The following is a 226,514-nucleotide window of genomic DNA, read 5'->3' as shown; positions in this document are numbered from 1 at the left end:
GCAGACGTTGACCGGGATGTGGACCGGGACCTGAATGACATTGCCCGAGATGACACCGGGCGAGTTGGCGGCAACGCCGTCCGCGCCGGAGGAGGCGGCGGCGGCACCGGCGGCGCCGGCGACGGCCGCGACGGCGGCGGAGGTCAGGACCAGACCCTTCGCGATACGCGACATGGAGAGGTGCTCCTTGGAATAGACACAAACATCCGGGCGGATGCCCGGCGTTGTGTCAACGCGTCGCGCTCCCCCGGGTTGTGCCGCCAAAGGAGTGAAGTCCGACGGAGGCCGCTCGGAAGGGCCTTGGGCGCCCATGCCGAAAACCCCCGCACGGGCGTGCGCGGGGGTCCTGGGCGGCGGGTGCCGGACGCTCGGGGTCCGGCACCCGGCAGGTCACCGACGGGCGGCCGTCCGGCCGCGGCGGTAGAGCACCGCACCCGCCATGATCAGCGCGGCGCTCGCGGCCGAGGTCGCGATCATGGCCTTGGCGTTGCCACCGGTGTGCGGCAGGGTGGGCGGCTCGTCGTTGCCGTACGAACCGGGCGGGGTCGGCTCGTCACTGCCGTAGGAGGGCAGCGGGGTCGGCTCGTCGCTCCCGTACGACGTCGGCGTCGGCGTCGGCTCGTCGCTGCCGTACGACGTGGGGGTCGGCGTCGGCTCGTCGCTCCCGTAGGAGGTCGGTGTCGGCTCGTCGCTGCCGTACGACGTCGGGGTCGGCGTCGGATCCGGGCTGCCGTACGCCGGCGGTGTGGGGTCGTCGTGGCCGTACGACGTGGGCGTGGGAGTCGGGTCCGGCTTGCCGTAGGAGGCGGGGGTCGGCTCGTCGTCGCCGTACGAGTCGTTGCCGTAACCCGTGTGGTGGTGGGTGGCCGAATGGCCGCCATTGGCACAGGAGTTGCCGAACGCGGGGTTCAGCAGCGCGGCCACGTCCACGGAGTTGCCGCAGACATTGACCGGCACGTGCACCGGGACCTGGATGCTGTTGCCGGACAGCACGCCCGGTGAACCCTGGGCCAGTGACTGCGCGTTGGAGTCGGCGAGCGCGGCCGTGCCGTACAACGAAAGCACGCCGGTCGCGGCAGCTGCGGCCACGACCATGCCCTTGCTGAGGGTCTGTCGCAATCTCGTAGTCTTCCTACTCGAACTGCTCGAAGATGTGGGAAGGCCGGCCCCGGGCCAATGGATCTATGGATCGACGGTCCGAGGCCGGCCTGAACGCAGCCGGCCGGCTGGCGTGCGGTGGGTACCGAACGTCAGCCGTTGGCGCAGGTGTTGCCGAACGCGGGGTTCAGCAGACCGATGATGTCGACGGAGTCGCCGCACAGGTTGATCGGAACGTGCACAGGGATCTGGATCACGTTGCCGGACAGCACGCCAGGGGAGTTGGCGGCGACGGCCCCGGCACCGGCGTCGGCGAAGGCGGGGGCGGCCCCGCCCAGTGCCAGGAGGGCACCGGCGACGACTGCAGCGCTCTTCTTCATGGAATTTCCCTTCTCTGACGGTCATGCCCCTATGAGCGGTCGAAACCGAGCGAGCACAGCCTTGAACGGCTCGCACCATGACCGGCAGGTTGTAAAACGAGGCATAGACAGCCGGAGAAACCCTGGAACGTCCTGGGCCCCCTAATTCACTCGAACGCCCCCATAGAATTGACACCTTGGACGATTAACGGATAGGTGCTTCGTCGGGAAGAACGACAAAACCGCCCGGGCGCCGCACCGGAAAATCGGTGCGGCGCCCGGACGGCACTCGGGGTGGGACGTGTTCAGCTGCCGACGGCGCCGTTGCCCGCCAGGACGGAGATGTCGTCCGCGATGTGCGAGAGCGGCTCGTCGTCCTTCGCCTGCGTCGAGTTCTCGGCGCACTGCTGGATCTGCTGCGAGGACAGCACGGGGATGTCCTGGACACCGACGTTGACCAGGGCGAGCACCGACTGGACATCCGCCTTCACCGGCAGACCGACGCACAGGTCGTTGAGCGAGCCGCCCACCAGGGTGGCCTGCGGGCTCAGGTTGCCGCGGGTCGCGGCGTTCCCGAACGACTCATGGGCCCCGTTGCCACTGGCCGACGTCGTGCCGTGGTCGTTGCCGATGGCAAGCGCCTGGGGGGCCGCCGCCGCAGACACACCGATGAAAGACGCGGCGACCGCCGCCGCGGCCATTGCCTTCTTGAGCATTTCGCATTCCTTTCCTGGCTTTCGCCAAGACGCATGTTCCTGCCCTGGCTTCAACCGGGCCGCCGCCGTTTGGTTGCGGGGCGTCACCCGATCGGATCGTCCGGCGGTATTCAGGGCATTCACCGGCCGACCGCCGACTCCCGGCGGAATGTGGGCCATTGGAGTGAACGATGACAACCCGTGGGCGTACGGAACCGTTGAACCAGATCGCTCCGGTGGACGGGGTGTCTTCAGAAGGGAACAGCAAGTGATCAAGAAGGTTCTGGCCACCGCCGCGGTCGCCTCCGCCGTCGTCGGTGCCTCCGCCGCCGCCGCGGCGCCGGCCCTGGCCATCGGCAACGACACCGGTACGACGTCCTACAGCGGCAACGGCGCCGCGCAGACGTACGGCAACTCGGCCACCTACGGCAACATGAGCCCGCAGATGGCGCTCATCCAGGGCTCGTTCAACAAGCCCTGCATCGGTCTGCCGGCGAAGGCGGACCTCCAGTCGCTGGTCGGCCTGGTCAACGTCGGCGTGCAGGACATCCCGATCCTGTCCTCGCCGCAGACCCAGCAGTGCACGGAGAACTCCACGCAGGCGAAGGGCGACGAGGCCCTGTCGCACATCCTGGACGACATCTCCGCCCTGTCCGGCAACGGCGCCGCCGGCAGCTGAGCAGTCGAGCCCCGCGACGGCGGGTCACCGGTCTCCCCGGTGGCCCGCCGTTTCGCCGTCCCGGCACCGGTTCGACAGGGGACGTTCATCCATTCATCCGACCACACTGCTCCGAACGGGGCAAACGCCGCAACCACGCACCCGCCCGGGCAGTTGACGGTCACGCAGCTCCTCCCCGGAGTCCGCCTTTCGAAAGGGAACGAACATGAAGAAGCTGTGGGCAACCGCGGCCGTTGCCGCCTCCGTCGCCGGTCTGGCCGGTGCGGCGGCTCCCCAGGCCCTCGCCATCGGCAACGACCACGGCACCACGTCGCTCAGCGGCAACGGCGCCACGTCGTCCTTCGGCAACTCGGCCACCGCCGGCAACATGAGCCCGCAGCTCTCGCTGGTCGAAGGCTCGCTCAACAAGCCCTGCATCGGCCTGCCGGCGAAGATCGACGCCCAGTCGCTGGTCGCCCTGGTCAACGTCGGTGTCCAGGACATCCCGATCCTGTCCTCGCCGCAGACCCAGCAGTGCACGGAGAACTCCACGCAGGCGAAGGGCGACGAGCCGCTCTCGCACATCCTGGACGACATCTCCGCCCTGTCGGGCAACGGCGCCGTCGGCAGCTGACGGACGCACTCCCGCGACGGCGGGTCACCGGTTCCCCCCGGTGGCCCGCCGTTTCGCTGTGTGCGGCACCCGGGCGGGCGTGGGACCGGCCGGACGCGGGACCCGGCCGGGGCCTCAGGAGACGATGTCCTTGCGGGCGAAGCCCCGGAAGGCCAGCGCGAACAGCACCAGCGCGCAGGTCACCGAGAGCGCGGCGCCCTGGATCATCCCGGACCACTCGGCGTGCGGCTGGACGGCGTCGGCCCAGGCGAACTGCCAGTGCGCGGGCAGGAAGTCGCGCCAGTGGCCCAGCGCGGTGACGGCGTCCAGGACATTGCCGACGATGGTCAGCCCGACCGCGCCGCCGACCGCGCCGAGCGGGGCGTCCGTCCTGGTCGACAGCCAGAACGCGAGCCCCGCGGTGACCAGCTGGGACACGAAGATGTACGCCACCGCCACCGCGAGCCGCTGCACGGCGGTGCCGGGGTCCAGTGCGCCGCCGGTGGGTATCTGGAGCGGCCCCCAGCCGTAGGCGGCGGTGCCGACGGCGAGGGCGACGACCGGCAGCAGCACCATCGCGGCGAGGCTCAGCCCGAGCGCCACGACCAGCTTGGACCACAGCAGCCGGGCCCTGGGCACGGGCGCGGCCAGCAGATAGCGCAGCGAGGACCAGTTGGCCTCCGAGGCCACGGTGTCCCCGCAGAACAGGGCGACCGGCACGACCAGCAGGAAGCCGGCCGAGACGAACAGGTTCACCGCGGCGAAGTTGGCCCCGGACGCGGTGGCCGTGTCCATCAGGGTGACCTGGCCGTCGCGCCCCGAGGGGTGGCCGACGGCGAAGGCGATCACCAGCACGAACGGCAGTACGGCGAGGAGCGCGCCCATCACCAGGGTGCGGCGCCGCTTGAGCTGGCGGACCAGCTCCACGCGCAGGGGCAGGGTGCCCCGGGTGCGGTAACCGGAGGCCACCTCGGTGAGCGTGCTCATGCGGAACCTCCGATCAGGGTGAGGAACGCGTCCTCCAGGCGTCGGTGCGGGCCGACCGAGGCGATGGGCACCGACAGCTTCACCAGCTCCACGACCAGCCGCTCGGCGGTGCCGCCCGCCGCCAGGCGGATCAGCAGCCCGTCCCCGGTGCGCACGGCGGAGGCGACGCCGGGCAGGGCGGCCACCTTCTCCACCACCGGCTCCTCCACGGGACGCGCGGTGCCGACGAGCAGGGTGTCGCCGGAGCCGATGATGTCCCGCACGGGTCCGGCCTGCACGAGCCGGCCGCGGTCCATCACCACGAGGTGGGTGCAGGACTGCTCGACCTCGGAGAGGAGGTGGCTGGAGACGATCACGGTGCGCCCGGCGGCCGCGTAGCGGATCATCACCTCGCGCATCTCGCGTATCTGGGGCGGGTCGAGGCCGTTGGTGGGCTCGTCCAGGATGAGCAGATCGGGCAGGCCGAGCATGGCCTGGGCGATGGCCAGCCGCTGGCGCATGCCCTGGGAGTACGTGCGCACCGCGCGGGCCAGCGCGTCGCCGAGCCCGGCGATCTCCAGGGCCTCGTCCAGGTGGGCGTCCGCGGCGGGGCGGCCGGTGGCCCGCCAGTACAGCTCCAGGTTCTCCCGCCCGGACAGGTGCGGCAGGAAGCCCGCGCCCTCCACGAAGGCGCCGACCCGGGAGAGCACCGGGGCGCCGGGGCGGACGGCGTGCCCGAAGACGCGGATCTCGCCGTCGTCCGGGGTGATCAGGCCCATCAGCATGCGCAGGGTGGTGGTCTTGCCCGCGCCGTTGGGCCCGAGCAGCCCGAGCACCTGGCCCCGCTCGACGCGGAAGGACAGCTCGCGCACCGCGTACCGGTCGGCGGATCCGGCGTACCGCTTGCTCAGGTCCTCGATGACCAGCGGGACCCCGGCCAGTGCGGGGTCGGGCGCCGGGGCGGTCGTACGGCGGCGGGCGGTCAGCAGCAGGACGGCGGCGATGCCCGCGCCGGCGAGCGGCAGCCACCACACCCAGGAGGGCAGCGGGGCGGCGGCGGTGCGCACGGCGGGCGCGGTCGGGACGCTCAGCGCGCTCTTGAGGGTGACGGTGTACGTGGCCGGGGCGGCCGGTGAGGCGTAGCCCAGGTCGGTGGCGGCGAGGACGAGGCGGAGCCGGTGGCCCTTCTGCACCTCGTGGTCGATCGCCGGGAGGGTGACCGTGACGTCCTTGCCGCTCTTGGCGCCGGTCACCCGCAGGGGGGTGACGAGCTGGGAGGGCAGCACCTGCTGCTTGCCGCCGGGGCCGACGTCGTAGACCTTGCCGAACAGCACGGCGTCGCCGCCGGTGGAGGTCACGTGGACGCGGGCGGTCGGGGTGCCGGTGATCTGAAGGGTGCGGGTGAGCGGCGCGGAGTCGAAGCGGGCGTACTGGCCGGGGAAGTCGAGGGCGGTGCCGAGGCCGAGCGCGGACAGCTGGCCGAGGCCGCCGGAGCCGCCGAGACCGGGCAGCGCGGAGACGGCGGGCGGGCTCGCGCCGGCCGGGTTGGCGAGGTGCTGGGTGCGGCCGGACAGGGCGATGGCCCGCCGGTCGGCGCGCAGGCCCGGGTAGGTGTCGGCGCTCGCCCCGCGCAGCTGGGCGGTGCCGTCCGTGGAGTCGACGCCCCCGGTGCGGGTGACGCGGAAGGCGGGGCCGGTGCCGGTGCCCTTGTCGCCCTTCAGATACCGGTCGAACCAGGCGCGCACCCGGTTCTGGACGCGGCCGGTCTCCAGGTCGCCGCCGTCGTGGCCGCCCGCGACCCAGTCGACGTCGACGGGGGCGCCGTTGGCCTTGATGGCGTGCTCGGCGGCGTCGGCCTGGCCGAGCGGGAAGAGCGAGTCGGTCTGGCCCTGCACCAGCAGGGTGGGCACCTTGATGCGGGAGCCGACGGCGGACGGCGAGCGCTCCTGGAGCAGGGCGCGGGCGGCCGCGTCCGGGGTGCCGGAGGTGGCGACCCGTTCGTACATCCGGCACAGGGCGGGCTCGAAGCGGGCGCAGCCGCCGCCCTCACCGAAGAAGACCCCGGCCCACAGCTTCTTGTAGACGCCGTTCGGGAACAGGGCGTCGGCGAGGTTCCAGTAGGTCAGGGCCGGGGCGATGGCGTCCACCCGGTGGTCGTACCCCGCGGCGAGCAGGGAGATCGCGCCGCCGTAGGAGCCGCCGGCCACGCCCACGCGGGGGTCGCCGGGCCTGTCGAGCCGTACCTGGGGCTGCTTCGCGAGCCAGTCGATGAGCCGGGAGACGTCGGCGACCTCGGTCTTCGGGTCGTTCAGCCCGATCCTGCCGGTGGACCGGCCGAAGCCGCGCGCGGACCAGGTCAGGACCGCGTACCCGTCGCGGGCGAGGTCCTCGGCCTGCCGGCGCATGTCGTCCTTGCTGCCGCCGAAGCCGTGCGCGAGCAGGACGGCGGGCCGGCGGCCGGCGGGGCCCGCGGTGAAGTACGAGGTGTCCAGGCGGACGCCGCCCGGCATGGTCATGATCCGGTCGGCGCGGTGCACGGGCTCGGGTCCGCCGGAGGCGGCCGCCGTCCAGGTCCCGGCGCCCGCGAGCACCACGACGGCGGCCGCGGCGGCCACCAGCCGCCGCGGTCCCTTGAGCAGCCCTCGCAGCCGGGCCACACGAAGATCCATGCCTCAACGGTACGGGCCGCCACTGACATCCGCCGGACCCCCCAGGGCTGAACCGGGGCCCCTCCCGGGGGAGTAGTGGGGGTGGTCCCCTACTACATCCGTGGTAGCGCGGCCCGCGGCCCCCGGTACCGGAGGTGAGGGGGGTACCGGGGGCCGCGGGCCGGGGAGGGCTCAGGCCTCCTGGGCGTCCTCGGGGACGGACACCAGCCAGCGGGTCTGCTGCCGGGGGCGGAGGTAGAGCGCCCAGTAGAGGGTGGCGACGACGGTGATGCCGCCGGTCCAGAGCAGGTACGAGACCTCCTGCTCGACCAGGATGTAGGCCAGCACGGCGATCAGCAGGACCGGCATGGCGGGCCACAGCGGCATCCGCCAGGCCTTGCGGGTGCCGTGGTGGCCGCGGCGGGCGAGCAGGGAGGCGACGGCGACCAGCAGGTAGAGGGCGGTGACGGCGACGCCGGTCACGCCGTAGAGCGTGTCCAGGTTGACGAAGCAGAGGAGCGCGCCGGGGACGCCCACGACCAGGGTGGCGACCCAGGGGGAGCCGAAGCGGCCGAGCTTGGACAGGGCGTTGTTGACCGGCGAGGGCCAGGCCTTGTCGCGGGCGGAGGCGAACAGGACGCGGGAGTTCTGGATGACCATCACGATGCCCGCGTTGATGATCGCGAGGGCGACGCAGAGGCTGACGAAGGTGCCGACGGCCGAGTTGCTCCAGGCGATGACCATGCTGGAGATGTTGCCGCCGGTCAGGGAGGTCAGGTCACCGGCGCCCAGGGTGATCGCGGTGACCGGCACCAGGATGACCACGCTGGAGATGGCCAGCGTGGCGAGGACGGTGCGGGCGACGTTGCGGCGCGGGTTCTCCAGTTCCTCGGAGAGGTAGACGGCGGTGGAGAAGCCCTGGGTGGCGAAGAGCGCGATGGCGAGCCCCGAGAGGACCATCATGGCCGTCACCGGGTTGACGTGGGCGTGCTCGCCGGCGATCTGGAAGGAGGTGAGGGCGCCCAGGCCGCGGTGGGAGTGGGCGAAGCCGAGGACGGCGACGACGCCGGCCGCGATGACCTCAAGAACCAGGAAGATGCCGGTGATCCAGGCGTTGGCGCGCAGGTCGAGCAGGCCCGCGAGGGTGGCGGCGATCATCACGCCCGCGCCCGTCCAGGACGGGTCGAGGTGGACGATCGGGGCCAGGTAGTCGGCGGTGCCCATCGCGATGACCGGGGGGACGATCATCACGACGAGGAGCGACATCACGAACGCCAGCCAGCCGGACAGCCGGCCCGCCAGGGTGGAGACGATGGCGTACTCGCCGCCCGCGCTGGGGATCAGGGTGCCCAGCTCGGAGTAGCAGAAGGCGACCGGGATACAGAGCAGCGCGCCGATGGCGAGGCAGAGCGCGGTCGCGGTGCCCAGGCTGGAGAACAGGTCCGGCACGATCACGAAGAGCGTGGAGGCCGGTGTGACGCACGACAGAGTGAGCAGGGTGCCGCCGACCACGCCGATGGAGCGCTTGAGCTTCTGAGGACTGTCCGTGGCCTCCGGGAGGCTCGTCTCGACAGGGCGGAGCGTGTCGGTCATGCGGCGGAATCCGATCGACTCGTGTCGTGCGTGAGGGTGAGGGGTCGGGAGCGCTATCGCCTCCGGCGGATCGTCGTCGTACGGTCGTCTTCGTCCGCTCCCGGCGCCCATAGGGAACCCCGACGAAAACCGCCACGTCAATGGGTGTTTACCTTCGGAATCCGCACCATGGACACGCGTCGCCGTGGATCAGATTCGCAGGCAACAAGGCCCCATAGGTGCATCCATCAAGCCTGTATGTGATCTGACCTTGCTTTCGAAGGTCATCTCCCGGCAACCCCTTCGTCACCCGTTTCATCCACATGAACGGGAACCGCAGCCGACGTTTCAAAAAAATGTCAGGCCGTCCGGTATCCGGACGGCCTGACGGGGGGAGAGCGGGGGTTATGTCTCGCGCTCAGTGGTTGCGCGGGAACCCGAGGTCGACGCCGGCGGGGGCGTCGGCCGGGTCGGGCCAGCGGGTGGTGACGACCTTGCCGCGGGTGTAGAAGTGCGTGCCGTCGTTGCCGTAGATGTGGTGGTCGCCGAAGAGCGAGTCCTTCCAGCCACCGAAGGAGTGGTAGCCCACCGGCACCGGGATCGGCACGTTGACTCCGACCATGCCGGCCTCGATCTCCAGCTGGAAGCGGCGGGCGGCGCCGCCGTCCCGGGTGAAGATCGCGGTGCCGTTGCCGAACGGCGAGGCGTTCATGAGGGCCACGCCCTCCTCGTAGGTGTCCACGCGCAGCACGCACAGCACCGGGCCGAAGATCTCGTCCTGGTACGCCTTGGCGGTCGTCGGCACCTTGTCCAGCAGCGAGATGCCGATCCAGTGGCCGTCCTCGTACCCCTCGACCGTGTGGCCGGTGCCGTCCAGGACGACCTCGGCGCCCTCGGCGGCGGCGCCGGTGACGTAGGAGGCGACCTTGTCGCGGTGGGCGGCGGTGATCAGCGGGCCCATCTCGGAGGCGGGGTCGTCGCCCGGACCGATCTTGATCTTCTCGGCGCGCTCGCGGATCTTCGCCACCAGCTCGTCGCCGATGGCGCCGACCGCGACGACCGCCGAGATCGCCATGCAGCGCTCGCCGGCCGAACCGTAGGCCGCGGAGACGGCCGCGTCGGCCGCCGCGTCCAGATCGGCGTCCGGCAGCACCAGCATGTGGTTCTTGGCGCCGCCCAGGGCCTGCACGCGCTTGCCGTTGGCGGAGGCGGTGGCATGGATGTAGCGGGCGATCGGGGTGGAGCCGACGAAGGAGACGGCCTTCACGTCCGGGTGCTCCAGGAGCCGGTCCACGGCCACCTTGTCGCCGTGCACCACGTTGAACACGCCGTCCGGGAGCCCGGCCTCGGCCAGCAGCTCCGCGATGCGCAGGGAGGCGGAGGGGTCCTTCTCGCTCGGCTTGAGCACGAAGGTGTTGCCGGTCGCGACGGCGATCGGGAACATCCACATCGGGACCATCGCCGGGAAGTTGAACGGCGTGATGCCCGCGACCACGCCGAGGGGCTGGCGGATCGAGGCCACGTCCACGCCGCTCGCGACCTGCGTGGACAGCTCGCCCTTGAGCTGCACGTTGATGCCGCAGGCCAGGTCCACGATCTCCAGGCCGCGGGCGACCTCGCCGAGCGCGTCGGAGTGCACCTTGCCGTGCTCGGCGGTGATCAGCTCCGCGATCTCGTCGCGGTGCGCGTCCAGCAGCGCCCGGAACCTGAAGAGGATCGTGGTGCGCTGGGCCAGCGAGGACCGGCCCCAGGTCGCGAAGGCGTCCTTGGCGGCGGCGACCGCCGCGTCCACCTCCTCGACGGAGGCGAAGGCGACCTTGGTGGTGACCGCGCCGGTCGCGGGGTCGGTGACCGGCCCGTACGTGCCCGACGCGCCGTCGACGGTCTTCCCGCCGATCCAGTGGTTGACGATCTTCGTCATGCCCAGAGACTCCTTACTCACAGATGGCGGCGTCGGGTCGAGACGTGCCGTTCGTACTGCTCACGTGCCGTGACCGCGGGGGTTCGGGTCGCGCTCGCGGCCACAGGAACATCCCACCAGGCCTGCGCCCCGGGCGCGCCCGACACAGTGTCGGACGTTTCGGTCTCGACGTAGACACATGTGGGAGTGTCGGCGGCCCGCGCCTCGGCGAGCGCCGCGCGCAGTTCCCGGACGTTCCCCGCCCGCAGCACCCGCATCCCCAGGCTGGCCGCGTTGGCCGCGAGATCGACGGGCAGCGGGGCGCCCGTGTAGGTGCCCTCCTGCGTCCGAAACCGGTACGCGGTGCCGAACCGCTCGCCGCCCACCGCCTCCGAGAGCCCGCCGATGGACGCGTACCCGTGGTTCTGCACCAGCAGCACCTTGATCGCGATGCCCTCCTGGACGGCGGTCACGATCTCGGTCGGCATCATCAGATACGTGCCGTCCCCGACCAGCGCCCAGACGGGGCGCCCCGGCGCCGCCAGCTTCACGCCGAGCGCGGCCGGGATCTCGTAGCCCATGCAGGAGTAGCCGTACTCCAGGTGGTACTGGTCGCGGGAGCGCGCCCGCCACAGCCTGTGCAGATCGCCGGGGAGCGAACCGGCCGCGTTGATCACGATGTCCGACTCGTCCACCAGGGCGTCCAGCGCGCCGATGACCTGCGCTTGGGTCGGCCGGGCGGCGGGGTCGGGGCTCGCGAAGCAGGCGTCGACGCGCCGCTCCCAGCGCGCCTTGCCCGCCGTGTACTCGTCCACGTACGCGCCGTCCGCCGTGTGGGACGCCAGCGCCTCGCTCAGCTCCTCCAGGCCGGTGCGGGCGTCCGCGACCAGGGGCAGCGCGGCCAGTTTGTGGGCGTCGTGGGGCGCGATGTTCAGGTGCAGGAAGCGGACGTCCGGGTGCTGGAAGAGGGTGCCGGAGGCGGTGGTGAAGTCGGTGAAGCGGGTGCCGACGCCGATCACCAGGTCGGCGGTGCGCGCCAGTTCGTCGGCGGTCGCGGTGCCGGTGTGGCCGATCCCGCCGACGTCCTGCGGATGGTCGTACCGCAGCGCGCCCTTGCCGGCCTGGGTGGACGCGACGGGGATGCCCCTCGCTCCGGCGAACGTGGCGAGGGCCGCCTCGGCGCGGCTGTGGCGGACGCCGCCGCCCGCGACGATCAGGGGGCGGCGGGCGGCCCGGACGGCCGCCGCCGCGCGGGCCAGTTCGGCGGGGTCCGGGCCCGGGCGCCGTACGGTCCACACCCGCTCGGCGAAGAACTCCTCGGGCCAGTCGTACGCCTCCGCCTGCACGTCCTGCGGCAGGGCGAGGGTGACCGCACCGGTCTCCACCGGGTCGGTGAGCACCCGCACGGCCGCGAGCGCGCTCGGGATCAGCTGCTCGGGGCGGGTGATCCGGTCGAAGTAGCGGGAGACCGGGCGCAGCGTGTCGTTGACCGAGACATCGCCCGCGTGCGGCACCTCCAGCTGCTGGAGGACCGGGTCGGCGGGGCGGGTGGCGAAGACGTCGCCGGGGAGCAGCAAGACGGGGAGGTGGTTGACGGTGGCGAGGGCGGCGCCGGTGACGAGGTTGGTGGCGCCGGGGCCGATGGAGGTCGTCACCGCGTGGGCGGCCAGGCGTCCGCACTGGCGGGCGTAGCCGACGGCCGCGTGCACCATGGACTGCTCGTTGCGGCCCTGGTGGTACGGCATCACGCCCGCGTACTCGACCAGTGCCTGCCCGATGCCCGCGACGTTCCCGTGGCCGAAGATGCCCCAGGTGGCGCCGATCAGCCGGTGCCGCTCGCCGTCGCGTTCGGTGTGCTGGGCGGTGAGGAAGCGGACGAGCGCCTGGGCGACGGTGAGCCGGGTCGTCATCGGTAGCCCCCGGTGGTCTCGGTGTGGTCGGGGTGGAAGCGGATCCGCCACTCCCTGTTCTCGCCGGGCCCGGCCATGACGTTCAGGTAGTACATGGCGTGTCCGGGCTGGGCGATGGAGGGACCGTGCCAGCCGTCGGGGACGAGGACGGCGTCGCCGGAGCGGACCTCGGCGAGGACGTCGGCGCCGCCGGGGCGCGAGGGGAACACCCGCTGGTAGCCGAAGCCGTCCGGCCCCTCGATCTCGAAGTAGTAGATCTCCTCCAGCGCGCATTCCTCCCCCGGCCGGTGCTCGTCGTGCTTGTGCGGCGGGTACGAGGACCAGTTGCCGCCGGGGGTGAGGACCTCGACGGCGATCAGCCGGTCGCAGTCGAAGGCGTCGGCGGCGGCGAAGTTGCGCACCTGGCGGGCACAGGTGCCGCTGCCGCGCCGCTCGACGGGGACCTCCGGCGCGGGGCCGTAGCGGGCGGGGAGTCGTCGCTCGCACTTCGCTCCTGCCAGGGCGAAGCGGCCTCCCGCGCCGGAGGCGATCTGGACCCGGGCGTCACGGGGCGCGTACGCGAAGTCCGAGGCCCCCGCGAACACGCTGTCCCGACCCAGGAGTTGGAACTCGCTTTCCTCGATTCGAACGGTACATCCGCCTTCCAGCGGAAGCACGATCCACTCACTGTTCCCGGTGATGAACGTATGGCTACCCCCCGGGGACAACTCGGCGATCCGCAGGGCGCTGTAGGTCCATCCGGCGCGCTCGGGCCCGATGTCGAGGGCGTACTCGGCGCTCGCCGCGGTACCCCGGGGAAGATACAGATCGTCGCTGGTCATGCGGCCTCTCGCAGCAGTGCGGTGGCGGTGTCCACGGCGGCGGCCACATCACCGTCCGCCGGGTACAGCAGCGCGCGGCCGGCCACCAGGCCGCGCACGGTGGGCAGGTGGAGCGCGCCGCGCCACTTCTCGTGCGCGGTGTTCCGGTCGGCGGACGGGTCGGCTGTGTCACCGCCGAGCAGTACGGCGGGGAGGGTCGAGGCGGCCATCACCCGGGCCATGTCCCGCGGGTCCTCGGTCACCGGCACCTTCAGCCAGGTGTAGGCCGAACTGCCGCCGAGGCCCGAGGCGATGGCGATGGAGCGGGTGACGGCCTCGGCGGAGAGGTCGTTGACCAGGACGCCCCCGGGGGTGCGGCGGCTGATGAAGGGCTCCACGAAGACCGGGAGCCGGCGGGCGGCCATCGCGTCGACGGCGCGGGCGGCGGACTCCAGGGTGGTCAGGGAGCCGGGGTCGGTGTAGTCGAGGCGCAGCAGCAGCTTGCCCGCGTCGAAGCCGAGGCGGGCGATGTCCTCGGGGCGGTACCCGGTGAACCGGTCGTCGAGTTCGAAGCGCGCGCCCCGCAGCCCGCCGCGGTTCATCGAGCCCATGACCACCTTGTCCTCCAGGGCGCCGAGCAGCAGCAGGTCGTCCAGGACGTCGGCGGTGGCGAGGACGCCGTCGACACCGGGCCGCGACAGCGCGAGGCAGAGACGGCCGAGCAGGTCGGCGCGGTCGGCCATGGCGAGTTCGCGGTCGCCGACGGCGAGGGCGCCGCGTGCGGGGTGGTCGGCGGCGACGATCAGCAGCCGGCCGGTGTCGTTCAGCAGGGGACGGCGCCGGCGGCGGGCGGCGGCCTCGGCGATCGCCTCGGGGTTCCGGGCACGGACGCGCGCCAGTGCGGCGATGTCGACGGGGGGCCGGGGAGCGGCCGGACCCGGGCCTCCGGCCGGGCGCGCCCGAGCGGCACGGGCCTCGGCCCGGCGCGCGCCCTCCGAACGGCCCTCGCCCCCGGTCCCGGCCGCGCCCCCGCCATGGCCCGCGCCCCCGGGGCCGCCCTCGCCACGACCCACGCGGCCGGCGCGGCCCTCGGCCCGGGCCGCGCCCTCGATACAGCCCGCGCCCTCCGAACGGCCCGCGCCATCAGTCCCGTTCGCGCCCCCGCTCCCGTTCGCACCTCCGCTCCCGGCCGGGGGGCCGCTTTGATCCCGGGCGCCGCCCCCGCTCACCGCACGGCTCCGGCGGTGAGTGCGGCGGACACCTCGTCGGGGGTGGGCATCGCGGAGGAGCACTCCAGGCGGGAGGCGACGATGGCGCCGGCCGCGTTGGCGCCCCGCAGGGTGGTCTCCAGGTCCCAGCCGGCCAGCAGCCCGTGGCACAGGGAGCCGCCGAACGCGTCCCCGGCGCCGAGGCCGTTGAGGACGGTGACGGGGAGCGGGGACACCTCCACCACCGCCCCGTCCGCGTCGGCGGCGAGGACGCCCTCGGGCCCCTGTTTCACCACCGCGAGCCGGACCCCCGCGTCCAGCAACGCCCGTGCGGCGGCGTGCGGTTCGCGTGTGCCGGTGGCGATCTCCACCTCGTCCAGATTGCCGACGGCGACGGTGGCGTGGCGCAGGGCCTCGGCGTAGTGGGGGCGGGCCGCCTCGGGGTCGCGCCAGAACATCGGCCGCCAGTCGAGGTCGAAGACGGTGACGCCGGACGGGTCCCGGTGGGCGACGGCGGCGAGGGTGGCCGTGCGGCTGGGCTCCTCGCTGAGTCCGGTGCCGGTCACCCAGAAGACGCGGGCGGCGGCGATGGCGTCGAGGTTCAGCTCGCCCTCCTCGATCTCCAGGTCGGGGGCCTTGGGCTGCCGGTAGAAGTACAGCGGGAAGTCGTCCGGCGGGAAGATCTCGCAGAAGGTGACCGGCGTGGGCAGTCCGGGCACGGAGGTGACCCAGCGGTCGTCGACGCCGAGGGCGCGCAGCGCGTCGTGCAGATAGGTGCCGAAGGGGTCGTCGCCGGTACGGGTGATCACGGCGGTGGTCCGCCCCATCCGCGCCGCCGCCACCGCGACGTTGGCCGCCGAGCCGCCGAGGAACTTGCCGAAGGACGTCACCTGCGCGAGCGGGACCCCGGCCTGGAGCGGATACAGGTCCACCCCGATCCGGCCCATGGTGATCAGGTCGTACGCCATCGACTCCCCTTCGTCCCGGCTCTCCCGGCTTTCTAGTCCTGCCCACGGAACACTGTCAATGCTTTGTCCGGACATACGGACGATGAAGGCCCCGTGCTCGTTCCCGGGCCCGGGGCCGGCCATGCGCGCGCCCGCGCCCCACTTTGCGTCAGCTGTGTCACAAATACCCCTCTTCTGTCACACATGTTGCGCATACGCGGGCGCTGCGTCACACCCGGTCGACAGGGGCTGACCGTTGGTGACGGTGCGTCGTTGTCCGGGCGCAGGCTTGATGATCGCCAGCGCAGCGCCCGGTTCCCCCGACGGCCGTCCCCGGCCGTCGCCGCGGTGCGCGCGGGGAGGTGCAGCTCATGACCGACCGCCGGCTCTGGTCCTACAAGGAGATCGCGGCGCACATCAAGGTGCAGCCGGACACCGTGCGGTCGTACCGCAAGCACGGGCTGCTGCCCCCGCCGGACCATGTGGAGGGCGGCAAGCCCTACTGGTACGCCGACACCGTCCGCGCCTGGGTCGCCTCCCGGCCGAGCAGCCGCGGCCGTCGCCCCGACTGAGGGCGCCGCGGCAAGTCCCCCCGCCTACGACGGAGTTACGACCACGGCTCGATGACCGTCACCCCGGCCCCCGGCGCCCGGCCCATCCGGGCGAGGGCCGCCGGGGCCGCGTCGAGCGGGATCGAGGAGGTCACCAGGAGGTCCGGGCGCAGCACGCCGGAGCGGACCAGTTCCAGCATGCCGGGGTAGGCGTGGGCGGCCATGCCATGGCTGCCCAGGAGTTCCAGTTCCCGCGCGATGACGCGGGCCATCGGTACCGGGGTGGTGCCGTCGGCCGAGGGCAGCAGTCCGACCTGGACATGCCGGCCGCGGCGGCGCAGGGAGCCGACGGAGGCGGCGCAGGTGGCGGGCGAGCCGAGGGCGTCCAGGGAGAGGTGGGCGCCGCCGCCGGTCAACTCCCGTACCGCGGCGGCCGTGTCGGGCACCGTGCCGGCGTCCAGGCAGTGCGCCGCGCCGAACCTCCGCGCCAGCTCCAGCGCCCCGGGCGCGATGTCGACGGCGACCACCCGCGCCCCGGCCGCCGCCGCGATCATCACCGCGGACAGGCCGACCCCGCCGCAGCCGTGCACCGCGACCCACTGGCCGGCCGCGGCCCGCCCCTGCTCCACCACGGCGCGGAAGGCGGTGGCGAAGCGGCAGCCGAGGCCCGCGGCGGTGCCGGGCGCCATGCCGTCCGGGATCGCCACCAGGTTGACGTCGGCGTGGTCGAGGGCGACGTACTCGGCGAAGGAGCCCCAGTGGCTGAAGCCGGGCTGGGTCTGCCGCTCGCACACCTGCTGATCGCCCGCCGCGCAGGCCGGACAGGTGCCGCAGGCGCAGACGAACGGCACGGTGACCCGGTCGCCGGGCCGCCATCCGGTCACCCGGGCGCCCACCGCCTCGAGAACACCGGCCAGTTCGTGCCCCGGCACATGCGGCAGCACGATGTCCGTGTCGTGGCCCATCCAGCCGTGCCAGTCGCTGCGGCACAGCCCGGTCGCCTCGACCCGCACCACGACCCCGTGCTCCGCGGGCGCCGGGTCGGGCACCTCCCGCACCTCGGCGGGCCTCCCGAACTCCTCGAACACCACCGCTCTCATGCGGCTCACCCTGTCACGCCACCGCGCGCCGCCGCCCTCCGGCCATCACGCGTACGGCGCAGGTGAACGGCGACGGACCGGCACATCTGCCTAAGGTGCGGAGGAATCACCCACGACCCCTCACGCCTCCTGCGCGCACCACCCGTTGACCCGCCCTTGCCCCCGCCCGACGGGACGACCCACGTGAGCCACCCCCCGCCGCCCGGCACACCCAAGGCCCGCATCCCCCATCCGCAGCAGCCCCCGCCCCCGTACCCCCGTATCGGCGCGGGCCTGTGGCGGCGCTGCCTGACCGGCGGGCTCGCGGTGTGGGTGCCGGCCGCGGGACTCGCGCTCGCGCTGCGGAGCACGGCGGCGCTCGTGGTGCCGGTCCTGCTGGGCGCGTTCCTGGCGCCGGTGGCCCTCGTGCTGTGGGCGTACGAACGACACGGCCGCGACCTCGGCGTCAGCGCGGTGCTCGGCTGCTTCCTGGCGGGCGGCGCGCTCGGGGTGCTCGGCGCCTCCCTCGCGGTCTCGTCCGTGCCGCACCCCTCCCTGGGCGGGTATCTGTCCGTCGCGCTGGCCGAGGAGGCGGCCAAGCTGGCGGCGCTGGTGTTCGCGCTGCGCCGGCTGCCCGCCGTCCACGGCATGCGGGCCGGGCTGGTGCTGGGCGCTGCCGTGGGCGCCGGCTTCGCGGCCCTGGAGAGCACCGGGCACGCCCTCGACGCGGCCCTGTGGGCCCCGGACCCCTGGGGGCAGCTGGAGACGGAGCTGGTGCGCGGGCTGCTCGCGCCCCTCGGACAGGGCGTCTGGACCGCGGTCGCGGGCGGGGTGCTGCTGGCGCTGCGCCGCCCCGACGGCCGCTTCCGGTACGCCCCGCCGGTGGTCGCCGCCTGGATGGGCGCCGCCCTGCTGCACACGCTGGCGGACACGGCGCGCGGCCTCGCGCCCTGGCTGGTCGTACGGCTCACCGGACGGGGCGTGGAGAGCGGGCTGTTCGCGCCGGGGTACCCGCCGCAGCCGAGCGCCGCCCAGCAGCATCTGCTGACCCTCGTCTCCGCCCTCGGCCCGGCCCTCGTCGCACTGGCCGGACTCTCCTGGGCGCTGTCACTCGCCCGACGCAATCCTCCGTATCCTCCTTGGAAAAATACCCCCTAGGGGTATACTCTGGCGAGGGTGGGGAAACCATCGGGAACAGCACCGGTGAACACCACCGGCCCCACGTGCCACGACGAGGAGAACGACATGAGCGCCCAGACCGACACCCCGGCCTCCGTCACCACCGTCTACCGGGTGACCGGCATGAGCTGCGGGCACTGCGAGGGATCCGTCTCCGGCGAGATCTCCCAGCTCCCCGGCGTGACCTCGGTGAAGGCCGTCGCGTCGAGCGGCGAGGTGACCGTCGTCTCCGCGGCCCCGCTGGACGACGAGGCCGTCCGCGCCGCCGTGGACGAGGCCGGCTTCGAGCTGGCCGGCAAGGCCTGAGCACCGCCCTTCCACAGCCCCGACCGGCCGTGCCGACCAGCTGATACTGGCTCCGCGCGGTCCGGTCCGATGTCTGGAGTCCGGACATGACCAGCACCATCGCAGAGCAAGCGGACACCGCCATAACCCCCGGCGCGGCATCCCCCGGCACGGCACCCTCGGGTGCGGCGTCCGAGGTCGAACTGCTCATCGGCGGGATGACCTGCGCCTCCTGCGCGGCGCGCGTGGAGAAGAAGCTCAACCGGATGGACGGCGTCAGCGCCACCGTCAACTTCGCCACCGAGAAGGCGAAGGTCAGCTACGGCGCGGGCGTCGAGGTCGCCGACCTGATCGCCACCGTCGTCAAGACCGGGTACACCGCCGAGGAACCCGCCCCGCCGCGGCCCGAACCCGAGGCCGCGGCCCCGGATTCCGCCGGGCAGGACCCCGAACTCGGCGCGCTGCGCCACCGGCTGCTCGTCTCCGCGCTGCTCGCGCTGCCCGTCGTACTGCTCGCGATGGTCCCGGCCCTCCAGTTCGACAACTGGCAGTGGCTCTCGCTCACCCTCGCCGCGCCCGTCGTCGTCTGGGGCGGCGCGCCCTTCCACCGCGCCGCCTGGACCAACGCCCGGCACGGCGCGGCCACCATGGACACCCTGGTCTCGGTCGGCACGCTGGCCGCGTTCGGCTGGTCGCTGTGGGCCCTGTTCCTCGGCCGCGCCGGGATGACCGGCATGCACGACGAGTTCCGCCTCACCGTCTCCCGCACGGACGGCGCCGCCACCATCTACCTGGAGGTCGCCTCCGGCGTCATCGCCCTGATCCTGCTCGGCCGCTATCTGGAGGCCCGCTCCAAGCGGCGCGCCGGTGCGGCCCTGAAGGCGCTGCTGGAGCTGGGCGCGAAGGACGTGGCGGTGTTGCGGGACGGCCGTGAAGTGCGGGTGCCGGTCTCCGCGCTGGCGGTCGGCGACCGGTTCGTCGTACGGCCCGGCGAGAAGGTCGCCACCGACGGCACCGTGGTCGAGGGCCTCTCCGCGGTCGACGCGTCCATGCTGACCGGCGAGTCGGTGCCGGTGGACGTCGGCCCCGGCGACCGGGTCACCGGCGCCACGGTCAACGCGGGCGGCCGGCTCGTCGTCGAGGCCACCCGGGTCGGCGCCGACACCCAGCTGGCGCGGATGGCCCGGCTGGTGGAGGACGCGCAGAACGGCAAGGCCGAGGTGCAGCGGCTCGCCGACCGGGTCTCCGCGGTGTTCGTGCCCGTGGTCATCCTGATCGCGCTCGCCACCTTCGGCACCTGGCTCGGCGTCACCGGGGACGCGGTCGCCGCGTTCACCGCCGCCGTCGCCGTGCTGATCATCGCCTGCCCCTGCGCGCTGGGCCTCGCCACGCCGACCGCGCTGATGGTCGGCACCGGGCGCGGCGCCCAGCTCGGCATCCTGATCAAGGGCCCCGAGGTCCTGGAGTCCACCCGGCGCGTCGACACCGTCGTCCTGGACAAGACCGGCACCGTCACCACCGGCCGGATGACCCTCCAGACGGTGTACGCCGCCGAGGGCGAGGACGAGAAGGAGCTGCTGCGCCTCGCGGGCGCCCTGGAGCACGCCTCCGAGCACCCGGTCGCCCGCGCCATCGCGGCCGGCGCCGAGGAACGCGCCGGGGCGCTCCCGTCCGTCGAGCACTTCGAGAACGTCCCCGGGCGGGGCGTGCGCGGGCGCGTGGACGGCCGCGAGGTGGCCGTGGGGCGCCTGTACGACGACGTTCCCGGGGACGTGGCCCGGGCGGCCGCCGAGGCGGAGCGGGAGGGCCGTACGGCCGTCCTGGCGGGCTGGGACGGCCGGGCCCGCGGGGTCCTCGCGGTGGCCGACGCGATCAAGGACACCAGCGCCGAGGCGATCCGCGGGCTGCGCGCCCTCGGGCTGACGCCGGTGCTGCTCACCGGGGACAACCGGACGGTCGCCGAGTCGGTCGCCAGGGCCGTCGGCATCGACGCGGCCCATGTGCACGCCGAGGTGCTGCCCGAGGACAAGGTGGACGTCGTACGGCGCCTCCAGGCCGAGGGCCGGGCGGTGGCCATGGTCGGCGACGGGGTCAACGACGCGGCGGCCCTCGCCACCGCCGATCTGGGCCTCGCGATGGGCACCGGCACGGACGCGGCGATCGAGGCGGGCGATCTGACGCTGGTCCGCGGTGATCTGCGGACGGCCGCCGACGCGATCCGGCTGTCCCGGCGGACGCTGGCCACGATCAAGGGCAACCTCGTCTGGGCGTTCGGCTACAACGTGGCGGCGCTGCCGCTGGCCGCCGCCGGGCTGCTGAACCCCATGATCGCGGGCGCCGCGATGGCCTTCTCCTCGGTCTTCGTGGTGACCAACAGCCTGCGGCTGCGCCGGTTCCGGTGAGATTCCACTCCAAGTCGAAACCGGAATCCCCCTAGAGACGGGCGCGAGCCTCACATAAGCTCTTCACAAGGCTCGCGCATCTTCCTTACGCGCAGGCCCCGATCGACAGATCGGGGCTCTTGCGCAGCAAAGGGACATATGCAAGAGACGCAGATCACAGTGATGTGAACGTAACCATCGAAGGGGTTCGAAGGTCTAAGTTGGCGATGTCGGATCGGCGTCTTGGGGGGCGCTGTTCCGACGTCTGGGGATGTCTTGGGGGACGTCCCCGGAGATGCGTTGCCGGGGCACGTACACCGGGAAGCTTTGAGCGGCCCTCCCGGCGTGCTTGTCCCGGCAGACCGCAATCAGACAGCGATTCAGGCGCTGTCCTCTCCGAGCGCCCGGCCCGGATCCCGTGGGGGGAATCCGCACCGGGACATGGGAAGGCGCCCTGGTCGTCGGCCCGTGGGGGGACCGGCGACTCAGGGCGCCTTCTTCTTTGCCTGTCTCCCAGGCGGTGCCGTCAGGCTCAGCGGGCCTCGACCGGCACGAAGTCGCGCTCGACGACGCCCGTGTAGATCTGGCGCGGGCGGCCGATGCGGGAGCCGGGCTCCTTGATCATCTCGGTCCACTGGGCGATCCAGCCCGGGAGGCGGCCGAGGGAGAACAGCACGGTGAACATCTCGGCCGGGAAGCCCATGGCCCGGTAGATCAGGCCGGTGTAGAAGTCCACGTTCGGGTAGAGGCTGCGCGAGACGAAGTAGTCGTCGGAGAGCGCGTGCTCCTCCAGCTTGAGCGCGATGTCCAGCAGCTCGTCGGACTTGCCGAGGGCCGAGAGGACGTCGTGCGCGGCGGCCTTGATGATCTTGGCGCGCGGGTCGAAGTTCTTGTAGACCCGGTGGCCGAAGCCCATCAGGCGGACGCCGTCCTCCTTGTTCTTCACCTTGCGGATGAAGGTGTCGACGTCGGAGCCCGAGTCGCGGATGCCTTCCAGCATCTCCAGGACGGACTGGTTGGCGCCGCCGTGCAGCGGGCCCCAGAGCGCGTTGATGCCGGCCGAGATCGACGCGAACATGTTGGCCTGCGAGGAGCCGACGAGGCGGACCGTGGAGGTCGAACAGTTCTGCTCGTGGTCGGCGTGCAGGATCAGCAGCTTGTCCAGCGCGGAGACGACGACCGGGTCCAGCTCGTACTCGTCGGCGGGGACCGAGAAGGTCATGCGCAGGAAGTTCTCGACGTAGCCGAGGTCGTTGCGCGGGTAGACGAACGGGTGGCCGATCGACTTCTTGTACGCGTACGCCGCGATCGTCGGAAGCTTGGCGAGCAGCCGGATCGTGGAGAGGTTGCGCTGCTTCTCGTCGAACGGGTTGTGGCTGTCCTGGTAGAAGGTGGACAGCGCCGAGACGACCGAGGACAGCATGGCCATCGGGTGGGCGTCGCGCGGGAAGCCCTTGTAGAAGTTCTTGACGTCCTCGTGCAGCAGCGTGTGCCGCGTGATCTCGCCCTTGAACGTCGTCAGCTCGTCGACGGTGGGCAGCTCACCGTTGATCAGCAGGTAGGCCACCTCCAGGAAGGTGGAGCGCTCGGCCAGCTGCTCGATGGGGTAGCCGCGGTAGCGGAGGATGCCCGCCTCGCCGTCGAGGTAGGTGACCGCGGATTTATAGGCGGCGGTGTTGCCGTACCCGCTGTCGAGGGTCACCAGCCCGGTCTGGGCGCGCAGCTTCCCGATGTCGAAGCCCTTGTCGCCGACGGTGCTGTCGACCACCGGGTAGGTGTACTCGCCGTCGCCGTACCGCAGTACTACAGAGTTGTCGCTCACGTCTTCCCTCACCGACGTAGTGCCTCATCTTCGAGGTGCCCTGACTGTCTCTACCATCCCCCATTTGGCTCAGGAGAGTGCACTCGGGGTCGACCATTGGGCCTATTGACGGCACTCAGTGCCGCCAACCTGCTCATCCTGCCCCCTCGGCGGGGCATCTGGAAGTGCTCTGTGACCTTCACGACTCATTTGATCGATCATTTTTCCCGGCGAGCCTGAAGTCGAGGGCCGTACACCGCCGTCCGGCGGACACCGTGCGCACGGCCTGGCCGATCGCCCGGCGCGAACCGACCAGGACGACCAGCTTCTTGGCCCGCGTCACGGCCGTGTAGAGCAGGTTCCGCTGCAGCATCATCCATGCTCCCGTGGTGACGGGAATCACCACGGCGGGATATTCACTTCCCTGTGAACGGTGGATGGTCACCGCGTACGCGTGTGCGAGTTCGTCCAGTTCGTCGTATTCATACGGAACCTCCTCGTCCTCGTCCGTCAGCACCGTGAGTCGCTGGTCGACGGGATCGAGGGCGGTGACGACGCCCACGGTGCCGTTGAAGACCCCGTTCTTCCCCTTCTCGTAATTGTTGCGAATCTGGGTCACCTTGTCGCCGACCCGGAAGACCCGGCCGCCGAACCGCTTCTCCGGCACGTCGGGGCGGGCGGGGGTGATGGCCTGCTGGAGCAGTCCGTTGAGCACCCCGGCGCCGGCCGGGCCCCGGTGCATGGGCGCGAGCACCTGGACGTCGCGCCGCGGGTCGAGCCCGAACCGGGCGGGGACGCGCCGCGCCGCGACGTCCACGGTGAGCCGGCCGGTCTCCTCCGTGTCGTCCTCCACGAAGAGGAAGAAGTCCTTGAGGCCGTCGGTGAGGGGGTGCTGACCGGCGTTGATCCGGTGCGCGTTGGTGACGACGCCGGACTGCTGGGCCTGCCGGAAGACGCGGGTGAGGCGGACGGCGGGGACGGGGCTGCCGGGCGCGAGGAGGTCGCGCAGGACCTCGCCGGCGCCGACGCTGGGCAGCTGGTCGACGTCCCCGACGAAGAGCAGATGCGCTCCGGGCGGTACGGCCTTCACCAGCTTGTTGGCGAGGAGGAGGTCCAGCATGGACGCCTCGTCCACGACGACCAGGTCGGCGTCGAGGGGCCGTTCCCGGTCGTACGCCGCGTCTCCCCCGGGCTTCAGCTCCAGCAGCCGGTGCACGGTGGAGGCGTCGGCCCCGGTCAGCTCGGCCAGCCGTTTGGCGGCGCGGCCGGTCGGGGCGGCGAGCACCACCTTGGCGCGGCGGGCGCGGGCCAGCTCCACGACGGAGCGGACGGTGAAGGACTTGCCGCAGCCGGGGCCGCCGGTGAGCACGGCGACCTTCCGTGTGAGCGCGAGCCGGACGGCGGCCTCCTGCTCGGGGGCGAGGTCGGTGCCGGTGCGCCGGTGGAGCCAGCCGAGGGCCTTGGCCCAGTCGACGTCCTGGAAGCCGGGCATCCGGTCCTCGTCGGTGCGCAGCAGGCGCAGGAGCTGGGCGGAGAGGGAGATCTCGGCGCGGTGGAAGGGGACGAGGTAGACGGCGGTGACGGGCTCGCCTCCGTCGGGCCCGGGCACCTTCTCCCGTACGACGCCCGGCTCTTCGCCCTCCTCGCCCTCCTGGGACAGTTCCCCGAGGCACTCGATGACGAGGCCGGTGTCGACCTGGAGGAGTTTGACGGCGTCGGCGATGAGGCGTTCCTCGGGCAGATAGCAGTTGCCCTGGTCGGCGGACTGGGAGAGGGCGTACTGGAGGCCGGCCTTGACGCGTTCGGGGCTGTCGTGGGGGATGCCGACGGACCGGGCGATCTTGTCGGCGGTGAGAAACCCGATGCCCCAGACGTCGGCGGCGAGCCGGTACGGGTTCTTCCTGACGACCTCGATCGACTGGTCCCCGTACTTCTTGTAGATCCGCACGGCGATGGAGGTGGACACCTCGACGGTCTGGAGGAAGAGCATGACCTCCTTGATCGCCTTCTGCTCCTCCCAGGCCGCGGCGATCTTCTTGGTCCGCTTGGGCCCGAGCCCCGGCACCTCGATCAGCCGCTCGGGCTCCTCCTCGATGACGCGGAGGGTGTCGACGCCGAAGTGCCGGGTGATCCGGTCGGCGAAGACCGGCCCGATCCCTTTGACGAGCCCGGAACCGAGGTAGCGCCGCATGCCCTGGACGGTCGCCGGGAGCACGGTGCTGTAGTTCTCGACCTGGAACTGCCGCCCGTGCTGGGGATGACTTCCCCACCGCCCCTCCATCCGCAGGGACTCCCCGACCTGCGCCCCGAGCAGCGCCCCGACGACGGTGAGCAGTTCCCCGCCGCCCCTCCCGGTGTCCACCCGGGCAACGGTGTACCCGTTCTCCTCATTGGCGTACGTGATCCTCTCCAGCACCCCTTCGAGCACAGCCGTCCGCCGCTCACCGGTGTGCGTCCCCGCGTCTTGCGCCATGGGACGACGGTAGCGGCGGGGTGTGACAGGGGTGGCGGGGGCGGTCGGGAGTCATATTCCTCAGGCATATGCAACCTCTTGCGGTCCGGCTCGTTGGTCACGTCGTACGACAGGAGGGAGTGTCGATGGTCGGCTCGTCGCACGAGGCGCTGCACCGGATCTTTCAGAAGGATCCCGCGGTGTTGACGAAGGCGTTGCAGCGGGTGCTGCACGTGCCGTTTCCCGAGCCGCGGGAGATCGTGGCCATGAACGTGGACCTCACCGAGATCGAACCGGTCGAGCGGCGAGTGGACACGCTGATGCGGGCGGAGACGGACGAGGGCACGTATCTGCTGGTGGTGGAGTCGCAGGGGAAAGTGGACGACCGGAAACGGGGCAGTTGGCCCTACTACCTCGCCTACCTGTACGAGAAATACCGCTGCGAACCGGTGCTGATCGTGGTCACGCAGAGCAGTACGACCGCCAAGTGGGCCTCGCGGCCGATCCGGTTCGGCTTCCGGGGCTGGCACTCGATGACGGTGCGTCCGCTGGTGCTGGGGCCGGACAACGTGCCGGTGATCACCGACGAGCACTGGGGCGAGCAGGACCCGTCCCTCTCGGTGTTCTCGGCGATGACACACGGACGCGGACCCCAGGCTCCGGCCATACTGGAATCCCTGGCAGCCATTCTGAAGACCGTCGATCCGGATACCGCGTCGGTCTACGCGCAGTTTGTCGACTCCTGCTTGACCGACTCCCAAGCGAAGCAGATTTGGAGGGACTTGATGAAGACCGTCCAGTACTTCTGGCGTCATCCGCTGGCTGAACAGGTGCGTGAGGAGGGGCGCGAGGAGGGACGCGAGGAGGGGCGCGAGGAGGGGCGCATCGAAACCAGCCGGGCGATGCTTCTTCGCCTCCTCGAATGGCGCCACGTACCCGTCTCCACCACCGTCCGCGCACGCATCGAAAACTGCACCGACCTCGGCCAGCTGGAGGCATGGGCCGAGCGGGCCGTACGCGCGGCGGACGCCGACGAGTTGTTCACCGACGAGTGAAGCGGCGCCCGAGGATGAGGTCCTCGGGCTCAGGCTCCCCGTCGCGCGGCGGCCCGGGTGAGGCGGGATTCCAGGGCCTCCAGGACGTGGAGGACGTCGGCCTGTTCGGCTGGGGAGAGGTTGCCCGAAGTGGCGTCCTCCAGTTGGTGCCAGAGGGATTCGACCTGCTCGCGCAGCGCATGGCTCGCCGTGGTGGCCTCGATCAGGTAGGCGCGTTTGTCGTCGGCGCAGGGGTAGCGCCGTAACAAGCCGGTCTGTTCCAGGCGGCGGACCGTGCGAGCCGTCGTCGCCGCGTCCGGGTCGAGCAGGCGGACGAGGTCGGCCTGCCGCTGCGGCCCGTCCCCGAGTCGGCGGAGATCTCCTTCGAGACCGCCGCCGCGCTGGTGACCCTGGGCGAGACCGCCTACCGCACGCTGCACCGGCTGGACCCCCGGGCGGGCGAGACCCTGCTGATCCAGGGCGCGGGCGGCAGCGTCGGCATCCTCGCCGTCCAGCTCGCGACTGCCCGGGGCATCACCGTGGTCGCCACCGCCGGGGAGCACGACATCGAAGGCCTCACCGGACTCGGCGCCACCGCCGTGCCGTACGGGGAGGACCGGGCGGAGCCGGTGTGGGCCGGGTCCTCGACCGCTCCGGCGCGGGCGTCCTGGCCGACTCGGTCGCGCTCACCGGGGACGCCGCGCGGGTGCTCACCATCGCCGACATGTCCGCCGCGCGGCGTGCGCTTCAGCACCGGCGGCCCGGCCGAACGGGCTCCTGGAGTCCCTGCCCGACCTGGTCGCGCCGGCCGCCGCGGGCGGCCTCGTCCTCCCGCTCGGCGGCACCTACCCGCCGGCGGAAGCCGCCCGCGCCCACGCCGGCATCGAGGCCCGCCGCGCCCGGGGCAAGGTCCTCCTCCTGCCCTGACCCGAAGGCCGATGGCCGCACTTTCCCGCCAGGTCACGATTCCGTTTCGGCCACCCTCCACCCCCTTGCCACCCCTCATGTAATCGATTCCAATCGTTTCTCGTCTCGATGTAATCGATTCCAAGCGTCACGAGTTCACAAGGAGGTGGGCCGGAGGTGGCGAGCATCAAGGACGTCGCCGCCGCGGCGGGCGTGTCCGTCGCGACGGTTTCGCGGGTGCTGAACGCGCATCCGTCCGTCAGCGCGGATGCCCGGGCCCGGGTGCTGGCCGCCGTCGAGTCGCTCGGGTACCGCCCGAACGCCGTGGCGCGTTCGCTGCGCACCGATCAGACCCACACCCTCGGCCTCGTCATCAGCGACGTGCTGAACCCCTACTTCACCGAGCTGGCCCGCTCCGTGGAGGAGGAGGCCCGGTCGCTCGGGTACAGCGTCATCATCGGGAACGCCGACGAGCGGCCCGACCTCCAGGACCACCACGTACGGAACCTGCTGGACCGGCGGATCGACGGGCTCCTCGTCTCCCCCACCGACGGCGGCTCCCCGCTGATGCTGGACGCCGTCCGCACCGGTACCCCCATGGTGTTCGTGGACCGCTGGATCCCCGGCGTCGACGTCCCCGTCGTACGCGCCGACGGACGGGCCGCCGTACAGGACCTCGTCGCGCACCTGTACGCCCTCGGGCACCGGCGGGTCGCGATCATCGCGGGGCCCGCGGCGACCACCACCGGCAGCGAGCGCGTCGAGGCGTTCCGCGCCGCGCTGGCCGCCTACGGGCTCCCCCTGCCCGACGTCCACATCGGCCAGGGCGACTTCCAGGCCGCCAGCGGGCGCCGGGTCACCGAGGGGTTCCTCGATCTCCCCGAGCCGCCGGACGCCGTCTTCGCGGCGGACAACCTGATGGCGCTCGGCGCCCTGGACGCCGTCCGGGCGCGCGGGCTGCGGGTGCCGGACGACATCGCGCTCGCCGCGTTCGACGACATCCCGTGGTTCGTGCACACCGATCCCCCGGTCACCGCGATCGCCCAGCCCACCGGCGAGCTGGGCCGGGCCGCCGTACGCGCCCTGGTCGACCGGATCGAGGGGCGGCCCGCCGCGTCCGTCACCCTCGCCGCCCGGCTGGTCGTGCGCCGCTCCTGCGGTGAGACACCGGACAAGGCCCGCATCATCCCCACCCCGCCCCTCCCCCCAGTGCAAAGGAGCACGACGTGAGCGACCCGGACGAGTTGCTGCGCATCGAGGGCATACGCAAGACCTTTCCCGGCGTGGTCGCGCTCGACGGTGTCGACTTCGACCTGCGCCGGGGCGAGGTGCATGTGCTGCTCGGTGAGAACGGCGCCGGCAAGAGCACGCTCATCAAGATGCTCTCCGGTGCCTATACGCCCGACGCCGGGCGGATCCTCGTCGGCGGTCAGGAGACCCGCATCCATGGTGCGCAGGACTCCGAGCGGCTCGGGATCGCCACCATCTACCAGGAGTTCAACCTCGTTCCGGACCTGACCGTCGCCGAGAACATCTTCCTCGGCCGGCAGCCGCGCCGCCTCGGGATGATCGACCGCAAGCGGATGGAGGCCGAGGCCGCGAAGCTGCTGGAGCGGGTCGGCGTACGGGTCTCGCCCCGGGCCCGGGTGCGTGAACTGGGCATCGCCCGGCTCCAGATGGTGGAGATCGCCAAGGCGCTGAGCCTGGACGCGCGCGTGCTCATCATGGACGAGCCGACCGCCGTGCTGACCTCGGAGGAGGTCGACAAGCTCTTCGCCATCGTGCGGCAGCTGCGGGCGGACGGCGTGGGGATCGTGTTCATCACGCACCACCTCGACGAGATCGCCGCCCTGGGCGACCGCGTCACCGTCATCCGGGACGGCAGGAGCGTGGGCCAGGTGCCCGCCGCCACCCCCGAGGACGAGCTGGTACGGCTCATGGTCGGGCGCTCGATCGAGCAGCAGTACCCGCGCCAACGCCCCGACAGGGGCGCCGCGTTGCTCAGTGTCGAGGGGCTGACCCGCGACGGCGTCTTCCACGATGTGAGCTTCGAGGTGCACGCCGGTGAGGTCGTCGGCATCGCCGGGCTGGTGGGCGCCGGGCGGACCGAGGTCGTCCGGGCCGTGTTCGGCGCGGACCCGTACGACGACGGGGCCGTGAAGGTCGGCGGCACCGCGCTGCGGCGCTTTGACGTGAACGCCGCGATGGCGGCCGGGATCGGGCTCGTGCCCGAGGACCGCAAGGGGCAGGGCCTGGTGCTGGACGCCTCGGTCGAGGAGAACCTGGGCCTGGTGACCATGCGGGCCGCGACCCGCGCCGGGCTGGTCGACCGCAAGGCGCAGCACGTGGCGGCCGAGCGGATCGCCGGTCAGCTGGGCGTGCGGATGGCCGGGCTCGGCCAGCATGTGCGCACGCTGTCCGGCGGCAACCAGCAGAAGGTCGTCATCGGCAAGTGGCTGCTGGCCGACACCAAGGTGCTGATCCTCGACGAGCCGACGCGCGGCATCGACGTCGGCGCCAAGGTCGAGATCTACCAGCTGATCAACGAGCTGACGGCCGCCGGTGCCGCCGTACTGATGATCTCCAGCGATCTGCCCGAGGTGCTCGGCATGAGCGACCGGGTGCTGGTGATGGCCCAGGGCCGCATCGCCGGTGAACTCTCGGCCGACGAGGCCACCCAGGACGCCGTGATGGCGCTCGCCGTATCCACCCCCACGCACCAGAACACCGATTCCGCGAAGGAGGCCACCCGTGGCCACTGACACGCTCAAGAGCACGACGGGAGCGAGTGGCGCCCCGGGCGGCCTGCGCCGGCTGCTGCTCGACAACGGCGCGCTGACCGCGCTGATCGTCCTGGTCATCGCCCTGTCGGCGCTGTCCGGTGACTTCCTGACGACGGACAACCTGCTCAACATCGGTGTCCAGGCGGCCGTCACGGCGATCCTGGCCTTCGGTGTCACCTTCGTGATCGTGGCGGCGGGCATCGACCTGTCGGTCGGCTCGGTGGCCGCGCTGTCGGCGACGGTGCTGGCGTGGAGCGCCACCCAGCACGGGGTGCCGGTCGCGCTGGCCGTCGTGCTCGCGGTCGCCACGGGTGTCGCGGCCGGTCTGGTGAACGGTTTCCTCATCGCCTACGGCAAGCTGCCGCCGTTCATCGCGACGCTCGCGATGCTGTCGGTGGGGCGCGGTCTGTCGCTGGTGATCTCCGGTGGTGTGCCGATCCCGTTCCCGGACTCGGTCTCGCACCTCGGTGACACGCTCGGCGACTGGCTGCCGGTGCCGGTCCTGGTCATGATCGTGATGGGGCTGCTCGCCGCGTTCGTGCTCGGCCGCACCTACATCGGCCGTTCCATGTACGCGATCGGCGGCAACGAGGAGGCCGCGCGCCTGTCGGGCCTGCGGGTCAAGAAGCAGAAGCTGGCGATCTACGCCCTGTCCGGTGTGTTCGCGGCGGTGGCGGGCATCGTGCTGGCCTCCCGGCTGTCCTCCGCGCAGCCGCAGGCCGCCGACGGCTACGAGCTGGACGCGATCGCGGCGGTCGTCATCGGCGGTGCCTCGCTCGCGGGCGGCACCGGCAAGGCGTCCGGCACCCTGGTCGGCGCGCTGATCCTCGCGGTGCTGCGCAACGGCCTGAACCTGCTGAACGTCTCCGCGTTCTGGCAGCAGGTCGTGATCGGTGTCGTCATCGCGCTGGCGGTGCTGCTCGACACGGTGCGCCGCAAGGCGGGCGCCACCCCGGTGACCAGCGGTGGCGGCGGCAACAAGGGCAAGCAGGCGGCGACGTACGGGCTCGCGGCCGTGGTGACGGTGGCGGTGGTCGGCGCGACCTCCTTCCTGCACAACGGCTCCTCGGCCTCGGCGAACCCGAAGGTGGGGCTGTCGCTGTCGACCCTCAACAACCCGTTCTTCGTGGGCGTCCGCTCCGGCGCGCAGGCCGAGGCGAAGAAGCTGGGCGTGGACCTGACGGTCACCGACGCGCAGAACGACGCCTCCCAGCAGGCCAACCAGCTCCAGAACTTCACCAGTTCGAGCCTTGACGCGATCATCGTCAACCCCGTGGACTCGGACGCGGCGAGCAACTCGGTCAAGGCCGCCGACAAGGCGAAGATCCCGGTGATCGCGGTCGACCGCGGGGTCAACAAGGCCACTGTGGACGCCCTGGTGGCCTCGGACAACATCGCCGGCGGCGAGCAGGCGGCCAAGACGATCGCCGAGAAGCTGGGCGGCAAGGGCAGGATCGTGATCCTCCAGGGTCAGGCGGGCACCTCGGCGGCGCGTGAGCGTGCGCAGGGCTTCGCCGACGGACTGAAGGCGTACCCGGGCATCAAGGTGGTCGCCCAGCAGCCCGCCGACTTCGACCGCACCAAGGGCCTCGACGTGATGTCGAACCTGCTCCAGGCCCACCCGGACGTGCAGGGCGTCATCGCCGCCAACGACGAGATGGCCCTCGGCGCGATCAAGGCGCTGGGTTCCAAGGCCGGTACGTCGGTACCGGTGGTCGGCTTCGACGGCACCCCGGACGGCCTGAACGCGGTCAAGGCGGGCACGCTGTACGCCTCCGTCGCGCAGCAGCCGACCCAGCTCGGCCGGATCGCCGTGGACAACGCGCTCAAGGCGTCCCGGGGCAAGAAGGTGGAGCAGACGGTGAAGGTGCCGGTGAAGGTGGTCACGAAGGACAACGTGGCCGGTTTCAGCGGCTGACGAAGCGGCCGGGGAAGACTCGGGCGGGCGGGCGTGCACCATGGGTCACCATGGGGGCGGCCGTCCGCCCCGGCTCGTTCCCCGGGTTCTCGGACGCATCGGATTCAAAGGGTTCATGGGAGTCAACTGATGTACGACTACGACCTGTTGGTCGTGGGTTCGGCCAACGCCGACCTGGTGATCGGGGTCGAGCGGCGGCCGGCCGCCGGTGAGACGGTGCTCGGCGGGGATCTGTCCACGCATCCGGGCGGCAAGGGCGCCAACCAGGCGGTCGCCGCGGCCCGGCTGGGCGCCCGTACGGCCCTGCTGGCGCGGGTCGGCGAGGACGGCCACGGCCGGCTGCTGCTCGACTCCCTGCGCTCGGCCGGGGTCGACCCGTCGGGCGTGCTCGAAGGCGGGGCGCCGACCGGGGTCGCGCTGATCACCGTCGACCCGTCCGGGGACAACAGCATCGTGGTGTCGCCCGGCGCCAACGCCCGTCTCACCCCGGCGGACGTTCGGGAGTCCGCCGCGCTGCTCGGGGCGGCGCGCGTGGTCTCGGCCCAGCTGGAGATCCCGCTGGAGACGGTGGCGGAGGTCGTACGGAACCTGCCGTCCGGCACCCGTTTCGTGCTCAACCCCTCCCCGCCGCGCCCGCTGCCCGCCGAGGTGCTGGCGGCCTGTGACCCGCTGATCGTCAACGAGCACGAGGCGCGGGTGATCCTGGGCGAGGACGCCGGGGCGGACCCGGAGGACTGGGCGCGCGGGCTGCTGGCGCTGGGCCCGCGCTCGGTCGTGGTCACGCTCGGCGCCGAGGGCGCGCTGGTGTACGACGGCTCGGGCGCGGCCCGGGTGGCGTCGGTGAAGGTCGACGCGGTGGACACCACGGGCGCGGGCGACGCCTTCACGGCCGCCCTCGCCTGGAGGCTGGGCGCGGGCGCGAGCCTGGCGGAGGCGGCGGGCTACGCGGCCCGGGTCGGCGCGGCGGCCGTGACGAAGGCGGGGGCGCAGGAGTCGTACCCGACGGCCGGGGAGGTCGAGCAGCTGTGAAGAAGTCGGGCATCCTGAACCGCCATCTGGCGGGCGCACTGGCCGAGTTGGGGCACGGGGACGAGGTGCTGGTCTGCGACGCGGGTATGCCGATCCCCAGTGGCCCGCGCGTGGTGGACCTGGCCTTCCGGGCCGGGGTGCCGTCCTTCGCGGAGGTCTTCGCCGGTCTGGTGGACGAACTGGTGCTGGAGGGGGCCACGGTGGCGGAGGAGCTGCGCGGCGACCATCTCGACCTGGTGGAGCGGCAGTTCGCCAATCTGGCCTTCGTCCCGCACGAGCGGCTCAAGAGGCTCTCGGCTTCGGCGCGGCTGATCGTGCGCACCGGTGAGGCGAGCCCGTACGCCAACGTGCTGCTGCGGTGCGGGGTGTTCTTCTAGGGCACGGGTCCGGGCCGAGCCCGCCGGGGGCCTGCGGCGGGCCCCCGGGTCACGGTGGCGACGGCGGGCCACGGCGGCTCGACCGCGGTCGTTCGGCGGCGGGGCGACCCCGTGATCATCCGCTCAAGTCTCCACGATCGGCCGCTCGGCCGTCGCCCCGGCCAGCCGCGCGCCCCTGCTCTCCGCGATGCGCTTGATCTCCCGCAGGGACTCGATCAGGCGCCGGACCAGGTAGTGCAGTTCCTCCTTGGTCAGCCCCTCGCCCGAGAGGAGTTCGGCGGTGTGGTCCAGCAGGCTGCCCGCCATGCCGAGCTGTACGCCCTCGACCTGGTCGGCGACCCGGGAGACATACCCGTCGCCGTCCCCGATGAGGTAGCAGGGCTTGTCCTCGGAGCCGGTCCAGGGAAGCAGGCGTTCGTTCATACCTAGATCTCCATTCGTGTGCGGTGACTGCGGTGTGTGGCGAACCGGTCACAGCGTGGCGCGGCGATGGCTAGGCTTTCTAGAGGTGGGGGGTTGACACAGCCCACGTCAGCAGAGGAGTTGGCCGGATGGACGTTGCCCGCAGGCCAAGGACACCACGCGAGAAATACGGGGAGGAGCTGAGGCTGCGGCGAATCGCGGCCGGACGCACCCAGGATCAGCTGAGCGAACTCATCGTGTGCTCGCCCACATTGATCAGTCACTACGAGTCGGGCAGGCGGCTGCCCAAGCCGGACGACGCACGGCGGATCGACCAGGCGCTCGGGACGGACGGGTTCTTCGAGCGGTGGCTGGAGGACCTGGAGTCGAAATACAACGACTACTTCGCGGTCGCGGCCGAGCTTGAGCAAGAGGCGACGCTGATCCAGCAGTTCGGGCTCACTCTGATTCCCGGTGTTCTCCAGACCGAGGAATACGCAAGCGCGCTGTACCGAGCCTATTGGGCCAACTACAGGACCGAGGATCTAGAAGACTTCCTCGTCAACCGAACAAAGCGCCGCCGCATGTTCGAGGGCCCTCGCCAGCCGGTGGTCTGGACACTGCTCGACGAGTCGGCTCTGCGGCACCGCATCGGCGGCCCCGAGGCCATGGCCGGACAGCTGCACAAGATCGCCGGCATGGCCGAGGCGGGACGGTTACGGCTCCATGTACTTCCGCACCGGGGCGGAGCCCACGCCCTCTTGCAAGGCGACCTCACGCTCATGAGCTTCGAGGACTCCGCCCCGGTGGCCTATGTCGAAGGCTTCAGCACCGGCAACTTGATGGATGATCCATCGCTAGTGAAGGCATGTCAGACCGCCTACGCTCTGGCTCTGAGCGACGCGTTGTCGCAACAGGAATCACTTGCCCTCGTCAGAGCGGCAGCGGAGGAACACGCACATGCTGAGCAATGAACACACCGTCTCCGACGCCTCCACCCTCACCGGGTGGTTCAAGTCCAGCTACAGCGGCGGTACCAACGACAACTGTGTGGAGATCGCCTCCGGCCACCCCACCGTCCCCGTCCGCGACAGCAAGGACCGCTCCGGCCCGGCCGTGCTCTTCTCCGTGAACGGCTGGACATCCTTCGTCGGCGCGCTCAAGAACGGAAACCTCGATGGCTGACATCTCCGACGCGTCCACCCTCACCGGGTGGTTCAAGTCCAGCTACAGCAGCGGCAACCAGGACGAGTGCGTGGAGATCGCCTCCGGTCACCTCACCGTCCCCGTCCGCGACAGCAAGAACAGCAGTGGCCCGGCGCTGGTCTTCTCCGTGGGCAGCTGGGCGGCGTTCGTCGGGGCCGTCAAGGGCTGAGCGCACGTGCCGGGCGGATCGGGTGGTCCGCCCGGCACGGTGGGGCTACCAGGACAAAGGACCCGACGCGTCGAAGTAGCCGCCGGTCGGGCCGTCCGGGCCCACCTGGGCCATCCGGACGATGATCTCGGCGCCCTGCTCGACGGTCTGCATGCCCGCGTGCTGGTTCAGGTCCGTCGCGGTGTAGCCGGGCTCCACGGAGTTGATCCGCATCCGCGGGAACGCCTTGGCGAACTGCACGGTGAGCATGTTGACCGTGGTCTTGGAGGCCGGGTAGGCGGCCCCCGGGTAGCCCTTTCCGGCCTGGGCCAGCGAGGCCAGGCTGCTGCTGACGTTGACCACGACCGGGGCGGCGGAGCGCTCCAGCAGCGGCAGGAACGCGTGGGTCACCCGGACCACGCCGAAGACGTTGGTCTCGAACACCTCCCGCATCACGTCGGCGGTCAGGTCCGCCGCGCCGATGATCTCGCCCTCCGGTGACCGCACCTCGATCCCGGCGTTGTTGACCAGGACGTCCAGGCCGCCCTCGGCCTCGATGGTGGCCGCCGCCGCGGCGACCGACGCGTCGTCGGTGACATCGAGCTGCACGAACCGGGCGCCGAGCCCGGCCGCGGCCGCCCTGCCCCGCTCGATGTCACGCGCGCCCACGTAGACGGTGTGACCCGCGGCGATCAGCCGGCGGGCGGTCTCATGACCGAGGCCCTTGTTGGCCCCGGTGATCAAAGTTGTCGTCATGAGGGACAGCCTCTCTCCGGGACGGCACGATCGACCAATGGTTTACGGCGTGTCCGAGCCACGTCCCCTCAGACGGCGTGTTCCAGGAAGCGCGCCACTGTCTCCCGCAGCACCTCCCGGCCGTCCCGCGCCCACAACTCCTCGTTGAACAGCTCGACTTCGATCGGACCGGTGTAGCCCGCCGCCTCCACACGGCCCCGCCACTCCCGCATGTCGATCGCGCCGTCCCCGATCTGACCCCGGCCGTCGAGGACGCCCGCGGGCAACGGTGTCGTCCAGTCGGCGAGCTGGAAGATGTGGATACGATCCCCCGCGCCCGCGCGAGCGATCTGCGCCGGAGCCTGGTCGTCCCACCAGACGTGGTACGTGTCCACGGCCACCCCGACCTGGTGCGCGGGGAAGCGTTCGGCGAGGTCCAGGGCCTGGGTCAGGGTCGACACTACGCAGCGGTCGGCGGCGAACATCGGGTGCAGGGGCTCGATGGCGAGGCGCACGCCCCGGGATCCTGCGTAGGGGGCCAGTTCGGTGAGGGCGTCGGCGACGCGTTCGCGGGCCGCGCCCAGGTCCTTGCCGCCCGCCGGGAGGCCGCCGGAGACCAGGACCAGCGTGTCGGTGCCGAGCGCCGCCGCCTCGTCCACGGCGCGCCGGTTGTCGGCCAGGGCGGCGGCCCGCTCCCCGGGGTCGGCGGCGGTGAGGAACCCGCCCCGGCACAGCGTGGTCACCTCCAGCCCCGCCGACCGGACCAGCGCGGCCGCCTCCGGGACGCCGTACGCCTGGACCGGCTCGCGCCACAGGCCCACCTTGCCGATGCCGAACTCCGCGCAGGCGGCGACCAGTTCGGGCAGAGACAGCTGTTTCACCGTCATCTGGTTGACGGAGAAGCGGTCGAGAACGCCACCGGTCACTGCTGGACTCCGTACAGGGAGAGGAGGGTCTTCATGCGGTCCTCGGCGAGGCCGGGATCCGGGAACAGGCCGAGTCCGTCGGCGAGTTCGTAGGCGCGGGCCAGGTGCGGGAGCGAGCGGGCCGACTGGAGGCCGCCCACCATCGTGAAGTGCGTCTGGTGGCCGGCCAGCCAGGCGAGGAGGACGACACCGGTCTTGTAGAAGCGGGTGGGGGGCTGGAACAGGTGGCGGGCCAACTCCACTGTGGGGGCGAGGAGTTCGCGGAAGCCGGACACGTCCCCGGTGTCGAGGTGCCGTACCGCCTGGGCCGCCGGCGCTGCGAGCGGGTCGAAGACGCCGAGCAGGGCATGGCTGAAGCCCCGCTCGTCGCCCGCGATCAGCTCGGGGTAGTGGAAGTCGTCGCCGGTGTAGCAGCGCACCCCGCGCGGCAGCCGGCGGCGCAGCTCGACCTCCCGGCGCGCGTCCAGGAGGGAGACCTTGATGCCGTCGACCTTGTCCGGGTGGGCGGCGATCACGTCGAGGAACACCTCGGTGGCGGCGTCCAGGTCGGCCGAACCCCAGTAGCCGTCGAGCGCCGGGTCGAACATCGGGCCGAGCCAGTGCAGGACGACCGGTCCGGCGGACTGGCGGAGCAGGTGGCCGTAGATCTCCTGGTAGTCCTCGGGCCCGGTGGCCGTCGCGGCCAGGGCGCGCGAGGCCATCAGGATCGGCTGGGCGCCCGACCCCTCGACCACGGCGAGCTGTTCCTCGTACGCGGCGCGGATGTCGCCGAGGGTGCCGCCGGTGATCTGGTCGGTGCCGACCCCGCAGGCGATGCGCCCGCCGACCGCGCGCGCCTCGGCCGCGCTGCGCCGGATCAGCTCGGCGGCCCCCGCCCAGTCCAGGCCCATCCCGCGCTGCGCGGTGTCCATCGCCTCGGCGACCCCGAGGCCGTGCGCCCACAGATGGCGGCGGAAGGCGAGGGTCGCGTCCCAGTCGACGGCGGCGGGCGAGTCGGGCGAGACGTCCGCGTACGGGTCGGCGACGACATGGGCCGCGGAGAAGACCGTACGGGAGGTGAAGGCCGTACCGGAGGTGGGCCGGAAGGGCTCGGGGCGCGGCTCGTACGTCCGCGAGGCGCCGTCAGGAGAGGGGAGCCGGATGGTCACAGCGTGATCTCCGGTACCGCGACGCGGCGGCCCTCCGCCGCCGACCTCAGCCCCAGCTCGGCGAGCTGGACGCCCCGGGCCCCGGCCAGCAGGTCCCAGCGGTACGGCGCGTCGGCGTACACATGCCGCAGGAACAGCTCCCACTGCGCCTTGAAGCCGTTGTCGAACTCCCCGTTGTCCGGGACCTCCTGCCACTGCTCGCGGAACTTCTCGGTGGCGGGGAGGTCCGGGTTCCAGACCGGCTTGGGGGTCGTAGCGCGGTGCTGGACCCGGCAGTCGCGCAGGCCCGCCACCGCCGAGCCCTCGGTGCCGTCGACCTGGAACTCGACCAGTTCGTCGCGGTTGACGCGCACCGCCCAGGAGGAGTTGATCTGCGCGATCGCGCCGCCGGCCAGCTCGAAGAGGCCGTACGCGGCGTCGTCGGCCGTCGCGTCGTACGGCTCGCCGCGCTCGTCCCAGCGCCTCGGGATGTGGGTGGCGGTCAGGGCCTGGACGGAGGTGACGCGGCCGAACAGTTCGTGCAGCACGTACTCCCAGTGCGGGAACATGTCGACGACGATGCCGCCGCCGTCCTCGGCGCGGTAGTTCCAGGAGGGGCGCTGGGCGTCCTGCCGGTCGCCCTCGAAGACCCAGTAGCCGAACTCGCCGCGCACGGACAGGATCCGGCCGAAGAAGCCGCCGTCGACGAGCCGCTTCAGCTTCAGCAGGCCCGGCAGGAACAGCTTGTCCTGGACGACGCCGTGCCGGACGCCCTTCTCCCGTGCCAGGCGGGCGAGTTCGAGGGCGCCGTCGAGGCCGGTGGCGGTGGGCTTCTCGGTGTAGATGTGCTTGCCCGCGGCGATCGCCCTCCTGATCGCCCCCTCACGGGCGGCGGTGACCTGCGCGTCGAAGTAGATGTCGACGGACGGGTCGGCGAGCACGGCGTCGAGATCGGTGGAGACGTGCTCCAGGCCGTGCCGTTCGGCGATCTCCCTGAGCGCGTGCTCGCGGCGGCCGAGCAGGATCGGCTCCGGCCACAGCACGGTGCCGTCGCCGAGGCCGAGGCCGCCCTGCTCGCGCAGGGCGAGGATCGAGCGCAGCAGGTGCTGGCGGTGGCCCATGCGCCCGGTCACGCCGTTCATGGCGATGCGCGCCGTCCTCTTCCGTGTCACGTCGGTCCCCTCCGCGGGCCCTCTGCGGGTCCTCTTCCGTGGCGCCGCGCGCCGTGTGGGCACTGCGACAATCGTCATAGCAAGCGCTTTCTACAGGGGAGGAAGCTAGCCTCAGGACGGCGGTCGGCACAAGACCTGTCCGGGTCCCGGGCCCCGTCCGACCGGGAGGCGGCCCGGCGGGACGCGGGAACCGAAGCGCTGTTCAGGCCGTCTACCTGCCCTGACGAGACGACCAGCCGCGCGACCGGAGGACGACGAGATGACCGTGACCCTGGCGGACGTGGCCGCGCGCGCCCAGGTCTCCCCCGCGACGGTGTCGCGGGTGCTGAACGGCAACTACCCGGTGGCGGCGCCGACCCGTGAGCGGGTGCTGCGGGCGGTGGACGAGCTGGACTACGTCCTCAACGGGCCCGCGAGCGCGCTGGCCGCCGCCACGTCCGACCTGGTCGGCATCCTCGTCAACGACATCGCCGACCCCTTCTTCGGGATCATGGCGAGCGCGATCCAGGCGGAGATCGGGGGCACCGGGGGGCGGGCGGGCGGTGAGCGGCTCGCGGTGGTCTGCAACACGGGCGGCTCGCCGGAGCAGGAGCTGAAGTACCTGACGCTGCTGCAACGGCAGCGGGCGGCGGCGGTCGTGCTCACCGGCGGCGCGGTGGTGGACGCGCCGCACGCGGCGGCGGTCGCGGCGAAGCTGCGCAAGCTCGGGGAGGGCGGCACGCGGGTGGTGCTGTGCGGCCGGCCTCCGGTGCCGGACGCCCGGTCGGTCGCGCTCACCTTCGACAACCTCGGCGGGGCGCGGGCGCTGACGGAGCATCTGGTGGGGCTCGGGCATCGGCGGCTCGGGTGCATCGCCGGGCCCGAGGAGCGGTCGACGACCCGGCACCGCCTGGAGGGGCATCGCGCCGCGCTGGCCTCGGCGGGCATCGAGGAGGACCCTCGGTGGACCGTCCACGGCCGGTTCGACCGGCGCTCCGGGTACGAAGGCGCACGTGAACTCCTGCACCGGGACGCGTCGTTGACGGCCCTGGTCACCGCGAACGACTCCGTCGCGGCCGGGGCGTGCGCCGCCCTTCGGGACGCCGGCCTGCGCGTTCCCGAGGACGTGTCCGTCACCGGCTTCGACGACCTCCCGGTGGCCGTGGACATCGTCCCCGGCCTGACGACGGTCCGCCTCCCCCTGACCGAGGCCGGCGCCCGGGCCGGACGCATCGCCATGGGCCGCGAGGAGACACCGGCCGGGGGAATCGGCGAGGTACGGGGGGAACTGGTGGTCAGGGGGTCGACGGGGGTGGCGCGGGGCTGAGGGGGGCGGGGCCGAGGGGGCGGGGGCCGAGGGGCGCGCAGGGCCGAGGGGCGCGGGACTGGGAGGCGCGCGGGACCAGGGGGCGCGGGGAACTGAGGGGGCGGGGGCCGAGAGGCACGCGGAGCCGAGGAACGCGGGACTAGGGGGCACGGAGCCGAGGGGCGCGCGGGACTGGGGGGCGTAAAGACAAGAAGCACGCGCGGAACTGAGGGGGCCGAGAGACGCGCGGGGCCGAGAGACGCGGAGCTGAGAGGCACGGGACTAGGGGGGCGCTGCGCGTCCGAGGAGGGCCGCCGACGGGGCGGAACGGCGGCCCGGGCGCCGGAGGCGCGTGGCGGTGCCGGGTGTTCCGGGACGCCCCGCGGGCCGCACCCCCTCGCCGACCGCGGGAGGCGGAACGGGACGGGCCGGGGCGGTGACGAGCCACGGCTCCTCACCGACCGCAAGAAGCGAGACGGGACGGGCCGGGGCGGTGGAACGAGTGCCGCCGCCCCGGGCCGTCCCCGCTCTCACACCTGCGGCCGGTGTCCTCGCTCCTGGTGCGGGAACGTCTGGTCACCGGCGGGCAGTCGCGGCGCGGGCAGCGTCGCCACCTCCTCCTTCGCCTTCTCCAGCTGCTCCGCCGTGTCGTCGGGCAGCCGGGGCGCGCGCGTGGCGCTCCGGGAGAAGCGGAAGGCGCTGGTGAGGTCGCCGAAGGTGGCGCGCCGCCAGTCGCTCACGTTCGGCTCCTCGACCCCGGTGAAGCTCTCCAGGAACTGGAGGGCCGAGGTGTGGTCGAACGCCTCGGTGGCGACCCAGCCGCCCACGGTCCAGGGGGAGATGATGATGGCGGGGACCCGGAAGCCGCCGCCGATCGGGAGGCCGCCGATGAACTCGTCCTCGGTCCCGGCGGGCGGGGTGGGCGGGACGACGTGGTCGAACAGGCCGTCGTTCTCGTCGTAGTTGAGGATGAAGGCCGTCTTGCGCCACACCTTCGGGTTGGCGGCGATGGCCTCGATCTTCGACGCCACGAAGTCCGCGCCGGCGGCGGGCAGATAGTCCGGGTGCTCCGACTGGTAGCTGGTCGGCATGATCCAGCTCACTGCCGGCAGCCGGTCGTTGCGGGCGTCGTCCTCGAAGGTGCCCTCGGGCTGCGGCCGTACCCCGCGCTCATAGAGGTCGGAGCCGGGCTGGGCGTTCTTGAACGTGGCGAACTGCTCCAGCAGGTTGCAGCCGTAGTCGTCGTCCTGCTGGTAGACCTTCCAGCTGACCCCGGCCGCCTGGAGCCGCTCGGCGTACGTCGTCCAGCGGTACGGCGTCGGGGCCGTGTTGCTGATGATCGGGCCGCCCTGGGTGCCGCCCGGGTCGATCGAACCCGTCATCCACATCAGGCGGTTGGGCCAGGTGGGGCCGAGGACCGAGCAGAAGTAGTTGTCGCAGACGGTGAAGGTCTCCGCGAGCGCGAACTGGAACGGGATGTCCTCGCGCGTGTAGTACCCCATGACATAGGGGCCGTTGACACCGTCGGCCTTGCGGTGGGCGGGCAGCCACTGGTCCATCTTGCCGCCGTTCCACGCCTGGTGCTGCACGGACCAGGCATGGCTGGTGGACGGGATGGCCTGGGCGCTGGACTTGTGGGTGTCGAGGTGGAAGGGCAGCAGGTAGCCCTTCGGGTTCTCGGCGTCCGGCTGGTAGAAGACGCTGCGCCCGGTGTCGAGCCGCCGCGCGCGCGGGTCGGCGAAGCCGCGTACACCGGAGAGCGTGCCGAAGTAGTGGTCGAAGGACCGGTTCTCCTGCATCAGCAGGACGACGTGCTCGATGTCGCGCAGGGAGCCGTGCCGGGGCGGTTCGGCGGCCACCGCCTTCTGTACGCTCGGCGGGAGGAGGGAGAGGGCGGCCGCGCCGCCCACCGCGCCGGCAGCCGAACCCAGGAGTCTGCGTCGCGTCAACTCTGCCATGAATTGCCCTTCTTGAGGGTTCTCGTGGACCAGACCAGCAGACACTCTCTACCCATGCCGATCGGCGCGGCAGAGCTCGGTGGTGAAAACGCGGCCAACACCTGGGGTCCCTTTAAGGAAGTCATGACATTGCGGCCTATGCCGAGACGAGGCGGTACCTGCCGTATCGAGTAAGGTCCCGGGCCATGAAGCTGGCGTTCTCCACTCTCGGTGTCCCCGGCCTGCCCGTCCCGGACGTCCTGGCGCTCGCGGCCGAGCACGGCTACCACGGAGTCGAACTGCGCGCCCACCCCGAGGAACCGGTCCGCCCCGGCCTCTCCCCCGCCGAACGCGCGGATACCGCCGCCCAGTTCAGGAGTGCGGGCATCGAACCGCTGTGCGTAGCCGGGTACGCGCGGATCGCCGCGCCCGGTGACGACGCGGCCGTGCTCGGCGAGCTGCGGGAGCTGCTCCGGCTCGCCCATGATCTCGGCGCGCCCTTCGTCCGCGTCTTCCCCGGCGGGGAGGGGGGCGGTGAGGAGGCCGACGCGATCGCCGCCCGGCGGCTCGGGACCGCCGCCGAGGACGCGTCCGCGCTCGGGGTGCGGATCCTGCTGGAGACCCATGACTCGCACCGCACCGGCGCCGACGCCATCCGGGTGCTGGGCCCGGTGGGGCATCGGCAGGTGGGCGCGCTGTGGGATGTGATGCACACCTGGCTGGGCGGCGAGCAGCCCGCGCAGACGTATGCGGCGCTCGCCCCGCAGCTGGGATATGTGCAGGTCAAGGACATCGCCTCGGCCGAGGACACCACCCCGCTGCCGCTCGGCGCGGGCGTGCTGCCGCTCACCGAGTGCGTGGAGGTGCTCAGCCGGGGCGGCTGGGACGGCTGGCTGTGCTGGGAGTACGAGAAGCGGTGGTACGAGCAGGCCGCCCCGCTGCCCGGCCTGCTCGCCGCGGGCCGCGATCACCTCGTACGCCTGCTCGGCGAGGCGGCGTGACCCGGCGGCCCTCTGCCCGCCCTCATGCGTCAGGCCGCCCTCATGCGTCAGGCCGCCCTCATGCGTCAGACCGCGCTCATACGTCAGACCGCGCTAGTACGTCAGACCGTGGCCGATCGGGTACAGGATCTTCGTCGGGTCGTCGGCCCGCTGCACCGGCACCGGGAGCTTGCCGCGCGGCTTGACGTGGCCCGCGATCACCCGTGCGGCGGCCCGGAGTTCGACGTCGGTCCAGCAGTACGACGCCAGGAAGGCCCGCACCGACGGGAGTTGGGCGACGTCGTACGGATTGCGCACGGCGAGCGCCACCACCGGCTTGCCGGTCGCCGACAGGCGTTCCACGAGGGTGCGTTGGGAGCTGTCCGCGCTCACGTTGTAGGTGGCGACCACCACCGCGTCCGCGTCCCGGGCGGCGGCCACCGCCTTGTCGATGGCCGCCGCGGAGGGGTCCGTACCGGTCGGCAGCGCGGTGGCGGTGAAGCCCGCCTCCGTGAGGGCGGCGGCCAGGACGCCCGTCGGCGGGCCCGTCGTACCGGACGGGGAGTCCGGGTCGGCGCCGACCACCAGGAGGCGGGGCTGCCGGTGCCGGTCGAGGGGCAGGATCGCGCCCTCGTTGACCAGCAGCGTCGTCGTGCGCTCGGCGATCCGGTCGGCCGCGGCCAGATGGGACTTGGCGCCGACCAGGCGGTCCACGCCCCTGCGGTCCACGAAGGCCCTGCCGAACAGGCCCAGCCGGGACTTCATCCGCATGATGCGCAGGATCGATTCGTCGAGGCGGGCCTCGGTCAGCTCGCCGTCCTGGACGGCCTTCAGGACCGCGTTCCAGGCCGTGTCGATGGACGGCGGGTTGAGCAGCTGGTCCACGCCGGCCTTCAGCGCGAGCACCGGCACCCGGTCGTCGCCGTACTTGGTGCGCACGCCCTCCATGCCGAGGGAGTCGGTGATCACCACGCCGTCGTAGCCGAGTTCACCGCGCAGGATGCCGGTGAGGATGGGCTCGGAGAGGGTGGCCGGGTCGCCGGACTCGTCCAGGGCCGGGAACTGGATGTGCGCGGTCATGATCGAGTCGATGCCCGCCGCGATCGCCGACCGGAACGGCACCGCGTCCAGCTTCTCCCACAGCTCCCGGCTGTGCGTGATCACCGGGAAGCCGTAGTGGCTGTCGACGGCGGTGTCCCCGTGCCCCGGGAAGTGCTTGGCGGTGGCGGCGACCCGGGCGGACCGGTAGCCCTCCGCCTCGGCCGCGACCAGCTCCGCGACCGCCGCCGGGTCGGCGCCGAAGGAGCGCACCCCGATCACCGGGTTGGCCGGGTTGACGTTCACATCGGCGTCGGGCGAGTAGTCCTGGTTGATGCCGAGGGCGCGCAGTTCGGTGCCGGAGATCCGGCCGAGGGTGCGCGCGTCGGCCACGGACCCGCCCGCCCCGACAGCCATGGCGCCGGGAAGGAGCGCGGCGGGCTCGCCCACCCGGCACACCGCGCCGTGCTCCTGGTCGGTGGCGATCAGCATCGGCAGGCCGCGCGGCTGGTCCAGGGAGGCCTTCTGGATGCCGTTGGACAGGTCCGCGATCTGGTGCGGGTCCTGGGTGTTGTGGGCCCAGGTGAAGTAGATGATCCCGCCGACCCGGTACTTCTGGATCAGCTCGGCCGCGGTGCGCACGCCCAGCTCATCGAGGTTGGCGTCGATGTCGGCCTGGTCGGGGGAGGTGGCGGAGGCGCCGTAGACCCGCATCACGAAGAGCTGGCCGACCTTCTCCTGAAGCGACATCCTGGAGATCAGGGCCTTGAGGCGGCGCTCGTCGGGGGTGGCGGCGCGGGCGGTGGCGGGCACGGTCAGCGCGGCGGTGATCCCGGCCCCCGCGGCGAGGACGGTACGCCGGGACAGCCGGGCCCGGCCGCCCCCGCCCCCGGTGTTTCCTGTGCCTCTCTTGCTGGTGTCGCTTCCCGTGCTGGTGTCGGGCACGTGCGCTCCTTCCCAGAGGAGAACTGCTGAAGGAAACTTCCAAGGAGTCACCAATATCCGGGAAGTTTCTTTCCGTCAAGGGAACGCACAGCGGCCAGCGTGTCGGCGCGGGCGGCGGTTCAGCAGAGGATCCAGCCCGAGCTGATGCCGTTCTGGCCGACCGTGCCGCGGATCCAGACGCAGCGGTGCCCGGCGTGCACGGTCACCGGCCCGGCGTGGTGCAGAAAGCGGCCGGTGTCCTTGGCCGGGCGGCTGCCGCGGGCCTGGACGCTGACCGACATCGCGCGGACGACGCCGGGGCTGCGGGCGAGGGTCATGGCGCAGACGTAGTCGCCCTGCCGGTAGACGCGGGTGACGCCGGAGGCGAAGGAGAGGGTTCTGACCTGCTCCCCCGCGCAGCCGCCGGGCGCGGCCTGCGCGGTGCCCGAGGCCGCGAAGGCCAGCAGTCCGGCCGCGGCCAGCAGGGCCGGGCCGAGCGTGAGACGCCGGCGTATCGCACCCTTTTCCACGTGTTCGTCCTCCCCGAAGCGCGTCCAGGCCGTCCCCCGGCGGCCGTACGCATGTACGACGCAGGGGGTATGCCGGATGGTTGCACGATCGTCATCCGCGCGGATCAGCGGACCGCGCCCACCGGCTCCTCCGGCTCGGAGCGCCCGGCGAAGGTCCGCCACAGCTCGGCGTACCGGCCGCCGAGGGCGAGCAGTTCCTCGTGGGTGCCGTCCTCGGCGACCCGGCCGTGGTCCATGACCACCACCCGGTCGGCGCGGGCGGCGGTGGTCAGCCGGTGGGCGACCACCAGCGTGGTACGACGGCCCGCCAGCCGGTCGGTCGCCAGGTTGACCTGGGCCTCCGTGGCCAGGTCGAGGGCGGCCGTGGCCTCGTCCAGGAGCAGGATGTCCGGGTCGACCAGTTCGGCGCGGGCGAGGGCGATCAGCTGGCGCTGGCCGGCCGAGAGGTTGCGGCCGCGCTCGGCGACCTCGTGCAGATAGCCGCCGTCGAGAGTGGCGATCATCTCGTGCGCGCCGACCGCCCGCGCGGCCGCCTCCACCTCGGCGTCGGTGGCGTCGGGGCGGCCGTAGGCGATGGCGTCCCGGACGGTGCCCGGGAACAGGTACGCCTCCTGCGGCACGACGCCGAGCCGGTGCCGGTAGGCGGTCAGGTCCAGGTCGCGCAGATCGGTGCCGTCGACGGTGACCCGCCCGGCCGTCGGGTCGTAGAACCGGGCCACCAGCTTGACCAGCGTGGACTTTCCGGCGCCGGTCTCGCCGACGAAGGCGACCGTCTGGCCGGCGGGGATCGTCAGCTCGACGTCGGCGAGGGCGGCCTCGTCGTCGCCGTACGCGAAGCGCACGCCCTCGAAGGCGATGTCGCCGCGCAGCGCGGTGACGCCGAGCGGCTGCTCCGCCTCCTTCGTGGACGTGGGCTCGCGCAGCAGTTCCTGGATGCGGCCGAGGGAGACGGTGGCCTGCTGGTAGCCGTCGAAGACCTGGGACAGCTGCTGCACGGGGGCGAAGAAGAGATCGATGTAGAGGAGGTAGGCGACCAGGGCGCCGGTGGTGAGGGTGGCGGCCTCTACCCGGCCCGCGCCCGCGATCAGCACGGCGGCCGCGGCGAGGGAGGACAGCAGCTGTACGAACGGGAAGTAGATCGATATCAGCCACTGGCCGCGCAGCCGGGCGGCGCGGTAGCCGTCGCTGCGCCCGGCGAACCGCCGCCCGCCGTCCTGCTCGCGGCGAAACGCCTGCACGATCCGCAGCCCGGACACCGACTCCTGGAGGTCGGCGTTGACCGACGAGACGCGCTCACGGGCCAGTTCGTACGCCTTCACGCTGGCCCGGCGGAAGAAGAAGGTGGCGATGATCAGCGGGGGCAGCGTGGTGAAGACGACCAGGGCGAGCTGTACGTCGATCACCAGCAGGACGCCCATGATGCCGAAGAAGGTGACGACCGAGACGAACGCGGTGACCAGGCCGGTCTGCAGAAACGTGCTCAGCGCGTCGACGTCGGTGGTCATGCGGGTCATCACCCGGCCGGTCAGCTCGCGCTCGTAGTAGTCGAGGCCGAGCCGCTGGAGGTGCGCGAAGATCTTGAGCCGGAGCGTGTAGAGGACGCGTTCGCCGGTACGGCCGGTCATCCGGGTCTCGCCGATCTGCGCGGCCCACTGCACCGCCACCACCAGCAGGGCGAGCAGCGAGGCCGACCAGACGGCGCCGATGGCCAGCTTGCTGACGCCCGCGTCGATGCCGTGCCGGATCAGCACCGGCAGCACCAGGCTCGCGCCCGCGTCGACGGCGACCAGCGCCAGGCTGATCAGCAGGGGCAGCCCGAAGCCGTGCAGCAGGCGGCGCAGGCCGTAGGAGTCCTCGGGCCGCACCGCCTTGTCCTCGTCGACGCCGGGGGTGTCGGTGGCCGGGGGCAGGGCGTCCACCTGGGCGAGGAGCGCGGGGGTGGCGGGGGTGCCGGCCAGCGCCATGTCCTTCGGCGCGCGGTCGCCGCTCCACAGGCGGGGGGTGACGCCGCGCTCGGCGTCGTACTCGGCGTCCAGTTCGGCGCGCAGGGTGTCGTCCTCGGCCGGCTCGCCGTTCGGCGGTGTGTGGCCGGGCGAGACGCCGCCCAGCTCGTCCGGGTCGGTCAGCAGCCTGCGGTAGAGGGCGGAGCGCCGCTGGAGCTCCTCGTGGGTGCCGAGGTCGGCGAGCCGGCCGCGGTCGAGGACGGCGATGCGGTCGGCGAGGTTCAGGGTGGAGCGGCGGTGGGCGATCAACAAGGTGGTGCGCGCGCCGGCGCTCGTCGAGGGGTGGTGGTCGGGCGAGGGGCTGGCCGTACGGCCCCGCGTGACTTCCCTCAGCGCCTCGTGGATCTCGTGTTCGACGCGGGCGTCCACGGCGGAGGTGGCGTCGTCCAGGACCAGCAGGCGGGGGTCGGTGAGCAGGGCGCGGGCGAGGGCGACGCGCTGGCGCTGGCCGCCGGAGAGGGTGAGGCCGTGCTCGCCGACCTTGGTGTCGTAGCCCTCGGGCAGCTCCCGGATGAAGCGGTCGGCCTGGGCGGCGCGGGCGGCGGCCTCGATCTCGTCCTGGGTGGCGTCGGGACGGCCGTACGCGATGTTGGAACGGACCGTGTCGGAGAAGAGGAACGAGTCCTCCGGGACCAGTCCGATCGCGGCGCGCAGCGAGGAGAGGGTCAGCTCGCGGACGTCGTGGCCGCCGATCAGGACGGCGCCGTGGGTGACGTCGTAGAAGCGCGGCAGGAGCAGGGAGAGGGTGGACTTGCCGGAGCCGGAGGAGCCGACCACGGCCAGCGTCTCACCCTGGCGTATCTCGAAGCTGAGCCCGTCCAGGACCTTGGTGTCGTCGGCGTACCCGAACGACACGTCGTCGAACTCGACGGTCGCGGGCGCGTCGGCGGGCAGCTCCCGGGTGCCGTCCTTCATGGTCGGCTCGGTGTCGATCAGCTCCAGGACGCGCTCGGTGCCGGCGCGGGCCTGCTGGCCGACGGTGAGGACCATCGCGAGCATGCGGACCGGGCCGACCAGCTGGGCGAGGTAGGTGGAGAACGCGACGAAGGTGCCCAGCGTGATGTGCCCGCGCACCGCGAGCCAGCCGCCGAGGGCGAGCATGGCGACCTGGCCGAGCGCCGGTACGGCCTGGAGGGCGGGGGTGTACCTGCTGTTCAGGCGGATGGTGCGCAGCCGGCCCGCGAACAGCTTGCGGCCGACCTCGCGCAGCTTGCCGGTCTCCTGCGCCTCCTGCCCGAAGCCCTTGACCACGCGTACGCCGCTCACCGCGCCGTCGACCACACCGGCGACGGCGGCGGCCTGGGCCTGGGCGTACCAGGTGGCGGGGTGCAGCTTGCTGCGGCTGCGCCGGGCGATCCAGCCGAGGGCGGGGGCGACGGCGAGGGCGACGAGGGTCAGCGGCAGCGACAGCCACGCCATGATCACCAGGGAGACCAGGAAGAGCAGCACGTTCCCGATGGTCATCGGGAGCATGAAGAGCAGGCCCTGGATCAGCTGGAGGTCGCTGGTGGCGCGGCCCACGACCTGCCCGGTCGACAGCTCGTCCTGGCGGCGGCCGTCGAGGCGGGTGATCGTGTCGTACATCTCCGTCCGCAGGTCGTGCTGGACGTCGAGGGCGAGCCGGCCGCCGTAGAAGCGGCGGACGTAGGTGGCGGCGTAGACCAGCACCGCGGCGACGGCGAGGGCGCCGGCCCAGGGGGCCATGGAGCGGGTGTGGGCGCCGATCACATCGTCGATGATCACCTTGGTGATCAGGGGGACGACGGCGGTGACGGCCATACCGGCGAGCGAGGAGCCGAGGGCGAGGAGGACGTCCTTGGGGTAGCGCCAGGCGTAGCCCGCGAGTCGCCGTGCCCATGCCCGATGTGGTTCCACGCGGTGCCTCCCGATCGTCGTACTTTTCCGGAAGGCACCAACGCGGGAGCGGGGTGATTTCATCCCGCTGCAACAATCGGCCGTCAGGCGCGTACCCGCAGGTAGTAGAAGCGGGTGACCTGGGCCGGGTTCTGGTTGTCGTCGCTGACCAGGAGGACCTTCAGGCGGCCGGTGTGGTCGCGGCCCGTGATCACCATGCCCTCGATGTTGTCGAGGAGGGGGTTGGGCTGCGGCTGCCTGGCGGTGGCGCCGAGGGAGGGGCAGGCGGCGATGTCGGCGAGCAGCGTCTTCTTGATCAGCCGGACGCCGCTGTGGCCGGTGAGGTTCTCGATGCCGCTGGTGTCCGTGGCGTGGCGCGGGTCGGCCAGGTAGAGGCGGACGGTGTTGCCGACACCGGCGGTGAAGCCGCGCTCCAGGACGAGGAGCCGGCCGTCGGGCGTGGCCTGCACCTCGGGGACGCCGAGCCCGGCGTCGATGCGGTACCCGTACTGCGCGGCCGGCCGGAAGTGGTCGCCCCTGGTCCGGGTCCAGGTCTGGAAGCGGACGAGGTCGGCGCTGTCGCCCGCGATCGGGTCCTCCATGGACGCGAGGAGGGTGTGGCCGCCGGGCAGCAGGGTCAGACCCTCGAAGGTCTGGTTGAAGGTGGCGCGGCCCGCGGGGGCGACGAGGAGGGAGGGCGGTACGGGGAGCCGGTCGAGGATCCTGCCGTCCGGGGAGTAGCGCCGGATGGAGGGCTCGACCTCGGAGGTGACGAGGCGGGTGCCGTCGCGGTCGATGGCGAGGCCCTCGGAGTCGAGGTCGGCGCCGTTCTCGTCCGCGAGGTGGACGGCGGACGTCGGCTGGAGCGTCCGGGCGTCCAGGTCGAACAGCTGGGAGCGGTCCTCCAGGGCGGCGAGCGAGCCGTCGCGGTCCACGGCGAGGGCGGAGAAGTTGCCGACGAAGGTGCCGTTGTACGTCGTCTTGTCGAGCGCGTCGGAGAAGCGGTCGATCGAGACGGTGGACGAACAGGCTTGACCCGCCCGCGAGTTGGAGCCGAGGGTGGCGGGCTGGGCCACGGCGGGCCCGGCGGCGGTCAGCGTGGTGGCGGCCGCCAGGCCGGCGGTGACGGTGGCTATGACATGTCTCAGGCGCATGGTCGATCACCGTAGCGGCGACTCAACTACGCGCGGGAGACTTTGTGTTGACTTCGTGCTGAAAGGTTGTGGCTACGGTGTGGGCGTGGCGACGAACGCCTCGTTCGGCCTGCCGGTGGGGACGTAGCGCGCCGTCCTGGCGGTGGCCGGCACGAGGTCCTTGTGGATGGCCTCGGCGACGTTCTGGATGGTGGTGACGCCGTAGTCCATGGTGCTGTCGTCCTGGGTCAGCACGGACATCATGTAGTCGTGGCCGGCGCCGTCGAAGGTGCCGAGGCTGTGTACGCGCCAGCCGTGCGTGGAGCGCTGGAGCCAGCCGTTCTTGACGTGCACGGAGACGGTGGACGGGGCGCCAGCGGGCGTTCCCCACCGCTGGTCGTCCTCGACGCTTCCCATCAACTGCTGGATGTAGGCGCGTGAGTTGTCGCTGAGCACGCTGTTCTTGGCGGTGATCAGCTGGAGCAGCTTCTGCTCGTCGGCGACGTTCTCCTGGGTCAGGCCCCAGTAACCGCCCGAGCCCGGCACGGTCCTGGTCATCTTGGCGGCGGCCAGGAAGCCCTTGATCTTCGTCAGGCCCAGCTGCTTCCACAGCGTGCTGGTGGCGTCGTTGTCCGACTCGGTGATCATCGCGGTGGCGAGCGCGTCCTCGGTGCTCGTCAGGTACCGGTTGTGCTTCTTGGCGTCCCACAGCAGGGTGGCGAGCACGGTGACCTTGACGGTGCTGGCCGAGTCGTACGCGGTGGTGCCGCGCAGGGTGCAGGTGGTCTTGGTGCTGCGGTCGTACAGGCCGATGGCGACGGTGCTCTTGCGGTTGGCGAGCGCCGCGGTGATGTCCTTGGTCAGCTCGGCGGCGAGACCGGCCTTGCCCGACGTGCAGCTCACGGCGGGCGTCGTCGCGGCGGCCGGGGTGGCGGCCGCGAGGGTGGGTATGAGCAGCGCGGCACCGAGCACCGCGGCCGACGCCTGGGCGCGCCGGCTGAGGCGATGGATCATCGAGGGTCCCCCTGGGAACGACGTGTGGACGCACCCCTGCTGGGCGCGTACGACCCTTTGACTCGCAGGGGTGGTCGGAAGTTGTACACATGTTCCCAGGGCGGGTGTCCGGAGCGGGCCGGGGCCCCCGGTGCTACCGGCTCGGCGGCTCACGCCTCGAAGTCGTACTCCAGGACGTACGCGGCGGAGTCGAGGACCATCTCGTTCACCTCGACCACCCGGCCCTCCGCGTCGAAGGCCGTGCGGGCGAGCTGGATCACGGGGACGCCGGGCGGCAGGGAGAGCCTGTCGCTCTCGCCCTGGCTCGGCATCCGGGAACGGAGTTCCTCGCGGAAGCGGGCGGGGGCGTGGCCGAGGTCGGCGAGGCGGGCGTAGACGCCGCCGGGGCCCGTGTCCGGCTGGGTGATCGGGGAGTTCGCGACGAGGTCGGCCGGCAGGTAGGACGTGGACAGCAGGACCGGTTTGCCGTCGAGCACGAAGCGACGGCGGCGGACGCAGAGGTCCGTGGCCTCGTCCAGGCCCATGACCCCGGCGACGGCATCCGGCGCGGGCTCGTGCGTCACCTCGACGGAGTCGACGGTGAGTTCCCGCCCCTCCGCATCCGCCGCCCAGACGGACCGACCCTCACCCCACCCCGCCCGCGCGAGCCGCTCGATACCGCGTCGCCGGATCGGCCGGAAGTCACTGGTCGGCGAGGTCCGTTGCCCGCCCTGACCGTTCACACGACTCACCCCGCATGTGCCCATGACCGGTGCTGACCACACGACGATACGGCGCGGGCCGTGGACAAGGCCCAAGCTGTAGACAATGTTGTGTGACCGTTTTCTACCGCTCCAAGTGCGGGGCCGAGCTCACCGGGGATCTGGTGGCTCTGCCCGCCGTCCCGGATGTCGGGGACCCGGACGCCGGGCGGGACAAGGAGAGCGGACGGGCTCGGTCCACGGTTCCTCGTGGGTGCCATGCCATCGACCCGGATCCGTGGGGCGCGCCCTTCGTTCCCGTCGAGGAGCCCCGGCCGGAAGCCCACAGCTCAGGGCGGGAGTTGATACGGCCCCACGACTGGCAGACCGTCTCCGCCGGGCGGCGGGACAGTGTCGTCGTGCACCCGGAGGACGCGCTGCCCCGGCTCACCCCCTTCACGTGCGGGGACAACTGGGCGGGGTGTTGCGGACCCTCGGGTGCGAACGGCCCCAATCTGGCCTGTGCCTGTGGCTCGCGGCTCGCCACCTGGGCCGCCGATTGCATGGGGCCCAATGAACTCCTCCTCGACCCCGCCCGCGTCTACGCCGGGTGACCGGGGCTCGCTACGCGCCCTGTCCCAGGTGCGTCGGCGCGAACATCCGCAGCATCGCGGGCAGTACGACCACCGAAGGGCCCGGAGTCGACAGGGCCCGGGTCAGGTCGGATTCCAGGGATTCCGGGGTCGTCCGTACCGCCGGGACGCCGAAGGATTCCGACAGGGCCACGTAGTCCGGGCGGGTCAGTTCCGTCGCCGTCGGCGCCGGCTCGCCGAAGGCGTCCGTCATGTATGCGCGCAGGATGCCGTAGCCGCCGTCGTCGACGATCAGCCAGGTGACGGGGAGGTCGTGCTGGCGGGCCGTGGCCAGTTCGGCGATGGAGTAGAGGGCGCCGCCGTCGCCGGAGACCGCGAGGACCGGGTGGGCCGGGTCGGCGACCGCCGCGCCCAGGGCCGCCGGGAAGGCGTAGCCGAGGCCGCCCGAGCCCTGGGAGGAGTGCATCAGGTTCGTGCCCCGGGGGTCGAAGCCGCACCAGGCCCAGTAGGACAGGATCGTCATGTCCCAGAAGGACGGGGAGCGCGCGGGCAGCGCGCGGCGGACGGCGGTCAACAGCGACTGTTCCAGGGTGAGTTCCTGGGAGGCGATGCGGTCCGAGACGCGCGAGAGGAGGGCGCGGACGCGCTCCGGGGCCTGCGGGTCATGGCGTTCCGTCGCCGTTTCCAGCAGCGCCTGGAGCGCCAGGCGGGCGTCCGCGTGGATGCCCAGCGCGGGATGGTTCGACTCCAGCTTCCCGAGGTCCGCCTCGATCTGGACGACCCGGCCGCGCGGCCTGAACGTGTGGTAGTTCGAGGAGAGTTCGCCGAGGCCCGAGCCCACCACCAGCAGGACGTCGGCGTCCTCCAGGAAGTCCGTGGTGTGCCGGTCCTCCAGCCAGGACTGGAGGGACAGCGGGTGCTCCCAGGGGAACGCGCCCTTGCCGCCGTACGTCGTCACCACCGGGGCGTCCAGGAGTTCCGCCAGCCGGCGCAGCTTGCCCGAGGCGTCCGAGCGTACGACGCCGCCGCCCGCGATGATCGCCGGGCGGGCGGCATGGGACAACAACTCCGCCGCGAGCGCGGTCAGTTCGGGGCGGGGCACCAGGTCGTCCGGGGTCGCGTCCATCGCCGTCACCACCGGCAGCGACGCCGGGGCCAGCAGCACGTCCTGCGGGATCTCCACCCACACCGGCCCGTGCGGGGCCGTCAGCGCCGACTTCCACGCCTGAGCGATCGCCGAGGGGATCTGGGACTGGGTGCGGGCCGTGTGCACCGACTTCACCACGCCCCTGAACGACGCGGCCTGGTCGGGGAGTTCATGCAGATACCCGTGGCGCCCGCCGCCCAGACCCGCCGTCGGGACCTGGCTGCTGATCGCGAGGACGGGGGCGCTGGCGGAGGCCGCCTCCTGGAGCGCGGCCAGGGAGGTCAGCGCGCCGGGACCGGTCGACAGCAGCAGCGGGGCGGCCTCGCCGGTGATCCGGCCGTAGGCGTCCGCCGCGAAGCCCGCGTTGTTCTCCACCCGCAGGCCCACATAGCGCAGGGAGGACCTGCGCAGGGCGTCGAACACGCCGAGCGCGTGCTGCCCGGGCAGGCCGAAGACGGTCGTCGCGCCCAGCCCGGCCAGGGTCTCCACGACCAGGTCTCCGCCGTTGCGGCCGGGGGGAGGGTTCAGCGCGGCCTCCCGCTGGGCGGCGGTCGGGCGGAGTACCAGGTCGTGGTCGTGCGTCACGTCGGTTACGCGTCCTTCCGGGCCGCCGCGATCTGGCGGGACATGATGGTGGTCAGCTCGTACGCCGTGTGGGAGGCGGCCACGGACGTGATCTCGGCGTGGTCGTAGGCCGGGGCGACCTCGACCACGTCCGCCGAGACCAGGTTGCAGGACGCCAGTCCGCGCAGGATCTCCAGCAGCTCGCGCGAGGTCATGCCGCCCGCCTCCGGCGTGCCCGTGCCGGGGGCGTGCGCCGGGTCGAGGCAGTCGATGTCGATGGAGATGTACAGCGGGCGGTCGCCGATGCGCTGGCGGAGCTGGTCGGCCACCTCGTCGGCGCCCCGGCGGTAGACGTCCGCCGAGGTGACGATGCCGAAGCCCATCTTCTCGTCGTCGGTGAGGTCCTGCTTGCCGTACAGCGGGCCGCGCGTGCCCACGTGCGAGAGGGCGGAGGTGTCGAGGATGCCCTCCTCCACCGCGCGGCGGAACGGCGTGCCGTGCGTGTACTCGGCGCCGAAGTAGGTGTCCCAGGTGTCCAGGTGGGCGTCGAAGTGCAGCAGCGCGACCGGGCCGTGCTTCTTCGCCACCGAGCGCAGCAGCGGCAGCGCGATGGTGTGGTCACCGCCCAGGGTCATCAGGCGGGCGCCGGTGCCCAGCAGGTCGTCCGCCGCGGCCTCGATCGTGTCGACGGCCTCGTTGATGTTGAACGGGTTCACCGCGATGTCGCCGCCGTCCGCGACCTGCGCGAGCGCGAAGGGGGACGCGTCCTGCGCGGGGTTGTAGGGGCGCAGCAGCCGGGACGCCTCGCGGATCGCGTTGCCGCCGAAGCGGGCGCCGGGCCGGTAGGAGACGCCGGAGTCGAAGGGCACGCCCACCACGGCGACGTCGGCGGTGCCGACCTCGTCCAGGCGGGGCAGCCGGGCGAAGGTCGCGGGGCCGGCGTACCGGGGGACGCGGGAGGAGTCGACGGGGCCGCGGGGCGTCTCGTTGCTGCTCATGGCGTGTTCCTTCTTTCCTGCTTCCTGACTGCCTGGGATCGACACTAGGTGGCCGGGCAGCCACGACGAAGTGTACGTTTTATCCACACAGGGGACCTGGAGTGGAAGAAGTGCACACCATGGCCGACAGCAGGGCCGACACCAGGGCCGATACGAGTCCCACGGCCCCGGCCGTCCCGGCCGCCGCCGTCCCGCCGACCCCGCCGGTCCCCCTCTCCGCCCTTCTCGCCCGCGAGGATCTCGGCCTGCGCCGGCTCGCCGGTCCGACCGGCCCGGACGTCGTCGTCCACTGGGCGCACACCTCCGAGATGGCCGACCCCTTCCCCTACCTCCTCGGCGGCGAGCTGCTCCTCACGGCCGGGGTGCAGTTCCCCGGCGCGCCGTCGCCGGACAGCTTCTTCGACTCCTATGTGGCCCGGGTCGTCGCGGCGGGCGGTGCCGCCCTCGGGTTCGGGCTCGCCCCGGTGCACGACACGGTGCCGGACGCCCTGGTCACCGCCTGCGAGAGCCATGGGCTGCCGCTGCTGGAGGTCCCGCCGGGGACCACCTTCTCGGGCGTGGCCCGCGCGGTGTGGCAGCTGATGGCGCAGGCCCGCCTCGCCGAGCTGCGCCGGGTCACCGAGGCCCAGCAGAGCCTCGCCGCCGCGGCGGCCCGCCCCGACCCGGTGCCGTCCGTGCTGCGCCGGCTCGCCCAGCGGCTCGGCGGGCACGCGGTGCTCTACGGCCCCGACGGCACCGGGATCGCGACGGCCGGCCGGGATCCCGCGCCCGCCGTCACCGAGGCCCTGCGGAACCTGGCCGCGGTGGTCCGCCCGGCCGCCCCGACGAGACCCGCGCCCGCCGCGCCGACCGGGCTCGCGCCCACCGGCCCGACCGGCCCCACGCCCACCGCTCCGACCGGGCCCGCGCCCACCGGCCCGACCGGACAAGCACCCACCGCCCCCGCCCGACCCGCCTCCGCCACCGACACCGCCGACGGCGTCCAGCTGTCCGCCTACGCCCTCGGCTCCGGCGAGGGCTTCGTGCTCGGGGTCGCCGCCGGGCGGCGCGAGGGCGGGGACCACACCATCGCCTCCGTGGGCGCGGTGCTGCTGTCGCTGCTGACCGGGGAGCACCACAGCGGGGCCGGTGCCGCCCGCTCCTCCGCGCTGGTACGGCTGCTGCTCGGGGCCGCGCCGCAGGAGGTCGCGCCACTGCTCGACACGGGCGACGGCACAAGCGGCGGCGAGCGGATCGTCGTCCACGCACGTCCCGAGCGGCAGGCGCCGGACGCCGTGGCCGCCGCCGCCCTCGGCACCGCCCTGGGCTCCCCCCTGGTCGACCTCGACGGGGAGGTCGTACGGGTGCTGGTGCCCGCCGGCCCGGAGCCCGCCCCGGTGCCCGGCTGGACCCTCGGGGTCAGCGCGCCCGCGGGACCCGGCGGGTGGCCGGCCGCCGACGCCCAGGCGGCCCGCGCCCTGGCCCGCGCCCGCGCCACCCGCGTCCCGCTGGTCCGGCACGGCGCCCGCCCCGGCCTGTCCGAACTGGTGCCCGAGGCGGAGGCGGGGGCCAGGGCCCGGGCCCTGCTCGCGCCGCTCGCCGCGCGGCCCGCGCTCGTGGACACCCTGCGCACCTGGCTCTCCCTGCACGGCAGTTGGGACCGCACGGCGGTCGCCCTGGGGGTGCACCGCAACACCGTGCGCCAGCGGATCGCCCGCGGCGCCCTGCTGCTCGGCGCCGACCTGGACGACCCGGACGTACGCATGGAGTTGTGGTTCGCGCTGCGCCACCTGTGAGGCCGCCCGGCCACGGGATCCGGCGTGACGCCCGTCCCAGCGGGCGGAACCCCTGGGACGCCCGCGCCGGGCTGCCCCACAATGGATCCCATGCCGATATCCGGGACACCCAGCCGCGCCCAACTCGTCGACCACCTGGTGAGGACCCGTATCGCGGGGGACGTCGCCACACCCCGCGAGAACAACCTCTCCCACTACCGGCTGCTGGCCAACGGCGACCGCAACTTCTGGCTCGGTCTGGAGCTGGGCGACCGCTGGGCGGACGAGCAGGACGTGCTCGCGGTGATGGCCGAGCGGGTGGGGGTCAACGACGACCCGGAGTACCGGTTCGGCCAGGACACCATCGACCCGGAGCTGACCGTGGACGGCCTGGACCGGCTCGCGGCACGGCTGCGCAAGGCGGCCGAGGGGCGCCAGCGGGTGCTGTTCGCGACCGGTCACCCGGGCGGACTGCTGGATGTGCACCGGGCCACGGCCGCCGCGCTGCGCACCGCCGGCTGCGAGATCGTCGTCATCCCGGACGGGCTCCAGACGGACGAGGGGTACGTCGTGCAGTTCGCGGACGTGGCCGTCCTGGAGCACGGGGCGACGCTGTGGCACACGCACTCCGGCGCGCCGATGCGGGCCATTCTCACCGGACTTGAGCGGGCCGGACGGCCGCTGCCCGACCTGGTGGTCGCCGACCACGGCTGGGCGGGGTACGCCGCGCAGCACGGCCTGGACTCGGTGGGGTACGCGGACTGCAACGACCCCGCGCTGTTCCTCGCGGAGGCGGAGGGCACCCTCCAGGTCGCCGTGCCGCTGGACGACCATGTGGTCAGCCCGCGCCACTACGACCCGATGACCGCGTATCTGCTGGCCGCGGCGGGTCTGACCGGCCTGGAGGGATAGGGCCGGGCGACCCGGTCGACCGGGAACGCCGACCGGCGTGGGAACAAAGGATGTGCGGCCCCGCGCGCGGGGCCGCACATCGTGTCACATCGGGTCGGGACCCGGCTCAGCGACCGTGACCTCCGCCGCCGTGGCCGCCACCACCGTGGCCTCCGCCACCATGGCCGCCACCGTGGCCGCCGCCATGACCGCCGTAGCCGCCATGGCCACCGTAGCCACCGTGGCCGCCATAGCCACCGTGGTCTCCGTGGCCGTAGCCGCCGTAGCCGCCGTAGCCCCAGTCGTCATCGTCGTCGCCCCACCAGCCGCCGTGTCCTCCTCGACCGTGGTCTCCGTGGCCGCCGTGGCCGCCGCCCCAGTCACTGCTGTAGGAGCTGTGAACGTGGGACGGGGTGGCCGAGGCAGTGCCCGCCGCGCCGATCGCGGCTCCGCCTGCCAGCAGCAGACCGGTGGCGGACATCGCGACGAGACGCCGCGTGCGTGTTGCTCGCATGGGAATAACCTTCCATCGTCTCTCGCGGCCCCCGAGCGGGGACCAGGCGAGGTGGATGGCCGCCGCCGCACGGGATGTGACGCGCGGCGCGGTCTTCGGATGTCACCGCGAGATCATGTACGGGCACGGCAGGTCTTTACGGTCGACACCTGCGGCCCACCCGGACGCTGGCGCGCCGTCAGGTGCCGCGGCTGAGGTCAGAGGTGTCCCGCAACCTCGCCGGCCGCTCATACCGTGCATTCGCGGCTTTCACTCATTGAGCCTAGTACCCCACCCGTCACTTGGCACCTCAGGAAACCAGTTCGTCGTCCGGCTGGCGCGGCACCCGGACGACGCCCTCCTGGATGACGGTGACGGCCAGCCGTCCGTCCTGGGTGTATATGCGGGCCTGGCCGAGGCCGCGACCGCCGTGCGCGGACGGCGACTCCTGGTCGTACAGCAGCCATTCGTCGGCGCGGAAGGGGCGGTGGAACCACATCGCGTGGTCCAGGGACGCGCCCACCACGTCGCCGACCGCCCAGCCGCCGCGGCCGTGCGCGAGCAGCACGGAGTCGAGCAGGGTCATGTCGGAGACGTAGGTGGCAAGGACGACGTGCAGCTGGGGGTCACCCCAGACGGAGTCCGGGGCAGGGTTGTCGTCCAGCTTGCCGTTGGTGCGGAACCACACCCGGCTGTGCGGCTCGCGCGGCTCGCCGTAGCGGCCGTACGGCGGCTCGTCCACGTATCTGAGGTCGACCGCCTCGCGCGCCTCCAGGAAGCGTTGCACCACGTCGGGCGCGAGATGGCCGTAGCCGCGCAGCCGCTCGTGGGAGGTCGGCAGGGTCGCCGGGTCGGGCGCCGCCGGCATCGGCACCTGGTGTTCGAGACCCTCCTCGTACGTCTGGAAGGACGCCGAGAGATGGAAGATCGGCTTGCCGTGCTGGACGGCGACCACGCGGCGGGTGGTGAAGGACCGGCCGTCGCGGATGCGGTCGACGGTGTAGACGATGGGCGCGCCGGGGTCGCCGGGGCGCAGGAAGTACGCGTGCAGGGAGTGGGCGGGACGGTCCGCGGGGACCGTGCGCCCGGCGGCGACCAGTGCCTGCGCCGCGACCTGCCCGCCGAAGACGCGGGGGACGACGGCGGAGCGGGACCGGCCGCGGAAGATGTCCTCCTCGATCTGTTCGAGGTCGAGCAGATCGAGGAGGTCCTGGAGTGCCTGGCTCATGACGAGTAGGTGTACCGGCCAGTGATGGCGGAGGCCTTACAGGCCCATGTCCTTGGCGATGATCGTCTTCATGATCTCGCTGGTGCCGCCGTAGATGCGGTTGACCCGGTTGTCCGCGTACAGGCGGGCGATCGGGTACTCGTTCATGTACCCGTAGCCGCCGTGCAGCTGGAGGCAGCGGTCGATGACGCGGTGCGCGACCTCGGTGCAGAACAGCTTGGCGGAGGCGGCCTCGGCGGGGGTCAGCTCGCCGGCGTCCAGGGCCTCGGTCGCGCGGTCGGCGACGGCCTCGGCGGCGTCCACCTCGGCCTGGCAGGCGGCCAGCTCGAACTTGGTGTTCTGGAAGTGGGCGACCGGCTTGCCGAAGACGGTGCGCTCCTGCACGTACTGCTTGGCGAACCGGACGGCAGCCTTGGCCTGCGCGTAGGCGCCGAAGGCGATGCCCCAGCGCTCGGAGGCCAGGTTGTGGCCGAGGTAGGAGAAGCCCTTGTTCTCCTCGCCCAGCAGGTCCTCGACGGGGACCTTGACGTCCACGAAGGCCAGCTCGGCGGTGTCGGAGGTCTTCAGGCCGAGCTTGTCCAGCTTGCGGCCGACGGAGTAGCCCTCGGACCTGGTGTCCACCGCGAACAGGGAGATGCCGTGGCGGCGGTCCTCGGCGGTGGGCGCGGCGGTGCGGGCGCACACGATCACGCGGTCGGCGTGCACACCGCCGGTGATGAAGGTCTTGGCGCCGTTGAGGACGTAGTGGGTGCCGTCCTCGCTGAGCTTGGCGGTGGACTTCATGCCCGCGAGGTCGGAACCGGTGCCCGGCTCCGTCATCGCGATGGCCCACATCTCCTCGCCGGAGACGAACTTCGGCAGGTAGCGCTTCTTCTGCTCGTCCGTGGCCAGCATCTTGATGTACGGCAGGGCGAGCAGCACGTGCACGCCGGAGCCGCCGAACTGGACGCCCGCGCGGGCGGTCTCCTCGTAGAGGACGGCCTCGAACTTGTGGCTGTCCAGGCCCGCGCCGCCGAACTCCTCGGGGACGTTGATGCCGAAGATGCCCAGCTCACCGAGCTTGTAGTAGAAGTCGCGGGGCGCCTGGCCCGCCGCGAACCACTCGTCGTACACCGGTACGACCTCGGCCTCGATGAAGGCGCGCAGGGTCTCCCGGAACGCCTCGTGATCCTCGTTGAACACCGTACGGCGCACGCCGTCCACCTCCACGTACCTCGGGCATGCCGGAAAGGGGGCATGTCTAAGCGCTTGCTCAGATTCGAAGATACCGGCGGGTACGGGGGGCGTCCAGGGTGAGTTGCGCCACGAGGCAGGCGACGCTCGGTCAGTTGCCCGCTTTGCCGTAGCGCCGGAAGGCGGACGTCTCGACCGTCCAGGACCCGAAGGGCACGGAGTCGCCGTAGATGTACGAGTCCTTGCGCATGTAGCGGCCCTTGCACGGGTCGGAGTGGACCTCGATGGTGCCGGTGCGGGGGTCCACGATCAGGTAGTGCGCGATACCCATGGCGGGGTAGTCGGCCAGCTTCTCGATGTAGTCGTTGGTGGGCTCGATGTAGTCGTCGGTGGGGTTGGAGGGGGAGACGATCTCCACCACGGCGAGGACCTGGGTCGCGTCGACGGCCACCCCCTCCTCGTCGAGGAGGCCAAAGGGCATGACCACTGCGTCAGGAAAGCGCATACGGCCGAGCGCCGGGTGTTCGATCTCAGGGCCCGTTGCGCAGACGCAACCCGGATGAGTGACGGGAACTTGCTGGTTGAGCTGTTCGCGGATGCGGTGGACCGTGCCCTCGTGCCGCTTCGACGGGCACATCATGGCCAGTATCGGGCCCGACGGTCCGATCTCGACGCTCCAGGCCCCTTCGAGCTGCTCCGCGTAGGCACCCAGCTCCTCGGCGATCGCGCGCATCTTCGCGTACTCCATGACCCGATCCTAGTGGCCCACGTCACTCCCCCGCCGCCGCGAACGCCCCCCTCGCCATCCGGTGCAGCAGCTCCGATGTCGCGCCCCGGCCGGGGAGGGTGCCCGCGCGGCCCAGGTGGGGGGTGGAGTTGAGGAGGCCGAAGACGGAGTGGACGGCGGAGCGGGCGGTGGGTTCGGTCAGTGCCGGGTAGACCTCGCGGACCACGCCCACCCAGAGCTCGACGTACTGCCGCTGGAGCTGGCGCACCAGCTTGCGGTCGCTGTCGCGCAGCCGGTCCAGCTCGCGGTCGTGCAGGGTGATCAGCGGCCGGTCGTCCAGGGCGAAGTCGATGTGGCCCTCGATCAGGGAGTCCAGGACCGCGGTGGCGCGGGCGTCCCCGTCGGCCTCCGCGAGCCGCCGCCTGGCGCCGGTGAGCAGCTGGCCGCTGATGCCCACCAGCAGCTCGGCGAGCATCGCGTCCTTGCCCGGGAAGTGCCGGTAGAGGCCGGGGCCGCTGATGCCGACGGCCGCCCCTATCTCGTCCACGCCGACGCCATGGAAGCCGCGCTCGGCGAAGAGGCGGGCGGCCTCCTTGAGGATCTGCTCGCGGCGGGTGGGGGCGTCGGTTCTGGCCATGAGGACAATTCTAGACAGCGAGGTTAGCGGTCGTTAACCTGAAGGAAATGGTTAACGCTCATTAACCGGTTCGAGCGCCGGGTGAGGGGACCGCAGGATGCAGGAGGCACCGGAGCTCCGGAGCGCGGCAGAGCCCGCGTCGGAGGCCTGGCGGGCCAATGAACAGGCCCATCTCGCGCTCGTCGAGGAGCTGCGCGGCAAGCTCGCCGCGGCGGCGCTCGGCGGCGGGGAGCGGGCGCGGGCCCGGCACACCGCGCGCGGCAAGCTGCTGCCGAGGGACAGGGTCGACACACTCCTCGATCCGGGCTCACCGTTCCTGGAGCTGGCCCCGCTCGCGGCCGACGGGCTGTACGACGGGCAGGCGCCGGCCGCCGGCGTGATCGCCGGGATCGGCCGGGTCAGCGGGCGCGAGTGCGTGATCGTCGCCAACGACGCGACCGTCAAGGGCGGCACCTACTACCCGATGACGGTGAAGAAGCACCTGCGCGCCCAGGAGGTGGCCCTCGACAACCGGCTGCCCTGCGTCTACCTGGTCGACTCCGGGGGCGCCTTCCTGCCGATGCAGGACGAGGTCTTCCCGGACCGCGAGCACTTCGGCCGGATCTTCTACAACCAGGCCCGGATGTCCGGCGCGGGCATCCCGCAGATCGCGGCCGTCCTCGGCTCCTGCACGGCGGGCGGCGCGTACGTCCCGGCGATGAGCGACGAGGCGGTCATCGTCCGCAACCAGGGCACCATCTTCCTGGGCGGCCCCCCGCTGGTGAAGGCGGCCACCGGCGAGGTGGTCACGGCGGAGGAGCTGGGCGGCGGCGAGGTCCACTCCCGGATCTCCGGCGTCACCGACCACCTCGCGGAGGACGACGCGCACGCCCTGCGCATCGTGCGGAACATCGTCGCCACCCTCCCGGCCCGGCAGCCGCTGCCCTGGGAGGTCACCGCGGCCGTCGAGCCGAAGATCGACCCGGCCGGGCTGTACGGCGCGGTGCCGGTGGACTCCCGCACGCCGTACGACGTGCGCGAGGTCATCGCCCGCGTGGTCGACGGCTCCCGGTTCGCCGAGTTCAAGAGCGAGTACGGCCAGACGCTGATCACCGGTTTCGCGCGCGTCCACGGCCACCCGGTCGGGATCGTCGCCAACAACGGCATCCTGTTCGCCGAGTCCGCGCAGAAGGGCGCGCACTTCATCGAGCTGTGCGACCAGCGCGGCATCCCGCTGGTGTTCCTCCAGAACATCTCCGGCTTCATGGTCGGCAAGGACTACGAGGCGGGCGGCATCGCCAAGCACGGCGCCAAGATGGTGACCGCGGTGGCCTGCACCCGGGTGCCCAAGCTGACGGTCGTGGTCGGCGGTTCGTACGGCGCGGGCAACTACTCGATGTGCGGCCGGGCCTACTCCCCCCGCTTCCTGTGGATGTGGCCCAACGCCAAGATCTCCGTCATGGGCGGCGAGCAGGCCGCCAGCGTCCTCGCCACGGTCAAGCGCGACCAGCTGGAGGGCCGCGGCGAGACCTGGTCCGCCGAGGACGAGGAGACGTTCAAGGCGCCGATCCGCGCGCAGTACGAGACCCAGGGCAACGCCTACTACGCGACGGCCCGGCTGTGGGACGACGGCGTGATCGACCCGATGGACACCCGTCAGGTGCTCGGACTCGCCCTGACGGCCTGCGCCAACGCGCCACTGGGAGAGCCCCAGTTCGGCGTCTTCCGGATGTGAGGAGGGGAATCGTGTTCGACACAGTGCTGGTCGCCAACCGGGGCGAGATCGCGGTACGGGTCATCCGTACGCTCCGCGAGCTGGGCGTGCGCTCGGTGGCGGTCTTCTCCGACGCCGACGCGGGAGCGCGGCACGTCCGGGAGGCCGACACGGCGGTACGGATCGGCCCGGCGCCCGCGGCCGAGAGCTATCTGTCGGCGGAGCGGCTGCTGGCGGCCGCGGCCCGCACCGGCGCGCAGGCCGTCCACCCGGGCTACGGCTTCCTCGCCGAGAACGCCGCCTTCGCGCGCGCCTGCGAGGAGGCGGGCCTGGTCTTCATCGGCCCCTCGGCCGACGCCATCGCGCTGATGGGCGACAAGATCCGCGCCAAGGAGACCGTGGCGGCCGCCGGCGTGCCGGTGGTCCCCGGCGGCCGCGACCCCGAACTCGCCGACGCCGCCCGCACATTGGGCCCGCCGGTGCTGCTGAAGCCGTCGGCCGGCGGTGGCGGCAAGGGCATGCGCCTGGTGCGGGACCTCGCCGTCCTGGACGAGGAGATCGCCGCCGCCCGCCGCGAGGCCCGCGCCTCCTTCGGCGACGACACCCTGCTGGTGGAGCGGTGGATCGACCGCCCCCGGCACATCGAGATCCAGGTGCTGGCCGACGGCCACGGCCATGTGGTGCACCTCGGCGAGCGCGAGTGCTCGCTCCAGCGCCGCCACCAGAAGATCATCGAGGAGGCGCCGAGCGTCCTGCTGGACGAGGCCACGCGCGCGGCGATGGGCGAGGCGGCCGTGCAGGCGGCCCGCTCCTGCGGCTACCGGGGCGCGGGCACAGTGGAGTTCATCGTGCCGGGCAGCGACCCCTCCCAGTACTACTTCATGGAGATGAACACCCGGCTCCAGGTCGAACACCCCGTCACGGAGCTGGTGACCGGCCTGGACCTGGTGGAGTGGCAGCTGCGGGTGGCCGCCGGCGAGCCGCTGGGCTTCACCCAGGACGACGTGACGCTGACCGGGCACGCCGTCGAGGCCCGCGTCTGCGCCGAGGACCCCGCGCGCGGCTTCCTCCCCTCCGGCGGCACGGTCCTGCTGCTGGACGAGCCCGGGGGCGACGGCGTGCGCACCGACTCCGGGCTCAGCGAGGGCACCGAGGTCGGCAGCCTGTACGACCCGATGCTCTCCAAGGTGATCGCGTACGGCCCCGACCGCGCGACCGCGCTGCGCAAGCTCCGGGCGGCGCTCGCCGGGACGGTCACGCTGGGCGTGCAGACGAACGCGGGCTTCCTGCGCCGGCTCCTCGGCCACCCGGACGTGGTGGCGGGCGAGCTGGACACCGGCCTGGTGGAGCGGGTCGTGGACGACCTGGTCGGCACGGACGTACCGGAGGAGGTGTACGAGGCGGCGGCGGCCGTACGGCTGGAGGCGCTGAAGCCCGCCGGCGAGGGCTGGACCGACCCGTTCTCGGTGCCGAACGGCTGGCGGCTCGGCGGCACCCCGAAGCCGCCCGCCTTCCACCTGCGGGCCCCGGACCCGGTGACGTACACCCCGCGCGGCACCGCCACCGTCTCCGGCACCACGGTCGCCGTCACCCTCGACGGGCTGCGGCACACCTTCCGGCGCGCCGGTGACTGGATCGGCCGGGACGGCGACGCCTGGCAGGTGCGCGACCACGACCCGGTGGCCGACTCGCTGAACCGGGCGGCGCACGCGGGCGCCGACTCGCTGACCGCGCCGATGCCCGGCACGGTGACCGTCGTCAAGGTCGCCGTCGGGGACGAGGTGACGGCCGGGCAGAGCCTGCTGGTGGTGGAGGCGATGAAGATGGAGCACGTCGTCTCCGCCCCGCACGCGGGCACGGTCGCCGAGCTGGACGTCACGCCGGGCAGCACGGTCGCCATGGACCAGGTGCTGGCCGTCATCGCGCCGAAGGAGGAGACGGAGTGAACGCCGGGCCCCTGCCCATGGTCGTACCGGCCTCGGGCCTGCCCGCCCGGGTGCGGATCCACGAGGTCGGCGCGCGCGACGGGCTGCAGAACGAGAAGGGTGCCGTACCGACCGAGGTGAAGGCGGACTTCATCCGCCGCCTGGCCGAGGCGGGCCTGACGACGATCGAGGCGACGAGCTTCGTGCACCCCAAGTGGGTGCCCCAACTCGCCGACGCGGAGGAGCTGTTCCCGCGGGTGCGCGACCTGCCCGGCATCGAGCTGCCCGTCCTGGTGCCCAACCGGCGCGGCCTGGACCGGGCGCTGGCCCTCGGCGCGGACCGGATCGCGGTGTTCGCCAGCGCCACCGAGTCCTTCGCCGAGGCCAACCTCAACCGCACGGTGGACGAGTCCCTCGCGGTGTTCGAGCCGGTGGTGCGCCAGGCCAAGGACGCGGGCGCCCGGGTGCGCGGCTATGTCTCCATGTGCTTCGGCGACCCGTGGGAGGGCGCCGTCCCGCTGCACCAGGTGGCCCGCGTCTGCACCGCCCTGCGGAACATGGGCTGCGACGAGCTGAGCCTCGGCGACACCATCGGCGTGGCCACCCCCGGACATGTCCAGGAACTCCTGAACCTGCTCAACGAGGAGGGCGTGCCGACCGACGAGATCGGCGTGCACTTCCACGACACCTACGGCCAGGCGCTCGCGAACACCTACGCGGCCCTGGAGCACGGTGTGACGACGGTCGACGCCTCCGCCGGCGGGCTCGGCGGCTGCCCGTACGCCAAGTCCGCCACCGGCAACCTCGCCACCGAGGACCTGGTCTGGATGCTGCACGGACTCGGCATCGAGACCGGCGTCGACCTCGGCCGCCTCACCGCCACGAGCGTGTGGATGGCCGCCCATCTGGACCGGCCGAGCCCCTCCCGTACCGTCCGCGCCCTCTCCCACAAGGACCAGTGATCAGCATGGACCACCGCCTCAGCCCCGAGCTGGAGGAACTCCGCCGTACGGTGGAGGAGTTCGCGCACGATGTCGTGGCGCCGAAGATCGGCGACTTCTACGAGCGGCACGAGTTCCCCTACGAGATCGTCCGCGAGATGGGCCGGATGGGTCTGTTCGGGCTGCCGTTCCCGGAGGAGTACGGCGGCATGGGCGGCGACTACCTGGCGCTCGGCATCGCCCTGGAGGAGCTGGCCCGGGTGGACTCCTCGGTGGCGATCACCCTGGAGGCCGGTGTCTCGCTGGGCGCGATGCCCATCCATCTCTTCGGCACCGAGGAGCAGAAGCGCGAGTGGCTGCCCCGCCTCTGCGCGGGCGAGATCCTCGGCGCCTTCGGCCTGACCGAGCCGGACTGCGGCTCGGACGCGGGCGGCACGCGGACGACGGCCCGTCTCGACCCCGACACCGACGAATGGGTGATCAACGGCACCAAGTGCTTCATCACCAACTCGGGCACGGACATCACCGGGCTGGTCACGGTCACCGCGGTCACCGGCCGCAAGCCCGACGGCAAACCGCTGATCTCCTCGATCATCGTGCCGTCCGGCACCCCGGGCTTCACGGTCGCGGCGCCGTACTCCAAGGTCGGCTGGAACGCCTCGGACACCCGTGAACTCTCCTTCGTGGACGTGCGGGTGCCCGCCGCCAACCTGGTCGGCCAAGAGGGCCGCGGGTACGCCCAGTTCCTGCGCATCCTGGACGAGGGCCGCATCGCCATCGCCGCCCTCGCGACGGGCCTGGCGCAGGGCTGTGTGGACGAGTCGGTGAGGTACGCCAAGGAGCGGCACGCCTTCGGCCGCCCGATCGGCGCCAACCAGGCGATCCAGTTCAAGATCGCCGACATGGAGATGAAGGCGTACACCGCCCGCCTCGCCTGGCGCGACGCCGCCTACCGGCTGGTCGCCGGCGAACCCTTCAAGAAGGAGGCGGCGATGGCCAAGCTGTACTCCTCCACGATCGCGGTCGACAACGCCCGCGAGGCCACCCAGGTCCACGGCGGCTACGGCTTCATGAACGAGTACCCGGTGGCCCGCATGTGGCGCGACTCCAAGATCCTGGAGATCGGCGAGGGCACGAGCGAGGTCCAGCGGATGCTGATCGCACGGGAGTTGGGGCTGGCGGGCTGAGCCTGCCGGGACACCGGCCGAGGGGGCGCGTCCGCCGGGGCGCGTCCCCTGCCGGGAGCCCCGGCCGCCGGGGACCCGCACCACCCCTGGACAGACAAGAAGGTTAGGCTAACCTAAGCCTCGCACTTGTCCGGCGGGCGCTGCGCCCCGTTCGAAAGCGGTCCTCCCCATGTCCCATGCCCGTGCCATCCACCTCTCTCGCCGCGGCCTGCTCGCCGCGGGCGGCGCCGTAGGGCTCGGCGTCGCGCTCGCGGCCTGTGGGGACGACAAGGGCAAAGCGAAGGACTCCGGCAGCGGGTCGACCGCGGCGAAGTCGGGTCCCTGGACGTTCAAGGACGACCGCGGCAAGACCGTGAAGCTCGACAAGGTCCCCGCGAACATCGTCGCCTTCACCGGCGTCGGCGCCGCGCTCTACGACTACGGCGTCCAGGTCAAGGGCGTCTTCGGCCCCACCACGACCACGGGCGGCAAGCCCGACGTCCAGGCCGGCGACATGGACGTCAGCAAGCTGACCGTCCTCGGCAACGCCTGGGGCCAGTTCAACGTCGAGAAGTACGCCGCCCTCTCCCCCGACGTGCTGATCACCACGATGTTCGACGACGCCGGCACCCTCTGGTACGTCCCCGAGCAGTCCGTCAAGCAGATAGCCGAACTCGCCCCCAGCGTCGGCATCTCCGTGTACGACCGCCAGATCACCCAGCCGCTGCAGCGGATGTGGGACCTCGCCGAGTCGCTCGGCGCCGACATGAAGGCCGCCAAGGTCACCGACGCGAAGAAGCGGTTCGAGGCGGCCGCCGCCCGGCTGCGGGCCGCCGCCAAGGCCAAGCCGCACATCAAGGTGATGGCCGGCAGCGCGAGCGACCAGCTCTTCTACGTCTCGGGGACGCATCTGTCCATCGACCTGGAGTACTTCAAGGCCCTCGGCGTGAACTTCGTGGAGCCGCCGGAGAGCGCCAAGAAGCAGGGCGGCGGCTGGTACGAGTCGCTGAGCTGGGAGAACGTCGACAAGTACCAGGCCGACGTCATCATGATGGACGACCGCTCGTCGGCGATCCAGCCCGCGGACATCACCAAGCCGACCTGGAAGAAGCTGCCGGCCGTCAAGGCGGGACAGGTCATCGCCCGCTCCCCCGAGCCGATCCTGTCCTACGACAAGTGCGTACCGCTGCTGACGAGCCTCGCCGAGGCCCTGGAGAAGGCGAAGAAGGTCAGCTAGCAGCAGCCCCCGCCCCCATTCCGACAGGAGCCCCCATGACCACGGCCGCCGTCGAACCCTTCACCCTGTTCTCCCTCCGGGTCGCACGCACCAGAAGGCTCGGGCCCTCCCTGGTGCGGGTCACCTTCGACGGAGCCGATCTGAAGGGCTTCCACTCCGACGGACGCGATCAGTCCCTCTCCCTGTTCCTGCCGCACCCCGGGCAGAAGGAGCCCGTCGTGCCGCGCGACCTGGGAGAGGCGTGGTGGCAGGAGTACCGCGAACTGCCGGAGGACGTACGGGCCGTGATGCGCTCGTACACCCTGCGGGAGCTGCGGCGCGAGCCGGACGAGATCGACATCGACTTCGCCCTGCACGGGGTCGACCCCGGCGCCGCCGCCCCCGCGGGGCCCGCCGCCCAGTGGGCCGCGCGGGCCGTCCCCGGCGACCGGGTGCTGGTCCTCGGGCCCGTGCTCGCCGACAACCGGGCCATCCGGTTCCGGCCGCCCGAGGACACCGACCTCGTGGTGATGTGGGGCGACGAGACCGCCGTACCCGCCGCGACCGCGATCCTCGAATCCCTCCCGGCGGGCACCCGCGTGCGCGCCTGGCTCCAGGTGCCGCACGCCGGTGACATCCAGGACGTGCGCACGGACGCCGACGCGGAGATCACCTGGCTGGTGCGCGGCGAGGGCGCCCCCGAGCCGCTCGCCGCCGTCCAGAGTGCCCGACTCCCCGACACGGCGCACCCGTACGTCTGGATCGCCGGCGAGTCCGGCCAGGTGAAGGCGTTGCGGCGGCACTTCGTCGGGGACCGCGGGGTCGACCGGCGCCGGGTGACCTTCGTCGGGTACTGGCGGCGCGGTCTGACCGAGGAACAGCTCCGGGCGACCGGCGAGTAGTCACCCTCCCCCGTCGCCGCTTCCCCCTCTTCGCCCTTCCCCCCAGCCCTTCGGCACACGTGTGCCTCGACCCAAAGAACTTAGGTTAGGCTAACCTAAGTTCCATCCCCACGGACTTCCCCCCGGAGGACCCCCCATGCGCTCCCACCTGCTCAATGGCCTCACCGCGGAGCACTACCGCCGTTCCGTGACCGAAGGAGTCGAGCGGGTGGCGGCGAAACTCGCCGCCACCGAGCGCCCGTTCACCGGCGTCGCCGTGGACGAACTGTCCCCCCGCGTCGACGCCATCGACCTCGACCGCCCGCTCGGCGACACCGCCGCCGTCCTCGACGAGCTGGAGGACGTGTACCTGAAGGACGCGGTCTACTTCCACCACCCGCGCTACCTCGCCCACCTCAACTGCCCGGTCGTCATCCCGGCCCTGCTCGGCGAGGCCGTGCTCACCGCGGTCAACTCCTCCCTGGACACCTGGGACCAGTCGGCCGGCGGCACGCTCATCGAGCGCAAGCTGATCGACTGGACGACCGCGCGGATCGGCCTCGGCCCCGCCGCCGACGGCGTGTTCACCTCCGGCGGCAGCCAGTCCAACCTCCAGGCGCTGCTGCTGGCCCGCGAGGAGGCCAAGAGCGACGACCTCGCGAAACTGCGGATCTTCGCCTCCGCGGCCGGCCACTTCAGCGTGCAGAAGTCGGCGAAACTGCTCGGGCTCGGCCCCGACGCGGTCGTCACCGTCCCCGTCGACCGCGACAAGCGCATGCAGACCGTCGCGCTCGCCCGTGAGCTGGAGCGCTGCCGCGCCGAGGGCCTGGTGCCCATGGCCGTCGTCGCCACCGCCGGCACCACCGACTTCGGCTCCATCGACCCGCTGCCCGAGATCGCCGAACTCTGCGACCGCCACGGCGCCTGGATGCACGTGGACGCGGCCTACGGCTGCGGACTGCTCACTTCGCGCAAGTACCGGCACCGCATCGACGGCATCGAGCGCGCCGACTCGGTCACCGTCGACTACCACAAGTCCTTCTTCCAGCCGGTGAGTTCGTCCGCCCTGCTGGTGCGCGACACGGCAACGCTGCGGCACGCCACCTACCACGCGGAGTACCTCAACCCGCGCCGGGCGGTGCGCGAGCGCATCCCCAACCAGGTCGACAAGTCCCTCCAGACCACCCGCCGCTTCGACGCCCTCAAGCTGTGGCTGACGCTGCGCGTCATGGGCGCCGACGGCATCGGCGAACTCTTCGACGAGGTCTGCGACCTGGCCGTCCAGGGCTGGCACCTGCTCGCCGCCGACCCGCGCTACGACGTCGTGGTCGAGCCGTCCCTGTCCACCCTGGTCTTCCGCTACATACCGGCCGCCGTCACCGACCCGGCCGAGATCGACCGCGCCAATCTGCACGCCCGCAAGGCCCTGTTCGCCTCCGGCGACGCCGTGGTCGCGGGCACCAAGGTGGACGGCCGCCACTACCTGAAGTTCACCCTGCTCAACCCCGAGACGACGCCGTCCGACATCGCCGCCGTCCTCGATCTCATCGCCGGCCACGCCGAGCAGTACCTGGGAGAGTCCCTTGACCGCGCTTCCTGAATCCAGCCGCATCCACGACCTCGTGGGGATCGGGCTCGGCCCCTTCAACCTCGGCCTCGCCTGCCTGACCGAGCCGATCGCCGAACTGGACGCCGTCTTCCTGGAGTCGAAGCCCGACTTCGAGTGGCACGCCGGGATGTTCCTGGACGGCGCCCACCTCCAGACCCCGTTCATGTCGGACCTGGTCACCCTCGCCGACCCGACCTCGCCGTACTCCTTCCTCAACTACCTGAAGGAGAAGGGCCGGCTGTACTCCTTCTACATCCGCGAGAACTTCTATCCGCTGCGGGTGGAGTACGACGACTACTGCCGCTGGGCCGCCGGCAAGCTGAGCTGCGTCCGCTTCGGCACGACGGTCACCGAGGTGTCGTACGAGGACGACCTCTACGTCGTGCGGACCGCCGCCGGTGACACCCTGCGCGCCCGGCACCTCGTGCTCGGCACGGGCACGGTGCCCTACCTCCCCGAGTCCTGCCGGGACCTGGGCGGTGACCTCCTGCACACCTCCGAGTACATGCACCGCAAGGCGGAGCTGCAGCAGAAGAAGTCCATCACGGTCGTCGGCAGCGGGCAGAGCGCGGCCGAGATCTACTACGAGCTGCTGTCCGAGATCGACGTCCACGGCTACCAGCTCAACTGGGTCACCCGCTCCCCGAGGTTCTTCCCGCTGGAGTACACCAAGCTGACCCTGGAGATGACCTCCCCGGACTACATCGACTACTTCCGCGCGCTGCCCGAGGAGACCCGCTACCGGCTGGAGAAGCAGCAGAAGGGGCTGTTCAAGGGCATCAACTCGGAGCTCATCGACGCGATCTTCGACCTGCTGTACCAGAAGAACGTGACCAGCGCGGGCCGGCCGGTGCCCACCCGGCTGCTCACCAACTCCTCGCTGAACAGCGCCCGTCACGAGGACGGGGCGTACACGCTCGGCTTCCGCCAGGACGAGCAGGGCAAGGACTACGAGATCCGCACCGAGGGCCTGGTGCTGGCCACCGGCTACCACTACGCGCCCCCGGCCTTCCTCGCCCCGCTGCGCGAGCGGCTGCGCTTCGACGGCCAGGGCCGCTTCGACGTCGCCCGCAACTACGCCATCGACGTCACCGGGCGCGGTGTCTTCCTCCAGAACGCCGGCGTCCACACGCACAGCATCACCAGCCCCGACCTGGGCATGGGCCCCTACCGCAACGCGAGCATCATCCGCGAGGTGCTCGGCAGCGAGTACTACCCGGTCGAGAAGTCCATCGCCTTCCAGGAGTTCGCCGTATGACCGACCTGACCTTCACCTTCCGGCCCGTCGACCCGCTCAAGGACGCCGAGCTGCTGCACTCCTGGATCACCCACCCGAAGGCCGCCTTCTGGATGATGCAGGACGCCAGACTGGAGGACATCGAGCGGGCGTACATGGAGATAGCCGCCGACGAGCACCAGCACGCGCTGCTCGGGCTCCGGGACGGCGTCCCCGCCTTCCTCCTGGAGAGGTACGACCCCGCCCACCGGGAACTGGTCGGCCTCTACGAGCCGCGGCCGGGCGATGTCGGGATGCACTTCCTGACCCCCGCGACCGACACCCCCGAGCACGGGTTCACCAAAGCCGTCATCACCGCCGTCATGGCCCACCTCTTCGAGGACCCGGCCGTGGAGCGCGTCGTCGTGGAACCGGACGTGCGCAACAAGGCGGTGCACGCGCTGAACGCGGCCGTCGGGTTCGTGGCCGAGCGCGAGATACAGAAGCCGGAGAAAGAGGCCCTGCTGAGCTTCTGCACCCGCGAGCAGTTCACGAAGGCGGTGTCCGCATGACCCCCGCCGAGTCCGTGGCCCACCTCTCCCCCGAGCGCTGGGCGCAGGCCAACCGGCTGCTGATCCGCAAGGCGCTCGCCGAGTTCGCGCACGAGCGCCTGATCACCCCCGAGGAGGACGGCGAGGGCTACGTCGTCCGCAGCGACGACAAGCTCACCGCCTACCGGTTCACCGCCGTGCGCCGGGCCCTGGACCACTGGGAGGTCGACGCCGGCTCGATCACCCGGCACCGGGACGGCGCCGAACTCCCGCTCGCCGCACTGGATTTCTTCATCGAGCTGAAGGACTCCCTGGGCCTGAGCGACGCCATCCTGCCCGTGTACCTGGAGGAGATCTCCTCCACCCTCTCCGGCACCTGCTACAAGCTCGCCAAGCACCAGGTCACCTCGGCCGAGCTGGTGACGAGCGGCTTCCAGGCGATCGAGACCGGGATGACCGAGGGCCACCCCTGCTTCGTCGCGAACAACGGGCGGCTCGGCTTCGGGGTCCACGAGTACCTGTCGTACGCCCCGGAGACCGCCCACCCCGTCCGGCTGGTGTGGCTGGCCGCGCACCGCTCCCGCGCCGCGTTCACCGCGGGTACCGGCATCGAGTACGAGGGCTTCATCCGGGCCGAGCTGGGCGAGGAGACCGTCGAGCGGTTCGGGCGGACGCTCGCCGCGCAGGGCCTCGACCCGGCCGACTACCTCCTCATCCCCGTCCACCCCTGGCAGTGGTGGAACAAGCTGTCCGTCACCTTCGCGGCGGAGGTGGCCCGCCGGCACCTCGTGCCGCTCGGCGAGGGCGACGACGAGTACCTCGCCCAGCAGTCCATCCGGACCTTCTTCAACACCAGCGCCCCGCACAAGCACTATGTGAAGACGGCCCTGTCCGTGCTCAACATGGGCTTCATGCGCGGCCTCTCGGCCGCCTACATGGAGGCCACCCCCGCCATCAACGACTGGCTCGCCCAGCTGATCGAGAGCGACCCGGTGCTCAAGGGCAGCGGTCTGACGATCATCCGCGAGCGGGCCGCCGTCGGCTACCGGCACCTGGAGTACGAGCAGGCCACCGACCGCTACTCCCCCTACCGCAAGATGCTGGCCGCGCTGTGGCGGGAGAGCCCGGTGCCCTCGCTGGAGGACGGCGAGACGCTCGCCACCATGGCCTCCCTGCTGCACGTCGACCACGAGGGCGCGTCCTTCGCGGGCGCCCTCGTCGAGCGGTCGGGGCTCGCCCCCGCCGAGTGGCTGCGCCGGTACCTGCGGGCGTACTACACCCCGCTGCTGCACAGCCTCTACGCCTACGACCTGGCGTTCATGCCGCACGGCGAGAACACCATCCTGGTGCTGCGGGACGGGGTCGTGCGACGGGCCGTCTACAAGGACATCGCCGAGGAGATCGTGGTGATGGACCCGGACGCCGTGCTGCCGCCGGAGGTCGCCCGGATCCGGGCCGACATCCCGGAGGACCAGAAGCTGCTGTCGATCTTCACCGATGTCTTCGACTGCTTCTTCCGCTTCCTCGCCGCGAACCTCGCCGCCGACGGCGTCCTCACCGAGGACGAGTTCTGGCGGACGGTCGCGGAGGTCTCCCGCGAGTACCAGGAGGCGAACCCGCAACTCGCCGACCGGTTCCGGCAGTACGACCTCTTCGCACCCGAGTTCGCGCTGTCCTGCCTCAACCGGCTCCAGCTGCGCGACAACCGGCAGATGGTGGACCTCGCGGATCCCTCCGCGGCGCTCCAGCTGGTGGGCACGCTGCGCAACCCGCTGGCCGGCCGCTGACGCCGGACACCGACGGACGGGCGCCCCGGAGTACGGTCCTCCGGGGCGCCCGTTCACCTCGTGCTCAGCCGCTCGGCCAGGGCACCTGCGGCGACCGGTAGTACCCGATGCCGAGGGCGTCCCAGCGCGGGCCCTGGGCGGCCAGCCGTACCTTGTAGGTGTCCCAGTCGTGGGTGGCGGCGGGCGACCAGCCCAGTTCGGCCGCGCCCGGCAGCCTCGGGAACGCCATGTAGTCGATGTCGGCCGACGTCGTCAGCGTCTCCGACCACAAGGGCGCCTCCACCCCCTTCACCGCGGCGGCGGGCACGCCCGCGAGATAGGCGCCCGGGTCCCAGTCGTACGACCGCTGGACCTCGACCAGCCCGGCCCAGCTGAGCCCGAGCTTGGTGTCCTTCGTGTACTTCATGTCGAGGTAGACCCGGTCGGCCGGGGACAGGATCAGCCCCGTGCCGTTGCGGGCGGCCTGGGCGACCTGCTCCTTCTCGGCCGCGCTGGTGCTGTCCAGCCCCCAGTACTGGGCGAGCGCGCCCTGCGCGGGGTGGGCGCCGGTCAGCTGGTGCCAGCCGATGATCTTCTTGCCGTACTTGGCGACGATCGGCTGGACGCGGTCCATGAAGGTCACATAGTCGGCGTGGCTGGTGGAGTGCGCCTCGTCGCCGCCGATGTGCAGATAGCGGCCCGGGGTGAGCGCGGCCAGCTCCTTGATGACGTCGTTCACGAAGGTGTACGTGACGTCCTTGGACACGCACAGCGAGCTGAAGCCGACCTCCGTGCCGGTGTAGCGCGGGGGTGCCACGCCGTCGCAGTTGAGCTTCGCGTAGGAGGCGAGGGCCGCGTTGGTGTGGCCGGGCAGGTCGATCTCGGGCACGACCTCCACATAGCGGGAGGCCGCGTAGGAGACGAGGTGTCGGTACTCGGCCCGGGTGTAGAAGCCGCCCTTGCCGCCGCCGACCTCGCTCGCGCCGCCGTATCGCGCGAGCCGGGGCCAGGAGTTGACGGCGATGCGCCAGCCCTGGTCGTCGCTGAGGTGCAGATGCAGCTCATTGACCTTGTACAGCGCGAGTTCGTCGATGTACCGCTCCACCTGGGCGACGGTGAAGAAGTGCCGGGCGACGTCCAGCATGGCGCCCCGGTAGGCGTAGCGCGGGCGGTCCTCGACGGTGCCGCCGGCGATCCGCCAGTCCTGGCGCTGGACCGTCCTCTTCTCGACGGCGGCGGGGAGCAGTTGGCGCAGCGTCTGCACGCCGTGGAAGAGGCCGGCCGGGGCGCTCGCGGTGAGCGTGACACCAAAGGGGCCGCTGCGCAGCCGGTAGCCCTCGGCGCCGTAGCCGCCCTTCTCCAGGTGCAGCCGGATGCCCCCGCCGCCGTGCTCGGTGAGCGGCAGCGGATAGCCGGTGGAGGGCCGCAGGACGCCGGCGAGATAGGCGCCGACGCGGCGGACCCCGGCCGAGCCGTCCACGCGGACGGCGGTGGCACGGGTGATGCGGTACGGCGCTCCGCCGGGGGTGACGGAGGCGGGGGCGGGGACCACCTGGTCCAGGGGGGTGACCGGGGCCTCGGGCGGGGCGGGCGCGGCGCCGAGGGTGAAGACGCCGGCCGCCAGGACGAGCAGCAGCGAACCGAGGACGCGGGCGGTTCGGGGAGTCGTACGGTCGTTCCGTGTCACATGCGCTCCCTTCGAATCTGGTCGGGACCACTCTCCCACCGGGGGCGCCAAGGGGACCGGAGTGACGTAGAGCACAGGGGGCGCACAGGAGTTCAGCCCCTCGCCCGCCACCCCGGTGCCCGATATCGGGCAGGATTCTTGCGTAACCCGCGCCGGTACCCGAGGATCTACGGGTGCACGACGAACTCGTAGATCATCTGACGCGGTCCACGCCCCTCGGCAGGGGCGAGGCGCTGCGGGTGATCCAGGACGTGCTCGCCTATTTCGACGAGTCGACGGAGGACTTCGTCCGTCGCCGCCACCGCGAGCTCCAGACCCGGGGTCTGGTGAACGCGGAGATCTTCGAACGGATCGGGGCGGATCTCAGATATCGAGCGGTGGCACCGCCCGAGCTGACGCTCAGGCAGCTGCGCCGCATGGTCTACGGCTAGGAATACCTGCATATGTGCGGAATTGTCGGTTACATCGGGAAGCGTGACGTCGCCCCCCTCCTCCTGGAGGGCCTCCAGCGGCTGGAGTACCGCGGGTACGACTCCGCGGGCATCGTGGTCACCTCCCCGAAGGCGCCCGGCCTGAAGATGGTCAAGGCCAAGGGCCGGGTGCGCGACCTGGAGGCCAAGGTCCCGGCGCGCTTCAAGGGCACCACCGGCATCGCCCACACCCGCTGGGCCACCCATGGCGCCCCCTCCGACGTGAACGCCCACCCGCACATGTCGGCCGACAACAAGGTCGCGGTCGTCCACAACGGCATCATCGACAACGCCGCCGACCTGCGCCGCAAGCTGGAGGCGGACGGCGTCGAGTTCCTCTCGGAGACCGACACCGAGGTCCTCACCCACCTCATCGCCCGCGCCACCGCCGACAAGCTGGAGGACAAGGTCCGCCAGGCCGTCCGGCTGATCGAGGGCACGTACGGCATCGCCGTGCTGCACGCCGACTTCCCGGACCGGATCGTGGTGGCCCGCAACGGCTCCCCGGTCGTGCTCGGCATCGGCGAGAAGGAGATGTTCGTCGCCTCGGACATCGCCGCGCTGGTCATGCACACCCGTCAGATAGTGACGCTGGACGACGGCGAGATGGCCACCCTCAAGGCCGACGACTTCCGCACCTACACCACCGAGGGCACGCGCACCACCGCCGAGCCCACCACGGTGGAGTGGGAGGCCGAGTCGTACGACATGGGCGGCCACGACACCTACATGCACAAGGAGATCTTCGAGCAGGCCGACGCGGTCGACCGCGTGCTGCGCGGCCGGATCGACGACCGCTTCTCCACCGTGCACCTCGGCGGCCTCAACCTGGACGCCCGCGAGGCCCGGCAGATCCGCCGGGTGAAGATCCTCGGCTGCGGCACCTCGTACCACGCGGGCATGATCGGCGCCCAGATGATCGAGGAGCTGGCCCGCATCCCCGCGGACGCCGAGCCGGCCTCCGAGTTCCGCTACCGCAACGCGGTCGTGGACCCCGACACGCTGTACGTCGCGGTCTCCCAGTCCGGTGAGACGTACGACGTGCTCGCCGCCGTGCAGGAGCTCAAGCGCAAGGGCGCGCGGGTCTTCGGTGTCGTCAACGTGGTGGGTTCCGCGATCGCCCGGGAGGCGGACGCCGGGATCTACGTCCACGCGGGTCCCGAGGTCTGCGTCGTCTCCACCAAGTGCTTCACCAACACCACGGTCGCCTTCGCGCTGCTCGCGCTGCACCTGGGCCGCACCCGCGACCTCTCGGTGCGCGACGGCAAGCGGATCATCGAGGGCCTGCGCAAGCTGCCCGACCAGATCACCGAGATCCTCAAGCAGGAGGAGCAGATCAAGGAGCTGGCCGAGCTGTACGCCGACGCCCGCTCGATGCTCTTCGTCGGCCGGGTCCGCGGCTACCCGGTCGCCCGCGAGGCCTCCCTCAAGCTCAAGGAGGTCTCGTACATCCACGCCGAGGCCTACCCCGCCTCCGAGCTGAAGCACGGCCCGCTGGCCCTGATCGAGCCCGCGCTGCCGACGGTCGCGATCGTCCCGGACGACGACCTGCTGGAGAAGAACCGCGCCGCGCTGGAGGAGATCAAGGCGCGCGAGGGCAAGATCCTCGCCGTGGCCCACCAGCACCAGGAGAAGGCCGACCAGACGATCGTCGTCCCGAAGAACGAGGACGAGCTGGACCCGATCCTGATGGGCATCCCCCTGCAGCTCCTCGCGTACCACACGGCGAAGGCCCTGGGCCGCGACATCGACAAGCCGAGGAACCTGGCGAAGTCGGTGACGGTCGAGTAGTCGAGCGGGAGTCGTGGTGAAGGCGCCCCTGTCCCCCGGTGATCCCCGGGGGACAGGGGCGCCGTTCGTCGGTCGACCCGCTCGCGCATACGCGAAGAGGCGGTCGCGCATACGCGAAGAGGCCGGTGACCGCATTTCTGCGGTCACCGGCCTCTTCCGATGAGGGTGAGTGACGGGACTCGAACCCGCGGCATCCTGGACCACAACCAGGTGCTCTACCAGCTGAGCTACACCCACCATGACCGGCGCTTGGAAACTTGTCGTTTCCCCGACCGGCCGAGAAGAAGTCTACAGGGTCCGAGGGGGTGCTCGCGCACACGTTTTCGCGCGGACCCCCAGCGGACCCCGAACGGCCCCGGGCGGGCCCCCGGTCGGACCCGGGACGGCCCCGCCCCGCCGGCTACTTCGCCGCCGGCAGCACGTGCTTCGCCGCGATGGTCCGCGCCGTCTCCGAGTCCGGTCCCGGCTGCGGGACGAAAACGGCCTCGCGGTAGTAGCGCAGCTCGGCGATGGACTCGCGGATGTCGGCGAGCGCCCGGTGGTTGCCGTTCTTCTCCGGGCTGTTGAAGTACGCCCTCGGGTACCAGCGGCGGGCCAGCTCCTTGACCGAGGAGACGTCCACGATCCGGTAGTGCAGCCAGCTCTCCAGCGTCGGCATGTCCCGCAGCAGGAAGCCGCGGTCGGTGCCGACCGAGTTGCCGCACAGCGGGGCCTTGCCGGGCTCCTTCACATGCTCCTTGATGTACGCCAGGACCTGCTCCTCGGCGTCCTCGAGGGTCGTGCCGTTCGGGAGCTCGGCGAGCAGCCCGGACGCGGTGTGCATCTGACGCACCACCTCCGGCATCGTCTCCAGCGCCCGCTCCGGCGGGCGGATGACGATGTCCACCCCCTCGCCGAGTACGTTCAGCTCGGAGTCGGTGACGAGGGCGGCCACCTCGATGAGAGCGTCGTCGGACAGCGAGAGGCCGGTCATCTCGCAGTCGATCCACACCATGCGATCGTTCATGCGACCACCCTAAGGCGGACCTCGCCCTTTGGATGCCCCGCGGACGAAGAGAGGGGGTGCGGAGCCTGGACTCCGCACCCCCTCCCCGGCCTTTTGCCGGACTTCCTCAGCTACCGGAGCGCGGCCCCGGCAGCAGTGTCATGGCCCCGGCGGCAGCCGTGCGCCTGCTCTGCATCGGCACCCCGTTGTCCCGCTCGGCGTGCAGCAGCGAGGGCATGGCGCCCAGCGGCCCCGGACCCGGCAGCCCCGCGGGCGGCAACGGCTGCCCGGCCGACGCCTGCAGCGCGGCCTCCGCCTCACCCGGCCTGTCGGTGCCGGGCCGGCGGGCCCGGTACGCGGCCCGGTACGCGGCGGGCGAGGAGCCAAGCTGGCGGCGGAAGTGCCCGCGCAGCGCGACCGGCGAGCGGAACCCGCACCGGCCGGCCACCTCGTCCACCGAGTAGTCCGACGTCTCCAGCAGCCGCTGCGCCTGGAGCACCCGCTGGGTGATCAGCCACTGCAGCGGCGCGCTCCCGGTGAGCGAACGGAACCTGCGGTCGAACGTACGACGGCTCATGTACGCGCGTGCCGCCAGCGTCTCCACGTCGAACTGCTCGTGGAGGTGCTCCAGCGCCCAGGCGACGACCTCGGCGAGCGGGTCGGCACCGATCTCCTCGGGTAAAGACCTGTCGAGGTAGCGCTCCTGACCGCCCGAGCGGCGCGGCGGGACCACCAGCCGGCGGGCCAGCGCGCCGGCCGCCTCGTTGCCGTGGTCCGTCCGCACGATGTGCAGACAGAGATCGATTCCGGCCGCCGTACCCGCGGAGGTGAGCACGTCGCCGTCGTCGACGAACAGCTCCCGCGGATCGACGTGCACCGACGGATAGCGCTTGGCCAGCGTCGGCGCGTACATCCAGTGGGTGGTCGCCGGGCGGCCGTCGAGCAGTCCGGCGGCCGCGAGCACGAACGCGCCGGTGCACAGTCCTACGATGCGGGCGCCCTCTTCGTGCGCTCGGCGCAGTGCGTCGAGCGCCTCCTCCGGCGGTGGCGCGGTGATCGAGCGCCAGGCCGGTACGACGACCGTTCCGGCGCGGGCGATCGCCTCCAGCCCATGCGGTGCGGTGAGTTCGAGTCCGCCGGTGGTCCGCAGCGGGCCTTCCTCGCCGCCGCACACCAGCAGTCGGTAGCGTGGCACCCCGGCGTCCTGGCGGTCGATGCCGAACACCGACAGCGGTATGGAACTCTCGAAGATGGGGCCGCCGCTGAACAGCAGCACCGCGACGATCTCCTTGCGGCGACGCCCGGACAGTTTCCGGACAGCGGCTTCCGGCGCGGCAGTGGAGTCGTGGCTCATACTGCTAAGCCCCCCTCGGTGGTCGCGGCTCCTCGGTTGTGTCGCTCCTGCACGTTTCCCCTTGGTCCTGCACGAGTCCCCCGCCGTAAAGACAGTCAAGATCGAAATCTACTGGCTCCCGCGGACGCACGGTGACCAGTTCCAAATGCGGCACATTGTCGACATGACAACTTGGCGTGAAGCATTCGATCACGAAGCGTTGCACTCGTGGGCCGTGCAGGGAAGTGCGCCTCCGGGCAGTGGCCAAACCGCGTAGGGTGCGCAGCGCCCCGTAGACCCTTTCCGTGCAGGTGGAACGGGGGTTGGGGGGTGGTGGGGACCCCCCTTGGGCGATATCAAGAAGTTGGCTGAAAAGAAGCGCTTGGAAGCACGGAAACCGGTCAGTCGACCGGTGTCCGCTCCCGGGTGTGACGTCCACCTCTTTGCACGCCGCAACGCCCGCCGCCCCGGGCGCCGTTGCGGCCCTCGCCCCGGCCGCCGTCCCGCCCGGTCCCCCGCGACCCCGCGCGCCGTGATCCGCGCCCCCGGCGCCCGCCCGCACCCCGGCGTGCGCCGCGCCGTGCCGTGCGCTCCGAACGCCGCAGCAGGAGCCGGCACGCGCTCGTGACGGCGGCCAGGCCCAGCGCGGTGCCCGTGGCGCCGGCGAGCGAGGTGCCGTACCAGAGCAGGACCACCGGGACGAGGACGCAGGTGAAGGCGGCCCAGCGGATCAGCTCGCCCGTGCTGTCCTGCGCGCCGGGCTCCTCGTGGCGGGACCGGGGTCCGGACATCTCGTACTCCCTGTGGCGGGCCGGGGCGGCCGGGCGGCGTCCGGTGGCGCCTGGTGGCTCCCCGTGGCGGTGGCTCACCCCCTTCAACGCCCGGCCGAGCGGTCGGTCACCGGGCGTGCGTCCGCGAATGCCGTGCAAAGCGCCTGTACGGGGCATTGAGCATTGCGTAACGGGCGCGGCTCGTGCATGCTCCGGTGAACCCCTACGGATGTCGGGGTGCCGCTTACGGAGCGTGCAAGGGATCTGGGCTCGGGAGGCGTGCCGCCGTACCCTTGGGGGTATGGGGTGGGGAAGATGTTTCCCGGACACAGCTCCGTCGCACACTGTCATCTCATCCCATAAAGGATCACAACGCCGAGACAGCCATGGCCGGTCACGAATTCTTCGAACCCGCGGACCGCAAGCGACCGGTCGCCGATCCTACGGCGGCCGATCCCCAGGCGGCCGAAGAGTCACGTCATTCCTGCGACCCCGCCTTCCGGCACGGAGTCGTCGTCGGCTTCGACGGCTCCACCTCCAGTGAGCGCGCCCTCGCGTACGCGATCGGCATGGCGCACCGCTCCCACTCCGGGCTGATCATCGTGCATGTGGCCAACCGGTTGCCCACCACGGTGTGGGCGGGCTGCGAGCCACCGGTCTTCGTGGACGTGCCGGATCACCGTACGGAGGTGCTCGGCCTCGAACTCGCCTGTGCGGACTACCTGTCCGAGGTGCCCTGGATCCTCGTCGAGCGTGGCGGCGACATCTGCCACGAACTGGAGGAGGTGGGGCGGGAGTACGAGGCGGACGCGATCGTCGTCGGCTCCACGCACGGCATCGTGGGCCGCATCTTCGGCTCCGTCGCGGGCCGCCTCGCCCGCCGGGCACGGCGGCCGGTGATCGTCATCCCCTGAACGGCCCCACCGCTCCAGACCGACCGGACTGCGCCCGCAGGACCGCCATGAGCATGTCGCCCGGTCGCGGCGAAGGGGTCCCGCCCGAGCCGTTTTCCTACGGTGTCTATGAGGACGCCCGTATCACCAGCTCCGTCGGCAGCACCGCATGCCGCCGTTCCCCACGGCGTAGACCCGGGGGGCGTTTGTCGGATATCTCGGTCAGCAGGAGGTCGATCATGGCGCGGCCCATGTTGTCGATGGGCTGGCGGACGCTGGTCAGGGGCGGGTCCATGTGGCGGGCGATGGCGGAGTCGTCGTAGCCGACGAGGGCGACGTCGTCGGGTATGCGCAGCCCGGACTCGCGCAGGACCTGGCGGGCGCCGGCGGCCGTGACGTCGGAGCCGGCGAAGACGGCGTCCAGGCCGGGGCGGCGGGACAGCAGGGCGGACATCGCCTTGCGGCCGCCCTCCTCGGTGAAGTCGCCGGATTCGATGAGGAGTTCGTCCACCTCGTGGCCCGCGGCGCGCAGCGCGTCGCGGTAGCCGTCGACGCGGCGGCGGGCGCCGTAGACGTCCAGGCGGCCGGTGATGTGGGCGACGCGGGTGCGGCCGCGGGCCAGGAGGTGCTCCACGGCCGCGCGGGCGCCGCCGTAGTTGTCCGAGTCGACCGAGGTGAGCGTCTCCGCGGCCGAGCGCGGGCCGCTGACCACGGCCGGGATCTGGAGCTGGGACAGCAGTTCGGGCAGCGGGTCGTCGGCGTGGACCGAGACCAGGAGGACGCCGTCGACGCGGTGGGCGGCCAGGTACTCGGCGAGGCGCCGCCGCTCCCGGTCGTTGCCCGCGAAGATCAGCAGCAACTGCCACTCGGTGTCGGCGAGTTCGGCGCCGACCCCGCGCAGCATGTCGGAGAAGTACGGCTCCGCGAAGAACCGGGTCTCCGGCTCGGGGACGACCAGCGCGATGGCGTCGGTGCGGTTGGCGGCCAGTGCGCGGGCCGCCGTATTGGGGACGTAGCCCAGCTCGGCGACGGCCGCCTCCACCGCGGCGCGGGTCGCGTCGCTGACCCGGGGCGAGCCGTTGATCACGCGCGAGACCGTGCCCCGGCCGACCCCCGCGCGCGCGGCGACCTCCTCCAGCGTGGGCCGGCCCCCGCTCCGGCCCCGCACTCCATGGCTCGCCATGCGCTCCGCCTCCCTCGCTCCTCCGGTTGGCTGGAATCTAACAGTCCCGGCCGGGACCATCCCGGCCCCGTATGCCCCCGGCGTCCCGAACGCCCCACCCGTCCGGGCCGGTTAACGCTCCGATAACTGAACTCGACCCCCGTGTCAGCTCCCTTGACACCCTGCTCCGAACCGACGACCCTTCAAGCCATCACTTGTGGGAGCGCTCCCACAGTACCTGACACCTACACAACCCGCACGTTCCCCGCCCGAGCCGCAGCGCGTGACGAACGGGCCCGATTCCATGCAGTCGGCCGGGGGGTCGGCACGTCAGGCAACAGGAGGACGCAATGCGCACGAACTTCCGCCGGTCCAGGCGGATGATGGCCCTGGCGGCCGTCGCCGCGCTGACCACGAGTTTGCTGGCCGGCTGCGCCAAGGACGCCAAGGACGGCTCCTCGGACGACGCGGGCGGCGGCAACGGCAACGGCAAGATCACGCTGACCGTCGGGACCTACGGCGTCTTCGGCTACAAGCAGGCCGGCCTCTACGACGAGTACATGAAGCTGCACCCGGACATCAACATCAAGGAGAACGTCACCACCCGCACCGACGTCTACTGGCCGAAGGTGCTCACCCGCCTCCAGGCCGGCTCCGGCACCGATGACATTCAGGCCATCGAGATCGGCAACATCACCGAGGCCGTGCAGACCCAGGCCGACAAGTTCGTCGACATGAGCAAGTACGTCGACAAGTCCCAGTGGCTGGACTGGAAGAACGCCCAGGCCACGACCAAGGACGGCAAGCTGATCGGGCTCGGCACCGACATCGGCCCGATGGCGATCTGCTACCGCAAGGACCTGTTCCAGAAGGCGGGCCTGCCCACCGACCGGGACAAGCTCGCCCAGATGTGGAAGGGCGACTGGGCCAAGTACGTCGACGTCGGCAAGCAGTACATGAAGAAGGCGCCCGAGGGCACCAAGTTCGTGGACTCGGCGGCCTCCGTGTACAACGCGGCCCTCGGTGGCGGCACGGACCGCTACTACGACAAGGACGGCAACGTCATCTGGGACAGGTCGGAGGGCGTGAAGAAGTCCTGGGACGTGGCGATGACCGTCGCCACCAGCAACATGTCGGCGAAGCTCAAGCAGTTCGACCCGACCTGGGACCAGGGCTACGCCAACGCCTCCTTCGCCACCGTCGCCTGCCCGGCCTGGATGATCGGCTACATCGAGCAGAAGTCCGGTGACTCCGGCAAGGGCAACTGGGACGTGGCGGCGGCGCCCACCGCGTCCAACTGGGGCGGCTCCTGGATCGGTGTGCCGAACGCGGGCAAGCACCAGAAGGAGGCCATCGCGCTGGCCAAGTGGCTGACCGAGCCCGCCCAGCAGGAGAAGGTGTTCTCCAAGCAGGCGAGCTTCCCGTCGACGCCGTCGGCCTACCCGAACCTGAAGCCGGCCGCGGACACCACCGCCTACTTCTCCAACGCGCCGCTCACCCAGATCTTCTCCGACTCGGCGAAGACGATCCCGACGCAGGTCTTCGGCATCAAGGACCAGCCGATGACCACCGCCATCACGGACGTCGGCATCCTCCAGGTCGAGCAGAAGGGCAAGACGCCGGCTCAGGGCTGGGACGCCGCGTCCAAGGAGATCAAGGACGTGCTCGGCCAGTGACCAGCTCCCACGAGGCTCTCGCGCACTCCGCGTCGAGCGCCGAGGCCGCGCCCGGCACCCCGCCGGGCGCGGCCCGGGGCGCTCACGGCCCGGGCGGGCCGGCGGCCGACTCCTGGCGCAGCCGGCTCTACCGCTGGGACATGAAGGGGTCGCCATACGCGTTCGTCGCCCCCTTCTTCATCCTGTTCGGGGCCTTCACCCTGGTCCCGCTGCTCTACACGGTCTGGTACTCACTGCACAATGTGCAGCTTTCCTCGCTGGACCACCAGACCTGGACCGGCCTCGACAACTACCGGAACCTGTTGTCCTCGGACTTCTTCTGGAACGCCCTGAAGAACACCTTCACCATCGGGGTGATCTCCACGGTGCCGCAGCTGCTGGCCGCGCTCGGGCTCGCCCATCTGCTGAACTACCGGCTGCGCGGCTCGACCGTGTGGCGCGTGGTGATGCTGACCCCGTACGCCACCTCGGTGGCCGCGGCGACCCTGGTGTTCACGCTGCTGTACTCGTGGGACGGCGGCATGGTCAACTGGCTGCTGCACTTCGCCGGGGCGGGGCCGGTCAACTGGCGTGAGTCCGACTGGGGTTCGCAGTTCGCGGTGTCGTCCATCGTCATCTGGCGGTGGACCGGTTACAACGCGCTGATCTATCTCGCCGCCATGCAGGCCATACCCGCCGACCTGTACGAGTCGGCGGCCATCGACGGCGCCAACCGCTGGCAGCAGTTCCGCCATGTCACCGTCCCGCAGCTGCGCCCGACGATCCTGTTCACGGTCGTGGTCTCCACCATCGGCGCCACCCAGCTCTTCGGTGAGCCGCTGCTGTTCGGCGGGGTCAGCGGGTCCAAGGGCGGCTCCGAGCACCAGTACCAGACGCTCGGTCTGTACATGTACGACCAGGGCTGGATCGTCGGCAACCTCGGCAAGGCGTCCACGATCGCCTGGTCGATGTTCCTGATCCTGCTGATCATCGCCGCGGTCAATCTGCTGCTCACCCGACGGCTGAGGAAATCCCAATGACCACCAGTGAACTGACGCTGCCGCCGAAGGCGCGGACCACGCGCGCCCGGCGCCGGGTGATGGGCGCGGGCAAGCAGTCGCACGCGGGCCCGGTGACGTACGTCGTGCTGACCGTGTTCGCGCTCGTCTCGCTCGCCCCGCTGGTGTGGACGGCGGTCGCGGCCTCCCGCACCGACCGGCGGCTCGCGCAGACCCCGCCGCCGCTGTGGTTCGGCGGCAATCTGTTCAGCAACCTCCAGGCGGCCTGGGACCAGGCCGGGCTCGGCACCGCGATGCTCAACTCGGTGCTGGTGGCGGGCACCATCACGGTCAGCACCGTGCTGTTCGCGACGCTCGCGGGCTTCGCCTTCGCCAAGCTCCGGTTCCGCTTCTCCGGGCTGCTGTTGCTGCTGACCGTCGGCACCATGATGATCCCGCCGCAGCTGGCCGTCGTACCGCTGTATCTGTGGATGGCGGACCTCGGCTGGTCGAACCAGCTCCAGACGGTGATCCTGCCGAGCCTGGTGACCGCCTTCGGCACCTTCTTCATGCGGCAGTACCTGGTGCAGGCGCTGCCCTCGGAGCTGGTGGAGGCGGCCCGGGTGGACGGGGCGAGCAGTCTGCGCGTCGTCTGGCACGTGGTCTTCCCGGCCGCGCGGCCCGCGATGGCGGTGCTCGGCCTGCTGACCTTCGTGTTCGCCTGGAACGACTTCCTGTGGCCGATCATCGCCCTGAACCAGCAGAACCCGACCGTGCAGGTGGCCCTGAACTCGCTGGGCACCGGCTATGTCCCGGACCAGTCGGTGATCATGGCGGGCGCGCTGCTGGGCACCCTGCCGCTGCTGATCGCCTTCCTGCTGTTCGGCAAGCAGATCGTGGGCGGCATCATGCAGGGCGCGATCAAGGGTTGACCCCGGCAGGCCGCTCACCCCGCACGGGGCCGGGCCGTCGCCGCCCGGCCCCCTCGTCCGCCCGCGCCGCCGGGCCGCGCCGGGCCCCGCCCCGCCGGCCCCGGGGCCCGCCCCGCACGGCCCGCACCCCGTCTCCGGTCCCTCCAACTCATCTGGGAGCGCTTCCATGCCTGAACCCCTCACCCCCGTCACCTTCCCGACCGACTTCCTCTGGGGCTGTGCGACCTCGGCGTACCAGATCGAGGGCGCGGTGCGGGAGGGCGGCCGCACCCCCTCGATCTGGGACACGTTCAGCCATACCCCGGGCAGGACGGCGGGCGGCGACCACGGTGACATCGCCGTCGACCACTACCACCGCTACCGCGAGGACGTCGCGCTCATGGCCGACCTCGGCCTGAACGCCTACCGGTTCTCCGTCTCCTGGTCCCGGGTGCAGCCGACCGGCCGGGGCCCCGCGGTCCAGGTGGGCCTGGACTTCTACCGCCGGCTCGTGGACGACCTGCTGGAACACGGCATCCAGCCCGCCGTCACCCTCTACCACTGGGACCTGCCGCAGGAGCTGGAGGACGCGGGCGGCTGGCCGGAGCGGGAGACCGCGCTGCGGTTCGCGGAGTACGCCCAGCTCGTCGGGGACGCCCTGGGCGACCGGGTGGAGCACTGGATCACCCTCAACGAGCCCTGGTGCAGCGCCTTCCTGGGCTACGGCTCCGGGGTGCACGCCCCCGGCCGCACCGACCCGGCGGCCTCGCTGCGCGCCGCGCACCACCTCAACCTCGGCCACGGCCTCGCCGTCTCGGCGCTGCGCTCGGTGATGCCGGCCCGCAACCAGATCGCGGTCAGCCTCAACTCCTCGGTGGTACGGCCGCTCTCGCAGGACCCCGCCGACCTCGCGGCGGTGCGGCGCATCGACGACCTGGCCAACGGCGTCTTCCACGGTCCGATGCTGCACGGGGCGTACCCCGCCACCCTGCCGGCGGACACCGCCTCGGTCACCGACTGGTCCTTCGTGCGGGACGGCGACCTGGCCACGGCCAAGGCCCCGCTGGACGCGCTGGGCCTGAACTACTACACCCCGGCGCTGGTCTCGGCCGCCCCCGGCTCGGTCGCGGGCCCGCGCGCGGACGGCCACGGCGCCAGCGAGCACTCCCCCTGGCCGGGCGCCGACGACGTGCTGTTCCACCAGACGCCGGGCGAGCGCACCGAGATGGGCTGGACCATCGACCCGAGCGGCCTGCACGAGCTGATCATGCGCTACTCCCGCGAGGCCCCGGGGCTGCGTCTGTACATCACGGAGAACGGCGCGGCCTACGACGACAAGCCGGACGCCGACGGCCGGGTGCACGACCCCGAGCGCATCGCCTATCTGCGCGCCCACCTCGCCGAGGTCGAGCGCGCCATCGCGGACGGGGCCGATGTGCGCGGCTACTACCTGTGGTCCCTGATGGACAACTTCGAGTGGGCGTACGGCTACAGCAAGCGGTTCGGCGCGGTGTACGTCGACTACACGACCCTGGAGCGCATCCCGAAGTCGAGCGCCCACTGGTACGGCAAGGCGGCGCGGACGGGTGAGCTGCCGCCGGTCGACGCGGCGTGAGCTGAGCGCGTGCGCGAGGGGCGCGGCATCCTGCCGCCGCGCCCCTCACCCGTGTCCGCGCCTCACTTGAAGGCGGCGAACGCCTTCGAGAACGCCCACTTGTCCTGGGCGACGGAGCTGCACGTCGGGTCGGCGGAGGGCTTGGGGCCGCCGGGGCACTGCTGGTCGCGGGCGGCGGACCACATGGACAGGCCGCCCAGGCCCTTGGCCGCGGCGAAGCCCGCCAGCTGGGTGGCGTCGGAGACCGTGAAGGTCTCGGCGGAGACGTCGTTGACCCCGATCATCGGGGTGACGGCGACGGTCTTCCAGGCGGCCGCGTCGGAGAGCCCGAGCACGCTCTTGACCTGGGCCTGGGTGGCGGTCGCTGCCTGCTCGGCGTAGCCGCCCATGTCGCCGTTGTACGAGGAGCCGTAGTCCATCGCCATGATGTTGACCATGCCGGTCCTCACGCCGTTGGCCTTGGCGTTGGACAGCAGGTCGACGCCGTCCTGGGTGAGGCCCTCGGGCATCACCGGGAGGGTGAAGGAGACGTCCAGGCCGGGGTGCTGGGCCTGGAGCTTGGCGATGGCCTGGGCGCGGCGGGTGTTGGCGGCCGTGTTCGGCAGCGCGCCGCCCTCCACGTCGAAGTCGACCTTGGTCAGCTTGAACGCGTCGATCGCCTTGCCGTACGCCGCCGCGAGCGCGTCGGCGGAGGAGCAGGTGGTGGCCAGCTCGGAGCCGGAGGCGCCGCCGAAGGAGACCCGGACGTCCCCGCCCTTGGCGCGCAGGGCGCCGATCTGCGCGGCCACGGCGTCGCTGGTCACATCGGTGACACCGCCCCACTTGGGGGTGCAGCCGCCGCCGTCGGTGATGAAGGCCAGGTTGTAGTTCTTCACCCCGGTGGCGTCGGCGGCGCCGAGCAGGTCGAAGGCCGGGTAGAGGGAGGTGTCCACGTAGGGCGCGAACCCGGCGGACGCGGCGGTGCCGGAGCCGGTGCTCGTGGTCGGCGTGGGGGGCGGGGTGGCCGTCCTGGTGGGCGTGGGGGTCGGGGTGGGGGTCCCGGTCCCGGTGGGGCGTCCGCTCGGCTCGGGCGCCGGTCCGTCGTCGGTGGAGCAGGAGCTGTTGTCGATACGACAGCCCGTCGGGGCGCCGCCGCCCTCGACCACGAAACCGACGGTCACCGACTTGCCGGGGGCGAGCCCCGCGGTGTCCCAGCTCGCGGGGCGGACCGTGACATGGCTGCCGCTGACGCTCGACTCGCCGTTCCACAGCGAGGACAGCTTCGCCCCGGCCGGCAGGTCGAACTCCAGGGTCCAGGTCCTCTCCTGCTGGGTGCTGTTGTTGGTGACGACGTACTGGCCGGTGTAGCCGGTGGACCAGTCGCTGGTCCTGGTGTACGCGGCGTTCACCCCCGCCGCGTTCGCCGTGCCCGTGAACAGGAGCGCGCCGCCGCCGACCACGGCCGCGGCGACGATGCCGCCTATCGCCTTGTTCCTGCCACTGATCCTGCGCCGGTGGGTGCTCATGGGCATGCCTGCCTTCGTTCGTCACGGGGGGTGTGGTGCGGCAGCACGCTAGCGAGCCGGAACCGGGCAAACCGCTTGATGCGGACGGCCGTCGCGGTCCTTAGGGTTCGCTTAAGGAAGGGATCGGGGCCGGTTAAAGATCGGGACCAGCCGCCGCGCCCCGCGCCGACGCACGGCACCCCGGTGTCCCCGCCGCCGCGGCCCGCGCGCGTCCCGCTGGAAGCGGATGCGTATCTCGCTGCCGCCCAGCACCGAGGCGCCGATCCGGACGTCGCCGCCGGTGGACTCGGCGAGCCGGCGCACGATGTCGAGGCCGAGCCCGGTCGAGCCCGCGGCCCCCGAGCCCCGGCCCCGGGCCAGTGCCGCCTCGGGATCGGGTATGCCGGGGCCCGCGTCGGAGACCAGCACGATCACCGCGTCGTCGCCCTGGTGCACGTCCACCGCGAAGGCGGTGCCCTCCGGGGTGTGCCGGAAGACATTGCCGAGCAGGGCGTCGAGGGCGGCGGCCAGGTCGGCGCGGGCCACGGGTATCCACGCCGGGCGGTCCAGCCCGGCCACCCGCCAGGTGCGGCCCTCGTCCTCGGCGAGCGCGGACCAGAACTCCATGCGCTCGCACACCACTTCGGCCGCGTCGCACCCGGCGCCGACGCCGGGCGCGGCCGTCTGCGGCTTGGCCTCCCGGGCGGTGCGGATGATGGTGTCCACCTCGCGCTCCAGCTGGGCGACGGCCGCGCGGGTCTGCTCGGCGGCCGGTCCGGCGCCCAGCGAGGCCGCGTTCAGCCGCAGGACGGTGAGCGGGGTGCGCAGCCGGTGGGAGAGGTCGGCGGCCAGCTCACGCTCGCCCGCGAGGAGCCGGACCACCTGGTCGGCCATGGAGTTGAACGCGACCGCCGCGAGCCGCAGTTCGGTCGGGCCCTCCTCCGGCACCCGGGCGCCCAGCTCTCCCTCGCCCAACTCCCGCGCGCCCTCGACCAGCCGGCGCGCGGGCCGCACCATGCGCACCCCGAGCCGGTCGGCGACGGCGACCGAGCCGACGATCAGCGCGAGGCCGACACCGGCCAGCACCGCCCACGCCGTGCCGACGCCGTTGGTCACATCGGCCTCCGGGACGTACACCTCGACCACCGCGATCGCCCCGGAGCCGAGCGCCACCGGTTGCAGCAGGGCGAAGCCGCCGGTGACGGTGGCGGTGGAGGCCCGGCCGAGCCGTCGTACCGCCTGGATGTCGTGGCCGGTGGCGCGGGAGGCGCCGATGTCGAGTGCGCCGCGGGCGCCCTCGGCGGGCAGGTGGACGGCCATCCCGGAGTCGGCGCCGGCGGCGGCCACCACCCGCTCCAGTTCGTCCCGGTCGGTGGTGATGGACAGCGCGGGCGCCACGGCGGCGGCCTCCCGCTCGGCGCCCGCGAAGGCGCGGTCGCGGGCCATCTCCCGGACCACCAGCCCGAGCGGCACCGCGAAGGCGACGACGACCATGGTGGTGACCGCGAGGCAGACCTTGACCAGGGCCCACCTCATCGCGCCGGCTCCGGGTCCGCCGGGGGTTCCAGCTTCACGCCGACGCCCCGCAGCGTGTGCAGATAGCGCGGCCGGGCCGCCGTCTCCCCCAGTTTCCGGCGCAGCCAGGACAGATGGACGTCGATGGTCTGGTCGTCGCCGTACGACTGCTGCCAGACCTCGGCGAGGAGTTCTCTGCGGGGGACGACGACGCCGGGGCGGGCGGCGAGGAAGGCGAGCAGGTCGAACTCGCGGCGGGTGAGGTCGAGCCGGGCGCCGTCCAGCGCGGCCTGGCGGCGCAGCGGGTCCACGGTCAGGCCGCCGACGCGCAGCACGGTGGAGGGCGGGACCTCGCCGCCGGTGGCGCGGGCCCGGCGCAGCACCGCCGAGATCCGGGCGCAGAGGTGGCCGACGGAGAACGGCTTGGTCAGGTAGTCGTCCGCCCCCGCGTTCAACAGCCGTACTATCTCCGCCTCGTCGTCCCGGGCGGTGGCGATGATGACCGGCACGTCGGTGATGCCGCGCAGCATCTTCAGGGCCTCGGAGCCGTCCAGGTCCGGCAGTCCGAGGTCCAGGACGACCACGTCGAAACGGTGGTGGGCGACCTCGCGCAGCGCCTCCAGTGCCGTACCGACGGAGCGCACGGTGTGCGAGGCGTCGGTCAACTGCCGGATGAGCGCGGAGCGTACGAACTGGTCGTCCTCGACCACGAGCAGACTTGCCATGCGCCGCACCGTACGCCATGCGCGGGAGCCCGGTGCGGGCCTGTGGACAACTCCCCGGCTGTGGACAACTCCCCTGCTCGGACAACCGGTGGCGGCCGGGTGGGACCGGTGGGGCAGGATGGACGCGATGCGCAGAGGACTCGTACACGTGCTGGCCTGGCTGCTCGCGACGGGCGCGGCGGTCACGCTGTCGTGGTGGGGCGTGCACACGGTGATGGCGGGGACGGCGTACGACCCGCCGCGCGCGCTGCCGGTCGTGGGAGCGGGCGCCCCGACGGCGAGGGCGACTGCGGCCACGGCCCCGGACGCGCCGGCCTCCCGCCGGCCGTCCCGCTCACCCTCCGCGTCCCCGTCGCCGTCCCCCTCCCCCACGGCGACCGCCCGCCGCTCCACCGCTCCCGCGCCCACCCCGTCCGCCACCGCCTCCGGCACGGTCAAGGCCTACGACACCGACGGCGGCCGCGCGGTGTTCGAGCTGGGCGCGGCCGATGCCACGCTCGTCTCGGCGACGCCGGGGGCCGGCTGGTCGATGCAGGTGTGGAGGACGGGGACGTGGATCCGGGTGGAGTTCAGCCGGGGCACGGACCGGGTGTCGGTGTTCTGCGCCTGGCACGACGGGCCGCCGCACGTGGAGATCGGCACCTACTGAGGCGGACGGCCGCAGGGCGGCGGACCTTGAGTCCAGGGGCCCCCGCGTTCAGCGGAACACCGAGGGCGGCGGCGCCGGGGAGTCCACGGCCGCCGCGTCCGTGACCGGGAGCGCGCCGCCGGTGAAGTCGGTGAGCTGACGCCCGTGTTCGACGCGGGCGGTGTGCGGGTCGGAGGCGGCGCGCCGGGTGAGTTCGGGCAGCGGCAGCGGCAGGTCGGAGGCGACGAGGATCGCGTTGCCGAAGCGTTTGCCGCGCAGTACGGCCGCGTCGGCGATCAGCGCGAGTTCGGCGAACCGGGCGGCCGCGGTGGCGATCTGGCCGCGCAGATGGGCGAGCGGCGGGCCGTCGGCGAGGTTGGCGGCATAGATCCCGGACGGTTTCAGGGCGCGGCGCACCTCGTCCAGGAACTCGGTGGAGGTGAGGTGGGCGGGGGTGCGGGCGCCGCTGAAGACATCGGCGACGATCAGATCGGCCCAGCCGTCGGGCACCTTGCCGAGTCCCGCACGGGCGTCCGTCGACCGCACCCGGATCCGGGCGTTCGGGTCCAGCGGCAGCTCCCGCCGCACCAGTTGCACGAGGCGCGCGTCCCGCTCCACGACCTGCTGGGTGGACCGGGGCCGGGTGGCGGCGAGATAGCGGGCGAGGGTGAGGGCGCCGCCGCCCAGGTGCACGGCGTGCACGGGCTTGCCGGGCGGGGCGGCGAGGTCGATGACATGGCCGATGCGGCGCTGGTACTCGAAGGAGAGGTACCCGGGGTCGTCCAGGTCGACGTGCGACTGGGGCGCCCCGTCGATCAGCAGCGTCCAGGCCCGGCCGCGGTCCGGGTCGGGGACGAGCCGTGCGAGACCGCCGTCGACGGCTTCCTCCACGGCGGCGGTGGCGGCCGCTGCGCGCCGCGGGTTCCTGGACCTGCCCATCCGCCCATTTTCTCAGGCCCCCGCGGTGAACGTGTCCCAGGTCCCCGCGGTAAACGTTTCAGCAGCACTTGTCGGCGGCCTCGATCAGGCGCGCCGCCTCACCGAGGGCCTCCCGCAGGACGGCCGGGTCGGTGGCGAGGTCGGCGTCGTCGCCGGGGGGCAGGAGCCAGTCGGCACCCGCGACCGGCGGCTCCGGGGCGAGGCGCAGTCCGCGCCCGTCGGTCTCCGTGCAGGTGCTGCCCGGCACGTCCCAGCCGGCCGCGGTGCCGGCGGGCACCAGGAAGCCGAGGGTGTCGCGGTCGTCGTCGTGCAGCACCGGTCCGACCGCGTCGGCGGCGGCGCGCCGCAGGATGTCGACCGCTTCCAGGCCCTGCCGGGCCGGTACGGTCACCAGGTCGCACGCCGTGTCGCCCGAGGCGGGCGGCAGCGGCGCGGTACACGGTTCATTGCTCTGGCTGGTCTGCATGCCCGCCTCCACCACACAGCACTGTCGCGGTCAACATGTTCAACGCGTCACCGTGTCAACGGCTACGGCACAAGTGCGCCGCAAAGGATGGCACTTCATGGCAGATCGCGGATGAGATATCCGCTTTTGTGGCCAAACTCAGCGTGGCGGGACCCTCACAGCCGGTACGTTCTTGCTCGCCGGAACCAGGGCACCATTCGGGCGCCATGTCCCGAACCCGCCCCGGCACCGGCATGGTTCGACGGTTCGCACGAGAGGACCCGGCCATGGCGTCGTCTACCGTGACCTCGTCACAGCCCGAACGGCCACCCCGGCCGAACCTCGCCTTCCGGCGGCTGCGCGGCCGGCGTTCACCGGCCGAGTTCGCGGCGCTGGTGCGGCGGGCCGCGCGGGAGATCGGTGAGCGGGTGAGCTGTGACGCGCGCTACGTCGGGCGGGTCGAGGCGGGTGAGATCCGCTGCCCGAACTACGCCTACGAGCGGGTGTTCCTGCACATGTTCCCCGGTCGTACGCTCGCCGACCTCGGCTTCGCGCCCCGCTCGTCCGTCCGCGGCCGCGCGGCGCGCACCGCCCCCCGGGCACTCGCCGCGGGCGGGGCGCGGGAGGCCGTCGCCGGGCATCCGGGCGAGCCGTCCGAGCCGCAGGACCAGCTGAACTCGCACGACCCGTATGACCCGCACGAGGTGTGCGACCCCCAGGGGCCGTACCCGTACGACCATCCGAACCACGAGGAGAGCGACGTGCTGCGTCGCGCATTCATGACCGGCGGGGCCACCGTGGCCGCCGCCGCGCTGGGCCCGCTGGGGCTCACCCCGGACGCCGTACCCGCGCCCCGCCGCTCGCGCCGGCCCGGGAGCACCGAGGCGACGGCCCTGGAGGACGCGGTCCGCCGGATCCGGCTGCTGGACGACCGGCACGGCGCGGACGGCCTCTACCGGCGCGCGGCGGCTCCCCTGCGCGCGGCGTACGCGCTGCTGGACGCCGGCGCGATGCGGCAGACCACCGTCGAGCGGCTGCACACGGGCGCGGGTGAACTCGCCATCTCCGTGGGCTGGCTGGCGCACGACTCCGGCCGCTTCGACGACGCCCGCTCGCACTACGCGGAGGCGCTGGCCACGGCCCGGATGACCGGGGACGAGGGGCTGGAGGCGCACGCCTTCTGCAACACCGCGTTCCTGGCACGGGACGCGGGGCGGCCCCGGGAGGCGGTGCGCGCCGCCCAGGCCGCGCAGCGGGCGGCCCGGCCGCTCGGTTCCGACCGGCTGAACTCCCTGCTCGCACTGCGCGAGGCGGGGGGCTGGGCGGGGCTGGCCGACCGCACCGGCTGCGCGCGGGCGCTCGCCCGGGCGCAGGCCCTGTTCGCCCGGGGGCGCTCCTCGGCCGACCCCGAGTGGATGAGCTTCTACGGCGAGGCCGAGCTGGAGGGGCTGGAGGCGCAGTGCTGGTCCATGCTGGGCGACTGGCCGCGGGCGTCCCGGCACGCCCGGCGGGCGGCGGACCTCCAGGACCCCCACTTCACGCGGAACATCGCCCTCTATACGGCGGAACTCGCGGACGACCTGGCGCGTGAGGGCCGTCCGGACGAGGCGGCGGAGGCGGGGGTGCGGGTGCTGTCCCTGCTGGACCAGGTGCAGTCGTCCCGGATCCAGACGATGCTGGCGGGGACGGCGCGGGTGCTGTTGCCGCACCGGCGGGCGGCGGGGGTCTCGGATTTCCTCGACCGGCACAAGGCGTATCCGAGGATCGCGGGGGCGTAGCGCGTGCGCGGCGCCGCCTGACGGCAGGGGCGGGGCATGTCCGCCGTCGCCGGGCCGCGGGCCGTCGTGGCTGATCGCGCCCACGCGGCGGAGCCGCAGATCGAACACAGCCCCGCGCCCCTTCGGAGCGCTTCCAGCTCAGCCCGCCAGGTGGCCCACGTCGTTCCAGTTCTCCAGTGCCGGTTCGCCGTATGCCCAGCCCAGGACCGACAGGGACGTCGGGTTCAGGCGGATGCGGGCCCCGAAGTCGAGAGGGAAGCCCAGCCAGCGTGCGGCCAGGGAGCGCAGGATGTGGCCGTGGGCGAAGAGGAGGACATCGCGGTCGGCGGAGCGGGCCCAGGTGACGACCTCGTCCGCGCGGGCGGTGACCTCGGCGACGCTCTCCCCCTCCGGGACGCCGTCGCGCCAGATCAGCCAGCCGGGGCGGATCGCCTGGATCTCGGCCGGGGTCAGGCCCTCGTACGCGCCGTAGTCCCACTCCAGCAGCGCGTCCCAGGGCTCGGCCCGCTCCCCGAACCCGGCCAGCGCGCAGGTCTCCGCGGCGCGCACGAGCGGGCTGGTGCGGACCGCCACGCCGGGCAGCCCGTCCAGCGGCGCCCGGTGCAGGCGTTCGCCGAGCAGCTTCGCGCCGTGCCGGCCCTCCTCAAGGAGCGGCACATCGGTCCTGCCGGTGTGCTTGCCGGACAGCGACCAGGCCGTCTGTCCGTGCCGGGCCAGCAGGATGCGCGGTGCCATGGGGGACCTTTCCGGGAGAGGGACGCCCGAAGGACGTCACAGGAACAACAGGAGTCGGCCCCTCCATCATCGCTCACCCCCTCAGGGGCAACCCCGCGCCCGGTCCCGGCGTCTTTGTGGGCCGGGGCCGTCCGCACCGGAGGACTCCGGAGCACCTGCGTGGGCACGAGAAGGACACCGTAAAGTGGCACGGTCGCCCGCCGGGGCGGCCGTACCGCAGAAGGGGGAGGGCGATCGGATGGCGCAGACCGAGACACCGGGCACCGAGGTGGCGCCCCGCACCCGGTTGCGCTGGTGGACCGAGCTGCCGCTGCTCCTGCTGGTCTACGGCTGCTACTCGGCCGGCCGCCTCCTGGTACGCGGCGACGTCGACGACGCCGTGGACCACGGCCTGGCGCTGCTGCGCGCCGAGAAGCTGCTCCACCTGAACGCCGAGCACCCTCTCAACCGCCTGTTCACCCGCGAGCCCTGGCTCGGGATACCCGCGGACTTCTGGTACGCCTCGCTGCACTACCTGGTCACGCCCGCGATCCTGATCTGGCTGTTCCGCAACCGCGCGGAGTACTACCGGCGGGCCCGCGCCTGGCTGATGACGTCCACGTTCATCGGACTGATCGGCTTCACCCTGGTGCCGACCTGCCCGCCCCGGCTGCTCGCCGCGGACGAGGGCTTCGTGGACACCATGGCCCACTACAGCTCGTACGGCTGGTGGGGCGGCGATGCCAGCGCCCCGCGCGGCCTGGGCGGCATGACCAACCAGTACGCGGCGATGCCGAGCCTGCACGTCGGCTGGGCGCTGTGGTGCGGGGTGATGCTGTGGCGGCACGGCGGCACCCGGCTCACCAAGGTGCTGGCCGTGCTCTACCCGCTGGGCACCGCGCTGGTCGTCATGGGCACCGCCAACCACTACCTCCTGGACGCGCTCGCCGGCATCGCCGTGATGGGCGTCGGCCACCTGCTCGCGCCGCGTGTGCTGCGGGCCGTCGACCTGGTCCGGGCCCGGCTGTTCAAGGGCTTCGGAGCCGTCGCGGAGGCCGGGGGTTCCGCGATTGTCAGTGGCGGATGCCAGACTTCCGCGGGTGAGCGAATTCCACGGCAGCGCGAGTCGCGGCCCGGCGCCGCAGCCGAGCCCGATCCCTCCCCCACGGACGCGGGCGACGGGGCTCCGGCAGCGGCTCGCTGAGCTGCGCGGCGCCGACGTACCGGCGAAGGCCCTGGACGCGCGCGCCCTCGCGGCGCTGGCCGCGAACCCCGGGTGCCGCAGACGGGCGATCCTGGACGGCGCCGGGGTGGACAAGGCCAAGCTGGCGAGCGCGCTCGGGGCGCCCTCCGGTTTCGGCCAGTCGCAGTTCGCGCTGACCCGGGGCAACGCGTTCGAGGCGAAGGTGAAGGCCGACGGCGGCGCCGAGCTGCTGCGCCTCGCGCACACCCGGCTCGACCCGGGCGCCGAGGCCCCGGAATCCGCCGCGGTGCCCGACCTGACCGCCCAGGGCCCCGAGGGCCGTACGGCGCGCACGGCGCTCGCGCTGCGCGAGGCCGCCCGCGCGGGCGGCTGGACGCTGCTGGACCACCCGATGCTCGCCCTGGACGTGGCGGGCTCGCTCGCGTTCCTGGAGCCGGACGCGGTGGTGGTGCACCCGGACGGCAGCTGGTCCGTGGTGGAGATCAAGTCCTTCCCGATGCTGGACGGTTCGGCGGACCCGGCGAAGGTGGGCGCCGCCGCCCGGCAGGCCGCGGTGTACGTGCTCGCCCTGGAGGACGTCGCCGCCCGCCTCGACCCCGCCCCGAGGGTGCGCCACCGGGTGCTGCTGGTGTGCCCCGAGGACTTCTCGAACCTGCCGGCCGGCTCTGCCGTGGACGTGCGCAAGCAGCGCGCGGTCACCGCGCGGCAGCTCGCCCGGCTCACCCGGATCGAGGAGATCGCCGACGCGCTGCCCGAGGGCACCTGCTTCGCACCCGACCGGGACGCCGAGGAGCTGACGGCGGCGGTGGCGGCGGTCCCGGCGACGTACGCGCCCGAGTGCCTGTCCGCCTGTGAGCTGGCCTTCCACTGCCGCGAGCGGGCCCGCGCGGCCGGTGCGGTCACCCGTCTCGGCCGCCCGCTGCGCGCCGAACTGGGCGGTCTGACCACGGTCGAGGACGTCCTCGCGGCGGCCCGCGGCGAGCTGGGCGACCCGGACGATCCGGCGGTCGCGGCCCTGCGCCGGGCGGCGGCCCTGCGCGCGGAGGCGCTCCAGGAGGCCCGGGGGCGGGAGGTGGCGGCCGTATGTCGCTGATCGACACCCTCGCCCGCCTGGAGGCCGTCGGCAGCGGCCGGGCGCAGCCCGTCGCGACCGTGCGGCACCGGCACCTCTCCGCCCACCCGCTGGTGTTCGTGCCGCTGACCACCGCGGGCGAGGCCGGTGCCCCGCTCGGCGCGCTGGTCGGCACCGACCGGGACGCGCCCCGGCTGCTGGTCGTACCGCAGCCCCGGGACCGCGATCTGCGCTTCACGTTCCTCGCCGAGCTGGCCGACGTGATCTTGCCGTACATCGACTCCTACGCCACCGAGGTGGAGGCCGCCGAGCGCACCGAGACCGACCCGGAGACCGGCAAGCGGGTCAAGGTCGAGACGGAGCTGTGCGCAAACGCGCCCCAGCTGATCGTGCCGAGCCGCGCGGGCCTGGCGTTCGTCCGGCTGCTGGGCCGCTCCATGCGGTTCCGCCGCACCGCCGAGCAGGACCCCGAGGCGCCCTATCCGGCGCCGCCCCGGGTGCCGCTGCTCGGGCGCTGGCTCACCCACTACGGGGAGCGGTCCCGGGTCCCCGGCTCGGCGCTGCTGCTCGCCCTCACCGATGTGCTCTCCCGGCACTGGGCGAGTGGCCAGTCGAGTCTTGAGGACCAGCATCTGGGCGCGCTGCTGGCCTGGCTCGACCCCCCGGCGGGCACCAGTGGCGCCGAGGCCGCGCGGGCGGCCGAGCTGGCCCGGGACCCGGCCGGGCAGCTGCGGTGCCCGCCGGCCGGTCCGGCCACCGACCCGGCGTTCGACAACAAGCTGCTGGCCCCGGCGATCGAGCGGTACGACCGGGCGCGCACCGCCCTCGCCGCCGCCGAGGACCCGCTGGAGGCCGACGACCGGCTGGGGGCGCTCACCCGGGCCGAGCGGGAGATCCGCGAGCTGATCGAGAGCCAGACGAAGCCCACCTGGGACGCGGTGTGGCGGGGCCTCGACCTGCTGCGGGCGCTGCCGGAGGGCGGGCATGCCGAGGAGCGCTGGATCCGGGACCGCTGGTCCTTCACCGGGCACCGGGACCGGGTGCTGGCCGGGGAGCCGCCGCAGCCGCGCCGGGACGACGCGGTGACGGCGGCGAACAAACTGGCCACCAGGGAGCGGGAACAGGCCCGCCTGGAGGCGCAGGAGGCGCTGGACGATCCGCTGGTGATGGCCGGGCGGCGGCTGGCCGGGGAGGCGTTCGCGGGCGAGGTGACCGAGGTCGTCATGGCCTACAGCGAGGGCAGGCGGCCGAGCCCGCGCCCGCTGGTGACGGTCCGCACCGACGACCGGCCGCAGTTGGCGGAGCGCGCGAAGGTGTACCGCTCGCTGGCCGGTCGTCCGCAGTCGGCGGAGTTCGTGGAGCAGCCGGCCGAGGACGTGTTCGTGCTGCGGATCCTGGACAAGATGGGCCGCGGCAAGGAGCCGGAGCCGGGTTCGGTGCCGGCGAAGGGCGACCGGGTCTGCTTCACCCTTTTCGAGCACGAGCAGCGCGGCGGGGCGAAGCTGCCCGACCCGGAGGAGACCCCGTGGACGCACGGCGGGCCGCCCGGTGAGGCCGTGGCGGAGGCCGCCGACCCGATCACCGAGGAGGATGTGCTGTGACGACCGTCGACGTCGACCCCGGGGCCGCCGCCGCCCGTGCCACGGACGCGATCCTCCGCGACACGCTGGACGTCACCGAGCGGGGCGTGGTGGTCGACTCGCCGCCCGGCGCGGGCAAGTCGACCCTGGTGGTGCGGGCGGCGCTCGAACTCGCGGACGCGGGGCGCCCGTTGATGGTGGTGGCACAGACCAACGCCCAGGTGGACGACCTGGTGCTGCGCCTCGCCGAGAAGAACCCCGGGCTGCCGGTGGGCCGGCTGCACAGCAGCGACGCCGAGGCGTACGACAGGGCGCTGGACGAGCTGCCCCAGGTGCGTACGTCGGCGAAGGCGGCCGACCTCGCCGGGCTGCCGGTGGTGCTGTCCACGGCCGCGAAGTGGGCGCATGTGAAGGTGGACGAGCCCTGGCGGCACGCGATCGTGGACGAGGCGTACCAGATGCGCTCCGACTCGCTGCTCGCGGTGGCGGGCCTGTTCGAGCGGGCGCTGTTCGTGGGCGACCCCGGCCAGCTGGACCCGTTCGCGATCGTCGGCAGCGAGCAGTGGGCGGGGCTGTCGTACGACCCCTCGGCCTCCGCCGTCACCACGCTGCTCGCCCACAACCCCGGGCTGCCGCAGCACCGGCTGCCGGTCTCCTGGCGGCTGCCCGCGTCGGCGGCGCCCCTGGTCTCGGACGCGTTCTACCCGTACACGCCGTTCCGCAGCGGTACCGGGCCCGGTGACCGGCGGCTCACCTTCGCGGTGCCCTCCGACGGCTCGGGCCCCGACCGGGTGATCGACGAGGCCGCCGCCACCGGCTGGGGCCTGCTGGAACTGCCCGCCCGGCACACCCCGCGCACGGACCCGGAAGCGGTGCGCGCGGTGGCCGCGGTCGTCCGCCGCCTGCTGGACCGGGGCGGCGCGGCTCTCTCCGAGCGCTCACCCGACCCGGCCCCCCTGACCGCCGCCCGGATCGCCGTCGGCACCGCCCATCGCGACCAGGCCGCCGCGGTCCGCTCCGCGCTGGCCGACCTGGGCGTCTTCGAGGTGACGGTCGACACGGCGAACCGGCTCCAGGGCCGGGAGTACGACATCACGGTCGTCCTGCACCCGCTCTCCGGCCGCCCCGACGCCACCGCCTTCCACCTGGAGACCGGCCGCCTGTGCGTCCTCGCCTCCCGGCACCGGCACGCCTGCGTCGTGGTCTGCCGCGAGGGCGTGAGCGACCTCCTGGACGACTACCCCTCCACCGAACCGGTCCAACTGGGCACGCTGGTCAAGTTTCCCGACGGGTGGGAGGCGAACCACGCGGTGCTGGCGCACCTGGCGGAGCACAGGACGCGCTGGCGGCCATGAGCGACGCGGCGACACCTGTCCACCGAGCACCGAGCCCCGCGCCGCCCCCGCGCCGGACGGAGTCCGGCACGCCCCCGCAGGCGGCCGATGAAAACAGCCCCGACGGCTGGGAGGCGAACCACGCGGTGCTGGCGCACCTGGCGGAGCACAGGACGCGCCGGCGGGCGGGAGCGGGGTCCGGGGCCGTGGCAGCCGGGGGGGCACCGCGGTTCCCAGGGGCGCGGGGAACTGCGCGGCCCGCCACAGCGGACCGGACCCGCAGGACGCCACGGCGGGACGCCACGGCGGGACGCCACGGCGGCGGACGGCGACGGCGGCCCCCACACGCGGCAGCGCCCTTGCGCACACGCGAGACAATGGACGATGGCCCGGCAGACCCGCGGGGCCCGGTCGTCAGAGCCGTACGAGGAGGAGATGAAGACATGGCGGAGCCCACGCCGCGTCGGAACGAACCGCGGCTACGCCCCGCGCCCCTGATCTTCGAGCCCGCGGAAGCGGCCGCCGATCCCGAGCACTTCTTCCAGCTGGAGTCCATCGAGGATCCCCGGGCGCTGTTGTCCCGGGCGACGGAGCTGACCCAGGCGTTCCGCGCGGCCGCCGACCGTGCCGTGGAGTTCCAGGCCATCGCCGCCGCCCAGCTCGCCGACCCGCGCCGGTTCGACCGGCTGACCGCCGCCGACATCGCCGAGCGCGCGGAGTGGACCGAGGACTATGCCAAGAAGATGGTCGAGTTCGGCCGGGATCTGATGCGCGGGAACAGCGAGGGCCGTACCAGCGCCGACCCCGTGTGATCCCGGTGCGATAAACCGACGTGATCGTCATCTGGCATATGCCAGGCGGGCAAGATACCTCCTCCCCCCTCCTCCTGTCCCGGTTTTCCGCAACTCAGCAGAACCGGTTGCTCACTGCCGGTAGATCTGGTCGGCATGAGCGGTACTCCGAACGTCACCCGCGTCACCTCCGACGGCGCCGCCTGGCTCGCCTCGGCCGGGCCGTACCCCCGGCGCGCGCCCGCCCCGGCCGTCCTGCCCTGCGGCACCGTCTTCGACGTGGTGAGCGCCCCGGTCGTCTTCGGGCGCCGGATGCTGGACCGGCTCTGGGACAACGGCCCCGGCTCCGGCCCGGTCGCGATGTCCCGTGGCCGGATGCTGCTGTTCTGCGCCCCCGGCACCGCGCACCGGCTGCCCTCGCTGCTGGCCTGGGAGGAGTGGGGCTCGCACCGGGCGGCGGCCGTACCGCCCCTGCTCTGCCACGGCACGGGCGACGCGGTGACCGTCCCCGCACCGGACGGCGGCCCCTCGGCCGACCCCCGCTGGCTGGTCGCCCCGGACGCGCGTCACCCCTGGTTACCGGGCCCGGAGGTGCTGCTGTGGGCGGCGGTGCGGGCGGCCAGGGCGGCGGTGCGGATATCGATTTTTCCTCCCCCCGGCCAGGATGCTAAGGTCTACGACGTCAGCAGGCGCCGCTAGCTCAGTTGGTTAGAGCAGCTGACTCTTAATCAGCGGGTCCGGGGTTCGAGTCCCTGGCGGCGCACGCGAGAGCGATGGCGAGTTCGGACCGCAAAAAACGCGGTCCGAACTCGCCATCGCTGTTTTTGCGCGGCTTCGCCGCGCGGTGTGGGGGCTTCGCCGCCCACGCCCGTCATCAGGTCGGCCCGGTGGACGTCGGCCGAGAGGTCAGCCCCTGATCCGCTGCGTGATCCTCACCGTCCACGCCCCCGAAGCCGTCCGGTCCTCCGCCTCGACCTTCACGCCCGCTCCCGGGACGGTGAAGCTCTCCCCCAGGGCGACCGGGGCGTCGGCCAGGGGCGGGTAGACGGAGTCGTCGGGGCAGGCCGAGGTGTGCGGGTGGGCGTCGACGACCTCGATGGGGCCGCCGCCGGACTCCGCGCCGCTGCGCACCCGGTAGACGAGGATGCCCTCGCGGCAGGTGGCGCGGTCGTTGCCGGCGGCCGTACGGGCCTCGAAGGCGAGGGCGCTGTCGGGGCCGGTGCGCACCACCGCCAGTTTCACCCCGTCGCCGAGCCCGAAGGCGGGCGCCCCGCCGGCGCCCCGCACGGGGACGCCGGGCCCCGCGGCGAGGGGCTCCAGGGTGATCCGGGTCGGGCCCGCGCCGCGCACGCACACCACCTGGCGCGGGTCCAGCCACCCCAGCCGCCACTTGTGCCAGGCGAACAGGTCCGGGGAGAGCCCGAACTGGCTGCCCATCAGGTCCCAGTCGCCGACGTACGTGTCCCAGTCGCCCTTGCCGTCGGCCGGGCGGTGGTAGAGGTCGGGCAGATCGAAGACATGGCCGCTCTCATGGGCGAGGACCAGCCGGTCCGGCGGATGCTTCTCGAACACCGTGACGACCCGCCGTACATCCGTGCCGTCCACATGGAAGGGCGTATCGAGGTTGACGACTTTGGTGGCGTCGGAGTCCACGCCGGGCGCGTCCGGGTCGGCGACGAGGTACACCACCTGGTAGCGCGAGAAGTCCACCGCTTTGTCGGCCACTTTGAACGCGTCGTTCAGATAGGCGGCCCGGTCCTCGGCGGCCCAGTCCCGCCGTACGGCGTACGCCGTCGAGGGACGGGGCATACGCAGCCAGTGCGACAGCGGGTGCGGGCGCAGGGTGAATCTGCCGTAGGAGGCCTGCTCGAAGTAGCGGCTGGTTCCCGGGAAGTGGTCGGCGGTCAGTTCGGCCGGGGTGGTGCGCGGGGTGCCGTCCGGGAAGGACAGGAAGATCATCACCGCGTCCAGTGCCCGGGTGGGGCGCGCGTAGCCGGAATCCCAGGAGTCGACGCCCTCGGAGTGGTGGGCCTCGGTGCGGTGCAGGGCGCACGGGGCGGTGGAGAAGGGCTCGGCGACCGACGGGCCGGTGAAGATCGAGGTCGCGGCCAGCGCCGACAGCGTGGTGCACACGGCGGCGGTGCTGCGCAGCAGGGGCACGGACATGACCTCCGGACGCGGTTGGACAGACCCGCACCCAGGTTGCTGCGTTTCGCCACTCGATGCCCTGTTTGTCTGCACCAGAAGGGTGAGCGCTCCCCATTTGGGCGCCGGCGCACTACGGCGCTCGACACCCCCGATTCACTCACGGAACGTCACAACTGGTCGATGGCCTCAATAACCCGTCCAGGTGCGGGCAGAAACGATCTGTCAGAAAGTCTGTCCGGTCCGGGACACTGGATGATGGCTGGAAGGGCCCGGGGCCAGCCTCTATGATCGGCACACTTTCCGGCACGGACAGAGATCGAGTGCACTGCGGGAGCGAGCGGTGAGCGGAACGTCCGAAGGGCCGACGCCCGCGGCAGACCTCGACCGGTCAGCCGTCACAGACAGTGATCACATCACCTACGACCGTGTCTTCGGAGCGGCGCCGCTCGCCATGGCCGTCGTGGATCGCGAGGGATTCGTCCTGCGCGCGAACCCGGCCTTCGGCGAGCTGCTCGGCACCGACTGCGACACACTCTCCGGCCGGTCCGCCGCGGATCTGGTGGACCTGACCGCCGACGCCCGTTCCTGGCACGCCTATCGGGAGGTGCTGTGCGGGCGGCAGGCCAGACTGCGCTGCACCCGCAGGCTGAAACTTCCCGGGGGAGGCTCGGTGTGGGTGCAGCTCACCGTGGTCCCCCTGACCGACGGCGGGGCGGGCGTGCTGCTGTCCGTCGCCGACATCAGCGCCCGCCGTGAACTCCAGGCGCGGCTGCGGCACTTGCAGATGCACGACCCGGTGACCCGGCTGCCCAACCGCACCCTGTTCTTCGAGCGCCTCTCGGCCGCGCTGGAGGCGGAGTCGTACGAGCAGAGCGGCACCGGGCGGATCGGCCTGTGCTACCTGGACCTCGACGGGTTCAAGGCGGTCAACGACACGCTCGGCCATCGCGTCGGTGACCGGCTGCTCGCGGCCGTGGCCGAGCGGCTGAACAGGGTCGCCGACGACGCCGGGTACGCGCGCACCGCGACTCCCCTGGTGGCCCGGCTCGGTGGGGACGAGTTCGCGCTGCTGGTGGAGGACTCCACCGGCACCGAACAGCTCGCGGACCTCGCCGAGTCGGCGCTGGAGGCCCTCCAGGAGCCCTTCGACCTGGCCGGGCAGCGGCTGTCGCTGACGGCGTCCATCGGGGTCGTGGAGCGGCACGCGGCGGGCACCACGGCGACCGGTCTGATGCAGGCGGCGGACACGACGCTCTACTGGGCGAAGGCCGACGGCAAGGGCCGCTGGACGCTGTTCGACCCCGAGCGCAACGCGCACCGGATGACCCGGCAGGCGCTGTCCTCCACGCTGCGGCCCGCCATCGAGCGGGGTGAATTCGCCCTGGAGTACCAGCCGTTGGTCGGCATGGAGGACGGCCGGCTGTCCGGGGTGGAAGCCCTGGTGCGCTGGCACCACCCGCAGTTCGGCACGCTGACGCCGAATCGGTTCATCGGGCTGGCCGAGGAGGACGGCTCGATCGTGCAGCTCGGCCGCTGGGCGCTGGTCACCGCGTGCCGGCAGGCCCGCCGCTGGCAGTTGGCCCATCCCGAGGAGCCGCCGATCTTCGTCAGCGTGAACGTGGCGGTGCGCCAGGTGTGGGACTCCGACCTGGTGGCCGATGTGGCCCAGACCCTGGCGGACACCGGACTGGCCCCGCATCTGCTCCAGCTGGAGCTGACCGAGTCCGCGGTGATGGGCTCGGCGGGCCGCCCGCTCCAGGCGTTGCAGGCCCTCAGCGACATGGGGGTGCGGATCGCCATCGACGACTTCGGCACCGGCTACTCCAACCTCGCCTACCTCAGCCGGCTCCCGGTCTCGGCGCTGAAGCTGGACGGCTCCTTCGTCCGCGGCTTCCAGTACGAGGAGGCGTCCAAGGGGGCCGCGCCCAACCCCGCCGACGAGGTGATCGTGGAGGCGATGATCCAGCTGGCCCACCGGCTGGGCCTCACGGTCACCGCCGAGTGCGTGGAGACCTCCGCCCAGGCCACCCGCCTGCGCCGCATCGGCTGCGACACCGGCCAGGGCTGGCTGTACTCCCGCCCGGTGCCGCCGGATCGTATCTCCGAGCTGCTGGGGGCGCGGGCGTACACCGCCACCACCTGAGGGCGGCGTGCTCGGTGCCGTAGGGACTACTGCCCGGCCCTCGGCAACGCGTACGCGTCCGCGATGAGTTCGTACGAGCGCACGCGCACCTCGCCCCGGTGCGCGTGCGTGGTGATCATCAACTCGTCGGCGCCGGTGCGCTTCTGGAGGTCGTCGAGGCCGGAGCGGACCTCGTCGGCGGTGCCGTGGACCACGTTGGCGGACCAGGAGGCGATGAACTCCTCCTCCATGGCGCCGAGTTCGGTCCGTTCGGCCTCCGCGGGGTCGGGGAAGAGGCCGGGGCGGCCCATCCGCAGGCGGAGCATGTTGAGGGCCATGGCGCGGGTCTGGCGGCGGGCCTCGCGCTCCTCGTCGGTGGCGAGGGCGGAGACGCCGATGAGCGCGTACGGCTCGGCGAGCACCGGGGAGGGGCGGAAGGTCTGGCGGTACAGGTCCAGCGCGGGGACGGTGTTCTGCGCCGAGAAGTGGTGCGCGAAGGCGAACGGCAGGCCGAGCATCCCGGCCAGCTGGGCGCTGAAGCCGGAGGAGCCGAGCAGCCACACCGGCGGGCGGTGCGCGGACTGGACGCCGCCCGGGGCGCTGCCCTGCACCGGGCCGGGGATCGCGTGGATGCGCCGGTAGGGGTGGCCGTCGGGGAAGTCGTCGTCCAGGAAGCGGATCAGCTCGGCGAGCTGCTCGGGGAAGTCGTCGGCGCCCTCGTTCAGGGTGTCGCTGCGGCGCAGGGCGGCGGCGGTGGCCCCGTCGGTGCCGGGGGCGCGGCCGAGGCCGAGGTCGATCCGGTGCGGTGCCAGCGCCTCCAGCGTGCCGAACTGCTCGGCGATCACCAGCGGGGCGTGGTTGGGCAGCATGACGCCACCGGAGCCGAGCCGGATGCGCTCGGTGTGGGCGGCGAGGTGCGCGAGGATCACGGCCGGTGAGGAGGAGGCGACGCCCGGCATGGAGTGGTGTTCGGCCACCCAGTACCGGTGGAAGCCCCGGGCCTCGGTGCGGCGGGACAGCTCGGCGCTGGTGCGCAGCGCGTCGGTGGCGGTGCTGCCCGCGCCGACGGTCACCAGGTCCAGGGCGGAGAGCGGGACGGGCGCGGTGCCGTGCGCCGTACCCCGGATGCCGTCCGCGGTCTCGCGGTTCTCGGGTGCCTGAGCTGCCTCGTCTGCCGCCACGGTGGGGGCCTCCTGTTTCCGGCGTGTGCTGTGCCGGTGTGTCGTAACAGGTGGCTCTCCCCGGATATTCCGTCGCGCTCCCCGGCCCGCCGCTCCCGCCTCGCCCCGGCCGCCCCGTGCGCCGGGTCCGCCCCGGCCGCCGGGGCCGCCTCTCATACCTGGACGAGCCGCTCCCTGGTGAACAGCGCCCCGAGTTCCGGCGCGTTCACCCGGCGGTCGGCGAGCCGCAGCCCCTCCCACACGGTGACCTGGTTCGCGGTGAGCACCGGCTTGGACAGGGACTTCTCCAGCAGGCCGAGGTGGGCGGCGGTGTGCAGGGCGGTGTCCGGCAGCAGCACCGCCTCCGCGTGCGGGTCGTCCGCGTCCCGGGCCAGCGTCAGCACCTCCTCCTCGCCCCAGCCGGCGACCTCGGCGGCCGTGCCGATCCCCGAGGAGCGCGTCCCGGTCACCTCCAGGCCCCCGGCCCGCAGGAACTCCGCGAACAGCGCGGTGATCTCCTCGGGGTAGGTGGCGCCGACGGCGACCCGTCGTACCCCCAGCTCACGGGCCGCGTGCACAAAGCCGAAGGACGTCGAGGAGGCCGGCATCCCGGCCAGCCGGGCCAGGGTGCGCACCTGGTCGTGGGCGCCCTGCCAGCCGTGCACGAAGCCGCCCCCGGCGCCCGCCCACACCACGGTCTCGGCGCCGGCGAGCCGCAGCCGCTCCATGCCCGCGCCGAGCCGCTCGGCGGAACCCGCCCCGCGCAGCGTCTCGACCCGGAGGGCGTCCTCGCCGAGCTCGGTGTGCACCAGGTCCACCCGGATGTCGCTGCCCAGGAGCTGCTCGATGCGCGGATAGTCGTCCTCGGCGAAGTGGCCCGGGTAGAGGAATCCGAGTGCGGTCATGTCCAGCCTTCCTGCGTGCGGTCGGGCGTACGGGACGCTCCGCGCGCCCCCTCTCGGGAAAGGCGCCCGGGAGCGGCCCCGCGGCCCGGGTACCCAGCCTCCGCGCGGCAGCCCACCTCATGACCTGATCGGCCGACAGCGGCGGGGCCGGGCGCGCCTCCTCCGGCCGGGCACCCGGCGCCACGGCCCGCGGTCGAACGGGAACCGGCCACCGGCTCGCGGGCGGGGCAACCGATACCGGCGTCCCCCTGTTGACGCCGGGGGTGCCGGGTGCGAGCGTGGGCGATCCGTGCGTCCCGGACGGCCGGAGGGCACCTCCACGGCGCCTCGGACGCACCCGCCACGGACCGCCGGGGAGCCGCGTATGCCGGACGTCGGAAGCCGTCCCGACGGACACCGGGAACCGTCCCGGACGGGGAGCGTGCCCACCCTGCTCGTGCTGGACGCCGGGCCGCCGCCCCGGCTCGGCCGGCTGACCGGGCGGGCCCGGATCGTGCGCACCGACGCGGCGCACCTGGCCGAGCGGCTGCCGGGCGCGGACGCGCTGCTGGTGTGGGACCTCACCTCGACCGCGGTGCGCGAGGCATGGCCGGGCCCGGGGCCCCGGCCGCGCTGGGTGCACACGGCGAGCGCGGGCGTGGACCATCTGCTCTGCCCGGAGCTGGCCGCGTCCGGCACGGTGGTCACCAACGCGCGCGGGATCTTCGACCAGCCGGTCGCCGAGTACGTGGCGGCGCTGGTGCTGGCCGTGGCCAAGGATCTGCCGCGCACCCTGGAGCAGCAGCGGGAGCGGGTGTGGCGGCCCCGGGAGAGCCGGCGGGTGGCGGGCACGCGTGCCTGCGTGGTCGGTTCGGGGCCCATCGGGCGGGCGATCGTACGGCTGCTGAAGGCGCTCGGTGTGACGACGGCGCTGGTCGGACGGGTGCCGCGGACCGGGGTGTACGGCCCGGCCGACCTGGACCGGCTGGTCTCCCGCGCGGACTGGGTGATCGCGGCGGCGCCGCTGACGGAAGCGACGTACCGCATGTTCGGCGCCCATGTCTTCGGGGTGATGCAGCCCTCGGCGTTCTTCGTCAACGTGGGGCGCGGCGATCTCGTGGACGAGGACGCGCTCGCCCGCGCCCTGACCCGGCGCTGGATCGCGGGCGCCGCCCTGGACGTGTTCGCCGCCGAACCGCTGCCGCCCGGCAGCCCGCTGTGGGACCTGCCCGGTCTGATCGTCTCCCCGCACATGAGCGGGGAGACGGTGGGCCGGCGGGATGAACTCGGGCGGCAGTTCGTGGAGTTGTACGAGCGCTGGGCGGCGGGCAGACCCCTGGTGAACGTGGTCGACAAGAGCCGCGGGTACGTGCCCGGCCACTGACCCGGCGGGCAGCGGCAGCGGAGCAGGAGCGGACCCGGGAATTCCTCGGCGCGGTTCTGTGAGGTCGGTGCCGTGAGAGCGCTGCCGTGAAAGCGCTGCCGTGAGGGGCCCGGACAACGGGCGAGGTCCGGCCGCCGGGGAATGACTTCGGCATATGCCACTGGATCTGCGCCGCAGTTGAGACGGCCGCCGGGGTGAGGGGGACGAGCCGGAAACTTGTCAACGCCCCCTCCCCGGCGGCCGTTCGCCCGTTATCGTGGTAGCGCCGCACCGTCCGGAATCCACGGCCCAGCAAGCGAGCGCAGAGGGGACCCACCGTGGCGCTGATGCACGAGCCGACCGCCCCGTACCACTCCGCCCAGGACGCGCTGCGCGTGCTGGAGACCGTGGCGCGCACCGCCGCCGGGGTCACCGAGACCGAGCTGGCCCGGCACACCGGACTCGGCCCCGAGCGGCTCACCGTGCTGCTGCGGATGCTGCGCCGCGAGGGGTACGTGGAGCAGATCGGCGGCGGCGCGTACGTCACCGGTGACACGCTGCGCCGGCTGACCTCGGCCCAGGACCGCGAGCGTGCCCTCTTTGACAAGCTCCAGCTCATGCTGGACCGGCTGCGCGACTCGGTCGGCGCGGCGGTCTACATCAGCCGGTACGTGGACGGCGAGGTCAAGGTCACCCAGTACGCGGCCGGACCCGCCGCCCCCGCGGTCAACGAGTGGGTGGACTTCCGCTACTCGGCCCACGCCACGGCGGTCGGCAAGAGCCTGCTGACCCAGCTGGACCACAACGGGCGCCGCGACCATCTCGCCCGGCACAAGATGGCCCGCCTCACCTCGCGCACCATCACCAGCGACAAGCTGCTGCTGTCCCGCCTGGAGTCCCAGCCGCCGACGGTTCCGGTGCTCGACCTCCAGGAGTACGCGGTGGGCACGGTCTGCGCGGCCGTCCCGATCACCGCGGGCGCCTCGGTGGGCTGCCTCGCCGTGTCCCTGCCGGTGGAGCACGCGCACCGCCTGAAACACGCCGCGGACACTCTGAACCGGAACGCGGCGCCGGTGCTGCTGTCGCTGGCCCTCTGAGCGGTTCCCGGCCGGCCCCCGGGTGGTCACCAGCACCCCCGAAGACCAGGTAGTATTTTCTTCGTCGCCGGCCGCGAAGAGCGGAAGGCGAGAGTCACGCGCCGCTAGCTCAGTTGGTTAGAGCAGCTGACTCTTAATCAGCGGGTCCGGGGTTCGAGTCCCTGGCGGCGCACCCGAAGAAAAGCCCCTCACCTCGGTGAGGGGCTTTTCGCATGCCTCAGAAGTTGACGTCCGAGCAGGCGTAGAACGCGTTGCCCGTGTCGGCGATCGTCCACACCGCGAGGATCACGTGGTGTCCGGACAGGCCCGTCGGCAGGGTGCCGCTGTGGCTGAGCGTGGCCGGCGGCTGCTGGCCGTTGTAGGGCACCGTCAGGAACGGCGTGAGGTTGAGGTCGGAGCGGGACAGCGGGTGGTTCTGGTTCCAGCCCTGCTTGGTGACGTAGTACTTGAAGTCCGTCGTGGCGTGCCGGGCCGCGAACTGCCAGCGGAAGGTGTACGACTGCCCGCCGGTCACCTGGGTGGTGGGCCAGGCGGCACCGGACGGCGTGGTCGGCGAGCTGAGCTGGGTGAAACGGTCCACGCCGCCGTTGCAGAGCTGACCGTCGGCGGGCCCACCGGCCGGGAAGCCCTTCGGCCCCTCGACGCTCTGCGGCTCGTACTGGATGTCGCCGCAGCCCTTGACCGTGCCGTTGGCGCAGAGCTTCTGCCTGCTGATGGGGAGGTCGGTGTAGCCGTGCCCGCTGGCGCCGCCGGTGGAGAGCGCGAACGCTCCGACGGTCACCGCGCCGAGCACGACTGCGGACATTCTGGTCTTGATGCGCATACTGCTGCTCCTGGAGAACGTGGGGAGTTCACTGAGCCGTGCAGGGGAAGGTCTAGACCAAGTCACAGATTATGGGCGGCACTTGAGCATGTCCATACCGGTGGCGGAGACCGATGGCTCCCCGTGCCCGGCGCAGAACGCCACCGTGAGATCCCGCACCAGCACCTTGCGCTCCGACTCGTCCAGCTCGACCAGCCCGCGCGTGGTCAGCCGGGTCACCGTGTCCTCCACGGAGTCCACCACCGAGCTGAGCATGCTGGCCCGCTGCCGGGCGTCCAGCGCGGCGATCCGGCGGCGCTCCATCGCGGCCGCGACCTCCGGGGCGTACTCCACCCGCAGCGGCCGCACGGAGTAGACCTCCAGACCGGCGGGCGCGGTCTCCGCCGTCACCAGCCGGGTCAGCGTCGCCCCCGCCGCCGCGGGCCCGCCCCGCCCGCCGCCCGCGGGCTCCACCGGTACCCGGGCCAGCGCCGCCTCCACGCACTCGCGCAGATACCGCTCATGGTCCTCCAGGCCGAGCACCGCCCGCGCGGTGTCCCGTACCCGCCACACCACGAGCACCACCACCCGCAGCGGGGTGCCGCCCGGATCGGTCGCGGGGATCGCCTCGCTGCGCCAGTGCCGCAGCCGTACGTCGACCCGGCGGCGCCGCAGCAGCGGGTTGACCCAGAGCAGCCCGGTGCGCCGAACCGTCCCCCGGTAGCGGCCGAACAGGCCCACCACCCAGGCCCGTCCGGTGCGCCCCCGGGCCAGCCCGCCGAACCCGGCCGCGCCGAGCAGCCCGGCCCCGGCGTACGCCGCCCACTGGGCCGGGCCGAGCCCCGTGCCCGCGGGCTCCGGCAGGCGCAGCGCCTGGGCGGCGAGCGGCGGCAGCACCCCCGCCCACCAGGAGGCGGCCAGGCAGCCGGTGACCCCGCAGGCCCCGGCGAGCACCCCGGCCGCCCCGGGCAGCACCCGCGCCTCCCGTTCCGCCAGCTCCGGGTCGATCCGGGGCAGCGGGCGCCGCGCCGGTGCCGGGCGGCTCGCGCGCGGCAGTTCGCCGGTGCCCTGGCGGCGCCCCACCACGGCCGGCCTGGGCGGCACCCGTACGGGATCGTCCGCCCCGGGCCGGTCGTGGCCCTCGGGGTCGTCGCGGAAGAGCAGATGGACCGGGATCTCGGTGGTGGACTCGTTGCGGATCAGCCGGGCCGGGCGGGTGCCGGCGGCCGTGGCCGGATGGGGTGGCCCCTCGGGTTCGGACGGGGTGTGGGTGGTCGTACTCATGCGTGCCTCCAGCCTCCGCGCCAGATGCGTCATGAACGTGAACTGATGGGTGGGGTAGGGCGGTTGAGGGTGATGTACGGCGGTCGGGGCCGGTCAGGAGAACAGCCGGCGCCAGGTCTCCGGGCCGACCGAGCCGTCGGCGGCGCCGCCCCGCCAGCCCTGGCCGCGCTGGAAGGCCGCCACCGCCTGCCGGTCCGCCTCGCCCCACCGCGGACCCGGGCCGTCGCCGTAGAACCGGCCGAACCCCTTACGGGTCAGCTGGACCCCCAGCCGGGTGACGTAGCCGTTGCTCTGCCCCGGACGGAAGTAGCCCTTGCCGGGATAGCCGGGCACGCCGTGCGAGGCGGGCTCCGCCGTGTCCGGGGTGATGTCGCGGCCCCGGCCGGAGGTGAGCAGTTCCCAGGTGCGCGGTCCGGGCAGCCCGTCGGCCTCCTCGCCGTCCCAGCCCTGGGCCCGCTGGAACGCCTCGGTGGCCCGCCGGTCCGCCTCGCTCCAGGCCGGGCCCGGACCGTTCGGGTAGTACGGTCCCGCGCCCCGGGCGATCAGCATCCGGCCCAGCTCGGTGACGTACTCGTTGACCGCGCCGAGCCCGAAGGAGTCCGCGCCGGGATAGTCCGGGGAGGTCCTGCCGTCCGTCGCCTCGGCGCCCGCGCTGCCGGTGGCCAGGCCCTTGTAGCGGTAGGGGACGTACTTGCCGGCGTGACTCCAGTAGGGGTAGGGCGTGGTCTGGCTGCGGGTGTGCGGGGGTGTCTGCTCGTAGACCTTGTAGTGGGTGTGCGCGGAGTCCGTCCAGCCGCCGAAGATCACCACGTGCGAGCCGTTCTGGGGGTTGGCGGTGTTGTGGAAGAGCAGCATGTCGCCGGGCTGGAGCTGGGACTTCTTGATCTTCACGCCGTACTTGGCGAGGCTGCCCGTCCACTGGTTGCTGTTCAGCCCCCAGGCCATGGAGACATAGCCCGAGCAGTCCTGCCGGTAGCCGTCGGTCCAGTAGCGGCCCATGCTGTACGGCACCTGCGCGGTCACCCAGGACTTGGCCCGCTTGATGATGGCGTCGCGGGTGGTGCGCGGGGTGAGGACGCCCCCGGGCCGGGCGGCGCCGCTGTCGGGGCCGTGCAGGGGGGCCTCGGTGCCCTGGGGGGTGTCGGGGCCGTCGCCGGGCACGGCCTGGCGGTGCGAGGGGTGGCCGGCGGGGAGGGCGGCCACCGGGGTCACCACGCCGAGGGCGGCGGACACCGCGGCCACGACGACCATCCCGCGCCTCGCGGGGAGCTGGGCGAGGCGGCTGGGCGGCTGGCGGGGACGGGAGCGCCGCCGGTGGACACAGCCGGGACAGCCACAGTCGCGCGCGGGTTCGAACTCCTCGAACGCCGGAGCGGTCATGCGATCTGCCTCACATTCATGGTGTTTTTGTCCGCTTGTGTGCACGTTGATCAGTTTCCCAACTGTCCGCACGGCGCGCACTTTGACGGTCCGAATGATGTACGGGCCCCTCCGAAGCCCCCTGTCAGTGGTCCGGAGCACCCTCACAGGTCAGGTAGAGTTCTCTCTGTCAGCAGGCGCCGCTAGCTCAGTTGGTTAGAGCAGCTGACTCTTAATCAGCGGGTCCGGGGTTCGAGTCCCTGGCGGCGCACCGACGGAGAAGGTCCCTCGCAGCAGCGGGGGACCTTTTCGTATGCCCCTCTTCACCGGGCCGCTACTCTCTGGCCATGGCAGCGCGGGACCTTCAGGAGCGGATCAAGAAGCTGATCGTGGACCGGCGGCTGCCTCCCGGGGCCCCGCTGCCGACCGAGCCGGAGCTGATGGAGTTCCTCGGGGCGAGCCGGAACTCGGTGCGCGAGGCGCTCAAGGCGCTCCAGGCGATGGGCATCGTGGAGATCCGGCACGGCTTCGGGACGTACGTCGGCCCGATGTCGTTCGCGCCGATGATCGAGGGCCTCGCCTTCCGCACGGTCGTCGGCCACTACCGGGGCGAGGACTCGCTGCTCCAGCTCCTCGAACTGCGCGAGGCCGTGGAGACCGGCCTCGTCTCCCGGCTCGCCGGGCGGCTGCCGCAGGCGGACCTGGCCGAGCTGGACGCGCTGGTCGACCGCATGGAACAGCAGGCGGCCGAGGGCGCCGGCCTCGCCGACACCGACCGCGCCTTCCACGCCACGCTCTACCGGGGCCTGGACAACGCCCTGCTCAGCGAGGTCCTGGAGGCGTTCTGGGACGCCTTCCACCGGGTGCGCCGGGACCTGGTGGACGTGCCGCAGGACCCCCGGGTGACCTGCCGCCAGCACCGGGAGATCCTGGACGCGGTGCGCTCCGGGGACTCCCCCCGGGCGGAGCGCGCCATAAGGGACCACTTCGGGAACGTGCGGACCCGCCTGTCGGGGTGAGCCCGGCCCTGCCGGGGGTTCAGCGGGTACGGCGGCCCCGGCGGGCGCGCAGGCCCACGGCGACGGCGGCGGCCGAGGCCAGCGCGAGCCCGGTCAGGGCCTGCGCGGTGTCGGGTCCGGAGCCGCCGGTGGCCACGGTGGCGAAGTGCGCGGTGGCGTCGACCGGGGCGGCAAAGGCTCCTTCGTCCATGGCCACGACCGTGATCCTGCCGCCCACCACCCGGTCGGCGCAGGTCACCTTGACGTCGTAGCCGCCCGGCCCGACCGCGGAGCCGACGCGGGCGCTGCCCGAGAGGGTGCCCCGGGCCCCGGTGAGGCGGGCGTCGGCGGTGAAGGCGCGGGAGGCGGCGACGGCCTGCTCCCCGGTGCAGCCGCTGACCTTCAGGGTCACCTCGGCCCCCGGCGCGGGGGCGGCTGGGGCGGCGGCGAGGATGCCGCCGTCCGCCGCGTGGGCGGCCTGGGCCGCGGGGCCGAGCGCGGCTACGACCAGCAGACCGCTGCACACAGTGAGGGGGAGTGAGCCCATCGTGAACCTCCAGACACGTAAGGAGGTTCTCCCGGCGGGGGCGCCCCCGCATCCCGGAAGGCGCCCCGCTGCTCCATCCGGGTGAGACCGGGTTTGAGCCGCCGGTGAGTGGAGCGCCGATGTCAGATGAGGTCGACCAGGTCGGCGATGGAGTCCACGGCCTGGGAGGGCCGGAACGGGTAGCCGTCCACGTCCTGCGGCCGGGTCACCCCGCTGAGCACCAGGAAGGTGCGCATCCCGGCCTCCAGGCCCGCCAGCACATCGGTGTCCATCCGGTCCCCGATCATCGCGGAGGTCTCGGAGTGGGCGCCGATCGCGTTCAGGCCCGCGCGCATCATCAGCGGGTTGGGCTTGCCGACGAAGTAGGGCTTGCGGCCGGTCGCGGCGGTGATCAGGGCGGCGACGGAACCGGTGGCGGGCAGCGCGCCCTCGGTGGAGGGGCCGACGTTGTCGGGGTTGGTGGCGATGAACCGGGCACCGTCGTTGATCAGCCGCACGGCCTTGGTCATGGCCTCGAAGGAGTAGGTGCGGGTCTCGCCGAGGATCACGAAATCGGGCTCGTGGTCGGTGAGGACGTAGCCGACGTCGTGCAGCGCGGTGGTCAGACCGGCCTCGCCGATGACGTAGGCGCTGCCGCCGGGCCGCTGGTCGTTCAGGAACTGGGCGGTGGCCAGCGCCGAGGTCCAGATGTTCTCGGCCGGCACGTCCAGGCCCATCCGGCGCAGCCGGGCGTGCAGGTCCCGGGCGGTGTAGATGGAGTTGTTGGTGAGGACCAGGAAGGGGCGGCCCGAGTCGCGCAGCTTCTTCAGGAAGTCCTCGGCACCGGGGATCGGCACGCCCTCGTGGATCAGGACGCCGTCCATGTCGGTGAGCCACGATTCGATCGGCTTGCGGTCTGCCATGTTGTGCGTCTCCTGGCATGCGTGAGATCTACGAGCGGGGGCCGGAACCACGGCGTACCGACGCCCCCAGCCTAATCAGCCCCGGCTGATCCGTACCCCGTCGATCAGCGGGTAGCCGCCCCGCGCGCAGGGGGCGCCCGTCCAGGTCCCGGGCCGGGTCGAGGGCGAGGCCGAGGTGGGTGAGGGCGGTGGCGGCCGCGGCCGGCACGCGTACGTCCGTGCGGACCGAGCCGGGTGCGAGTCCGGTGCCGACGGCGATCAGGAAGGTCCGGCGTTCCGGGAGGCTTTGGCCGCCGTGGCCGCCGGCGTCGGTGTGGCCGTGGTCGGTGGTGACCATGACCAGCCAGTCCTCGTCGGCGGGCCGCGCCCCGGCGGCGGCCGGCATCCGGCCGGCCTGGGCGTCGGCGGCGTGGATGGCCTCCAGGCAGCGCGGCGAGGCGGCGCCGCGCCGGTGGCCCGCGTCGTCGATGCCGTCCAGCTGGACGAACAGGGCGTCCGGGTCCCCGTCCCGCAGCTCGGCGACCGCCCGGTCCGTCGTACCGGCGTCGTACTCCGCGTCCGGTGTGGCCACCCGGGCGGCGACCCGCGCGGAGAAGACCTTCTCCGCGAGCGGCGCCCAGGAGGTGATCGCGCAGGTGCGCGGGCCGGGCCCGGCGGACGCGAGGCGGGTGAGGAAGTCCGGGTGGCGCGCGCACGCGTTGCCGGTGAAGGAGTTGTCCCGCACCCGGTGCCTGGCGGGCCAGGTCTGGGTGAGGATCGTGGCCCACCCGGGCCCGGACAGGGTGGGCGCGCCCGGCTCGATGAGGCCCGGCGCGGTGAGCCCGGCGGCCGTCAGCGCGGCCAGGTGGGGCGCGTCGGCGTCCTCGATCCGGGCGAGGCGGGCGCCGTCCAGGCCGATGAGGAGCACTTTGGGCGTACGGGGCACGGAAACCTCCGGAAGCGAGTGCGGCGGGGCGGCGCCCCCGGCGCGGGACCGGGGGCGCCGCCCCGCCGGTCGGTCAGCTGCCGGTCGCCGACTTCCAGTCCTCGACGTACGACGTCAGGTTCTTGTCGATGTCGTTCCAGTCCGGCTGGAAGAAGCCGACGCCGTCCATCAGCTTGGTGAGGGCGATGGCGTCGGCGTCCGTGGCCTTGACGTCCTCGCGGGCCGAGAAGCCGCCCCCGATGGAGCTGACCTCGGTCTGCGCCCGCTGGGAGAGCATGAAGTCGAGCAGCTTCTTGCCGTTGGCGCTGTGCGGGGCCCTGGTGACCAGGCCCGCGGCGTACGGCAGCGCGAAGGTGGAGGGCTTGCCGTCCTTGCCCGCCGGGAACCAGATGCCGAGATCGGGCATGGTCTTGGACTGGGCGTAGTTCATCTGCACATCGCCGTTGGCGACGAGCAGTTCACCCTTGTCCACCTTGGGCGCGAGTTTGCCGGTGGAGGCGGACGGGCCGACGTTGTTGGCCTGGAGCTTCTTCAGGTAGGCGAGGGCCTGTTCCTTGCCGCCGAGGTCGTGCATGGCCTGGATCAGCACGGCCGTGCCGTCGCCCGCGACGCCCGGGGTGGAGTACTGGAGCTTGTTCCTGTACGACGCGTCGAGCAGGTCGTCCCAGGTCTTCGGCGCCGTCTTCAGCTCCTTCTTGTTGTAGACGAGGCCGAAGTAGTTGTTCACGACGGACGTCCAGGTGCCGTCGGGCGCCTTGTCGGCCCCGCTGACCGCGGTGGAGCCCGCGGGCTCGTACGTCTGGAGCAGGCTCTTGGCGTCGGCCTCCTGGATGAACGGCGGCAGTGTGACCAGCACATCGGCCTGCGGGTTGCTCTTCTCTCGGACGGCGCGCTGCACCACCTCGCCCGAGCCGCCCTCGACGTACTTGACCTTGATGCCGGTCTTCTCGGTGAAGTCCGCGAAGACCTTGTCGTACCAGCCGTCCCCGTTCTCGCCCTTGAGGCCGTCCGCGCTGTAGACGGTGACCTCCTTGGCCTCGGCGGCGGAGGAACCGCAGGCGGACAGCGCGGGGGCGGCGAGCAGGGCGACGGCTACGGCTGCGGCGAGCGGGAGTCGGGTTCTGGGCATGGCGGGATGAACTCCTGGCGTTCGTAGGGCGATACGGCGATACGGGGAGAGCTGCGGAAGGGGTCAGCGGTACGACGCCCGGGTGCGGACCCGGGAGACGGCGAACAGGACGAGCAGGGTCGCGGCCATCAGCACCACGGCGACGGCGGAGCCGGTGAACAGCGCGCCCCGGTCGGTGGCCGCGTAGATCAGGACGGGCAACGGGGTCCAGTCCGGCGGATAGAGCATCATCGTGGCGCTCAACTCGCCCATGGACAGGGCGAAGCAGAGGCCGGCGGCCGCGGTCAGGGAGGGCAGCAGCAGGGGCAGCCGGATCCGCCACAGCACACGGGAGGGCCGGGCGCCGAGGGCGGCGGCGGCCTGTTCGTAGGCCGGGTCGAGGCGGGTGATCGCCGCCGACACGGACTGGTGGGCGAAGGCGGTGACCAGCACGGTGTGCGCGAGGATCACGATCCACCGGGTGCCGTTGAGCAGCAGCGGCGGCTGGGAGAAGGCCACCAGGACCGACAGGCCCACCACCACGGAGGGCACGGCGACCGGCAGCACGAACAGGGCGTCCAGCACTCGCTTGGCGCGCTTGCCCAGGGCCGCCCCGGCGAGCGCGGCCCAGGTGCCGACGGCCAGCGCGAGCAGGCTGGCGCCGGCGGCCGTGAGCAGGCTGGTGGTGAGGGCCTGGAGTGCCTCGCCCCGGGTCGCGGAGCGGTAGTTGGCGAGCGTCGGGCCCGAGGGCAGGACGCTGGACCAGTGGGTGGCGAAGGAGGCGCCGAGCACCACGAGCAGCGGCAGCGCGAACAGCGGCAGGAAGAGGACGAGGAACACCGCCCACAGGGCCCGCCTGGCCCCTCGGCTATGCACCAGCACGACGGCTCACCACCCGGTAGAGGCCGTAGAGACCCACGGAGATCAGGACGTTGACGACGGCGGTCACGCAGGCGCCCGGGTAGTCGGACTCCAGGATCGCCTTGCTGTAGACGAGCATCGGCAGGGTGGTGACGCCCTTCGCGCCGGTGAAGAGCACGATGCCGAACTCGTTGAGGCAGAGCACCAGGACGAGGCTGCCGCCGGCCGCGAGCGCGGGCAGCGCCTCCGGCAGGATCACCTGGCGTACGATCCGCGGCGCCCGCGCCCCCAGCGAACCGGCCGCCTCCAGCTGGGCGGTGTCCAGCTGCGAGAACGCGGCGAGCAGCGGGCGCATCACGAACGGCGTGAAGTAGGTGATCTCCGCGAGCAGCACGCCCCAGGGCGTGTTCAGGAACTGGAACGGCCCCTGCGCGGCGCCCGTGAGCCCGGTCCAGGCCCCGTTGGCCATGCCGGTGCCGCCGTAGACGAACAGCAGGGCCAGCGTGATCAGGAAGGACGGGAAGGACAGGAACACATCCACGAACCGCGCCACCGCCCGCGCCCCGGGGAACGGTACGAAGGCGATCACCAGCGCCAGCAGGAATCCCAGCGCCAGGCACCCGGCGGTCGACGCGAGCGCCAGCCACACGGTGGTCCACAGCGCCTGCCGGAACGCCTGCGAGGCGAACACCTCGGCGTACGGCTGGACGGAGGTCCCCCCGCTGTCCGGCCGGAACGACTGCCGGACGACGAGGGCGAGGGGGTAGAGGAAGAAGAGGGCGAGGCCCGCGAGGGGAGGCAGGGTCCAGACGAGCGCCCTGAAGGGGCGCGGGGAACTGCGCGACCGGCCACGGACGAGCCGCACTCTCTGTACGGCATCAGCCATGACCGACCCCCGCGGGCAGCAGCACCGCGTCATCGGGCGCGAAGTGCAGTATGACCTCGTCACCCCGCCACGGCGCGTCCCTCAACTCCCGTACGTCCGCCGTGACATCGTGCTCGCCGATCCTGACGTAGAGCCGGTGCGTGGCCCCTCGCCACTGGATCTCCTGGACGATGCCGGTGAGTTGATTGGGGCCCGCACCGATCCCCACGAGATGCGGCCGGACGCACAGCGTGGCCCGCGCCCCCGCGGCCACGCCCGCCGTGTCGACCTTCACCTCCCGGCCCGCGAAGTCGACGCCTCCCGAACCCACCGTCACCGGCAGCAGGTTCGCACCGCCCACGAAGGACGCCGTGAACGCGTCGGCGGGCGCCCGGTACAGCTCCTGCGGCGTCCCGCACGCGCGCAGCCTCGCCTTGTCCATCACCGCGATCCGGTCCGCCAGTGTCAGCGCCTCGACCTGGTCGTGGGTGACGTACAGCATCGAGACCTCGGGCAACTCGCGGTGCAGCCGGGCGAGTTCCGTGAGCATCCCGGACCGCAGCCGTGCGTCGAGCGCGGACAGCGGCTCGTCCAGGAGGAGCACGCCGGGCCGGATGGCGAGCGCGCGGGCGATCGCGACGCGCTGCTGCTGGCCGCCGGACAGCTCGCGCGGATGGCGGCGGGCGTAGGCGGCCATGCCGGTCATCTCCAGTGCCTCGCCGACCCGTTGCCGTATCTCGCCCCGGGCCGTGCCGCGCGCCTTCAGTCCGAAGGCCACGTTCTCGTCGACCCGCAGATGCGGGAAGAGCGCGTACTGCTGGACGACCATCCCGATGCCCCGCCGGTACGGCGGCAGGTCCGTCACGTCCCGGCCGCCGAGGAACACCCGCCCGGACGCGGGCCGGACGAACCCGGCGACCGCCCGCAGCGCGGTGGTCTTGCCGGAGCCGGACGGCCCGAGGAGCGCCATGACCTCGCCGGGCCCGACGGTCAGGTCGAGGGCGTCGAGGACGACATCGCCGTCGTAGGCGACCGTGACGGAATCGAAGCGGATGCTCATCTCAGCGGGCTCCCGTGAGCAGCGCGGGCAACTCGGCCACGGAGTCCAGGACATGGGTGGCGCCCGCCGCGTGGAACTCCTTGTCGCCGTGGGCGCCGGTGCGCACCCCGGCGACCAGTCCGGCCCCGGCGCGCAGGCCGCTGAGCACGTCGTACGAGGTGTCCCCGGCCACGGCGACCTGCCGTACGTCCTCGGCGGCCCTGGTGCGCAGGAACGCCGCCAGGACCATGTCCGGGAAGGGCCGCCCGCGTCCGCCGGCGTCGGCCGGGCACAGGGTGAGCGGCACCAGGTCCTGCCAGCCGAGGGCGGCGAGGACGGCGTCCTGGGTGACCCGGGAGAAGCCGGTGGTCAGGACGACGCCGCGGCCGCTCGCGAGCAGTTCCTCGATGGTCTCGCGGGCGCCGGGGACGGGGGCGACCAGGCCGCCGTCGACCAGTTCGCCGTACGCCTTCTCGAAGGCGGCGTTGGCGCGCCGGGCCCGCTCCTCGTCCCCGAACAGGTGCCGGAAGACGGAGATCTTGGACTCGCCCATGGTGGCGCGGACATGGGCGAGGTGCCCGGCGTGCTCGGCGGTGCCCTCCTCGACGCCGAGTTCGGCGGCGGCCACGGCGAAGGCGCGCTCCACGAGCCCGCCGTCGGCGACGGTCGTACCGGCCATGTCGAGGACGAGGAGCCGGATGTCGGTGGAAGTGTCGGTCATGGGGTTGCTCACCAGCCCAGTTCGTTCGCGGTGGTCTCGGCTATCGCGGGGGAGCAGGTCATGCCGCGCCCGCCGGGCCCGGTGACCAGCCACACCCCGTCGGCGACCTGCTGGCGGTGCACGACGCGGGTCCGGTCGGCGCACTGCGCGTACACGCCCGCCCAGCGGTGCCGGATCCGCGGCAGTGGCCGGCCCAGCAGGTTCTCCACGACGCCGGTCAGGTGCTCGTACGGCTCCTCGACGGTGTCGAAGGCGAAGGGGTGTTCGTACTCGTGGGTGTCGCCGATGGTCAGGCCGCCGTCGGCGCGCTGCACCATGAGCAGCTGCATCTTGTGCGCGGCCGCCGTCTCGGGCTGCGGCTGGCCGGAGTTGAGCGCGTCGAGCGCCTCGGAGGCGTAGGCCGGGTAGTAGCGGAAGCTGTCGCCGTCCGCGACCGAGGTCGGCAGCGGCTCGCCCAGCGGGTCGGTCTGCATCATCTGGAGCCGGACCCGGCGCACCGGCAGACCGGGGCCGGCCAGCTCGCGGACCAGGCCGCCGAGCCAGGCGCCGGTGGCCAGCACGACCGCGTCGGCGTGGTGCACGTCCCCGTGGTCGTCGCGGACGGCCGCGGTGCCGGTCACCTCGCGGACCTCGCGGCCCGGCAGGAAGGTGTAGTTCGGAGACCTGCGCAGCTCCTCGCGCAGGGCGAGCTGCGCGGTGCGCGGCTCGACGGCGGCGTCCCGCTCGCAGAAGAGGGCGGCGCGGAACTCGCCGCGCAGGGCGGGGTTGAGGGCGCGGGCCTCGCCCGGGGTCAGCAGCTTGTAGCCGCGGGCGGCGGCGTCCGCGCGGGCCACGGCGGCCTCGGCGACGGCCAGTTCCAGCTCCGTGCGCACCGGGGTCAGGGAGCCGGTGGCGCGGAACCCGAGCTTCGCCACCCGTGCGCCGATGCCCTCCCACAGCTCCCGCGCCCGCAGCGCGGTCTCCAGTTCCTCTCCCCCGGCCCGGCCACTGACCCAGATCTGCCCGAAGTTGCGCAGCGAGGCGCCGCGCGCCTCGGTCTCCCGCTCGATCTGGACGACCTCGTGGCCACGTTCGATTGCTTGCCAGGCGTGCATGGTGCCGACCACGCCGCCTCCGACGACTGTCACTCTCACGCCGCCCACGGTCCTCGGGGACGGGGAACCGGAGACGTCCGCCGGTCGACGGGGGCGTGAACCACCCATCACGTTTGGGCTAGACCCGTTATCCGTTCGTGACTATCAAGGAGGTGGGTATGTCCGGATCTTCATCCAGAAAAGGGATCTTCCGTCAGCCCTGGAGGTGCGCGGTGAAGGAGAACCGGTCCCCCCGGTACAGCGACCGCACCCGCTCCAGCGGCCGGCCGTCGGTGTCCCGGGACACCCGGTGGATCAGCAGCATCGGCAGCCCGGGCGGGGTGCCGACGAGCAGCGCCTCGCGGGGCGTGGCGAGCACGGTCTCCAGGCGTTCGTCGGCGTCGCCGAAGCCGATGCCCTGGGCGGCGAGATAGCCGTAGAAGGAGGAGTCGGCGTCGAACTCGGAGTCCAGCCGGGGCACCCGCGCCACGGCGACGTAGGTGCTCTCCAGGCCGACCCGCTCCTCGTCCGCGAGCAGCACCCGCTCCAGGTGCCAGACCGGCTCGCCCCGCGTCAGCCCGGTCTCGGCGGCGAGCGGCGCCGGGCACGGGAAGCGGTCGAGGGTGACGAGGGTACGGCCCGGGGTACGGCCCTGGCGGCGCACGCCCTCGGTGTAGCTCGCCAGCGACAGCGGCTGGGCCAGCTTCGGCCCGGCCACCACGGTGCCGCGCCCGCGCCTGCGCAGCCGCCCCTCCAGCACCAGCTCCCGCACCGCCTGGCGCACGGTCTCGCGGGCGACGTCGTACCGCTCGGCGAGATCGCGCTCGGTCGGGATGACGCTGTCCTCCCCCAGTTCCTCCAGCAGTCCGGCGATCCTCGCCTTCACCGCGTAGTACTTCGGGATCCGGCCGTGCTCGGGGATGCCGGACCGCACGGGGGCGCCCGGGGCCTGCTCATAGGGGTAGTCCACGCGGGGATCGTCGCAGACGGGGGTGGGGGCCCCTCAACTCAGCGGCGCCTGCGGGCCAGCAGGAACGCGGCACCGGTCACACAGAGCAGGGCACCGGCGGCGGCGAGGAGGCCGTGGGTGAGGGCGGGGCCGGTCCGGGCGAGTTCGCGGGCGCGCCGCCCGGCCTCCTGGGCGTCCCGGGCGAAGGGGAGGGAGGGGTCGGCGGCGCTGGAGGCGGGGCGGGGGGTGCCGGGTTCGGCGGGCCCGGTGCCGGAAGCCGAGGTGCCGGAACCCGTGCTCCCGGCGTCCTGGCTCTGCTCCGTACCCGTACCGGCGCCCGCGCCTGTCCCCGTCCCCGTCCCCGAGAGGTCCTGTGCCACCGGGGTGCCGTCCTGGTCCCCGGGCGGCTCGGGGGCCGGGGACATCGGGGTGCCGACCCCGAACCGGTAGGCGTTGGACTCGCCGACCCAGTCCCCGTCCTGGCCGCGCCGCTGTACGGCGGCCGCGTCGGCGGTGACCTGGTCGGGCACGGGAGCCTCATGGGTGAGCGCGAGGCGGACCCGCACGCTGACGGTCTTGCCGGGCGGCACGGTGAAGCCGCCGAATCCGGGTGCGTCCAGCACGCCGACCAACTCCTTCTCGTCGGTGCTCTCGAACGTCACCGGGCGGACGCGGGAGCCGTCGTGGAAGTCCAGCCGGGCCTGCCCGGCGTTCAGTTCGTGCCGGTCGTCGACGAGGACGACGACCGGGTGGATGCCCGCGCAGGAGCGGCGGGTGGTGTTGGTGAGGTCGATGTACCAGGTGCCGGCGGCGCCGCCCGGCTGGTACTCGGTGGGGCCGCCGCGGATCCGGGTGGCCAGGGGAAAGGCGTGTTCACCGGGCGCGGCGCAGGAGGGCGCGGGGGTGGCGGCGGCCGGGAGGGGGCCGCCGAGGGCCGACGCCGGGAGGGCGGCGAGCACGGCGGCCGGGAGGGGGACGAGGGCGGCGGCCGCGGCGAGGCCGAGGGGGCGGAGGGAGATGCGGCCGGGGGACGGGGACGTGCGCAGTCGCATGAACACATGACCATGCCGGGTCCCGGGCGTGCATCCGGGCCGCCACTCCGGGGCGGCCCGGACTGCCGCTCGATCGGCCGAGGCCCGCCGGGCGGCAGGCGGCCGGTCAGGCGAGCGGCCGGTCGGCCGGGCAGGCGGTCGGTCGGCCGGGCAGGCGGTCGGTCGGCCGGGCAGGCGGTCGGTCAGGACGCTCCGGCGCAGACGCGCTCGGCCTCGGCGGACGTCGAGTTCCGCAGGCTCTCGGCCTGTTGCAGCGCCCGCCGCTGGGAGGCGTCGGGATGGCCGCCGCCGGCGATGCTGCGCAGCAGGTCCGACTTCAGGCCGTCGTAGTTCCGTTCCGCCTTCTGCGCGGCGGCCAGGGCCTTGTCGCAGCTGGTCCGGGGAGCGGGAGCGGCGTGGGCCGCGGGCACGGCGGCGGAGAACGCGAGAAGCGCTACGGCACCGGTGGCGAACGTTCGCATGGACCTCATGGGAACCTCCGTTGTGACGGGTCGTACGTACGGCTACGGCTGAGGCAGCGGCTGCCGATACGGCTACGGCTACGGCTACGGCTACAACTGTGGCTGCGGCTCAGGAGAACAGCGTGACCACTCGTCCGCCGCCCTTCGCCTCCACACACGCCTGGTACGGATCGGGGTCCCCCCGGCGCTCCCCGCACTTCCACACGACCCCCGCCGCGCGCACCCGGGCCCCCGTCGGCGCTCCGTGCCAGACCTTCGTACAGGCGGCCGCGACCCGCATGGCCACGCCGCAGGTCGCCCCCTTGCCCGCGAACACGGCGAGCCCGGAGGCGGGGTCGGCTCCGCAGTACCGGACGCTCGCGCCCTGTGCCGCGACGGCCGTGCCGCCACCCGAGACACCGAGCAGACCGATCCCGATCGCCCCGACCACCACTCTGGCCTTCATCGACCTCACCGGGCACCTCCGTCCCACGAGCAACCCCCTCAGCATGAGTACCCACATACGGGCCCGGCGCTCGCGAGCCGCGCTCAAGAAGCGCGCCCGGCATGATCCTCGTCAGCCCCTCACCCCTCCCCCCTCCCGAACACCCCAGCCCCCAGCACCATCTCCGCCGCCCCCTGGGCCACGACCCGCTCCCCCTGCCGCACCACGTCCACCGCGACCCCCTCCCGCAGGCCCTCCCGCCGCGCCCGCGCGTCCAGCTCGGCCGCCACCCCGCGCACGAACGGCTCCGGATCCGCGAGCACCGTCCGGCCGCCGAGCAGCACCCGGTCGATGTCCAGCAGCCCCACCAGGTTCCCGGCCCCCACCCCGAGGACCCGCGCCGCCGTCGCCGTCTGCCCGCGCGCCACCGCGGCCAGGCACAGCGCCTCCAGGCACCCCCGGTCCCCGCACGCGCAGCGCGGCCCGTCCAGCTGGACGACCTGGTGCCCGAACTCCCCCGCCCCGGTCCGCGCCCCCCGGTGCACCCGCCCGCCGATCACGAGCCCGGCCCCGAGACCCGTACCGAGGTGCAGATAGGCGAACGATCCGCCCACACCCCCGACCGCCAGCCCCACCGCCGCCGCGTTCGTGTCCTTGTCCACGACCACCGGCACCCCCAGCCGCCCGCGCAGCGCGTCCCGCAGCGGGAAGCCGTCCCACCCCGGGAAGCCGGTCACCCGGTGCAGCACGCCCCCCACATGGTCGAGCGGCCCCGGCAGGGCCACCCCCACCCCGAGCAGGGACCCGACCTCGGGCAGCTCCCCGAAGGACCCCGGGCAGGAGCGGACCAGCTCCGTCACGGCCGCCACCACCACCCCGAGGACGGCCTCCGCGCCCGCCCCGAGGTCCAGCTCACCGCGCCGCTCCCCCACCACGGTCCCGTCCAGTCGTACGAGCACCACCCGCAGCGCGTCCCGGTCCAGCTGCATCCCCACCGCGTGCCCCGCCTCCGGCACCAGCCGCAGCACCGTGCGCGGCTTGCCGCCCGTGGACGCCCGCCGGCCCGCCTCCGCCGCGAGGCCCGCCTCCCGCAGCCGTCCGGTGATCTTGCTGACGGCCTGCGGGGTCAGCCCGGTCCGCTCGGCCAGTTCCAGCCGGCTGATGCCCTCCGTCCCGGCCCCGCGCAGCAGACCGAGCACCAGGGCGCTGTTGTGCGACCGCACCGCCCCCAGGTTCGCTCCGGCCCGCCCGCTGTCCACCCTGTCCTCGCTCACACGCCCATTCTCCCCGTCGCTTGCACTTTGGCAACAGCGTTGCGAAAGTGGGGTCCATGAGCACTCCCCTCCGCGTCGGCCTGATCGGCTACGGCCTCGCCGGCTCCGTCTTCCACGCCCCCCTGATCGCCGCCACCGAGGGCCTCGCCCTCGACACGGTCGTCACCTCCGACCCGGAGCGGCAGCGGCAGGCCCGCGACGCGTTCCCGGACGTGACGCTCGCCGCGACCCCCGAGGAACTCCTCGCCCGCGCGGGCGAGCTGGACCTGCTCGTCATCGCCTCCCCGAACAAGACGCACGTCCCGCTCGCCACCGCGGCCCTGGAGGCGGGCCTGCCCGTGGTCGTGGACAAGCCGGTCGCCGGCACCGCCGCCGAGGCCCGGGCGCTCGCCGCCCTCGCCGAGGACCGCGGTCTGCTGCTGTCCGTCTTCCAGAACCGCCGCTGGGACAACGACTTCCTCACCCTGCGCGCCCTCCTCGACGACGGCGCGCTCGGCGAGGTGCGCCGCTTCGAGTCCCGCTTCGAGCGCTGGCGCCCGCGCCCCAAGGGCGGCTGGCGCGAGTCCGGCGACCCGGCGGAGATCGGCGGTCTGCTCTACGACCTCGGCAGCCATGTCGTCGACCAGGCCCTGGTGCTGTTCGGCCCGGCCGCCGAGGTGTACGCGGAGGCGGACGTCCGCCGTCCGGGTGCCGAGGCCGACGACGACACCTTCATCGCGCTCACCCACGCGAGCGGCGTCCGCTCCCACCTCCACGTCTCCGCGACCACCCCCCAGCTCGGCCCGCGCTTCCGGGTCCTGGGCTCCGAGGCGGGCTATGTGAAGTACGGCCTCGACCCCCAGGAGGCCGCCCTGCGCGAGGGCCTGCGTCCCAGCCCCCGCTGGGGCACGGAGCCCGAGGCCCTGTACGGCCGGATCGGCGCCGGTGAATCCCCGCTGACCGGCGGGGGCACCCCCGTGAAGACCCTGCCCGGCGACTACCCCGCCTACTACGCGGCCGTCGCCACCGCCCTCGCGGGCGCGGGCCCCAACCCGGTGACCGCCCTGGAGGCGGCCGCCGCTCTCGATGTACTGGAGGCGGCCCGCCGGTCCGCCCAGGAGAAGGTGACGGTGACCCTGTGACCACGCAGCAACAGCAACTCGCGCCCTCCATCGAGGAGTTGGAGGAACAGGAACAGCGCCTGGTGTTCGACCGGTTCACGTACGAGGACGCCTGGGCGCTCGGCTCCCTGATGGTCGAGCTGGCCCGCGAGCGCCGGCTGCCGGTGGCGATCGACATCCACCGCGGCGGGCAGCAGCTCTTCCACGCGGCGCTGCCCGGCTCCGCCCCGGACAACGACGCCTGGATCGTCCGCAAGCGCCGGGTGGTCGAGCGCTTCGGCGCCGCCTCCTATCTGGTCGGCTCCCGCTTCCGCGCCAAGGGCACCACCTTCGAGAACTCCTCCCGCCTCGATGTGGACACCTACGCGGCGCACGGCGGCTCCTTCCCGATCCGTCTGGAGCAGGCGGGCATCATCGGCGCCGTGACCGTCTCCGGCCTGCCCCAGGTCGAGGACCACCGGCTGGTGGTGGCGGCGCTGGAGAAGTTCCTCGGCCGCCCGGCGGACTCCCCCGGCCGTTCGACCGACTGAGGGAACCCGGCAGCCAGACCGAGGGAACCCGGGAATCAGCCAGAACGCCCTCCGGTTGGCAGTGGGCACAGACGTGATGATCACGACAGCACCGCCCCACCCTCCGGAGGGATCGCCCGCATGAGTCAGAGCACCGGCACGCTGAAGGAACGCCTCGGCCGGCACGGCGTCTGGGACGTCGCGCTGCGCGCGGAGGACCCCGCGCGCCGCGGCGAGCAGGAGGACGCCGCCGCCGAGCTGGAGGAGCTCGACTTCGGCGCGATCTGGCTCGGCGGCAACAGCACCGCCGCGAACGCGACCCCGCTCATCGAGGCCACCCACCACATCACGGTCGGCACCAGCATCCAGAGCGTCTGGCAGCGGGACGCCGCCACGACCGCGGCCGACTTCGCCCGGCTGGAGTCCTCCCACCCCGGCCGCTTCCTGCTGGGCCTCGGCGTGAGCCACGGGCCCCGGGTGGAGGGCTACCACCGCCCCTACTCCGCGATGGTCGACTACCTGGACGAGCTGGACAAGGCCGGTGTCCCGGTCGGCCGCCGCGTCCTGGCCGCCCTCGGCCCCAGGATGCTGAACCTGTCCGGGGACCGCGCGGCCGGCGCCATCCCCTACCTCGTCACCCCGGAGCACACCGCGAAGGCCCGCGAGATCCTCGGCCGGGGCCCGCTGCTCGCCCCGGAGTTCAAGGTCGTCCTGGAGCAGAACCCGAGCCGCGCCCGCGAGATCGCCCGCGCCTATCTGGCCCGCTACCTCGAACTCCCCAACTACACCAACAATTTCCTGCGCCTCGGCTTCGAGGAGTCCGATGTCGCGGGCGGCGGCAGCGACCGGCTCATCGACGCGGTCTTCGCCTGGGGCGACGACGACCGGATCCGCCGCCGCGTCCACGCCTTCCACGAGGCGGGCGCCGACCACGTGGCCCTCCAGGTCGTCACTAAGGACACGGGCCACACCATCCCGAGGGAGCAATGGCGCCGCCTGGCCCTGCTGCTGAGGTGACCGGGTCACACCCTCGCCCCCGCCCATCACCCTTTTGAGGCGTTTACCCAGGCAGAGACCGTTTTCACCGTTTTCCGTCTGTAGCGTGGGGACGACATCGACCGAGCCGTTCCCCGGGGGAATCCGTGAACTCGAAGTACAAGAGGGCCGCGCGTTCGGCGGCCATGGCACTCGCCGCGGCCGCCGCGCTCGTCGTCAGCGGGCCGAGCGGCAGCGCCTTCGCCATCGACCACGTCGAGTGCCGGGGCGGCGAGAACTTCCTGAAGATCTGGTCGCACAGCGGCGGCAGCCAGAGCGTCGACTGCTACGCCAACCGTGGCCGGACCAACTTCGGCGGCTGGTGGGTCGACAGGATCTCCACCGGCAACAACGACCTGATCTACTACGACGCCAACGGCGACTCGGTGCGGATCGGGCGCTGGCACGATATCTCCTTCCCGAACCGCCCGCCGAAGGTCAACTCCATCGAGATCCTGTGACGAGCTGACGCCGGCGCCACGGGACAGGACGGCCGAGCCGGGTGGGGCCGGTCACGCGTGACGCGACCCCACCCGTCTCAGGGGCGCGGGCCGGATCGGCGTGCGACTCCGCCGTGGGAGGCGCGGCCGGCCGCGGAGCCCGCCCCGCGGCCGGCGGCGAAGCCGCGTCCCCCCGGCCACCCCGGCGGAGCCGCTACGCGTCCTTGAACTCCTGCCGCTGCCGCCCGAGGCCCTCGACCTCCAGTTCCACCACGTCTCCGGCGCGCAGATACGGCTTCGGCTCGGGATGCCCCATCGCCACTCCGGCCGGCGTCCCCGTGTTGATCACATCGCCGGGGTACAGCGTCATGAACCGGCTGACGTAGCGCACCACTTCGCCGACCGGGAAGATCTGCTCGGCCGTCGTGCCGTCCTGTTTCAGCTCCCCGTTGACCCACAGCCTCAGCGACAGCCGCTGCGGGTCCGGGACCTCGTCCGCCGTCACCAGCCAGGGGCCGAGCGGGTTGAACGTCTCGCAGTTCTTGCCCTTGTCCCAGGTGCCGCCCCGCTCGATCTGGAACTCGCGCTCGGAGACGTCGTGCGCGACCGCGTACCCGGCGACATGCGCGAGCCCCTCCTCGGCCGACGCCAGGTAGCGCGCCGGGCGCCCGATGACGACGGCCAGCTCCACCTCCCAGTCGGTCTTGGCGGAGCCGCGCGGCACGAGCACGGTGTCGTGCGGCCCGACCACCGTGTCCGGCGCCTTGAAGAAGACGACCGGCTCGGCGGGCGGCTCGGCGCCGGTCTCGCGCGCGTGGTCGTGGTAGTTCAGCCCGATGCACACGATCTTGCCGATCCGCCCGAGCGGCGGCCCGACCCGCAGCCCCGCCGCGTCCAGTACGGGCAGTCCACCGGCGTCGGCCGCCTCCCGCACCCGTCCGAGCGCGGCGGCGTCGGCGAGCAGCGCCCCGTCGATGTCGTCCACGAGTGCGGACAGGTCGCGCAGGGTTCCGTCGGCGCCGAGCAGCGCGGGCCGCTCGGCCCCCGCCGTACCGACTCGCAGCAACTTCATGGTCACCCTCTCCCTCGATCGCGAGCGCCCGGCCGACGGGTGCGGCCATCGGAGGGCTGGACGATCCTCCGATCACGCTGTCCAACCGGCAAGACCCTGTTCACGTACTGGACCGTAACCCCGGGCGTTCCGGCCGCTACGGCTGCCGGTACAGCGCCGCCCGCTCCACCGCGCTCCACGTCGTACTGGTGACGACGTACAACGCGGCGGCCAGCGGTACGACGGCCACGCTGACCAGGGTGAGGAAGGACAGGAACGGCATCACCTTGCCGACCGCCCCGAGCCCCGGCACCCGCTCCTCGCCACCGGCGGCGGCCATGACCGGGTTCTGCGCCATCTGCTTCCGCGTGCGCAGGTAGTTGAAGGTGGCGACGCCCGCGACCAGGGCGAAGAGCGCCAGGTAGACCACCCCGGCGCCGCCGAACAGGCCGTCCCCGGCGAGCGTGTCGGCCCAGCGTCCGCCGAGCGGCGCGGCGAACAGCCGGTGGCCGAGCAGCGCGTTGCCCGAGGCGCTGGAGAAGAGGTGGTACAGGAGGAAGAACGCGGGGAGCTGGAGCAGGCTCGGCAGGATGCCGGACAGGGGCGAGACCTTTTCCTCGGTGTGCAGTTCCAGCAGCGCCTTGCGGAACCGCTCCTGGTCCTTGCCGTGCCGCTCGCGCAGTTCGGCGATTCTCGGCTGGAGCGCGGCGCGGGCCCGCTGTCCCCGGGCGGCGGCACGGGAGAGGGGGTGGACGAGGAGTCGTACGAGCGCGGTGAACAGGACGATCGCGGCGGCGGTCGCGGAGCCGTGGCAGAGCGGTGCGAGCAGGTCGGCGAGCCGCTCGACCAGGTGTGCGAACACGGGGAAGACGGACATGGGTGAGCCCTCCGGGGGTCTCGTCGTGCCGGGAGAAGTGAGATCGGCAGGACGACCCGCGCGGGGTCACGGCATACGGGGTGTGTGCCCTACGCGGCGGTCGCCGGAAGGGTCCGTCCGGGCGCCCGGGGCCTGCGGCGGCCGCGCGCGTCGGGATCACGCTGGGGCAGGAAGACCGTGCGCCGGGCCCGGTCGCGTATCGCCGTCCGGATGCGGGTCGGCGGTACGGCGGGTGCGCAGCCGGCGGCGATCAGCGTGCACAGGGCGAGCGCGGAACCGGCGGCGGCGGTCGCGGCGAGGGCAACGGCGGTGGTGAGGCCGCCGGTGTCGAGGAGGGCGAGGGGGAGCAGGAGGAGCAGGGGGGCCAGCAGGAACGCAAGGGCGCGGCCGGGCCCGCGGCTCATGGTCCGGCTCATCGTCGTCCCCCTCCCCTGACTCCACCGATGGGTGCTTCCCGCACCGGATTATGCCTGGTCGGTCTCCATGGGCTCCAGCAGCCGCCGCGGCTTGAGCAGTGCGCGGCTGACCGGATCCGCCGGGTCCGGATCGAGTCCGGGGCCCGGCTCCATGACAACGTCGGCGACCGGCACGATGGTTCCGCACCGGGCGCATTCGCCGTACGGGCCGAGTTCGGTGCCGCAGGCGGCGTGCCGGAAGTAGCGCAGCCGGGTGTCGGTGAAGTGGTCGCGGCCCCAGACCCCGAGGGCGCGCAGGGTGGGCCACAGGGCGATGCCGCGCTCGGTGAGCACGTACTCGTCGCGGGGCGGCGACTCCTGGTACCGGCGCTTGTCCAGGATCCCCTCCGCGGTCAGCGTCTGGAGCCGGGCGGCGAGGACGGCGCGCGGGATGCCGAGGTGGACGAGGAAGTCGTTGTAGCGCCGTACACCGTAGAGCGCGTCGCGTACGACGAGCAGCGTCCAGCGCTCGCCGACGATCTCGAGCGCGCGGGCGATCGAGCACTCCTGTGTCGCGTAGTCCTTGCCCAGTGCCATGCCCCCACTGTAGCCACTTCCCGACCTTAGGTTCATTCATCGAACCGACCATGTTACGGTGGCCGGGACAGCTAGGTTCAATGACCGAACTGAGGACGTGCGATGACCGGGCTCGATTCCGCCGCAGTGGGCGAGGCGCGCGAGGCGCATGGAGTGCGAGAGGCGGCACGCGGGGCGCGCGAGGCACCGGGGGCGCGCGGCACCCACGGATCCCACCCAAGCCCACGCTCGGGCCCGCACCCGGGATCGGACCATGGATCTGACCCTGTACCGGACTCCGCCGCGCTCTTCCCCGTCCGCCCCCGCGCCACCCTCGCCCTCGTCAGCGCGGCGACCGCCGTGGCCCTGATGAACTACACGGCCCCGATGGTCACGCTCCCGGGGACCGCGGCCGCCCTGCACACCCCGCTCTCCGGCCAGGCATGGCTCCTGAACGGCACCCCGCTCGGCCTCGCCGCCCTGCTCCTGGTGGCCGGCAGCCTCGCCGACGACCACGGCCGCCGCCGGATCTTCCTCGCCGGCACCCTGGCCCTCGGCCTGACCACCGCGCTCGGCGCGCTGACCACCTCGACCTGGCAGTTCACCCTGGCCCGCATCGCCCAGGGCGCGGCGAGCGCGGCCCTGCTGGCCAGCGCCCTCGGCCTGATCGTGCACGCCTTCCCCAGCCCGCGCGGGCGGCTGCACGCGACCGGTGTGTGGGGCGCGTTCGTCAGCGGCGGCATCGCGGCGGGCCCGCTGGTCGCGGCGGCGCTGCCGAACTGGCGCGCCGGCTACGGCGTCCTCGGCGTCCTCGCCCTGCTCCTGGCCGCGCTCGGCACCCGCACCCTCACCGAATCCCGCGCGCCCCGCGGCGGCCGCCCCGACATACCCGGCGCGCTGACCTTCGGACTCGCCCTGGTCGCCCTGGTCGCGGCCCTCACGCTCGGCCGGGACGGCTGGCTGCGGGCGCCGGTGGGCCTGCTCCTGGCGGCGGCCGTGGCGCTGATCGCCGTCTTCGTCGCCGTCGAACGGCGCTCCGGTACCCCGATGATCGATCTGGGCCTGCTGCGCCACCGCCGCTTCCTGGCCTCCTCGGCGGGCGGCCTGTTCACGGGTCTCGCGGTGATCGGCGTCTTCAGCTACCTGCCCTCGGTCGTCCAGCGGACCCTGCACCTGTCCCCGCTGGCCACCGCCGGTCTGCTGCTGCTCTGGTCCGGGCTCAGCTTCGGCGTCGCCCTCCAGGTCAAGCGCCTGACCCTCCCCCCGCGCTTCCAGCTCGCCCTGGGCTTCGCCCTGCACGCCGCCGGCGCCCTGACCATGCTCGGCGCCATCGGCTCCGGCTCCTGGACCCGGCTGCTGCCCGGTCTGATCGTCGGTGGCGTGGGCAGCGGCCTGCTCAACGGCGCCCTTCCGCTCCTCGCCGTCGACTCGGTCCCCCGCGAACGCGCCGCCATGGGCTCCGGCGCCCAGCAGACCCTGCGCTACATCGGCTCCAGCGTCGGCGTCGCCCTGACCATCGCCCTCGCCACCTCCGGCGGCCACCTCGCCCACGGCACGGACCTCGCCCTGCTGGTCTCGGCGGGCCTGGCGGTGACGGGCGCGGCCGGCGTGCTGGTACTGCGGGAGCGGGAACAGGGCGCTACCGGGGCGGACCGGCACGCTACCGGGGGCGGACCGACACCAGCTTCCCCCACACCGCCATCCGGTACCGGGAGGTGAACTCGGGTGTGCAGGTGGTGAGCGTGATGTAGTGCCCCGGCTCGCGGTACCCGTACCCGGGCCGGACGAGGGAGCGCGGAACGGCCCGTACGACCCCCGAGTCCATCGCCGAGGTCCGCGGCAGCACGCTGTCCACGTCGTACGTGTACGTCGCCGTCCGCGTCTCCACCTCGACGGCGTCCCCGCGCCGCAGCCGGGGCAGGTACCGGAAGGGCTCCCCGTGGGTGTTCCGGTGCCCGGCGAGCGCGAAGTTGCCTTCCTGGCCCGGCTGCTGGGTGCCCGGGTAGTGGCCGACGTACCCCTTGTCCAGGACGGCCGCCTTGCCGACGCCCTCCGCGACGGGGACGCGCAGCCCGAGCCGGGGGACGACGAGAACGGCGTACGCCTGGGAGGGGCGGGGGCGGACGGTGGTGGCGTACGACGGCTGCCGTGACGGATTCGGCGTGCGGGGCCCGGGTGTCGTGGGCGCGCGGGTCGTGGGCGCGGGCGGACCCGCCCCCGGCACAGGGCCGTCGGCGCGCGGCCCCCACTCCCGCTCCAGCGCCGCGACCTTCCGCTCGGCTCCCTGCCGCGCCTCCCGGTCGGTCCACCACAGCTGGTGCACCACCAGCAGCAGGAGCAACGCCCCGGCGGTGACGAGCAGTTCGCCGCCGCTCCACAGGAGTCGCCGGCACCGGGCACGCCGGCGCCGGTCCCCGTGCCCGACGACCCGGACACCCGCCGCGGTCCGCATCCGTCCACCACCTCCACCGGGAGCCGCCCGCACGATAGGCGCGCGTCCCTCAACTGGCCAGGGGCACGGCCGATTTCAGGGAGTGCGCGTGGTGGGCAGCGGGAGGGCGTCCTGGTAGCCGTTGAGGGGCCGGGGCACCTTCTCGACGGTACGGGCGTCCAGCGCGACCGCCGCGGAAGCGGTACCCAGCGTGCCGCCGCGGTGCCAGGTCCCGGTGACGGTGACCCACGTATCGGCAGGCAGCACGGGACCGCCGTACACCCGCACCTTCACCGACTGGGCGTCCGCCGCACAGCAGTTGATGATGATCCGGGTGAGATCCCAGCTGCCCTTCCCGTGCGGGGTGACGATGCCGGTCATCAGGACGGTGCGCCCCTTGATGGCCCGCGCGCGGTCCTGCTGCACCCGGCTGGTGAAGTTGGACAGGGTCATGGGCAGCGGCGAGACGGCGGCCAGCGGCGCGAACTCGCCCTGCCGGGCGATGGGTTCGGGCGGCTGCCGGGAGGCGGTGTAGGCACCGAGGGCGGGCGGGGCGTAGCAGAGGAGGCTGAGCGCGGGCAGCAGCAACAGCCAGGCGACGCGGGGCACCTGGGAGTGGTCGTGCCCGTGGGTCGCAGGGGAGTGATCGGGCCCGTGGGTGTCGTACTCCCGCCGCTGCCGCTTCCGGTCGAGGACCGCGCCGACGACCCCCAGCAGCACCAGCACGCACCCGGAGGCGATGAGCAGGGGCCGCATGCTCTCCTTGACGTACCGCAGGCACAGATCGGTGACGAGGGAGACGCGCAGCAGCCCGAGCCCGCACAGCACCAGCAGTCCCGATTGCAGGGTCCGCTTCACAGGAGGGCACCTCCGATCAGCGCGCTGCACACGACGGCGACGACGAGGGTGGCGGCGGAGAACCGTACGGCGAAGGCCCGCCCGAAGGTGCCCGCCTGGAGGGCGATCAGCTTCAGGTCGACCATGGGGCCCACCACCATGAACGCCAGCCGTGCCACCGGCGGGAACCCGGTGAGCGAGGCGGCGAGGAAGGCGTCCGCCTCGGAGCAGACGGCGAGCAGCACGGCGAGGGCGGCCAGGAAGAGCACGGACAGCCAGGGCGTGCCGGTGAAGGCGGCGAGCACCGAGCGCGGGACGCCGACGTTGAAGGTGGCGGCCGCCATCGCGCCGAGCACGAGGAACCCGCCGGCGTGCAGGAAGTCGTGCTGGAACCCGGCCCGGAACTCGTCCCACCGGCTGCGCCCGGCCCGGTGCCCGGAGTGCCGTACGGCGGGCCGCAGCCACTCGCTGCGCCCGAACCGCAGCCACAGCCAGCCCATGGCGACGGCCGTCGCGAGGGAGGCGAGCAGCCGGGCCAGCACCATGGCCGGGTTGCCGGGGAAGGCGATCGCGGTGGCGGTGAGCACGACGGGGTTGATGGCCGGCGCGGACAGCAGGAAGGCGAACGCGGCGGCCGGGGGGACCCCCCGCCCGATGAGGCTGCCGGCCACCGGCACGGACGCGCACTCGCACCCCGGCAGCACCACCCCCGCCACCCCCGCCACCGGTACGGCGAGCAGAGGCCGCCGGGGCAGCATGCGCCGGAACACCCGCTCGGGCACGAAGGCGTTGATCGCCCCGGACAGGGCCGTACCGAGCAGCAGGAACGGCAGCGCCTGCACGGTCACCGCCAGGCACACGGTCCGCCACGCCTGCACGGCCGGGGCGTCGCCCCACCGCCCGACGAGGAAGAGCAGGGTGCCGGGCACGACGGCGGCCCCGACGAGCAGCAGCGGCCAGTACCGGGGCAGCGCCCCGGTGCCCTCGTCCTCCGCCCGGGACGCTCCTCGCCCCTCCCGCTCGGCGTGGACCGACTCCCCCGTCACGCGCATCCCGATCCCATGTCCAGGTGTCCGCGCGGACCGGATGTCCGCGTGGATGCCGATGTACGCAGAGAAGATAGCGAGTGGTCCTGTGCGCGGCGGGGCGGGGCGGCCCCGGCACCCCCCGGTCCTCCGGGTCCCGGAGGACCGGTATATCCCGACAGGGGCCGGTATATGCGAGGTGTCCCCCTCAGGGATCACCCCCACCGGACCGCCCTCACGTTTGTCGGCGCCCGGCAGTACGGTGTCCCCCATGCGCCCCGACACGCCTGCCGAGAACGTCGACCACACCGCCGAAGCGGCACGCCTGGAGCGGACCGCCGGCCTGTACCCGGAGGACGCCGAGGCCCTGCTCCTGCGGGCTGCCGCCCACCTGGAGCTGTCCGGCGACCGCCCCGCGGCCACCACCCTCTACGACCGCCTGCTGTCCAACCCGGCCGCCCTGGACGACCCGTCGCTGGTACGGGCCCTGAAGGCGTCCAACCTCTGGGAGTACGGCCATGAGGCCGAGGCCCGCGCGATCATCGAGGGCATCCGCACGACGGCCCCGCACGAGCCGGGCCCCTGGGTGATCATCGCGGAATCCCTAGAGGCCCACGACGAGCTGGAGCCTGCGGAGGAGACGTTCACGGAGGCGGCGCGGCTGCTGCTCCCCGACGCCGCGGAGCCCCCGCAGGCCCTCCACCCCCTCCTCTACGGCCGCCACCGCGTCCGCCGGATGCGGGGCCTGCCGCACGACGACTGGGACACCCTGGCCGACACCCTGCACACCGCGCCGGTCACCCTGGACGAGCTCCACGACCCCAAGCGCGTGTGGTCCCTCGGCTCGGACAACCCGGCCGAGCTGGAGGCCGAGATCTCCCGCCTGCGCACGGAACTGGGCGCCTACCGGGAGGCCCTCTCGCGCCCCTTCCCGGTGGCCGTCCTGCACTGGCCGGCCCCGGAACTGACCGAACTCCTCTCGGCCTACCCGGCCCTCGGCGCGGAGTACCCCTCCCACGCCACCCACCTCACGACCATAGAGTCCTCCCTCCGCGAACTCTCCACCTCCGGCACCGACAACCTCGGCATCGTCACGGGCACGGTCCCCTCCTACGAAGCCTTCGCCGCCTCGGAGGCAACCTCCCCGGACGACCCGACCTTGCTGCCCCAGTACGCGACGACGCTGGCAGCACGGGGAAGGGCAGTGGCGTGGCCCCCGGGGAGGGGGGCGGAGTGCTGGTGCGGGGCGGGGCGGGGGTACGACGTCTGTCACGGCGCCTAGTACAGCCTGGGGCCACTACCCCAACCCCCATCGATGGCCCCGTTGTCAGTGGCTGCTGTTAGAACTGATCCATGTCGGCACGCTGAGTCGTGCACGAGACGGATGAGGGGGCGGCCGTGGCAGAGCCGATGGACGGGTCGGAACCGATCGCGGGCGTCTACGAAAAGCTGATCACGCATGACGTGCGTGATCAGCTGGCGCGGTTCGAGGCGGCCGGCTGGAGGGCCATCGATGCCGAGGTCAGCGCCGAGTCAGCGCCCCATGTCCTAGCTCGCCACATCGGTGATGCAGTCGGCCAGACATTGGCCCAGCTTCCAGCCGAGGAACGGGTCAAGGTGGCAAATCGTGTCCTTGAAGCGCTGGCAACGGCAAAGCCTTCGGATACGAGCAGCGCGGACGAAGCGTCCAGGGCCACGATTGTCGATGGCCCGCGGCAACTTTTGACATTGGCGAAGCAAGAAGCGCCCGGGGTATACGCCTTGCGTCCCCTGACCCCGCTGTCCGAGACCTCACTCATCACCAACTCGCCCGAAGACCTGAGTCTCGGCGCCGAGCTCAGGGCGGAGCTCGCCACGGCGGACCGCATCGACCTGCTCTGCGCGTTCGTGAAGTGGTACGGCATTCGCGTCCTGGAGGACTCCCTGCGTGCGGCGCGGGACCGCGGAGTGCCCATTCGTGTCATCACGACCACCTACATCGGCGCCACCGACCGCCAGGCACTCGACCGTCTGGTCCAGGACTTCGGCGCTACCGTCAAGGTCAACTACGAGATCCGCTCCACCCGGCTGCACGCCAAAGCCTGGCTCTTTAGGCGAAAGACGGGCTTTGACACCGCATACGTCGGCAGCTCGAACCTGTCGAAGGCGGCCCTGCTCGACGGGCTGGAGTGGAACGTACGGCTGTCATCCGTGGCGACACCTGCCGTGCTGAACAAGTTCGAGGCGACCTTTGACGCGTACTGGAACGACCCCGCCTTCGAGACATACGACCCCGACCTTCACGGCGCCCGCCTCGATGAAGCGCTGGCCCAGGCAAGTGGGGTCAGCTCCGGCGCAGAGGTAAAGATCAGCCTCTCTGGCCTTCAGGTACGCCCCTACCCCCACCAGCAGGACATGCTGGAACGGCTCACTGTCGAGCGGGAGCTTCGCGACCGGCATCGCAATCTCCTGGTCGCGGCAACCGGCACCGGGAAGACGGTGATGGCTGCACTGGACTATCGCAACCTGTGCCCCCGGGAAGGTGGCGCGGCCCGACCGCGGCTGCTGTTCGTGGCCCACCGCAAGGAGATCCTCAAGCAGTCGCTCCGCACTTACCGCGAGGTGTTGGACGATGCATCGTTTGGCGAGCTACTGCACGCAGGGCAGGACCCACGGGAGTGGAACCACGTCTTCGCCAGCGTCCAGTCCCTCAATGTTCGGCGCCTTGAGCAGTTGGCCCCCGATCACTTTGACATCATCGTCATTGACGAGTTCCACCACGCCACCGCCACCACCTACCGGCGAGTGATCGACCACTTCACGCCGAAGGAACTGCTGGGCCTGACAGCCACCCCGGAGCGGATGGATGGGCTCAACGTCCAGGACGAGTTCTTCGCGGGACGCATCGCTGCCGAGATGCGGCTCTGGGAAGCTTTGGAAAACGATCTCCTCTGCCCCTTCCACTATTTCGGCATCCCGGACGGCACGGATCTAACGAACCTTGGCTGGCAACAGGGTTCGTACACGGACCGGGACCTGGACAACCTCTATACCGGCAATCATGCGCGCGCCCGGATCGTGGTCAAACAGATCCGGGACAAGGTCTCCAACCCGGGTGCCATGCGGGCGCTGGGCTTCTGTGTGACCAAGGCGCACGCTCATTTCATGGCCGACTTCTTTCGGAAAGTCGGCTTCAACGCGGTGGCGCTCGACAGTGACTCGCCCGCCGAGGTGCGCTCCCGGGCGCTGGACGACCTGCGGAACGGCAAGCTTCAAGTGATCTTCTCGGTCGACCTGTTCAACGAGGGACTCGATATCCCCGACGTCGACACCCTGCTCCTCCTGCGCCCCACCAACAGCGCCACCATCTTTCTCCAGCAGCTGGGCCGAGGGCTCAGGCGAACCCCAGCGAAGCCTGTCCTCACGGTCCTTGACTTCATCGGACAGCACCGAGCCGAGTTCCGCTTTGAGGAACAGTTTCGCGCCCTGACCAATCTGTCCAGAAACCGGCTCCTGGAGCACATCCAGCACGACTTCCCTCAACTGCCATCCGGTTGTCAGATCATCCTGGAGGGCAAGTCGAAGGACCTCGTCATCGAGAACATCCGGACTCAGCTGGGTGCCACGGTGAAGACGCTAATGAAGGAGGTCAAGGATTACGGCACGCCTCGCCTCGCCGACTACCTCCGCGAGAGTCGTCGGGAGATCAAGGAGCTCTACAAGAGCGACAACTCATGGACGACGGTGCTGCGTCGCGCCGGCCTCATGGACGGAGCTGCATCCGCCGCAGAGGCTGCACTCCTCAAGCGCGTCCACGCCTTCCTCCATGTAGACGACCCAGACCGCGCCGACGCCTACCTGCGGCTCCTCCAGGACGATGCTCCGTCGTACGAGAGCCTGAGCCCAACCGACCAGTCGTACGCTCGCATGTTGTTCTTCAACCTCTGGGACAACGCGGGTGGCTTCACCAGCTACCAGGAGGGCCTGGAGACGCTGCGTACCCAGCGCGCGTTCCGGGATGAGCTCCGGCAGGTGCTTGCCCACGTCATGGAGCAGGCCGACCATGTCCCGCTCCCCTTGTCCGGCCATCTGAGCAAGGTCCCGCTGAGGGTGCACAGCGCCTACAACCGCTCGGAGATCCTCGCCGCCCTCGGCGTCGCCCGCTTCGGCGGCCAGATGCCCCGCTCCTTCGCCCAAGGAGTGCAATGGGTCGAAGAGCTGCAAACGGATGCTCTCCTGATCACCCTCGAAAAGAACGAACGGGACTTCTCACCCACCATCCGCTACAAGGACTACGCGCTGAGTCAGACCCTGTTCCACTGGGAGTCCCAGAACGCGACGGCCGCGAACTCCCCTACCGGTCTGCGTTACCAGCACCACGAGGAGCGCGGCAGCCACGTTCTCCTCTTCATGCGGCGCTACAAGAACACTGACATCGGTAAGCCTCATCCCTGGATGCTCCTGGGTCCCGCCACCTACGAACAGCACACCGGTAGCAAGCCCATGGCCATCACCTGGCGTCTGGAGAACCACCTGCCGGCCGACGTGTGGACCTATGCGGCCATCAACGCCGGCTAGTCGAGCATCTTCGCTGTCAGTGTGATCAGTTAATGTCAAGGTATGGGCATACCTTCGATCACCCCTGGGCAACTGACCACACGAGCAGAGATGGACAAGCTGTTCGGCGGAGGGAGTCAAGGGGGGATCATTTCTTCCACAACCACCCCAAACATCCTCATTTACGTCGACCACAACAGCGGTAAGAAGTACGGCTACGAGGACGGCTGGCTGGCGGAAGAAGACGAGCTTGGGCCGATCTTCGAGTACACCGGCCAGGGCACCAGCGGAGACCAAACGTTTCTGGGCCAGAGGGGCTCTCGAAACGCAGCTGTCTTGTACCACGCTGATCCCAAGAAGCCTAAGGCCCTGCACGTCTTCGTCGCGGATGGAAGGGTTCCCGGCTCGAAGTCCGGTGCCAAGCAGCAGCGGTACATCGGCGAGTTCACCTTGGACGTCGAGCAGCCCTACACCGTACGCGAGGCCCACGGCGAGCATGAAGCACAGCGCCTCATCATCGTCTTCCGCCTGCGCCCCACAGGTGCGTACCAGCGCCTCGCCAAGGATGCCGTCACGCGCGCGACTGAGACCGTCGCACAAAGGGTTCTGGCGACCGTCGCAGCGACGAGGCTGCCCGAGCCCGAGATGCCCGAGCTGAGGCCGGTCGCACCGAAGAGGCGGCGGGCCTCGGAAAGCAGGCGTGCGGCTCAGCCCAGCGTCATTGCGGAGCTCCGACAATCCGAACTGCGGGAAACATACCTCAAGGAGCTCATCGAGCAAGGACATGAGGTCTTTGCCTACGAGATAAAGATCGCCGACACCACGTCCATCCTCAAGACCGACCTCTACGACGCCACCACGCACGAGCTCTATTCGGTGCGAGGGGAGAGCTCCCGTGATGAGGTGCGGGCGGCGATAGGTCAACTCAAGGACTACGTGCGGCACATAAAGCCACATCGCCCCAAGCTGACCGCCCTGCTCCCTGGGAAGCCGCAGGACGACTTGATAGACCTTCTGCGCGCAGAGGAAATTGACCTCGCCTACCGGGCGGGTAACGGCTACAGCAGAATCCCGGCTAAGTAAGGTCTCCCCGCCGCCCTCTTGGAGCCACCATGCCAACCTCACCAGAGCATGAATACCTCTCAAATGCAGCACTCCACATCATGGAGAGCGCGTCGAACTCTGGCCTCTTCGGCTACACCGAAGGCCAGCGCAAACTCTTTGACTTCTCCTGCGATCTCAAACAAGACTGGTCGAAGGTCATCGTAGGGCAGACGCTATGGAAGCATGGCGGCGACGGAATCGACAAGGACCTCAGAACCCTGCTCAATGAGCGCGATATAGAAGCCGCCGTCTATATTGCGCGCCACGAAAGCAAGCTCCGCTCCCGCTTCGCCGAGGTGACCCAGTCCTACCTCGACACACCGATGCGGGACCGCCTGTCCCGCTTGCGGGTCTTCTGGGTCCCGGCAGACTTCAAGGCCAAGGACGAGAACGTCAAGGAGTCCATTTACAACGCCCTGAAGGAGGAGATCACCAAGGATCTCCTCCTTCATGTGACTCTCGGTGGCCTCACCTCGCGTGACACCACACGCTTCGCCTCCGCCAAGCGCCCCGGCCTCCCGATCGCCATTCTCTCCTACATCAAGAAGCATGGATACCGAAACAACACCAGGACCGCGAAGGATCTAGACAAAAACCCAAACGCGGTGAAGTACGAGACTGAACGACTCTTCATACTCGGATTCCTGGAGAGCGAGAGCCTCCAGGGCGGCATCTATCAAGTCACCGCGAGCGGCCAGGCGATACTCGATATCTGCTCACGCCTACGCGACTACCTCAAGGGAAACCTCGGCGAAGGGAACAAGAACGAAGAACTCGAACACATATGCAGCCTGCTAGGCATAGAGTACCCTTCGATACCGATAACAACGCCTCTTGTGGACAAGGACGTTGAACATCAACTGCAAAACCCCACCTTCCTCCTCTTGCAGCACGTGGCTCAAGCTGATTCAGATGGATCCGTGGACTGGCCTGCCCCTTACTTTGCATTGCCCTCGACGACGGATATTGCGGCCACGAGCTAGCGGAACCGACTCCCGTACTGGGCGTCAGGCAGTCACGCCATAGCCGCCAGCTCCGCCCTTCCGAACAACAGCGCATACCCTCGCGGCAGTTGAGACAGCACCTGGTCCGTCAGGGCGGGGCCGATCGTGGTGGAGAGGGCGGTCAGGACCGAGCTGACGTCCCAGCGGGCCGTTGCCGGGGTGGAGTCGGGGATCCGGGTGGACAGGGAGTCCACGAATTCTCGGGCCGTCAGGGGGTGGGGCAGGGGGATCTGGGAGGCGATCAGGTGGCCGGCCTCGGGGGGCAGGGACTGGGCCAGGGCGACGCGTTCGTCGCCGGTCAGGTGGGTGCCGAGGGCGGTGAGGACGGTGCGGGTGAGGCGTTCGGCCTGCGCCCGGGTCGGGTAGCCGCCCGTCTCGCGGACGGCCTCGGTCAGGTTCTCCCAGGTGGTCTTCGGGGTGTGCTCCGGCGCCCCCAGATCCTTCGAGGCGATCCTCCGGGCGTGCTCCGCCGCCCTCGGGTTCCCCACGGCAGGCTCCCGCACCGTCGGGCTCTCCCAGGCAGTCCCCGGAGCCGGCTCCCGCACCCTCGGGTTCCCCCAGGCTGGCTGCGGCGCCGTCGTGTTGTTCCCGGTGGTTCGCAGAGCGGGCTTCGGCACCGTCGTGGTCATCGTCAGGGCTCCTTCCGCGGGGCGCGCGGGTGTCCGGTACGTCCAGTGGTTCGGTACCCCGTCGCCGTACGGGTGGATCGGGACGGGTGGGCAAGTGTGCGGGGCCGAACGGGCCGGGGAGAGGCGGGACTTATGGGTACCGCCCCTCCCCGGAGGGGGTCAGCCGGCGAGCTGCTTGCGTTCGGGGGTGCCGCCGCTGATCTGGATGCGGCGCGGCTTCGCCCGTTCGGCGATCGGGATGCGCAGGGTCAGGACACCGGACTCGTAGGAGGCGTCGATGCGGTCCGTGTCGAGGGTGTCGCCGAGGAAGAGCTGCCGGGTGAACGTGCCCGTCGGCCGCTCCGCGACCACCGTCTGAGCGTCCTCCGGAATGGGGCCGCAGCGCTCGGCGCGGACATTGAGGACGTTGCGCTCGACGTCCAGCTCGATCGTCTCCGGAGCGACGCCGGGGAGGTCGAAGTGGACCAGGAATTCGTCACCGGAACGGTAGGCGTCCATCGGCATCGCCGACGGGCGGTTCGTGCTGCCGAGTACCTGCTGCGCGAGTCGGTCGAATTCGCGGAACGGGTCGGTACGCATGAGCATCACGGGTCACTCCCTTCTCAAGGTGCTGGGTGCGATGCCCTTACGGGTATTTATATAGCGCGCAGCCGGAAAGTTGACAAGCTGCGACTCAGGTTAGGTCAGCCCGTCCGCCCGCGCGTTAGCCTCGGCAGCCTCTACGACATTCGGAGGCATCCATGGCCAAGGTTCCCAGCGCTGTCGTCGCCGCGAGCGGGCTCGTCGGCGGGTACGGGGTCGCCCGGTGGACGAAGAAGCGGCCGCTCGGCGGGGCCGTGCTCGCCGTCGCCGGTGCCGCCGCCGCGCAGCAGTGGCGCAAGCAGGCCGGGAACGCGGCCGCCGGTGCGCTGACCGCCGCCTACGTCGGCGCCTTCGCCGGCTCCCACCCGCTCGCCAAGAAGGTCGGCGCCTGGCCCTCCGTCCTCGGCGTCGCCGGTGCCGTCGCCCTCGCCTCCTGGGCCGTCGCCGACCGCAGGGCCTGAGGCGGGGCCTGTACAGGGCCTACACAGGGCCTGAACGGACGGACGGACGGACGGCGGACGGGCCGCGCGGCTCCTCACGCCCTGCCCACCGCCGGCGGGCCCTGGGTGCCCGCGCCCGGACCCGGCGCCGCACCCTGCTCCACCGCCGTGAGCGGCGTCGCCACGTCCTCCAGCGACCGCCCCTCCGCCCGTACCGCCAGCGCCGCCGCCACCAGGCCCGCCGCGCACATCAGCGCCGCCCCGACGCAGAAGGCCAGGACCGTGTCGCCGACCCTGCCCGTGCCGGTGAGGTCGGCGAAGAGCAGCGGGCCGCTGATGCCGCCGGCCGCCGTACCCAGGGCGTAGAAGAAGGCGATGGACATCGCGCGCGTCTCCATCGGGAAGATCTCCGACACCGTCAGATACGCGCTGGACGCGCCCGCCGAGGCGAAGAAGAGCACCGCGCACCAGCACGCCGTCAGCGTCGTCGCGCTGAGCACGCCCCGGTCGAACAGCCACGCCGTGCCGAACAGCAGCAGACCCGACAGCAGATACGTCGAGGAGATCATCACCCGGCGGCCGACCGTGTCGAAGAGCTTGCCCAGCAGCAGCGGGCCGAAGAAGTTTCCGACGGCGATGACCGCGAAGTAGTAGCCCGTACGGTCCGTCGGCACCCCGAAGAACTTCGTCAGGATCGCGCCGAAGCCGAACGTGATCGCGTTGTACAGGAACGCCTGCCCGATGAAGAGGGAGAAACCGAGCACCGCGCGCTTGCGGTACCGCCCGAACACCGTGTGGGCGATCTCCCGGAAGGTGACGCTCTTACGCTGCTGGATGGCCAGGCGCGCGTCCGTCCCCGGCAGCCGGACGCCCTTCTCCGCCTCCACCTGCCGTTCGATGCCGGTGACGATCTCCTCCGCCTCCTCGTCCCGGCCGTGGATCAGCAGCCACCTCGGGCTCTCCGGGACGTGCCGCCGTACGAGCAGGATCACCAGCGCCAGTACGGCGCCCAGCGCGAAGGTCAGCCGCCAGCCCACGTTCATCGGCAGCAGGCCGGTGTTCAGCGCCAGGATGGACAGCAGCGAACCGCCCACCGCGCCCAGCCAGAAACTGCCGTTGATGATCAGATCGACGCGGCCCCGGTAGCGGGCCGGGATCAGCTCGTCGATCGCCGAGTTGATCGCCGCGTACTCGCCGCCGATGCCGAAGCCGGTCAGGAAGCGGAAGAGGAAGAACCACCAGGCTTCCCAGGAGACCGCGGTCAGGGCCGTCGCCACCAGATACACCGCCAGGGTGATCATGAACAGCTTCTTGCGGCCGTAACGGTCGGTCAGCCGGCCCCAGAACAGCGCGCCCACGCACGCGCCCGCGACGTACAGCGCGGCGGCCATGCCCGTGATCTGGCCGGATGTGATCGACAGACCGCTGCCCGGTTCGGCCAGACGGCTGGCGATGTTGCCGACGACCGTCACCTCCAGGCCGTCCAGGATCCATACGGTGCCGAGGCCGATCACGATCGTCCAGTGCCAGCGGGACCACGGGAGGCGGTCGAGGCGGGCCGGGATGTCGGTGGTGATGGTCCGGCCGCCACCAGCCGACCGGCCGCCGTCACCCGACCGGCCGCCGTCACCAGACCGGTCGGCATCACCCGACCGGCCGCCACCCCCCGACCAGCCAGCGCCACCCGGCCGGCCGCCGTCACCCGTCCGGCCACCCTCACCCGACCGACCGCCGTCACCCGTCCGGCCGTATCCACCGGCCTCCCGCGACGCCTTCTCGGCTCTTGTCATCGGCTCGCTCCTCGTCGAGGACGCCCCCCGGGACGGGGGGACGGCAGGACGACGGATACCCCCACGCCGCCGTTCCAGACGCCCGGGTGACCCGCCGTCAGCCACCCACCGCCCGCGACAACGTGAAGATCAGCAGCCCCGCCAGTGATCCCACCACCGTGCCATTGATCCGGATGAACTGCAGATCGCGCCCGATGTGCGCCTCGATCTTCCGGGTGGTGTGCTCGGCGTCCCAGCCCGCCACCGTGTCCGTGATCAACGAGGTGATCTCGGCCCGGTACGTGGTCACGACATGCACCGCCGCGCCCTCCAGCCAGCTGTCCACCTTCTCCTGCATCTTCGGCTCGCTCGCCATCCGCGCGCCCAGGGACAGCAGCGCCGACCGCAGCCGCGTCCGCAGCTCACTGCGCTCGTCCTCCGCCGCCGCGACGATCATCGACCGTACGGCCGTCCAGGCCGACGCGATCAGATCCTGCACCTCGCCCCGGCCCAGCACCTCACCCTTCAGCCGCTCCACCCGCGCCCGGGTCTCGGTGTCCGACTGGAGATCGGAGGCGAAATCGGTCAGGAAGCGGTCCAGCGCGCCACGCGCCGGATGGGACGGCATGTCCCGCATCTCCGCGCAGAAACGCAGCAACTCCTTGTAGACCCGCTCGCCGATCTTGCGGTCCACGAACCGCGGGGTCCAGCCCGGCGCCCCGCCCTGCACCGCCCCCATCACATTGTCGCCGTGCAGCACCAGCCAGTCATGGGCCCGCGAGACCACCAGGTCCACCGCCCGCTTGTGACCGCCGTCCGCGACAACCTTCTCCAGCATCTTGCCCAGCCCCGGCGCGATCTCCCGGGCCCCGGCCCGCCGCGTGATCGCCTCCCCCACCACCGCCTGCACATCCGAGTCCCGCAACACCGTGAGCGCACCGCGCAACGCCGTCGCCAGCTCCGCCGTCACCCGGTCCGCATGCTCCGGCTCGGCCAGCCAGGCACCCAGCCGGGCACCGATGCCGACGGCGCGCAGCCGCTGCCGTACGACGTCCTGGGACAGGAAGTTCTCCCCCACGAACTCGCCCAGCGAGACGCCCAGCTGGTCCTTCTTGGTCGGGATGATCGCGGTGTGCGGGATCGGCAGCCCCAGGGGATGCCGGAACAGCGCGGTCACCGCGAACCAGTCCGCCAGCGCGCCCACCATGCCCGCCTCCGCCGCCGCCGAGACGTAGTCCGCCCACGCCCCGGCGCCCGCGTTCCCGGCCAGCTTGGACAGGACGTAGACCACCGCCACGAACAGCAGCAGACCCGTCGCGGTCAGTTTCATCCGCCGCACCCCGCGCCGACGCTCCTCGTCGGCCGGGGTGAAGGCCGTCATCGTCCGGTACGACGACGACGCGGCCGGTCCGGCAGTTCCGGTCTCGGTAGGTTCCATCAGCTCCACCCGTTCGGTGATCCCGCGCACAATTGTCCCCTCCTGACCGACTCCCGGAACGGAACAGGAGTTCCCGGCGTCTGTTCAGGCGGGGACCTGGGCCCTGGGCCCCGACGGTGCGGCCCGGCCCATGAAGCATCATGGACCCATCAAGATCGGAGCCCGGAGGTCCCTCCCCCGAGGAGACCCGGAACTCCCCTCCCGAGGAGAACGGCACGAGCGTGACCACGCGCCCCGACGGAGCCCCCGAGGCCCCCCGCGCACAGCACCGCACCAAGTACCTCGCCCTGCTCGGCGCGCTCGTCGCGCTGGTGGTGGCCGTCAGCACCGGTATCTACGTCACCGCGACGACCGGCGACCACACCGCCCGCGGCACCCTCGCCGACGACCGCCCGCACCACGGCTCCGCCGCACCCGCGTCCACCGGCACCTGGGTCGGCTCCTGGGCCGGCGCCCCCGTCGGCGGCGAACCGGGCACCGAGACGGCCGGCCTCGCGGGCCGCTCCGTGCGCAACGTCGTCCACGCGGACGCCGGGGGTACGAGTGCCCGGATCACGCTCTCCAACCTCTACGGCCAGACACCGCTGGACATCACCCACGCCACCCTCGCGCTGTCCGCGGGCGACGCCACCGCGGCGGCCGACGCGGACACCATGCGGCGGCTCACCTTCGGGGGCGCCACCGGCGTCGTCATACCCGCGGGCGAACAGGTCGTCAGCGACGCGGTGCGCCTGCTCATACCCCACGACACCGACGTCCTCGTCACCACGTACTCCCCCACCCCCTCCGGGCCGGTCACCTACCACCCGCACGCGCAGCAGACGTCGTACGTCGCCGCCGGGGACCGCACCGAGGACTCCACCGGTGCCCCCTACACCCGACGGACGCCGTACTGGCGGTATCTGACCGCGCTGGACGTGCTCAGCAACGAGGCCGACGGCACGGTCGTCGTCTTCGGCGACTCCATCACCGACGGCATCACCTCCACCGTCGGCGCCAACCGTCGCTGGCCCGACGTCCTCGGCGACCGGCTGCGCTCCGCCCTCGCGGGCGGGCAGCGGCTGCCGCGCTACAGCGTCGTCAACGAGGGCATCAGCGGCAACCAGGTCCTCGCCGACGGGCTCGGCCGCCCCGCGGAGAACCAGAGCGGACTGAACCGCTTCGGGCGCGACGCGCTCTCCCGCACCGACGTCAAGGTGGTCGTCATCGACCTCGGCATCAACGACATCCTGCGCGACCCGCGTCTCGACGGCCCCGACCGCATCCTCACCGGCCTGCGCACCCTGGTCCGCGAGGCCCACGCGCGCGGGCTGAAGGTCGTAGGGGCGACCCTGATGCCGTTCCAGGGCCACCGGGGCTGGACCCCCGCCCGGGAGGCCGTGCGCCGGCAGATCAACGCGCAGATCCGCGCGGGCCGGGTGTACGACGCGGTCACCGACTTCGACAAGGCGCTGCGCGACCCCTACGACCCCCGCCGCCTGCGCCCCGACTACGACTCGGGCGACCATCTCCACCCCAGCGACCTCGGCTTCGCCACGATGGCCAAGGTGTTCGACCTGCGGACCCTGAAAGGGGGCGGGCAGGCGGAGTTGTGAGTCGGGACGACCGGGGCGGACGGCGGCTGGCTGAAAGCCGGCGTCGGCGACCGGACGGCGGCGCCGGTGGCAGGTGTCGGCGAGCACGGCAAGTGTCGGCTGCGGAAGCAGATGGGACGGCCGCCAGCCGGCACCGGTGGCGTGTCGCGGCGGGCGCGGCCAGGCGTCAGAGCCTCGGAAGCGGGCGCGGCAGGTGTCGGCTGCGGAAGCGGGTGGGCACGGCGGCCGGAAGCTGGCGCCAGTGGTGGAGGGCGAGTGCCGGGCGGCGGGTGCGGCGGGCGTCGGTACTCGGAGACGGACGTCCGCGGTCGGAGGCAGGCGTCGAGCGCATCGATGTTCGGAGCCGCCGTCGACGGTCAGGCGCGGGCGTCGGCGCTCGGGGGCCGGCGTCGGCAGGCAGGCGCGGCGAGGAATACTGGGCGGCATGACCCGCCTGATCCTCGCCACCCGTAACGCCGGAAAGATCACCGAGCTGAGGGCCATCCTGGCCGATGCCGGGCTCCCTCATGAGCTGATCGGCGCCGATGCCTACCCCGAGATCCCCGACGTCAAGGAGACCGGCGTCACCTTCGCCGAGAACGCCCTGCTCAAGGCGCACGCCCTCGCGCAGGCCACCGGGCTGCCGGCGATCGCCGACGACTCCGGCCTGTGCGTGGACGTCATGAACGGCGCCCCCGGCATCTTCTCCGCCCGCTGGGCCGGGCGGCACGGCGACGACCAGGCCAACCTCGACCTGCTTCTCGCGCAGATCGGCGACATCGCCGAGGAACACCGCGCGGCCCACTTCGCCTGCGCCGCCGCGCTGGCCCTGCCGGACGGCACGGAACGCGTGGTGGAGGGCCAACTCCGCGGCACCCTGCGGCACGCCCCCGCCGGCACGAACGGCTTCGGCTACGACCCGATCCTCCAGCCCGACGGCGACACCCGCACCTGCGCCGAGCTGACCGCCGACGAGAAGAACGCCATCAGCCACCGCGGCAAGGCGTTCCGGGCACTGGTACCGGTGGTGCGGGAGCTGCTCGGCTGAACCTATGGAGCGGCCCCGCACCTTTGAAACGAAGGTGCGGGGCCGCTTCTGCTGGTGCGCCCGGTCGGATTCGAACCGACAACACCAGGTTCCTAAGACCTGTCTCTCTACCAATTGGAGTACGGGCGCGAGCCGTGACCTCACTTTACCGGGAGTGAGTATGCCCTCGCCGACCGCCTCGGCACCAGGTGCTCGTGGTCGTATGGCAATTGGGACACAGCAGCCGCAGGTTCTCCCGCCGGTCGTCGCTCCAGTCCCCGTCGATGTGGTCGACCTCCAGCGTCATCGGCTCCCCGAACCACTCGGAACCGATACCGCACTCGGCACACCGCTCCGGCACGCCCACCTCGCGCAGCGCGCGGCGCAGCAGGCGGGTACGTGTCCGACGCCGGCCGTCGTGCTCGACCAGGATGTCCTCGGGGCTCTTCGAGCGGTCGGAGTGGGTCGTGCCACGCTGGTGCGCCTGCCCGAGGAAGTGCGCGGTGGAGATGCCCTCTTCGGCGATCCATCCACGCAGCAGCGCGCGCTGTGAGCCGGTGACGGGGTGCTGAAGGCGGTGCAGTGTCCCCGCGAAGGAGATCGACTCGGCCACCGCGGCACGCAGTTCCAGGGCAGCGGGGCGGGCTTCGCACCTGATCCGGACGGCGCCGTGGTCGAAGTGCGAGATGTCGATGCCGAAGTGGGCGAATCGCTTGGCGAGGTGGCGGCGGGCATCGGCGTAGGGCCGGGTGCCGAGGAAGGCGATCACCTCGTCCAGGCTCGCGCACTGTTCGGCGGCCTCTGCCAGCCGCTCACGCGTGTACCGCACGCCGCTGCTCACAGGGCGCCGGGCCCTGTGTGCCGCCCCTTGCCCCGGCCCCGGTAAGTGTCCGTGACCGAATGGCAGTTGGGGCAGAGGAAGCGGAGGTTCTCGATGCGGTTGTTCCGCCAGTTGCCGTCGATGTGGTCGACCTCCAGCGGGAGCGGGCGGCCCCGCCACACCGGGTCCGTGCCGCAGCGGGCGCAGCGTTCCTCCACACCCATCTCGTTCATCGCCCTCTTGAGTCGCCGTCCCGGGACGCGCGCGGCATGCTCCGAGGTGTTCTCGACCAGGATCTCCTCGGCGGTTCGGCGGCGCCGGTTGTCCCTCATCCGCTCGGTACGCACCACGGACGTGAAATGCGTGGTGTCGAGTCCGTACGCCCTGATCCGCCGGGCGATGTTGGTCTGGTGGCCGCCCACGGAGTCGAGCCCAAGCCGCCGTACCACCTCGTTGACGCTGGTGGAGGCCGCCACCACCGGTTCAAGGATCGCGCGCGTCCACTTCGTGCCCTCCCGCTGGAAGTGCGACGCGTCCACCCCGAGCTTCTTCATGCGCCGCGCGATGTAGTCCCGCGTCGGACTCCTCGGATCCACCCCCAGCCTCTCCAACGCCTCCGACAACGTCCGTGCGCCGCGAGCCGCCTCCTCCAGCCGCTCCTTGGTGTACGCGCTGGCCCCCATCGAGTCCCCCTCCGGTACGGGCAGGTGTTCGTTGTTCGCATGGAGCAACGAACCGTCTGGCGGACGGTCACGGGGGGACAGGAAAGCGGCCCGCGCCAGGACCACCTGGTGCGGGCCGCCGTGAGAGAGAAAGAGAACCGCTCAGATACCCAGATCCTTGATGATCTTGGCTACATGGCCGGTCGCGCGGACGTTGTAGAAGGCGTGGGAGATCTTGCCGTCCTCGTCGACGACGAACGTGGAGCGGATGATGCCCATGTAGGTCTTGCCGTAGTTCTTCTTCTCGCCGAAGGCGGCGTAGGACTCGGCGGCCTTCTTGTCGGGGTCGGCGACGAGGGTGACCTTGAGGGACTCCTTCTCACGGAACTTGGCAAGCTTTTCCGGGGTGTCCGGGGAGATGCCGATGACGTCGTAGCCGGCGCCGGCCAGCAGGTCGAGGTTGTCGGTGAAGTCGCAGGCCTGCTTGGTGCAGCCCGGGGTAAGCGCCGCGGGGTAGAAGTACACGATGACCTTGCGGCCCTTGTGGTCCGCGAGGGAGACCTCGTTACCGTCGGCGTCCGGAAGGGTGAAGGCGGGGGCCACGTCCCCCGGCTGGAGTCGCTCGCTCATCGGAACAGCCTAACCGGGGCCCCTTGCGGTGCGGCGCGGGCCGGAGCTGACAGACTGTCCGGAACAGGACAGCAGATTTCGGCAGACTTCGGAGGCCGTACGGTGGCGGACACGGCGGACACCAGAACCCCGGCGCAGATCGAGGCGGACATCAGGCGCCGCCGCGAAGTGCTGGCCGAGACGCTCGACGAGATCGGGGTGCGGGTGCACCCGAAGACGATCGTCGGGGACGCGAAGGCCAAGGCGGTGGCCAATATCGATCACACCGTTGGGCGTGCGTATGTGCAGGTCAACCGGATGGTGAGCGAGGTCAGGGCGCAGTTCACGGACGAGGACGGCCGGCTGCGCGCGGAGCGGGTCGTGCCGGCCGCGCTCGTGGTCGTCGGGGTGGTGGGCCTCGTCGCCCTGTCCCGGCGGCGCGGGCGCTGACACCACGAGCGCCGGTACGGACGATGGCCACCCAGGGGGCCACGAGCGCGGGGAAGGCAGGTAGGTTCGAGGCGTGAGCGCCAAGAGACACGAGCAGAGCACCCCGCAGCACGACAAGCTGCCCATCCGGATGCTGCACGACCGGGTGCTGGTCAAGCAGGAGACCGGTGAGGGCGAGCGGCGGTCGGGGGGCGGCATTCTGATTCCCGCCACCGCGGCGGTCGGACGCCGGCTGGCCTGGGCCGAGGTCGTCGCGGTCGGCCAGAACGTACGGACCGTGGAGCCCGGCGACCGCGTCCTGTTCGACCCGGAGGACCGGGCCGAGGTCGAGGTGCGGGGCGTGGCGTACGTGCTCATGCGCGAGCGCGACCTGCATGCCGTGGCCGCGGACCGCTTCGAGGGCTCGGAGGACTCGACCGGGCTGTATCTGTGAGGCCGTAGCGGCCCCATGAGCGAGGAAGAGGGCTGGTGACCGTGGTCACCAGCCCTCTTCCTCGTGTTTTTGCTAGGTTCGGGAGTGAGCCCGACGAGACGCGCCGTACCGGGATGCAGGCAAAGACGACGCACCGCGGAAGAAGCGTCGTACGTCTCGGAGGTGGCCGTCGTGGCCTGGGTTCTGCTTGTCGTGGCCGGTCTGCTGGAAGTGGGCTGGTCGATCGGGATGAAGTACAGCGAGGGTTTCACCCGGCCGGTGCCCAGTGTGCTCACCGGTGCCGGGATCGTCGCCAGCATGGTGCTGCTGTCGTACGCGGCCCGGTCCCTGCCCATCGGTACCGCCTACGGGGTGTGGGTCGGTATCGGCGCGGCCGGGGCGGCGGTGCTCGGCATGGTGGTGCTCGGTGAGCCGGTCACCGCCGCCCGGATCTTCTTCGTGTGCCTGCTGCTGGTCGCCGTGGTGGGGCTGAAGGCGACCAGCGGCTGAGGCGCGGCTCAGGTGCCGGGGCCGCCGGGGCCGGTCCCGGCGATGGTGCCGGTGCCGCCGCCGGCCGCGGCACCGCCGCCGCCGTCCGCCGGTGTGCCGCCGCCACCGCCCTGGCCGCCGCCTTGGCCGCCGCCCGCCGCGGCTCCGCCGTTGGGGCTGCCGCCCGCGGCGCCGCCGTCGCCCGGGTCGGTGCCGCCCGTCGCGGTGCCACCCGTGGCGGCGCCGCCGTCGGCCGCACCGCCGGTCGCCGCGCCGCCGTCGGCCGGGGTGCCGGTGGTGCCGCCGTCGGAGGGGGTGCCGCTCGGGGTGCCGCCGGGCTCGGTGGTGCCGCCGGTGTCGCTGCCGTCCGTGCCGGCGGACGCGCTGGGGTCGCCGGGGCCGGGCGGCTGCGGCTGGTCCGCGCCTTCCTGGAGCTGGAGGTCGAAGGAGGAGGCCGGGGTGTTCTTCAGGGCGTCGTGGGTGTACTGGGCCCAGATCTGGGTGGGCGGGCCGCCGCCGTTCATACGGGCCTGGCCGAGCGCGCCGTACAGCGGCATGTGCTTGGCCGTCACCGGGTCCTGGCCCATCACGGAGACCACCGTGGCGAGGTCGGGGGTGTAGCCGGCGAACCAGGCGGCGGTGTCGTTCTCCGCGGTACCGGTCTTGCCGGCCGCCGGGCGGCCCGCGCCCTGCGCGGCGGTGGCGGTGCCGCCCTGGACCACGCTCTTCAGCATGGCGGTGGTGGTGTCGGCGGCGGCGCGGCTGACGGCCTGCTTGACGGAGGTGTCGGGCAGCTTGATCTCGTCGGTGCCGTTGCGGGTGATCTTCTTGACCATGGTGTACGTGCCGTGCTTGCCGTGGTTGGCGAGCGTGGCGTAGCCCTCGGCCATGTCCAGGACGCTGGCGGTGGCGGGGCCGAGCGCGATGGACGGGTACGGCTGGAGGTCCGGGGTGTCGGCGGGGATGCCCAGGTCGATCGCGGTCTGCTTGACCTTGCTCGGGCCGACGTCGACGGCCATCTGCGCGTACACCGCGTTCACCGAGAGGTCGGTGGCCTTGGTGACGGTGATCTGACCGTACGACTTCTGGTCTTCGTTCTGCGGGGCGTAGGCGCCGCCGTTCCAGCCCTGTACGGGGCGCTCGTTGGTGCCGTCGTACTGGGTGTTCGGGGTGATGCGGCGGCCGTCCTCGGTGGTGGACCCGTTCTGCACCGCGGAGGTGAAGACGAACGGCTTGAAGGTGGAGCCGACCTGGAAGTCACCGCGGGTCGCGCCGTTGGTGTACTGCTTCACGTAGTCGATGCCGCCGTACATCGCGACGACCTGGCCGGTCTTCGGGTCGACGGAGGCGCCGCCCGCGCGGACGTAGCTGTCGACCTTGTTGTTCTTCTTGTCCAGCTTGGAGACCAGCTGGTCGTTCACCGCCTTGACGAAGGCGTCCTGCTTGCCCTTCTGGATGGTGGTGGTGATGCGGTAGCCGCCGGCTTCGAGCTGGTCGGAGTCGAGGATGTGGTTCGCGATCAGGTAGTGCTTGACGGCGTCCACGAGGTAGCCGCGCTGGCCGGACATGCCGGTGGACAGCGTCTGCTCCTTGGGCATCGGGAACTTCATCCCGGTGCGCTCGGACTGGCTGAGCCAGCCCTGCTTGACCATGCCGTCCAGGACGTAGTTCCAGCGGGCCACGGCCGCGGACCTGTTCTCCGGGTGCGCGACGACGTCGTACTCGCTGGGCGCGTTGACGAGCGCGGCGAGGTAGGCGGCGCGGGCCGGGTCGAGGTCCTTGGCGTCGCGGCCGTAGTAGGCCTGGGCGGCGGCCTGGATGCCGTAGGCGTTGCGGCCGAAGTAGCTGGTGTTGAGGTAGCCCTCCAGGATCTCGTCCTTGGACTTGTTCCGGTCGAGCTTGATCGAGATGAAGAACTCCTTGGCCTTACGGGTGACCGTCTGTTCCTGGGCCAGGTAGTAGTTCTTCACGTACTGCTGGGTGATCGTGGAGCCGGACTGCTTGCCCTTGCCGGTCGCGGTGTTCCAGGCGGCGCGGAGCATCGCCTTGGGGTCGATGGCGGACTCGGTGTAGAAGTCGCGGTCCTCGGCGGCCAGTACGGCGTGCTGGGCGTCCTTGGAGACCTCGGCGAGGGTGACCTTCTCCCGGTTCACCTGGCTGTCGCGGGTGTCGCGGGCGATCTGGGAGCCGTCGGCGTAGAGGTAGACGTTCGCCTGCTTGGTGGCGAGGGCGTTGGCGGGCGGGATGTCGACGAGCGAGTAGCCCACGAAGAACAGCCCGATGACCGCGAGCACCAGGAAGACGAAGGTGCCGAGCGTCATCTTCCAGGTCGGTACGAAGCGCCGCCATCCGGTGCGCTTGGGCTTCTTGGCCTTCTTCTTGCCCTTGCCCTTGCCGTCGTCCGCGCCGGTGCCGGTGGAGGTGTCCGAGCCGGAAGGGGGCGTCTGGCCGGGGGTCGGGCCGGTGCCGGTGCCGGCACGGGGGCCGGAGGCGGCGCCGTTGGCGGCGGTCGCGGCACCGGCGGTACCGGCAGCACCGGCGGCACCCGCCGCCTTCGCCGTGCCGGCCGCGCCGAGGGCTCCCGCGGCGGCCGCGCCCGCCGTGCCCGCGGCGCGGGCGGAGGGGCCGCCCGGCCGGGAGCCGGTCGTGTGGCCGGTGGGTCCGCTCGCGGGCGATCCGGTCGCGGACGTACCCGCCGTGCCGGGGCCGCCGGGCTCGCCCTTGCGCGGGGCGTTGACGCGGCGGAGCACCTGGGTGGTCTCGGGCGCCGGGGCGTCCTGACCGGACTTGCCCGACTGACCGGGCTTGCCGGGACCCTTCGCGGAGCCCTGGGGATCCCGGGGCGGTGTGATGCGGCGCAGCACCTGGGTGCTCTCGGCCGGCTGCTCGGGCGTCCGGGCGCCCGGAACCTGCGGCTTGCCGGTGCCGGCGGGCTTGCCGGACTCGCCGCGCTCGGCGGTGCCCTCGCCCTCGGCGGCCGTGGCCGCGCCCTTCTCGGTACGGGCGTCCCGCGCCGCCTGCCGGGCGCGGGCGACGGAGGCCGTACGGTCCTGGGGCGCGGGCACGGAACGGCGCGCGGCGTCGGCCGCCGCCCCGGAGTCCCGGGCCGCCCCGCGGTCACCGGCGGGCGTGCCCTCGGCCGCACCCTGGGTCCTGTCGGCGCCCCGGGTCTTGTCGGCGTCCTGCGCCTTACCGGAGGCATCGGCGCGCCCCTCGGGCTTCCGGGAACCCTCGGGCTTCCGAGAAGCCTCGCGCTTCTGCGGACCCTCGGGCCTCCCGGTCTTCCCGGCCCCCTCAGGTCGCTCCGGTCCCTCGGCCGTCTCCGCCTCCTCGTCCCTCCCCGATTCCTCGGTGTCCTTCACTCGGCCGGCCCCCTCCGACGGGGTGGCGGGGGAGCCCGGCGTCGGGCTCCCGGGCCTCGCAGCCGGCAGCGGCTTATCCGGTGCCACGCCTTCGTTCGGCTGCTGCGGCTGTGGCTCGTCGCTCATGTCGTGCACGGACTCCTGTTTCGCGTCGTACGTTCCCGTACGCCTCGTACGCCTTCTGCGCCCCCCGTTTGAAGACTCTCGCACCTGGCGTTCCGTTCCCGGATTCCGGCACGCTTCGGCCACAAAATGCGTGGCAGGCCGCCGGGCCTCCGGACTAGGCTCCTGCGCTTCGGTGTCGAGCGGTCCGAGGAGGTCGACTGACGTGGGCGCGGGACGGTTGTACGCGGCCGTCGCGTTAGGGGGATTCAGACGGTACGCGACGTATAAGGCCGCCACTGCGGCAGGGGTCTTCACCAACACGGTCTTCGGACTCATTCTCGTCTACACCTACAAGGCCCTATGGGACCTGAAACCGCATCTGGGGGGATACGACCAGGCGCAGGCCGTCACCTATGTGTGGCTCGGTCAGGCCTTCCTGTCGACGCTCGCGATCAGCGGCGGGGGCGTCGAGGACGAACTGATGGAACGCATCCGGACGGGGGACGTGGCGATCGACCTGTACCGGCCGGCCGACCTCCAGCTGTGGTGGCTCTCCGCCGACCTGGGCCGGGCGTTCTTCCAGCTGCTGGGGCGGGGCGTGGTCCCCTTCGTCTTCGGCGCGCTGGTCTTCCCGGCGTACCTGCCGGCGAGCCCGGCCACCTGGGCGGCGTTCCTGCTGGCCGTGCTGCTGGCGATGCTGGTCGGCTTCGGCATCCGCTATCTGGTGGCGCTGAGCGCGTTCTGGCTGCTGGACGGCACCGGGGTGAGCCAGATGACGTGGCTGCTCGGCTACTTCTGCTCGGGGATGCTGCTGCCGCTGAACGTGTTCCCGGGGGCGCTCGGTACCGTCGTACGCGCCCTGCCCTGGTCCTCGCTCCTCCAGGCGCCCGCCGACATCCTGCTCGGGCACGGGGACCCGCTGCGCACGTATCTGTTCCAGGGGGCGTGGGCCGTGGTGCTGCTGGGTGCCGGGCGGCTGCTCCAGTCGGTGGCGACGCGGCGGGTGGTGGTGCAGGGTGGCTGAGCGCGGGCGGCTCGCGGAGGGGGCGCGGGCGTACGGGCTGATCGCCGGGATGTGGATCCGGTCGACGATGGCGTACCGGGCGTCGTTCGCCATGACCACGTTCGGGAGTTTCGCGGCGACCTTCTTCGACTTCGTCGCGATCATGCTGATGTTCTCGCGGGTGCGTGCCCTCGGCGGCTGGACGCTGCCCGAAGTGGCGTTCCTGTACGGCCTGTCGGCGGTCTCCTTCGGTCTGGCGGACCTGGTGATCGGCTCGATGGACCGGCTGGGCCGGCGGCTGCGGGACGGCACGCTGGACGCGCTGCTGGTGCGGCCGGCGCCGATACTGGCGCAGGTGGCGGCGGACCGGTTCGCGCTGCGCCGCCTCGGCCGGGTCACCCAGGGCTCGCTGGTGCTGGGCTGGGCGCTGACCCGGCTGGACGTCGGCTGGAGCGTGGACCGGCTGCTGCTGATGCCGGTGGCGCTGCTCGCGGGGTGCGGGATCTTCTGCGCGGTGTTCGTGGCGGGCGCGGCCTTCCAGTTCGTGGCGCAGGACGCGGCCGAGGTGCAGAACGCGTTCACGTACGGCGGTACGACGCTGCTCCAGTACCCGCCGACGGTGTTCGGCCGGGAGCTGGTGCGCGGGGTGACGTTCGTGCTGCCGCTGGCCTTCGTCAACTGGCTGCCCGCGAGCTACATCCTCGGGCGGCCGTATCCGCTGGACCTGCCGGGCTGGGTGGCGTGGACGACGCCGCTGGTGGCGGCGGGCTGCTGCGCGCTGGCCGGGCTGGCCTGGCGGGCGGGACTTCGTTCGTACCGGAGCACAGGGAGCTAGGACCTCATGGACGACTTCATCGCGCTGGAGAGGGTGGAGAAGGTCTTCCCGGTGCGCCGCAGGACCGGCTTCCTCAAGCGGGAGCGGCACGAGGTGCGGGCGGTGGACTCGCTGTCGTTCACCGTGGCGCGCGGGGAGATGGTGGGCTACATCGGGCCGAACGGTGCCGGGAAGTCCACCACGATCAAGATGCTGACCGGGATCCTGACGCCGAGCGGCGGCCGGCTGCGGGTCGCGGGCATCGACCCCTCGCGGGAGCGCGCGCGCCTCGCGCATCGCATCGGGGTGGTGTTCGGACAGCGCACCACTTTGTGGTGGGACCTGCCGCTGCTCGACTCCTACCGGCTCGCGCACCGTATGTACCGCATCCCGGACGCCCGTTACCGGGATAATCTGGACCGCCTGGTCGAACTCCTGGAACTGCGGACCCTGTTGGACACCCCGGTGCGCCAGCTCTCGCTGGGTCAGCGGATGCGCGGGGACATCGCGGCGGCGCTGCTGCACGACCCGGAGGTGCTGTACCTGGACGAGCCGACGATCGGCCTGGACGTCGTCTCCAAGGCCAAGGTGCGCGGGTTTTTGCGGGAGTTGAACGCCGCGAGCGGTACGACCGTGCTGCTGACCACCCATGATCTCCAGGACATCGAGCAGCTGTGCTCCCGGGTGATGGTGATCGACCACGGCCGGCTGATGTACGACGGCCCGCTCACGGGGCTGCACGAGGCCGGGGAGAGCGAGCGGACCCTGGTGGTGGACCTGGAGCGGGAGCTGCCGCCGGTGGAGGTGCCGTCGGCGCGGGTGGTGCGGGTGGAGGGGCCCCGGCAGTGGCTGGCGTTCCCGGCGGGGCGGTCGGCGGCGCCGCTGGTCGCGCATCTCGCGGCGGCGTATCCGCTGGTGGACCTGTCGGTGCGGGAGCCGGACATCGAGGCCGTCATCGCGAAGATGTACGCGGAGAAGGCGGTCTCGTAGGCTGCTGCCATGACCGACGACGCACGTCCCGAACTCCGCGCCTCCGACACCGACCGGGAACGGGTCGCCGAGGTGCTGCGCGACGCTCTCGCCGAAGGGCGCCTGGACATGGGCGAGTTCGAGGAGCGGCTGGAGGCGACGTACGCGGCGCGTACGTACGGCGAGCTGGTCCCGATCACCCGCGATCTGCCCGCCGGTTCCGCCCCGGCGCCGGTCTCCTTCGCCAAGGCTCCGGTGCGGGACGACAGTTGGTCCTCCCGCATCGTCGGCGGCGAGGGCTCGTCCTCGGGCGGCATCGCCATCCTGTCCGGCTTCGAGCGCAAGGGCCGCTGGACCGTGCCCAAGCGCTTCAAGTGCCTCGCGTTCCTGGGCGGCGCCGACCTCGACCTGCGGGACGCGAACTTCGCCGACCGCGAGGTGGAGATCAATATCGTGGCCGTCCTGGGCGGCGTCCAGATCACCGTGCCGCCGGGCGTCGAGGTCGTCGTACGGGGCCTCGGCATCATGGGCGCGTTCGAGCACCCGCGGGACGAGGGCCTGTCCGACCCGGGCGCCCCGCGGGTCGTCATCGGGGGCTTCGCGTTCTGGGGCGGGGTGGGGGTCGCCCGCAAGGCCCGCAAGCGCTCCCTCGAACGCGCTCCGAAGGGGCGCGGAGAACTGCGCGGCTAGCCACAGCGAACCCGCACCGGACTACTTCGCGCACCCCTTCGTCAGCTCCCCCGCCGCATCCGTCACCGGCCCCACGTCGGGCGTCCGATCACCGTTCTTGATGGCCGTACGAACACCGCCCACCGCCTTGTTCAGATCGTCCACCGCCTTGTTGACATCGGCGTCGTCCGTCTTGTCCCCGATCTTCCGCACGTTCTTCTCGATCGTGTCGAGCGCGGAGTCGGCCCGCCCGGGGTCGTGCGCGGCGTTCTCCACCGCCTGCTGGAGATCGGTGACGCCGTCGGCGATGGTGTCGGCGGTGTGCACGCAGTCCATCGCCTTGTGCACGGCGCCGCAGCCGCCGACGAGGCCTGCGGTGAGCGCGGCGGTCGCCATGACGGCGGCGAGACGGCCTCGGCTGGCGGCCATGATGATGTTCCCTCCCCGGGTGTCCCTCTACTGCGTAGAGGTAGGACGCGGGGAGGGGCCGCCGGGTTGCCCGTCACGGGGCGAGCGTGGCCTCCAGGGCCGCCCGCTGGTGCGCGGCCAGCGTGTCGCAGCCGCTAACCGCGAGGTCGAGCAGCGCGTTCAGCTCGTCGCGGGCGAACGGCTCCGCCTCCGCGGTGCCCTGGACCTCGACGAAGCGGCCGTCGCCGGTGCAGACGACGTTCATGTCGGTCTCGGCGCGCACGTCCTCCTCGTAGCAGAGGTCGAGGAGGGGGACGCCGCCGACGATGCCGACGGAGACCGCGCTCACCGTGCCGGTCAGCGGCTGCCGGCCGGCCTTGATCAGCTTCTTGCCCCGCGCCCATGTGACGGCGTCGGCGAGGGCGACGTACGCGCCGGTGATGGCGGCGGTGCGGGTGCCGCCGTCGGCCTGGAGGACGTCGCAGTCGAGGACGATGGTGTTCTCGCCGAGCGCCTTGTAGTCGATGACGGCGCGCAGGGAGCGGCCGATGAGGCGGGAGATCTCGTGGGTACGGCCGCCGATGCGGCCCTTGACCGACTCGCGGTCGCCGCGGGTGTTGGTGGCGCGGGGCAGCATGGAGTACTCCGCGGTGACCCAGCCCTCGCCGCTGCCCTTGCGCCAGCGCGGGACGCCCTCGGTGACGGAGGCGGTGCAGAAGACCTTGGTGTCACCGAAGGAGACGAGGACGGAGCCCTCGGCGTGCTTGCTCCATCCGCGTTCGATGGTGACCGGGCGGAGCTGTTCGGGGGTACGGCCGTCGATGCGAGACATGGCATGGAGCCTAGCCGTAGATACGGAAGGGGCTCCTCCCGCGTCGGGAAGAGCCCCTCGACCGGTGACGTCACCGGTGACGTTCCCGGTGGAGCCCGGCAGGACCCGTGCGGGTCCCGGGGTTCACATCATGTCTTCGATCTCCGCGGCGATCGGGTCGGCGTCGGTGCCGATGACGACCTGGATGGCGGTGCCCATCTTGACGACGCCGTGGGCGCCGGCGGCCTTCAGGGCGGCGTCGTTCACGAGCGAGGGGTCCGAGACCTCGGTGCGCAGGCGGGTGATGCAGCCCTCGATCTCCTCGATGTTGTCGATCCCGCCGAGGCCGGCGACGATCTTCTCAGCCTTGCTGGCCATGTTGCTTCTCCCTGATCCGAACCGCTTTGTCGCAGTAACCCACAGTTGGCCCATCTTCGCGAGCGGTCATGCCGTCCGTGCCGAAAGATGGCGTTCACGACAGCGGAACCGTCCGGGCAACTGGTCTACACCAGCGGAGGGACGGTCGCCAAACCGCACCCGAGTCGAGTGGCCGCCGAGTGGCCGGAGGACGCCCATGAGCGAGGGGAGCGCGACGGGGAGTGCGGCGCGGGAGCGCTGGGGCCGGCTGTTCCAGGGGCTCCAGAAGATGGGGCGCAGCCTTCAGTTGCCGATCGCGGTGCTGCCCGCGGCGGGGCTGCTGATCGGGCTCGGTCAGCAGGGTGTGGTGGGCGCCGACGGGCTGGGCTGGACGACGGTCGCGAAGGTGATGCGGGGCGCGGGCGGGGCGCTGCTGGACGGTTCGCTGGGGCTGCCGCTGCTGTTCTGCGTGGGCGTGGCGATCGGGATGGCGAAGAAGGCGGACGGCTCCACGGCGCTCGCGGCGGTCGCGGGCTTTCTCGTCTACTACGGGGTGCTGCACCAGTTCCCGCAGGACTGCCCGGGCGGTTCGACGGCGCTGCCGGGGGTGGGGTGCCGGGCCGGGGACGGGACGGTGGCGGCGTTCACCTTCCAGAACCCGGGGGTGTTCGGCGGGATCGTGCTGGGGCTGCTGGCCGCTTTCCTGTGGGCGCGGTTCCATCGGACGCGGCTGGTGGACTGGCTGGGCTTCTTCAACGGCCGCCGTCTGGTGCCGATCCTCATGGCGTTCGCGGCCATCCTCTTCGCGGCGCTGTGCCTGTGGGTATGGCCGCCGATCGGGGCGGGTCTGGAGAGCTTCAGCCGCTGGCTGCACGCGGCCGGGGCGTGGGGGGCGGGGCTGTTCGGTGTCACCAACCGGGCGCTGCTGGTGGTGGGCCTGCACCAGTTCCTGAACGTGCCCATCTGGTTCCAGTTCGGCAGTTACACGCAGCCGGACGGGACGGTGGTGCACGGTGACATCAGCATGTTCCTGGCGGGCGATCCGCACGCGGGGCAGTTCACCTCGGGCTTCTTCCCGATCATGATGTTCGCGCTGCCGGCGGCGGCGCTGGCGATCACACACTGCGCCGAGCCGCATCGCCGCAAGGAGGTCGGCGGGCTGATGCTGTCGGTGGCGCTGACGTCGTTCGTCACGGGGATCACCGAGCCGATCGAGTACTCGTTCATGTTCATCGCGCCGGTCCTGTACGCCGTCCACGCGGTGCTGACCGGGGTGTCGATGGCGGTGACGTGGGCGCTCGGGGTGCACGACGGCTTCAGCTTCTCGGCGGGGCTGATCGACTACGTCATCAACTGGCATCTGGCGACCAGGCCCTGGCTGATCATCCCGATCGGCCTGTGCTTCGCGGCGGTCTACTACGCCGTCTTCCGCTTCGCCATCACCCGCTTCGACCTCAGGACCCCGGGCCGCGAGCCCGAGGCGGAGGTCGAGGACGTGACCGGGCTCTGACCCCCGCGGCCCGCCGCCCCCGGGGCCGCCCCGCCCTGCACGGCGCGTAGCGTTCCGGTCGCGGAATTCGTGGTTCCTTACGGCGCCTTCATCGTGCTACAACAGGTCTACACCAGTGAGTGGTGTAGACCACCACCCGATGGAGGACGACGTATGAGCACCGCCACCGCAACGGCGGCCCCCGCAAAGAAGCGGGGAGCGGGCCTGTTCCAGGGCCTGCAGAAGGTCGGCCGGAGCCTTCAGCTCCCGATCGCCGTACTGCCGGCCGCGGGCATCATGGTCCGCCTGGGCCAGGATGACATCTTCGGCAAGGACGGCCTCGGCTGGGACAAGGTCGCGACCGTCTTCAACGCGGCCGGCGGTGCCCTGACCGGGTCGCTCCCCCTGCTGTTCTGCATAGGCGTGGCCATCGGCTTCGCCAAGAAGGCCGACGGCTCCACCGCCCTGGCCGCAGTGGTCGGCTTCCTCGTCTACAGCAAGGTGCTCCAGGCCTTCCCGCTGGTCGACAAGCACGTCGACACCCACGGCAAGATCGTGGACGCCACCTACAACGACCCCGGTGTCCTCGGCGGCATCATCATGGGCCTGCTGGCGGCCATCATGTGGCAGCGCTTCCACCGCACCAAGCTGGTGGACTGGCTCGGCTTCTTCAACGGCCGCCGCCTGGTGCCGATCCTGATGGCCTTCGTCGGCACGCTGGTCGGCGTCTTCTTCCTCCTGATCTGGGAGCCCATCGGCAAGGGCATCACGCACTTCGGCGAGTGGATGACCGGCCTCGGGGCCGCGGGCGCCGCCCTGTTCGGTCTGGTCAACCGCGGTCTGATCCCGATCGGCATGCACCAGTTCGTGAACACGGTGGCCTGGTTCCAGATCGGCGACTACAAGAAGGCGTCCGGCGAGATCGTCCACGGCGACATCACCCGGTTCCTCGCGGGCGACCCGTCCGCCGGTCTCTTCCAGTCCGGCTTCTTCCCGATCATGATGTTCGGTCTGCCGGCCGCCGCCCTCGCGATCGCGCACTGCGCCCGGCCCGAGCGCCGCAAGGTCGTCACCGGCATGATGGTCTCCCTCGCGCTGACCTCCTTCGTCACCGGTGTCACCGAGCCGATCGAGTTCTCGTTCATGTTCATCGCGCCGCTGCTGTACGTCGTCCACGCCGTGCTCACCGCGGTGTCCATGGCGGTGACATGGGGGCTGGGCGTGCACGCCGGCTTCAACTTCTCCGCCGGCTTCATCGACTACGCGCTCAACTGGCATCTGGCGACCAAGCCATGGCTGATCATCCCGATCGGGCTGGTCTTCGGCGCGGTGTACTACGTCGTCTTCCGCTTCGCGATCATCAAGTTCGACCTGAAGACTCCGGGCCGCGAGCCCGAGGAGGAGGTGGAGGACCTCACGAAGGCGTGAGGCCCCTCCGTACGGCATGACGAAGGCCCCGGAACCGCCCAGGTTCCGGGGCCTTCGCGCGCGTACCGTCCCTCAGATCTCGTACACCGCTCCCCGTGCCGCCAGTTCCACCGGGCCCGTGAAGGACGCGCGGGCGTCGCGGAGGTTGACCGCCGGGTCGGTCCAGGGGGCGATGTGGGTCAGGACCAGGCGGCGGGCGGCGGCGCGGGTGGCGGTCTCGCCGGCCTCGCGGCCGTTGAGGTGGAGGTCGGGGATGTTCTCCTTGCCGTACGTGAACGCGGCCTCGCACAGGAACAGGTCGGTGTCCCGGGCCAGCTCGTCCAGTACGGGGGTGACCCCGGTGTCCCCGGAGTAGGTGAGGGACCTGCCCCCGTGCTCGATCCGGATCCCGAACGCCTCCACGGGGTGGCGGACCCGGTCGGTGTGCACCGTGAAGGGGCCGATCTCGAACGTGGCCGGCTTGACGGTGCGGAAGTCGAAGACCTCGCTCATCGAGGAGGCGGCGGGCGTGTCGCCGTGCGCCGTGGTCAGACGGTGCTCGGTGCGCTCGGGGCCGTAGACCGGCAGCGCCGCGCAGCGGCCGCCGTCATGGCGGTAGTAGCGGGCGACGAAGTACCCGAGCATGTCGATGCAGTGATCGGCGTGCAGATGGCTGAGGAAGATCGCGTCGAGGTCGTAGAGACCGCAGTGGCGCTGCAACTCGCCCAGGGCGCCGTTGCCCATGTCGAGAAGCAGCCGGAAGCCGTCGGCCTCGACGAGGTAGCTCGAGCAGGCCGATTCCGCGGACGGGAACGACCCCGAGCAGCCGACGACGGTGAGCTTCATGAAGCAGAAACCTCCGTAGGCGAAGACAGGTGGGTCGAGGGTCCTCACAGGGCCGAGGAACCTCGAAAAGGGCTGACGGGGGTCGTGCGGTCCGTCGAGCGTACGGCGCCCGGACGCGGGCCGCTCCTCTGCCAGGGGCCGTTGTGGGCGAACTCACCTGTGCTGTCACCGGTTCGGCTGGTGCCCGGGGCGCACGGGATTCGTACAAGGGCGCGCGCCCCGCGCCGCGCGCCGGTAACGTCGTCGTATGGACACGTCCTGGTGGCTGGCGCTCGCCGCGGTGGTGCTGCTCGCGCTGGTGGCCACCGTCGTCGACGGCTGGGGCCGCGGACGCCGGCCCGCCGGGCGGCGGTCGCGGCCACCGGGCCGGGCGGGCACCAGGGAGCGGCACCCGGCGCCGGCCCGCGGCGGGCCGGCGCCGGGTGACATCTGGTGGGCGAACGTGCCGTACGAGGACCGCGCCGAGGTCAAGGACCGGCCCTGTCTGGTGCTGGCCGTGCGCGGGGACCGGGCCACGGTCGCGAAGATCACCACCAGGTACCACGACGAGCGCGCCGGGGTGATCCCGCTGCCGCCCGGCGCGGTGGGCGACGCGCGGGGCCGCCCGAGCTTCCTCCAGACCGACGAGCTGCGCGAGGTGCCGGTCGGGGACTTCCGCCGCCGGGTCGGGGTGGTCGACCCGGTCCTGTGGGACCAGGTGCGCCACCTCGCCTAGAACCGGTGGGACCCGGTCAGCCGCTCTTCACCGTCACGGTGACCGTCCACTCCTGGATGCCCTTGCAGGACATCTGGCCGGGGTCGGCCGCGCACATGGGGCGGGAGGACGTCAGCTTCCCGGTGCCGGGCGCGCTCGCCCGGTAGGCGGCCTCGGCGCCGCCCGGCCGGACGACGAGCCCGGAGTTGATCGCCTCCAGGGCGCCGCCGGTGACGGTGACCGGCTTCCAGGGGCGGTCCTTGGCGCCGCCGAGGCTGAGTCGTACCTCGCCGCCCTTGGCCACGCAGACGGTACGGCCGCTGTCGGCGGCCGTCAGCCGCACCTCGTCGCGGCACACCGGGCCCCCGGGCACCGGGGAGACCTTTCCGCTGCCGGTGGGGCCGGTGTGGGTGCCGCAGCCCGCGAGGAGCAGGGGGGTGGCCGCGAGGGCGAGAAGTGTCGTACGGCGCATGGGGGGACCGCCTTTCTGCGGGGCCGCCGGTTGGCCCGCCTGGTACGGATGGGACGTACCGCGGCCGCGAACGGATCCCGCCACCGGGCAAAGTACCGGCCGACGAACGGATCCCGCACGCGGAGTTCCGCGTGCGGGATCGCAGGGTGGTCCGGGTCGTTCAGGCGGTGCGGGTGATCAGCTGGTGGTCAGGGACGTGTCGTCCACGACGAAGCTGGTCTGGAGCGAGGAGTCCTCGACGCCGTTGAACTTCAGGGTGACCGTCTGGCCCGCCAGCGAGGACAGGTCGAAGGTCTTCTGGACGTAGCCCGTGGACTTGTTCAGGTTCGAGTAGCTCGCGAGGGTGGTCGAACCGGCGGTGACCGTCAGCTTGTCGTACGCGGTGCTGGTGCTGGTCTCCGCGGTGTCGACGTGCAGGTAGAAGGACAGGGTCGCCTTGCAGCCCGCGGGGATCGTCACCGACTGGGACACGGAGTCCGTGTGCGAGGTGCCGTAGCCGTCCAGCCACGCCTTGTACGAGCCGCCGTGCGCGGCCTCACCGGTGTCGTTGGTGATGACGCCGCTGGAGGCGGTCCAGCCGGTGTTGCCCGACTCGAAGCCCGGGTTGGCGAGCAGCTGCGTCGAGGTGCAGCCGCCGCCACCGCCGCTGGTGCTCACGGTCCAGGTGAAGGAGGTGGAGCCGGTCGCGCCGGTGGAGTCGGTCGCGGTGACGGTGACCTGGTAGGTGCCCGCGGTGGACGCGGTACCGGAGATCACGCCGGTGGAGCTGTTGATCGACAGGCCGGTCGGCAGGCCGGAGGCGCTGTAGGTCAGGGCCGCGCCCGCGCTGTCGGAAGCCTTCACGGAGAGGCTGACGGAGCTGCCGGTCGTGGTGGACTGGTTGCCCGGGTTGGTCACGGAGACGGTGTTGCCACCGGTGCCGCCGCCCGAGGTGAAGGCGGCGGTGCCGTTCGGGGTGCCCCAGCCGGTCGGACCGTCGTAGCCGGTCTGAGCCTTGCAGTAGTACGCCGTGGAGCAGGAGCCGTTGGAGCCGCTCGTCACGTCGTTCAGGTTGCCGGTGTGGCTGTAGGGGTACTTCGCCGGGTAGTCACCGGCGCCCGGGGTGCCCGCGAGCGCGTAGACGCTGGCGATGATCGGCGAGGAGGCGCTGGTGCCGCCGTAGACCGCCCAGCCGCTGCCGCCGTAGGTGTCGTAGACCGCGACACCGGTGGCCGGGTCGGCGACCGCGGAGACGTCGGACTCCATGCGCTTGGAGCAGCCCGTGTCGGTCTGCCAGCTCGGCTTCGGGTCGTACGCCGAGCAGCCGGAGCCGGTGCCCTCGGTGGAGCTGGTGTTCCACACCGACTCGCTCCAGCCACGGGAGTTGGAGGCGGTGCTGAGGGCGGTACCGCCGACGGCGGTCACGTACTGGGAGGTCGCCGGGTACTCGGCACCGTAGCCCTCGTCACCGGCGGAGACGGTGATCGCGACACCCGGGTGCTTGAAGTACTGGCTGTCCTCGCTGGTCTGCGAGGAGTCCTCGGAGCCGCCCCAGCTGTTGGAGACGAACTTGGCGCCGAGCGCGACGGCCTCGTTCTCGGCGACGCCGAGGTCGGTGTCGTTCGCCGAGTTGGCCTCGACCAGCACGATGTTGCAGTTCGGGCAGACCGCGCTGACCATGTCGATGTCGAGCATCTCTTCGCCGGCCCAGCCGCTGTCGTTGGTCGGCAGCGAGGTGGTGGAACCGGTCTGGCTGACCTGCTTGAAGCAGCCGTTGGCCTTGGTGCAGGCGGAAAGGCCGTACTGGGACCGGTACGTGGCCAGGTCCGACTCGGCGTTGGGGTCGTTGTAGGCGTCGACGATGCCCACGGTCATGCCGGAACCGGCCGAGGTGGGCAGGTTGTAGGCGCTGTGCAGGTTGGCCGGGGAGAGGCCGGAGGGCGTGGCGTCGGGCGAGATCGCCGCGGCCAGCTGCTGCTTGATGTCCGTGCGGCGCTGGGCGAAGCAGGACGCGTGGCCCGGCGTGTGGTCCGTGGCGCACACATGGGTCGTGGGGACCTTCTGCCCGGCCTTGCCGGTCGAGTGGAAGGTCTGCCGCTGGGGGGCGGTCAGCGCCTTGTCGTTCGTGGCGACCTTGCTGGTCGCCGGGTGGGCCGCGACGGCGGGCTGGGCCGCGCCGGCCGTCGGCGCGGCGGCGAATCCGGCGACGGTCAGGGAGAGAGCGGGAAAGGCGACGGCCAGAAGTCTTCGCGCACTTCGGGTTCGCCCGCTCGGGCGTGACTCACGCATGTGGGTACTGCCTCCATCGGGAAGTGGGGTTTCTCGCACTGGTTGGCAGCCCGTGACGCGCGTAGCGGCGACCACGCAGTCATGAGCATGACACTTCAGACACTCTCCATGCCGACTGAACGTGACATGACAGGGTGCGGGAGGAACGTAGCCCCGGACACCGGCCACCGGGCAGTGCCAGAAGGATTTCTTTGCTTCCCCATAGGAACGGCTTAGCCCCCTCGTGAGAGGGGGCTGGTGATCACTTGAGACGTGACGCGGCCGGAACTCACGCCCCGGGAATCACGCCCAGAGCTGGCCCTGGAGCGTGTCGACGGCGGCTTCCGTGGTGGCGGCCGTGTAGACGCCCGTGGAGAGGTACTTCCAGCCGCCGTCGGCCACGACGAAGACGATGTCGGCGGACTCCCCCGCCTTGAGGGCCTTCTTGCCGACGCCGATCGCGGCGTGCAGCGCGGCGCCCGTGGAGATGCCCGCGAAGATGCCCTCCTGCTGGAGGAGTTCACGGGTGCGGGTGACCGCGTCGGCGGAGCCCACGGAGAAGCGGGTGGTGAGGACCGAGGCGTCGTACAGCTCCGGGACGAAGCCCTCGTCCAGGTTGCGCAGACCGTAGACCAGGTCGTCGTAGCGCGGCTCGGCGGCCACGATCTTGACGTCCGGCTTGTGCTCGCGCAGATAGCGGCCCACGCCCATCAGCGTGCCGGTGGTGCCGAGCCCCGCGACGAAGTGGGTGACCGAGGGCAGGTCGGCGAGGATCTCCGGACCCGTGGTGGCGTAGTGCGCGCCCGCGTTGTCGGGGTTGCCGTACTGGTAGAGCATCACCCAGTCCGGGTGCTCGGCCGACAGCTCCTTGGCCACCCGCACCGCGGTGTTCGAGCCGCCCGCGGCCGGCGAGGGGATGATCTCCGCGCCCCACATGCCGAGCAGGTCCCGGCGCTCCTGGGAAGTGTTCTCCGGCATCACGCACACCATCCGGTACCCCTTGAGCCTGGCCGCCATGGCCAGCGAGATGCCGGTGTTGCCGGAGGTCGGCTCCAGGATGGTGCAGCCGGGGGTGAGCCGGCCGTCCTTCTCCGCCTGCTCGATCATGTGCAGGGCGGGCCGGTCCTTGACCGAGCCGGTGGGGTTGCGGTCCTCCAGCTTCGCCCAGATCCGGACCTCGGGGGACGGCGACAGCCGCGGCAGGCGCACCAGGGGGGTGTTGCCCACCGCGGCCAGCGGGGAGTCGTAGCGCATGCTGTTCAGCGACCGATCAGCGCATACCACCGGCGACGGCCGGCAGGATCGTGACGTTGTCGCCGTCCGACAGCTTGGTGTTGATGCCGTCCAGGAAGCGGACGTCCTCGTCGTTCAGGTACACGTTCACGAACCGGCGCAGCTGGTCGCCGTCCACGATGCGGGCCTGGATGCCCGCGTGCCGGCTCTCCAGGTCGGTGAACAGCTCGGCGAGGGTGTTCCCGCTGCCCTCCACGGCCTTCTGGCCGTCGGTGTACGTGCGGAGGATGGTCGGGATGCGGACCTCGATGGCCATGGTTGCGGGCTCCTGTCGGAAGGGTCTTCGGGGGCTGCGGGCTCGGTACGTCAGCCGAGGGGCACACCGCCGTCACAGGCCGAGGGCGCGCACCACAGTCGTAACCATGGGCTCATCGTATCGATTCCCGGTCAGGGGACCGGAATGTGATCCCAGCTGGCGGACGGATCCCGGCCGGATGCTGAGATCAGTAGGCCTGTACGACCTTGACCTCCTCCTCGGTGACCTCTGCGTCCACGATCCGGAAGGACCGGAACTGGAAGTCGCCGAGGCCGTCCGTGTCGGCCGTGGACACGAGGACGTAGTGGGCGCCGGGCTCATTGGCGTACGAGATGTCCGTGCGCGAGGGGTACGCCTCGGTCGCGGTGTGGGAGTGGTAGATGACCACCGGCTCCTCGTCGCGGTCGTCCAGCTCGCGGTAGAGCTTGAGCAGATCGCCGGAGTCGAACTCGTAGAAGGTCGGCGACATGGCCGCGTTCAGCATCGCGATGAACCGCTCGGGGCGGTCCGAGCCGGCCGGGCCCGCGACGACGCCGCACGCCTCGTCGGGGTGGTCCTCGCGGGCGTGGGCGACGATCCGGTCGTACAGGGCCTGGGTGATGGTCAGCATGGGGGCCAGGATAAGCAGAGGGCCGCCCCGTACCGAGGGATGGTACGGAGCGGCCCGCATGCTGGACGTCCTTGAGCGGCGGCGGCCGGGGGCGCCACGAGTGCTCCCGGCGGCCGGACGTCCCGGTGAGGGTCCGGCGGTGGCGTCAGCGCTTGGCGAAGGCCGCGGCCTCCGGGTTGCGGCGCTTGAGCACCGCGTAGGAGACGCCGAGGATCACACCCCACAGCGGCGCGCAGTACAGCGAGACCCGGGCATCCTTGTCGATGCCCATCAGCACGATCACCATGCCGATGAACAGCAGGGAGAGCACGCTGGCGTACGGGGCGCCGGGGGCCCGGAACTCCGAGCGGGGCAGCAGCCCGCGGTCGGACGCCCTCCGGTAGCGGATGTGGCAGATCAGGATGACGATCCACGCCCACATGCCGGAGATGGTCGCGAAGGAGACGACGTAGTCGAACGCCTTGCCCGGCCACTGGTAGTTGATCCAGACGCCGACGAGCATCAGCGCGGCGGAGAACGTGGTGCCGACGAGCGGGGTACCGCTGCGCGTCAGCCGGGTGAACAGCTTGGGGCCCTGGCTGTTGAGCGCCAGGTCGCGCAGCATGCGGCCGGTGGAGTACATGCCGGAGTTGCAGGAGGACAGCGCGGCGGTGAGGACCACGAAGTTGACGATGCCGGCGCCGACCGACAGGCCCATCTTCTGGAAGGCGGCCACGAAGGGGCTCACGCCCGGGTGGAACTCGGTCCACGGCACCACCGAAAGGATCATGATCAGCGCGCCGACGTAGAAGACGGCGATCCGCCACGGCACGGTGTTGATCGCCTTGGGCAGCACCTTCTTGGGGTCCTTGGACTCGCCCGCGGTGACACCGACCAGCTCGACGGCGAGGAAGGCGAACATGACCATCTGGAGCGTCATCAGGGTGCCGCCGATGCCGTGCGGGAAGAAGCCGCCCTGGTTCCACAGGTGGCTCACCGAGGCGGTGTCGCCGGCGTCGGAGAAGCCGATCGTCAGGATGCCCGCGCAGATCAGGATCATGCCGATGATCGCGGTCACCTTGACCATGGAGAACCAGAACTCCAGCTCACCGAAGAGCTTCACGGAGATCAGGTTGGCGGCGTAGAGCACGAACGTGAAGATCAGCGCCGAGGCCCATTGCGGAATGTCGAACCAGTACGTCATGTAGGCGGCCGCGGCGGTCACCTCGGTGATGCCGGTGACCACCCAGAACAGCCAGTACGTCCAGCCGGTGACAAAGCCCGCGAAGGGACCGATGAACTCGCGCGCGTACTCCGAGAACGAGCCGGAGACCGGGCGGTACATCAGCAGTTCGCCGAGCGCGCGCATGATGAAGAAGATGACGAGGCCCGCGATGGCGTACGCCAGGATGAGGCTGGGTCCCGCCTTGGAGATGCCCTTGCCCGCGCCGAGGAACAGACCGGTGCCGATGGCACCGCCGATGGCGATCATCTGGATCTGGCGGGAGCCGAGCCCGCGCTGATAACCCTCGCCCTCGCCGCCCTCCGCCCGCGCGGGCTCGGAGCCGTCGGGACGCTGGTCGACCTGCGCTGAGGTCATGGTGGTGCGCCTTTCTCCATTCCGATCCGTGCCTTTCGTCGGCCGCGAACCGGGTTTCGAATCCCCCCGGATTGATGGAGTTCATGCCTGGCCGACGGTCGTCGGCTCGGTGGCGCACCCGGCGGACAAGGGTGGTGTTCGCCGGGCGGTCGTGAAGATTTATCACGGCCGCAATATTGATCGGGGGAGAGGAATGTGGCGCGCTTCACAGGTAAAAGCGGACAAAGAGCGGGTGAATGCGGCAAACCAGGCCGCAACGGTGACGGGATCGTTATCCGGATTTGAGCGTCCGCTGAGCGGACGCGCAAATCGCCGGGATCGCCGGAATCACGACATGAGGGTCGACACCAGGGTTTCCTGGAGGCCGCCGAGCCACAGATAGGCCAGCACCATCGGCTTGCGCGGATCCTCGTCGGGGAGCCGGTAGAGCAGCTCGGTGTCGTCGTCGTCCGCGATCTCCAGGCGGGAGCCGATCGCGAGGCGCAGATCGTTGAGCGAGGCGAGCCAGCGCCGGGACTCCTCGGGCGACAGCTTCAGCACGGCGCCGCCCTCGTCCACCGGGGCGAGCGCGTCGAGGCTGCGGATCACCGCGAGGGCGTTCTCCCGCTTGCCGGCCCGGAGGTCGTTCTCCGTGAAGCGGCGGAACTCGGCGGAGTGCGCGCGCCGCTCCTCGGCCTGGGCGGGCGAGTCCGGGGCCTTCTCCGGGTCGCTGTACGCGTCCGGGAAGAGCCGGCGCAGCACCGGGTCGGCGGGCGGCTCGCTCGGACCCTCCGCGAACAGCTCGGCGAGCGGGTCGCTGGGGGCGTCCTCGCCGGGGCCCGGTCCGATCAGCTCCAGGAGCTGGACGGCCAGCGAGCGGATGATGGAGATCTCGACGTCGTCGAGGGCGACGGCCGCGCCGCCGCCGGGGAGCGGTTCGAATTGTCCGGGCATGGGATGGGGTCGCTACTTCCGGTCCTGCTGGAGGGTGGCCCACAGACCGTAGCCGTGCATCGCCTGCACGTCGCGTTCCATCTCCTCGCGGGTTCCGCTGGAGACGACCGCCCGGCCCTTGTGGTGGACATCGAGCATGAGCTTGGTGGCCTTGTCCTTGGAGTAGCCGAAGTACGTCTGGAAGACGTAGGTCACATAGCTCATGAGGTTGACCGGGTCGTTGTGCACGAGGGTGACCCAGGGGACGTCGGGTTCGGGTACGGCGAAGACCTCCTCCGCCGACTCGGTGCGTTCGATCTCTACGGGCGCGGGTGACGTCACAGTGCCCATGCTGCCATGCACCCCGGAAATCGTCACACTGACGAATAGGGGGTACGATCCCTGCCATGAACACAGCGGACCTTGGGCTGCCGGTGGATGTTCCCTCGACGGCGCTCTTCACCGACCAGTACGAACTGACGATGTTGCAGGCCGCGCTGAAGGCCGGTACGGCCGAGCGGCGCAGCGTGTTCGAGGTCTTCACCCGGCGGCTGCCGGAGGGGCGGCGCTACGGCGTGGTCGCGGGCACCGGGCGCGTCCTGGACGCGGTGGAGAACTTCCGCTTCGACGAGGGCCAGCTCGGCTTCCTGCGCGAGCAGCGGATCGTCGACGAGGAGACCCTGGCGTGGCTCGCCGGATACCGGTTCACCGGGGACATCTGGGGCTACCCCGAGGGCGAGGTGTACTTCCCCGGCTCCCCGATCCTGCGCGTGGAGGGCAGCTTCGCCGAGTGCGTGCTGCTGGAGACGGTGATCCTCTCCATCCTCAACCACGACTCCGCCATCGCGGCCGCCGCCTCCCGGATGGCCTCCGCCGCGGGGGACCGCCCGCTGATCGAGATGGGCGCCCGCCGCACCCATGAGCTGGCGGCCGTCGCCGCCGCGCGCGCCGCCTATGTCGGCGGTTTCGCCACCACGTCCGACCTCGCGGCCGGCTTCCGCTACGGCATCCCGACCGTCGGCACCTCCGCGCACGCCTTCACCCTGCTGCACGACCACGAGCGGGACGCCTTCCAGGCCCAGGTGGACACCCTCGGCCCGGGCACCACGCTGCTGGTGGACACGTACGACGTCACCGAGGCGGTCCGTACGGCGGTGGAGGTGGCCGGGCCCGGACTGGGCGCGGTGCGCATCGACTCCGGCGATCTGCTGCTGGTCGCGCACCGGGTCCGCCGGCAGCTGGACGAGCTGGGCGCGACCGGGACCCGGATCGTGGTCACCTCGGACCTGGACGAGTACGCCATCGCCTCGCTGGCCGCGGCTCCCGTGGACGCGTACGGCGTCGGCACCCAGCTGGTCACCGGTTCCGGGCATCCGACCGCGTCCATGGTCTACAAGCTGGTCGCGCGCGCCGGGACCGCGGACCCGGGGGCGCCGCTGGTGCCGGTCGCGAAGCGGTCCAGCGGGGGCAAGGCGTCCGTCGGGGGCCGTAAGTGGGCGGCGCGGCGGCTGGACGCGCACGGGGTGGCCGAGGCGGAGGTCGTGGGCACCGGACCGGTCCCGGCACAGCTCGCCGACCGGCAGCTGCTGGTACGGCTGGTCGAGGACGGCCGGGTCGTGGCGCGCGAGCCGCTGGACGTGGCGCGCGAGCGGCACATCGCCGCGCGGGCGAACCTCCCCCTGTCCGCGACGCAGCTGTCGCGGGGGGAACCGGTCCTCGTGACGGAGTACGTCCACGAGCGCTCGGGCAGCTAGGGTCTGTCGCCCGGCCCCCTCCCCTACGGGCCCGTAATTCTCTAGGCTCGGGTACTTCACACCAGGAGAAGGACACCATCATGCGTCGCGCCTTGATCGCCGTGGATGTGCAGAACGACTTCTGCGAGGGGGGCAGCCTCGCGGTGGCGGGGGGTGCGGACGTCGCCGCCGCGATCACCGAGCTGATCGGGCAGGCGGGGGGCACCGGGTACCGCCATGTGGTGGCCACCCGGGACTGCCACATCGCGCCCGGCGGCCACTTCGCGGACGACCCGGACTACGTCCGCTCCTGGCCGGCGCACTGCGTCGCCGGCACGGAGGGGGTGGGCTTCCACCCGAACTTCGCCCCCGCGGTCGCCTCCGGGGCGATCGACGCCGTCTTCGACAAGGGTGCCTACTCCGCCGCGTACAGCGGCTTCGAGGGCGCCGACGAGAACGGCACCCCGCTCGCCGAGTGGCTGCGCGCCCGCGAGATCGACGAGGTCGACGTGGTGGGCGTCGCCACGGACCACTGCGTGCGCGCGACCGCCCTGGACGCCGCCCGGGAGGGCTTTCGCACCCAGGTCCTGCTGGACCTGACGGCGGGCGTCTCCCCGGCGACGACGGAGCGGGCCCTGGAGGAGCTGCGGGAAGCGGGCGTGGAGCTGCTGGGAAAGCCGGTCGTCAGCGGCGGCTGATCCGCTACCGGACCACCGCCGACCTGCGCAGCAGCGCCCGGATCGGGTGCCAGAGCTCCGGCGGCAGGACACCGTTGTCCGCGGGTGCCGTACGCCATATGAGGCCGTCGGGGTGGTGCAGGACCGCCGTGATCTCGTCCGGCGTCGGAGGCGCGGTGTTGCCCCGCAGATAGATCGGCCGCAGGCCCAGATTGCGCAGCCGGGTCAGGGCGCGGGCGCGGTTGCCGGCGTGCACCAGGACCCGCACGCCGGCGGCGTCGTCGGGCAGGTTCAGCGCGACGACGACGGTGCCGTTCGGCAGTTTGCAGAAGCCTCCAGCGGCCATGCGGTCACATCCCCGTTCCGGTCGGTGTCAATAAGCGAGTCACAGAACGCACCTAAACACGATCGGCGGCGACCCGCCAAGGGGTTGCCGCCGATACGCGTCTGACCTGCGAAGATGCGGACTACTTCACCGCGGGTCCGACCTTGACCGAGATCGTCGAGCCGTCCTTGGCCTCGTGGACGATCGAGATCTTGGTGTTGGTGTCAGTTACCTTCACGCCACCGGCCGGGTTCGCCGGGTCGTAGTAGTCGCTGGTGTGGTCGTTGAAGACCGAGACGCCCTTCGAGGACTTGATCTTCGTCGCGACGTCCGCGTTGTGCAGCGTGAGGCCGTCCGTGCGGTACAGGCTGAACGGGGAGTCGTACGCCTGCATCCGGTTGCGCATCAGCGTGCCGTCCTTCCAGCGCAGCGCGGTCGGGTGCGAGTCGACCGGCAGGATCTGGCCGACGCCCGGGTGGTCCTTGGCGTTGGTGTTGTTGTCCGCCTGGGACAGGTCCCACTTCCAGATCAACAGGCCGTTCTGGTACGGGTAGTGCTCCACCCAGTCGGGCCGCGCCTTCGAACCGAAGTTGTACGGGCCGGTCTTGAGCGTGGTGTCGTACGACACGTACTGCCGGTTCTCGGCGATGTAGTACTGCTTGTAGTCCTTGGTGAAGGACGCCCCGATGCGGGAGAACCCGTTCGAGGTCCACGCGTTGTCCGCGGACTCGGCGTCGTCCGAGAAGAGCGCGGCGCCGTCGGCGGTCACGGTGATCTCGTCCGCGGTGAAGCCGTTCTCCGCGACGCCGCCGTCCGTGAGGTAGCGGAAGCGCAGCTGGATCTTCTGGCCGGCGTAGGCGTCCAGGGAGTACGACAGCTTCTTGTCGGTCTCCGAGGAGCCGGTCAGCGCGGGCTTGCCGCCGCCGTCGCGCGGGATGGCCTGGCCGTCCGCGGTGCCGTCCAGGGCGGTCCAGTCGGCGCCGCCGTCGGTGGACACCTCGGTGTAGAGGAAGTCGTAGTTGTTCTCGATGGCCCACCAGCCGTCCAGGCTCAGCGTGGCCGAGGACTTGCCCGTGAGGTCGACGGAACGGGTCAGCGTGTTCTTCAGGTCGTTGCCGCTGCCGCTCCACCACTGGGTGGCACCCTGCGCGGGCCGGGTGATGTCGGTGGTGACCGCCTTGTCGGGCAGGCTGACCACCAGGGCCTGCTTGTTCCTGGTGTTGTACTCGGCGACGCCCAGCTTGTGCGAGGACTTCTTGCCGGCCTTGGCGGTGCCGTAGTTCAGCCAGCCCAGCTGGAGCTTGTCCCAGGCGTTCATGTCGCCGGGCAGGTTGCCGATGGACTCCTTGCCGGTGCCCAGCCAGGAGCCGGAGGACATCAGGGTCCAGAAACCGGTGGAGTTGTCGCCGCCGTCGGTGTCGTACTCGTCCGGCAGGCCGAGGTCGTGGCCGTACTCGTGGGCGAAGACGCCGAGTCCGCCGTTCTCCGGCTGGATGGTGTAGTCGCCGACCCAGACACCGGTGTCGCCGATCTGCGCGCCGCCGAGCTTGTTGGCGTCGGGGCCGGTGGAGCCGGTGTCGGTGCCGAAGGCGTACCAGCGGTGGGCCCAGATGGCGTCCGTGCCCTGGGCGCCGCCGCCCGCGGACTCGTCCTCACCGGCGTGCACCAGCTGGAAGTGGTCTATGTAGCCGTCGGGCTCGTTGAAGTTGCCGTCACCGTCGTAGTCGTAACGGTCCCACTGGTCGTACTTGGCCAGGTCCTTCTTGATGTCGGCCTCGGACTTGCCGGCCGCCTTCTGCTGGGCGACCCAGGAGTTCAGGCCGTCGCTGACCACGTTCCAGACGGTGGTGCAGTTGGTCGAGCCGCACGCGTCGTTGCCGTAACGGGCCTCGTTGTAGGGGACCTTGACCCAGTCGGAGACCTCGCCGTCCACGGAGTAGCGGCCCGAGGACTGCTTCTCGTAGTACTTCTTCAGCGACTCGGTCTTCTTGCCGGTGCCGAAGTAGAGGTCCTGGAAGTGCTTTTGGTTGTAGTCCTTCTGCCAGGCCGTGGAGTTGTCCTTCTTGCGGTCCGGCGCGGCGATCGTGTTGTGCAGCGGGCCGGGGGTGCCGCCGAACTTGGGGTCGGTCTTGTCCCCGAACTCCACCAGGATCGTGAAGATCTTGTCCGTCTTCTCGCGGCTCAGCTCGACGTACTTGCTCTTGCCCTTGCCGCTCTTGAGCTTGACGACCTTGGAGCCGCCGCGCTCCTGCGGGCTGGCCTTGCCCGCGATGATCTGACTGAGCGCCTCTTCGCGCTGAGCCTTCTGGGTCTTGCTCAGCGGTCCGTCGAGGTCGTGCGACTTCTGCTGCACCGGGGCCGGGTCGTGCCGGTGCACGGCACCGGACGGCCCCCGCGTGCTCGCCTCCGCGACGGCGAAGGTGGCGAACGTGGCGGAGGCCGCCGCGATCGTGACACCGATCGCGGCCGCTCTGAACGTCCAGGATCTGCTGGTCACTTGAGTTCCTCCCCCGCGCCCCGCGCGCGGACAGGGGGTTCCCGGGTTCGGAAGTCCGTGCGCGCATGACAAGCGCGTGTTCAAGTGACGACATTTGACTAGAGGTTTAGAAGAAAAGACAGATCTTGACTCTGTAAGGCAAGGTGCACTATGCGGAGTTGACGTCGGCTTTAGCCAGAGCGTGCTTCCTGTGCGCCCCCCATGCATCGACGGCGTGGGTTAGGTCACGCTTACCCGTGCGTCCGCTCGGGCATGCAGGCGGGGAGAGAGTCGAACGGCTACCCCCGATACCCGAAGACCTCCGAGGACTTGATTGCCATGCCTCGTCCGACCGTCGCCCAGCTCGCCTACGGCGCGAGCACCGTGATCTTCTCGACCCTCGCCATGCTGCTGCTGTCCCAGACGAGTTCGGGCACCGGGGTCGCCGTCATCGCCCTGGCGGCGCTCGCGCTCGGGCTGCTGGTCGCGATGACGGTGCCGTCGCCGGGGGCCCGGGGCACACAGCAGGAGGCCGCCGGGACGGCCCCGGAGGGGGAGCGCGTCCCGACGGCCCTGTGAGGTCGTCCGCTCAGCGTCGCTGTTCGGTGTCGGTGCTGACCACGACCGTCTTGGCGGCCTTGTCGTGCAGACCCTGCTTGTAGGGCTTGTCGAAGAAGCTCCAGCCGCCGCAGATCACGGTCCAGACGCAGGCGCAGCAGAAGGCGAACGGCAGCCACAGCACCAGCGCGCGCAGCAGTGAGGTCTGCGCGCTGGGCGTGGCACCGTCGGACAGGTTGGCCACCCGCATGCCCAGCCACTTCTTGCCGAGGGTCTGGCCGGTGCGGTGGATGAGGAAGGTGTCGTAGGCGATGTAGAGCACGGCGGCGATGACGGACTGCCCCAGGGAGCGGGCGGCGTCGATCCGGTCGCCGTTCACGTCGTACTCGCGGACGTCGAACGCCCAGGTGAGCAGGTAGACGACGATGCCGACCAGGATCATGTCGATGATGCGGGCGAGGGTCCGCTTGGCGCTGTCGGCGAGCGGGGGCATGCCGGCCGGCGGGTCGGCGGGGTAGCCCCCGGCGCCGTGCGGGCCGCCCCCGTAGGGGCCGCCGCCACCGGGTGGGGGCTCGCCGCCGCCGTAGGGCCCGCCCCCGTAGGGGCCGCCCGGAGGTGGGGGCTGCTGGCCGCCGTAGGGCGGGGGCTGCTGACCGCCATAGGGAGGTGGCTGCCCGGCGTCGCCCGGGGGCGGGGAGTCGTACGGTGAGCCCGGCCCCTGGTTCGGCGGGGGCGGCTTCCTGAACGGGTCGTCCTCGGGTGGCTGCTCTCCGGAGCCGGGGGGCGGTGCGCTGCTCATGGCCCGAGTGGATCGCGAACGCCCCGGCTCCGCATCCGGCGGACGGCCGTACGGGGTACGGGTACGGCCGGTCCGGCGACGCCCCGGTTCAGCCCGCGACGAAGGTGTGCGCCGCCTTGTCGTGCCAGCACTGGTGCCAGGGCCGGTCGAACAGGCACCACAGCACGCCCACGATCCCGATGCCGAGCAGCCCCGGAACGCTGTACACCAGCCAGCGGCGCAGCGCGGGGGCGAAGGCCGGGGGCTCATGGCCCTCGATGTCGCGCACGTCGAGGCCGCACAGCTTCTTGCCGAGGGTGCGGCCCCATTTGACGGTGGGCAGCACCTCGTAGGCGACGCCGAGGACGAGCAGCACGGCGAGGACGATGCCGAGGCTGGTGCCGGTGGTGCCGTCGAGCAGCCAGACGGTGACCTCGTGCCCGGACTGCCGGGCCGCGTCGACCTTCTGCTGGATGTGGTCGAGGGCCCGGGTGCCGAGCGGGACGGCCGCGAGGGCGGTCACGGCGCCCACGACCACGGTGTCGATCAGCCGGGCCGCGAGCCGCTTGCCGAGGCCGGCGGGGCGGGCGGCGGCCTGTCTGCGCGCCGCCGCCTGGAAGACGTCCTCCACCGGCGGCTTCCACGGCGCGACGGGCTGCTCCTGCGCCGCTCCCCCGGCCAGCTGGTGCACCTGCTGCGCCCAGGACCCCCCTGCGGGCCCGCCCTGCTGCGGTACCTGCGGGGCGGGCGCGGGCCCCCGGTCCTGCGGCGGCTGTACGGCACCGAAACCGGGCCCCGGGGCGGGGGCCGCGGGCGTGACGGGCGCCGGGGCGGGGACCACGGGCGTGACGGGCGCCGGGGCGGGGACCGTGGGCGCGGCGGGCGGCGGCGACGCGGGGGTGGGTGCGGCGACCGGGCCCTGGGCGTGGAAGCCGGGCACGTCGGCCTGCTTCGGCGGTACCGGGCGCATCGTCATCGTGCCGTCGTCGGTACGACCGGTGACCGGGCGCCGGAAGACGAAGGTGCCGGGGTCGGGGGCGTCGCGCTCGGCCGGCGGGATCGTGGCGGTGCCGTCGGCGCGCTCGGCCCGCCCGTCGGGCCGCACGGGCCCCTCGGCGGGGACCCGGGGGTCGGCACCCCAGGGGGCCCCGGCCTGCGCGGGCACGGAGGCCTGCCGCGGATCGGCGGGCCCGGCCTGCTGCCCGGCGGCGCCCCGGTCCCACTGGCCGCCCTGTCCCGGACGGCCGCCCCACTCCCCCGCCTGCCCCGACGCGCCTGCCTGGCCCGCCTGTTGGCCGGGGACGCCGGCGCCCCCTTGCCCAGGGCTGCCCAACTGCCCGGCTGTGCCCGCCGGTTGCCCGGAGCCACCCGCGTGTCCCCCTTGACCGGGGACGCCCGCCCGGCCCGGGGCTCCGGCTCCGTCCACCGCGGGCCAGGGCCGGGCCGCCCCCGAACCCCCCGGCTCCTGGGCCGAGTTGCCCGTCACCGCCGGGCCCGAGGCCGCCGGGCCGCCGGGCTCCTCGTCGAAGAAGTGCGGGCCCGTCTCCTCCACGGCCGGGGTGACGCCCGGGGGCGGGGCGAGTGATTCGCCGTCCTTCGGGGCCGGGCGGCTGGTGCCGGGCACCCAGGCGGCGCCGTTCCAGTACCGGACGTAGCCGGGGATGGACGGGTCCGGGTAGTAGCCCTCGCGGGGCCGGTCGTCACCGGGGGCCGGGGTTGGGGCGCTCATGTCCGTCGTCCCGTATCTGCTCGTGGGTGGGATGGGCCACCCACATCTATCAGACGCGGGCACGCGCCACGGCCAGTCCCGCAGGACCCACTCCATCCGGGCAACGCCGCGCGCGCCGCACGGACCGGGCCGAAAAAATTTTCTCCGGACCCGCGTAATGCTCGGGCCGTTGCCCTCTCTCCCCTGGTACGGGCTCGCACCGAGCGGCCCCGCGCAGTCCCCGGCACGAAAGGAAACCCAGGTCATGCAGCACACCGTGGTGGAGCGGGAGCTCGAACTCAAGCTGATCCTGTCGCCCGAGCGGAGCATCCCGGTCCCGGCCCGGCTCGCCTACCGCTCCGACGACCCCTACGCCGTCCACGTCGTCTTCCACATCAACTCCGAGTTCCCGGTGCACTGGACGTTCGCCCGCGAGCTGCTGGTGGAGGGGGTGTTCCGGCCGTGCGGGCACGGGGACGTGCGGGTGTGGCCGACGAAGTCGGGGGGCCGCAGCGTCGTTCTGATGGCGCTGAGTTCACCCGACGGGGACGCGCTCCTGGAGGCGCCGACCCCGCAGGTCTCCGCCTGGCTGGAGCGCACCCTGCGGGTGGTCCCGCCGGGCACGGAGGGCGGGCAGCTCGGCATCGACGACGCCCTCGACCAGCTGCTCGCCCGGTGAGGCCGGCCGGACCCGAGGGCCCGGCGGCCTCAGAAGAGCTTGCCCGGGTTGAGGATGCCGAGCGGATCGAAGACCTGCTTCACCGACCGCTGCATCTCCACCCCGACCGGCCCGATCTCCCGTGCCAGCCAGTCCTTCTTCAGCACCCCGACGCCGTGTTCGCCGGTGATGGTGCCGCCCAGTTCCAGGCCGAGGGCCATGATCTCGTCGAAGGACTCGCGGGCCCGGCGGGACTCGTCCTCGTCCTGGGCGTCGAAGCAGACGGTGGGGTGGGTGTTGCCGTCGCCCGCGTGGGCGCAGACGCCGATCGTCAGGCCGTACTTCGCGGCGATCGCCTCGATGCCCTCCAGCATGGCGCCCAGCCTGGAGCGGGGTACGCACACGTCGTCGATCATCGTCGTGCCCTTGACCGCCTCCAGCGCGGTCAGCGAGAGCCGCCGGGCCTTGAGGAGCAGCTCGGACTCGGCCGCGTCCTCGGCCGGGACGACCTCGGTGGCGCCGGCGGCCTCGCACAGGGCGCCGAGGGCGGCGAGGTCGGCGGCCGGGTCCGGGGTGTCGAAGGCGGCGAGCAGCAGTGCCTCGGTGGTCTCCGGCAGGCCCATGCGGGCCAGGTCGTTGACCGCTTTGACGGTCGTACGGTCCATCAGTTCGAGGAGCGAGGGGAGGTGGCCGCCGGCCATGATCCGGCAGACGGCGTCGCAGGCGCTCGCGGCGGAGGGGAACTCGGCGGCCAGCACCAGCTGCGCGGGCGGCTTGGGCCGGAGGCCGAGGACCGCGCGCACCACGATGCCGAGGGAGCCCTCGGAGCCGACGAACAGCCGGGTGAGGTCGTAGCCCGCGACGCCCTTGGCGGTACGCCGTCCGGTGGACATCAGCCGGCCGTCGGCGAGGACGACGTCCAGGCCGAGGACGTACTCGGCGGTCACGCCGTACTTCACGCAGCACAGGCCGCCGGAGCCGGTGCCGATGTTGCCGCCGATGGTGCACATCTCCCAGCTGGAGGGGTCCGGCGGGTAGTACAGGCCGTGCGCCTCGACGGCGCGGGAGAGGTCCGCGTTGATCACGCCCGGTTCGACCACGGCGACCCGGTCGACGGGGCTGATCTCCAGGATGCGGTCCATCTTGGTGAGGGACAGCACGATGCAGCCGTCCGAGGCGTTGGCCGCGCCGGACAGTCCGCTGCGGGCGCCCTGGGGGACGACGGGGACGCGCAGTGCGGTGGCGGTGCGCATGACGTGCTGCACCTGCTCCACGGTGCGCGGCAGGACCACGACGGCAGGGGCTCCGGCGGGGCAGAAACTGGCCATGTCGTGGGCGTAGGCGGCCGTGACGTCGGGGTCGGTGAGCACGGCCTCGGGGGGCAGGCCGGCCAGGAGCCGGTCGGTGAGACTGCCGGTTGCTGCGATGGCTTCGACGGCTTCATCGCGACGTGCTTCGATGCGGCTCATGATCACAGGTTCGCACTCACGGCCATCGGTGTGAACCCCGTCAGCCTCTCGCCACGCCCGGCGCGATCTTCTTGTCATATTGACGCACAGTGAGCGCCATGGACAACCGAGTGAGCGTGCCGGGAACGCCCCTGCCGAGCGGGCCGCCCGCGCCCCGCCGTTCCCGGCGGTTGCTGCGGCGGGTACTGGTCACCGCGCTGAGCGGCGGTGTGGTCGCGGGAGCGGTCCTGGCCATGTGGCCGGGGATCCGGCCCGGAGCCGCGAGTGAACCCGCCCCGGGCCCCCGGGCCCACCGGGCGCAGCTGCGCGCCCCGGCGCAGGCGGCGCTGGCGCTGACCGCGGTGACCACCGGGATGCCGGCCACGCTGCCGGCCCTGACGGCGCTGATCGGACAGCAGGAGCAGCGGGTGCGGGCCCAGCCGCAGGACGCCAAGGCGTGGGCGGTACTGGGGACGGCGTACGTCGAACGGGGGCGTGCCACGGCCCGGACGGCCGACCTCCCGCGGGCCGAGCGGGCGCTTGAGACCTCGCTCCAGTTGGTGGACGAGGAGCAGAACGTCCAGGCGCTGGACGGCCTGACCGCGCTGTCCCTGGCGCGCCGTGACTTCACCGAGGCGAAACGTTACGCCGAGCAGGCGCAGGAGCTGGCGCCGACGCGGTGGTCGTCGTACTCCCAGCTGATCGACGCGGACACCGGGCTCGGCGACTACGACGCGGTCGGCGACTCCTTCGACAAGCTGATGGCGCTCAAGCCGGGTCCGGCCGAGCGGCCCGCGGTGATGGCGCGGGCCGCCGCGGTCTACCGGAACCGGGGCTGGCGCGAGGACGCGGTGGCCCAGCTGACCGACGCGGCGGCCGCCGCCGGCACCCCCGCCGAACAGGCCGCCTGTCTCACCCAGTTGGGTCAGCTGGCCTTCGAGCGCGGGGATCTCCAGGACGCGCTGCGGCACTACGACGCGGCCCTGCGCCAGGACGCCGACCAGCCGGCCGCGCCCGCCGGGCGGGCCCGGGTGCTGGCGGCGCTGGGCCGTTCGACGGAGGCGGTGACCGCGTACCGCACCGCGCTGGCCCGCCGCCCGGACCCGCGCGACGCGCTCGACCTGGGCGAGCTGTACGAGTCGCTGGGCATGGTCAAGCAGGCCCGCGCGAGCTACGACCAGGTGCGGGAGCTGGCGCGGCGGGAGACGTCGGACGGGGTGGACGACGAGCTGGTGCTCGGCCGGTACGAGGCCGACCACGGGGACGCGCAGCAGGCCGTGGAGCGGCTGCGCGCCGAGTACGACCGGCAGCCCGGCACCGAGGCGGCCGACGCGCTCGGCTGGGCGCTGCACCGGGTCGGCGAGGACGAGGAGGCCCTGGAGTACGCCACGACGGCGACGGACGGCACGAAGGGCGGGGGCGTGCGCAGCGCGCTGTACGCCTATCACCGGGGCGCGATCGAATCCGCCCTGGAGCTGGACGGTCCCGCCCGGCGCAGCCTTCAGGAGGCGCTCCAGATCAACCCGGCGTTCTCCCCGCTGTGGGCCCGCGAGGCGAAGTCGGCCCTCGCGGCACTGGGGAATCCGCCGGATGTGGCGGTGCCCGGGTGACGCGTCCGGGTGGACGCGGTGACGGGGACCGGCCGGTGGGTGCGGCACCGGGCGGTCCCCGTCGTGGGGGGTGGCGGTCACTCTGTCCAGAGATCGCCGCGCCGCTCTCCTAGAGGCCGGCGCGCCTGTCCCTGGAGGTCGCGGCGACGGTCCCAGAGGTTGCCGCGACAGTCCTAGAGGTTGCCGCGCTTCTCCTGCTCGCGCTCGATCGCCTCGAACAGGGCCTTGAAGTTGCCCTTGCCGAAGCCCATGGAACCGTGCCGCTCGATGAGCTCGAAGAACACGGTCGGCCGGTCCTGGACCGGCTTGGTGAAGATCTGCAGCAGGTAGCCGTCCTCGTCGCGGTCGACGAGGATCTTCAGCTCGCGCAGGGTCTCCACGGGCACCCGGGTCTCACCGGCCCACTCGCCGAGGGTGTCGTAGTACGAGTCCGGCGTGTTGAGGAACTCGACACCGGCCGCGCGCATGTCACGGACGGTCTGCACGATGTCGTTGGTGTTCAGCGCGATGTGCTGGACGCCGGGGCCGCCGTAGAACTCCAGGTACTCGTCGATCTGGGACTTCTTCTTGGCGATCGCGGGCTCGTTGAGCGGGAACTTCACCTTCAGGGTGCCGTCCGCGACGACCTTCGACATCAGCGCGCTGTACTCGGTCGCGATGTCGTCGCCCACGAACTCCTTCATGTTCGTGAAGCCCATGACCTTGTTGTAGAACCCGACCCACTCGTCCATCTTGCCGAGTTCGACGTTGCCGACGCAGTGGTCGATCGCCTGGAAGGTGCGGTGCTCGGGCTGCGCGACGATCGGCTCGGCGGCCACGAAGCCGGGGAGGTAGGGGCCCTCGTAGCCGGTGCGCTCGACCAGGGTGTGGCGGGTCTCGCCGTACGTGGCGATGGCCGCGAGGACGACGGTGCCGTGCTCGTCCTTGACCTCGTACGGCTCGTCGATGGAGCGGGCGCCCTGCGCGATGGCGTACTCGTACGCGGCGCGGGCGTCCGGGACCTCGATGGCCAGGTCGATGACGCCGTCGCCGTGCTCGGCGACGTGCTGCTCGATGAAGCGGCCCCACTCGCTCGACTGCTTGATCACCGAGGTGAGGACGAACCGGGCCGAGCCGTTCTCCAGGACGTAACTGGCGGTCTCGCGGCTGCCGTTCTCCGGTCCGGAGTAGGCGACCAGCTTCATGCCGAAGGCGGCGGAGTAGTAGTGCGCGGCCTGCTTGGCGTTGCCCACGGCGAAGACGACCGCGTCCATTCCCTTGACCGGGAAGGGGTCGGCCTGCCGGGCGGTCGCGTCGGGAGTGTGCTGTGTGGTCTGCGTCATAGCGGAAGGGTGACCGGACTCTGCAAGGTGCGCAATAGTTTCCGTATCCACTGGGCAATTTGTTAGGTGAAACGGCCCAGTGGCCGGGCTTTCTGTACAGGATGACCACCCCGGGAGGGGCCGTGGCGATCGATCATCTGGACGGGCGGATCATCGTGCTGCTGGCACGGGAGCCGCGCATCGGCGTGCTGGAGATGTCCCGGCGGCTCGGGGTCGCCCGGGGCACCGTGCAGGCCCGGCTCGACCGGCTCCAGTCGGACGGCGTGATCCGCGGCTTTGGTCCCCAGGTGGACCCCGCGGCCCTCGGCTATCCGGTCACCGCGTTCGCCACGCTCCAGATCCGGCAGGGCCAAGGGGCGGACGTGCGGGCCTACCTGGCGACGGTGCCGGAGGTGCTGGAGCTGCTGACCACGACCGGCAGCGGGGACATGCTGTGCCGCCTCGTGGCCCGTTCGAACGCGGATCTGCAACGGGTGATCGACCGGGTCGTCGGCTTCGAGGGCATCGTGCGGGCCTCCACGGCGATCGTGATGGAGAACCCGGTGCCGCTGCGGGTGATCCCGCTGGTGGAACAGGCGGCGGAGGAGTGAGGGGCCCGACGGGCGCCCGTCCCCTGTGGACGCAGCTGCGGGACGCGCCGCGGGACCACGGCCCCGCCACCGCGTCCCGACCGGCCGAGCGGCTCGGCGAGTCCAGCCTCGGTGAGTCCAGCGGCGCGACCAGCTACCACATGCGTCGGCCCTAACAGCTCGGTACCGAGCCCTTTCCGGTCTCCAGGGCACGCAGGGAGTCGACCGCGCTCTTCAGGGTGGTCACCGGGACCAGGCGCAGGCCCTTGGGGAGATCGCCGCGGGCATCGGCGCACTCGGCCCTCGGGACCAGGAAGACGGTGGCACCGTCCCGGCGCGCGGCCTGCGTCTTCAGGCCCACGCCGCCGACCGCGCCGACATGGCCGGCCGCGTCGATCGTGCCCGTACCGGCGACGGTACGGCCGCCGGTGAGGTCGCCGCCGTGGCCGTCGCCGTTCAGCTTGTCGATGATCCCCAGCGTGAACAGCAGGCCCGCGCTCGGGCCGCCCACGTCCGCCAGCTTCAGCGTGACCTCGACCTTGTCGGGGCTCAGGCCGAGGTACTTCAGCGCCGCGCTGGTCGCCGCGTCCTGCGACTGCCGCATCTGCGCCGTGTTGTGCTGCTCGATCTCCTTGAGCGTGTTGCCGCTCGGGTACACCGCGTCGCGGGGCATCACGGCCCGGTCGGTACGGAACCAGTCACCGGCGAGGTCCGCGAAGGTGAGGCGGGCGTCGGGGCCGGTCGCCTCGATGGTGACCATCCTCAGCTGGCCGCTCGTCGGGCGGGTGTCGGCACCCTTGACCGTGATCACCTGCGCGCCCCGGTTCGACCCCAGCACGTTCGCCGTCATCCCGGGCTGCGCCACGGAGAAGGGCAGCGGCGCGAACACCGCGGTGGCGAGGAGCGCGACGACCGGGAGCGCGCACAGGGTGAGGGCCTGGGGGCGCGTGAGACGTGAGAGCACGGGGCCAATTTACGTGACCGGTGCGGTCCGGCGGGTCGGCGGTGACGGACAGGGGTGCCGGGATCCGCCGGCGCGACGCCGGCAGGGGTGCCGGGTCCCGTCAGCGCAAGGCCTCCGCCACCTCCCGGGCCGCCTCCACCACCCGCGGGCCGACGCGTTCCGGGACGGAGTCCGCGAGCATGACGACGCCCACGCTGCCCTCCACCCCGGTCACTCCCACCAGCGGCGCGGCCGCCCCGCACGCGCCCGTCTCCAGCTCGCCCTGGGTCAGGGTGTACGCCGGTTCCGCGGCGGGGGCCCGGCGGGCGGCCAGGATCGCGCGGCCGGCCGCGCCCCGGTCCAGGGGGTGCCTGAAGCCCGCGCGGTACGCCACGTGGTAGTCCGTCCAGGTCGGCTCGACGACCGCCACCGCCAGCGCCTCCGTGCCGTCGACCAGCGTGAGATGCGCCGTCGCGCCTATCTCCTCCGCCAGCGACCGCAGCGCGGGCAGCGCCGCCTCCCGGACCAGCGGGTGCACCTGGCGCCCGAGCCGCAGCACGCCCAGCCCGACGCGGGCCCGGCCGCCCAGATCACGTCGTACCAGGGCGTGCTGCTCCAGCGTGGCGAGCAGCCGGTACACCACGGTCCGGTTCACGCCCAGTTTGTTGGCCAGCTCGGTGACGGTGAGACCGTGGTCGGTGTCGGCGAGCAGCTTGAGGACACGCAGTCCCCGGTCGAGCGTCTGAGAGGTCTCCGCGGTCACGACCCCCACTCCTTCGGCGGTGAGGCCGGCGAACCCCCGGGCGGGAAATGCGTCACCGAGTCCCGTCGGCGACGCGCTCCAGAGGCCGCCGATCGGCAGGACGGCCCGGCGGCTCCGGACCCTGTCGCTTTCACGGCTGCGCTCCGCGGCGGCGCTGCCACGGGGCGTTGCGTAGCGGGACAGTAGCGAAGCGGGTTCGCTGAGCGGAAGTCTTCGTCCAGAATCCGGGCAAGGACGAAGACGAACTGACGGTATACGTCCGGATACGTACGGCAGCGTAACCCGAGCCGTCAGCCGCGCGTCAGCGCATCCGCGTCGCCCACTCCTGCACCTTGGTGATCCGCTGCTTCAGCTGCCCCGCCGTCGCCTCCGCGCTCGGCGGCCCGCCGCACACCCGGCGCAGCTCGGTGTGGATCACCCCGTGCGGCTTGCCGCTCTGGTGGACGTAGGCGCTCACGAGCGTGTTGAGCCGCTTGCGCAGTTCCATCATCTCCTTGTGGGAGACGACGGGGCGCCGCTCGGCGGGCAGTTCGAGCAGGTCGGCCTCGGTGTCCGGCTTCTTCTTGCTGTGCGCGATCTGCCGGGCCTGCCGCTTCTGGAGCAGCATCTGCACCTGGTCGGGCTCCAGCAGTCCGGGGATGCCGAGGTAGTCCTGCTCCTCCTCGCTGCCCGGGTGGGCCTGCATGCCGAACTCGGCGCCGTCGAAGAGCACCCGGTCGAAGACGGCCTCGGACTCCAGCGCCTCGAAGGAGAACTGCTCCTGCTCGCCGGTGTCCTCGTCCTGCTCCTTGTTCGCCTCCTCCATCTCCTTCTCGGATTCGGCGTACGGGTCCTCCTCGCCCTCCTTCTTCGGCTTGTCGAGGGCGTGGTCCCGCTCCTTCTCCATCTCGTTGGCGAAGGTCAGCAGGTCGGGCACCGTCGGCAGGAAGACGGAGGCGGTCTCGCCGCGCCGCCGGGAGCGCACGAAACGGCCCACGGCCTGCGCGAAGAACAGCGGGGTGGAGATGGTGGTGGCGTACACCCCGACCGCGAGGCGGGGCACGTCGACGCCCTCGGACACCATGCGCACCGCGACCATCCAGCGGTCGTCGCTCGCGCTGAAGTCGTCGATGCGCTTGGAGGCGCCGGTGTCGTCGGACAGGACGACCGTGGCCTTCGTACCGGTGATCTCGCGGATCAGCTTGGCGTAGGCACGGGCGGAGTCCTGGTCGGAGGCGATGACGAGGGCACCGGCGTCCGGGATGGCCTTCCTGACCTCGGTGAGCCGCTGGTCGGCGGCGCGCAGCACGCTGGGCATCCAGTCGCCGCGCGGGTCGAGCGCGGTGCGCCAGGCCTGGCTGACCGCGTCCTTGGTCATCGGCTCGCCGAGCCGGGCGGCGATCTCGTCACCGGCCTTGGTGCGCCAGCGCATCTGCCCGCTGTAGGAGAGGAAGATGACCGGGCGCACGACGCCGTCGGAGAGCGCGGAGCCGTACCCGTAGGTGTAGTCGGCGGCCGAGCGGCGGATGCCGGCGTTGTCCTCCTCGTACGTCACGAAGGGGATGGGGTTGGTGTCGGAGCGGAACGGCGTACCGGTCAGCGCGAGCCGCCGGGTCGCGGGCTCGAACGCCTCCAGGCACGCCTCGCCCCAGGACTTGGAGTCGCCGGCGTGGTGGATCTCGTCCAGGATCACCAGGGTCTTGCGCTGCTCGGCGCGGTTGCGGTGCAGCATGGGACGGACGCCGACGCCCGCGTACGTGACGGCGACGCCGTCGTACTCCCGGCCGAGCGGCCCGGCGCTGTACTCGGGGTCGAGCTTGATGCCGACCCGCGCCGCCGCCTCGGCCCACTGCTTCTTCAGGTGCTCGGTGGGCGCGACCACGGTCACCTGCTGCACCACGTGGTGGTGCAGCAGCCACGAGGCGAGCGTCAGCGCGAAGGTGGTCTTGCCGGCACCGGGCGTGGCGACGGCGAGGAAGTCACGCGGCTGCTCCTGGATGTACTTCTCCATCGCCCCCTGCTGCCAGGCACGCAGCTTGTTGGCGGTACCCCAGGGCGCGCGGCCGGGGAAGGCGGGGGAAAGGTGGTGGGAGGAAGCGGCGGTGGTAGTCACGGTCTCCGTGGTCAGGTTCAGTCGGCTACGTATGACAACCGGGCCACCCTACCGGCGCCACCCGCCCCTCCCGTCCCGAACGACCCGGGGTCACCGCCGGGTGGGATCCACGTCACAGCCCCCGCAGCCGCCCCGCGATCGCGCCCACGTCGCTCTGTGCCCCCGCCGCCACATCGATGACCAGCGCGTACGCCGCGTCCTGGTCGACTCCGGCGAGATCGACCCCGTTGAGCGCGAGGAAGGTGGCGGTGGCGAGCCAGGCGGTGCGCTTGTTGCCGTCGACCAGGGGATGGTTCGCGGCGAGGGCGTGCAGGAGGGCGGCGGCCTGTTCGTACAGGTCGTCGTAGGCGGGCGTGCCGAACATCCGGGCGCGGGGGCGGTGCACGGCGGAGGCGAGCAGCCCCGGCTCCCGCGCCTTCGGCGGCCGGCCGCCGAAGGCGAGCGTGGCGAGGGCGGTGACGTCGGCGACGGTGAGGTGGCGGGCGGCGCGGGTGGCCTGGGTGGCCTCGGTGGCCTCGGTGGCCTGGGTGTTCATTCGCCGAGCCTCCTCAGCAGGTCGGCGTGGGCGCCCGCCAGCCGCTCGGCGGTCCCGCGCACGGTCGTCTCCTCCGCCGCCAGATACCGGCGTACGGCCTCCTCCAGCACCTGCTCCGGCGTACGCCCCTGTGCGTCGGCGAGGTCGGAGAGGGCCTGGTGGGTGGCGGGATCGAGGTGCACGGTCAGTGGGCGCATGACGGCAAGCCTAGGCGCATGATCAGGGACCGGACGACGGGATGACGGGTCCGCCGGGGCCGTCCTCGCGGTGGCGGCCGCTCGCCGCTCCCGCAGCGGGTCGTCACCCACACGCGGCACGGCCGGGACTGGAGCCAGGAGCCCAGCGCCCAGGCGCCGCCGCCCGCGACCAGGGAGAGCCCGGCGAGCGTCGGCGACCTCCTCCCGTGAACGCCGTATGGCAGTCACATTGCAGCCGGACCATTCCCCTTGAGCCCCCTCCGCCCCCGCCATACGGTCGTTCCATCAACACGGCCGTGTGCCCGAGTGGTTCAGGGGCTCGCCTGCAAAGCGAGTTACGTGGGTTCGAATCCCGCCACGGCCTCTTTTGACGGGCGGGGTGTTCTCAGAGCACCCCGCCCGACTCGTCCTGGAAAGAGGTCGTCCAGTAGTGCCAGGCCGTGGCCGGGAGGGTGGCGGTCGGGTCGAGGGTGGTCAGGGTGTGGAGCATGGCGGCGGCCAGTTGGTCGTAGGAGGTCGTCGTCAGTTCGTGGGAGAGGTGCTGGTCGATGGTGCGTTCGTGGTGGAGGAGCCAGAGGGTGAACGCGAGGGTGGAGACGTCGGTGTTGAGGGGGTGGAGCGCGGCCTCGGGGGCGCAGAAGGTCAGCACCGCGCCCGTGCGGCCGTCCACCACCAGGCTGTTGTCCTCGACCAGGCGGCCGAGGCGGATCAAGTGGTCGCAGTGGGCCGGGAGTTCGGCGAGGGGGTAGTCCGCGCACTCCTGGGTGACGTACTCGCGCAGCGTCGGCAGCGGGGCGTCCGGGTCGGTGAAGAAGAGGACCGCCTCCTCGGGCAGCCCGGTCTTGCGCAGGAAGCGGCGGGTCGGCTCGTGCGTGAGCGTGGCCGGGAAGTCGACGTCCTCGAAGCGGGCCACCCGGCCGTGCCCGAACTCCTGGTCGAGGACACGCGCGGGGATGTCCAGGGCGAGACCGGACGCCGTACCGGGACCCGCGGCGAGCGCGAGCGGGCGGATCAGGGCCGCCGCCTTCCAGTACGGCGGCACCCGGCCGTCCGTGCCCTCCTCGAAGAGGGCCAGCAGCCGGCGGGAGGCCTCGGCGACCGTCCTCGGGCCGTACTGCCCGGCCAGCGAGGCGAACCGGCCGCGCAGGCCCACCAGTTCCTCGGTGACCGCGGCGAAGCTCAGCAGCGTGGCCAGGGACGGTGCGAAGGGGCGCCAGGCGGAGGGCTCGCGGAGGTACGCCGTCGTGATCTCGCCCGTGTCGCCGTCGAGCAGGATCGACTCGCGCTCCATGCCCGCCGGGTTGAGCAGCTCGCCTATCACCAGGCGGTCCCGCAGCTCCTCCGCCAGGTGGAAGGGGCCGTCCGCCGCGTCCGCGAGGGTGCGCAGGCCGTGCGCGCGCAGGGGCGAGAAGGTCAGCACATCGGTGACGGCGGGCAGCCCGGGGCCCGCGAGCAGACCGCGCGTCGCCGCATGCGTGACATGGCGGTCCAGCTCGGCGTCGGTCAGCGTGATCGCCGCCCCGGCATCCGTCGTCGTACCCATCGCTCCCCCGCGGTCTCGCCCGTGCGTGCCCCGGTACGGGCCCCCGCGCCAGGCGGCTCCCCCACCGCTGAGCACACTACGCGGCCCCACTGACAACGCCCCGCGGCGGACAGGCGCCGGACGGCCCCGACGCGTCGCCCGGCGGCGGTCAGCGGTCGGTGACCACGGCCGCCTGGGGGCGGATCGGAAGCCGGTTGACCGGGCGTCCGGTGGCCGCGCGGACCGCGGAGGCGATGGCCGCCGGGGACGTCACCACCGGCACCGCGCCGGCCGACTTGGCGCCGAACGGCGCGACCACGTCCCGCTCCTCCACCAGCTTGACGATCCGGATGTCCGGCACGTCCAGGGCGGTCGGCAGGGCGTACCCGGTCAGGTCGGGGTGCCGGATCAGACCGCGCGGGGTGCGCAGGTTCTCGGTGAGCGCGATGCCCACCCCCTGGGCGACACCCGCCTCGATCCGGGCCGCCAGCTGGGCGGGGTTGAGCACCCGGCCCACGTCCTGGGCGACGGCCAGCTCCACCACCCGCACCGAGCCCAGCTCGATGTCCACGTCCACCACCGCGCGGATCGCGCAGAACGCGAGGCCCACGAACGCGTCGCCCTGCCCGGCCGCGTCCAGCGGCTCGGTGGGGTGCGGGCGGCACTGCGCGGTGGCCCACAGCTCCTTGCCGTCCAGCGCCTCGGTGACGGTGGTCGACAGCACCCCGTCGTACGAGGTGATCTTGCCGTCCTCGATCTGGAGCAGCTCGGTCGACATGCCGAACTTGTGGGCCAGCGGCTGGAGGAGCTGGGTGCGGACCATCTTCGCCGCCCGCTCCACCGCGCCGCCCGACACCCAGGTGTGCCGGCCCCGGCTGCCCGGTCCGGACGGCGGCTGGTCGGTGTCGACCGGGGCGACCCGGACCTCCTCGATGCCCAGGGTCTCCTGGACGATCTGCCGGGCCAGCGTGGTGAATCCCTGGCCGGCCTCCACCGCCGCGCACAGCACGGTCGCGATGCCGTCGTGGACCTTGACGGTCGCCGTGGACACCTCGTCGGCGCCCTCCGCGCCGAGCATGTGCACCATGCCGAGGCCGTAGCCGACCCCCCGGCGCACCGCGCCCGGCTCCCCCGCGCCCTCGGGTCCGCCGGGCAGCAGCCAGTCCTCCTCGGGGGTGTCCTTGGGCAGCTCCGGGAGCGGGAAGTCCCGTACGGCCTGGAGGAGTTCGGCGACCGGGGCCGGGCAGGTCACGGTCTGGCCGATGGGCAGCACATCGCCGGTCGCGAGGGCGTTGCGCAGCCGCAGTTCGGCCGGGTCCACGTCCAGCTTCCGGGCCAGCTTGTCCATCTGGGCCTCGTAGGCGGCGCACACCTGCATCGCGCCCTCGCCGCGCACATGGCCGGAGGGCGGGTTGTTGGTGCGTACGGCCCAGCCCTCGATGAACGCGTTCGGCACCACGTACGGCCCGCACGCGAAGGAGACTGCGGCGGCCAGGGCGTCCGCGGAGGTGTCGGCGTAGGCGCCCGCGTCGAGGAGGATCTGCGCCTCCACCTTCACCAGGTTCCCCTCGGCGTCCGCGTGATGGCGGTAGCGCAGCAGGGTGGGGTGTCGGTGGGCGTGGCCGAGGAAGGACTCCTCGCGGCTCGCGGTGAGCTTCACCGGGAAGCCGGTGCGCAGCGCCAGCAGGCCGAGCGGGAGCTGGAAGCTGCCGTCCTCGCGGTCGGCGGTGGCACCGGGCACCCCGGTGACCACGATCTTCACCCGATCCGGGGACAGCCCGAAGCAGGCCGCGGCGGTGTCGCGGTCGTGGTGCGGGTCGGTGGAGGCCAGGTACAGCTCCACCCCGCCGTCGGGGCGCGGCACCGCGAGACCGGCCTCGGCGCCGATCGGGGCCGGGTCCTGGCGGCCGATCCGGTACAGCCCCTCGACCACGACCTCGCCGGTGGCGTCCGCGTCGCCGTGGCGCAGCGGGATGTGCCGGATCAAGTTGCCGTCGGGGTGCAGGGGTTCGGCCTCGAACGCCTGCTCGGGGTCGGTCACCGGGTCGAGGATCTCGTACTCGACGATGATCGCGGCGGCGGCCATCCGCGCGGTGTCCGGGTGGTCGGCGGCGACGGCGGCGATGGGCTCGCCGTGGTGCCGTACGACCTCGGCGGCGAACACCGGCCGGTCGGGGGTGCCCCGGCCGTGGCGGGCGGTGCCCGGCACGGCCTCGTGGGTGATGACGGCGCGCACGCCGGGCATCTCGCGCGCGTGGGAGGTGTCGATGGACACGATCCGGGCGTGCGCGTGCGGGGAGCGCAGGACGGCCGCCCAGAGCAGGCCCTCGGCCCACAGGTCGGCGGCGTACGGGAAGGTGCCCTCGGTCTTGGCGCGGGCGTCCGCGTGCGGCAGCGAGACGCCGAGGCCGTGCAGTGCCTGCTCGGGCTCGGGGGCGGGTTCCGCGGTGGCGGTGGCGGCTTCGTCGCTCACGCCTGGCCTCCGTCCTGGCCGTAGTGCTGGTCGTACGGGCCGGGCGTGTCGCCGTAGCCGTCCGGGGCGGGCGGCGGTGTGTCGAAGACGCCCGGGGCCTCGAACACCGACGGGTTGACGCCGCCGGAACCGGGGCCCGCCTGGTGCGGTACGCGCGCGTCCTCGGCGTCCGCGTCCGCCTCCGGCTCGGGGGCGTGCGCGGCCTCGCGCTCGGCGACGACCTCCTGGACGGCCTGGACGACACCCCGGTAACCGGAGCAGCGGCACAGGTTGCCGCACAGGGCCTGCCGGGTCTCCAGCTCGGTCGGCGCGGGGTTGCCCTCCAGCAGGTCGTGCGCGGTCATCGCCATGCCGGGCACGCAGAAGCCGCACTGCACGGCGCCGCACCGGGCCAGCGCCCGCTGCACGTCGGAGGGTTGCCCGTCCTGGGCCAGCCCCTCCACGGTGCGCACCTCGGTGCCGGCCGCGGTGACCGCGGGCACCAGGCAGGAGGCCACGAGCCGCCCGTCGACCTGCACGTTGCAGGCCCCGCACTCGCCCTGCGAGCAGCCGTCCTTGGCCCCCGCGAGGCCGAGCCGCTCGCGCAGCACGTAGAGCAGCGACTCGCCGATCCAGGCGTCGGTGACGGGCCGGTCGGCGCCGTTGACCCGCAGGACGTAGGAGGCGAGGGGGTGGTCGTCGTGGGGAGAGAGGGGGGCCGGCTCCGGTTCTTCCGGTGCCTCGGCGGCCTCGGGTGCCTCGGCCTGCTCGGGCTCGGCGTCGGCGTGTTCGGCCGCCGCCGGCTCGGGGACCGGCGTGTCGCCGTCGTGCGCCGGGGCGGGCTCCGTGGGTACGGCGGGCGCGGGCACGGGCGTGTCGGACCGCTGCCCGGGAAGGCCGGGCACGGGCGCGCCGGACCGCTGTTCGGGTACGACGGGTACGGCCGGGTCACCGGTGGGCGCCGGGGTGCCGTGCGCGGGCGTGGCGGCCTGGTCGGGCGCGGCGGCCTGGTCGGGCGCGGCGGCCTGGTCCGCGTGTCCGGCGGGACCGTCGGCGGGCGCGTCCGGGCCCACGGGGGTGCCCGCGGGCGGCGTACGGTGCTCCGCCGCCGCCTCGTCCCGCGGGTGCGCCGGGTGCCCGTCCGGGGCGGGGTACGACGGCTCGGTGGAGGGCGCGGGGATGTGCGCGGCGGCGGGGTGGCCGCCGGGCTCCGTACCGGGCTCGGGGCTCGCCTTTGGGCCCTGCTCCGGGTGCGCCGGACCGGGGTGGCCGGTCTGCTGGGGCACGCCCTGCCCGTGCGCGCCCTGCCCGTGCGCGCCGTGCTCGTGTCCGGCCCCGCCGGGCGTGTCCTGCGCCCCGCCGGGCCGGTCGTGCGCGGGCTGCTGGGGGCGCTCGCCGGACAGGGCGTCGCCCTGAGGGTGCGCGCTCGGCGCGTGTCCCGCCTGCGGCGCCTGCCCGAGCGGGCCCTCTACGCGCCCGTCCTGCCCGTCCTGTCCGTTCCGCTCGTCCTGCGCGGGTACGGCGTGCTCCTGCGCCCCGGCCGCGTCCTGGCCCGGTGCGACCGTGCCGTCCGCCTGTCCGGGCCGCTCGTGACCGCCCTGGGCGTACGCGCCGTGCGCGTCCGCGCCCTGCGGGTGCCCGGCGGATTCGTGCGCGCCCGGCGCGACGTCCGGTTGCCCGAAGCCGCCCTGTTCGTACCCGCCCTGCTCGTACCCGCCCTGCTCGTACGCGGCCTGCGCCTGCCCCGAAGGGTCGTACCCGCCCTGCGCGTGCCCGGCCGCGTCGTGCGCGGCCGGGGGCTCCCCGGCGCCGCCCTGCTCGTACGCGTCGTGCCCCAGCGTGTCCTGGCCGTACGCGCCCGGCGCGGACCCGTTCCGCTCCGGCGCGCGGCCCGCCTGCTCGTGCGCGCCCGGCACGGCCCCGGCCTGCCCGTGGGCGTCCTGGCCGTACGCGGCGGCGTCCGGCCGCGCACCCGGTGCCCCGCCCTGCTCGGGCCCCGCGTGCTCGTAACCGCCCTGTCCGGCCCCGGACTGCTCGTACGCGGCCTGTGCGCGGGCCTGGCGGCGCGCACGGGCGCTGCCGACCCCCTGCCCGGTGCTCTGCGCGCGCCCGGCACGGTAGTCGGCGCCCCCCGTGTGTCCACCATGCCCCGGCTCGTACGCCTCGGGGCCGAACGCCTCGTCCTCGGCGCGCGCTCCGCCCTCGGCGCCGTACGTCTCGTGCCCGTACGCCTCACCGGATCCGTACGTGTCCGGGCCCTGCGCGGCCTCGGCCTGGTCGCCCCACGGACGGCCCGCGTCGGTGGCCCAGGGTGCCGGCGCGCCGCCCGGGAGGGTGGCCGGCGGGGTGCCGCCCCACTGCTCCACCAGGGACGACGTGGTGAACTCGCCCGATTCGTCCGGCAGCTCCCCGCCGGCGACCGGGATGGACCACTGCCCGGTGACGTCATGGCCGGGCGCGGCGGGGGCGGCCGGGGGCTCCTCGAAGTTCCAGTGCTGGGTGGCCGCGGGGTCGTACGTGAAGCGGTCGCCGCCCTGCGTCGCCCCCTGCCCGGTGTCCGGGTCGGGCCACTGGCCGCCGCCCTGGCCGCCGTTCGGGTCGGGCCACTGGGCGGCGCCGTTCTGCGGCGCGGGCCAGCCGCCCTCGGCCGGGACCCCCGGGATGCGCGGCGGCACATAGCCGTGGCCCGGCGCGGCCAGCGGGCTGTCGCCGGACAGCAGGGCGTCTATCCCGCCCTCGGGGAGCTTGACGAAGGCGGTGGCGCCGTCGTCGTAGTCGCCCTGGGGCAGCGGGTTCCAGCGGCCGCCGCCCTCGGGCGTGCCCTCTCCGTGCCGGTCGTCGGTCACGACAGCGCCCTCCCCAGTGCTCGTCGGGCCAGCGCGGCGACGGTGCGCCGCAGGTGCAGTACGGCGGGCGGCAGCGACGGCACCGTGCCGTCCGCCTCCGGCGCCGGGTCGGGGATGCAGGCCGCGGCGACGTACTCGCCGAAGGCGCTGAGCGCCTCGGGGACGAGCGCGCGGTCGTTGTCCCAGTCGATGAGCTGCGCGACCCACTGCTCGGCCTCCAGCGGCCGCAGCGGCATCGGCGCGATGGCCCCGACCGCGCAGCGCACCCCGCGCCGGGCGGGGTCGAGCACGAGGGCCACCGAGGCCAGCGCGCGGCCGGGGCCGGTGCGTCCGGTCGCCTTCAGGAAGACCTGCGGGGCGTGCAGCAGCGGCACCCGCACGAAGCCGATGAGTTCGCCGGCGCCCAGCATCTCCACGCCCGCCAGCAGGTGCGAGACCGGGACCTCCCGGCGTGCCCCGCCCGGTCCGGCGACGATCAGCGTCGCCTCCAGCGCGGCGAGCACCGGCAGCGCGTCCCCGGTGGGCGCGGCGGAGGCGATGTTGCCGCCCAGGGTGCCCGCGTTGCGGATGTGCGGCGGGCCCGCGGCGCGCGCGGCGGCGGCGAGCGCCGGGATCAGGGCCGCGAAGTCGGGGCGGCCCATGCGCGCGAGGGTGAGTCCGGCGCCGAGCAGCGCGTGGCCGTCCTGGTACTGCCAGCCGCGGATCTCGCTGATCCGGCCGAGGCCCACCAGGGCGGCGGGCCGCAGTTGCCCGGAGTTGACGGCGGCCATCAGGTCGGTGCCGCCCGCGACCGGGACCGCGGCGGGCATCGCGGCGAGCGCCGCCACCGCCTCGTCCAGCGTCGTGGGCAGCGTGACGGCCTGCCCCGCCTGCGGTGCGTGCGTGGTCAACCCGGCTGCCCCTTCCCGCTGCCCCACCTGGTCCCGCCTGTTGCGCCGTACGGTACGTGCTGACAGGGCGGACGTGGCAACTCTGGCACATCTTCGCAGGGCCCGAACGCGGGGGTCCGCTAGGAGGCATTCGCCCACCTCACCCAGGAGATGGCCCGTTTTCGCACCGGTTCACCGGTGCGCGCGAATTGCCACTCTTCGGTGAAGCTGTCGGGGTTTTTCCGCTATTTATTCCATCCACGTTGCGCGGCACGCCCGTTGGGGGACACCTGACGGGATCCGGCCGTTCCGGATCACCTGTTGGGCGGCGGTCCGTCGAGCGGGCGGCCCGGCACTCCGGGCCGCCGCTGCCACGGCCGGGGGCCGGTGGGCGGCCGGTAGGCGACGCCGAGCGCGTCAAGTCGCCGGTAGTGCACGGCCATCCGGCGCTCGAAGTCCGCGAATTCCCGTTCCGGGGGCGCGGGCAGCCGGCTCCAGGCGACCTCCGCGAACGCGGCGAGCCGGGGAAACGCCTGGTAGTCCACGCGCCGGGCATCCTCCAGGGCCTCGGTCCACACATTGGCCTGGGTGCCGAGCACATGGCGCGCCTCGGTCTCGGTGAGCGCGGCGGGAACGGGTTCGAACCGGTAGACGTCCTCCAGGGTGCGCACGAAGCCGATCGGTACGGGTTCCTCGTCGCCGGGGGCCTGCCGGTGGTCCAGGTACACGTACTGCTCGGGGCACATGACGACGTCGTGTCCGGCGCGCGCGGCGGTGACCCCGCCCGCGTAGCCGCGCCAGGAGGAGACCGCGGCACCGGGGGCGAGGCCGCCCTGGAGGATCTCGTCCCAGCCGATCAGCCGGCGCCCGCGCGCCCCGAGCCAGGTGTCGAAATGCCGTACGAACCACGACTGGAGCTGGTCCTCGTCGGCGAGGCCGAGTTCGGCGATGCGCTCCTGGGCGGCCGTCGATTTCCGCCACTGGTCCTTCGGGCATTCGTCGCCGCCGATGTGGATGAACCGTGACGGGAACATCTCCAGGATTTCCTCGAACACCCCTTCGTAGAACCGGAGGGTGTGGTCGGTGGGGGCCAGTACGTTGGAGTTGATCCCCCAGGTGTCCCAGACGGAGAGCGCGGAGGTGTCGACGACATCGGAGTTGCCGAGTTCCGGATACGCGGCGACGGCCGCCTGCGAATGCCCCGGCACATCGATCTCCGGCACGACGGTGATATGCCGTTCGGCCGCGTAGGCGACGATCTCCCGGATGTCGTCCTGGGTGTAGTAACCCCCGTGCGGCTTCTCCTCCCACAGCGGTGAGGCCCGGTGACCGAATTTCGTCCGCGCCCGCCAGGAGCCGGTCTCGGTCAGTCTCGGATACCGCCTGATCTCGATCCGCCAGCCCTGGTCGTCCGTCAGATGCAGATGCAGGACGTTGAGTTTGTGGGCGGCCATCAGATCGAGATAGCGCAGCACCCCGTCCTTGGGCATGAAGTGCCGGGCCACGTCGAGCAGCAGCCCGCGCCAGCCGAACCGGGGGCTGTCGCACACGGTGAGCGCGGGGAATTCCCAGGTGCCGCGACCGCTGACGGGGGCCCGCCGGAAGGCCTCGGGTCCGAGCAGCTGCCGGAAGGTGCCCGCGGCCCAGAACAGCCCGGCCTCGCTCGCCCCGTCCAGGGTGACCACCCTGTTCTCGGCGGTCAGCCGGTACGACTCCGGGCCGCCGAGTTCGTCCGCCAGCGCGGGCACGATCCGCAGCCGTACCCGGCCGTCCCGTATACGACTGTCGCCCTCGCGGTACGGCGCGAGGGGCAGCCCCGTCGCCGCGCCGACCGTCGAGCGCAGCCAGCAGGCCACCCGTTCGGTGCCCTCGGCGGCCTCGATCCCGGTGTCCGCGTCGACCACACAGCGGGCCCCCGCCGCCGCGCCGTCCGGCACCGCGACCCGGACCGGCGCCGGGATCAGCGCCGCTTCCCCGGCAGCCGCCGTCCCCTCGCCGCCGATGTCACCCATGTGGCCTCCCCGCCTCGCGTTGCACCCTGCGCAACAACCGTTTCGCTCCGCACAACCAGCCGATCGACAGGGAGGCTAGGACGCCCGGCAACCCGCCCACAAGAGGTCTCGACCAATCGGGTAAGCAAAGGGCCCCGGCGCACGCCGAAGCGCGCCGGGGCCCTCGCGGGTCACAACAGGAGACGGGCCTTACTTGCCCTTGCCCTTGTCGCCGCCCTTGTCCTTGTCGCCGCCGCTGCTCATGGACTCGTAGATCTCCTTGCACATGGGGCACACGGGGTACTTCTTCGGGTCGCGGCCCGGCACCCAGACCTTGCCGCACAGCGCCACGACGGGGGTGCCGTCGAGGGCGCTCGCCATGATCTTGTCCTTCTGGACGTAGTGGGCGAAGCGCTCGTGGTCGCCGTCGCCGTGGGACACCTGCGGCGTCGGCTCTACGAGGGTCCCCGTACCAGTCCCGGGCTCGGGCTCAAGAGTGCTCATATTGCCCAGGGTACTGAAGCGCCCGGCCATCAGTTGAGCGAAGGGTCGTCCGGATACGTGGCCACCATCGCCAGCTCGCTGCGCTGGCGGCGCAGCACCTCGCGCCACAGCCGCTCGGGCTCCGGCGAGGACACGTCGCCGGGCTCGGACTCCACCACGTACCAGGCACCCTCGGCCAGCTCCTCCTCCAGCTGGCCGGGCCCCCAGCCGGCGTACCCGGCGAAGATCCGCAGCGAGCCGACGGCCGGGGCGAGCAGCTCGGGCGGTGCCTCCAGGTCGACCAGGCCGATCGCGCCGTGCACCCGCCGCCAGCCCAGCGGGGCCCGCTCCCCGTTCGCGCCGCCCGGTATGACCGCCACGCCGAGCGCGGAGTCCAGCGAGACGGGACCGCCCTGGAAGACGACGCCGGGCTCGCCGGTCAGCTCGGCCCAGTCCGCCAGGATGTCGCCGACGCCCACCGGGGTGGGGCGGTTGAGGACGACGCCGAGGGAACCCTCCTCGTCGTGGTCGAGGAGGAGCACCACCGCGCGGTCGAAGTTCGGGTCCGCCAGGGCGGGGGTGGCCACGAGCAGCCGCCCTGTGAGCGAGGACACCTCGGTCATGCCAGACATGATCCCGCATCTTCCCCCCGAGTGGGGAGCCAATCGGAGTGCCCGGGTGAACGCAGCTCAGGGTGCGTGGGAGCAGGCCCGGCGCACGCTCACGCGCGGTGACGGCGTGTGTCCGATTGCAAACGTTTCGTGTTGTGACACACCCAGGACGCGACAGGGCGGTACGCGGACTTACGGACGGGGGGTGATCGGCGATTACCCTGTCCCACGGCCCGCCCGTGATCGGCGGCCCCCCATGCCCATCTGATCGGAACGCGAGATTCATGACCGTCAACGACGATGTCCTGCTTGTCCACGGCGGAAACCCGCTTGAGGGCGAGATCCGTGTCCGCGGTGCGAAGAACCTCGTGCCGAAGGCCATGGTCGCCGCGCTGCTCGGCAGCGCGCCGAGCCGGCTGCGCAACGTTCCGGACATCCGTGACGTGCGCGTCGTGCGCGGGCTGCTCCAGCTGCACGGGGTGACGGTCCGTCCGGGTGAGGAGCCCGGCGAGCTGGTGCTCGACCCGACGCACGTCGAGAGCGCCAACGTGGCCGACATCGACGCCCACGCCGGCTCCAGCCGTATCCCGATCCTGTTCTGCGGCCCGCTGCTGCACCGGCTCGGACACGCGTTCATCCCCGGCCTCGGCGGCTGCGACATCGGCGGCCGGCCCATCGACTTCCACTTCGACGTGCTGCGGCAGTTCGGCGCGACCATCGAGAAGCGGGCGGACGGGCAGTACCTGGAGGCGCCGAAGGGCCTGCGCGGTACGAAGATCACGCTGCCGTACCCGTCGGTGGGCGCCACCGAGCAGGTGCTGCTGACGGCCGTGCTGGCCGAGGGCGTCACGGAGCTGTCCAACGCGGCCGTCGAGCCGGAGATCGAGGACCTCATCTGCGTGCTGCAGAAGATGGGCGCGATCATCGCGATGGACACCGACCGGACCATCCGCATCACCGGTGTGGACAAGCTCGGCGGCTACACCCACCGGGCCCTGTCGGACCGCCTGGAGGCCGCGTCCTGGGCCTCGGCGGCGCTCGCGACCGGCGGCAACATCTACGTCCGCGGCGCCCAGCAGCGCTCGATGATGACGTTCCTGAACACCTACCGCAAGGTCGGTGGCGCCTTCGAGATCGACGACGAGGGCATCCGCTTCTGGCACCCGGGCGGCCAGCTGAAGTCCATCGCCCTGGAGACGGACGTGCACCCCGGTTTCCAGACCGACTGGCAGCAGCCGCTGGTGGTGGCGCTCACCCAGGCCACGGGCCTGTCGATCATCCACGAGACGGTCTACGAGTCCCGCCTCGGCTTCACCTCCGCGCTCAACCAGATGGGTGCGCACATCCAGCTCTACCGCGAGTGCCTGGGCGGCTCCGACTGCCGCTTCGGCCAGCGCAACTTCCTGCACTCCGCGGTCGTCTCCGGACCGACCCGGCTCCAGGGCGCCGACCTGGTCATCCCCGACCTGCGCGGCGGCTTCTCCTACCTGATCGCGGCCCTCGCCGCCGAGGGCACCTCCCGGGTCCACGGCATCGAGCTGATCAACCGCGGCTACGAGAACTTCATGGAGAAGCTCGTGGAACTGGGCGCCAAGGTCGAACTCCCGGGCAAGGCCCTCGGCTGACCCCGAGCAAACAAGCAAACAGGGCGGTCCCCCTCCGAGGAGGGGGACCGCCCTGTTTGACGTCGTCGGCCCTTTGGGGCGCGGGGCCGTATGGGATCTGCGGCTCCGCCGCGCGGGCGCGACCAGCCACGACGGACTGTCAGCCACCCACGGCGCTCACCTTGAACGGCGCTCCGGTGGACCGGCGCTCAAAGCGGAGCGCTTACTTGCCCTTGGCCGCTTCCTTGAGCTTGGAGCCCGCGGTGACCTTCACGCTGAACCCGGCGGGGATGTTGATCGGCTCGCCGGTCTGCGGGTTGCGCGCGGTACGAGCGGCACGGTGGGTGCGCTCGAAGGTCAGGAAGCCGGGGATGGTGACCTTCTCGTCGCCCTTGGCGACGATCTCGCCGACGGTCTCGGCGAACGCGGCCAGCACGGCGTCGGCGTCCTTGCGGGTCACCTCGGCACGGTCGGCCAGCGCGGCCACCAGCTCACTGCGGTTCATGTTGTTACTCCCGTGTTTTCTTGCCGTTGGGGTGTGCCACGCGGCGGTTATGCCGGCGGCACTGCGATGCCGATGCGCTCGCGCCCAGGGACGCATCCTGCCCCTACCTGCGGCGGGAAAGCCAATCCGGCACCCGTAGGAGTCGTGAGAACACCCAGGGGAGTCACACGAAAAGCGCCTGATCGGCGTCACCCTAGAGGGCGCCCGGCACCAGGTGGTTCCACGACGCGCCGGTACAGGGGGCCACCGTGGTGATCCTCACAGCCCCCGGCACCGTACGACACGCCATGGACGGGCGATCGGCCCTGGTCAGACCGTTGCGCCGACCGCCTTGGCGGCCTCGCGGACCGCGCCGGCGACGGCGCCCGCGACCTTGTCGTTGAAGACGCTCGGAATGATGTAGTTGGGGTTCAGCTCATCCTCGCTGACCACATCGGCGAGCGCCTTCGCGGCGGCGAGCATCATCTCCGTGTTGACGGTACGGGACTGCGCGTCCAGCAGGCCGCGGAAGACACCCGGGAAGACCAGCACGTTGTTGATCTGATTGGGGAAGTCCGAGCGGCCGGTGGCCACCACCGCGGCCGTCTGGCGGGCGATCGCCGGATCGACCTCGGGGTCCGGGTTCGCGAGCGCGAACACGATCGCGCCGTCCGCCATGGCGGCCACGTCGTCGCCGTCCAGGACGTTCGGGGCCGAGACGCCGATGAAGACGTCCGCGCCGCGCACGGCCTCCTTCAGGGTGCCGGTGAGGCCCTCGGGGTTGGTGTTGTCGGCGATCCAGCGCAGCGGCGAGTCGGCCGCGGCGTTCACCAGGTCCTCGCGGCCCGCGTGCACCACGCCGTGGATGTCGGCCACGACGGCGTTCTTGGCGCCCGCCGCGAGCAGCAGCTTGAGGATGGCCGTACCGGCCGCGCCGGCGCCGGACATCACGATCCGGATGTTCTCGATCGCCTTGCCCGTGACGCGCAGCGCGTTGGTCAGCGACGCCAGCACGACGATGGCGGTGCCGTGCTGGTCGTCGTGGAAGACCGGGATGTCCAGGGCCTCGCGCAGCCGGGCCTCGATCTCGAAGCAGCGGGGCGCGGAGATGTCCTCCAGGTTGATGCCCGCGAAGCCGGGGGCGATCGCCTTGACGATCTCCACGATCGCGTCGGTGTCCTGGGTGTCCAGGCACAGCGGCCAGGCGTCGATGCCGGCGAAGCGCTTGAAGAGGGCCGCCTTGCCCTCCATCACGGGCAGCGCGGCCTTGGGGCCGATGTTGCCGAGGCCGAGCACCGCGGAACCGTCCGTCACGACCGCAACCGAGTTGCGCTTGATGGTGAGACGGCGGGCGTCCTCGGGGTTCTCGGCGATCGCCATGCAGACGCGGGCCACACCCGGCGTGTAGACCATGGAGAGGTCGTCACGGTTGCGGATGGGGTGCTTGGACTGCATCTCGATCTTGCCGCCGAGGTGCATCAGGAACGTACGGTCGGAGACCTTGCCGAGAGTGACGCCCTCGATGCCGCGCAGCTTCTCGACGATCTCCTCGGCGTGGGCCGTGGAGGTGGCCGCGATCGTGACGTCGATACGGAGCTTCTCGTGCCCGGACGCGGTGACGTCGAGGCCGGTCACCGAGCCTCCGGAGGACTCCACGGCGTTGGTGAGCTGCGAGACGGCCGTTCCGCTCGCGGGCACCTCCAGCCGGATGGTCATCGAGTAGGAGACGCTGGGCGCCGTTGCCATGGCCGACTTCCTCTGCTTTCACCGTGTCGCTAGTTGTGCCGTCCGATCGTCGCACCTACCGATCAGTACGTGGTAGTCGCCCTCGATTACGGACGTTTTGTTCACGGGTGGTGACCGACTGACGCGCGTTTCCGGAAAACGACTTCCACCATACGAGAGTCAGCGGCCACAAGAAAGAGGCCCACGTCACTCTGTCGTGACGTGGGCCTCCACGTTGATGACACCGACCCGCCATGCTCGCCTCGCGGCAAGTGGTCCCTCGAAGGGACGAAGGTTGGGCCCGGGGGCTTGGATCGAGCCGGTGCCGTACCCAGGCTAACAAACGGATGCCGGATGCCATTCCCCCTGTGGGGAGTTCGCCGAAAACTCAGTCGCGCAGCAGATCCGGCACCCCGGCCGCGTCCGGCTCGTCGCGCTCCCCCGACACCACCGTGAGCTGCTGGGTCGCCCGGGTGAGCGCCACGTAGAGCACGCGCAGCCCGGCCGGGGACTCGTCGGCGATCTCGGCGGGCGAGACGACCACCGTCGCGTCGTACTCCAGTCCCTTGGCCTCCAGGCTGCCGAGCGCCACCACCCGGTCGCCGAGCCCGGCCAGCCAGCGTCTCGCCTCCTCGCGCCGGTTCATCGCGACGACCACGCCGACCGTGCCGTCCACCAGGCCCAGCAGCCGCTCCGCCTCGGCCCGCACGGTGGCCTGGAGGGACTCCCCCACGACGGTGAAGCGCGGCTCGACGCCGGTGGACCGTACGGCCCGCGGCGACTCGGCGCCGGGCATGGCGAGCGCGAGCACCCGGGCGGCCAGCTCGGCGATCTCGGCGGGGTTGCGGTAGTTCACGGTGAGCTGGAAGCGGCGCCGGGGGCGGCTGCCCAGGGCCTCGTCGCGGGCCTCGGCCGCCTCGTCCGGGTCGGACCAGGAGGACTGGGCCGGGTCCCCGACGACCGTCCAGGTGGCGTGCCGGCCGCGGCGGCCGACCATCCGCCACTGCATCGGCGTGAGGTCCTGCGCCTCGTCCACGATGACGTGCGCGTACTCGGTGCGCTCCTGTGCCAGCCGCTCGGCCCGCTCCCGCTGGGTCTCCTCGCGCACCGGCATCAGCTCCTCCAGGCCGGTGAGCTGGTCCAGCGGGTCCAGCTCCCGCTTCCTGCGGGGCCGGGCCGGGACGCCCAGGATCGCCTGGAGCTCGTCCAGCAGGGCGATGTCGTGCACCGTGTGGCCGTCGCGCTTGAGCGAGCGGGCCACCTTGCGCACCTCGCCCGGGTTGAGGATGCGGCGCGCCCAGCGGCCGAGCCGCTTCTCGTCGGCCATCGCGTCGAGCACCCGCGCCGGGGTCAGCTCCGGCCACCAGGCGTCCAGGAAGCCGATGAAGGCGTCCTCGCCCGTGATGTCCTCGTCGAAGGAGGAACGCAGCTCGGCGGCCAGCTCCGGGTCGGTGTGCCGGGACCCGGCGCCGGACTTCGCCCACAGGGCGTCCAGCAGCAGCTTGCGGGCGCGCGGGCGCAGCAGGTTGACGGGGGCGGTGCCGCCGAGGGCCGTACGGCGGATGCGGTCCAGCTCCTCGGCCTCCAGTTCGAGACGGCGGCCGAAGGCGACGACGCGCAGCCGGGTGGGGTCGACGGCGGGACGCGGCGTGTCGTCGTCGTCCTCCTCGTGGGCCGGCCGGAGCGCGGCGCCCAGTTCCAGGGCGCCCCTGGCGGCCTTCCGCAGCACCTTCAGCATCCGGTACGAGCCCTTGGCGCGGGCCGCGGACGGGGAGTCGTACAAGGTCGCCGTCACGCCGTCGACCAGCGAGCCGATCGCCCGGATCGCGACCTGGCCCTCCTCGCCGAGCGAGGGCAGCACGCCCTCGGTGTAGGCGACGAGCAGCGGGGTCGGGGAGACGATGAGGATGCCGCCCGCGTACCGCCTGCGGTCCTGGTAGAGCAGGTAGGCGGCGCGGTGCAGGGCGACGGCGGTCTTGCCGGTGCCCGGGCCGCCCTCCACATAGGTGATCGAGGCGGCGGGGGCCCGGATGACGAGGTCCTGCTCGGCCTGGATGGAGGAGACGATGTCCCGCATGGTGTGGCCGCGGGCCTGGCCGAGGGCGGCCATCAGGGCGCCGTCGCCGATGACGGGCAGTTCCCGGCCGTCGAGGAAGGCGGTGAGCGCGGGCCGCATCAGGTCGTCCTCGACGCCGAGCACCCGGCGTCCCTTGGACCGGATGACACGCCGGCGCACCACCCGTCCGGGCTCCACGGGGGTGGCCCGGTAGAAGGGCGCGGCGGCGGGGGCGCGCCAGTCGATGACGAGCGGGGCGTAGTCCGCGTCGAGGACGCCGATGCGGCCGATGTGCAGGGTCTCGGCGATGTCGGCGGTGTTGTCCTCGCGCACGACGCCCTCGGCCGGCTCGACGGCCGTGTAGGCCCCGTCGGGCCCCTTCTTGCCGTCCTTGCCGAGCAGCAGGTCGATGCGGCCGAAGAGGAAGTCCTCGAACTCGTTGTTGAGCCGGTTCAGGTGGACACCGGCGCGGAAGACCTGCGCGTCCCGCTCGGCGAGCGCGCCGGGGGTGCCGACCTGGCCGCGCTGGGCCGCGTCGTTCATCAGGAACTCGGCCTCGTGGATCTTCTCCTCCAGCCGCCGGTACACCCGGTCCAGATGTGTCTGTTCGACGCTGATCTCTCGGTCGCGCACGGAGTCCTGTGCGTCGTGTTCCGAGCCGACCGCGGATTGCTGAACCTGAGCGGCCACCGGGCCCCCTTCTGACGTGCTGGGCAGCCGTCAACCGTACGCGAAGGGAGGCGGGCGAGGCTACGGGACCCGGGTGCTTCGCCGGATACGGCGATCTTGGGGGCGGGCGTCCCGGGGCGCGGTGGGGTGTGCGCGGCGCGCCGGAGTCTCACGCGCGGGTGAGGGCGGCCGCCCGGCGCCGGTGGCGGGCCACCCGCTCCCGGTTGCCGCAGACCTCGCTGGAGCACCAGCGCCGGCGGCGGCCCCGGGAGGTGTCGAGGTACAGGAGCGGGCAGTTGTCCCCCTCGCACTCGCGAAGCGCGGCCCGCGCGACGGGGTCGGTGAGCAGCTCCACGGCGTCCCGGGCGAGGAGCGCGAGCAGGGCGGCGGACCCGGGCGGCGCGACCAGCTCCCGCACCAGCAGTCCGTCGCCACGCCGTACGGCACAGGGCGCGGGCGGTGTCTCCCGGGCCACCTCGTTGACCCGCCCGAGCGCCCTCCCGTACGCCACCGGTCCGCCGCCGCGCCGCACCAACTGGGCTATGTCCTCCCGCACTTCCCTGAACCGCACGACCCAGGTCTCGTCGGCGTGCCCGAGCCCGGTACCCGCCGGCACCAGCCCGGCCTCCTCGATCCAGCCGCACAACGCCCGGACGGAGTCGAGCCGTTCACCTGGATGGCCGGTCGCCAGCAGATCCAGACAAACCCGTCCGGCATCGAACCGCAGCGCCATGCGCCTGTCACCGCCTAGGCATACGGGGAGTCGTACAGACCGCCTCCCTCCCACAGTGCCCGCCCGGACGTGTCCCCGGAACCCCCCGCACCGGGACAGGTCGACCGGCGGGGGCACCGGGCCCGTTCAACGGCTTCCGCCGCACCGGGGCCCGGGGCGGTGCGGGAAGTCGTAGGTTCGGGGGATGACGAACAGCGCCGTGCAAGAGGAGTTCCTCCGGTCCTTCCACGCCGGGCGGCCCGCCGTGACCGCCGAGGCGTTCGGGCGGGGGCGGGGGCCGGACGGGCGGTCCAGTTACGAGCTGCTGCGCGACCGGGTCGCCGGGCACCGGCGAGTGCTCGATCTCGGGTGCGGGGACGGGCTGTTGCTCGAACTGCTCGCCCGGGACGGCGGCAGGCAGCTCGCCGGGGTGGACCTCTCACCCGAGTCGCTGGCGCTCGCGCGGCAACGGCCGGCGCTCTCCACGGCACGCCTGCACACCGGGCGGGCCCAGGAACTGCCCTTCGCCGACGGGAGTTTCGATGCCTGCGTCTCCCATCTCGCGCTGATGCTCATGGGCGAGATCGAGCAGGTCGCCGCCGAGGTGGCCCGGGTGCTCGTACCGGGCGGGGTGCTCGCGTGCGTGGTGGGCGGCGGAGCCGTCGGCGAGGAGGCGTACGAGCGGTTCGTCGGGCTGCTGCGGCGCGCGGGCGGGGAGAGTCCCGCGCGGATCCCCGCGTTGGGGGACGGGCGGACGCGCAGCCGGGAGGGGCTCGATGAGGTTCTTCGGCCGGTGGGGTTCGGCGGTGTCGAGTGGGAGACCGTGCCCATCGACCTCGGCGGGACCCTGGAGCAGGTGTGGGAGTCCCTGTCCGGGCTCTACGATCTCGCGCCGATGGCGGAGCGGGCCGTCGCCCGGCTCCGTCAGGACTTCCTCGCCGATGTCGCGGACCTGGTCACGCCGGAGGGCTTCGTGCCCTGCGGGTTCACGGTGCACCTGGCCTCGGCACGGCTCGCCCGGCCGGCCTGACGCACACCGCCCGCCTGACGCACACCGCCGGCCCGGCTCGCACCGCGCCCGCGGCGGTGAGGCGGTCGGCGGTCCCGGGGCGCGGGCCGGGCAGGGTTCGTTCGAGGGGCGTACGGCCCGTGCCGTGGTCCTCGCGGAGGTGCGGCAGCGCGCGCACCGTCCCTGTGTGGCCACGGCCGGCACGGCTGAGCCGGTGATATCGGCGCATGACAAAGGCCCCGCCGCGTGAAGCGACGGGGCCTTTGCCCACATGGGGTCACTCCCCGGAGGGAGTTCGTGGAGATGGCGGGAATCGAACCCGCGTCCAACGGTGCGGAATCAGGGCTTCTCCGTGCGCAGTTCGCTGTGATTTTCTCAGCCCCGGCGATCACGCGAACAAGTCGCCGACGGGCTCAGTCACTGTTTGATTTCCCTCTTCACCCCGTGACCGGGATCAAGGTTTAGTCCCCTAGCTGATGCCAGGATCCGGGTCGGGAACAGCCCCGGGCTGACACTTCGCAAGTCGCTACTTAGGCAGCGAGGGCGAAGGAATCGCGCTTGGTGTTGGCGATTATTGGTTTCGGCCTGTGGTTTACGAGATCATGGCCGCTTCCTCGACACGCTTCCCCTGCTTCGACAGCCGCTGTCGAAACCGATCATCCCCATGTTGTTTTTTCAAGGTGCGCACCGGGCTCACGTCCGATGCTGCCGCCATCGTACGGGAACAACGCGGCTCCGTGCCACCGTATTCCCGCCCTACACGCCGCGCTGCCTGCGCTTCGCCGCCGCGATGGCGCGGTCCGACTCGCGCCGGTCCTGCTTCTCCCGCAGGGTCTGCCGCTTGTCGTACTCCTTCTTGCCCCGGGCGAGCGCGATCTCGGCCTTCGCGCGGCCGTCCCGGAAGTACAGGGCGAGCGGCACGATGGTGTGCCCGGTCTCCTGGGCCTTGGACTCCAGCTTGTCGATCTCCTCGCGGTGCAGCAGCAGCTTGCGCTTGCGGCGCGCGGAGTGGTTGGTCCAGCTGCCCTGGTGGTACTCCGGGATGTGGGCGTTGTGCAGCCACGCCTCGCCCCGGTCGATCTGGACGAAGCCGTCGGTCAGCGAGGTCCGGCCCTCGCGCAGCGACTTGACCTCGGTGCCGGTGAGCACGATGCCGGCCTCGTAGGTGTCGATGATCGCGTAGTCGTGCCGGGCCTTCTTGTTCTGGGCGACGATCTTGCGCTGGCCGCCCTTCTCGCCGTCCCTGGCCTTGCCCGCCCCGCCGCCCTGCTTGGGCTGGGACTCCTTGGGTACGTACATTCCCTTGCTCATAGTGCCGTCCATTTTCGCACTACGAGGGGGGCTCGCGGCCAGGCCTTTAATCGGCGTCGCCCAGGCCGGTGAGCACGGTCTCGGCGCGTCGCAGGACGCCGTCCCCGGCCTCCAGGTCGGGGGTGATGCCCCGGCCGTCGACCGCGTGCCCGGACGGGGTGCGGTAGTGGCCCACGGTCAGCTCGGCCACCGCGCCGTCCGGGAGGCTCGTCGGCATCTGGATGGAGCCCTTGCCGAAGGTGCGCGAGCCGATCACGACCGCCCGGCCCCGGTCCTGGAGGGCGCCGGTGAGCAGCTCGGCCGCGCTCATGGTGCCGCCGTCGACCAGGGCGACCAGGGGACGGGTGGTGTCCCCGCCGGGCGTGGCGTGCAGGGCGCGCTGGGCACCGTCGACGTCGTAGGTGGCGACCAGGCCGCCGTCCAGGAAGGCGGAGGCGGTGGCCACGGCCTCGGTGACCAGGCCCCCGGAGTTGCCGCGCAGGTCCAGGACGATGCCGTCGCCGGCCGGGGCGGCCCGCAGCGCCTCGCGGACCTGGGCGCCGGTGCCCTTGGTGAAGGCGGCGATCCTGATCAGGGTGGTCCGCACCGACAGCCGGCGGACGCTCACCGAGTCGGTGGTCAGCGTCGCCCGGCGCAGCGTCTCGGACCAGGCGCGGGTGCCGCGCTGGAGGCCGAGCGTGACGGTCGTACCGGCGGGCGCGTCGTCGGCGTCGCCGCGCAGCCGGGCGACCACCTCGGTGACCGGGAGGCCGTCGGCGCGGGCGCCGTCCACGCTGCGCAGCCGGTCGCCGGTGCGGATGCCGGCCGCGGCGGCGGGCGAGCCGGGCCGCACTTCGGTGACCTCGATACGGCCGTCCTGTTCCCGCGCCGCGGACAGGCCCACGCCGGTGTAGCGGCCGTCGAGGGAGTCCTGGAACTCCTGGTACTCGCCCTCGGAGTAGACGGCGCCCCAGCGGTCGCCGCTGCGGCTGACGGCCCGCTCGGCGGCCTCCATCGGGGACGTGCCGTCGGCCATCGCGCGGGCGGCGGCCTCCCGTACGCCCTCGTCGCGTGCGGCGCCCACGGGCACCGTCGTCGTACGGCGGGCCGGATGACCGGGGTCCGGAAAGGCCCCGGTGACCGCTCCGGCGACGAGGACTCCGGCGAAGACCAAGGTCAGCGCGGCCCCTTGGCGGGCGCGGTGAGGCGGACAGAGCGGGTCTCGGCCGGACATGGCGGTGAGTCTAGGACAACGGGCCCGCCGTCACGGCCCGTTGCCCCGCCCACCGCCTTGGTTTGCGTCACACCTTCAGGTACTTGCGCAACGCGAAGAACGCGGCCAGGGACGGCATCAGCACACTGGTCGCGAGGATCAGCGGCAGCTTGGTCAGCACCGAGTCCCAGCCGACGAAGTTGATCAGCGTCAGCTTGTGGGACAGATCCATGCCGTGGTCGATGGTGAAGTACCGGCCGACCACCAGGAAGACGCAGGCGAGTCCGCCGCCGATGAGCCCGGCGACCGCGGCCTCGGCGATGAACGGCGCCTGGATGTAGAAGCCGGAGGCGCCGACCAGGCGCATGATCCCGGTCTCACGCCGACGGCTGAACGCCGACACGCGCACGGTGTTGACGATCAGCAGCAGCGCCACGAACAGCATGAGCGCCATCACGCCGAGCGCGCCCCGGTTCATCAGGTTGAGCAGCTGGAAGAGGTTGTCCAGGATGCCCTTCTGGTCCTGCACCGACTGCACGCCGTCGCGCCCGTTGAACGCGGTCGCGACCACCTGGTACTTCTGCGGGTCCTTGAGCTTGATCCGGTACGACTCCTGCATCTGGTCCGGCGTCAGCGAGCCGGCCAGCGGGGAGTTGCCGAACTGCTCCTTGTAGTGCTTGTACGCCTGGTCCTGCGACTCGTACGACACCTTCTCGACGATCGGCATCTTCTGCAGGTCGGAGAGGATCTGCTTCTTCTGGTCCTCGGTGACCGCGCCCTTGGCGCAGTGCACGTCCTGCTCGGCGTCGTGCTTGTTGCACAGGAAGATCGAGACGTTGACCTTGTCGTACCAGTAGCCCTTCATGGTGCTCACCTGGTCGCTCATCAGCAGGGAGCCGCCGAAGAGGGCCAGGGACAGGGCGACGGAGACGATGACCGCGAAGGTCATCGTCAGATTGCGGCGGAGACCGACACCGATCTCCGACAGGACGAACTGGGGGCGCATGGCGTCGGGTTGTGCCTTTCCGTGGACGAACTGGGGCGCGCGGTCAGTGCTGGTAGCCGTAGACGCCGCGGGTCTGGTCGCGGACGAGGCGGCCCTTCTCCAGCTCGATGACGCGCTTGCGCATCTGGTCCACGATGTTCTGGTCGTGCGTCGCCATGATGACGGTGGTGCCCGTCCGGTTGATCCGGTCGAGCAGCTTCATGATGCCGACGGAGGTCTGCGGGTCGAGGTTGCCGGTGGGCTCGTCGGCGATCAGCAGCTTGGGCCGGTTGACGAACGCGCGCGCGATGGCCACCCGCTGCTGCTCACCGCCGGACAGCTCGCCGGGCATCCGGTCCTCCTTGCCGCCGAGGCCGACGAGGTCGAGCACCTGGGGCACGGACTTGCGGATCTCACCGCGGGACTTGCCGATCACCTCCTGCGCGAAGGCCACGTTCTCCGCGACCGTCTTGTTGGGCAGCAGGCGGAAGTCCTGGAAGACGGTCCCCAGCTGGCGGCGCATCTGCGGCACCTTCCAGTTGGAGAGGCGGGCGAGGTCCTTGCCCAGCACGTGCACCTGGCCGTGGCTGCACCGCTCCTCACGGAGGACCAGCCGCAGGAAGGTGGACTTTCCGGAGCCGGAGGACCCCACGAGGAAGACGAACTCGCCCTTTTCCACTTCCAGGGAGACATCCCTGAGTGCGGGACGGGTCTGCTTGGGGTAGACCTTGGAGACATTGTCGAATCGGATCACGGATGCACCACGGGTCGCCGGGGGTAGATGAGCGTGACCATACGCGAACCGGGTGCGCAAGCGCAGGCGCAGGCTGAGGTTGGGCAAGACTTGTACGCTTTTGCACCGGTCGCCGGTCCGGGCGCGGAGACGGGCGCGGAGACGGGCGCGGTGACGGCCTTTCCGGGCGCCGCGGCACGGGCCCCGCGCACGGCGCGGCGGAAACTGGCACAGTGGGAGGGGAACGTTCGCGTTCCTGTGCGCGTTGTACGAAGTGATACGGCCGGTGCGAGGAGGGCGAGCGCATGACGTACGACCGGTTGGTGTGCGCGAACTGCGCGGCGCCCGTGAGCGAGGGCCGGTGCCCGGTGTGCCGTGCCAACCGCGAGCGTCTTCAGCAGGAAGGCTTCCTGGGCGGGATCAATCCGATGGCGCTGATCGCGCTGCTGGCGGTGCTGATCGCCGCGGTGGCGCTGCTGGCCCACCAGACCGTCTGACCAGGTAAGAAGCGGCCGAGAAAAGCCCCAGAAACCCGTCAGGGCCCGGAGCGGGAAGCTCCGGGCCCTGTGGCGTACGCCGGGTGTGCGGACGGCTGCCGTCAGGCGGCCGCGCCGCCACGGCCCGCCAGGCGCGGCAGGACGCGGAAGCCGATGCCGCCGGCGATCATCGTCGCGGCGCCGATGACCAGGAACGTGGTCTGCCCGGCACCGGTCTCGGCGAGCTGCTTGCCACCGGTCTGCGGCTGCGGGTTGTCCGAGCCGGTGTCGGTGAGGGCCGAGGAGCCCTCCTCCTGGGAGACGTTGTCGTTGCCGCCGCCCTGGGGGCTGTCGCCACCGGTGCCGGAACCGCCGCCGGTGCCGCCGCCGTGGTGACCGCCGCCGCCGGTGCCACCGCCGGTGCCGTTGCCGCCGGAGTTGCCGTTGCCGCCGGTGGTCTGGTGGCCGCCCGTGGTGTCGCCGCCGCCGGTGGTCTGGTGCCCGCCGGTGGTGTCGCCGCCGGTGGTCGGGGTGCCGCCGGTGGTCTGGTCGCCACCGGTGGTGGTGTCGTCCCCGCCGGTGGACGTGGTGGTGTCGTCACCGCCCGTGGAGGTCGTGGTGTCGTCGCCACCGGTGGACGTGGTGCTGTCGTCGCCACCCGTGGACGTGGTGGTGTCGTCACCGCCCGTGGTCGTCGTGGTGTCGTCGCCACCGGTGGACGTGGTGCTGTCGTCGCCACCCGTGGTCGTCGTGGTGTCGTCACCACCGGTGGTCGTGGTGTCGTCGCCACCCGTGGAGGTGGTGGTGTCGTCCCCGCCGGTCGTGTCGCAGACTCCGACAGGGTCGCAGCCGTCGGCCTTCACACCGAGGTTGATCGGGCCCGCGTGGACGTCGAGGTCCAGGGCGGAGGCCGCACCGGCGGCGGTCAGGGACGCACCGGCCGCGATCACGGCGCCCGCGGCTATCCGCGCGACCCGGATCCGCGTCTTCTTCGTCATATGGTTGCTACCCCCAGTAGCTGTTCGTCAGTGAGGCCGCGCGGTGGGGCTGGCCGTGATCGACGGAAGCGGCTGACGAAGCCCGAATCAAGGCCGAGCGATTCGGCACCCCCGGTTCACATGCACCCCAGATACACGCATGCCGCGCTCACCCTTCCGATTTTTCAAAGCAACGTCAAGAGCGTTCTGGCCGCTTTGCCCGAAGGGGAGGGCTTTCAGGGGTATTCGGAGTGTGTGACTGTGATGTAAAAGCCGGGCAAAACAACAACTGCCGCCACTCGGGCGGCAGTTGTCATGTCGACAAAGTTACTTCTCCTGCTGCTTGCGCCAGCGGATTCCGGCTTCCAGGAAACCGTCGATCTCACCGTTGAACACGGCCTCGGGGTTGCCGACCTCGTGCTCGGTGCGCAGGTCCTTGACCATCTGGTACGGGTGCAGCACGTACGAACGCATCTGGTTGCCCCAGGAGTTGCCGCCGTCGCCCTTCAGGGCGTCCATCCTGGCCTGCTCCTCCTGGCGGCGGCGCTCCAGCAGCTTGGCCTGGAGGACGTTCATCGCGGTGGCGCGGTTCTGGATCTGCGACCGCTCGTTCTGGCAGGAGACCACGATGCCGGTGGGCAGGTGGGTGATGCGGACCGCGGAGTCGGTCGTGTTGACGCCCTGGCCGCCGGGACCGGAGGAGCGGTAGACGTCGATGCGCAGCTCGGACTCGTCGATCTCGACGTGGTCGGACTGCTCGACCACGGGCAGCACCTCGACACCGGCGAAGGACGTCTGGCGGCGGCCCTGGTTGTCGAAGGGCGAGATGCGCACCAGCCGGTGGGTGCCCTGCTCGACGGAGAGGGTGCCGTAGGCGTACGGCGCCTGCACGGAGAAGGTGGTCGACTTGATGCCGGCCTCTTCGGCGTACGACGTCTCGATGAGTTCCGTCTTGTAGCCGCGCTGCTCGGCCCAGCGCAGGTACATGCGCTGGAGCTTCTCGGCGAAGTCGGCGGCGTCGACACCGCCGGCCTCGGCGCGGATGTTGACCAGAGCCTCACGGGAGTCGTACTCGCCGGACAGGAGGGTACGGACCTCCATCTCGTCCAGCGCCTTGCGTACGGCGGCCAGCTCGGACTCGGCCTCGGCGCGGGTGTCCGGGTCGTCCTCCTCCTCGGCCATCTCGAAGAGGACCGAGAGGTCGTCGATGCGACCGCGCAGCGCCTCCGCCTTCCTGACCTCGGCCTGGAGGTGGGAGAGCTTGCTGGTGATCTTCTGCGCCTCGTCCGGGTTGTCCCACAGGGACGGGACCGCCGCCTGCTCCTCAAGCGCGGCGATATCTGCCCTCAGCTTGTCGAGGTCCAGGACGGCCTCGATCGACTCCATGGTCGAGGAGAGGGACTTCAGCTCTTCGGAAACATCGACGACTGCCACGGTTCAAGCGTAACGGCTGTGGCAAGCGACCTCCGCCGCGCTGCTTGCGCCCGGGTCTGGTCCGCGCGCCCGTCGGGCTCGGCGGGCTGCTGGGTGGGCGTCTGAGAAGCGGCGAGGGGGTGCCGGGCTTTCCAGCCGACCGATGCGGGTGGGTGGGGGGAAAGGGGGTCAGGGGGCGGACGATGTCGATGCCGGGCGCGGGGAGTCGGCCGGGGAGTCCGACGTCGCCCACCACGCGCCGACCGACACCAGCACGGCCACCCCCACCCCGGCCACCCCCACCGTGATCCGCCGCCTGCGCACCGCCGCGCGGTGTTTCGCCGAGCCCGGCCGAGGGGCCCCCGCCGGACGCGGTGCCCGGGCCGTGCCGTGCGCGCCGCCGGCCAGCTCGTCGGGCGCGGGCACCCGCATCGACGTGTGCGTGTCGCGGTTGGAGTCGGGCCGGGCGCCCTGGACGAGGGAGACCGCGCCCCGTCGTCGTACCGGCGCACCCCCCGCCGGGGCCGCGGGCGCCGCCGGTTCCTCCTCGGCCGCCTCCTCCGAGAGGTCCGGCTCGTCCACGTCCAGCGGCGGCAGCCCGGCCAGCGTCGGCAGCTGCTCCCGCAGCCGCGCCGCCAGCTCGGACGCCCGCAGCCGGGACGCGGGCGCCTTGGCGAGGCACTGCACGAGCAGCTGCCACAGCTCCTCGGGGATACCGGGGAGGGGGACCACCGTCTCGGTGACATGGCGGCGCAGCACCGCGCCCGGGTGGCCGCCGCCGAACGGCGTGAAGCCCGCCAGCAGCTCGTACAGCACCGTGGCCAGCGCGTAGATGTCCACGGAGGCCCGCGGGGGCAGCCCCTCGACGATCTCCGGGGCCAGATAGTCCGGCGTACCGATGATCTTCGTGGCGCGCGTCCGCCGCGGCGCGTCGATCAGCTTGGCGACCCCGAAGTCGGTCAGCAGCGCCGGATGCGCCCCGCCGGGGCCGAGCGGGCCCTGCATGTCGAGCAGCACGTTCTCCGGCTTGACGTCCCGGTGCACGATCCCCGCCGCGTGCGCCGCGGCCAGCGCGTCCGCGACATCGGCGACGATCGCCACCGCGGCCTCGGGCGCCAGCCTGCGTTCCCGCTCCAGGCGGGTGCGCAGATCGGTGCCGCGCACCAGGTCCATCACCAGGGCCAGGTCATTGCCGTCGACCACGAGGTCGCGCACGGTGACGATGTGCGGGTGCTCCAGCCCGAGCAGCGCCGTGCGCTCCTGGACGAAGCGCCCGACCAGCTCCTGGTCCGAGGCGAGGTCCTCCCGCAGCAGCTTGATCGCGACGGGACCCTCGGGCCCCTCGCCCAGCCACACCGTGCCGGCGCTGCCCCGCCCCAGGATCTGGTTCGCGGTGTACCGGCTGCCGATCTTCCGTGCCAAGACTGCTCCTACAGACGCGTGTTGTCGTTAAAACTACGCGTCCGGCGAGCCAACCTTCACCGCGGCGGCGGAAATCACCCGCCAGATGTCGACAAATCCACTACCTCACGGATCAGTTGCTGCCGCCCAGGTCCTTCACCCAGCCGCTCACCTGGCCGGCCCAGTGGGACAGTTCGTGCCAGTAGCCGCGGCCCTGGCCGACCCAGGTGTGCAGCGGGGTCAGCTCCCAGATCAGCCAGCTCGCCACCACCAGGATGACGATGGTGAACAGGCAGCCCTTCAGACAGCCGAGGCCGGGGATCTTCATCGGGTTGGCGCTGCGCTGCCGCGGCGCCCTGGGCTCCCGCGCGGGCCGCTGCGGCTGCTGCGGCGGGGCGTACTGCTGGGGCTGGCGCTGCGGCTGGTGCTGCTGAGGCTGCTGGGGTGCGTAGCCGTACCCCTGCTGATATCCCTGCCGGCCCTGCCCCTGCTGACCCTGCCCCTGCCGTCCGCGCTGCTGCGGCTGCTGCGGGCGCGGCTGCGGCGCCTGCCGGGGCTGTTGCTGCGGGCGGGCCACCTGCCGCTGGGGCCGGTGGTGCAGCGGGTCGTCCTCCGGGGAGAGGTACTGGATCTGCGTCTGCTCATTGCGGTCCCGGGCGGCCCGCAGCTGGTTCTGCCAGGGGTGCGGCTGCTCGGGCCCGGGGCCCTGCGGCCCGGATCCCTGCGGTCCGGTGTTCGGCAGCACCGCCGTCGGGTCGGCCGCGCCGGTGTGCGGCAGCACGGCGGTGGGGTCCGCGGCACCGGCGGGTCCGGCGGTGTGCGGCAGGACGCTGGTGGCGCCGTTCGGGTCGTACGAGCCCTGCGGGGCGCCCGTCGGCAGCACCTGCGTGGGGTCCGCCGCGCCGGCCGTGCCCGGCTCGCCCGGTACCGAGGTCGGGGCCGGGTCGGGGGCGAGCAGCGCGCCGACGCCCTCGGCCGCCGCGATCTGGGCGGAGTTCGCGTGCACCCCGATGCCCTCGGCGACGACCCGCAGGGCGCGCGCGAGGTTCTCGGCGCTGGGCCGCTCCAGGGGGTTCTTGCGCAGGCAGCGCTCGATCACCGTCCACAGCGGGTCCGGCACGGTGGAGGGCCGGCGCGCCTCGGCGCTCAGGTGCTGGTGCAGCACCTCGAGCGAGGTGGCGCCGGAGAACGGCGGACGGCCGGTGACCAGCTCGTACAGCAGGATGCCGGCGCCGTACACATCGACGGCGGAGGTCTGCGGGCGGCCCTCGGCGGACTCCGGGGCGACGTACGCGGGCGTGCCGACGAACTCCTGGGTGCGGGTCAGGCCCGGGGAGTCGGCGAGGCGGGCGATGCCGAAGTCGGTCAGCATCGGGTGCATCTCGCCGTCCCGCTGCCGCAGCAGCACGTTGGCGGGCTTCAGGTCGCGGTGGACGACGCCGTCGCGGTGGCTCGCGGCGAGCGCGTCGGCGACCTGCGCGGTCAGCAGGGCGGCGGCGACCGGCGTCAGGGGGCCGTTCTCGCGCAGGTAGCGGTGCAGGTCGGGGCCGTCGACCAGGTCCATGACCAGCGCCAGCAGCTCGCCCTCCACGACCAGGTCGCGGACCCGGACGATGTTCGGGTGGGTGAGCCGGAGCAGTACGGAGCGCTCCCGCAGGAAGCGCATCACGATGTCCGGGTCGCTCGCCAGCTCTTCCTTCAGGACCTTGATCGCGACCGTTTCGCCCGGCTGGCCTGCGACGGCCGCCTCGGCGCCCGCGGTCTCGCGCTGGCGGGCACGCCAGACGGTGCCTGTGGCGCCGCGTCCGAGCGGCTCCTCAAGCAGGTACTTGCTGCCGACTGGCCGCACGTCACGCGCTCCCTGCTGCTTGCTGATGCTGCTTGCCTGCATTCCGGATGTTCCGCACCACTGTAGTGGGGCCGGGCGGGACGCCACGTGAGCGTTCCCGGGCGGGCTCGATGGAAAGACGCGTGTCTTTCGTCCGTGGTTGCCCGAAGCCGACGGAAGCCGACGCAACCGGCCACAAGGCCGACGGAAGCGGCCATCGGAGGGGACGTGACCGATCTCAACTGATCGCCGTCGTGGTCCATGTCAGGCACTTTTGGGGTCAGAGCCGACCAATCAAGATCACTTCGCACCGGGTGGCGGGCACGGCGTCGGCGGCAGGTGCGAGGATGCTCCGAGTACTGGCCGACGTGCTCGTGTGGGGTGGGGGGTAGTCCGCGCCCGCGCAGACCCGCGCAGAAGGGACCGCTGACGCCGATGCAGATCCGGCTGACCGTCGTAGACCCGCCGGGCCCGCCCCCGCAGCGGGGCACGAGCCGCGACGTGCTGGTCACGGCGCCCGCGGGCACCGACCTCGCCGCGGTCGCGTCCGCGCTGGCCGGGGCGGTCACCGGGGAGGGCGCGGGCCGCGACACCGGGGGCGCGGCGGTCGTGCTGTACGCCGGTGCCGAGCGGCTCGATCCGCGCCGCGCCGTGCTCGGGGAGCCGCCGCTGGTGGACGGCGCCGTACTGGCCCTCGGCGCGCCCCTGGCCGCCGAACCGCACCCCGAGCTGGACGACGCGCCCACGCAGCTGCATGTGGTGGCGGGCCCGGACGCGGGCGGGGTGCACCTGCTGCACGGCGGCCGGATCACGGTCGGGCGCTCGGCGGACGCGGATGTGCCGCTGGACGATCCCGATGTGTCGCGGCTGCACTGCGCGGTGACGGTGGGCGCGGACGGCCGGGTGTCCGTGGCGGACCTGGGTTCCACGAACGGTACGACGCTGGACGGCACGCGGATCGGGGAGCGGGCGGTGCGGGTGCCCGCCGGGGGCCTGCTGCGGATCGGGGAGTCGGCGCTGCGGGTCGCGCCCGGGGGCCCGCGGGTGCGGGTGCCGGTGGTCGCGGACGGCGAGGGCTGCCTGCGCGTCGGACCCGGCGCGGACGCGCCGGACGCCGGGTTCCCCCCTGCCCCGCCCGGCGGGCCATGGACCGGTCCCGCCGACGCACCGCCGCCGTCAGGAGCGGACACCGGGCACGCCTACGGCTCCGCCTCCTGGGGAACCGCGGACGAAGGACTGCCCGCCGGACGCGACGGCGACACCCACGCGGGCCGGTTCGGGGTCGGCGGCGGGGCGCAGAGCGTCCGGCGGCGGGGCGGGCTCGGTGCCTGGGCCCGGCG

General features: G+C 72.2%; 203 protein-coding genes, 6 tRNA genes, 1 other RNA gene, 3 pseudogenes and 1 riboswitch (2 of these 214 only partly in view). Of the genes and pseudogenes, 86 read left to right on the top strand and 127 right to left on the bottom strand.

Annotation, left to right across the window (positions count from 1 at the left end):
• The 4 genes from QHG49_RS22610 to QHG49_RS22595 form a co-directional block, all read right to left on the bottom strand.
• Positions 1–174 carry the 5' portion of a chaplin gene (locus QHG49_RS22610; protein WP_111584533.1) on the bottom strand. It extends 66 nt beyond the left edge of the window, so 174 of the gene's 240 nt are visible here — the first part of the coding sequence; its start codon is at positions 172–174; its stop codon lies off the left edge, out of view.
• A gap of 216 nt (positions 175–390) precedes the next feature.
• Entirely contained in the window at positions 391–1,119 is a 729-nt protein-coding gene (locus tag QHG49_RS22605; protein WP_301490985.1) for a chaplin, read from the bottom strand.
• A 131-nt stretch (positions 1,120–1,250) separates the two neighbouring features.
• The gene (locus QHG49_RS22600) at positions 1,251–1,478 is read right to left on the bottom strand and encodes a chaplin (protein ID WP_145485419.1); all 228 of its coding nucleotides are present in this window, start codon (positions 1,476–1,478) and stop codon (positions 1,251–1,253) included.
• 284 nt (positions 1,479–1,762) lie between these two features.
• Positions 1,763–2,173, bottom strand: coding sequence for a rodlin (locus QHG49_RS22595; protein ID WP_145485418.1), 411 nt, complete (start codon positions 2,171–2,173; stop codon positions 1,763–1,765).
• A gap of 247 nt (positions 2,174–2,420) precedes the next feature.
• Here QHG49_RS22595 and QHG49_RS22590 point away from each other — a divergent pair, with 247 nt between their 5' ends.
• Positions 2,421–2,831, top strand: coding sequence for a rodlin (locus QHG49_RS22590; RefSeq protein ID WP_093677378.1), 411 nt, complete (start codon positions 2,421–2,423; stop codon positions 2,829–2,831).
• A gap of 205 nt (positions 2,832–3,036) precedes the next feature.
• Positions 3,037–3,444, top strand: a complete 408-nt coding sequence (locus tag QHG49_RS22585; protein WP_145485417.1) for a rodlin — start codon at positions 3,037–3,039, stop codon at positions 3,442–3,444.
• Between the two features lie 114 nt (positions 3,445–3,558).
• Here the strand turns inward: QHG49_RS22585 and QHG49_RS22580 are convergent, their stop codons facing one another.
• From QHG49_RS22580 to iolC, 8 genes are all read right to left on the bottom strand, one after another.
• A complete protein-coding gene (locus QHG49_RS22580) occupies positions 3,559–4,410 on the bottom strand; it encodes an ABC transporter permease (protein ID WP_301490980.1) in 852 nt (283 codons plus the stop codon).
• Positions 4,407–7,058: an alpha/beta fold hydrolase gene (locus QHG49_RS22575; RefSeq protein WP_301490978.1), complete on the bottom strand. Its 2,652-nt coding sequence runs from the start codon at positions 7,056–7,058 to the stop codon at positions 4,407–4,409. Before QHG49_RS22575 ends, QHG49_RS22580 begins: the two co-directional genes overlap by 4 nt.
• A 171-nt stretch (positions 7,059–7,229) precedes the next feature.
• Positions 7,230–8,630 carry an APC family permease gene (locus tag QHG49_RS22570; RefSeq protein WP_145485415.1) on the bottom strand — a complete coding sequence of 467 codons (1,401 nt, stop codon included), beginning with the start codon at positions 8,628–8,630 and terminating at the stop codon, positions 7,230–7,232.
• Between the two features lie 397 nt (positions 8,631–9,027).
• Positions 9,028–10,530 (bottom strand): CoA-acylating methylmalonate-semialdehyde dehydrogenase, encoded by a 1,503-nt coding sequence (mmsA, locus tag QHG49_RS22565; protein WP_159701510.1) that lies wholly within the window; start codon positions 10,528–10,530, stop codon positions 9,028–9,030.
• Positions 10,531–10,547: 17 nt separating this feature from the next.
• Positions 10,548–12,419 carry a 3D-(3,5/4)-trihydroxycyclohexane-1,2-dione acylhydrolase (decyclizing) gene (gene iolD / locus QHG49_RS22560; RefSeq protein WP_301490975.1) on the bottom strand — a complete coding sequence of 624 codons (1,872 nt, stop codon included), beginning with the start codon at positions 12,417–12,419 and terminating at the stop codon, positions 10,548–10,550.
• On the bottom strand, positions 12,416–13,240 hold the full coding sequence (gene iolB, locus QHG49_RS22555) for a 5-deoxy-glucuronate isomerase (RefSeq protein ID WP_301490973.1): 825 nt from the start codon (positions 13,238–13,240) through the stop codon (positions 12,416–12,418). The genes iolD and iolB overlap by 4 nt, the downstream gene beginning before the upstream one ends.
• Complete coding sequence (locus QHG49_RS22550; RefSeq protein WP_301492890.1) at positions 13,237–14,127, bottom strand: deoxyribose-phosphate aldolase; 891 nt, start codon at positions 14,125–14,127, stop codon at positions 13,237–13,239. Before QHG49_RS22550 ends, iolB begins: the two co-directional genes overlap by 4 nt.
• A gap of 317 nt (positions 14,128–14,444) precedes the next feature.
• The gene (gene iolC / locus QHG49_RS22545; protein ID WP_301490972.1) at positions 14,445–15,395 is read right to left on the bottom strand and encodes a 5-dehydro-2-deoxygluconokinase; all 951 of its coding nucleotides are present in this window, start codon (positions 15,393–15,395) and stop codon (positions 14,445–14,447) included.
• 350 nt (positions 15,396–15,745) lie between these two features.
• Between iolC and QHG49_RS22540 the strand changes: the two genes are divergently transcribed.
• A complete protein-coding gene (locus QHG49_RS22540) occupies positions 15,746–15,946 on the top strand; it encodes an AlpA family transcriptional regulator (RefSeq protein ID WP_037651666.1) in 201 nt (66 codons plus the stop codon).
• Between the two features lie 35 nt (positions 15,947–15,981).
• Here the strand turns inward: QHG49_RS22540 and QHG49_RS22535 are convergent, their stop codons facing one another.
• Complete coding sequence (locus tag QHG49_RS22535; RefSeq protein WP_301490970.1) at positions 15,982–17,025, bottom strand: zinc-dependent alcohol dehydrogenase family protein; 1,044 nt, start codon at positions 17,023–17,025, stop codon at positions 15,982–15,984.
• Between the two features lie 183 nt (positions 17,026–17,208).
• Between QHG49_RS22535 and QHG49_RS22530 the strand changes: the two genes are divergently transcribed.
• The 3 genes from QHG49_RS22530 (at position 17,209) to QHG49_RS22520 (ending at position 20,870) form a co-directional block, all read left to right on the top strand.
• Entirely contained in the window at positions 17,209–18,162 is a 954-nt protein-coding gene (locus QHG49_RS22530; RefSeq protein WP_301490969.1) for a PrsW family glutamic-type intramembrane protease, read from the top strand.
• Between the two features lie 87 nt (positions 18,163–18,249).
• Positions 18,250–18,489 (top strand): heavy-metal-associated domain-containing protein, encoded by a 240-nt coding sequence (locus QHG49_RS22525; RefSeq protein WP_145485409.1) that lies wholly within the window; start codon positions 18,250–18,252, stop codon positions 18,487–18,489.
• 86 nt (positions 18,490–18,575) lie between these two features.
• A complete protein-coding gene (locus QHG49_RS22520) occupies positions 18,576–20,870 on the top strand; it encodes a cation-translocating P-type ATPase (protein WP_159701519.1) in 2,295 nt (764 codons plus the stop codon).
• Positions 20,871–21,381: 511 nt separating this feature from the next.
• Here the strand turns inward: QHG49_RS22520 and QHG49_RS22515 are convergent.
• Both QHG49_RS22515 and QHG49_RS22510 read right to left on the bottom strand, forming a co-directional pair.
• Positions 21,382–22,671, bottom strand: a complete 1,290-nt coding sequence (locus QHG49_RS22515; protein WP_037651658.1) for a citrate synthase — start codon at positions 22,669–22,671, stop codon at positions 21,382–21,384.
• A gap of 178 nt (positions 22,672–22,849) precedes the next feature.
• Positions 22,850–25,123 (bottom strand): ATP-dependent RecD-like DNA helicase, encoded by a 2,274-nt coding sequence (locus QHG49_RS22510; protein ID WP_301490965.1) that lies wholly within the window; start codon positions 25,121–25,123, stop codon positions 22,850–22,852.
• 125 nt (positions 25,124–25,248) lie between these two features.
• On the opposite strand from QHG49_RS22510, the gene QHG49_RS22505 reads away from it, so the two are divergent.
• Positions 25,249–26,157, top strand: coding sequence for a hypothetical protein (locus QHG49_RS22505; RefSeq protein ID WP_159708185.1), 909 nt, complete (start codon positions 25,249–25,251; stop codon positions 26,155–26,157).
• Between the two features lie 29 nt (positions 26,158–26,186).
• On the opposite strand, the gene QHG49_RS22500 is transcribed toward QHG49_RS22505, so the two are convergent.
• A complete protein-coding gene (locus QHG49_RS22500) occupies positions 26,187–26,576 on the bottom strand; it encodes a MarR family winged helix-turn-helix transcriptional regulator (protein WP_301490963.1) in 390 nt (129 codons plus the stop codon).
• 643 nt (positions 26,577–27,219) lie between these two features.
• Between QHG49_RS22500 and QHG49_RS22495 the strand changes: the two genes are divergently transcribed.
• From QHG49_RS22495 to rbsD, 5 genes are all read left to right on the top strand, one after another.
• The gene (locus tag QHG49_RS22495) at positions 27,220–28,272 is read left to right on the top strand and encodes a LacI family DNA-binding transcriptional regulator (protein ID WP_301490961.1); all 1,053 of its coding nucleotides are present in this window, start codon (positions 27,220–27,222) and stop codon (positions 28,270–28,272) included.
• Positions 28,269–29,804: a sugar ABC transporter ATP-binding protein gene (locus QHG49_RS22490; protein ID WP_301490959.1), complete on the top strand. Its 1,536-nt coding sequence runs from the start codon at positions 28,269–28,271 to the stop codon at positions 29,802–29,804. The genes QHG49_RS22495 and QHG49_RS22490 overlap by 4 nt, the downstream gene beginning before the upstream one ends.
• Positions 29,794–31,743 (top strand): substrate-binding domain-containing protein, encoded by a 1,950-nt coding sequence (locus QHG49_RS22485; RefSeq protein ID WP_301490958.1) that lies wholly within the window; start codon positions 29,794–29,796, stop codon positions 31,741–31,743. Before QHG49_RS22490 ends, QHG49_RS22485 begins: the two co-directional genes overlap by 11 nt.
• Before the next feature lie 129 nt (positions 31,744–31,872).
• Positions 31,873–32,772, top strand: coding sequence for a ribokinase (locus QHG49_RS22480; protein ID WP_159701534.1), 900 nt, complete (start codon positions 31,873–31,875; stop codon positions 32,770–32,772).
• Positions 32,769–33,149: a D-ribose pyranase gene (gene rbsD / locus QHG49_RS22475; protein WP_301490957.1), complete on the top strand. Its 381-nt coding sequence runs from the start codon at positions 32,769–32,771 to the stop codon at positions 33,147–33,149. The genes QHG49_RS22480 and rbsD overlap by 4 nt, the downstream gene beginning before the upstream one ends.
• Before the next feature lie 123 nt (positions 33,150–33,272).
• Here rbsD and QHG49_RS22470 read toward each other — a convergent pair whose 3' ends face one another.
• Positions 33,273–33,572 carry a hypothetical protein gene (locus QHG49_RS22470; RefSeq protein ID WP_159701540.1) on the bottom strand — a complete coding sequence of 100 codons (300 nt, stop codon included), beginning with the start codon at positions 33,570–33,572 and terminating at the stop codon, positions 33,273–33,275.
• 128 nt (positions 33,573–33,700) lie between these two features.
• Between QHG49_RS22470 and QHG49_RS22465 the strand changes: the two genes are divergently transcribed.
• Genes QHG49_RS22465 through QHG49_RS22455 form a run of 3 tightly spaced genes read left to right on the top strand, consistent with a single transcriptional unit; the run spans position 33,701 to position 34,926 of the window.
• Entirely contained in the window at positions 33,701–34,525 is an 825-nt protein-coding gene (locus QHG49_RS22465) for a helix-turn-helix transcriptional regulator (protein ID WP_159701543.1), read from the top strand.
• Entirely contained in the window at positions 34,512–34,736 is a 225-nt protein-coding gene (locus QHG49_RS22460) for a DUF397 domain-containing protein (RefSeq protein ID WP_301490948.1), read from the top strand. Before QHG49_RS22465 ends, QHG49_RS22460 begins: the two co-directional genes overlap by 14 nt.
• A complete protein-coding gene (locus tag QHG49_RS22455; RefSeq protein ID WP_301490947.1) occupies positions 34,729–34,926 on the top strand; it encodes a DUF397 domain-containing protein in 198 nt (65 codons plus the stop codon). The genes QHG49_RS22460 and QHG49_RS22455 overlap by 8 nt, the downstream gene beginning before the upstream one ends.
• Positions 34,927–34,971: 45 nt before the next feature.
• Here the strand turns inward: QHG49_RS22455 and QHG49_RS22450 are convergent, their stop codons facing one another.
• The 4 genes from QHG49_RS22450 to QHG49_RS22435 all read right to left on the bottom strand — a co-directional run bounded on the left by QHG49_RS22450 (position 34,972) and on the right by QHG49_RS22435 (position 38,865).
• Complete coding sequence (locus tag QHG49_RS22450) at positions 34,972–35,661, bottom strand: SDR family NAD(P)-dependent oxidoreductase (RefSeq protein WP_301490945.1); 690 nt, start codon at positions 35,659–35,661, stop codon at positions 34,972–34,974.
• 68 nt (positions 35,662–35,729) lie between these two features.
• Complete coding sequence (locus QHG49_RS22445; protein WP_301492889.1) at positions 35,730–36,527, bottom strand: sugar phosphate isomerase/epimerase; 798 nt, start codon at positions 36,525–36,527, stop codon at positions 35,730–35,732.
• Between the two features lie 35 nt (positions 36,528–36,562).
• Positions 36,563–37,714 carry a dihydrodipicolinate synthase family protein gene (locus tag QHG49_RS22440; protein WP_301490943.1) on the bottom strand — a complete coding sequence of 384 codons (1,152 nt, stop codon included), beginning with the start codon at positions 37,712–37,714 and terminating at the stop codon, positions 36,563–36,565.
• Positions 37,711–38,865 (bottom strand): Gfo/Idh/MocA family protein, encoded by a 1,155-nt coding sequence (locus QHG49_RS22435; protein WP_167532229.1) that lies wholly within the window; start codon positions 38,863–38,865, stop codon positions 37,711–37,713. The genes QHG49_RS22440 and QHG49_RS22435 overlap by 4 nt, the downstream gene beginning before the upstream one ends.
• A 259-nt stretch (positions 38,866–39,124) precedes the next feature.
• Here QHG49_RS22435 and QHG49_RS22430 point away from each other — a divergent pair, with 259 nt between their 5' ends.
• Complete coding sequence (locus tag QHG49_RS22430) at positions 39,125–40,171, top strand: LacI family DNA-binding transcriptional regulator (protein WP_301490941.1); 1,047 nt, start codon at positions 39,125–39,127, stop codon at positions 40,169–40,171.
• Between the two features lie 509 nt (positions 40,172–40,680).
• Here the strand turns inward: QHG49_RS22430 and QHG49_RS22425 are convergent.
• The gene (locus tag QHG49_RS22425) at positions 40,681–42,108 is read right to left on the bottom strand and encodes an alkaline phosphatase family protein (RefSeq protein WP_145485389.1); all 1,428 of its coding nucleotides are present in this window, start codon (positions 42,106–42,108) and stop codon (positions 40,681–40,683) included.
• Positions 42,109–42,293: 185 nt separating this feature from the next.
• Here QHG49_RS22425 and QHG49_RS22420 point away from each other — a divergent pair, with 185 nt between their 5' ends.
• Positions 42,294–43,088: a sugar phosphate isomerase/epimerase gene (locus tag QHG49_RS22420; RefSeq protein WP_301490939.1), complete on the top strand. Its 795-nt coding sequence runs from the start codon at positions 42,294–42,296 to the stop codon at positions 43,086–43,088.
• A 93-nt stretch (positions 43,089–43,181) separates the two neighbouring features.
• On the opposite strand, the gene QHG49_RS22415 is transcribed toward QHG49_RS22420, so the two are convergent.
• From QHG49_RS22415 to QHG49_RS22390, 6 genes and pseudogenes are all read right to left on the bottom strand, one after another.
• Positions 43,182–45,050, bottom strand: a complete 1,869-nt coding sequence (locus QHG49_RS22415) for a glycoside hydrolase family 3 protein (protein ID WP_370530496.1) — start codon at positions 45,048–45,050, stop codon at positions 43,182–43,184.
• Positions 45,051–45,169: 119 nt separating this feature from the next.
• Complete coding sequence (locus tag QHG49_RS22410) at positions 45,170–45,559, bottom strand: hypothetical protein (RefSeq protein WP_159701556.1); 390 nt, start codon at positions 45,557–45,559, stop codon at positions 45,170–45,172.
• 104 nt (positions 45,560–45,663) lie between these two features.
• On the bottom strand, positions 45,664–49,437 hold the full coding sequence (locus tag QHG49_RS22405; RefSeq protein ID WP_301490936.1) for an ABC transporter ATP-binding protein: 3,774 nt from the start codon (positions 49,435–49,437) through the stop codon (positions 45,664–45,666).
• Positions 49,438–49,520: 83 nt separating this feature from the next.
• On the bottom strand, positions 49,521–50,570 hold the full coding sequence (locus QHG49_RS22400; RefSeq protein WP_301490935.1) for an esterase-like activity of phytase family protein: 1,050 nt from the start codon (positions 50,568–50,570) through the stop codon (positions 49,521–49,523).
• Positions 50,571–50,642: 72 nt separating this feature from the next.
• Positions 50,643–51,563: a serine hydrolase gene (locus tag QHG49_RS22395; protein ID WP_145485383.1), complete on the bottom strand. Its 921-nt coding sequence runs from the start codon at positions 51,561–51,563 to the stop codon at positions 50,643–50,645.
• 149 nt (positions 51,564–51,712) lie between these two features.
• A pseudogene (locus QHG49_RS22390) lies at positions 51,713–52,243 on the bottom strand (GntR family transcriptional regulator); the annotation flags it as partial.
• A 134-nt stretch (positions 52,244–52,377) separates the two neighbouring features.
• Between QHG49_RS22390 and QHG49_RS22385 the strand changes: the two are divergent.
• The gene (locus QHG49_RS22385; protein WP_301490933.1) at positions 52,378–52,857 is read left to right on the top strand and encodes a hypothetical protein; all 480 of its coding nucleotides are present in this window, start codon (positions 52,378–52,380) and stop codon (positions 52,855–52,857) included.
• Positions 52,858–52,867: 10 nt separating this feature from the next.
• Here the strand turns inward: QHG49_RS22385 and QHG49_RS22380 are convergent, their stop codons facing one another.
• Complete coding sequence (locus QHG49_RS22380) at positions 52,868–54,568, bottom strand: thiamine pyrophosphate-binding protein (protein WP_301490931.1); 1,701 nt, start codon at positions 54,566–54,568, stop codon at positions 52,868–52,870.
• A gap of 5 nt (positions 54,569–54,573) precedes the next feature.
• Entirely contained in the window at positions 54,574–55,545 is a 972-nt protein-coding gene (gene speB / locus QHG49_RS22375; protein ID WP_301490930.1) for an agmatinase, read from the bottom strand.
• Positions 55,546–55,664: 119 nt separating this feature from the next.
• On the opposite strand from speB, the gene QHG49_RS22370 reads away from it, so the two are divergent.
• Both QHG49_RS22370 and QHG49_RS22365 read left to right on the top strand, forming a co-directional pair.
• Positions 55,665–57,320 (top strand): PucR family transcriptional regulator, encoded by a 1,656-nt coding sequence (locus QHG49_RS22370; RefSeq protein WP_301490928.1) that lies wholly within the window; start codon positions 55,665–55,667, stop codon positions 57,318–57,320.
• A gap of 90 nt (positions 57,321–57,410) precedes the next feature.
• Positions 57,411–58,211 carry a phosphatase gene (locus QHG49_RS22365; RefSeq protein ID WP_301490927.1) on the top strand — a complete coding sequence of 267 codons (801 nt, stop codon included), beginning with the start codon at positions 57,411–57,413 and terminating at the stop codon, positions 58,209–58,211.
• A gap of 84 nt (positions 58,212–58,295) precedes the next feature.
• Here QHG49_RS22365 and QHG49_RS22360 read toward each other — a convergent pair whose 3' ends face one another.
• The 5 genes from QHG49_RS22360 to QHG49_RS22340 all read right to left on the bottom strand — a co-directional run bounded on the left by QHG49_RS22360 (position 58,296) and on the right by QHG49_RS22340 (position 62,448).
• Positions 58,296–58,448, bottom strand: a complete 153-nt coding sequence (locus QHG49_RS22360; RefSeq protein ID WP_301490926.1) for a hypothetical protein — start codon at positions 58,446–58,448, stop codon at positions 58,296–58,298.
• Positions 58,449–58,993: 545 nt separating this feature from the next.
• Positions 58,994–59,911, bottom strand: a complete 918-nt coding sequence (locus QHG49_RS22355; RefSeq protein WP_301490924.1) for an acyl-CoA thioesterase II — start codon at positions 59,909–59,911, stop codon at positions 58,994–58,996.
• A 36-nt stretch (positions 59,912–59,947) separates the two neighbouring features.
• Entirely contained in the window at positions 59,948–61,105 is a 1,158-nt protein-coding gene (locus QHG49_RS22350) for an acyl-CoA dehydrogenase family protein (protein ID WP_111584590.1), read from the bottom strand.
• A gap of 130 nt (positions 61,106–61,235) precedes the next feature.
• Positions 61,236–61,832, bottom strand: a complete 597-nt coding sequence (locus QHG49_RS22345; RefSeq protein ID WP_301490921.1) for a Uma2 family endonuclease — start codon at positions 61,830–61,832, stop codon at positions 61,236–61,238.
• Between the two features lie 22 nt (positions 61,833–61,854).
• Positions 61,855–62,448, bottom strand: coding sequence for a TetR/AcrR family transcriptional regulator (locus QHG49_RS22340; protein ID WP_111584486.1), 594 nt, complete (start codon positions 62,446–62,448; stop codon positions 61,855–61,857).
• Positions 62,449–62,545: 97 nt separating this feature from the next.
• On the opposite strand from QHG49_RS22340, the gene QHG49_RS22335 reads away from it, so the two are divergent.
• From QHG49_RS22335 to QHG49_RS22290, 10 genes are all read left to right on the top strand, one after another.
• The gene (locus QHG49_RS22335) at positions 62,546–64,162 is read left to right on the top strand and encodes a carboxyl transferase domain-containing protein (RefSeq protein ID WP_301490917.1); all 1,617 of its coding nucleotides are present in this window, start codon (positions 62,546–62,548) and stop codon (positions 64,160–64,162) included.
• Positions 64,163–64,173: 11 nt separating this feature from the next.
• A complete protein-coding gene (locus QHG49_RS22330; RefSeq protein WP_159701594.1) occupies positions 64,174–66,087 on the top strand; it encodes a biotin carboxylase N-terminal domain-containing protein in 1,914 nt (637 codons plus the stop codon).
• A gap of 17 nt (positions 66,088–66,104) precedes the next feature.
• Positions 66,105–67,028, top strand: a complete 924-nt coding sequence (locus QHG49_RS22325) for a hydroxymethylglutaryl-CoA lyase (protein ID WP_186337817.1) — start codon at positions 66,105–66,107, stop codon at positions 67,026–67,028.
• Between the two features lie 5 nt (positions 67,029–67,033).
• On the top strand, positions 67,034–68,194 hold the full coding sequence (locus QHG49_RS22320; RefSeq protein WP_145485366.1) for an acyl-CoA dehydrogenase family protein: 1,161 nt from the start codon (positions 67,034–67,036) through the stop codon (positions 68,192–68,194).
• 169 nt (positions 68,195–68,363) lie between these two features.
• The gene (locus QHG49_RS22315) at positions 68,364–69,410 is read left to right on the top strand and encodes an ABC transporter substrate-binding protein (protein ID WP_301490914.1); all 1,047 of its coding nucleotides are present in this window, start codon (positions 68,364–68,366) and stop codon (positions 69,408–69,410) included.
• A 35-nt stretch (positions 69,411–69,445) separates the two neighbouring features.
• The gene (locus QHG49_RS22310) at positions 69,446–70,291 is read left to right on the top strand and encodes a siderophore-interacting protein (RefSeq protein ID WP_301490912.1); all 846 of its coding nucleotides are present in this window, start codon (positions 69,446–69,448) and stop codon (positions 70,289–70,291) included.
• 136 nt (positions 70,292–70,427) lie between these two features.
• Positions 70,428–71,870, top strand: coding sequence for a lysine decarboxylase DesA (gene desA / locus QHG49_RS22305; RefSeq protein WP_159701606.1), 1,443 nt, complete (start codon positions 70,428–70,430; stop codon positions 71,868–71,870).
• The gene (locus QHG49_RS22300; RefSeq protein ID WP_301490909.1) at positions 71,854–73,137 is read left to right on the top strand and encodes a lysine N(6)-hydroxylase/L-ornithine N(5)-oxygenase family protein; all 1,284 of its coding nucleotides are present in this window, start codon (positions 71,854–71,856) and stop codon (positions 73,135–73,137) included. The genes desA and QHG49_RS22300 overlap by 17 nt, the downstream gene beginning before the upstream one ends.
• Complete coding sequence (locus QHG49_RS22295; protein ID WP_145485361.1) at positions 73,134–73,667, top strand: GNAT family N-acetyltransferase; 534 nt, start codon at positions 73,134–73,136, stop codon at positions 73,665–73,667. Before QHG49_RS22300 ends, QHG49_RS22295 begins: the two co-directional genes overlap by 4 nt.
• On the top strand, positions 73,664–75,433 hold the full coding sequence (locus tag QHG49_RS22290; RefSeq protein ID WP_159701609.1) for an IucA/IucC family siderophore biosynthesis protein: 1,770 nt from the start codon (positions 73,664–73,666) through the stop codon (positions 75,431–75,433). Before QHG49_RS22295 ends, QHG49_RS22290 begins: the two co-directional genes overlap by 4 nt.
• 64 nt (positions 75,434–75,497) lie before the next feature.
• On the opposite strand, the gene QHG49_RS22285 is transcribed toward QHG49_RS22290, so the two are convergent.
• Positions 75,498–77,099 carry a beta-N-acetylhexosaminidase gene (locus tag QHG49_RS22285; RefSeq protein ID WP_301490908.1) on the bottom strand — a complete coding sequence of 534 codons (1,602 nt, stop codon included), beginning with the start codon at positions 77,097–77,099 and terminating at the stop codon, positions 75,498–75,500.
• 173 nt (positions 77,100–77,272) lie between these two features.
• Here QHG49_RS22285 and QHG49_RS22280 point away from each other — a divergent pair, with 173 nt between their 5' ends.
• Complete coding sequence (locus tag QHG49_RS22280) at positions 77,273–77,530, top strand: hypothetical protein (protein ID WP_145485358.1); 258 nt, start codon at positions 77,273–77,275, stop codon at positions 77,528–77,530.
• Between the two features lie 12 nt (positions 77,531–77,542).
• A complete protein-coding gene (gene glmS / locus QHG49_RS22275) occupies positions 77,543–79,360 on the top strand; it encodes a glutamine--fructose-6-phosphate transaminase (isomerizing) (RefSeq protein ID WP_145485357.1) in 1,818 nt (605 codons plus the stop codon).
• Positions 79,361–79,524: 164 nt separating this feature from the next.
• On the opposite strand, the gene QHG49_RS22270 is transcribed toward glmS, so the two are convergent.
• From QHG49_RS22270 to QHG49_RS22255, 4 genes are all read right to left on the bottom strand, one after another.
• Positions 79,525–79,597, bottom strand: a tRNA-His gene (locus QHG49_RS22270).
• 163 nt (positions 79,598–79,760) lie between these two features.
• Positions 79,761–80,366, bottom strand: coding sequence for an oligoribonuclease (orn, locus tag QHG49_RS22265; RefSeq protein ID WP_159701612.1), 606 nt, complete (start codon positions 80,364–80,366; stop codon positions 79,761–79,763).
• A 106-nt stretch (positions 80,367–80,472) separates the two neighbouring features.
• Positions 80,473–81,699 carry a helix-turn-helix domain-containing protein gene (locus tag QHG49_RS22260; RefSeq protein WP_145485355.1) on the bottom strand — a complete coding sequence of 409 codons (1,227 nt, stop codon included), beginning with the start codon at positions 81,697–81,699 and terminating at the stop codon, positions 80,473–80,475.
• Between the two features lie 380 nt (positions 81,700–82,079).
• Entirely contained in the window at positions 82,080–82,469 is a 390-nt protein-coding gene (locus QHG49_RS22255; protein ID WP_301490906.1) for a hypothetical protein, read from the bottom strand.
• Between the two features lie 365 nt (positions 82,470–82,834).
• Between QHG49_RS22255 and QHG49_RS22250 the strand changes: the two genes are divergently transcribed.
• On the top strand, positions 82,835–83,362 hold the full coding sequence (locus QHG49_RS22250) for a universal stress protein (RefSeq protein WP_111584470.1): 528 nt from the start codon (positions 82,835–82,837) through the stop codon (positions 83,360–83,362).
• Positions 83,363–83,468: 106 nt separating this feature from the next.
• On the opposite strand, the gene QHG49_RS22245 is transcribed toward QHG49_RS22250, so the two are convergent.
• Positions 83,469–84,524, bottom strand: a complete 1,056-nt coding sequence (locus QHG49_RS22245) for a LacI family DNA-binding transcriptional regulator (RefSeq protein WP_301490905.1) — start codon at positions 84,522–84,524, stop codon at positions 83,469–83,471.
• 329 nt (positions 84,525–84,853) lie between these two features.
• On the opposite strand from QHG49_RS22245, the gene QHG49_RS22240 reads away from it, so the two are divergent.
• The 4 genes from QHG49_RS22240 (at position 84,854) to QHG49_RS22225 (ending at position 89,682) form a co-directional block, all read left to right on the top strand.
• Positions 84,854–86,179 carry an ABC transporter substrate-binding protein gene (locus QHG49_RS22240; RefSeq protein WP_159701621.1) on the top strand — a complete coding sequence of 442 codons (1,326 nt, stop codon included), beginning with the start codon at positions 84,854–84,856 and terminating at the stop codon, positions 86,177–86,179.
• Positions 86,176–87,198: a carbohydrate ABC transporter permease gene (locus tag QHG49_RS22235; RefSeq protein WP_301490903.1), complete on the top strand. Its 1,023-nt coding sequence runs from the start codon at positions 86,176–86,178 to the stop codon at positions 87,196–87,198. Before QHG49_RS22240 ends, QHG49_RS22235 begins: the two co-directional genes overlap by 4 nt.
• A complete protein-coding gene (locus tag QHG49_RS22230; protein ID WP_201300569.1) occupies positions 87,195–88,088 on the top strand; it encodes a carbohydrate ABC transporter permease in 894 nt (297 codons plus the stop codon). The genes QHG49_RS22235 and QHG49_RS22230 overlap by 4 nt, the downstream gene beginning before the upstream one ends.
• Before the next feature lie 166 nt (positions 88,089–88,254).
• Positions 88,255–89,682 carry a GH1 family beta-glucosidase gene (locus QHG49_RS22225; protein ID WP_301490902.1) on the top strand — a complete coding sequence of 476 codons (1,428 nt, stop codon included), beginning with the start codon at positions 88,255–88,257 and terminating at the stop codon, positions 89,680–89,682.
• Between the two features lie 62 nt (positions 89,683–89,744).
• On the opposite strand, the gene QHG49_RS22220 is transcribed toward QHG49_RS22225, so the two are convergent.
• The 3 genes from QHG49_RS22220 to QHG49_RS22210 all read right to left on the bottom strand — a co-directional run bounded on the left by QHG49_RS22220 (position 89,745) and on the right by QHG49_RS22210 (position 93,406).
• Positions 89,745–91,187: a cellulose binding domain-containing protein gene (locus QHG49_RS22220; RefSeq protein ID WP_301490901.1), complete on the bottom strand. Its 1,443-nt coding sequence runs from the start codon at positions 91,185–91,187 to the stop codon at positions 89,745–89,747.
• Between the two features lie 111 nt (positions 91,188–91,298).
• Entirely contained in the window at positions 91,299–92,702 is a 1,404-nt protein-coding gene (locus tag QHG49_RS22215) for a HAMP domain-containing sensor histidine kinase (RefSeq protein ID WP_301490900.1), read from the bottom strand.
• On the bottom strand, positions 92,699–93,406 hold the full coding sequence (locus QHG49_RS22210) for a response regulator transcription factor (RefSeq protein ID WP_301490899.1): 708 nt from the start codon (positions 93,404–93,406) through the stop codon (positions 92,699–92,701). Before QHG49_RS22210 ends, QHG49_RS22215 begins: the two co-directional genes overlap by 4 nt.
• A gap of 127 nt (positions 93,407–93,533) precedes the next feature.
• On the opposite strand from QHG49_RS22210, the gene QHG49_RS22205 reads away from it, so the two are divergent.
• Positions 93,534–94,055 (top strand): hypothetical protein, encoded by a 522-nt coding sequence (locus QHG49_RS22205; RefSeq protein ID WP_159708197.1) that lies wholly within the window; start codon positions 93,534–93,536, stop codon positions 94,053–94,055.
• Positions 94,056–94,103: 48 nt separating this feature from the next.
• On the opposite strand, the gene QHG49_RS22200 is transcribed toward QHG49_RS22205, so the two are convergent.
• A complete protein-coding gene (locus QHG49_RS22200; protein WP_301490898.1) occupies positions 94,104–94,973 on the bottom strand; it encodes a spermidine synthase in 870 nt (289 codons plus the stop codon).
• Between the two features lie 58 nt (positions 94,974–95,031).
• On the bottom strand, positions 95,032–95,439 hold the full coding sequence (locus QHG49_RS22195; protein WP_145485344.1) for a hypothetical protein: 408 nt from the start codon (positions 95,437–95,439) through the stop codon (positions 95,032–95,034).
• A 266-nt stretch (positions 95,440–95,705) separates the two neighbouring features.
• Between QHG49_RS22195 and QHG49_RS22190 the strand changes: the two genes are divergently transcribed.
• Positions 95,706–97,196, top strand: a complete 1,491-nt coding sequence (locus QHG49_RS22190) for a hypothetical protein (RefSeq protein WP_301490897.1) — start codon at positions 95,706–95,708, stop codon at positions 97,194–97,196.
• Positions 97,197–97,334: 138 nt separating this feature from the next.
• Here the strand turns inward: QHG49_RS22190 and QHG49_RS22185 are convergent, their stop codons facing one another.
• The gene (locus QHG49_RS22185) at positions 97,335–97,931 is read right to left on the bottom strand and encodes a histidine phosphatase family protein (RefSeq protein WP_301490896.1); all 597 of its coding nucleotides are present in this window, start codon (positions 97,929–97,931) and stop codon (positions 97,335–97,337) included.
• 238 nt (positions 97,932–98,169) lie between these two features.
• Between QHG49_RS22185 and QHG49_RS22180 the strand changes: the two genes are divergently transcribed.
• The 7 genes from QHG49_RS22180 (at position 98,170) to QHG49_RS22150 (ending at position 104,654) form a co-directional block, all read left to right on the top strand.
• Complete coding sequence (locus QHG49_RS22180; RefSeq protein ID WP_159701645.1) at positions 98,170–99,114, top strand: phosphatase PAP2 family protein; 945 nt, start codon at positions 98,170–98,172, stop codon at positions 99,112–99,114.
• Complete coding sequence (locus QHG49_RS22175) at positions 99,065–100,207, top strand: hypothetical protein (RefSeq protein ID WP_159708199.1); 1,143 nt, start codon at positions 99,065–99,067, stop codon at positions 100,205–100,207. Before QHG49_RS22180 ends, QHG49_RS22175 begins: the two co-directional genes overlap by 50 nt.
• The gene (locus QHG49_RS22170; protein WP_301490895.1) at positions 100,198–101,787 is read left to right on the top strand and encodes a hypothetical protein; all 1,590 of its coding nucleotides are present in this window, start codon (positions 100,198–100,200) and stop codon (positions 101,785–101,787) included. Before QHG49_RS22175 ends, QHG49_RS22170 begins: the two co-directional genes overlap by 10 nt.
• Positions 101,784–103,121, top strand: a complete 1,338-nt coding sequence (locus tag QHG49_RS22165; protein ID WP_301490893.1) for an AAA family ATPase — start codon at positions 101,784–101,786, stop codon at positions 103,119–103,121. The genes QHG49_RS22170 and QHG49_RS22165 overlap by 4 nt, the downstream gene beginning before the upstream one ends.
• Before the next feature lie 422 nt (positions 103,122–103,543).
• A complete protein-coding gene (locus QHG49_RS22160; RefSeq protein ID WP_111584456.1) occupies positions 103,544–103,912 on the top strand; it encodes a hypothetical protein in 369 nt (122 codons plus the stop codon).
• A 135-nt stretch (positions 103,913–104,047) separates the two neighbouring features.
• Positions 104,048–104,590, top strand: a complete 543-nt coding sequence (locus tag QHG49_RS22155; protein WP_145485338.1) for a hypothetical protein — start codon at positions 104,048–104,050, stop codon at positions 104,588–104,590.
• Positions 104,581–104,654: transfer RNA gene (locus QHG49_RS22150), tRNA-Lys, on the top strand. The genes QHG49_RS22155 and QHG49_RS22150 overlap by 10 nt, the downstream gene beginning before the upstream one ends.
• 143 nt (positions 104,655–104,797) lie before the next feature.
• On the opposite strand, the gene QHG49_RS22145 is transcribed toward QHG49_RS22150, so the two are convergent.
• The gene (locus QHG49_RS22145) at positions 104,798–106,057 is read right to left on the bottom strand and encodes a M6 family metalloprotease domain-containing protein (protein WP_301490890.1); all 1,260 of its coding nucleotides are present in this window, start codon (positions 106,055–106,057) and stop codon (positions 104,798–104,800) included.
• A 322-nt stretch (positions 106,058–106,379) separates the two neighbouring features.
• Between QHG49_RS22145 and QHG49_RS22140 the strand changes: the two genes are divergently transcribed.
• Positions 106,380–108,182 carry a bifunctional diguanylate cyclase/phosphodiesterase gene (locus QHG49_RS22140; RefSeq protein ID WP_145485336.1) on the top strand — a complete coding sequence of 601 codons (1,803 nt, stop codon included), beginning with the start codon at positions 106,380–106,382 and terminating at the stop codon, positions 108,180–108,182.
• A 26-nt stretch (positions 108,183–108,208) separates the two neighbouring features.
• Here QHG49_RS22140 and QHG49_RS22135 read toward each other — a convergent pair whose 3' ends face one another.
• Positions 108,209–109,342, bottom strand: coding sequence for an LLM class flavin-dependent oxidoreductase (locus QHG49_RS22135; RefSeq protein ID WP_301490888.1), 1,134 nt, complete (start codon positions 109,340–109,342; stop codon positions 108,209–108,211).
• 152 nt (positions 109,343–109,494) lie between these two features.
• Complete coding sequence (locus QHG49_RS22130) at positions 109,495–110,226, bottom strand: decarboxylase (protein WP_145485334.1); 732 nt, start codon at positions 110,224–110,226, stop codon at positions 109,495–109,497.
• A gap of 364 nt (positions 110,227–110,590) precedes the next feature.
• Here QHG49_RS22130 and QHG49_RS22125 point away from each other — a divergent pair, with 364 nt between their 5' ends.
• The 3 genes from QHG49_RS22125 (at position 110,591) to QHG49_RS22115 (ending at position 112,837) form a co-directional block, all read left to right on the top strand.
• Positions 110,591–111,589, top strand: coding sequence for a D-2-hydroxyacid dehydrogenase (locus QHG49_RS22125; protein WP_301490886.1), 999 nt, complete (start codon positions 110,591–110,593; stop codon positions 111,587–111,589).
• Between the two features lie 317 nt (positions 111,590–111,906).
• Entirely contained in the window at positions 111,907–112,665 is a 759-nt protein-coding gene (locus tag QHG49_RS22120) for an IclR family transcriptional regulator (protein ID WP_301490883.1), read from the top strand.
• Between the two features lie 98 nt (positions 112,666–112,763).
• Positions 112,764–112,837, top strand: a tRNA-Lys gene (locus QHG49_RS22115).
• A gap of 45 nt (positions 112,838–112,882) precedes the next feature.
• Here QHG49_RS22115 and QHG49_RS22110 read toward each other — a convergent pair.
• The 3 genes from QHG49_RS22110 to QHG49_RS22100 form a co-directional block, all read right to left on the bottom strand.
• Positions 112,883–113,488, bottom strand: a complete 606-nt coding sequence (locus tag QHG49_RS22110; protein ID WP_301490882.1) for a lytic polysaccharide monooxygenase — start codon at positions 113,486–113,488, stop codon at positions 112,883–112,885.
• A 69-nt stretch (positions 113,489–113,557) separates the two neighbouring features.
• A complete protein-coding gene (locus QHG49_RS22105) occupies positions 113,558–114,751 on the bottom strand; it encodes an SPFH domain-containing protein (protein ID WP_159701663.1) in 1,194 nt (397 codons plus the stop codon).
• Between the two features lie 93 nt (positions 114,752–114,844).
• Positions 114,845–116,131 (bottom strand): peptidoglycan-binding protein, encoded by a 1,287-nt coding sequence (locus QHG49_RS22100; protein WP_301490881.1) that lies wholly within the window; start codon positions 116,129–116,131, stop codon positions 114,845–114,847.
• Between the two features lie 176 nt (positions 116,132–116,307).
• Between QHG49_RS22100 and QHG49_RS22095 the strand changes: the two genes are divergently transcribed.
• Both QHG49_RS22095 and QHG49_RS22090 read left to right on the top strand, forming a co-directional pair.
• Positions 116,308–116,381: transfer RNA gene (locus tag QHG49_RS22095), tRNA-Lys, on the top strand.
• 76 nt (positions 116,382–116,457) lie between these two features.
• Positions 116,458–117,129, top strand: a complete 672-nt coding sequence (locus QHG49_RS22090; protein WP_159701669.1) for a FadR/GntR family transcriptional regulator — start codon at positions 116,458–116,460, stop codon at positions 117,127–117,129.
• Positions 117,130–117,148: 19 nt separating this feature from the next.
• Here the strand turns inward: QHG49_RS22090 and QHG49_RS22085 are convergent, their stop codons facing one another.
• The 14 genes from QHG49_RS22085 to QHG49_RS22020 all read right to left on the bottom strand — a co-directional run bounded on the left by QHG49_RS22085 (position 117,149) and on the right by QHG49_RS22020 (position 129,309).
• Entirely contained in the window at positions 117,149–117,655 is a 507-nt protein-coding gene (locus tag QHG49_RS22085; RefSeq protein ID WP_301490879.1) for a hypothetical protein, read from the bottom strand.
• Positions 117,656–117,777: 122 nt separating this feature from the next.
• Positions 117,778–118,557, bottom strand: a complete 780-nt coding sequence (locus tag QHG49_RS22080) for an HAD-IIA family hydrolase (protein WP_145485326.1) — start codon at positions 118,555–118,557, stop codon at positions 117,778–117,780.
• Between the two features lie 28 nt (positions 118,558–118,585).
• Positions 118,586–119,482 carry an alkaline phosphatase family protein gene (locus QHG49_RS22075; protein ID WP_301490876.1) on the bottom strand — a complete coding sequence of 299 codons (897 nt, stop codon included), beginning with the start codon at positions 119,480–119,482 and terminating at the stop codon, positions 118,586–118,588.
• A 73-nt stretch (positions 119,483–119,555) separates the two neighbouring features.
• Positions 119,556–120,611: a 2-aminoethylphosphonate ABC transporter substrate-binding protein gene (locus QHG49_RS22070; RefSeq protein ID WP_301490874.1), complete on the bottom strand. Its 1,056-nt coding sequence runs from the start codon at positions 120,609–120,611 to the stop codon at positions 119,556–119,558.
• A gap of 63 nt (positions 120,612–120,674) precedes the next feature.
• Entirely contained in the window at positions 120,675–121,472 is a 798-nt protein-coding gene (locus tag QHG49_RS22065) for an ABC transporter permease (RefSeq protein ID WP_201300570.1), read from the bottom strand.
• Positions 121,459–122,337 (bottom strand): 2-aminoethylphosphonate ABC transporter permease subunit, encoded by an 879-nt coding sequence (locus tag QHG49_RS22060; protein ID WP_301490873.1) that lies wholly within the window; start codon positions 122,335–122,337, stop codon positions 121,459–121,461. The genes QHG49_RS22065 and QHG49_RS22060 overlap by 14 nt, the downstream gene beginning before the upstream one ends.
• Complete coding sequence (locus QHG49_RS22055; protein ID WP_159701681.1) at positions 122,330–123,376, bottom strand: ABC transporter ATP-binding protein; 1,047 nt, start codon at positions 123,374–123,376, stop codon at positions 122,330–122,332. Before QHG49_RS22055 ends, QHG49_RS22060 begins: the two co-directional genes overlap by 8 nt.
• 1 nt (position 123,377) lies before the next feature.
• On the bottom strand, positions 123,378–124,076 hold the full coding sequence (locus QHG49_RS22050) for an HAD family hydrolase (protein WP_301490870.1): 699 nt from the start codon (positions 124,074–124,076) through the stop codon (positions 123,378–123,380).
• A gap of 8 nt (positions 124,077–124,084) precedes the next feature.
• Positions 124,085–125,209 carry a TIGR03364 family FAD-dependent oxidoreductase gene (locus QHG49_RS22045; RefSeq protein ID WP_145485324.1) on the bottom strand — a complete coding sequence of 375 codons (1,125 nt, stop codon included), beginning with the start codon at positions 125,207–125,209 and terminating at the stop codon, positions 124,085–124,087.
• A 154-nt stretch (positions 125,210–125,363) separates the two neighbouring features.
• On the bottom strand, positions 125,364–126,119 hold the full coding sequence (locus QHG49_RS22040; protein ID WP_145485323.1) for a GntR family transcriptional regulator: 756 nt from the start codon (positions 126,117–126,119) through the stop codon (positions 125,364–125,366).
• 38 nt (positions 126,120–126,157) lie between these two features.
• Positions 126,158–127,150: a hypothetical protein gene (locus QHG49_RS22035; RefSeq protein WP_301490869.1), complete on the bottom strand. Its 993-nt coding sequence runs from the start codon at positions 127,148–127,150 to the stop codon at positions 126,158–126,160.
• Between the two features lie 182 nt (positions 127,151–127,332).
• Positions 127,333–127,620 (bottom strand): hypothetical protein, encoded by a 288-nt coding sequence (locus QHG49_RS22030; RefSeq protein WP_301490868.1) that lies wholly within the window; start codon positions 127,618–127,620, stop codon positions 127,333–127,335.
• 100 nt (positions 127,621–127,720) lie between these two features.
• Complete coding sequence (locus tag QHG49_RS22025) at positions 127,721–128,056, bottom strand: hypothetical protein (protein WP_301490866.1); 336 nt, start codon at positions 128,054–128,056, stop codon at positions 127,721–127,723.
• A gap of 119 nt (positions 128,057–128,175) precedes the next feature.
• The gene (locus QHG49_RS22020) at positions 128,176–129,309 is read right to left on the bottom strand and encodes an ROK family transcriptional regulator (RefSeq protein ID WP_301490865.1); all 1,134 of its coding nucleotides are present in this window, start codon (positions 129,307–129,309) and stop codon (positions 128,176–128,178) included.
• Between the two features lie 56 nt (positions 129,310–129,365).
• Between QHG49_RS22020 and QHG49_RS22015 the strand changes: the two genes are divergently transcribed.
• From QHG49_RS22015 to QHG49_RS22000, 4 genes are all read left to right on the top strand, one after another.
• Positions 129,366–130,430, top strand: coding sequence for a Gfo/Idh/MocA family oxidoreductase (locus QHG49_RS22015; protein ID WP_301490864.1), 1,065 nt, complete (start codon positions 129,366–129,368; stop codon positions 130,428–130,430).
• Positions 130,427–130,939, top strand: a complete 513-nt coding sequence (locus QHG49_RS22010; protein ID WP_159701701.1) for a heme-degrading domain-containing protein — start codon at positions 130,427–130,429, stop codon at positions 130,937–130,939. Before QHG49_RS22015 ends, QHG49_RS22010 begins: the two co-directional genes overlap by 4 nt.
• A gap of 120 nt (positions 130,940–131,059) precedes the next feature.
• Positions 131,060–131,935 carry an LLM class F420-dependent oxidoreductase gene (locus QHG49_RS22005; protein WP_159701704.1) on the top strand — a complete coding sequence of 292 codons (876 nt, stop codon included), beginning with the start codon at positions 131,060–131,062 and terminating at the stop codon, positions 131,933–131,935.
• A 125-nt stretch (positions 131,936–132,060) separates the two neighbouring features.
• A complete protein-coding gene (locus QHG49_RS22000; RefSeq protein WP_159701707.1) occupies positions 132,061–132,414 on the top strand; it encodes a beta/gamma crystallin domain-containing protein in 354 nt (117 codons plus the stop codon).
• A gap of 193 nt (positions 132,415–132,607) precedes the next feature.
• On the opposite strand, the gene QHG49_RS21995 is transcribed toward QHG49_RS22000, so the two are convergent.
• The 4 genes from QHG49_RS21995 to QHG49_RS21980 form a co-directional block, all read right to left on the bottom strand.
• Positions 132,608–133,465, bottom strand: a complete 858-nt coding sequence (locus QHG49_RS21995; RefSeq protein WP_145485314.1) for a fumarylacetoacetate hydrolase family protein — start codon at positions 133,463–133,465, stop codon at positions 132,608–132,610.
• Between the two features lie 136 nt (positions 133,466–133,601).
• Complete coding sequence (locus QHG49_RS21990) at positions 133,602–134,321, bottom strand: membrane protein insertase YidC (RefSeq protein WP_301490858.1); 720 nt, start codon at positions 134,319–134,321, stop codon at positions 133,602–133,604.
• A gap of 89 nt (positions 134,322–134,410) precedes the next feature.
• Entirely contained in the window at positions 134,411–134,725 is a 315-nt protein-coding gene (locus QHG49_RS21985) for a DUF6412 domain-containing protein (protein ID WP_301490857.1), read from the bottom strand.
• A gap of 60 nt (positions 134,726–134,785) precedes the next feature.
• A complete protein-coding gene (locus QHG49_RS21980; protein ID WP_159701716.1) occupies positions 134,786–135,313 on the bottom strand; it encodes a helix-turn-helix domain-containing protein in 528 nt (175 codons plus the stop codon).
• Between the two features lie 297 nt (positions 135,314–135,610).
• Between QHG49_RS21980 and QHG49_RS21975 the strand changes: the two are divergent.
• Positions 135,611–137,011 (top strand): annotated as a pseudogene (locus tag QHG49_RS21975) (MFS transporter); the annotation flags it as partial.
• On the opposite strand, the gene QHG49_RS21970 reads toward QHG49_RS21975, so the two are convergent.
• The 3 genes from QHG49_RS21970 to QHG49_RS21960 all read right to left on the bottom strand — a co-directional run bounded on the left by QHG49_RS21970 (position 136,953) and on the right by QHG49_RS21960 (position 139,612).
• Complete coding sequence (locus QHG49_RS21970) at positions 136,953–137,744, bottom strand: class E sortase (RefSeq protein WP_159701722.1); 792 nt, start codon at positions 137,742–137,744, stop codon at positions 136,953–136,955. The pseudogene QHG49_RS21975 and the gene QHG49_RS21970 overlap by 59 nt on opposite strands.
• Before the next feature lie 75 nt (positions 137,745–137,819).
• Complete coding sequence (locus QHG49_RS21965) at positions 137,820–138,581, bottom strand: TIGR03943 family protein (RefSeq protein WP_301490856.1); 762 nt, start codon at positions 138,579–138,581, stop codon at positions 137,820–137,822.
• Positions 138,578–139,612 carry a permease gene (locus QHG49_RS21960; protein WP_301490854.1) on the bottom strand — a complete coding sequence of 345 codons (1,035 nt, stop codon included), beginning with the start codon at positions 139,610–139,612 and terminating at the stop codon, positions 138,578–138,580. Before QHG49_RS21960 ends, QHG49_RS21965 begins: the two co-directional genes overlap by 4 nt.
• 244 nt (positions 139,613–139,856) lie before the next feature.
• Between QHG49_RS21960 and QHG49_RS21955 the strand changes: the two genes are divergently transcribed.
• The 4 genes from QHG49_RS21955 to QHG49_RS21940 all read left to right on the top strand — a co-directional run bounded on the left by QHG49_RS21955 (position 139,857) and on the right by QHG49_RS21940 (position 146,208).
• Positions 139,857–140,867, top strand: a complete 1,011-nt coding sequence (locus tag QHG49_RS21955; RefSeq protein WP_159701728.1) for a hypothetical protein — start codon at positions 139,857–139,859, stop codon at positions 140,865–140,867.
• A gap of 128 nt (positions 140,868–140,995) precedes the next feature.
• On the top strand, positions 140,996–144,142 hold the full coding sequence (locus tag QHG49_RS21950) for a DUF3427 domain-containing protein (RefSeq protein ID WP_301492887.1): 3,147 nt from the start codon (positions 140,996–140,998) through the stop codon (positions 144,140–144,142).
• A 90-nt stretch (positions 144,143–144,232) separates the two neighbouring features.
• On the top strand, positions 144,233–145,204 hold the full coding sequence (locus tag QHG49_RS21945) for a hypothetical protein (RefSeq protein ID WP_301490852.1): 972 nt from the start codon (positions 144,233–144,235) through the stop codon (positions 145,202–145,204).
• A 29-nt stretch (positions 145,205–145,233) separates the two neighbouring features.
• Positions 145,234–146,208: a hypothetical protein gene (locus tag QHG49_RS21940; RefSeq protein WP_301490851.1), complete on the top strand. Its 975-nt coding sequence runs from the start codon at positions 145,234–145,236 to the stop codon at positions 146,206–146,208.
• A 32-nt stretch (positions 146,209–146,240) separates the two neighbouring features.
• On the opposite strand, the gene QHG49_RS21935 is transcribed toward QHG49_RS21940, so the two are convergent.
• Together QHG49_RS21935 and QHG49_RS21930 are read right to left on the bottom strand one after the other, a co-directional pair.
• The gene (locus tag QHG49_RS21935) at positions 146,241–146,717 is read right to left on the bottom strand and encodes a DUF2267 domain-containing protein (RefSeq protein WP_370530495.1); all 477 of its coding nucleotides are present in this window, start codon (positions 146,715–146,717) and stop codon (positions 146,241–146,243) included.
• Between the two features lie 300 nt (positions 146,718–147,017).
• Positions 147,018–147,443, bottom strand: coding sequence for an Hsp20/alpha crystallin family protein (locus tag QHG49_RS21930; protein ID WP_301490850.1), 426 nt, complete (start codon positions 147,441–147,443; stop codon positions 147,018–147,020).
• Between the two features lie 155 nt (positions 147,444–147,598).
• Here QHG49_RS21930 and QHG49_RS21925 point away from each other — a divergent pair, with 155 nt between their 5' ends.
• Positions 147,599–147,901 (top strand): hypothetical protein, encoded by a 303-nt coding sequence (locus QHG49_RS21925; RefSeq protein ID WP_145485304.1) that lies wholly within the window; start codon positions 147,599–147,601, stop codon positions 147,899–147,901.
• Positions 147,902–147,975: 74 nt separating this feature from the next.
• Here the strand turns inward: QHG49_RS21925 and QHG49_RS21920 are convergent, their stop codons facing one another.
• Entirely contained in the window at positions 147,976–149,457 is a 1,482-nt protein-coding gene (locus tag QHG49_RS21920) for an MFS transporter (protein ID WP_159708207.1), read from the bottom strand.
• Positions 149,458–149,767: 310 nt separating this feature from the next.
• Entirely contained in the window at positions 149,768–151,087 is a 1,320-nt protein-coding gene (locus QHG49_RS21915; RefSeq protein WP_301492884.1) for a DUF445 domain-containing protein, read from the bottom strand.
• A 221-nt stretch (positions 151,088–151,308) separates the two neighbouring features.
• Here QHG49_RS21915 and QHG49_RS21910 point away from each other — a divergent pair, with 221 nt between their 5' ends.
• Both QHG49_RS21910 and rdgB read left to right on the top strand, forming a co-directional pair.
• The gene (locus tag QHG49_RS21910) at positions 151,309–152,682 is read left to right on the top strand and encodes an SGNH/GDSL hydrolase family protein (protein WP_370530494.1); all 1,374 of its coding nucleotides are present in this window, start codon (positions 151,309–151,311) and stop codon (positions 152,680–152,682) included.
• Positions 152,683–153,106: 424 nt separating this feature from the next.
• Positions 153,107–153,709, top strand: coding sequence for an RdgB/HAM1 family non-canonical purine NTP pyrophosphatase (rdgB, locus tag QHG49_RS21905; protein WP_159701746.1), 603 nt, complete (start codon positions 153,107–153,109; stop codon positions 153,707–153,709).
• 52 nt (positions 153,710–153,761) lie between these two features.
• On the opposite strand, the gene QHG49_RS21900 is transcribed toward rdgB, so the two are convergent.
• From QHG49_RS21900 to bcp, 4 genes are all read right to left on the bottom strand, one after another.
• A tRNA-Leu gene (locus QHG49_RS21900) sits at positions 153,762–153,838 on the bottom strand.
• Between the two features lie 16 nt (positions 153,839–153,854).
• Complete coding sequence (locus tag QHG49_RS21895; protein ID WP_301490848.1) at positions 153,855–154,517, bottom strand: HNH endonuclease; 663 nt, start codon at positions 154,515–154,517, stop codon at positions 153,855–153,857.
• A gap of 8 nt (positions 154,518–154,525) precedes the next feature.
• Positions 154,526–155,191 carry an HNH endonuclease gene (locus tag QHG49_RS21890; protein WP_301490846.1) on the bottom strand — a complete coding sequence of 222 codons (666 nt, stop codon included), beginning with the start codon at positions 155,189–155,191 and terminating at the stop codon, positions 154,526–154,528.
• 141 nt (positions 155,192–155,332) lie between these two features.
• On the bottom strand, positions 155,333–155,800 hold the full coding sequence (gene bcp / locus QHG49_RS21885; protein WP_145485298.1) for a thioredoxin-dependent thiol peroxidase: 468 nt from the start codon (positions 155,798–155,800) through the stop codon (positions 155,333–155,335).
• A gap of 102 nt (positions 155,801–155,902) precedes the next feature.
• Between bcp and QHG49_RS21880 the strand changes: the two genes are divergently transcribed.
• The 3 genes from QHG49_RS21880 to QHG49_RS21870 all read left to right on the top strand — a co-directional run bounded on the left by QHG49_RS21880 (position 155,903) and on the right by QHG49_RS21870 (position 157,151).
• Positions 155,903–156,229, top strand: a complete 327-nt coding sequence (locus QHG49_RS21880) for a DUF3618 domain-containing protein (RefSeq protein ID WP_145485297.1) — start codon at positions 155,903–155,905, stop codon at positions 156,227–156,229.
• A gap of 73 nt (positions 156,230–156,302) precedes the next feature.
• Positions 156,303–156,662 (top strand): co-chaperone GroES, encoded by a 360-nt coding sequence (locus QHG49_RS21875; RefSeq protein WP_037651486.1) that lies wholly within the window; start codon positions 156,303–156,305, stop codon positions 156,660–156,662.
• A 65-nt stretch (positions 156,663–156,727) separates the two neighbouring features.
• Positions 156,728–156,797: riboswitch (guanidine-III (ykkC-III) riboswitch) on the top strand.
• Positions 156,798–156,833: 36 nt separating this feature from the next.
• Positions 156,834–157,151, top strand: a complete 318-nt coding sequence (locus tag QHG49_RS21870) for a multidrug efflux SMR transporter (RefSeq protein WP_085568544.1) — start codon at positions 156,834–156,836, stop codon at positions 157,149–157,151.
• 8 nt (positions 157,152–157,159) lie between these two features.
• On the opposite strand, the gene QHG49_RS21865 is transcribed toward QHG49_RS21870, so the two are convergent.
• Positions 157,160–159,994 (bottom strand): transglycosylase domain-containing protein, encoded by a 2,835-nt coding sequence (locus QHG49_RS21865; protein ID WP_301492881.1) that lies wholly within the window; start codon positions 159,992–159,994, stop codon positions 157,160–157,162.
• An 826-nt stretch (positions 159,995–160,820) separates the two neighbouring features.
• Here QHG49_RS21865 and QHG49_RS21860 point away from each other — a divergent pair.
• Genes QHG49_RS21860 through QHG49_RS21845 form a run of 4 tightly spaced genes read left to right on the top strand, consistent with a single transcriptional unit; the run spans position 160,821 to position 164,073 of the window.
• The gene (locus QHG49_RS21860; RefSeq protein ID WP_159701755.1) at positions 160,821–161,621 is read left to right on the top strand and encodes an ABC-2 family transporter protein; all 801 of its coding nucleotides are present in this window, start codon (positions 160,821–160,823) and stop codon (positions 161,619–161,621) included.
• Positions 161,622–161,670: 49 nt separating this feature from the next.
• Complete coding sequence (locus tag QHG49_RS21855) at positions 161,671–162,435, top strand: ABC transporter permease (protein WP_159708213.1); 765 nt, start codon at positions 161,671–161,673, stop codon at positions 162,433–162,435.
• 6 nt (positions 162,436–162,441) lie between these two features.
• The gene (locus QHG49_RS21850) at positions 162,442–163,404 is read left to right on the top strand and encodes an ATP-binding cassette domain-containing protein (protein WP_301490842.1); all 963 of its coding nucleotides are present in this window, start codon (positions 162,442–162,444) and stop codon (positions 163,402–163,404) included.
• A 9-nt stretch (positions 163,405–163,413) separates the two neighbouring features.
• Positions 163,414–164,073, top strand: a complete 660-nt coding sequence (locus QHG49_RS21845) for a DUF1707 domain-containing protein (protein WP_159701761.1) — start codon at positions 163,414–163,416, stop codon at positions 164,071–164,073.
• A gap of 21 nt (positions 164,074–164,094) precedes the next feature.
• Here the strand turns inward: QHG49_RS21845 and QHG49_RS21840 are convergent, their stop codons facing one another.
• From QHG49_RS21840 to QHG49_RS21830, 3 genes are all read right to left on the bottom strand, one after another.
• Positions 164,095–164,481: a hypothetical protein gene (locus tag QHG49_RS21840; protein ID WP_159701764.1), complete on the bottom strand. Its 387-nt coding sequence runs from the start codon at positions 164,479–164,481 to the stop codon at positions 164,095–164,097.
• Positions 164,482–164,554: 73 nt separating this feature from the next.
• Positions 164,555–165,292: a ribonuclease PH gene (gene rph, locus QHG49_RS21835; protein ID WP_159701767.1), complete on the bottom strand. Its 738-nt coding sequence runs from the start codon at positions 165,290–165,292 to the stop codon at positions 164,555–164,557.
• A 123-nt stretch (positions 165,293–165,415) separates the two neighbouring features.
• Positions 165,416–165,649, bottom strand: coding sequence for a glucose PTS transporter subunit EIIB (locus QHG49_RS21830; RefSeq protein WP_145485291.1), 234 nt, complete (start codon positions 165,647–165,649; stop codon positions 165,416–165,418).
• A gap of 196 nt (positions 165,650–165,845) precedes the next feature.
• Here QHG49_RS21830 and QHG49_RS21825 point away from each other — a divergent pair, with 196 nt between their 5' ends.
• Both QHG49_RS21825 and QHG49_RS21820 read left to right on the top strand, forming a co-directional pair.
• Positions 165,846–167,138: a PTS transporter subunit EIIC gene (locus QHG49_RS21825; protein WP_159701770.1), complete on the top strand. Its 1,293-nt coding sequence runs from the start codon at positions 165,846–165,848 to the stop codon at positions 167,136–167,138.
• Positions 167,139–167,291: 153 nt separating this feature from the next.
• Complete coding sequence (locus QHG49_RS21820; RefSeq protein ID WP_159701772.1) at positions 167,292–168,545, top strand: PTS transporter subunit EIIC; 1,254 nt, start codon at positions 167,292–167,294, stop codon at positions 168,543–168,545.
• A gap of 72 nt (positions 168,546–168,617) precedes the next feature.
• Here QHG49_RS21820 and QHG49_RS21815 read toward each other — a convergent pair whose 3' ends face one another.
• A complete protein-coding gene (locus tag QHG49_RS21815) occupies positions 168,618–169,370 on the bottom strand; it encodes an MBL fold metallo-hydrolase (protein ID WP_145485288.1) in 753 nt (250 codons plus the stop codon).
• A 247-nt stretch (positions 169,371–169,617) separates the two neighbouring features.
• On the opposite strand from QHG49_RS21815, the gene QHG49_RS21810 reads away from it, so the two are divergent.
• Entirely contained in the window at positions 169,618–170,085 is a 468-nt protein-coding gene (locus QHG49_RS21810) for a type II toxin-antitoxin system PemK/MazF family toxin (RefSeq protein ID WP_145485287.1), read from the top strand.
• Between the two features lie 16 nt (positions 170,086–170,101).
• Here the strand turns inward: QHG49_RS21810 and QHG49_RS21805 are convergent, their stop codons facing one another.
• The 8 genes from QHG49_RS21805 to clpS form a co-directional block, all read right to left on the bottom strand.
• Positions 170,102–170,536, bottom strand: coding sequence for a hypothetical protein (locus QHG49_RS21805; protein ID WP_301490839.1), 435 nt, complete (start codon positions 170,534–170,536; stop codon positions 170,102–170,104).
• Between the two features lie 177 nt (positions 170,537–170,713).
• On the bottom strand, positions 170,714–172,804 hold the full coding sequence (locus QHG49_RS21800; RefSeq protein ID WP_301490837.1) for a putative Ig domain-containing protein: 2,091 nt from the start codon (positions 172,802–172,804) through the stop codon (positions 170,714–170,716).
• Positions 172,805–173,086: 282 nt separating this feature from the next.
• Complete coding sequence (locus QHG49_RS21795) at positions 173,087–174,037, bottom strand: PLP-dependent cysteine synthase family protein (protein ID WP_145485284.1); 951 nt, start codon at positions 174,035–174,037, stop codon at positions 173,087–173,089.
• A gap of 16 nt (positions 174,038–174,053) precedes the next feature.
• The gene (locus tag QHG49_RS21790) at positions 174,054–174,332 is read right to left on the bottom strand and encodes a MoaD/ThiS family protein (RefSeq protein ID WP_093677104.1); all 279 of its coding nucleotides are present in this window, start codon (positions 174,330–174,332) and stop codon (positions 174,054–174,056) included.
• Positions 174,333–174,519: 187 nt separating this feature from the next.
• A complete protein-coding gene (locus tag QHG49_RS21785) occupies positions 174,520–174,942 on the bottom strand; it encodes a Mov34/MPN/PAD-1 family protein (protein WP_159701776.1) in 423 nt (140 codons plus the stop codon).
• A 145-nt stretch (positions 174,943–175,087) separates the two neighbouring features.
• Complete coding sequence (locus QHG49_RS21780) at positions 175,088–176,521, bottom strand: amino acid permease (protein WP_159701778.1); 1,434 nt, start codon at positions 176,519–176,521, stop codon at positions 175,088–175,090.
• A 327-nt stretch (positions 176,522–176,848) separates the two neighbouring features.
• Positions 176,849–177,454 (bottom strand): DUF2017 domain-containing protein, encoded by a 606-nt coding sequence (locus tag QHG49_RS21775; protein ID WP_145485281.1) that lies wholly within the window; start codon positions 177,452–177,454, stop codon positions 176,849–176,851.
• Positions 177,455–177,466: 12 nt separating this feature from the next.
• The gene (gene clpS / locus QHG49_RS21770; RefSeq protein ID WP_145485280.1) at positions 177,467–177,784 is read right to left on the bottom strand and encodes an ATP-dependent Clp protease adapter ClpS; all 318 of its coding nucleotides are present in this window, start codon (positions 177,782–177,784) and stop codon (positions 177,467–177,469) included.
• A gap of 56 nt (positions 177,785–177,840) precedes the next feature.
• Here clpS and QHG49_RS21765 point away from each other — a divergent pair, with 56 nt between their 5' ends.
• Both QHG49_RS21765 and QHG49_RS21760 read left to right on the top strand, forming a co-directional pair.
• Positions 177,841–179,187 (top strand): nicotinate phosphoribosyltransferase, encoded by a 1,347-nt coding sequence (locus tag QHG49_RS21765; RefSeq protein WP_145485279.1) that lies wholly within the window; start codon positions 177,841–177,843, stop codon positions 179,185–179,187.
• Between the two features lie 80 nt (positions 179,188–179,267).
• Positions 179,268–179,864 carry a nicotinamidase gene (locus tag QHG49_RS21760; RefSeq protein ID WP_301490833.1) on the top strand — a complete coding sequence of 199 codons (597 nt, stop codon included), beginning with the start codon at positions 179,268–179,270 and terminating at the stop codon, positions 179,862–179,864.
• Between the two features lie 4 nt (positions 179,865–179,868).
• On the opposite strand, the gene QHG49_RS21755 is transcribed toward QHG49_RS21760, so the two are convergent.
• Positions 179,869–180,189, bottom strand: coding sequence for a hypothetical protein (locus QHG49_RS21755; RefSeq protein WP_145485277.1), 321 nt, complete (start codon positions 180,187–180,189; stop codon positions 179,869–179,871).
• Between the two features lie 121 nt (positions 180,190–180,310).
• The gene (locus QHG49_RS21750) at positions 180,311–182,665 is read right to left on the bottom strand and encodes an immune inhibitor A domain-containing protein (protein WP_159701786.1); all 2,355 of its coding nucleotides are present in this window, start codon (positions 182,663–182,665) and stop codon (positions 180,311–180,313) included.
• A 318-nt stretch (positions 182,666–182,983) separates the two neighbouring features.
• Between QHG49_RS21750 and QHG49_RS21745 the strand changes: the two genes are divergently transcribed.
• Complete coding sequence (locus QHG49_RS21745; RefSeq protein WP_145485275.1) at positions 182,984–183,223, top strand: hypothetical protein; 240 nt, start codon at positions 182,984–182,986, stop codon at positions 183,221–183,223.
• Between the two features lie 10 nt (positions 183,224–183,233).
• On the opposite strand, the gene QHG49_RS21740 is transcribed toward QHG49_RS21745, so the two are convergent.
• Both QHG49_RS21740 and QHG49_RS21735 read right to left on the bottom strand, forming a co-directional pair.
• On the bottom strand, positions 183,234–184,001 hold the full coding sequence (locus tag QHG49_RS21740; RefSeq protein WP_301490831.1) for an RDD family protein: 768 nt from the start codon (positions 183,999–184,001) through the stop codon (positions 183,234–183,236).
• 88 nt (positions 184,002–184,089) lie between these two features.
• Positions 184,090–185,709 carry an RDD family protein gene (locus tag QHG49_RS21735; RefSeq protein ID WP_301490830.1) on the bottom strand — a complete coding sequence of 540 codons (1,620 nt, stop codon included), beginning with the start codon at positions 185,707–185,709 and terminating at the stop codon, positions 184,090–184,092.
• A gap of 244 nt (positions 185,710–185,953) precedes the next feature.
• Here QHG49_RS21735 and QHG49_RS21730 point away from each other — a divergent pair, with 244 nt between their 5' ends.
• On the top strand, positions 185,954–186,367 hold the full coding sequence (locus QHG49_RS21730) for an SsgA family sporulation/cell division regulator (protein ID WP_145485272.1): 414 nt from the start codon (positions 185,954–185,956) through the stop codon (positions 186,365–186,367).
• Positions 186,368–186,396: 29 nt separating this feature from the next.
• On the opposite strand, the gene QHG49_RS21725 is transcribed toward QHG49_RS21730, so the two are convergent.
• A complete protein-coding gene (locus tag QHG49_RS21725) occupies positions 186,397–187,821 on the bottom strand; it encodes an FAD-binding oxidoreductase (RefSeq protein WP_301490829.1) in 1,425 nt (474 codons plus the stop codon).
• 92 nt (positions 187,822–187,913) lie between these two features.
• Here QHG49_RS21725 and QHG49_RS21720 point away from each other — a divergent pair, with 92 nt between their 5' ends.
• Entirely contained in the window at positions 187,914–189,404 is a 1,491-nt protein-coding gene (locus QHG49_RS21720; protein ID WP_301490828.1) for a tetratricopeptide repeat protein, read from the top strand.
• Positions 189,405–189,577: 173 nt separating this feature from the next.
• Here QHG49_RS21720 and hppD read toward each other — a convergent pair whose 3' ends face one another.
• Positions 189,578–190,726, bottom strand: a complete 1,149-nt coding sequence (gene hppD / locus QHG49_RS21715; RefSeq protein ID WP_159701800.1) for a 4-hydroxyphenylpyruvate dioxygenase — start codon at positions 190,724–190,726, stop codon at positions 189,578–189,580.
• Positions 190,727–190,848: 122 nt separating this feature from the next.
• On the opposite strand from hppD, the gene QHG49_RS21710 reads away from it, so the two are divergent.
• Both QHG49_RS21710 and QHG49_RS21705 read left to right on the top strand, forming a co-directional pair.
• Positions 190,849–191,316: an Lrp/AsnC family transcriptional regulator gene (locus QHG49_RS21710; RefSeq protein WP_186337812.1), complete on the top strand. Its 468-nt coding sequence runs from the start codon at positions 190,849–190,851 to the stop codon at positions 191,314–191,316.
• Positions 191,313–191,471 (top strand): hypothetical protein, encoded by a 159-nt coding sequence (locus QHG49_RS21705; RefSeq protein WP_301490826.1) that lies wholly within the window; start codon positions 191,313–191,315, stop codon positions 191,469–191,471. Before QHG49_RS21710 ends, QHG49_RS21705 begins: the two co-directional genes overlap by 4 nt.
• Here QHG49_RS21705 and QHG49_RS21700 read toward each other — a convergent pair.
• The 5 genes from QHG49_RS21700 to QHG49_RS21680 all read right to left on the bottom strand — a co-directional run bounded on the left by QHG49_RS21700 (position 191,468) and on the right by QHG49_RS21680 (position 195,825).
• A complete protein-coding gene (locus QHG49_RS21700; RefSeq protein WP_159701803.1) occupies positions 191,468–192,259 on the bottom strand; it encodes a S16 family serine protease in 792 nt (263 codons plus the stop codon). The two genes, QHG49_RS21705 and QHG49_RS21700, sit on opposite strands and share 4 nt — an antisense overlap.
• A gap of 100 nt (positions 192,260–192,359) precedes the next feature.
• Entirely contained in the window at positions 192,360–193,001 is a 642-nt protein-coding gene (locus QHG49_RS21695; RefSeq protein WP_159701806.1) for an IclR family transcriptional regulator, read from the bottom strand.
• Between the two features lie 301 nt (positions 193,002–193,302).
• On the bottom strand, positions 193,303–195,093 hold the full coding sequence (locus QHG49_RS21690) for a DEAD/DEAH box helicase (RefSeq protein WP_159701808.1): 1,791 nt from the start codon (positions 195,091–195,093) through the stop codon (positions 193,303–193,305).
• Positions 195,094–195,205: 112 nt separating this feature from the next.
• Positions 195,206–195,628, bottom strand: a complete 423-nt coding sequence (locus tag QHG49_RS21685; protein WP_301490823.1) for a type II toxin-antitoxin system death-on-curing family toxin — start codon at positions 195,626–195,628, stop codon at positions 195,206–195,208.
• Positions 195,625–195,825: a CopG family ribbon-helix-helix protein gene (locus QHG49_RS21680; protein ID WP_159701814.1), complete on the bottom strand. Its 201-nt coding sequence runs from the start codon at positions 195,823–195,825 to the stop codon at positions 195,625–195,627. The genes QHG49_RS21685 and QHG49_RS21680 overlap by 4 nt, the downstream gene beginning before the upstream one ends.
• A gap of 292 nt (positions 195,826–196,117) precedes the next feature.
• Between QHG49_RS21680 and QHG49_RS21675 the strand changes: the two genes are divergently transcribed.
• Positions 196,118–196,189: transfer RNA gene (locus tag QHG49_RS21675), tRNA-Cys, on the top strand.
• Between the two features lie 21 nt (positions 196,190–196,210).
• Here QHG49_RS21675 and QHG49_RS21670 read toward each other — a convergent pair.
• From QHG49_RS21670 to QHG49_RS21640, 7 genes are all read right to left on the bottom strand, one after another.
• Positions 196,211–197,368 (bottom strand): SUKH-4 family immunity protein, encoded by a 1,158-nt coding sequence (locus QHG49_RS21670; RefSeq protein ID WP_301490822.1) that lies wholly within the window; start codon positions 197,366–197,368, stop codon positions 196,211–196,213.
• Positions 197,369–197,516: 148 nt separating this feature from the next.
• Positions 197,517–199,820: a xanthine dehydrogenase family protein molybdopterin-binding subunit gene (locus tag QHG49_RS21665; RefSeq protein ID WP_301490821.1), complete on the bottom strand. Its 2,304-nt coding sequence runs from the start codon at positions 199,818–199,820 to the stop codon at positions 197,517–197,519.
• A complete protein-coding gene (locus QHG49_RS21660) occupies positions 199,817–202,645 on the bottom strand; it encodes a 2Fe-2S iron-sulfur cluster-binding protein (protein ID WP_301490820.1) in 2,829 nt (942 codons plus the stop codon). The genes QHG49_RS21665 and QHG49_RS21660 overlap by 4 nt, the downstream gene beginning before the upstream one ends.
• On the bottom strand, positions 202,642–203,535 hold the full coding sequence (locus QHG49_RS21655) for a xanthine dehydrogenase family protein subunit M (RefSeq protein ID WP_111584373.1): 894 nt from the start codon (positions 203,533–203,535) through the stop codon (positions 202,642–202,644). The genes QHG49_RS21660 and QHG49_RS21655 overlap by 4 nt, the downstream gene beginning before the upstream one ends.
• Before the next feature lie 293 nt (positions 203,536–203,828).
• On the bottom strand, positions 203,829–205,526 hold the full coding sequence (locus QHG49_RS21650) for a beta-N-acetylhexosaminidase (protein ID WP_301490818.1): 1,698 nt from the start codon (positions 205,524–205,526) through the stop codon (positions 203,829–203,831).
• A gap of 189 nt (positions 205,527–205,715) precedes the next feature.
• Positions 205,716–206,009 (bottom strand): DUF3039 domain-containing protein, encoded by a 294-nt coding sequence (locus QHG49_RS21645; RefSeq protein WP_236576300.1) that lies wholly within the window; start codon positions 206,007–206,009, stop codon positions 205,716–205,718.
• Positions 206,010–206,038: 29 nt separating this feature from the next.
• A complete protein-coding gene (locus QHG49_RS21640) occupies positions 206,039–206,611 on the bottom strand; it encodes a YqgE/AlgH family protein (protein WP_159701828.1) in 573 nt (190 codons plus the stop codon).
• Between the two features lie 272 nt (positions 206,612–206,883).
• Between QHG49_RS21640 and murA the strand changes: the two genes are divergently transcribed.
• Entirely contained in the window at positions 206,884–208,224 is a 1,341-nt protein-coding gene (murA, locus tag QHG49_RS21635; RefSeq protein ID WP_145485254.1) for a UDP-N-acetylglucosamine 1-carboxyvinyltransferase, read from the top strand.
• Between the two features lie 202 nt (positions 208,225–208,426).
• On the opposite strand, the gene QHG49_RS21630 is transcribed toward murA, so the two are convergent.
• The 4 genes from QHG49_RS21630 to QHG49_RS21615 all read right to left on the bottom strand — a co-directional run bounded on the left by QHG49_RS21630 (position 208,427) and on the right by QHG49_RS21615 (position 213,870).
• Positions 208,427–208,708 carry an HU family DNA-binding protein gene (locus QHG49_RS21630; protein WP_014673024.1) on the bottom strand — a complete coding sequence of 94 codons (282 nt, stop codon included), beginning with the start codon at positions 208,706–208,708 and terminating at the stop codon, positions 208,427–208,429.
• Positions 208,709–209,017: 309 nt separating this feature from the next.
• Positions 209,018–210,433, bottom strand: coding sequence for an NAD-dependent malic enzyme (locus QHG49_RS21625; RefSeq protein WP_145485253.1), 1,416 nt, complete (start codon positions 210,431–210,433; stop codon positions 209,018–209,020).
• A 367-nt stretch (positions 210,434–210,800) separates the two neighbouring features.
• Entirely contained in the window at positions 210,801–213,158 is a 2,358-nt protein-coding gene (locus tag QHG49_RS21620; RefSeq protein WP_301490814.1) for a UvrD-helicase domain-containing protein, read from the bottom strand.
• Between the two features lie 148 nt (positions 213,159–213,306).
• Complete coding sequence (locus tag QHG49_RS21615; protein WP_159701835.1) at positions 213,307–213,870, bottom strand: ABATE domain-containing protein; 564 nt, start codon at positions 213,868–213,870, stop codon at positions 213,307–213,309.
• Positions 213,871–214,054: 184 nt separating this feature from the next.
• Between QHG49_RS21615 and QHG49_RS21610 the strand changes: the two genes are divergently transcribed.
• A complete protein-coding gene (locus QHG49_RS21610) occupies positions 214,055–214,879 on the top strand; it encodes a class I SAM-dependent methyltransferase (protein WP_301490812.1) in 825 nt (274 codons plus the stop codon).
• 43 nt (positions 214,880–214,922) lie between these two features.
• On the opposite strand, the pseudogene QHG49_RS34145 reads toward QHG49_RS21610, so the two are convergent.
• The 6 genes and pseudogenes from QHG49_RS34145 to ftsE form a co-directional block, all read right to left on the bottom strand.
• Positions 214,923–215,051, bottom strand: a pseudogene (locus QHG49_RS34145) (ankyrin repeat domain-containing protein); the annotation flags it as partial.
• Between the two features lie 102 nt (positions 215,052–215,153).
• Positions 215,154–215,522: a transfer-messenger RNA gene (gene ssrA, locus QHG49_RS21600) on the bottom strand.
• Positions 215,523–215,614: 92 nt separating this feature from the next.
• Positions 215,615–216,157 (bottom strand): SsrA-binding protein SmpB, encoded by a 543-nt coding sequence (smpB, locus tag QHG49_RS21595; RefSeq protein ID WP_159708225.1) that lies wholly within the window; start codon positions 216,155–216,157, stop codon positions 215,615–215,617.
• Positions 216,158–216,215: 58 nt separating this feature from the next.
• Positions 216,216–217,382, bottom strand: coding sequence for a S41 family peptidase (locus QHG49_RS21590; protein WP_186337814.1), 1,167 nt, complete (start codon positions 217,380–217,382; stop codon positions 216,216–216,218).
• 67 nt (positions 217,383–217,449) lie between these two features.
• Positions 217,450–218,367, bottom strand: a complete 918-nt coding sequence (gene ftsX / locus QHG49_RS21585) for a permease-like cell division protein FtsX (protein WP_145485249.1) — start codon at positions 218,365–218,367, stop codon at positions 217,450–217,452.
• A gap of 43 nt (positions 218,368–218,410) precedes the next feature.
• Entirely contained in the window at positions 218,411–219,100 is a 690-nt protein-coding gene (ftsE, locus tag QHG49_RS21580; RefSeq protein WP_037651391.1) for a cell division ATP-binding protein FtsE, read from the bottom strand.
• A gap of 284 nt (positions 219,101–219,384) precedes the next feature.
• Between ftsE and QHG49_RS21575 the strand changes: the two genes are divergently transcribed.
• On the top strand, positions 219,385–219,576 hold the full coding sequence (locus tag QHG49_RS21575) for a hypothetical protein (RefSeq protein ID WP_145485248.1): 192 nt from the start codon (positions 219,385–219,387) through the stop codon (positions 219,574–219,576).
• A 101-nt stretch (positions 219,577–219,677) separates the two neighbouring features.
• Here the strand turns inward: QHG49_RS21575 and QHG49_RS21570 are convergent, their stop codons facing one another.
• The 4 genes from QHG49_RS21570 to QHG49_RS21555 all read right to left on the bottom strand — a co-directional run bounded on the left by QHG49_RS21570 (position 219,678) and on the right by QHG49_RS21555 (position 225,195).
• Positions 219,678–220,553, bottom strand: a complete 876-nt coding sequence (locus tag QHG49_RS21570) for a hypothetical protein (protein WP_301490811.1) — start codon at positions 220,551–220,553, stop codon at positions 219,678–219,680.
• A gap of 306 nt (positions 220,554–220,859) precedes the next feature.
• Positions 220,860–221,966, bottom strand: a complete 1,107-nt coding sequence (gene prfB / locus QHG49_RS21565) for a peptide chain release factor 2 (protein WP_145485246.1) — start codon at positions 221,964–221,966, stop codon at positions 220,860–220,862.
• 168 nt (positions 221,967–222,134) lie between these two features.
• A complete protein-coding gene (locus QHG49_RS21560; RefSeq protein WP_159701842.1) occupies positions 222,135–223,367 on the bottom strand; it encodes a serine/threonine-protein kinase in 1,233 nt (410 codons plus the stop codon).
• 112 nt (positions 223,368–223,479) lie between these two features.
• On the bottom strand, positions 223,480–225,195 hold the full coding sequence (locus tag QHG49_RS21555; protein ID WP_301490808.1) for a serine/threonine-protein kinase: 1,716 nt from the start codon (positions 225,193–225,195) through the stop codon (positions 223,480–223,482).
• 414 nt (positions 225,196–225,609) lie between these two features.
• Between QHG49_RS21555 and QHG49_RS21550 the strand changes: the two genes are divergently transcribed.
• Positions 225,610–226,514, top strand: partial view of an FHA domain-containing protein gene (locus QHG49_RS21550; RefSeq protein WP_301490806.1) — the start only. The gene runs 2,368 nt beyond the window's last position; 905 of the gene's 3,273 nt are visible here — the first part of the coding sequence; it begins with the start codon at positions 225,610–225,612; its stop codon lies off the right edge, out of view.

The sequence above is a fragment of the Streptomyces sp. WP-1 genome (assembly GCF_030450125.1).
In the GTDB taxonomy this organism is placed as follows: Bacteria; Actinomycetota; Actinomycetes; order Streptomycetales; family Streptomycetaceae; genus Streptomyces; species Streptomyces incarnatus.
Note: the sequence above shows the minus strand (reverse complement) of the source record. Positions and strands in the feature narration are given on the sequence as shown.

What these genes read in the sequence shown, in the direction of transcription:
- QHG49_RS22600 (WP_145485419.1), bottom strand. Translation starts at nt 1,478, where the DNA reads ATGAAGAAGAGCGCTGCAGTCGTCGCCGGTGCCCTCCTGGCACTGGGC.
- QHG49_RS22595 (WP_145485418.1), bottom strand. Translation starts at nt 2,173, where the DNA reads ATGCTCAAGAAGGCAATGGCCGCGGCGGCGGTCGCCGCGTCTTTCATC.
- QHG49_RS22585 (WP_145485417.1), top strand. Translation starts at nt 3,037, where the DNA reads ATGAAGAAGCTGTGGGCAACCGCGGCCGTTGCCGCCTCCGTCGCCGGT.
- QHG49_RS22580 (WP_301490980.1), bottom strand. Translation starts at nt 4,410, where the DNA reads ATGAGCACGCTCACCGAGGTGGCCTCCGGTTACCGCACCCGGGGCACC.
- QHG49_RS22575 (WP_301490978.1), bottom strand. Translation starts at nt 7,058, where the DNA reads ATGGATCTTCGTGTGGCCCGGCTGCGAGGGCTGCTCAAGGGACCGCGG.
- QHG49_RS22570 (WP_145485415.1), bottom strand. Translation starts at nt 8,630, where the DNA reads ATGACCGACACGCTCCGCCCTGTCGAGACGAGCCTCCCGGAGGCCACG.
- mmsA (WP_159701510.1), bottom strand. Translation starts at nt 10,530, where the DNA reads ATGACGAAGATCGTCAACCACTGGATCGGCGGGAAGACCGTCGACGGC.
- iolD (WP_301490975.1), bottom strand. Translation starts at nt 12,419, where the DNA reads ATGACGACCCGGCTCACCGTCGCCCAGGCGCTCGTCCGCTTCCTCACC.
- iolB (WP_301490973.1), bottom strand. Translation starts at nt 13,240, where the DNA reads ATGACCAGCGACGATCTGTATCTTCCCCGGGGTACCGCGGCGAGCGCC.
- iolC (WP_301490972.1), bottom strand. Translation starts at nt 15,395, where the DNA reads ATGGCGTACGACCTGATCACCATGGGCCGGATCGGGGTGGACCTGTAT.
- QHG49_RS22540 (WP_037651666.1), top strand. Translation starts at nt 15,746, where the DNA reads ATGACCGACCGCCGGCTCTGGTCCTACAAGGAGATCGCGGCGCACATC.
- QHG49_RS22535 (WP_301490970.1), bottom strand. Translation starts at nt 17,025, where the DNA reads ATGAGAGCGGTGGTGTTCGAGGAGTTCGGGAGGCCCGCCGAGGTGCGG.
- QHG49_RS22525 (WP_145485409.1), top strand. Translation starts at nt 18,250, where the DNA reads ATGAGCGCCCAGACCGACACCCCGGCCTCCGTCACCACCGTCTACCGG.
- QHG49_RS22520 (WP_159701519.1), top strand. Translation starts at nt 18,576, where the DNA reads ATGACCAGCACCATCGCAGAGCAAGCGGACACCGCCATAACCCCCGGC.
- QHG49_RS22510 (WP_301490965.1), bottom strand. Translation starts at nt 25,123, where the DNA reads ATGGCGCAAGACGCGGGGACGCACACCGGTGAGCGGCGGACGGCTGTG.
- QHG49_RS22505 (WP_159708185.1), top strand. Translation starts at nt 25,249, where the DNA reads ATGGTCGGCTCGTCGCACGAGGCGCTGCACCGGATCTTTCAGAAGGAT.
- QHG49_RS22480 (WP_159701534.1), top strand. Translation starts at nt 31,873, where the DNA reads ATGTACGACTACGACCTGTTGGTCGTGGGTTCGGCCAACGCCGACCTG.
- QHG49_RS22470 (WP_159701540.1), bottom strand. Translation starts at nt 33,572, where the DNA reads ATGAACGAACGCCTGCTTCCCTGGACCGGCTCCGAGGACAAGCCCTGC.
- QHG49_RS22465 (WP_159701543.1), top strand. Translation starts at nt 33,701, where the DNA reads ATGGACGTTGCCCGCAGGCCAAGGACACCACGCGAGAAATACGGGGAG.
- QHG49_RS22460 (WP_301490948.1), top strand. Translation starts at nt 34,512, where the DNA reads ATGCTGAGCAATGAACACACCGTCTCCGACGCCTCCACCCTCACCGGG.
- QHG49_RS22455 (WP_301490947.1), top strand. Translation starts at nt 34,729, where the DNA reads ATGGCTGACATCTCCGACGCGTCCACCCTCACCGGGTGGTTCAAGTCC.
- QHG49_RS22450 (WP_301490945.1), bottom strand. Translation starts at nt 35,661, where the DNA reads ATGACGACAACTTTGATCACCGGGGCCAACAAGGGCCTCGGTCATGAG.
- QHG49_RS22445 (WP_301492889.1), bottom strand. Translation starts at nt 36,527, where the DNA reads ATGACGGTGAAACAGCTGTCTCTGCCCGAACTGGTCGCCGCCTGCGCG.
- QHG49_RS22430 (WP_301490941.1), top strand. Translation starts at nt 39,125, where the DNA reads ATGACCGTGACCCTGGCGGACGTGGCCGCGCGCGCCCAGGTCTCCCCC.
- QHG49_RS22425 (WP_145485389.1), bottom strand. Translation starts at nt 42,108, where the DNA reads ATGGCAGAGTTGACGCGACGCAGACTCCTGGGTTCGGCTGCCGGCGCG.
- QHG49_RS22420 (WP_301490939.1), top strand. Translation starts at nt 42,294, where the DNA reads ATGAAGCTGGCGTTCTCCACTCTCGGTGTCCCCGGCCTGCCCGTCCCG.
- QHG49_RS22400 (WP_301490935.1), bottom strand. Translation starts at nt 50,570, where the DNA reads ATGCGCCTGAGACATGTCATAGCCACCGTCACCGCCGGCCTGGCGGCC.
- QHG49_RS22395 (WP_145485383.1), bottom strand. Translation starts at nt 51,563, where the DNA reads ATGATCCATCGCCTCAGCCGGCGCGCCCAGGCGTCGGCCGCGGTGCTC.
- speB (WP_301490930.1), bottom strand. Translation starts at nt 55,545, where the DNA reads ATGAGCAGCAACGAGACGCCCCGCGGCCCCGTCGACTCCTCCCGCGTC.
- QHG49_RS22370 (WP_301490928.1), top strand. Translation starts at nt 55,665, where the DNA reads ATGGCCGACAGCAGGGCCGACACCAGGGCCGATACGAGTCCCACGGCC.
- QHG49_RS22365 (WP_301490927.1), top strand. Translation starts at nt 57,411, where the DNA reads ATGCCGATATCCGGGACACCCAGCCGCGCCCAACTCGTCGACCACCTG.
- QHG49_RS22355 (WP_301490924.1), bottom strand. Translation starts at nt 59,911, where the DNA reads ATGAGCCAGGCACTCCAGGACCTCCTCGATCTGCTCGACCTCGAACAG.
- QHG49_RS22345 (WP_301490921.1), bottom strand. Translation starts at nt 61,832, where the DNA reads ATGGAGTACGCGAAGATGCGCGCGATCGCCGAGGAGCTGGGTGCCTAC.
- QHG49_RS22340 (WP_111584486.1), bottom strand. Translation starts at nt 62,448, where the DNA reads ATGGCCAGAACCGACGCCCCCACCCGCCGCGAGCAGATCCTCAAGGAG.
- QHG49_RS22335 (WP_301490917.1), top strand. Translation starts at nt 62,546, where the DNA reads ATGCAGGAGGCACCGGAGCTCCGGAGCGCGGCAGAGCCCGCGTCGGAG.
- QHG49_RS22325 (WP_186337817.1), top strand. Translation starts at nt 66,105, where the DNA reads ATGGTCGTACCGGCCTCGGGCCTGCCCGCCCGGGTGCGGATCCACGAG.
- QHG49_RS22320 (WP_145485366.1), top strand. Translation starts at nt 67,034, where the DNA reads ATGGACCACCGCCTCAGCCCCGAGCTGGAGGAACTCCGCCGTACGGTG.
- QHG49_RS22315 (WP_301490914.1), top strand. Translation starts at nt 68,364, where the DNA reads ATGTCCCATGCCCGTGCCATCCACCTCTCTCGCCGCGGCCTGCTCGCC.
- QHG49_RS22310 (WP_301490912.1), top strand. Translation starts at nt 69,446, where the DNA reads ATGACCACGGCCGCCGTCGAACCCTTCACCCTGTTCTCCCTCCGGGTC.
- desA (WP_159701606.1), top strand. Translation starts at nt 70,428, where the DNA reads ATGCGCTCCCACCTGCTCAATGGCCTCACCGCGGAGCACTACCGCCGT.
- QHG49_RS22295 (WP_145485361.1), top strand. Translation starts at nt 73,134, where the DNA reads ATGACCGACCTGACCTTCACCTTCCGGCCCGTCGACCCGCTCAAGGAC.
- QHG49_RS22290 (WP_159701609.1), top strand. Translation starts at nt 73,664, where the DNA reads ATGACCCCCGCCGAGTCCGTGGCCCACCTCTCCCCCGAGCGCTGGGCG.
- glmS (WP_145485357.1), top strand. Translation starts at nt 77,543, where the DNA reads ATGTGCGGAATTGTCGGTTACATCGGGAAGCGTGACGTCGCCCCCCTC.
- orn (WP_159701612.1), bottom strand. Translation starts at nt 80,366, where the DNA reads ATGAACGATCGCATGGTGTGGATCGACTGCGAGATGACCGGCCTCTCG.
- QHG49_RS22260 (WP_145485355.1), bottom strand. Translation starts at nt 81,699, where the DNA reads ATGAGCCACGACTCCACTGCCGCGCCGGAAGCCGCTGTCCGGAAACTG.
- QHG49_RS22255 (WP_301490906.1), bottom strand. Translation starts at nt 82,469, where the DNA reads ATGTCCGGACCCCGGTCCCGCCACGAGGAGCCCGGCGCGCAGGACAGC.
- QHG49_RS22250 (WP_111584470.1), top strand. Translation starts at nt 82,835, where the DNA reads ATGGCCGGTCACGAATTCTTCGAACCCGCGGACCGCAAGCGACCGGTC.
- QHG49_RS22245 (WP_301490905.1), bottom strand. Translation starts at nt 84,524, where the DNA reads ATGGCGAGCCATGGAGTGCGGGGCCGGAGCGGGGGCCGGCCCACGCTG.
- QHG49_RS22240 (WP_159701621.1), top strand. Translation starts at nt 84,854, where the DNA reads ATGCGCACGAACTTCCGCCGGTCCAGGCGGATGATGGCCCTGGCGGCC.
- QHG49_RS22230 (WP_201300569.1), top strand. Translation starts at nt 87,195, where the DNA reads ATGACCACCAGTGAACTGACGCTGCCGCCGAAGGCGCGGACCACGCGC.
- QHG49_RS22225 (WP_301490902.1), top strand. Translation starts at nt 88,255, where the DNA reads ATGCCTGAACCCCTCACCCCCGTCACCTTCCCGACCGACTTCCTCTGG.
- QHG49_RS22220 (WP_301490901.1), bottom strand. Translation starts at nt 91,187, where the DNA reads ATGAGCACCCACCGGCGCAGGATCAGTGGCAGGAACAAGGCGATAGGC.
- QHG49_RS22215 (WP_301490900.1), bottom strand. Translation starts at nt 92,702, where the DNA reads ATGAGGTGGGCCCTGGTCAAGGTCTGCCTCGCGGTCACCACCATGGTC.
- QHG49_RS22210 (WP_301490899.1), bottom strand. Translation starts at nt 93,406, where the DNA reads ATGGCAAGTCTGCTCGTGGTCGAGGACGACCAGTTCGTACGCTCCGCG.
- QHG49_RS22205 (WP_159708197.1), top strand. Translation starts at nt 93,534, where the DNA reads ATGCGCAGAGGACTCGTACACGTGCTGGCCTGGCTGCTCGCGACGGGC.
- QHG49_RS22200 (WP_301490898.1), bottom strand. Translation starts at nt 94,973, where the DNA reads ATGGGCAGGTCCAGGAACCCGCGGCGCGCAGCGGCCGCCACCGCCGCC.
- QHG49_RS22195 (WP_145485344.1), bottom strand. Translation starts at nt 95,439, where the DNA reads ATGCAGACCAGCCAGAGCAATGAACCGTGTACCGCGCCGCTGCCGCCC.
- QHG49_RS22190 (WP_301490897.1), top strand. Translation starts at nt 95,706, where the DNA reads ATGGCGTCGTCTACCGTGACCTCGTCACAGCCCGAACGGCCACCCCGG.
- QHG49_RS22185 (WP_301490896.1), bottom strand. Translation starts at nt 97,931, where the DNA reads ATGGCACCGCGCATCCTGCTGGCCCGGCACGGACAGACGGCCTGGTCG.
- QHG49_RS22180 (WP_159701645.1), top strand. Translation starts at nt 98,170, where the DNA reads ATGGCGCAGACCGAGACACCGGGCACCGAGGTGGCGCCCCGCACCCGG.
- QHG49_RS22170 (WP_301490895.1), top strand. Translation starts at nt 100,198, where the DNA reads ATGTCGCTGATCGACACCCTCGCCCGCCTGGAGGCCGTCGGCAGCGGC.
- QHG49_RS22160 (WP_111584456.1), top strand. Translation starts at nt 103,544, where the DNA reads ATGGCGGAGCCCACGCCGCGTCGGAACGAACCGCGGCTACGCCCCGCG.
- QHG49_RS22155 (WP_145485338.1), top strand. Translation starts at nt 104,048, where the DNA reads ATGAGCGGTACTCCGAACGTCACCCGCGTCACCTCCGACGGCGCCGCC.
- QHG49_RS22145 (WP_301490890.1), bottom strand. Translation starts at nt 106,057, where the DNA reads ATGTCCGTGCCCCTGCTGCGCAGCACCGCCGCCGTGTGCACCACGCTG.
- QHG49_RS22130 (WP_145485334.1), bottom strand. Translation starts at nt 110,226, where the DNA reads ATGACCGCACTCGGATTCCTCTACCCGGGCCACTTCGCCGAGGACGAC.
- QHG49_RS22125 (WP_301490886.1), top strand. Translation starts at nt 110,591, where the DNA reads ATGCCGGACGTCGGAAGCCGTCCCGACGGACACCGGGAACCGTCCCGG.
- QHG49_RS22110 (WP_301490882.1), bottom strand. Translation starts at nt 113,488, where the DNA reads ATGCGCATCAAGACCAGAATGTCCGCAGTCGTGCTCGGCGCGGTGACC.
- QHG49_RS22105 (WP_159701663.1), bottom strand. Translation starts at nt 114,751, where the DNA reads ATGAGTACGACCACCCACACCCCGTCCGAACCCGAGGGGCCACCCCAT.
- QHG49_RS22100 (WP_301490881.1), bottom strand. Translation starts at nt 116,131, where the DNA reads ATGACCGCTCCGGCGTTCGAGGAGTTCGAACCCGCGCGCGACTGTGGC.
- QHG49_RS22090 (WP_159701669.1), top strand. Translation starts at nt 116,458, where the DNA reads ATGGCAGCGCGGGACCTTCAGGAGCGGATCAAGAAGCTGATCGTGGAC.
- QHG49_RS22085 (WP_301490879.1), bottom strand. Translation starts at nt 117,655, where the DNA reads ATGGGCTCACTCCCCCTCACTGTGTGCAGCGGTCTGCTGGTCGTAGCC.
- QHG49_RS22080 (WP_145485326.1), bottom strand. Translation starts at nt 118,557, where the DNA reads ATGGCAGACCGCAAGCCGATCGAATCGTGGCTCACCGACATGGACGGC.
- QHG49_RS22070 (WP_301490874.1), bottom strand. Translation starts at nt 120,611, where the DNA reads ATGCCCAGAACCCGACTCCCGCTCGCCGCAGCCGTAGCCGTCGCCCTG.
- QHG49_RS22060 (WP_301490873.1), bottom strand. Translation starts at nt 122,337, where the DNA reads ATGGCTGATGCCGTACAGAGAGTGCGGCTCGTCCGTGGCCGGTCGCGC.
- QHG49_RS22055 (WP_159701681.1), bottom strand. Translation starts at nt 123,376, where the DNA reads ATGAGCATCCGCTTCGATTCCGTCACGGTCGCCTACGACGGCGATGTC.
- QHG49_RS22050 (WP_301490870.1), bottom strand. Translation starts at nt 124,076, where the DNA reads ATGACCGACACTTCCACCGACATCCGGCTCCTCGTCCTCGACATGGCC.
- QHG49_RS22035 (WP_301490869.1), bottom strand. Translation starts at nt 127,150, where the DNA reads ATGCGACTGCGCACGTCCCCGTCCCCCGGCCGCATCTCCCTCCGCCCC.
- QHG49_RS22030 (WP_301490868.1), bottom strand. Translation starts at nt 127,620, where the DNA reads ATGAGGTCCATGCGAACGTTCGCCACCGGTGCCGTAGCGCTTCTCGCG.
- QHG49_RS22025 (WP_301490866.1), bottom strand. Translation starts at nt 128,056, where the DNA reads ATGAAGGCCAGAGTGGTGGTCGGGGCGATCGGGATCGGTCTGCTCGGT.
- QHG49_RS22015 (WP_301490864.1), top strand. Translation starts at nt 129,366, where the DNA reads ATGAGCACTCCCCTCCGCGTCGGCCTGATCGGCTACGGCCTCGCCGGC.
- QHG49_RS22005 (WP_159701704.1), top strand. Translation starts at nt 131,060, where the DNA reads ATGAGTCAGAGCACCGGCACGCTGAAGGAACGCCTCGGCCGGCACGGC.
- QHG49_RS21995 (WP_145485314.1), bottom strand. Translation starts at nt 133,465, where the DNA reads ATGAAGTTGCTGCGAGTCGGTACGGCGGGGGCCGAGCGGCCCGCGCTG.
- QHG49_RS21990 (WP_301490858.1), bottom strand. Translation starts at nt 134,321, where the DNA reads ATGTCCGTCTTCCCCGTGTTCGCACACCTGGTCGAGCGGCTCGCCGAC.
- QHG49_RS21985 (WP_301490857.1), bottom strand. Translation starts at nt 134,725, where the DNA reads ATGAGCCGCGGGCCCGGCCGCGCCCTTGCGTTCCTGCTGGCCCCCCTG.
- QHG49_RS21980 (WP_159701716.1), bottom strand. Translation starts at nt 135,313, where the DNA reads ATGGCACTGGGCAAGGACTACGCGACACAGGAGTGCTCGATCGCCCGC.
- QHG49_RS21970 (WP_159701722.1), bottom strand. Translation starts at nt 137,744, where the DNA reads ATGCGGACCGCGGCGGGTGTCCGGGTCGTCGGGCACGGGGACCGGCGC.
- QHG49_RS21960 (WP_301490854.1), bottom strand. Translation starts at nt 139,612, where the DNA reads ATGCGCGTGACGGGGGAGTCGGTCCACGCCGAGCGGGAGGGGCGAGGA.
- QHG49_RS21955 (WP_159701728.1), top strand. Translation starts at nt 139,857, where the DNA reads ATGCGCCCCGACACGCCTGCCGAGAACGTCGACCACACCGCCGAAGCG.
- QHG49_RS21950 (WP_301492887.1), top strand. Translation starts at nt 140,996, where the DNA reads ATGGACGGGTCGGAACCGATCGCGGGCGTCTACGAAAAGCTGATCACG.
- QHG49_RS21945 (WP_301490852.1), top strand. Translation starts at nt 144,233, where the DNA reads ATGGACAAGCTGTTCGGCGGAGGGAGTCAAGGGGGGATCATTTCTTCC.
- QHG49_RS21940 (WP_301490851.1), top strand. Translation starts at nt 145,234, where the DNA reads ATGCCAACCTCACCAGAGCATGAATACCTCTCAAATGCAGCACTCCAC.
- QHG49_RS21930 (WP_301490850.1), bottom strand. Translation starts at nt 147,443, where the DNA reads ATGCTCATGCGTACCGACCCGTTCCGCGAATTCGACCGACTCGCGCAG.
- QHG49_RS21925 (WP_145485304.1), top strand. Translation starts at nt 147,599, where the DNA reads ATGGCCAAGGTTCCCAGCGCTGTCGTCGCCGCGAGCGGGCTCGTCGGC.
- QHG49_RS21915 (WP_301492884.1), bottom strand. Translation starts at nt 151,087, where the DNA reads ATGGAACCTACCGAGACCGGAACTGCCGGACCGGCCGCGTCGTCGTCG.
- rdgB (WP_159701746.1), top strand. Translation starts at nt 153,107, where the DNA reads ATGACCCGCCTGATCCTCGCCACCCGTAACGCCGGAAAGATCACCGAG.
- QHG49_RS21890 (WP_301490846.1), bottom strand. Translation starts at nt 155,191, where the DNA reads ATGGGGGCCAGCGCGTACACCAAGGAGCGGCTGGAGGAGGCGGCTCGC.
- bcp (WP_145485298.1), bottom strand. Translation starts at nt 155,800, where the DNA reads ATGAGCGAGCGACTCCAGCCGGGGGACGTGGCCCCCGCCTTCACCCTT.
- QHG49_RS21855 (WP_159708213.1), top strand. Translation starts at nt 161,671, where the DNA reads ATGTGGATCCGGTCGACGATGGCGTACCGGGCGTCGTTCGCCATGACC.
- QHG49_RS21850 (WP_301490842.1), top strand. Translation starts at nt 162,442, where the DNA reads ATGGACGACTTCATCGCGCTGGAGAGGGTGGAGAAGGTCTTCCCGGTG.
- QHG49_RS21845 (WP_159701761.1), top strand. Translation starts at nt 163,414, where the DNA reads ATGACCGACGACGCACGTCCCGAACTCCGCGCCTCCGACACCGACCGG.
- QHG49_RS21840 (WP_159701764.1), bottom strand. Translation starts at nt 164,481, where the DNA reads ATGGCCGCCAGCCGAGGCCGTCTCGCCGCCGTCATGGCGACCGCCGCG.
- rph (WP_159701767.1), bottom strand. Translation starts at nt 165,292, where the DNA reads ATGTCTCGCATCGACGGCCGTACCCCCGAACAGCTCCGCCCGGTCACC.
- QHG49_RS21830 (WP_145485291.1), bottom strand. Translation starts at nt 165,649, where the DNA reads ATGGCCAGCAAGGCTGAGAAGATCGTCGCCGGCCTCGGCGGGATCGAC.
- QHG49_RS21825 (WP_159701770.1), top strand. Translation starts at nt 165,846, where the DNA reads ATGAGCGAGGGGAGCGCGACGGGGAGTGCGGCGCGGGAGCGCTGGGGC.
- QHG49_RS21820 (WP_159701772.1), top strand. Translation starts at nt 167,292, where the DNA reads ATGAGCACCGCCACCGCAACGGCGGCCCCCGCAAAGAAGCGGGGAGCG.
- QHG49_RS21815 (WP_145485288.1), bottom strand. Translation starts at nt 169,370, where the DNA reads ATGAAGCTCACCGTCGTCGGCTGCTCGGGGTCGTTCCCGTCCGCGGAA.
- QHG49_RS21810 (WP_145485287.1), top strand. Translation starts at nt 169,618, where the DNA reads ATGGACACGTCCTGGTGGCTGGCGCTCGCCGCGGTGGTGCTGCTCGCG.
- QHG49_RS21805 (WP_301490839.1), bottom strand. Translation starts at nt 170,536, where the DNA reads ATGCGCCGTACGACACTTCTCGCCCTCGCGGCCACCCCCCTGCTCCTC.
- QHG49_RS21800 (WP_301490837.1), bottom strand. Translation starts at nt 172,804, where the DNA reads ATGCGTGAGTCACGCCCGAGCGGGCGAACCCGAAGTGCGCGAAGACTT.
- QHG49_RS21795 (WP_145485284.1), bottom strand. Translation starts at nt 174,037, where the DNA reads ATGCGCTACGACTCCCCGCTGGCCGCGGTGGGCAACACCCCCCTGGTG.
- QHG49_RS21790 (WP_093677104.1), bottom strand. Translation starts at nt 174,332, where the DNA reads ATGGCCATCGAGGTCCGCATCCCGACCATCCTCCGCACGTACACCGAC.
- QHG49_RS21785 (WP_159701776.1), bottom strand. Translation starts at nt 174,942, where the DNA reads ATGCTGACCATCACCCAGGCCCTGTACGACCGGATCGTCGCCCACGCC.
- QHG49_RS21780 (WP_159701778.1), bottom strand. Translation starts at nt 176,521, where the DNA reads ATGACCTCAGCGCAGGTCGACCAGCGTCCCGACGGCTCCGAGCCCGCG.
- QHG49_RS21775 (WP_145485281.1), bottom strand. Translation starts at nt 177,454, where the DNA reads ATGCCCGGACAATTCGAACCGCTCCCCGGCGGCGGCGCGGCCGTCGCC.
- clpS (WP_145485280.1), bottom strand. Translation starts at nt 177,784, where the DNA reads ATGGGCACTGTGACGTCACCCGCGCCCGTAGAGATCGAACGCACCGAG.
- QHG49_RS21765 (WP_145485279.1), top strand. Translation starts at nt 177,841, where the DNA reads ATGAACACAGCGGACCTTGGGCTGCCGGTGGATGTTCCCTCGACGGCG.
- QHG49_RS21760 (WP_301490833.1), top strand. Translation starts at nt 179,268, where the DNA reads ATGCGTCGCGCCTTGATCGCCGTGGATGTGCAGAACGACTTCTGCGAG.
- QHG49_RS21755 (WP_145485277.1), bottom strand. Translation starts at nt 180,189, where the DNA reads ATGGCCGCTGGAGGCTTCTGCAAACTGCCGAACGGCACCGTCGTCGTC.
- QHG49_RS21745 (WP_145485275.1), top strand. Translation starts at nt 182,984, where the DNA reads ATGCCTCGTCCGACCGTCGCCCAGCTCGCCTACGGCGCGAGCACCGTG.
- QHG49_RS21740 (WP_301490831.1), bottom strand. Translation starts at nt 184,001, where the DNA reads ATGAGCAGCGCACCGCCCCCCGGCTCCGGAGAGCAGCCACCCGAGGAC.
- QHG49_RS21735 (WP_301490830.1), bottom strand. Translation starts at nt 185,709, where the DNA reads ATGAGCGCCCCAACCCCGGCCCCCGGTGACGACCGGCCCCGCGAGGGC.
- QHG49_RS21730 (WP_145485272.1), top strand. Translation starts at nt 185,954, where the DNA reads ATGCAGCACACCGTGGTGGAGCGGGAGCTCGAACTCAAGCTGATCCTG.
- QHG49_RS21720 (WP_301490828.1), top strand. Translation starts at nt 187,914, where the DNA reads ATGGACAACCGAGTGAGCGTGCCGGGAACGCCCCTGCCGAGCGGGCCG.
- hppD (WP_159701800.1), bottom strand. Translation starts at nt 190,726, where the DNA reads ATGACGCAGACCACACAGCACACTCCCGACGCGACCGCCCGGCAGGCC.
- QHG49_RS21685 (WP_301490823.1), bottom strand. Translation starts at nt 195,628, where the DNA reads ATGAACACCCAGGCCACCGAGGCCACCGAGGCCACCCAGGCCACCCGC.
- QHG49_RS21680 (WP_159701814.1), bottom strand. Translation starts at nt 195,825, where the DNA reads ATGCGCCCACTGACCGTGCACCTCGATCCCGCCACCCACCAGGCCCTC.
- QHG49_RS21670 (WP_301490822.1), bottom strand. Translation starts at nt 197,368, where the DNA reads ATGGGTACGACGACGGATGCCGGGGCGGCGATCACGCTGACCGACGCC.
- QHG49_RS21650 (WP_301490818.1), bottom strand. Translation starts at nt 205,526, where the DNA reads ATGGGTGACATCGGCGGCGAGGGGACGGCGGCTGCCGGGGAAGCGGCG.
- QHG49_RS21645 (WP_236576300.1), bottom strand. Translation starts at nt 206,009, where the DNA reads ATGAGCACTCTTGAGCCCGAGCCCGGGACTGGTACGGGGACCCTCGTA.
- QHG49_RS21640 (WP_159701828.1), bottom strand. Translation starts at nt 206,611, where the DNA reads ATGACCGAGGTGTCCTCGCTCACAGGGCGGCTGCTCGTGGCCACCCCC.
- murA (WP_145485254.1), top strand. Translation starts at nt 206,884, where the DNA reads ATGACCGTCAACGACGATGTCCTGCTTGTCCACGGCGGAAACCCGCTT.
- QHG49_RS21630 (WP_014673024.1), bottom strand. Translation starts at nt 208,708, where the DNA reads ATGAACCGCAGTGAGCTGGTGGCCGCGCTGGCCGACCGTGCCGAGGTG.
- QHG49_RS21625 (WP_145485253.1), bottom strand. Translation starts at nt 210,433, where the DNA reads ATGGCAACGGCGCCCAGCGTCTCCTACTCGATGACCATCCGGCTGGAG.
- QHG49_RS21615 (WP_159701835.1), bottom strand. Translation starts at nt 213,870, where the DNA reads ATGGCGCTGCGGTTCGATGCCGGACGGGTTTGTCTGGATCTGCTGGCG.
- QHG49_RS21610 (WP_301490812.1), top strand. Translation starts at nt 214,055, where the DNA reads ATGACGAACAGCGCCGTGCAAGAGGAGTTCCTCCGGTCCTTCCACGCC.
- smpB (WP_159708225.1), bottom strand. Translation starts at nt 216,157, where the DNA reads ATGTACGTACCCAAGGAGTCCCAGCCCAAGCAGGGCGGCGGGGCGGGC.
- QHG49_RS21590 (WP_186337814.1), bottom strand. Translation starts at nt 217,382, where the DNA reads ATGTCCGGCCGAGACCCGCTCTGTCCGCCTCACCGCGCCCGCCAAGGG.
- ftsX (WP_145485249.1), bottom strand. Translation starts at nt 218,367, where the DNA reads ATGCGCCCCCAGTTCGTCCTGTCGGAGATCGGTGTCGGTCTCCGCCGC.
- QHG49_RS21575 (WP_145485248.1), top strand. Translation starts at nt 219,385, where the DNA reads ATGACGTACGACCGGTTGGTGTGCGCGAACTGCGCGGCGCCCGTGAGC.
- QHG49_RS21570 (WP_301490811.1), bottom strand. Translation starts at nt 220,553, where the DNA reads ATGACGAAGAAGACGCGGATCCGGGTCGCGCGGATAGCCGCGGGCGCC.